Here is a 230,686-nt window from a genome sequence, read left to right on the forward strand (position 1 = left end):
AAAAGTTATTTAAGCCTTTAAATATTGATAAATACCAATGGCAATACACACCACAAAAAGTAGTTAATACAGCAGGTGGTTTACAAATGACTTCGTTGGAATTCGCAAAGATTGGACAATTGTATAAAAATAAAGGGCAATGGAAAGGACAACAAATTTTGCCAGCTGAATGGGTAAACAAAACATTTACAAGACAAATCCAGATTCCTGAAAGAGTGGATGAGTTTTACGGTTACTTATTTTGGAACAAAACATATACGGTAAACGGAAAAAATTATGAAACGTTTTATTGTGCAGGAAATGGCGGGAGCAAAATATTTATTTTTAAAGATTTGCCTTTAACAATTGTTATTACTGCAAAGGCTTACAACAGACCTTACGGACATCCACAAGTGGATAAAATGATGGAAGAATATATTTTGCCTGCACTAATAAAATAACCAAGTGACAGGTGGTGTGATAAAAAAATCAAAACAAAAGGTTTTAGCAAGACTGGCAGAATAGTAATCTTATAAAAATGTAAAGCAAAAATTTCTCAATTTCTTGAGAAGTTTTTTGCTTCTTACGAATCAAGCTAATTCAATTGTGTTTGGCGTTTTCTCTGTAAATTCTAAAGTAGTTTTGTACTGGTGATCTTTTGTCTTAAATTTGCGCACCTGTTACAAAGGTGAAAACGCTGAAAAATATAAATTTATTTCGTTAAATAACATTGAAGTTATAAAATTGGTAATCATTGCTTTGCTATTGGTTTAGTATCAATTAAATTTTTTCCATAGCGAGTAGTCAATATCAAGTTAAATAAAGAGGAAGTGAAAAAAGCGGAAAATGAAGGAGCAAACTGGACTATTTGTTTAGATTGTCAGGGACACGGCAAAAAAAAGCAAAGACTCAGCAAGAAAGTGAGAATCCGCTACCAGATTGCACTCGAACAATTTGAAAAATCGAAAGAAGGGATGGCTCCAGTTCGTCCTAAAAGTCATCTAAACTCATGCTTAAACTGTTTCGGATCTGGGTTAATTCATTCTGCCAGCCATCCTATAGTTGATAAAGAAAACTACCCACACGTTGCTATTATTGGCGGTGGTATAGGAGGTGTGGCTTTGGCTGTGGCCTGTTTGCACCGCGGTATTCCTTTTACCCTTTATGAACGCGATAACCACTTCGATGCCCGATCTCAGGGCTACGGACTCACTTTGCAACAAGCCAGTAAAGCGATTGAGGGATTAGGTGTTTTCTCGTTAGAAGAAGGGGTGGTTTCAACAAGGCATCTGGTGCATACTACAGAAGGAAAAGTGATTGGTGAATGGGGGATCAGAAGGTGGATGCAGACTGATGTGAAAACATCTCCGAAACGTACAAACGTACATATTGCAAGACAATCTTTGCGCTTAGCATTGCTTGATCAGCTCGGCGGACATGATATGGTACAGTGGGGACACCAGTTAATTGACTTTAAAGAATGTGAGAGTGAAGGTGTCAATTTAAGCTTTCAAGTAAACGGGGAGATGAAGACCTGCAAAGCGGATCTTGTGGTTGGAGCCGATGGTATTCGCAGTTCGGTGCGGAGACTATTAATAGGTGAGGATATTACCCCATTGCGTTACTTAGGTTGTATTGTGATATTGGGAATTTGTCCTTTGAGCGCTCTCGAAGGTGTTGATAGTTCTTTGCTGGACTCGGCCACTGTATTTCAAACCGCCAATGGAAATGAGCGAATCTACATAATGCCTTACACATCAGACTCGGTGATGTGGCAGCTAAGTTTTCCAATGCCAGAGGAAGAGGCAAAGTTGTTAAGTGACCAAGGAACTAAAGCACTCAAGGAAGAAGCGTGTCGCAGAACGCAATGGCACGATCCCATTCCTCAGATTTTAGCGGCGACCCTGGAAGCGCAGATTTCGGGCTATCCTGTGTATGACAGAGAATTACTCGATTCAGAATTGTTGCAGAAATCGGGACAAGCGACTCTGATTGGAGATGCGGCTCATCCAATGAGTCCGTTTAAAGGTCAGGGGGCAAATCAGGCGTTGCTGGATGCACTTACATTGGCTCGCGGGATCACAAGAGGATGCAGGCCTTTATCCCAATGGAGAAAAGCCGGACTGAGGGAAAGTGTATTAAATGAGTTTGAATCAGAAATGTTAAAGCGCTCTGCTGTCAAAGTGAAAGATTCAGCAGAAGCCGCACAGTTTCTGCACTCCGAAATTGTACTTCATGAGGGTGATGAGCCGAGAGGAAGGTGTCTGAAGAGAAAAGAGGCGTAAAATTAAGATGGCTACAGGCACTTCATGACATGTGCATTCACGTATAATTTTTTGGAGCAGAAAGATTAGGCTTTTTGCTGGTATCGTCCCACTACTGTACTTTGCAATCTAAAAAAACTTCTCAAGGAATTGAGAAGTTTTGTGGGTCATACACTATCATTTACAAACCATTTCTTGTAGGATTGAAACAAGTTGGCGTTAACAATTTAAATTGTAAATGCTTTTGATTTTAGTTTTCATTTTATAAATGATTAGTTTTCAATAAATTGATTTTCAAGTCAATATATTGCAGTTGAAGGCTATTTTTTAAAACTTCATATTCTGCTGAAAGAAATTGATTTTTCACTGATGAATATACAATGGCTTCTATTTTTCCGCTGGCAAATTTGGCTTGAGTAGTGGTTAGGGAGGCTTTGGCATATCGCAGCTTCTCCATCCACTTATTCTGAATTTGCAAATAATTCTTTTTGTTTTGTTCTTCCAATGCCACTTGTTTATCCAGCTGTTGCTTTTCCTGTTCTATGACTAATTTTGTCTTTTCGCTTTCAATTTTCGATGCATCGATTTTTTTGTTGTTTCTAAAGCCATTAAAAATAGGAACGTTCAACTGGATGCCTACTTGCTGGCTTTTATTGTCGGCTAATTGATTATTAAAACTATCAGTGTTTGTGTTTGCCTGACTTAGCGTTTTATAATAAAAAGTAGAAAACCCATAATAGGCTGACAATACGGGCAAATTATTGGCCCTTTCCAAACCTATTGATTTTAAACTGCTTTGGTAATTGAGTTCAGCAAACTTTATTTTAGGATTGTAGGACGTACTTTCAGCAATATAAGCTGGTCTTTCTTTCAGATAAGGTTCCAAAATCACTTCATCAATTACAACATCCACAACATTCATCAGTTGAAACAACTGTGTTTTTTTTATTCCGTATAACTGTTCGGTTTCTAAATTTCGGTTTTCTTCTTCCGAAAAGCTCAATTGCATATCATACAAATCACTTTGGGGCTTGCTCCCAATGGTAACTTCTTTGGTCACTCTTTCTAAGTTTAAAGTTGCTTGTTTGAGTTGCTCTTTTTGAATTTTCAATAATTCCTGCGTATAAAGCGCCTGATAATAACTTTCCAAAAGCTGCAATTTATATTCATTTTCAATCACTTCTTTCTCTGCTTTGGCGAGTTCAATATTGATTTTGTCTTTTTTTGCATTTCCAAAAGCATTAAAATCAATCAGATTTGTTTTGGCATTGAGATAGAAATTATCATTTTGAAAATTAGAGCTTACCCTTCCGTTAGTTGAAGGGTCAATACTTGATCCAAAATTATACCCTTGTTCTCCGTATAAATTGACAACGGGTAACATTCGGTTTAAAACTGAATTTTGTGATTTTTGAGTTCTTTTTATTTCAAGCTGTCTGATTTTTATTTCGAGATTATTCTGCAAGGCCATATCTATGCACTTTGTGAGCGACCAGGAGTTTCCCTGCCCGCTTGCCAAAGCACAAAATAGTAGGAAGACTATTGTCAAAAAGTTTTTATTATTCATATTTCAAATATTTCAAAACGTCTGTTTTGGTTGCCTGATACGCTCTTGACAGCACAATTATCAATGTTAAAACCAACAATATTATAAATCCGAAAACGAATGGCAATACAGTCATATCTATTCTAAAAGCGAAATTTTCAAGCCATTTGTTCAGTAAATAATACACTGGAAATAATGCAAGTAGAAAACCGATGATGCAATATAAAATGTACTGTTTTGACAATTCTTTCAACAAAGTATTGGTTTCGGCACCAAGCGTTTTTCTAATGGCAATTTCTTTCATGCGTCTTTGTATCGAATAGGAAGCCAACGCAAACAATCCAAAAAGCGCAATACCAATTACAACTACATTCAGCAATGAGAACAGGTTCTTTTGTTTTACATAGGCTTCATAGGTTCTAGCATATTCTTTGTCTACGAAATCATATTTAAATGGATGCTCAGTATCGAATGTGGCCCATAATTTTTCAATATTAGCAATAGTGTTTTCCACATTGTCAGAATTCAGCTTTATGAAAACTTTGTCTATATTTCCTGCTATATTCATCGTTTTGAGATGACAAAAAACAATTGGTGGTACTTTTACTTCAGGACTTAATAAGTTGAAATCCTTAACAACACCAATTATTTTTAATTTTTTATTATTTATTCGAATTTCTGCTCCAAGTGGATTTTTAATCTTCATTAATTTTAGAGCAGTTTCGTTTATTATAACTGAATTAATGGTATCAGAAGCTAGTTTTCTGTCAAAATCCCTCCCTTTTACTAATTTTATATTCAGTACTTCAAACATTCCAAAGTCAAAAGCAATGCTCCGCTCTTTAAAGAGTTCATCGTTAAATAAAACTGGCGCGATCGAATTATCCGAACCATCAAAAGAAATGAGACCTGTTGAAATTTGTTCAATCCCATTTATTTTGGTTAATTCTTGTTTTATGGTAGTGTACTTGTTGTAAATATTTTGTCCAACGTTTTCTGCTTCATAATCTGAATTAGGAAAGTTTAAACATACGGAAATCACTTGGTCTCCTTTAAAACCAAGGTCTTTATTGTTTAAGTATTTAATTTGCTGATATACAATATAGGATCCAATAATGAAAAAAGAGGCAATGGCAAACTGAAAAACCAGCATTCCGTTGCGCAGCCAAACGCCGCTTTTGCTTCTTCCAAAATTCCCCTTTAACACTTTAAGTGTTTCAAAATTGGAAACGTACACCGCTGGAAATATCCCTGCTGCCAAAATAATAATGATGAAAATTAGAATTAACTGTAGATAAAATTGACCTCCAATCATTATCAAGTTTTTACCTAAAAAATCATTGTAATACGGCAAAGTCAATTCTACGATCACTAAGGCCAATAAAATTGAAAGTGAGCTTATGATAATAGTCTCAAAAATGAATTGTGTAATAATATTACCTCTTGATGCCCCTACGATTTTACGTACTCCCACTTCTTTCGCACGTTTTATGGCATTGGCTGTAACCAAATTGATATAATTAACAATGGATAAAATGAGAATTAAAACAGATAAACTCATCATAATTAATAAAAATTGATAATTGCCCCGACCTTCTGGATAACCATCTGTTATCGAATGTAATCTTGCTTTTGAGAGTGGTTCCATGACAACGGTAAAATGCCCTATTTTTTTAGCCATTTCGTTTGGAGTAAAGCCCTCTAGTTTCGCAATTCTTTTAATGAAATCGCCATTATATTTGTTTTCTAGGCTCTTTCGCGTATGTTCAATTTTTGATGGATCTTTAATTTTTAGCAAAAGTTTGAAAGCAAATGGAGCTGTCATACCTGAAGTCACCAATTTCTCCATTTTATTCATTATGACATTTGGAGCGATTGATGAATTCCCTGGAATGTGATATACGGCACGCACAACAAACATTTGGTCAAGACATTTTATTTGTTTTCCGATTGGGTTTTCATTACCAAAAACTCTTTTGGCAATTACATCAGAAATGGCAATGCTGGAATCATCTTTTATGGCCGAAATAGCATCTCCATTTATGATTTTGAATGGAAAAAAAGAAAAGAAATTATGCTGTACATTGATGATTTTATCGACTAATTCTTTCTTTCCATTGTAAATAATTTTATCCTTTTGATACCAACTGTCAGCATACAATACTGTTTCGACATTGGAGTCTTTATCTAAAACAGGTTTTAGAAATAAAGAACAATCTGAAAAAACCGGCATATCAGTCAATTGAACTAAAACTTGATAAACTTTTTCTTTTTCAGGATTCCAATCGTTATAGCTTTGTTCGTCATTCCAATACAGCAACGCGAAAATCAATCCTGCAATTCCTATCGCCAATCCCGAAATATTCAGAAATGAAAACAGTTTGTTTTGCTTTAAATGGTAGATAAATATTTTTATATAGTTTAATAACATATTTGAAATTATAGGTTAATTGTAAAAAAACATGAATTCTTTGTGTTTATTCGTATTTCAAATATTTCAAAACATCTGTTTTTGTTGCCTGATACGCTCTTGATAGCACAATTATCAGTGTTAAAACTAATAATAGTATGAATCCAAAAACGAATGGGAATACCGTCATGTCTATTCTAAAAACAAAATTTTCCAGCCATTTGTTGAGTAAATAATACCCTGGGAATACTGCAATCAGAAATCCAATTACACAAAAAACAATATATTGTTTGGATAATTCTTTTAGCAAAACAGTGGTTTCTGCACCGAGTGTTTTTCTAATGGCAATTTCTTTCATTCGTCTTTCTATCGAATAGGAGGCCAAGGCAAATAATCCGAACAAGGCAATCAGAATAACCACAATATTCAGTAATGAAAACAAGTTTTTTTGATTTACAAATTCCTTGTATGTCCGCGCATACGCTTTATCAACAAAGTCATAATTGAACGGATAATCAGAATCTATGTTTTTAGCCCAGAATTTTTCGAGAGCCGGAATGGTGTTTTCTATTTCATTGGGATTCACTTTCACAAATATGTTATTGACATTCATATTCATCCAATCTATTGTTTTGAGATGGAAAAATACCATTGGAGGAATTTCAGCTTTTGGTCCCCAAAAATTAAAATCTTTTACAATCCCAATAATCTTGAGTTTGTTGCCATTCCAATTGACGATTTTTCCAATTGGACTTTTTTCTTTCATCAATTTCAAAGCTGCTTCATTGACCATTACTGCATCAATAGTATCTGATGAAATGCGGTTGTCTAAATAACGTCCTTGAGCCATTTTTATCTTTAACATTTCGAGCATTCCAAAATCAACAGCCATATTTTGACCTTGAATATTGATGTCATGATAAGTAAAACTGGAAGACGAATTATCACTGTTTCCAAACGAGAAAGCTCCTGTGGCCACTTGCGTAACGCCATTAATCTTGGCAATTTCTTGTTTGAGGGTTTGGTATCTGGTGAATAATTTTTCAGATATATTTTTATCTTTAAAATCAAAATCGGGTTTTCTGTATTTTATTTGAAGAACTTGCTCACCTTTAAACCCTAGCTCTCTGGTGCTCAAAAAATGTACTTGTTCATATACAATATAAGATCCAATGATAAAAAAGGAAGCAATAGCAAATTGAAAAATCAGCATTCCGTTGCGTAGCCAAACACCACCTTTACTTCGCCCAAAGTTGCCTTTTAATACTTTCAGAGCTTCAAAATTGGAAACATAAATGGCAGGGAATATTCCGGCAATAATCACTGTTAAAATAAAAATGATTACTAATTCATAATAAAACTGACTGCCATAGATTATTAATTTTTTTTCTAAAAATTCATTATAATAAGGCAGCGATAACTCCACAATTGCCAGCGATAAGAGTAAGGAAAAGAAAGTAATCAGCACAATTTCAAAAAGAAACTGCAGTACAATATTGCTTTTTGATGCACCTGAAATTTTTCGGACACCTACTTCTTTGGCTCTTTTTATTGCATTGGCAGTAGCCAAATTGACATAATTAAAAACAGACAGGATTAATATTAAAACCGATAGCCCCATCATAATCATCAAAAACTGATAATTGCCTCTGCCTTCTGCATAGCCGTCAACTATGGAATGTAACCTTGCGTCCTTTAATGGTTCTAATATTATTTTTGTGTTTTCTGAACCATTTTTTTCATTCCATTCTTTGGGAGTAATACCTTCTTCTTTGGCCCATTTTACAGTTCTATTCATATAAAGTAACTGTTCCATTTTTCGTATAACAACAACTTTATTATTTGGATTTTTAATTTTGAGCATTAAACCATAATTGAAATTTCCCCACTGGTCGTAGTCGTCTTTTAATCGTGCATCTAATAAACAAGTTAAAGCTTGAGGAGCAAGGGATGATTTGCCTGGAATAGTATAAACACCTCGAACTATCAGCTTTTTATCTGAATATGAAACTTCCTTTCCGATTGGGTTTTCTGTGCCAAAAAGTTTGGTTGCAGCCTCTTCGGAAAGCGCAATGCTATTTTCATCATTTAAAGCAGTTTTACTGTTTCCTTTTATAAATTCAAAAGGGAAAAAGTCAAAAAAGTTTTTTTGGGTATTGGTTATCGTAAAAATGCCTTTTTTGTCTTTGTGCTTAATGATTTTATTTGAATACCAATTTTCAAAATAACAGTACGAATCAAGTTCTTTAATTTCTTTTTTGAAATAAGGCTCATAACTAGCTAAGTTATTCGGCCAAATCATATCCTTGCCAACTACGCTCAATGCCTGATAAACATTTTCTTTTTCAGGATTCCAATCGTTGTAATTGTGTTCGTCATTCCAATATAAAGTAGCAAAAATCAATCCTGCTATTCCAATGCTCAAACCCAAAATATTTAAAGCCGTAAAAAGCTTGTTGTTCCTGATGTGATATAAAAATATATTAGTCCAATTTTTTAACATGTGATTTGATTCTTTTATTTGATTAATGAACTTACTATATTGCCTGATTAAGCAATTCGAGTAAGATGGTTATGATTGATAGTATAATTTTGAAGATCATATCTACACTTTAAAAACATCAACATTTCTTTGATTTACTTTTTCAGAAATAACCGCACCATCTTTCATAAGAATCGTTTTCTGCGAAAAAGAAGCATCATAATCAGAGTGCGTAACCATTAATATTGTTGCGCCGTTGGCATGTAAATCAGTCAACAATTCCATTACTTCGTTTCCGTTTTTACTGTCCAGATTTCCTGTAGGTTCATCGGCAAGAATAATTTTCGGGTCGTTGATCAAGGCTCTTGCGACCGCTACACGTTGTTGCTGTCCACCGGAAAGCTGTTGCGGATAATGTTTTAATCGATGCGAAATGCCTAATTTGTTAGCAATTGCTTCGACTTTTTTCTTTCTGTCCCCCGAAGAAACTTTGTTGTAAATCAGAGGCAATTCGATATTGTCATATACTGATAGTTCATCAATTAAATTGAAATTCTGAAAAATGAAGCCAATGTTTTCTTTTCTTGCTCTCGATTTTTCTTTTTCTTTCAGCCCAATCATTTCCTGATTAAGCAATTGGTAACTTCCGCCGGAGGCGCTGTCCAGCAATCCAACAATATTCAATAAAGTTGATTTCCCGCTTCCCGAAGGCCCCATAATGGAAACAAAATCTCCTTGTTTGATGGTTAATGAAATTTCGCTTAGTGCCATTGTTTCCACTTCTTCGGTTCTGAATATTCTTGAAAGGTTTTTAATTGTGATCATACTATTGTTCGTTTTTTGATTGATGCTATTTTATATAATTATTTATTGTTATTTTCTTTTGCTTCTTTCATCGCTATTCTAAACTCAAAATTTCTATGTCCTTATAATCTTTATAGGATGAGGTAATTACTTTTTCATCTGCCCTCAAGCCGCCAAGCACTTCATAATACAGAGGGTTTTCTCTCCCTAGTTTGATAGCCCTTCTTTCGGCCTTGTTTTCATTGACAACAAAAATCCATTTACCGTTTGTTTCTTCATAAAAGCTTCCCTTTGAAAGCACTTTGGTTTTTGTTTTTTCAGATAAATTTAATTTTACCCCAAAACTCAATCCTTGTTTTAAATCTAGTTTTTCAGAGGAAACAAAATCTAATTCCACTTGAAACCTTCCGTTTTTAACTTCGGGGATTACTTTGGTTATTTGGACTTCGACAGCTTTATTGTCAAAATCAACCGTTCCTTTTTGTTTCTCAGCAATTTTGTCCAAATAGAACTCATCTATGTCAGCGACCAATTTATACCCTTTCATGTCATCAATAGAACCAATACTTGTGTTTTGTGCATAGGTTTTGCCCAATATTGGTTCGAATGAAGAAAGCCTTCCGGAAATTGGCGCTGTGATCAGAAAATTCTTTTTGTTCATTCTTAATATGTCCAAACTTTTATTCATGAAACCAATGGATTGATTGAGTTGCCCAATCTGAACTTGATTGGCTAGTTTTTCTTTTTTGACACTTTGCTTAATAATGTTCATACGCTCTTTTTGAAAACGATAATTCTCTTGAGTCTTTTCCCATTCATTTTTAGACAATATTTCCTGTTCAAAAAGTTTTTTGTTCAAATCGTATAAATTTTTGGCATCCAAATAATCGTGCTCTATTGCAATCAAATCTTTTTCCAAATTCAATTCCTGGTTTCTCAAATCGAGCTTGGCTTTGTTTAAATTATTGATTTGTTCAATGATTGCTGTTTCTTGCTGCATATAGGCCAATTCTGCATTAGGATTGTACAATCTTGCCAGCGGTTGTCCTTTGATAACCATATCACCATTTGCAACAAATATTTCCTGAACCGCTCCGCCTTCAATTATATTAACCAGCATCGAATGTAAGGGAACCGCTTTTGCCTGAAAAGACATGAAATCTTCAAAATAATTATTCTCAACTGTTTTAACCGTGATTTCGTCTTTCTTTATTGTAAGACTTCTTTTCTTGGTTGCTGAAGTAAAAACGAAATATCCAAAGAGTAAGATAATTGGTAATGCGATTAAAAGATACTTATTTTTGTTAGTTTTACGTGTAATTATGGTGTCCATTGCTGATAATTTGATAAACCTAAAGGGATTATCGTGCCAGAAATTTAAACATCATAATCCGCTTATTTTTAAGACTTTATTTTTTAACTAAATATTTCAAGTGTTCGATAATGAACACCTTTTGTCCGAAACCGAACAACAATGAAATCGCTATGATTCCAAATTATAATCTAAAAATGAAGAATAGCGATACCATGTTCCTCTAAAAAAACAAATATTAGCTCCGCATGAAAAAGACCAACGCCTCTATATTAATCATAGACGACCAAGAAGACATTCTTTTTGCTTCCAAAATGCTCCTAAAAAAGCATTTCGAAAGCATTTTTACGCTCAATAATCCGAAAAATGTGGTTGAATTATTGGCAAAAAATACGATAGATGTGGTTTTGTTGGACATGAATTACAGAATAGGTTTTGAAGATGGGAGGGAAGGTTTGTATTTGTTAAAAGAAATAAAAACGCTTTCGCCAAAGACCGTTATTATTTTGATGACCGCTTTTGGTAAAGTGGAGACCGCCGTTGAAGGTTTAAAAGCGGGTGCTTTTGACTATATTTTGAAACCTTGGGAAAATGAAAAATTACTTAGCGTTGTAAAACAGGCAGTTGATAAAAGCCGAAAAGGACAAAAGAAACCAGATACTATTGAGAGTGTGGACGAATTCTTCATTGGTAATTCGGAAGTAATAAAAAAGGCTTATACTCTGGCAGATAAAGTGGCCAAAACGGATGCCAATATTTTAATCCTTGGCGAAAACGGAACCGGTAAATATGTTTTGTCATACCATATCCATCGGCAATCAGAACGAAAAAGCAGTCCTTTTATTCACGTAGATTTGGGGTCATTAAATTCCAATATTTTTGAAAGTGAATTATTTGGTTATGCACAAGGCGCTTTTACCGATGCTAAAACGGATACCGCCGGACGCTTTGAAATGGCTCAAAACGGGACTATTTTTTTGGATGAAATAGGGAATGTTCCCCTGCATCTGCAATCGAAACTTTTGCAGGTTATTCAAACCAAAACAGTAACGCGATTGGGTGAGTCTAAGCCAAGGCCTTTGAATGTCCGTATTATTACAGCCACCAACCTGAATTTGAAACAGGAAGTTAGTGATAAAAACTTTAGGGAAGATCTATATTATCGCATCAATACCATGGAAATTGTGTTGCCGCCATTGCGGGAGCGAAACGAAGACAAAATTCCATTGGCACATTATCTTTTACAAAAAATGATGACTAAATACGGTCGAGACGAAATTACTCTTGACGAAAAGTCATTAGATCAAATTGAAAAGCATGCTTGGAACGGAAACATCCGAGAAATGGAAAACAGAATAGAGCGTGCCGTGATTCTTTGTGAAAACAATCGTATCACTGTTTCAGATTTAGATTTGGAACAAATAACGACTTACGAAGAAAATCAAGACGATATTCAGCTGTCTGCCGTTGAAAAATCAGCTATTGAAAAAATACTGAGCAAGAACAATAACAATATCAGTAAAACGGCTAAAGAATTAGGATTGACAAGAGCCTCTTTATACCGGCGTTTAGAAAAGTATAACATTACCATTGGCTAATATGCATAAATCACTGAAAATACATCATTTCCTTTTTCTCCGATTAATATTTATTCTTTTTGGCACGGGAATTTCCATATTTCTTTTTCAAAAAGGACTTGTTTTTTCGGCTATATTCGGATTTCTCATCATTTTTCTGTTCCTTCTTGAACTGTATTTTTATCTAAAAAATGCATTTTCAGTTTACGACAGAACAATTACTTCGATTTTGCAAAATGATTTTACATCCAGTTTTGCAAAGTATAAATCCTATCAGAACTATTCCGCTTTATTCAAATTGTATGAAACGCTTAAAAAGAAAGAAAATGAGCAGGTTTCAAAAGATATTGTGTACCGTTCTATTTTAAACAACATCGAAACAGGAATTATTATTCTGCAAAAGGAAGAAACCGATTGGAATATCTTTTTAATGAATGATTATTTTTCAAAACATTTTGATGTCCCAAAAGTTTCCAGATGGAAGTATTTAAAAAATTACCTGCCTAAGTTGTGTGAAATTATTGAAGGTCAGGGTTTTCAAGAAATTAAACAATCATTAGAGATTCGTGTTAATCACCAGGACACACAGACGTTTGTGATGCAAACCTCCAGAAGTCAGATTTTTAATCACGATTACTTTATTGTTTTACTGGATTCGATCCAAAATGTAATTGAGAAAAAAGAGAAAGAGGCTTGGATTAATCTAATGAAAGTTATTTCTCACGAACTGTTGAATTCAATTACTCCTATTCGGTCACTCTCGCAGAATCTGCAGGACTTGGTACAGCAGGAAACCATTTCTGCGGAAGATCTGGACGATATGAAAAGCAGTGTTGCCACGATGTTGAGACGAAGCGATCATCTGCAGCAGTTTGTAGAAAGTTACCGTAAACTGGCCATGTTGCCTTCTCCCAAAAAAGAAAAAATTGAACTTTCGAAATGGATTGAAAACAGTTTTCAAATTATGGCTCCATTGTTTAAAAAAGAGGAAATCGAAGTAGTGAACACGATTGCGTTCGACCGTAGGTTATATCTTGATCCGCAACAAATGGAGCAGGTATTGATTAATCTTTTGACAAACTGTATTTATACTTTGAAAGAAACGCTGAATAAACAGATTATTATTTCGGCTGAGGTCAAAGAAAAAAGAACTTTCATCATGATTAGCGACACAGGAAAAGGCATAGAAAAAGAAATTGAAAGCAAAATATTCCTTCCATTTTTTACCACCCGAAAAGAAGGAGCTGGAATTGGACTGACCTTGTCCAAAAACATTGTAGAAGCACACGGCGGCTATCTGGCATACAGGAATGATGACGGAAAAACCACTTTTGTGATTTGTCTGGTGGATCGTTAGTTTTAATTTTGGATTAATCTCTCGCTTTGTTATATCAATTAAATAATTCCTAGCACTCTAAATGAAACATTTTTTCAGGTTAACCTGTATTGCCATCGCAATTGTACTAACTTCGTGCAGCTCTTTTGGACAGAAAAAAGACGACTATGCCGCCAAAATTGACAGCTTGATTCAAAAAACAAATCCAAGAAGTTTTAATGGGGTTGTTTTTATACAGCAAAACGGAAAAAGAAAATATGCAAAATCATACGGCTATTCTGATTTCAATAAAAAAACGACTTTGAAAATTTCTGATAAATTTTCTACCATGTCAATTGCCAAACAATTTACCGCTGTGCTGATCTTGCAGGAAGTAGAAAAAGGAACAATTGATTTGCAGACACCTATCCGCAACTATTTACCGGATTTTAAATATTCCTGGGCAGACACTGTTACTGTTCATCAGTTGCTTAACAATACTTCGGGTCTGAATAGTGAAGATATTGACAAACCTTTAAAATTTGCACCGGGAACCGCTTTTAGTTATTCAAATATTGGCTATTATGTAGCAGGGCAGGTTCTTGAAAAGCAAAGTCACAAAAGTTTCGAGGAATTAGTAATGGCCTTATTCAAAAAATGTAAAATGAATGACAGTTATTATCCTAACAAGAGCAATAATAAGTTTTTGACAAAAGGGCACACCGTAAAAAAAGACGGTTCTTATAAATTGAATGAAAAATTAGATTTTGACATTCATAATTATTTTGGAAGCCATTTAATAGTTTCAGCTCCTGATTTAGCAAAATGGAACGAATGTCTGCATAATAGCAAATTACTAAAACCCGATACTTATAAAATGATGACCAGCTATTCCATTACCAATACGCATCAGCTTTTTAGTGAAAAACCGATCGGCTATGGGTATGGATTGCGAATAAATGACAAAGACAGCATAATGGAAATTGGCCACACCGGTTTTCATCCAGGCGAAGGATTTACAGCGGTCAATTTATATTATCCCAAAACGAATACCAGCGTGATTGTCATGGAAAATCAAGCAAACGAAAATTTTGATATTGCTTACTATTTTGAGCAGGAAATTAGAAAAATTGTCAAAGAAAGTAACCTTTTGAAATAAGACTCCTGTATAAAAAAAACAATATTGCTGCTGTGTATTGCTCTTCTTTCGGTTCAAACATTTGCGCAGACTTCGACTGGACTTCGAAAAAAGCTGCAGGAAAATAACTCCAGTGGTTTTTTAATTAGATTCTAAACCATTCTTTATGTTTTATTCCGACAACTGATAAAACTATTAAACACCAGCGGTACTTCAAAGTAATTACGATCTTGCCGGAAAGCATAAATATAAAAAAGGCCCTTGCTGTAAACAAGTGCCTTTCTATTATAAAGTAATTTTATTTTGAGTTAACTTTTTACAGCTGAATATTCAAAAGATTAATAAAAACCATTTGTTTATTGCCTTCTGTTTTCGCCAAAATTAATCTTTTAGCTTCTGGTAAATAATTCGCAAAGCCTGTGATTATTGTTCCATCATCATCTAAAGATTTTATTTTAAGATTGTTGTCAATAGAACCGTTATTTAATCGGTAAATTCCAGGAACTTCATATTGTCCGCTTAGATGTGTGTTTAGAAAATAGTTCCCTTTAATGTTTTGAACACCAATTGATTTATAACCTTCTCTGGTTGGTCGTACATTATAATCTACAGTTCTTGTCAGTTCCCCACTCATATTAAATAGTAGCAAACTTGGGAAACCGTTTGAGTATTCCGGAATTTTGAACGTAGAATTTGGAAAGGTAGGATCCGGTTTTGTTCCGCTCTGAAAGTCACAGTCTACAAATAAGTTGATTTCATCATTTTGTATAGACAAAGTATTGAAATTAACTTTCTTTAAATCCTTAATATTTCTTAAACTTTCTACAGGATTATTTTTTAGGATCGTACCTGCATTTAGATCATAAACAAGAACTTTATCAAATTCGCCGCGATTTATTCCGTGTGCATAATTATTAAATGCGATCAGATACTCGTTAGGACCTACTGAAAAAGAAAGCGGTTTCTTAATCTTCACATCTTCTTTGCCAAAATCTTTGTTTTCAACAGTATTTCCGTCTGCTATGGCCAATACGTTTTGAGATCCGGTTTCTTTGGTTGTTCTGACGAAAATCACTTTTCCGCTATCGCTTAAAACTACATTGTCTGTAAATGATAATAACGGAAAGGAAACGTCTTTTTGCCAAAGTAAATCTCCTGTTCTTCCATCTATAATGGTACATTGATGTTCTTCTGCAATTTTCTTATTTGCAAATTTACTGTAAACAATTCCGAAATAGTTTTTGTTTTGTGAAACCATTGCATAAGTAGTTCCAGATTTTGAAAGGCTTTCAAAAGTATATTCCGCGATTACTTTTTTGTCAAATAAACCCGTTTTTTTATCAAATGTAATTTGATGAATTTCTTTCTTTTTTGTTTTATTGGAATAACAATCCGTCAAAACTATAAGCTTCTCTTTTCCAAGCTCGTAACTTCCAACATAATTATGAAGTGTAAATGTGTCTTTATATGGAAATTCTTCTGTAAAGGTCTCAACTAATTGATTTTTTTGATCAAATTTCCTAATAATAATTTTGTTGCTAGACTGCATTCCGGCGTCCACATTTATTATAGAAGACATATAATGATTGTAGTTATCAACCAAAACTACTTTAAAATCTATTTCTCGTGAATCGTAGTCAAATTTAGTTCCGTATTCTTTATTAATCTGGCTAAATCCAGAATGGCTTACCAGTAAAAAAAGGAGTGCAAGTATTTTTGTTCTCATAATAGTAGTTTTTAAGTCGTTTTGTAAATTTGCTTTTCGATGGCTTTTAATTCGGTTTCTTCGCTTGAATTTAACTTGATGTAAATTAAATTTTCCTGCATCTCATTAAGTACTTTTTCTGCTTCAGGTTTTTTATCCAATGCCAAATTCAAATTCATTAAATTGAAGTAAATAAACTTTGCAATTTTTGCGTTAAAATCGGCTTTTGGATCTTTAAAATCAATCTTAGTTAAGATTTCTCTCCAAATATCAATTCCTTTTTGCATTCCGGTAAAAGCTGCGGCATTAATTTGCGGATTTTCAGGGCTTAATTTTTTCAAATTAGTTGAAACATAAATATGTGCTTTTTCCAAATCATCATATTGCCCTTTGTTTTTAACACTCTGAAGTCTTACACTATATCGGATTGTTTTAAAAGCAAATGTTTCATTTAAATAATCATTGATAAAAGCTACGACTTTTTTCAAATGTTGTTGTTCTTCACGAGGTTTATTGATATTGTTCGTTGGAGACGAGCTAATGTATTTATATTCCTGAAAAAAGATTTTATTTATTTTTTCTTGCCCATTTTGCTTTACGATAAGTGTTGTAGGCTGATTGGCATACGTTTGTCCTGAATTATCCTGAAAATTAGTTTTTTTGATGTCCAATAAAATAGTCAGATAATTTCCGTCTTTAGTAAAACCGTCAATGTTTACCTGAGAAGCTAAAACATTATTGTCAATAATAACAAAGTTTTGAAGATTTGGTTCGTGATAAACCGGTTTTAGTGGTGCTACATAAAGCGGTCTGTTTGGAAGAACAAGTCTAGGATTTTGATTTTTATCCTGTAGCGTTAAACGCTCTAATAAAGTAAGCTTTTTAAATTCTTCAGATTCTGATTTATACTTAGCATTGGCTTTTGCTACATCAGCATCATAATCTGCTATTTTTTGTTTAAACTCGTTTTCACTATCTGCAGTTACCTTATCAAAATTCTTTAATTCGGTTTGAAAATCAACTTTAGATTGGGCATAAACTTCATCACTTGTCAAATTGTAAGGCGAAGTAACTTTTACTGAATACTGACGTGAATTGGCGTCGATACTAATTTTTGGTTCTCTTAAAACCTGGTATTCTACTAATTCTGTTGAAATGCTTTGTGCATTTAGAGTAAAAAGGGGAAACAGAAAAAGACCTAGTAGGTAATTTAACTTCATATGATTTAGGTTTAAAATTCTTTCAAAAATAACATAATATAAATACAAAATACATGACTTATATCAAAACATAAAGTCATATTGCATTTAGACAAAGTTAGCTTTTTAAGTTGTTGATTTTTCTATTTAGATTTTTATTGATGAATTAAATAAGGGTAACTGTTGTTGTTTTTGAGAGAATTCTTGTTCTATTTTATAGTTTCTAAATTATCCAAGTCCGATAACCTATAAAATTTCAGGTTATTCAGTTTCATGTATTTGCATAAAAACTCTAAAGTTTCAATTCTTGTCTGATAATTGCCGGTCAATTTTTTAACGGGTTTGTGGCTGCATAGAATCAATATTTTATTCTTTTTCTTGGCATCATCCAATAATTCCAAAAGATAAGGAATGCTAAAATGAACGTGACTATCGTCAATATCAAAACCATAAAGAAATTTAGAATTTCTAAAATAACAACCCTCTTTTTCAGGAACATCTTCGCAAAAAGCTCTTCCTCGGATCACTTTATATTTGGCTGACAATGCTGCATCAAGCGCATCAGATCGTTCGCCGTAAGGATAGGCAAACGATGTAACATTAAAGGATAATCTTTTCATCGAAGCCATCATGGGGTCTATTTCCTGTTTCATATACTCGTTAATCCCATGTGCTGCTACAAATTTGACGGCATTGTAATGGTGGTATCCGTGACCTGCAATTTCGTGACCTTCCTTTTGCAATTCAAGTAGTTTTTTGATTTGAGGTGTGCCAATAGAATCAATTCTGCAAACACAAAAAGTAGCTTTCCAATTGTATTTTTTCAAGACTTTATCGGCATCAAACCATTCATCTATATAAGCATCATCAAAAGAAATAACCACTCCCGCTTGATATGCTTCAGGTTTTTCCGCTTTCTTTTCACAAGAAAGTAATACCAAAAATGTAGAAACTAGCAAAATTTTAAATAAAGATAATTTCATGGATTACTTTGTTTTATTAATGAATAGAATCGACATTCAAATTTAATCTTTTTTACTTCTTTATTTTTACGGATTCGCGTTTTAAAGAACCAAAATCACACGTATATATCCTCGAGTTCGATAGCGAGGATTTGTAAACGAGCGAAGTGAACTGACACAGTAATCCATGCCCACAGCAATATGCCATAAAGTTAACACACAAAAAAAGCTGCAAGAAAATAATTCCTGTAGCTTTTTTTTATAAAATTGAAATTACGAATCTTTGTGGGTATTGATTAAATCCGAGCGATAGCGAACTGACGAAGTAAATCCTCGCTATTGGGTTTTATTTACTTCCTTTTTTTAATAAATCATTTGGACTGATAGCCGGCAGAATAAAATCACTTAAAACAGTTCCTTGGAAACGGGTCATCAAAATTCCGCATGATGTTGAATATGTTACAAAAGCTAATGCATTCCACTTTTTGCTGACGATTTACATTAGTTAACCGATTTAAAAATAAAGATTACCGGCTAATGGCGTTTATTGTTTTTCAAAATAGAGATAATTAGTGCTAGTACCTACATCGCGTAATCTTACTTTTGAATTATTAAACTCAAATAATTCCCAATTTTTATTCAATTTACTAAGTAATTCTGAACTGAAATTTAGTTGCAATTCCCTATCACCATTCTGTATTGTGCTCTCCCATTGACCGGTTTCCGAAAGCGTCCCTTTGGTTGCAACCACCGATTTGTCACTTTTAAAAACAAATGAATAGCCACTATAAAAAGAGGTTTTTTCTGAATCATCAAAAAAATACGGTATAGCCCAAGCTCCATTTGTTATTGTTCCCACAAAATCAAGTGTTACTAAGTTATTTTCCGGGCAGTAATCAATAGCATATTTTATGGCATTTTCGAAATCTAAATTATTTGTAATTGATTTTGTTTGATTACTGTAATCTACTATGGAAATTGGATAACTCAATGAAATATACTGACTAGCGTTCAAATTTTTTATAAAATTGAAAAAGGCTTGATCACTTACAATCGACACAGAACTTGCGACTTGATTCGCGCTGTTATAGATATTAATTGTTATGGGATAATTGATGTTTAGTCCATTGATTTTGGATAAAAGATCAGGGTAATGATTCCAATAATCGATTAAGGAATTAAAATTGGCTTCATCTGGAATATTTTTTTCGTAGTAATTATAATAGATCATTGTTACGGGAAAATCTATTTTTACAATATCATCATCATAAGAGTTTGCATTGATATTGTCTACTACCTTCTGATAATCAGCGGCTGTATTAATTGCAATTTTTTCATTATTGACAACAACTGTATAAGGAGGTTTTATTGTACAATAACTGGACTTATCGATTACATTATCCTGCACGGTTTTAACCATTGCAACCCTTTGCAAATTGGAAATAAGAGGGGAAACATTCGTAACGGTTTCTTGTTTATTATAATCTTGTTGATCCATTTCACTTTGACAAGACAATAAGAACAAGAAAGCGATTATTGATAAATATTTTTTTAGAGGAAACATATTTATATTTTTACAAAGATAATAAAATTAAAAGAAAATTTTTTATATATGTGTCATCAAGGGCTTCGACTTCAGTTTTTTAAATTCCGAATTTGTATAAGAAAGTAACATTTCACCTTTTATAAAACAATCAGCTTTACTTTTACCCTACTTAAACTAAAAATAAATACTTTTACTATGTTCAAATTAAAAAATCTAAATGCCAGATAAAACCCAATCAGAGACATGCGACGAAATAATCTTTTCGTCTTTTTTTAAAAGTCAGGTAAAAGCACTTAGAAATTTTCTTTTTTACAAATTTGGCAATAGGGAACAGGCAGAAGATTTAGCTCAGGAAGCATTTATAAAACTTTGGCAAAACTGTACTTCTGTACCACTGGAAAAAGCAAAATCATATATATATACGATTGCAAATAATAGCAGTCTTAACGTAATTGCACATCAAAAAGTTGTTTTGAGGTATGAAAAAAACTTCACAGGCTTAGATAAAACAAATGAAAATCCAGAATATCTTTTGGAGGAAAGACAATTTCAGGCCAAACTTTTGAAAGCTATTGAAAACTTAAGCGAAAAACAACGCATTGCCTTTTTGATGCATCGAATTGATGGAAAAAAATACAGCGAAATTGCATTGGATTTAAACATTAGCGTAAAGGCAGTGGAAAAACGAATTCATTTGGCTTTGGTAAGCTTGCGCAAAGAAATTGAGTTATAAAAGTAGGGGGAATTTGATTCCAATTGTTTTAATGATATAATACCGGAACAATGAAAAAAAATCGCTTATTGGCAAAATGGCTTAACAACGATTTGGCGGAAGAGGATTTGGCTGAATTTAAAGCAAGCCCTGATTTCGAAAAATACCAAAAAATAAAAAATTATACGGAACATTTGGAGGTAGATGATTTGGATGAAAATGCCATGTTATCCAACATTCTTAAACAGAAAAAAGTCACTCAAAAAGTAGTTCCCTTATACAAAAAATGGATGTTTCGAGCTGCCGCTATCTTTGTATTGGCTCTTGGAATTACCTTTGCTTTGAAATTTTTTGTACCTCAAACGCAAACAGCAAATTTTGGAGAAAAAACAACTTTTTCATTGCCTGATAATTCTGAAGTGGTGCTAAATTCTGGGTCTGAAATAAACTATAAAAAAGGGAACTGGGATAACAACAGACATCTTGAACTCAAAGGGGAAGCTTATTTTAGGGTATCCAAAGGACGACGATTTGAGGTACAGACCAGTCTTGGAAAAGTATCGGTTTTAGGAACCCAATTTAACGTTAAGGCCCGAAAAAACAGGTTTGATGTAGTATGTTACGAAGGACGTGTAAAGGTTAATTATGGAAACACTCAAATTCTGTTAACTCACGGACAAAGCGTTAGTTTTGAAAACGGAAAACAGACCAGAATGAGAATACGTTCATTGAGACCAGAATGGATGGAAAATCAAATATGTTTCTCTAAAGAAAATATCAGATCCCTTTTAGACGAAGTGGAAAGGCAATACAACATTACTATCGAATTAAGCGCAAAAGACACAACATCATTATTTACAGGGAAATTACCCTCTAAAAACCTAGATGTGGCTTTGCAAATTATTAGTACAACTTATCATTTGGAGGCCAAAAAAGTCTCAAAAAATAAAATAATTTTTGACGAAAAATAAATGTTGCTCCCCAAACGATTTCGTTTTTTGTTTTTTTTATTTTTCCTTGGCCTGAATCTTTTTGCTCAGGACAACGGGAAAGTTATGCCTTTAAAAAATATCATCTTTGAAATTGAACAACAGCATCAGGTCAGTTTTAATTACACTGAGGATAACATTGATGGCATTCAATTAAGTCCTCCAAAAAAATCACTTTCTTTAGATCAAAAACTGCAATATCTTGCAAAAGAAACCAATTTATCTTTTGAAAATATAGGTAACAAATTCATTAATATTTATAAAAAAGAGAAAGAGTCTAAAATAATTTGCGGGTACATTTTTTCTGGTACGGATAAAAAGCCCATTGAAAACGCAAATATTAATGTAATAGATAAAACGCAGATTACAACTGATTCAAATGGTTATTTTGAGTTTAAAAAAGAGAATGCAACTATAGTGTTGATTAGTCACATCGGATTCATGACTAAAAGAATTGCGGTCGATAATCTCAACTCCAAAGATTGTCTCCAAATACAATTGGAACCTGAAATTACAGAACTTGAAGAAATTAAAACCAATGCTATTTTGGCTTCAGGAATTTCAAAAAGCAAGGATGGGTCATTTGAAATTAAACCCAAGAAATTTGGTATTCTGCCGGGACTTATCGAACCCGATGCTTTGCAGGCAATGCAGCAAATCCCTGGTGTAAACAGCATCGATGAAAGTGTGTCGAGTATCAATGTGCGCGGTGGTACACACGATCAGAATTTATTTTTGTGGAACGGAATAAGAATGTACCAAACGGGACATTTTTTTGGTTTAATATCGGTCTTCAATCCCAATTTGGCACATACTATTTCTATTTATAAAAATGGGAGCTCTGCATTTTTTGGAGAAAGTGTATCTAGTGTTGTAGCTATTTCTTCTACTCCGGAAACAGCAGAAAAAAACACTGCAAGTGCTGGAATAAATATGATTAATGCTGATATTTATGCGAAGTACAATCTTTCGAAAAAGAATTATATAGAAATTTCGGCACGCAAATCCATTACTGATTTTGTAGAAACTCCTACTTACAAAGAATATTTCAATAAAATATTTCAAAACACTACAATCACTGATTTTTCGCAAAACCAGAATATCAATTACCAAAGCGATAAAAAATTTGGTTTCTACGATGCCACTCTTAAATTTGCTCAAAACATAGGTGTTAAAGACCAATTGATACTGGACTTAATAACCATAAAAGATAATTTGGAAGTCTTTCAAAGTGCAACTGCAAAGGACGTAAACAAATCGGAAAACAATATTTTACGCCAACAAAATTATGGTGGAAATTTAGCGTGGAAAAGAAACTGGAATAACTTCAACACAACTAAAATTAATATTTATAACTCTGCCTATGAGCTTTTGGCCGACCAAAAAAATACAATTGGAAATCAAATCGTCATTCAAGAAAATACCGTTAACAATAATGGAATTAATTTAGAAAATTACCATACGATTAGCTCTAAATTTAGTGTTAACGATGGGTATCAATTTAATGAAATAGGCGTTACTAATTTAGAACAGGTAAGCAATCCCGATTTCTATCGTAAAGTTAAAGACGTCCTCAGAACCCATGCCTTAATTTTGGAAGGAAAATACAACGATACACTTTCCAGAATATATCTTAAGGCAGGAACCCGAATTAATTATATCGAAAAATTTGAAAAATTTATTGTAGAACCCCGTATTCAATTTGGTTATGGCATCAGCAAAAGTCTAAATTTAGAACTGCTTGGTGAGCTAAAAAGTCAAAATTCGCAACAAATCATTGATTTGCAGAAAGATTATTTTGGCATTGAAAAGAGGCGCTGGATTCTCTCAAACAATACAACAATCCCCATTCAAAAAAGTAAACAAATATCCTTAAATTTATTCTACAAAAAGAATAATTGGCTGTTGGATATAGAGAATTTTTATAAAAAAGTAACTGGAATTACAACGTCAAGCCAAGGTTTTCAGAACCAATTGGAATTTATTCGAACAACGGGTGATTATGAAGTTTTAGGGACAGAAATGCTTGTTCAGAAAAAAATAAATCACTTTCTGACCTGGTTAAGCTATACCTATAATAAAAATAATTATTTCTTTCCTAATTATGAATACCCAAGTTTTCCAAACAATTTTGAGCTAACTCATACGCTATCTTGGGCAGGAATTTATGAGAAAAATAATTTCAAAATTGCTTTGGGAACAAAATTATCTTCAGGCAGACCAAAAACCTCCCCAAACAGTTCTCAAATAGACCTTTCAAATCCAATATTGGTTTATAATGAACCAAACAACACCAATTTAAATATTTTTTCACAAGTTAATTTCTCCTCTACTTACAAGTGGGAAACTACAAACGGAATTCAATACAAATTAGGGATATCCATCCTGAATGTCCTAAACAGAAAAAATGAAATCAACGAGTATTATAGAATAAGTTCTTTAACAAATTCTATAGAGGAAGTTGAAACATCTGCACTTCGAAGAACTCCGAATATTAGTTTTAGAATTTCATTCTAATTCCATTTCTGCAAGGTTTGTAAAAAAATCTTCACCCTATTTTTATTTTTTTTTATAAAATAACAATTCTTTGGTAGGGTAATCTGCATCAAAGTTGTTTTACTTATGAATCAAGAAAAATAAAGAAAGGACTTCCTTAGAAAAAACGAAGCTATCCGATTTTAAAAATGAGGTCTCTTTTATTAATCCAGTAAATTAATTGACTATGAAAAAATTAAAAGCAGTCTGTTCAGTGTTAGTTGTAGTTTTGACAATGATGTCATGTAGTGGAGGCAGTGATGATCCAGTGAGTCCTCCCGTAACACCGCCAACAGGAGGTGGTGGAGGCTCGACAGTAACCAATCCAACTTACACAGCAAATATTAAAGCAATTATTGATGGAAATTGTATATCCTGTCACGGTCCGGGAGGAGAACAAAGCAATCATCCACTTCTAACCTATGAACAAGTAAGTGCCAGATCTTCGGATATAAAAGAAAGAATAGGAAAACCAGTCGGAGACCCTATGGTGATGCCTAAAGGGGGGAAATTGTCTCAAACCAATATTGATTTAATCAATAAATGGATCGACAATGGTATGCCAAATTAAATTCATTAGGTAAAAAGAAATGAGTAAAAAAATCAAAATAATCCTTTTTGCCCTAATCGGAATTATCCTGATTGGTTCATTTGCCTATAATTATGTAATGTATGGTGGCTCCAGAAATTTGACAACCGAAAAAACGAATTTCGTAGTTACTACGGCATCTATTACTTCAGAATTTACGGCTAACATCGAAACCGCAAATAAAAAATATCTTGAAAAAGCAGTGGCTATCAATGGGAAAATCACTGCTTCCAATGGGAATGAAGTAATTCTGGACGAAATTGTTGTTTGTAATTTTAAAAATCAGGATTCATCAATCAAAAAAGGTCAAATGGCAACTGTTAAAGGGAGGATTGTAGGCTACGATGATTTGATAGGCGAATTAAAATTGGATCAATGTTTTGTAATCAAAAATTAAATTAAATGAACATAAAATTATTTTTATCCTTAGTATTTGGTCTTTTGATTATCGGTCAAGCATCAGCGCAAGATGATTTGTTAAAAGAACTGGACACCGTAAAATCCAAAGAAAAGCAAGTTGAAATTGCGAGTTTCAAGGGACTGCAAATTTGCAACATGCAATCAACAAAATTAACGGCCAAAGGCGAATGGTATGTATTGATTTCACACCGTTTTGGCGATTTAACCGAAGGGTTGGACAATTTTTTTGGACTTGATGATGCCTACACAAAATTAGGGGGAATTTATGGCGTGACAAACTGGTTGTCAGTCGGAATGTCAAGGCAGACCAATAATAAAATTTATGAATTAACGGTTAAATACAGGTTGAAAAGCCAGGAAACAGATGGGTTTCCTGTTACGATTGTGGGCTACAACACTATGGATATCAATACAAACTTAAGCACAGATATCTATCCGGGACTAGAAACCTATAATCGTTTTGCTTATTCTACCCAGTTACTGATTTCCAGAAAATTCACCGAGAAGTTTTCGGCGGAACTAACGCCAATTTATATTCATAAAAATCTATATGATCAAACTACCGAAAGAGAAGATCAATTTACGGTGGGAATAGGAGGAAGATACAAATTAACAAAAAGATTGAGTGTGAATTTAGAATATGCACCGAGAATAAATGCACCAGAAAACACGGTATATCATGATTTACTTTCGATGGGATTGGACATAGATACGGGCGGACATATTTTTCAGTTAGTATTCTCGAATTGCCAAACGATGAATGACGTTTATTTGTTTTCCAATGCCACAGGAAAATGGAATGGAGGAAGCCTCTATTTTGGATTTAACTTGTACAGGGTTTTTTAAAAATTAATAAGATATACTAATGAAAAAAACGCAACTATTTTTGATGGCATTATGCAGTGTATTTATTGTTTCCTGTGAATCAAACACCTATGACGAGGTTGGGAAACAAACAGGAAACCCTACTTACGAAGCGGATGTAGAGCATATTATTCATCATAATTGCCTTAGTTGCCATTATGGAGCAAATCAATATCCAAATCTGGAAACCTATGATGGAGTAAAAAATGCTTGCATTAACGTTAATCTGGTTTGCAGAATCGAATCGGAAAACTGCGGGGAAAGAATGCCGCAAGGAGGGAAGTTGCCTCAATCGGATATTGATTTGATAAAACTTTGGATAGCTAACGGATTTGTGGAAAAATAAACTAAAATGATAAAAAAAGCAGCATTATTGATGATTTGTTTTTTTGTGGGAAACATAATTTTCTCCCAAAAAATGATGACCCGAACCGGGGAAATTAAATTTGAGGCCTCAGTACCTTCTTTTGAGTCTGTTGCAGCCGAAAGTAATTCAGTTTCTGCAGTTCTGGATGAATCGAATGGTGAATTTGCTGTATTGGCTTTAATAAAGACTTTCAAGTTTAAAGTCCCTTTGATGGAAGAACATTTTAATGAGAATTATATTGAATCTTCTATATATCCAAAAGCAACTTTTAAAGGGAAAATCATAAATTTTGATGTCTCAAAATTGACCACTTCTGGGAAATATGATTTGGAGGGCGATTTAACCATTCATGGTGTAACCAAAAAGATTAAAACTAAAATCAGCATGGTTTTAAAAGAGGGAAAATTATATACCACCAGTGGTTTTGCTGTTAAAGCTCAGGATTTTAACATAAAAATACCCGGTATTGTGAAGAGTAAAATATCGGAGGATGTCATTGTTACGGTTAATCTTGTTCTTGGAAAAAAATAATTTTATTAAAATTATCCATATCATCTTGCAAATATCACAGTACTGACATTTTGCGAAACAGGCACAATCAACAAATTTATTATACTTATTTAAATAATAGTAAAATTTGATAATTGTCTTTTTAACCTTTTTTTTTAACCTTAAAAAATATTTAATCATGAAATCTGCACTTAATTTTTCAGTAATCTTATTATTGCTTTTTATTGGGGTTTCTTGCTCCAATAGTGATGACAATCCGACTCCTGCGCCTACTCCTGTTATTGTTACCTTCAATGCTACTTTGGATGGTGCTAGTGAAGTGCCTGCAAATGCTTCAACCGCGACGGGAAGCGCAACATTGAGTTACAACAAAACAACGAAGATTTTCACGCTCAATCTTACCTATTCTGGTATAACACCAACCATGGGGCACATTCACGTTGGAGCAGTTGGCGTTAGTGGACCTGTAGTGTTTCCTTTTTCCAGTTTGACGTCACCTTTTAGCTATACCAGCGTTGCTTTGACTGCTGCACAAGAAGCTGACCTTTTGGCTAATAATTATTATGTAAACTTGCATACTGATGCTTTCCCAGGAGGAGAAATAAGAGGACAACTGGTTACTGCCAATCCTGCTGGAAGCGGTGGTGGAGGTGGTGGAGGCGGTGCATACTAACGCTTCTTCATTGCCTCAAAGTCAAAGCCTTGCTAATCAAGTAGTAAGGCTTTGCTTTTTTACAAAAATGAAACAAGTTGAGTCAAATTACTTTTTAAATCTTAATATTATTTCAAACCTGTTTCAAAATGGATCAATTAAAGTATTCGAATCAATAACGCTGCTTTACAAATTGGGATGGCTGCCAGATAAAAACGGATATGAATATGACGGAGAAAACAAACCTGAAGCAAGAAAATTATCACTAACTTTTTGGAATACATATGTAGAAGTTATTCAAATTATGAAAAGCTTTAGTCGAGAATAAAGTTACAATCATGGCCGGAACAAATGCCAATGTAGCCACTGTTGTTCCTGAATTTTCTCTTCATAATGAATTAGAGTCTTTATCCAAATCGGGAATGACTAATTCATAAGTACTTTATGCAGCCACAGTCGCACTAAGTATTTGGATGAAAAAGAGGACTGGAAAAATAAAAATAGGATACAATTCAGATTTAGTATTACTGACAAAAATTCCTTTAGAAGGTATTAGAAACACAAAGACAATAGAATATTTGTTTTTTGATAAATATGTGATTGATAAAATTCAAATTAGCACTATTCTAGAAGCGATAGAAGAGGCAAATAATGAAAACAGAAATATAAAAATTGACGAATACTTATAATTGAAAAAATTTCGGAGTTCTTAAAGCTCAGAATCTTCAATCTCATTCAGCTTAGGTACTGATATAATCTGCATAGTTATAACCGGATTTATTTAATAAACGGTATAGTTATTTCAGGACGGGTCAATACACAAAACTGCGTTAAAGATAATGTATAGCAAAGCCTAGTCAAAGGTATAGATAGTGTAGGAATAATGTATGAAACAGTAATGACCATTTTAAAAGGCAAAAACGGCACTTGATCCTTTTAAATTTTGGAGGTTTTTAAATTTTTCAGTTTACTACAAAAAAAAACTTCTCAATTTCTTGAGAAGTTTTGTGGAGTATCAGGGACTGTAATCGAACACTTGATACCTATTTAAACTTTTTTTGAAAGCTTAAAATAATATAAATTCAAAGACCAATAATGCCTTGCCATCAAATGGCATATTTGTCTTTGTATACTTAGTTATAATAAAAAATCATTTTAACAATTGCAGTGCATTTGCAGTTCTTACAGCCTCCATAGAGTTACTAACATTTAATTTCTCTAAAATATTCTGTCTGTGTCTATTGACGGTGTTAATGCTAATATTCAATTTATTGGCAATTTCTTTGCTGATTACTCCCTTACTTATTAAATTTAAGATTTCTTTTTCACGCACTGATAAGAGACCAATACAATTTTCGTATGCACCAACAGGAAAAAAAACACCCGTTTTTGTGTTTATTATTTTTCCGTCGATTCCGCTGAAAGACTCGGGTCTCTCATAAGAGTAGTTGTAAAGACAGACAGCAAGCCACAAGCCTCCTTGGGAACTGTTTTTTAGATAGAAATTTCGATGCAGAATATGCTGATATTCTTTATTGCTATTTATAGCTCTAATTTTACAATTGGTAGTATAGTTCAAGCGTTCTTCCGGTTTTAAAGTCTTTAAAAAATTAAAAAAATCTAATTCTAAAAGATGTCTGTCAAAGAGATCGTCAGGGTGAATCCGCTGGTAAATATCATCTTCCCAAATTGAATCAATAGTAAAATATTCAGAAGAATCCATCTCAAAAAAATTTCGAAAATTTCCCGATAAAATATAACTCTTTTTTTCTGCAAGGTCTGATATCACTGCTACAGAATGTTCTATCTGCACATATCCCTTCATCATCTCTACAACTTGATCAATTGATTCCCTGCGTTTATCTAAGCTGTCAAGAGATTCTGAAGAAAACTTATTTTCCATCTTTGTAATAACACTCATGCGAAATTGTATTTATTTGCTTTTAATAAAAATTTAAGATCATAAAGTTAATCAATATGAGTTGTTTAAAAATAAATGGTTATAAATAACTATTGTGTCATAAATTAGTATTTTATACTTTGCAGGCTAATAAAAAATTAAAAATCATGAAGAGAATCTGTTTAATTGTGATTATTTTAAGTATGACCACTGTAAAAACTAATGCCCAAAAATTGAATTCAATGAACTGGTTAAACGAACCGGAAAATTGGGAAATAAAAGACAATAAGCTTACAATGCAAGTAACACCTCAATCTGATTACTGGACAAAAAGCCACTATGGTTTTACGGTACATGACGGTCCGTTTCTTTACACTGAACGAAGCGGTGAATTTGAGGTAGTGGTTAAAATGAGCGGTGCTTACAAAACTAGATTTGACCAAGTGTGTCTAATGCTGAGAATAGATGAAAAGAATTATATCAAAACCGGTGTTGAATATGTCGATGGAATCTATAACATAAGTACAGTGCATACCATTGATAAAAGTTCTTGGAGTGTTTTAGGTTTAAAAGAACAGCCAAAAAATGTCTGGATGAAAGCTGTAAGAAGATTAGATGCTGTTGAAATTTTCTACTCTACAGATGGAAAGAATTTTACAATGACAAATACGGTCTATTTTCCAGAATTTAAAACAGTTCAGGTTGGCATGATGGCTGCAAGTCCAGACGGAAAAGGTTTCGCTGCAATATTTGAGGATTTCAAAATTACACACCTGCCGGACCAAAGACGATTAGAATGGTTGAAGAACAATCAATAAAGCGAACTAATTTGTCAAGAATGTTAACAAAAAACAACGCCATTGGAATCCAATGGCGTTGTTTGTTTTTGTGTGGGCGATGAGGGGTTCGAACCCCCGACCCCCTCGGTGTAAACGAGGTGCTCTGAACCAGCTGAGCTAATCGCCCTATTTTACTAGGTTGCTATCATTTTGTGATTGCGAGTGCAAATATAGGCTAGTTTTTCGCTTATGCAAAACATTTCTAAAGAATTTTTACTTTTTATTTTTAAAAAATATTCAGTTGTCTAATATTTAGAGTTTTAAAAAGAAAAAAATTTGCAATAAAAATGAGTTTAATTCTTGATTAAGGGGCTGAGAGACTAAGTTACTAAGATTCTAAGTTGGGGAACATCACCAAAAATTCGTTTAATCTATATAATCCATGAGCGATTGCGCTACAGGATTACTCTTTCTTGCTGTTTTTGGTTTCAATCCAACGAGACATGTATTTGGTGCTGGTTAAAGTGTGGTGCTGTAACAATGCTCCAACGAAATTATCCAAGCGATGTTGCGGTAAGTTGGAGCGTAAAAATTGGACTTTAAGAGCAAAATCGTTTTCAAACCGTTCTTTTGAATACCGTTGATTGATAATGGCGATTCCGTTTTGTTGTGCAGTCTTCCAAAGTTTTTTGTCTTGGTATAATTGGATGGCAGTTTGTGTAAATTCGTCTGCATCATCAGTTACAAATCCATTCCAAGGCAGATTTCCCTGCATAGATTCGGCACCAATAGTGGTTGTAACGCTCGGTGTTCCGCATTGCATGGCTTCAATCAGTTTTCCTTTTATGCCCGCACCAAAACGCAGTGGAGCCAAAACAATTCTTGCATTTTGGACTACTTCGTTGGCATCGATAGCACGTCCTTTGATGTGAAAGCCTTCTTTGGGCTGGTGCAATTGCATTACTTTTTGGGAAGGATAAGCTCCATAAATGTTAAGATTGGCATCTGGTAATTGCTTTCTTAGCAAAGGCCAAATGGTTTCCTTCAGATACTGAACAGCATTCCAATTGGGTTCGTGAAGAAAGTTGCCTATGAAAATAAAATCATTTCTTTCCTCAAAAGAAGGAAGCTTTTCAAAAGTCTTTTCTGAAAGAGGTTCTAGTAAAAAAGGCAAATAATACAGCAGTTTTTCGTCTACTTTAAAAGTGGTCTTCAGTAACTCTATTTCAAATTCAGAAATCATCAAGGAAAGGTCGCATCTCAGAATACTGGCGATTTCTCTTTTAGCAACTTCTTCTTTTAAAGTGTCGGCTATAGTGAAATCGTGATGTGCTTTGAATGCTTTTTGTCTTGCCAATCGCAGACAATGCAAGTCTTCGGTGTCCAATATTCGTAAGGCATCGGGGCAGTTTTCGGCAACACGCCACCCGAATTGCTCTTCAATCATGAATCGGTCAAACAAAACAACAGTGGGATTCAACTCTTTGACAAAAGCATCAAAGCTGGAGCAATTCAAGGCAATTGATTTTTTGTCCACATTCAATGAAGCCAAATCAACCATGTAATCACTGTCCATAGCCGGACTGGCAAATGTAATGGCATAGCCTTGTTGCTGAAATTGATCGATCAACTGCAACATTCTACCACCTGCAGCAGAAGAATTGGGCTCTGGCCATACGAAACCAATGACTAAAAGCGTTTGAATTTGGTTCATAATAATTTGAGATAATGGTGCAAAATAATACAATTTAGATGGTTAAAGCATCATTTTAAATAGAAAATCGGCAGGAATACACTAATTTTGCAGCACTAAAATCACCTGTTATGCTTGGATTAAAATTAGTTACGGACCCACGTTGGGTAAATATTGTAGAAAGTAATATTGAAGAAATATTGACTGATCACGCGTGGTGTGAACAAAAAGCAGCTTCCAATGCCATTAGTTTGATTACTTACAATTCGGAGTTGGAAGAATTGGTAACGGAGTTATTGGTAATTGCCAAAGAAGAATTGGATCACTTGCAATTGGTACACAATTTAATAAAAAGTAGAGGTTTGACTTTGGGCAGGGAACGCAAAGACCATTATGTGAATGAACTTTTTAAATTCATGAAAAAAGACGGAAGCCGCAAAGATGCCTTGGTGGATCGATTGTTGTTTTCAGCGATGATTGAAGCCAGAAGTTGTGAGCGTTTCAAAGTGTTGTCTGAGAATATAAAAGATCCGGAATTGGCTAAGTTTTATAGAGATCTTATGATTTCAGAAGCGGGACATTACACTACTTTCCTTGGCTTTGCCAGAAAATATGTAGACAATTTTGATGTAGATAAGCGTTGGCAAGAATGGATTGAATTTGAAACTTCAATTATTGTCAATTACGGTAAAAACGAAACCGTGCACGGATAAAATAACCTTTGAACGATACATTTTGCAGTTGTGTTCGATTATTGTTATTTTTCTTTTTTGGAAAATGGCAAATGCAAAATATAAACTTTTAGCCCCGATTATAGTGGAAATCCTTATAAGCCGGGGTTCGGCTTATAAGATTGTAACGGAAAGCGGGATGATGTGTTTAAAAATACCCAATCTTTCAGCTCCAAACTCAATTTATTTTTTAATTCATACCAATCAAAGATGGCGGTAACCAATTTTAAATCAATTTTTTTCAAAATATTAAAATATACAGGAATCACCCTTGTGAGTTTGTTGGCGCTGATGTTTATTACGCCTTTGATTTTTTCGGATAAAATAAAGGAACAGGTAAAGAAGACAGCCAATGAGAAATTAAATGGAGAGCTGAATTATTCGGAGGCCAAAGTTTCCTTTTTTACCCACTTTCCTTCATTGACCTTGACTTTGACCGATTTTAAACTTAACGGTTCGGCACCTTTTCAAAATGAAAAATTCATTGCTGCAGATGAGGTTGCTTTCGGAATCAATTTGAGTAGTCTTGTTTTTGGGAAAACTGTAAAAGTTGATCAAATTTTCCTTTCCAATTCTTTGATTAATGTCAAAGTAAACAAAAAAGGAGAGGCCAATTATAATGTGTACATTGCCGAGAAGGAAACTGGACCGAAGGAAGAATCGGAAACAGGTTTGAAATTGGAAGAGATCGAAATTACGAACAGTAAGCTTATTTATGACGATCAATCTGCGAATGTTCACGTCGATGCTTTCGGGTTTAATTATCTAGGGAATGGAGATTTTAGCAAGGCGATATTTGCTTTGCATTCGAAAGCAAAAATAGAAAAGCTAAATGTCATTTATGAAAATGAACCCTACTTGATGAATAAAAAAGTGGATGGGGATTTGATTACCAAGATAAATACCAATTCGCTATCCTTTGTTTTTGAGCAAAATGACCTTTCGATTAATAAACTATTGGTTGATTTTAAAGGGAAATTTGATTTTTTGAAAGATGGTTATGATATTGATTTTAAAATAAAATCAAACAAAAGTAATTTGAATGACCTTTTTACTGCTTTCCCTCCTAAATATATTACTTGGCTAAAAGATACCGAATTAAAAGGGAGTATAGATTTATTACTGACGCTTAAAGGGAAATATATTGCATCTCAAAATCTGGGTCCCGATTTAAATCTGAATTTCAAACTAAAAGACGGATTTGTGAATTATAAAAAAAGCGCTTTCCCGGTTTCTAATTTAAATATGGATATTGCGACAAAAGTGCCTTCTTTGAATCCGGAACTTTTACAGCTGGATGCCAAAATGGTATCTTTAAACATTGGAAAAAATTATCTTAAAACGCAACTGAAAGTTAACGGGATGTCTACCCCAGACATTGATTTGGTTTTAAATTCTCAAATCGATTTGGAGAAATTAAACCGGGCGCTTGGAATTCCAGATATAGAATTAAAAGGAATGCTTGTGAGTGATTTGAAAGCCAAAGGAAAATACGACCAGAAGCAAAGGCTTTTTCCAAATGCAAGCGGAACGTTGAATTTGAAAAACGGATTTGTAAAAACTCCATATTACCCAAATCCAATAACCGATATCAATATTGTTTCGAAAATAGACAATCAAAAAGGAACTTATGATGGTCTTTCGGTAGTGTTGAAACCTGCAGGTTTTACTTTTGAAGGAGAACCTTTTCTAGTGGAAGCCGATTTGAAAAATTTTGATGATTTGAATTATGATATTAAAGCCAAAGGGACTTTGAATATCAGTAAAATATACAAAGTGTTTTCCCAAAAAGGATTGGATGTCGATGGTTTTATCAAAGCGGATTTAGTTTTGAAAGGAACTCAAAGTGATGCCGAAAAAGGAAATTACAGCAAATTGCAAAATAAAGGAACGCTTGAACTTCGAAATATAAATGTTGAAACGGAGTATCTGCCAAAATCATTGTTGATTAAAGAAGGGATATTCAGATTCAATCAGGATAAAATGTCGTTTAATACCTTTTTGGCTTCCTACGGCCAGTCCGATTTTAAGCTGAATGGGTATTTGCAAAATGTATTCAATTTCATGTCTTCCAAAAATGGAGTTTTAAGAGGTTCTTTTACGCTAAATTCAAAATACATCAATGTTGATGAATTTATGTCCAGTACATCGACAGCTCCAGTTACTACAACAACTACTACTCCGAATAGCACTCCACAACCTGTGGCTCAAGAGACCGGAGTAATCTTAATTCCGTCAAATTTGGATTTGCAATTTTATGCGACAGCCCACAAAATCAATTATCAGGGACTTATGTTGCAAGACGGCAAAGGTGCAGTGAAAATGAAAAATGGAAAAATGCTGATGCAGAATACGGGATTCAATTTAATTGGCTGTAATGTTGCGATGAATGCCGCTTATCAAGGGATGACTCCTAAAAAGGCAGTCTTTGAATACGAAATAAAAGCTACAGATTTTGATATAAAGAGAGCGTACAAAGAGGTAAAAATGTTCAAGGAAATGGCCAGTGCCGCCGAAAATGCCGAGGGAATTGTCTCTTTGGATTATAAAATAAAAGGTAGGTTGAACCAACAAATGATGCCTGTTTATCCTTCTTTAATAGGTGGAGGTGTACTGTCTATAAAAGATGTAAAAGTAAAAGGGATGAAGATGTTTACTGCCATAAGTAAAACTACAGATCACGAATCCATTAAAAACCCGGAACTGTCCAAAGTTGATATCAAAACAACGGTAAAAAATAATGTCATTACCATTGAACGATTCAAATTCAAATTTGCAGGTTTCAGACCAAGAATTGAAGGAACATCAAGCTTGGACGGTAAATTAAATATCAAAATGAGATTGGGATTGCCTCCGTTGGGGATTATTGGGGTTCCACTTACAGTAACCGGAACTAAGGACAATCCTAAAGTGAAAGTGGGAAGAAAAGGAGATGAAATAGAGGAAACTCAGGATAAGGAAGAGTAAAGTAAGATGGGATTAGCTTGTCAGCTAAAAAAACGGATATAAAAAAAAACATTTATCATGTCTTTTTTATATCCGTTTTTTGTTTCTTAAAAGTAAATTACTTAGAAAGGATGCTAATTGTGTGGCTTTTTTTGTAAATTTATAAAGGTTTCTTTATTGTTCGAATCTTTAGATAAGGTGCTCAATACATAAATAAAGAAAGCTGCAAACCAGAAATTTAATGTAAAAGAATAAGATGAATACTTTAGGCACCAATAAATATTTGTTTTCAAAGGAAATCGATTCTTATTTTGAGGGTGTTTATAATGGTTACCGGTTTACGCTGCGTTTTTTTAAAGAAGCTTTTACATCCCCTTTTCATTTTCGGGAAATTATCAATCAGTGCTTCGAGATAGGATTGAAATCACTTTCGTTAATAACGCTGACAGGCTTTATCATTGGAGTCGTTTTTACCAAACAATCACGACCCTCTTTGGAAAGTTTTGGGGCAGTGTCTTGGCTGCCTTCTTTAATGGGGATTGCTATTATTAGGGCTCTGGGGCCTTTGGTAACCTCGCTAATTTGTGCTGGGAAAGTAGGTTCCAGCATCAGCGCCGAGCTGGGATCCATGAAAGTGACCGAGCAAATTGACGCAATGGAAGTGTCCGCAATTAATCCTTTTAAATATCTTGTCGTTAGCAGAGTTTTGGCTACATCTATTTCTATTCCCATACTTTCATTTTATTGCAGTTTTATAGGATTGATAGGTTCATACTATAATGTTTCGAGCGAAGAGGCAACAAGCTTGCAAGTGTTTTATCATAATGCTTTTTCAAATATTGCTTTTTTGGATATTTTTTCATCGTTTACAAAAGCCTTGGTTTACGGATTTACGATAGGAATAGTCAGTAGTTACAAAGGTTTTTTTGCAACACATGGAACTCGGGGTGTTGGTAAAGCAACCAATCAAGCAGTAATACTTTCCATATTTCTCATCTTTCTTGAAGAGTTAATAATAGTACAGATTGTCAATTGGATTAGATATTTTTAATCATGGAAAAAGAAAAGATTCAATTTGCCAATACAGAAGATACGGTCATAAAAATTGAAGGGTTGTATAAATCTTTCGGCGAACTTGAGGTTTTGAAAGGGATTGATTTGACGATTCAAAAAGGTGAAAATTTAGCGGTATTGGGGAAATCAGGTTCCGGTAAATCGGTTTTAATAAAAATTTTAGCAGGTTTATTAAAGCCAGACAAAGGAACTGTAACCATGTTGGGTAAACAATTGAATCAATTAAAACCAAAACAATTGGATGAATTGCGGTTGCGTATGGGGTTTTCATTTCAAAGTAGTGCTTTGTATGATGGCATGAGTGTGTATGATAATTTGGCGTTTCCATTGACCATGAATGTAAAGAATCTTGATAAAAAACAAGTAAGGGATGCTGTTGAGGAAGCACTGGATGCAGTAGGCTTAATCGACAAAATAGAAAGAGATCCCGAAGAGCTTTCCGGCGGACAGCGAAAAAGATTAGGTATTGCCCGAACGTTAATTATGAAACCTGAAATAATGTTGTATGATGAACCAACAGCAGGTTTGGATCCTGTAACTTGTGCTGAAATTAATGCCCTTATTGTTGAGGTTCAGCAGAAATACAAAACAAGTTCTATTATCATAACGCATGATCTCACTTGTGCAAAAAACACTTGTGAACGCATCGCTATGTTAATTGATGGAACATTTTTGAAAATTGGAACATTCGATGAAGTTTTTGCAACCGACGAAGAACAGATTAAAAAATTTTTCTCCTATAATTTTACACTTTAAATCATGAATGAATCATCAAGTAAACGTCCCCTGTATGTAGGTCTATTTATTTTTATAGGTATGATATTTTTATTTGGAGGTATTCTTATGGTTGGAAATCTTCATGAAACTTTTAAGAAAAAAATGCAATTAGTTTCTCTTTTTGATGAAGTAAATGGGTTGCAGACAGGAGCCAATGTATGGCTTTCAGGAGTAAAAATCGGGAAGGTAAGGAGTATTAGAATTAGTAAAAGCAGAAATGTTTGGGTTACTTTGGATATCGAAAACACAGCACAACAGTTTATAGTAAAAGATGCTAAAACCAAAATAGGAACGGACGGACTTATAGGAAACAAAGTCGTAATAATCTATGGAGGAACCGAGAATACTCAATCTGTCAATGATGGGGATACTTTGCAGGTTGGGAGTACGTATTCCACCGAGAATATGATGAATACTTTGCAGAAAAACAATGAAAACCTTCTGGCGATAACTACTGATTTTAAAAAAATAAGTCATAAGTTGACAACAAATGAAGGAACTGTTGGAAAATTACTGAATGACAATGTTTTGTATGACAATATAAATTCAGTGGCCTTGTCACTTAATAACGCTTCTGCAAAAGCAGATAAATTAATTGTTTCTCTTAATGAGTATACCGCAAAATTAAATCGAAAGGGATCGCTTGCAAATGATCTGGTTACCGACACAATTGTTTTTAATTCGATCAAAAAATCGGTTTCAGAATTGGAAAAAATGACCAAAACTGCCAATGTATTTATGGAGAATCTCAAAGACGCCAGTAGTAATCCCAATTCAGCTATTGGTGTTTTGTTACATGATGAAGAATCAGGGGCTAATTTGAAAAAAACAATAGAGAATTTAGAAAGTAGTTCCGAAAAATTAGATGAAGATCTCAAAGCTGCCCAAAGCAGTTTTTTGTTGAGAGGCTATTTTAAGGACAAAGAAAAAGAGGCTAAAAAAGCTGCTTCGCAAAAATAAAACTGTTGTTCTAGCCACGCCTAAGATGTTTTTTGTTTATAAATAAAAACAGTACAAATTGCACTTTATGATATTGTCAGTGCAGTTTGTACTGTTCTTTTTTATTTGGAAACTCCTGGTAAATTATGGTAAATATAATCACCATGAATACCTGTGAATGCCAATTTTAGTTGGTCAAAAAAAGCTTTGCTGTCTTCTTCTTTCGGCCAAGCTGCTTTTATTAATTCATCTTGCTTTAGGTTTGATTTTTCTATATCGCCAAAAGAATCATAAAAGTAGGCTTCCATGAAATCCCTGCTGTCTGATCCCCAGGCGTGGCGAAAAGGGTAGTATCCTTTGATGTACGGGTCTTTCAAAGTAATTTTCTCATTGTATTCCTTCATTCCTTTTCCTTTTCCGGTCATTGCCATTTGAGATTTTCGGATGTAAACAATCATGGGCTCTTTTGTGGAAGGTTTGAATTCTTTCTGACCAATCGTTTCAATAGAGGAGTAGATTTCGTCAGAGTGTTGCGGAAGATAATAGCTATTTTGTTTGTCGAAAAAAGCGGTTCTGGCTTTTTCATCGGGCCAAGCTTTTTTGGCAAGCTCATCGGAGAGCGTGCCAGCTTTTTCAATATCTTCCCAGGTTTTGAAAACATTGACCAAAATAATTTCAGAGCTGTTTTCGGTGTAATAATGAGTGAGAATTTCAGAACCAATTATCAAATCATTTTTGCTCGTTACTTTGTCAAAGTACTCTTGTTCCGTTGCCTTCCAATCTTTACTGTCCGTATCGTAATTTCTGTGTAGGGTTGTCATCGTAATAAATACAGGTTTGGGGGGATCTTGAGCATGGATATTCATGCTTAGGAGGAATGTTAAAATTAGCATTCCCAACGAAAAAAAGCTTCTCTTTCTCATAATAAACTAAAAATTAAATGATTAATTAACATAAAACACTTATAAAGTTAGTTAATTGTTAATCAAGTAATTATGTAATTTTAATTTATTTTTAAGAGAAAAATTAAGAATTGTTTAAACCTCTTTATTTAACGGCAATTCTGCTACCACAAAGGTACTTCCGCCAACATAGATAAAATCGTCTTTTGTAGAATTATTCTGAGCCACACTGTAGGCTTCTGCAACAGAGTTGTATGTTTTTCCGATAAGTGAAAATTGCAATGCTTTTTCCTGTAGCAAAGAAGCATCCAAACCTCTAGGAATATTTGGTTTGCAAAAGTAATAGGTTGCATTTTTGGGAAACAATGGTAATACTTCATCTAGCTCTTTGTCATTGACAACTCCCAGTACAATATGCAAGTGATTAAAAGTCTCTTTTTGTATTTGTTTCAAAACAATTTCAAGACCGTTTTTGTTGTGTGCCGTGTCGCAAATCACTTTTGGATTTGTGTCCAATTGTTGCCATCTACCCAGCAATCCGGTGTTTTTTACCACATGAAGCAATCCCGACTTTATGTTTTCGTCACTTACTTTAAAATCAGTTTGTTCGTTCAAAATTTTGAAAGTTTGAATAACTGTTTTTTTATTATGTTCTTGATAATCACCAATTAAATCGGAGGGGTATGTTTCTGAAATCAAATCAGATGCAAAGTAGATTTCAGCTTTATTTTCTTTGGCTTTTGCCAAAAAGACAGGCTGTGTTTCTGGAGTATATTCGCCAATAACAACGGGAATATTGGGTTTTATAATTCCCGCTTTTTCGGTTGCAATAGATTCTAAAGTGTTGCCCAAAAATTGAACGTGATCAATCCCGATATTGGTGATTACAGAAATCAATGGCGTGATAATGTTTGTGGCGTCCAGTCTTCCGCCCAAACCCACTTCAATAATGGCGATATCCACTTTTTCTTTGGCAAAATAATCAAAAGCCAATCCAACAGACATTTCAAAGAAACTCATGTCGTTTTCTTCAAAAAAGGCTTTGTGCTGTTCAATGAATTCGCAAACAAATGTTTCGGAGATTTCGGCCCCGTTAATCTTGATGCGTTCCCGAAAATCTTTTAAATGTGGAGAAGTATATAGACCTACTTTGTACCCCGCTTCCTGCAGAATGGAGGCCAGCATATGGGAAGTAGAACCTTTACCATTGGTTCCGGCAACGTGAATACATTTTATCTTTTTATGAGGATTATCAAGATGATCTGCCAGTAAATTAACATTGGTTAAGTCTTTTTTATAAGCCGAAGCCCCTTGCAACTGATACATCGGAAGTTGATTAAACATCCAGTTTGTAGTTTCTTGATAGTTCATTATTTTTTGATAAAATAGTTGTAAATTGAAATAATTTTCGCTTTTTTTAGTTTAATATTACAGTTGAATTATTTTATGCAAAATTGAAATAATTTTTAGAATTAATGATTATAAACCCAAAATAATATATGTTTAGTTTTATACAATTACAAGCTGATACTCTTGCCAATGCTGCGTCCAATGTTGTTATAGAAAAAGTAGCAACCAATAATGAAATCTCCGTTTTAGGTTTTATTCTCAAAGGAGGATTTTTTTTAATTCCCATCGCAATCCTATTATTTTACACCTTTTATCTAATTATAGAGCGCTATTTGTACATCAACAAAGTATCGAAAGTGGATCCACTTTTGATGCGGGATGTAAGAGATCACTTGACTGCAGGAAATTTTGACTTGGCGCGTTCCATTACCGAAAGAACCAATACAGCCTCTGGAAATGTGATTAAAGAAGGAATTTTATTAATAGGACGTCCCATTGCGGAGATTGAGTCAAACATGGATCGTGCCGCCGATATCGAAATTGCCGAAATGGAGCAACATCTTGGACAATTGGGATTGATTGCAGGTATTGCGCCAACTTTAGGTTTTATCGGAACGATTTCGGGGGTAATCAAGATTTTTTATAGCATCTCGGTGACCGAAAATATCAGTATCGGGAATATCTCGGGAGGTTTATATGAAAAAATGATCAGTAGTGGTTCAGGATTGATTGTTGGTATTATTGCCTACAGCGCCTATCACTTACTGAACGGAAAGATTGATAATTATGCTTTGAAAGTACAAAAGCAAATATTGGAATTCGTGAATATTATTCAAAAAGCATAAGTCATGTCTATCAAAAGAAAAAGAAGATTTCACGCCGAAGTGGCCACATCCTCCTTGAGTGACATCATGTTTTTTTTGTTGCTGTTTTTCTTAATCATCTCTACTTTGGCCAATCCAAACGTTATAAAAATGACGCTGCCAAAGTCGAAAACTAATGAAAAAACCAACAAACAATACATTAGTTTATCGGTTACCGAAGACAAGAAATTCTACATCGACAAACAACTCGTTGCCTACGAAGAGCTCGAAACCACGTTGATGTCCAAAATAAACACTCAAAAAGACCAAACTGTTATTGTCCGAATTCCGTTCAATTTGCAGGTGCAGGATTTGGTAGATGTATTGCAAATAGGAGTGAAGAACAACTTAAAATTCGTCATCGCCACGAGTCCGAAGTAAATTATAAAAATGAGTTGGGCGTGACCACAATAAAAAATGGGGCTACTTTAGATTATCTAGAGTCGCCCCATTTTTTATTGCGGTCGGGCTATCCATGCTACTTCGGTAGCTTATTCCAAACGAAGTTCACTGAACTCCTATGGAAATAAATGTATAGTGAAGTAATCCCTCACGCAATGTACTGAACCACACAAAATGGGTCATTGCGAGGAACGAAGCAAACTCACTAACAAAAGAACCACCTTAAATAATTGGAAAGTAAATATGGAGTGAGGTTACTTCCGTTCCTCGCAATGAGGAGCGAACTTAATTATAGACTGCTACTAAGGGAAATATCTCCTAAAAAACTAAACCTGTAAACTAGCCCCGATGGAAGTGGCATCTCCCGATTTAGAAAAACAAGGCTTTTTTGCCGTAGTTTTTGTTAATCGGGAATATAACGTACAGCGGGACAACTGTTGATCAGAAAACGAAAAAGTCCTGCTCCTAATTCAGATTGAAGTTGTAAATAATCTTGCCGACTTGTTTTTCGGGAGCGTCACTGCTGGCGTCCCACTTGGTGTTCATCGCGGCAATTCGGGCTTGATCCAGCAGGCATTTTGCAGTGTTTGTAGTGCCTTTTATGCCTGGGATAGCGTTGATGGTATTTCCGTTTCTGTCAACAGAAACTTCGACAACCACTTTACCGGATTCGTTGCAAGTGTATTTGGGAGCGGGTTTGGAGAGCGCTTTTCTGTTGCCAAGCGAATAACCGGAACCGCCTCCGTTTCCTCCGCCAGAACCACCGCCGCTACCTGGGCCGTAACCGCTGCCATTACCAATACCGTTTCCGGTTCCATTTCCTCCGCCGGTCCCTCCACCAGAACCTCCCGTGCCGTAATAGCCGGTAGCGGCTAAACTTCCGTTGGATTTTCCTTTGTTGCCAGCAGTTTTGTCGTCGCCGTCACCGCCTTTGTTGGAGCCTTTTAGGATGCTTGCCAGAGCGTCATTAGTGGAATTGGATACTTTTGGTTTAACAACCTCGGGCTTGATTTCGGGTTTTACGACAACTTCCGTTTTTTTAGGTTTTTCTTTTTGAGGAATAACAACACTTTCTTCGGTGGCATTCTCTTGAGATAAAATAGCTTCGTCGGGCGTGCTTTTGGCAGGGACTTGTTTGGCTTGGTTTTGAACATTCAACACCTTGCTTTGGGTGTTTTTTCCAGATCCCAAATCACTATCACCAAAGTTTAAGGTAACACCTCCGCCACCACCTCCGCCATCAGCAAGTGCGACATTGTTTTCTGGATTATATGGTGGCCAAAAACGGATGAAAAATAACAGCAACAATAAGGATGCGTAAATGAGTATGGATAGGACTAATGATTTCTTTTGATCGTTGGAAAGGGTAGAACTCATTGTGGAAATTGAATTAAAAAAGTGTACTTATAAAAACGTTGAAAAGTACTAAAAATTGTCAAGAATAAAAAACGACTAGAGTGTTAAACCCAGAATAGGTAATAAAAAAACACGGATCAAACAGTTTTAAAGCCGTTTAATCCGTGTTGGAGATTTTGAATAAATTGTATTTTGTTATGTCAATTGCTTTAAGGCAATCTCAAATGCTGTAGCACTAATGTTTGTTTTGGAGTTGTTTAAGTCATATGCTTTTGCAATGGCTTTTTTGATAGTTTCGGAAGTGTCGTTAAAAATGGCTTCGTCAGTCATTTGCACTTTCTTTTCCATGAAATAAGCGAAAACTCTCGCCATTCCGCAATTCGAAATGAAGTCAGGAATCAAGCTTACTTTGTGATCTACTTCTTCCATAATTGAACCAAAGAAAATTTCTTTGTCGGCAAAAGGAACGTTAGCTCCACACGAGATTACTTCCAATCCATTAGCAATTAAGCTATCAATTTGACTTTGAGCCACCAATCTTGAAGCAGCGCAAGGAGTAAATATTTCGGCACCAATTGTCCAGATTCTTTGGTTGATTTCTTCAAACGGAATCATGTTATCCGCTACCAATTTATTTCCGTCTTTGGCAAGGAATAATGCTTTTATTTCTTCAAAAGTAAAACCTTCTTCGTTGATTAATCCACCGTCTCGGTCAATAATACCTATGATTTTGGCTCCCATTTCGGCCAAATAAAAGGCTGCAGCCGAACCTACATTTCCAAAACCTTGAACAATGGCTTTTTTTCCTTTTACGGAACCACCATAAATATCGTAGAAATGACGTACCGCTTCGGCAACACCATAACCGGTAATCATATCGGCGATCGTGTATTTTCTGGTTACGTCTGGTGAGAATCTTGGGTTTTCTATTACTTTGATTACACCTTGGCGCAATTGTCCAATTCTATTGATTTTATCAGCTTCCGTAGGTTTGAAGTGTCCGTTAAAAACACCTTCTTGCGGATGCCAAACACCACATTCTTCGGTCATTGGAATTACTTCGTGAATTTCATCTACGTTCAAATCGCCACCTGTTCCGTAATAACTTTTTAATAATGGGGAAACCGCTTTGTACCAACGTTGCAAAACCCCTTTTTTGCGGGGGTCGTTCGGGTCAAAATTGATTCCAGATTTAGCACCACCAATCGCTGGTCCAGAAACCGAAAATTTCACTTCCATGGTTTTTGCCAATGACAAAACCTCATTCATATCCAGTCCTTTTCTCATTCGGGTTCCACCACCTGCAGCACCACCGCGAAGAGAGTTAATCACTGTCCAGCCTTCAGCTTCTGTTTCAGAGTCTTTCCAGTTGAAAATGATTTCAGGAGCTTTATTTTCAAATTTCTTTAATAAATCTTTCATATTATTGTGATATATTTATTTTCGACAAATATATAAAAGGTTTTATGAGAAATATGTATTTGGTTTAAATTTTTTTGCCTCTGAATTTCACCAATAAAAAAGTGCTTTTGTATCTTCGATAGATAAAAAAGCACTTCTTTTTTTGGTTCTTTTTAAAAGAGAATGAGCATGACGGCATTGGTATTGGCAACCAATGCTGAGTCATGCTCATTTATAAATGTGGTATTTAAAGTTTTTTTAAACAGTAAATAATGATTATTAAATTCCTAATAAACTATTTTTTAATTCTTCATCTACTGGATTGTCGCCTAGCCAAATACCGAAAAACACTTTTTTGAAATCAAATCCAGGAACTTTTCCTTTAAGGGTACCATTCTTTGTAACCCAAACAGAACTGTCAGTTGGATTATATGTTAATTCAAAAACATCTCCTCTCTTAATTTCGTCAGCCAAGTAGCTTTTTAATAATTCCATTTTTGGTTTTAACGTATTGAAATCGGTTCCTGCAGATTTTTCAAACCCTGTTTGCATAGCTCTGGTTAATTTACCAGAAGAAACTAATGCAGAAGTAATTTCAATTCGAACAGACATTTCTAAATTGTCGTTAATAATTTCTTTCGGATTTTGGGATAATTGGCTTAAATACAAAGCTTGAATATATACTTCGACCCACATTTTAGATCTGGATCCTGCACCATTCAGTTGCAATGTTTTGTTTTCAAATTTCATTGTTCGAGGAATAGTTACTCCTTCAAATACGATTTGTTTTTGTGCATTTGCCTCAGAAAACAAGGCAGAAATAACTAGTGTTATTATTAATAATATTTTTTTCATTGGTAGGTGAATTTTTAAATTGGAAGCAAAATTAATGCTAAATAGTTAAAAATCCAGTTTCAAATGACTGTTATTTTGTTAAATGCGTAAAAGATGTTGGTTTGATTGGATGTTTCTTGTCAAAATGTAATCACTTAGTAAATAATGACTTACATATGGAGTGAGAAATGTCCTAATTTGGATTTAAAATTGGATTGAAAACAGTTGGAATGCTTTTATGAAATAATACAAAATTGATTTTTCTAATATGTTCTGTACTTAAAAACTATAAATTACTCCAGAACTGTGGTCGTATTTTGCTCCTGTTACACTCTGAAGTGTATTAACTTCTTCCCGCATTTTTAAAACACCCAGTAATGCAAAAATTAAAGCTTCTTTGAATTCCAGAATTTTTTTTGACGGTATGATAACCTCCATTTCTGGCAAATGAAATTGAATTCTTTCGATCAAAAAATCATTGTAGGCACCTCCTCCTGTAGTTAGCATGCTTCCTTTTTTCTTTGGCAAAGCCAATGCTATTTGGATAGCTATATGTTCGGTATAGGTTTGTAATTTGTCTTCAATGGATATTGGATAACGATCTACTATTGGCAAAACAACTTCTTTTACAAATTCGAAGCCCAATGATTTTGGGTGTTTTTTTTGATAAAAATCCAAAGCGTTTAATTCATTAAGTAAATCAGCATTGCAATTGCCTGTTCTTGAAATTTGACCTTTGTCATCATAGTCCAGTCCCAATTGATTGGCATAAAAATTAAGAACCGTATTTACGGCCGAAATATCAAAAGCAATTCGTCTATTATTTTCTTCAAAAGATACATTTGAAAAACCACCAAGATTCATACAATAATCATATTCAGAAAATAATATGCGATCGCCGATGGGTACCAATGGAGCTCCTTGTCCTCCCAATTGAACATCTTGGACTCTAAAATCGCAAACTACTTTTTGTTGTGTAAGTTTTGCAATTTCAGGTAAATTCCCAATTTGTAGTGTAAAGCCATTTTGGGGTTGATGTAAAATCGTGTGTCCATGCGAACAAACTGCATCTAAATTTTCAATGGTGTGTTTTTTTATGAAATCAGAAATGATGGATGCCAATAGTTGAGTGTAGTTTTTGTTTAATTCCAGTAGTTCATTTTTACTGTAATCTACAGCTGTTTTTAGGATTGAAATCCAACTTAAATTGTAAGAAATAGTTTCGCATTCAAGTATCTCAAATACCCATTTGCTATCTTTTATTTCAAATTGAATATGAGCCAAATCGACTCCATCTAGCGAAGTTCCTGACATCACTCCGATAACGTTATAGTAATCTTTTTTCATAGGCCAAATTTACGATTCAAAATTGAAAATTTCATAATTAAAAAGTACCTTTGACAACATTTTTAAAACAAAAAACAATATTTATTTTATATTATTATGGATTTTAATCTAACCGAAGAACAATTAATGATACAGCAAGCAGCGCGAGATTTTGCTCAAACTGAATTGTTGGAAGGAGTAATAGAAAGAGACGAACACTCTAAATTTCCTACCGAACAGGTCAAAAAAATGGCTGAACTTGGATTTATGGGAATGATGGTTGATCCCAAATATGGTGGTTCTGGTTTGGATAGCGTTTCTTATGTTCTTGCAATTTCTGAAATTGCCAAAATTGATGCTTCGGCAGCTGTTATTATGTCTGTGAATAATTCATTGGTTTGTGCAGGTTTAGAAAAATACTGCAATGAAGAACAAAAGATGAAATATTTGGTTCCACTCGCCAAAGGAGAGGTAATTGGAGCATTTTGTTTATCGGAGCCTGAAGCTGGATCGGATGCGACTTCACAAAAAACTACTGCGATTGACAAAGGGGATCATTACTTATTGAATGGGACTAAAAACTGGATTACCAATGGAGCATCAGCTTCAACCTATATTGTGATTGCCCAAACGGATATTGAAAAAGGACATAAAGGAATCAATGCTTTTATTGTTGAAAAAGGTTGGGCTGGATTTGATATTGGTCCAAAAGAGAAGAAAATGGGTATTCGTGGTTCCGACACTCATTCCTTAATGTTTAATGATGTGAAAGTGCCTAAAGAAAATAGAATTGGAGCCGATGGTTTTGGATTCAATTTTGCCATGGCGGTTTTAAACGGTGGACGTATCGGTATTGCTTCACAAGCTTTGGGAATTGCAACTGGTGCTTATGAATTGGCGTTGAAATATTCTCAAGAGCGTAAAGCTTTTGGAAAAGAAATTTTCAAACATCAGGCAATAGCTTTCAAATTGGCTGATATGGCCACACAAATTTCGGCAGCGAAGTTATTGTGCTTTAATGCGGCTTACCAAAAAGACCAAGGAATGGATATTTCTCAATCTGGTGCAATGGCTAAATTATTTGCTTCACAAACCGCTATGGATACTACGATCGAAGCTGTACAAATTCACGGAGGAAACGGTTATGTAGCCGAGTATCATGTAGAGCGTATGATGCGTGATGCGAAAATTACTCAAATTTATGAAGGAACTTCCGAAATTCAACGTATTGTAATTTCAAGAACCTTAATCGCATAATTGATTTTCTATAAATCGATATAAAAATCCAAACTTGAATTTTCGAGTTTGGATTTTTTATTTAACCGAAGCATTTTTTTGAACAAGACTTTGTTTATTTTTACACGAATTGGCAACACACTTATAAATTGTTATGTACGACGAATTAAAATATTGGTACCTTCGGGATCACAAATTATTTTGGACATTGAGTATGTCACAAATTAAGCAGTTGTGTATTATTACAGGTTTTAAAAAAGCCAAAAAAGGAGATGTCATCTATTTTTCTTCCTCAGATGTACCAAGAGTTTTTTTGCTAAAAAAAGGAAATATTAAAATTGTTGCTGTCGATGAAGACGGAAATGAAACCATCAAAGACATTATTCAAAAAGGAGATTTGTTTGGTGAATTGACCTTGGAAAATGATGTGAATTCCAACGAATATGCAAAAGCATTGACGGATGAAATCATTATCTGTAGTTTCTTATTATCCGATTTTGAAAATTTATTGCTTCAAAATCCTAGTTTGGCTTTGTCTTACACCAAGTTTGTAGGGTTGAAAATGAAACGAATTAAAAACAGTTATGCCAATTTGATTTCTAAAGATGCCAAAACCCGGTTGTATCAATTTCTAAAAGATTGGACTGAAAAAGAAGGCAAACGCACCGAAAATAGAGTTGTTCTTGAAAATTATCTAACTCAGAATGATATAGCTCAAATTATTTGTACTTCCAGACAAACTGCCACACAATTGCTAAATGAAATGGAAACTAATGGATTGTTGTATTACAATCGTAAAGAAATCATCATTGAAGACATCACTAAATTATAATTTTTTGAACTGTTTCTCTTTTTTTTCTTTGTTCTAAACTACTCCTTATATATAGGAGCTTCCTGTTGCAAAGACTAAATCATTAAAATAGTTTTTGAGGGGGGAAATTTGTCCACCACCTTGCGTTTATTATCCATTTTATAACTTTTAAAGCTGTCGCATCTTTGTAATGTCAATAACGACAAGCAAATTTAAAAACAATTAAGATGACAACTACAACATTTTTAGTCCCAACAAGATCAGAAGTTTCAGAAAACAACCAAGCAATTTTTGACAACCTGCAAAAAGCATTAGGATTTGTACCTAATTTATATGCTACAATTGGATATTCAAAAAATGGATTAGAGCGATTTTTAGCCTATCAGAATGCTAAAACTACTTTATCCAATAAAGAAAAAGAAGCGGTAAATTTAATCGTAAGTCAAGTTAACAACTGTACATACTGCCAAAGTGCGCACACTGTTATTGGAAAAATGAATGGTTTTACAGATGAGCAATTATTGGATATCCGACGAGGAAAAGCTACTGATCCAAAATTGAACGCATTAGTACAACTTGCTGCAGAAATTACTAAAACTAGAGGAAATGCTAATTCTGATTTAGTAGACGCTTTTTTTGCTCAAGGTTATACTAATGAAAATCTAATTGATTTGATGCTTTTAATAAGTGATAAAACAGCAATGAACTATTTACACAATTTAACACAAGTGCCAGTTGATTTTCCTTTGGCACCAGCTTTATAATTGTAATTTGTTTTCAAAAAGTTTAGATCAAGATGATTAAAAAAACATTAATCAAAAGCCCCAAAAAAATAAATTTTGGGGCTTTTGTGTGTTTTAATTATTGATAGAGTTTGACTCTACCGACATTAAATTGAGATAGTAGCATTAAAATGGTAATTTTACTGAATTAGAAATTCGTTCACTCTAATCGTGACAATTCTATTTACAGGGAAAATTGTCCATCATCTTACGTTTTTTATCCATTTTATTTTTGAGTTTCATATCGCAACTTTGTACCGAATTAAAACAATACAACTATGACAACGGAAAATAATCTTAGCTCCATTACAAATTTAGAATACAAAGCCTACTTTCAAAAAGGAATAAATTACAATGAATACAAGGAACACATGGCAGGTGATTTGGCTGCTAATTCTGATGTCAAAATAAAAGAATACATTAGCTTGAATCAGCATCGTATGCATCGTGTGGAAAAAACATATGTTGTTTCAAATAAATTAATGAAAGAAGTACAACTCTTAAAAAACAAAACCTATTGGTTGGTTTTAACTGAGCATTGGTGTGGTGATGCTTCGCAGATATTACCAGCATTGCATAAAATAGAGGCAGAGAGCGAAGGGAAAATTGAAATGAAATTAGTTTATAGAGATCAGAATTTGGAATTGATGGATCAGTATTTAACGAATAAAGGTCGGTCAATTCCAAAATTAATTCAATTGGATTCTAATTATAATGTAACTGGTATTTGGGGCCCAAGACCGGAATTTGCGCAAAATTTAGTTAAGGTGTTAAAGTCCAATCCAACAACGGCAGACACCTACGCAAATCAGCTTCATTTGTGGTATGCAAAAGACAGACAAAAATCTTTAGAAATTGAAATCTCTGAACTTTTAGTGCAATCCACGTTATTGCAAATAGACGCTTTATCTTAATTTAAAATTTTAATTATCATGGAACAAAGACATCCACTTCCTCCATTTAATATGGAAACTGCTTTGCAAAAAGTACAATTGGCCGAAGATGCTTGGAATAGCAAAGACCCAGAACGTGTTGCTTTGGCCTATACTATTGATACGGAATGGCGTAATAGAACTGATTTTATTAATGGTCGAGATGCTGTTAAAGAATTTCTGAAAGGCAAATGGGAAAAAGAACTCGAGTATAAACTAAAAAAAGAGTTATGGGGTTTTCGTGAAAACCGAATGGCAGTTCGTTTTGAATATGAATATCGAAATGTGGCTGGACAATGGTTTCGGGCCTACGGAAATGAAAACTGGGAATTTGATGAAAATGGTTTGATGCGCAAGCGATTTGCCAGTATCAATGATTTACCAATTGACGAGAAAGACAGAAAATTTAAATAAATTCTCATGGCCAAAAATTTCGCAGAAATAGCTTTTACCGATGCTGTCAAAGCACTACAGGAGCAACACGGTAGCCGAAAAGGCTATGAACGAATGGAAAAGTTCAATATCATTGACGGTTTATCCCAAAATGAAATGGATTTTATAAGCAATCGAGACAGTTTTTATTTAGCCTCCATTGGTGAAAAAAATTTCCCTTACATTCAGCATCGCGGCGGACCCAAAAGTTTTGTGAAAGTCTTGGATAAAAATACTATTGGTTTTATCGATTTTTCAGGAAACAAGCAATATATATCGGTTGGAAATTTTGCAACCAACAATAATGTAGCGCTAATAATGATGGATTATCCCGCAAGGGCGAGACTGAAAATTTTAGCCAAAGCAGAAATTATTGAACTCAAGGACAATCCAGAATTACTGTCTAAACTCGATTTAGGTGAATATGAGTTTCGTCCAGAGCGAATGATGCTTTTTCATATTGAAGCTTTTGACTGGAATTGTCCTCAGCATATCATACAACGGTTTACTTTGGAAGAAATACAAATTGCTTTTGAGCCAAAGTTTCAATACATTTCAAAATTAGAAGAAGAAATAGAAAATCTTAAAAGCAGACTAAAAGACTCTGGTTTAAACTAAATTTGTTTATAAAAATAGAATCGTATGATAGATCAATCCACTTTTACTTTAGTCAATCCACAAAACGGAAATTTAGCTTTCAAACTTTTTTCTTTTGAAAGCTTATCTTGTTTTGACCACATTCAGCGATTGAATTATTATTCATTAATATGGGTTCAAAAGGGGAAAGGTAAAATAAAAGTAGATTTTTCAGAATATGATTTTTCAGAAAATCAATTATTGGCTTTTGCGCCATATCAGCCTTTTATGTTGTCATCCACTGATGCCATCGAGGGAAAAGTGATTCATTTTCATCCCGATTTTTTTTGCATTATGAAACACCACGATGAAGTAGCTTGCAATGGGGTTTTGTTCAACAATATTTATGAACCTCCGTATGTAATAATTGATGAAGGGGCTAGAGCTACATTCAATATGGTTTTGGAACAAATGAAGATTGAAATGCAGAATCCAGCATTGGCACAATATGAGTTGTTGATATCCTATTTGAAAATTTTCCTCATTACAGCTTCTCGATTAAAAAAAGAGCAGCAACCAAAAGAGTTTGTTTCAATAGAAGAAAATACAGCGCCATTTATTCTTCAAAATTTAAAAAATTTCATTGAGCAGAATTTCAAAACCAAACATTCTGCCAGTGATTATGCCGATTTACTCAATATTTCTCCAAAGGCTTTAGCCAAAATCACCAAAAATCACTTCAATAAAACATTGACTAATTTAATTGCAGAACGCATTATCATCGAAGCCAAAAGGGAATTGTACTTAACGAATAAACCAGTTAAAGAAATTGCCTATGAACTTGGGTACGATGATGAGCATTATTTTAGTCGTTTCTTTAAAATCAATGCCGAAGTTTCTCCTCAGATGTATCGTGATACCGTTGGTTTTGCCAAGGCAGTCAGTTGATTTAGATAAATTTCGCCTCCAATGTAAACTACCCGACATTTTGCTTTTTATTACTACTCTAAATTTGTAGTATCAAAATAGATAAACTAAAAAAAAGTTATCATGAAAAGAGTAATTGTACTGCTGTTGGTTGTTTTTGGATTCTCGGTAACATTCGCACAAAGTTCAGCCAAAAAATTATCCGAATATAATTTGGAAAAAAGAGTCGCCATTCAAGGCTACGATCCCGTGTCTTATTTTAAACAAAATAAAGCCATAAAGGGTAAAAAAGAAATTTTTACTACTTACGATGGGGTGATTTATCAATTTTCTTCTGCCGCAAATAAAGAAACTTTCTTGAAAAGTGCAGCTTCTTTCGAGCCACAATACGGTGGTTGGTGTGCCTATGCGATGGGAAGTGTCGGCGAAAAAGTCGAAATAAATCCTGAGACTTTCAAAATTATTGATGGGAAATTGTATTTGTTTTATAATGCTTATTTCAATAATACTTTAAAAAGTTGGAACAAGGAGGAAATTAGTTTGAAAGCAAAAGCGGATGCCAATTGGAAGAAAATTATAAAGTAAGAAATCATGAAAACATCAATTTTAATTTGGATTGTGCGATTAACGGCAGCAATCATTTTATTGCAAACGCTGTATTTTAAATTCACGGCCGCCGAAGAAAGTGTTTATATTTTCTCTACCTTAGGAATAGAACCGTACGGCAGAATTGGATCTGGAATAGCCGAGTTAATCGCTGCTATTTTAATTCTGATTCCAAGAACAACTTGGTTAGGTGCATTAATGGGAGCAGGAGTAATGCTTGGCGCTATTTTATCACATCTTTTTGTATTGGGAATCGAGGTTAAAAATGATGGAGGCGAGTTGTTTATTTTAGCAATAATTACCTTTCTTTGTTGTATTGCATTGATTTATTGGAATAAAAGTAAAATTATCAACCTCTTAAAAATTAAACTATAATATGCTAATTCCATCTATAAACAATAGCCTGGACGAACTGATTGAATTGCTCAATCAATTGTCTGATGAGGAATATTCTAAATCTTGTTTTGAACTGAGTGGTTCCAGTATAGGAGAACATACGCGACATATCGTTGAAATGTTTCAGTGCTTAGTAAGAAATTATGATTCAGGAATCGTGAATTATGATAAAAGAGATCGTAATAAATTGATAGAAACCAATACTGATTTTGCTATTCAAATGATTTTGGATAGCAAAAACAGCATTTCAAAAGAAAATAAAAATCTAGAACTGCAACAAATCATTGATGGTAATGCTGTCCATATTCAAAGCAATTATTATAGAGAATTATTATATAATTTGGAACATTGCATTCATCATCAAGCTTTAATTAAAGTGGCGATTTTAAAATGTGAAAGCATAGCCGTTGACGATAATTTTGGAGTTGCTCGTTCTACAATTGAATATAGAAAACAATGTGTACAGTAAGTTTTGTTTGTTCCAATGATAGGATTATCATTACCTCCAATCGTGATGAAAAAATAATCCGGCCAAGTGCTATTCCACCAAAGAATTACACGTTGAACGGAAAAAATATTATTTATCCAAAAGACTCCAAAGCAGGAGGAACTTGGTTTGTGGTGGATGAAAACGGAACGGTTTTGGTTTTGTTAAACGGAGCCGACGAAAAACACCAAGTGCAATTGCCTTATCGAAAAAGCCGTGGTCAAATTGTTCTCGAAATGATAAGTAGCGTGTCACCAAAGGTTTTTTGGAATGAAATTGATTTAGAAAACATCGAGCCGTTTACTTTAGTTTTGTTTCAGGATAAACAGCTTTTTCAATTGCGTTGGAATGGAATCGAAAAATCAACTATAGTCTTAGAAACTGATAAAAATTATGTTTGGTCATCGTCAACCCTTTATTCAAAAGATATTCGAGAGCAACGTTCGAATTGGTTTTATTCTTTTTTAGTTGCCAATCCTGAAATTACAGAAGAAAAAATGCTGCATTTTCATCGCTATACCGAAACGGATAATACCGAACATGGCTTGGTGATTAATCGAAACAATGAGCTGAAAACTTTGAGCATTACACAGGCTGTAATCGAGAAAAACAAAGTGATAATGTATCATTTGGACTTGATCGCAGAAAATGAATATTCCAAAACATTTATATGCATTTAATAAAGCTTAATAAACAATTACAAAATTGAAACTATTCATCCATAAATTGATCCACTGGGAATACTGGCCCTTTCAAATGGTGTATATACCTATATATTTTTTATGGGCCTACTATTCGATCAAAGCAAAATCCATTTTTTTCTTTAACGCATCCAATCCGACCATCAAAAATGGCGGTTTTATGATGGAAAGCAAAAAGCAGATTTACAATCTAATTCCAAAAAAATATTATCCTAGAACGGAATTGGTGAAAGCGGGAACTTCTATTGTAGAAATAAATAAAGTATTGGAAAATTCTGGAATTAAATATCCCTTTATTGCCAAACCGGATATCGGTTTGCGAGGTTCCGCCGTAAAAAAAATAGAAACTCCAGATGATTTGAAACAGTATACAGAAAGAGCGAATTTCGACTTTATTGTACAGGATTTGATTCCGTATGAAAATGAAATAGGTGTTTTTTATGTACGCTATCCACACGAAAAGGTTGGCAGAATTACAGGTATAGTTGCTAAGGAATTTTTAATCATTACAGGAAATGGAGTGGCTACTATCGAAGAATTGATAAAAGAAAATCCCCGATATGAATTGCAATTAAAAGTTTTGAAACAGGAGTATGGAAGTAAGTTGCGAGAAGTTTTGCCTGAGGGCGAAAAAATAAATCTTGTGCCTTATGGTAATCATGCGCGTGGTGCCAAATTTATTGATGTAAGTCATTGGTTAACCCCGAAGCTTACCGATACTTTTAACGAAATGTGTGTGCAAATTCCAGGGTTTTATTTTGGAAGATTGGATATAATGTATGGTTCGTTTGAAGATTTGGAAAAAGGGATAAACTTCTCTGTTGTCGAACTGAATGGAGCTGCAAGTGAACCAACTCATATTTACGACCCCAAACACAACTTGTTATTTGCATGGAAAGAACTCGCTCGACACATTACCTATATGTTTGAGATAAGTGTCGCTAATTATCAAAATGGATTTCCTTATTTGGAACACAAAGCAGGTATGAAAGAATACCGTCTGCACCAAAAACAGAATCAGAAAATTATCAATTTCCAGTAAATGAAAGCCTTAAAAAATATAATCGTTGGATTTATCGTGAGCTTTGTGGGTTCACTGCCTTTGGGTTATTTGAATATTATAGGAGTTGAGATTTTGGCAAAACTGGGAATGAATTCTTTGGTTTTTTATTTATTGGGTGTGATTTTTATCGAGGCAGTTGTTATTTATTTCACCGTTATTTTTTCAAACCAATTGGCTGAAAACAAAAAATTGATGAAGAGCATCGATTTTTTTGCTATCTTTTTTCTTTTGATAATTGCTTATGCATTTTATGCCTATTCGAATCAAACGAATCAGGAGCATGACTATTTGAAGGATTATATTCGGTATTCTCCTTTTTTGATTGGATTGGTGTTGTGTGGCTTGAATTTTCTCCAAATACCGTTTTGGATGGCTTGGAATTTGTATCTAATGAATGCCAAATACATAACTTTATCAAAGAAACTTAAATTTCATTATATTTTTGGAACTTTACTTGGGACTTTTTTTGGAATGCTAGCCGTAATCGTTTTATTGAATTCACTTTCCGAAAAAATATTGGATTATTCCAAAATAATTATTCCAATTGTAATTCCTTTGTTTTTTGTGGTTTTGGCCTGTTTTCAGGCGCATAAAGTCTATAAAAAGTATTTAAAAAAAACTATTCGATAGACGGTTGACCCATATCATAAGCCAAAATGAAATAATTATTGTTATTGAATTGAAAATCGCCAATAACTGACCATTTTAGTTTTTCAATATGTGCTTTTTGTGAAGGCAAATTGGTTTTGTTGATGAAAGTTATGCTGATTGGGAATCTTTTCAAAAGATGTACGCGCATAAAATCGAAGAAAGGATTAATCAAGCCTTTTCCTCTGTATTTTTTGTCGATGCAAATAGGTCCGTATTGAAAAGTATTGGTGTCAGTCATCTTAAAATCTTTGAATGAAAGCCCAGGAAGCATAGGAGTCATGTGATTAAAAATAGCCCATTGGCTGAAATAATTCCAGCTCGCCGCAAAAATGTAAGCTATGATTTTTTGGTTGTCTTTGGCAATAAACAATCCTTCTTGACGAATTACTTCCTGTAATTGTTCAACAGAAAAAGGTGTCGTTACAAATCCCGAAGTTTTTTCTTCTTCGGTCATATTGGATACCAAATAAAGATCCTGTAATGCTAATACGCCTTCTATGTCTGTGTTTTTTGCTACTTCAAATTGGATGTTTTCAATCATTTTTTATAAATTCTAGTTGAAATTATTTTCTGCAAAAATAAGTAAAGTTAAACTCATTACTTTATTTTGAGTTTTTGATCATTTGTTTTTTATGCCAATATTGTTCAATAATTAATACGATTGTAATTCCTATGATATAAGTTAGTAGATCAATCCAAGAGAATGAAGTTCCAATGACTGTTCTGGCAGTTTTTGATTTTTCTAAACCTAGTTTTTCGACGATATTCAAAAATTGCAGAAATTCTATTGTGAAAAAGAAACCCAATACAGCTATCGCAGCAGTTAAAACCGGTAATTTGAGGAAGGATTTTAAAAAGCAATAGACTAGAATTACAACCAAAACATCCCCTAGATAAGGCCTGACAAAGCGGTCATTGATATAAAGTGCAATCAATACTTCAATAGAAAATAGTAGAATTGCAAAGCCAAAATAGTTTTTGTTAAATGTTAGCATAATATTGATTTACGAAAATATAAGGCAGTTTGTAATAGTAAGTCTTTTTAAACTAATCTCCAGTTTTTCGGTTCTTGTTTTTATTTGTTGATTAAGATTTTTTGTCTATTTATTACAGGATAAAAATGTATTTTTTAAAATTTAAAATTACAGTTTTTTAACTGTTTTGACTATTTTTGCTTCATGAAGAATATTATTATTACAGGAACCAGTAGGGGAATAGGTTTGGAGTTGGCTTTGCAGTTTGCCAATGCAGGACATCAGGTACTTGCTTTGTCAAGAAAAACTAATCAAGCCTTGCTTTCCCATAAAAATATCACTTGTCTTTCGGTCGATTTGTCTAGCGAAGGAGAATTGCAACAAGTAACTGATTTTCTTTCCTCCACTTGGAATAGAATAGATGCCGTTGTCCATAATGCCGGGAGTTTGTTGCTAAGACCTTTTTCAGAAACGACGCAACATGATTTCGAAAATATATACAAAGTCAATGTTTTTGGCGTAGCCAATTTAACCCGAATCTGTTTGCCATATTTGCAAAGAGGCAGTCATGTGGTAACCATAAGTTCTATGGGAGGTGTACAGGGGAGCTTGAAGTTTGCTGGATTGGCAGCTTACAGTTCCAGTAAAGGAGCTGTAATTACCTTGTCCGAATTATTAGCCGAAGAATATAAAGAACGAGGAATTTCTTTTAATGTTTTGGCTTTGGGTTCTGTTCAAACCGAAATGTTGCAAGAAGCATTTCCAGGCTATCAAGCACCACTTTCGGCTAGTGAAATGGCCAATTATATTTATGATTTTACGCTTACAGGAAATAAATATTTTAACGGTAAAGTATTGCCCGTTTCTTCCACGAATCCTTAAGTACCCACTTTCTTGAGTTTTTTTGTGTTTCATAAAGCATATTATTTTTGATTTTTTTTAATCTAACCAAACCTACCATGATTGTAACTATGCGTGTTTTTAAAATTGTATTATTTTGTTTTTTTGTAGCAACCAACTTAAATGCTCAATCTTATAAAAGTGACTATCAGACTTTTTATAGTTTCGGTTTTCCTGAAAAGTATATTACAAATGAGTATCAATCTTTTTGCATTAAATTGGATTTATCAGCTCAGCCGACTAAAGTTATTATTGATGGCGAAGCAATGCAATCAAGAACAAGATTGGAGTATAATACTTTTTTTCAAGAAGATCAGTTGATCAATGGATTATCCTCACTCATCAATTTGCGTTATGATAAAGATTGTAATAAAATGGACGGCAAATTTATAGCTGACATAAAGATTAAGGATATTACCTATTATGGAGAAATAAAACAAAGCAGTAGTGGAGAAACTCCTTACTATTTTGAAGTTTTTTATGGGTATAATGTAGTTTGCCAACTGAAGAACAGCATGACAAATCAAACTTTTTTGGAGAAAACAATTGTGGTTAAAAATTCACATTCAAAGCCTGGAGCTGATAAAAATACAGATGGTACTCCTAGAATTTATAATTTCAAAACTAAAGCTGAAGTAAAAAGCTATCTAAATAAATACATTGAGGAAAATTTAATTGTGAATGAGTTAATTCATTCAATCCAGAGTACTGTCGCCCCTGCATTATCTTCCTGGTTAGATGTACAGTATTTTCCCAATACCTATTTTTTTTCTAGGATGTCTAAAGAAGATAAACATCCATTTTATAAAAAAATTAATGAAGAGATTGATCTTTTTAAAAATTGGAAGAAAGCTAATTCTGAGATTCAAACCAATTTATTGACATTAGAAGAAAATTCAGAATTTGTTAAAAATCATAATTTGCAGATAAAAGGAGATAATGTTAATGCGTTTGTCGATAGTAAAGCAAAAGAACGTTATAATTATGTTGTTGCAAGTAAAAATTTCTTAGGTAATTTTATTTTAAAGATGGAAGCATATTCGAAAGAATTTGATGTAAATGATAAAAAACAAAAAGAGGCGGTATGGGCTTGTTATATGAATATTGCTTCTAGTTTTTTGTTTTTGAATGATTTTAAAAGTAGTTTGGAGTATGTAGAAAAAGCTAAAGTATTAGATATTAGTAAGTCTAAAGTTAGGGAAATAGAAGAAAAAAATCTTAGTCTTCAAAAAGATTACCTTAATTTTTTTGATGCCGATGGAAATTTGAAAAAGGATTTAAATAATGGGTATTTAAAATATTTTAATATTTAACATTAGAGCAGGTTTAAATTATTTTAAACCTGCTCTAACAATTATTGATCTGTATTCAGTTTAGAAATAATCACTTGTCAAAATCTCATATAATTGCCCGAAACACTTTTAAAATATTTGCCGGAACATGCCGTAAAGCCAGTTTTTGAACTGATTGTTACGCATCAGGTGCATCTCAAAATTGTAAATGAGAGACAAACGCGTCATGGAGATTACCGAAAAGGAATGAATGGGAAACATGAAATTACGGTGAATGCGAGTCTCAATAAATACAAGTTTTTGATTACTCTGATTCATGAAATTTCGCATTTGGTCGCATTTGAAAAATTTGGGAGAAATATTAAGCCTCATGGGCACGAATGGAAACATTGTTTCCAAAGGATGATGGTGCCATTTATTCGACCAGAGATTTTTCCAAATCATTTGTTGCCATTGCTGGCTCGACATTTTAGAAATCCGACCGCAAGCAGTGATACAGATACTACATTGGCATTGGCTTTAAAGCAGTATGATAAACCAAATGATAAAAACTATATCTTTGATATTCCTTACGGTAGCGTTTTTCGAATTTCAAATGGAAAGATCTTCAAGAAAATAGCCATACGAACCAAACGATATGAATGTTTGGAAATAAGTTCCGGACGATTGTATTTATTTAACCCAAATGCCGAGGTAGAGTTGTTGCCTGGTTAAAAAATGATTAGCTATAAAGTAGCGAAGACAAAAAAATAAAATGAACAAAAATTATTACGCAATATTGATGGCAGGTGGAATCGGTTCTCGATTTTGGCCAGTAAGTACGAGAGAATTCCCGAAGCAATTTCATGATATGTTGGGTTCCGGAGAGACCTTAATTCAGAAAACATTTAGTCGATTATCGCAAATTATTCCGAAAGAGAATATTTTGATTCTGACACACGAAAGTTACAATGACTTGATTTTGGAGCAATTGCCAATGGTTAAACAAGAGCAAATTGTTTTGGAACCCGCCATGAGAAATACAGCTCCTTGTATTTTATATGCTTCATTAAAAATTAAAAAGCTGAACCCAAATGCAGTAATGGTTGTTGCACCAAGCGACCACTGGATTGAAGATGAAATGCAGTTTGTGGCTAATTTGCAACGCTCTTTTGATTTGTGCGAAAGAGAAGAGTCCTTGATGACACTAGGAATTTTGCCAACTTCTCCCAACACAGGCTATGGTTATATTGAATTTGACAAATTGGATAGTCGTTCCATAAAAAAAGTAATTCAGTTTAGAGAAAAACCAGATTCCAAAACAGCCAGACGATTCATTCAAAGCAGGAATTATTTGTGGAATGCAGGAATTTTTATCTGGAGCGTACGATCTATTTTAAAAGCTTTTGAAGAATTTCAACCAGAGATGTTTGCTCTTTTTATGGAGGGTTATGATATATACAACACTGAAAATGAAAATGCTTTTATTCAGTCCCATTATCCAAACGCTGAAAACATTTCCATTGATTATGCCATCATGGAAAATGCCCAAAATGTCTATGTTCTACCAGCCACTTTTGATTGGAACGATCTCGGAACTTGGGGCTCATTGCATGAAAAACTACCAAAAGACGATAATAATAATGCGGTGGTAAATGCAATCGTGCTATTGCAGAACGCATCAAATAATATTATTAGAACCGCTATTGGAAAACAAGTGATTGTTGATGGACTTGATGATTATATTATTGTAGACAAAGATTCTGTCTTATTGATTTATCCTAAAAGTAAGGAACAAGAGATAAAAGCAATTGTATCTCAGTTGAAATCCTAATAAATACTTTTTTTTCCATTAAATAAAAAAGTGAATTCTTGAGAATTTTGAGGAGACTCAATTTTCAGAAAGGGATCATTTTTTTTATTTTTTAAAATCCACCAAATCATATGTCTAAAAACGAAAACCAATTTCTCATCTATCTCGCTTTTGCGGCTATCTTTATCATTTGGGGAAGCACTTATTTCTTTATCTTTTTGGGACTTGAAACGATTCCGCCATTTATGTTGATGGGAATGCGATTTGTAATTGCGGGTTTACTTTTGTTGCTTTTGATAAAAGCACAAGGGAATTTAAAGAAACCAAGTAAGGAAGCCATACTCAAAAATTCAATTTACGGAACTCTTTTGCTTGTTGGCGGAACAGGATCTGTGATGTGGGCAGAACAATTTGTTCCTTCAGGAATTGCTTCTATTGTAGTTTGTAGTTTGCCTTTTTGGTTCTTAATTCTGGATTATCCAAAGTGGAAAGAAAACTTTTCAAACATTAGTTCGCTTTTGGGATTGATTATTGGTTTTGCGGGGGTTATAATCCTTTTTGATGTCAATGAATCTGTTTTTTCAGATCATTTTGTTTTAGGTGTAATAGTAATTATTGCCGGAGGAATTTCTTGGGCACTAGGTTCTTTGTTCTCTAGATACTATCCAACAGATTTGCCTACCTTGATGAATGTCGCTTTGCAAATGCTAAGCGCAGGATTGTTTTGTTTCATGCTGTCTTATTTCACGAAAGAGACCGATGGTTTTGTTTTTGGCAATATATCATTAACTTCTTGGTTGAGTTTGGGATATCTTATTGTTTTTGGGATACTGGCTTTTGTTGCTTATTTATGGCTAATAACGAAGCGCTCATTGATACAAGTTGGAACGTATGTTTATGTAAACCCAGTTATAGCAGTTTTTTTAGGTTGGTTGTTTGCCAAAGAAACCATAAGTGCAAAACAAATACTTGCCTTAATTGTGATTCTAATAGGCGTGGTTTTAATCAACTGGGCTGGATATCGAAAGACTTTATTTGAAAAAAGTAAAGTCTAATTTATCCTTTAAGATAAGCTTCTCTTACTTTTTTGAATAATTCGGAAGAATAAACAAATTCAACAATAGCTTCATTCTCCGTAAGGAAAATTTCTTCTTTGGTGCCTTCCCAGGCTTTTATACCATTTTTAGAAATAGAATATTTTCTTCAACTTTAAGATCAAACTGTAAATTAGTATTTAGAATAAATTTAAAAATTAACTTTCTAAAATAACAATTTTTTTCAATACACCTGTGAAATTAACTTTTATTTAACCTGAATAAGCTTTAAAATTTATAGTTTTGAAAGAAATATCTAGTAGAGCTACGTAAAATGTTAATACTATTCTTGTATTTTTTTATTGTAATTTTTAAGGAGTTACAAGATATTTTACAGTAAATGTCAAATTTATGAATACAAAATAACCATAACTATGAAAAAACTATTTTTTTTATTCATTGCAATTACATTAATAATCTCTTGCAACAAAGACGATGACAAACCAACAAACCCAATAGATCAATTGCCACCTGCTACTCAAACGGGAGCAAATACTGCGGGATGTTTGTTAGACGGAAAAGCATTTCTACCCATAGGTAATTCCCCAACAAGACTTGTTTGTCAATACGTTGACGGAATAAATTTCTCCATTGGTATAAATGAGATTAAAAATAATAAAGATCATTCTATATATGTTATAAGTTATAATCAGGCTTTGAATGTTGGAGAAACATACCAACTTAAAGAATATGGAACCAATTCGAAATTTGGTGAATATATAATTTACAATTCTGATTTCAGTGAAAATCATTATAAAACGAGTACAATTGTCAATGGTGAATTAAAAATCACACATCATAATTTTATCAAAGCATATATCTCTGGTACTTTCTGGTTTGATGCTATAAACTCAAAAGGCCAAAAAGTTCAAGTCCGTGAAGGTCGATTTGATATGGAATATTAAAATAATTATAAAAAAGTAAGATTGCCGTAAAGGCAATCTTACAAAAATAAAATTAAACAACATCTCACCTTTATTTAATTTAAAGACAAATTTATGAAAAAAATTCTAGTACTTCTTTTTGCCTTCTTGTTTTCTGTATTTACAAATGCGCAACAAGACATCAATACCACTTTTGCAACACAAATGAATACGGTTTTTGGGTCGTTGGATAAAACCAAAGTACCACACGGTATCCTGCTTGATTATGGTATGGAATTTACCAATGTGCCTGCTTACAACGGTACACTTACGGATAGTACGTACGCAGACAAATCTAGTTTAAAACAAATCTACAATACTTTGCTTTCTAGTAGAGTAAGAGAATTGAGTACCGCATGGATAACCCCTGCAGAATATGACACTAGATGGAATAGTAATAGAACTGCTGGTGTGATTGCTTTAAGTGGTTTGTATTTTAAATATTCACAGTTTGCGAGTAATGCCCTTACTGCCAATAAAATTACATTGTCCAGCAATAAATTTTATGACAAGGTAATCAGCGGAGTGTGGCAAAATCCGTACGAAGAGTTACAGACTTTTGCAATGGCAGCTCCCATAAAACAATATGACGAATTGAGTATGCAGGTTAAAATCCCATCAAATATATTTATTTCTAACTATCAGAACCTTATTGCAAGCATACAAATAGACTTTGATAACGGTCAAGGATATGTAACTGTCCCTTACAATCAAAATATTGCAGTTAGTTATACATCGTATGGTTTGAAAATTTGGAAGTATAAACTCAACCTGACCAATGGTACCTCGTTATACAATCAATCTAGAATGAAGATTGGAAAAAATTCAACTAATGGACAAACAGGATCTCCAGTTCCTCCGCCTTGTCAAACCTGTAGAATCTCTGCAACTGAAAGTCCGGTAAGTATAACAGCTACAATTCCTTATCTAGGCGGATTGGGAACTGTAAAACTTACGATTGATTATGCTGGAGATCCTAATCAGGGACTCAAAAAACCGCTAATAGTAGCCGAAGGATTTGACCTTGGTGTAATTTTAGATCCTGAAAAAAAGAGTGGAAATTTTTCTTATAGTGATTTTAGAAAATTTCTTCAAAGCTCTGGTTCAGAATTAAGAAATCTACTATATGAAGACAATAAGCAATACGACATCATCTATGTAGATTGGGACAATGGAGTAGATTATATGCAACGCAATGCTTATGCACTTGAGGCAGTTATAAATTATGTGAATGCTAGAAAAGTTTTGAGTGGGAGTACTACCAAAAATGTGATTTTGGGACAAAGTATGGGCGGGGTAATTGCGCGTTACGCCCTTGCCGATATGGAGCAAAGGGGTGTGGATCACAAAACTAGCCTGTTTATTTCACATGATGCACCGCAACAAGGAGCAAATATCCCGATTTCTTTTCAGTATATGTTTCGTCATCTTACAAGGCAGTATGTAAAATCTCCTTTATTATTGTATGGAGGAGAAACGTTTTTACCTATGCATACAGATTCCCAACCCGTTTCTTCGTATTTATCTATTCTCGATGCTCCGGCGTCTAAACAATTGATAACAAACTTTGTAAATTCTAGTTACACAATAGACAATTCAGAAAATACTTCTTTCTACAATGAGCTGAAAGGTAAAGGAGTTACTAATAGTGGTGGTTATCCAGTACAATGCAGGAATATAGCTATCAGTAATGGTAGTGAATGCGGTACAACCCAAACTTTTAACCCAGGAGATGATTTGGTCATTTTTCAATTAAATAAAGGATTGTCCTTTTGGGGAGATTTATTAAGTTTGGTTTATAATCCTTTAGGTGGTGCTATAGGAGGCGATTATATAGATAGAGATTTGTATGGTGTAGCGGTTCTAGGAACTTTTCCTGGACATTCAAAATATAATGTTGATTTTCAGGCAAAATCATTATATGACAGTTCAGGCAACCAGATATATAAAGGTCGTGTGTCTTATACCAAGAAAATTCTTTGGGCTCTAAATATCACAATTGACATTACTAATGTAACGAAAAATCAACCATCAGCTACTTTACCTTTTGATACTTATGGAGGAGGTTATTTTGATACAAAAACTCTTGCAGGTACGGTTAATAGCCCAAATCTTGTTATAAAAGATCATTTTGGTTTTATTCCAACAGCAAGTGCCTTAGACATTGGTAAAAGAAACGTTCCTTTACTAGATGTGGATTACAAGAAGTCCTATGTTGGAGCAATACCACTGGTTGCGCCCAAGAATAGCCCGTTTGCCAATTTCACCACAGATTTTGATAAAAACCCAAATGCACACAACAAACAACACATTTCATTTGACCCAAGAAATGGTAAATGGTTAGCTTCAGAACTAAATGCATTAAGCAATCCTATTTTAATTCCAGAAAAAACAGATTGCTCTTATATTTGTTCAGATGTTCAAATCGCTGGAAATGCTCTATTGTGTGGTAGTGGCTCATATTCTGTCCCTCTTGGCGCCACATATAGTTGGAGTATTACAGATGGTGAAAATTTAGTAACGCTGTCAGGAAATGGGACTAATACCGTTACATTAAATCCTTCATCAGCATCAGCAAGTGGCAAAGTTACTTTAAGTGTATATTTAGGTAATGAAATTTGTGGTTATAAAACTTTGACAAAATCAATTATAGTTGGGAAACCAAGTATTGAAATCAAATTAACATCAGATAGTAATTATGCTACTATAGATTTAATTAGTGCCAATAATGTTGATATTACACAACAAGGAATTACATCAACAACTTGGACTAAGATAGCATCGACCAATAGCGGGAATGGAGGAGGAAGTGGTTTTAGTGGTTTTGGGAATGGACCAAATTTTAATTGGACAATAACTTTAGTTATTACTGCTACAAATGCATGTGGTACCACTTCTATAACAAGAGTAGTTACCTGTGCTCCGCCATCTCCTTGTGTTAGTACTTATAATTTGGTTGCAAAATCTTCAAATGGGTATGTTGCAAATAAAATAATTGACCCTTGTGCGGGAACTGCAAGTCTCCAGAAATCAAGTCTCGAAACTACAAATGTTTTTGATAAAGAAATAATTTCGGCAAAATTATACGATATTTATGGAGCAGAAATTAGAAGCTATAAGAAAAATGATTATTTTACAGATGGAATAAAAAATGGTATTTATATTCTAAAAGTCCAAATAAAGGATGTTATGCTTACTAAAAAAATAATTATAAATTAAATCTCATAAATTTATTTAATTAATCGAAATGGTTTTGAGAAAACTCAAAACCATTTTTATTTTATATGTAAAAAGTTAAAAAACTATCCTTTTAAATAGGCTTCTCGAACTTTCTTAAATAATTCGGAAGAATAAACAAATTCAACAATAGCTTCATTCTCGGTAAGGAAAATTTCTTCTTTGGTGCCTTCCCAGGCTTTTACACCATTTTTTAGAAACAAAATATGATCCCCAATTTCCATTACGGAATTCATATCATGAGTGTTTACGACGGTAGTGATATTGTATTCCTCCGTAATTTCTCGGATTAAATTATCTATCAAAATTGCGGTGTTTGGATCTAATCCCGAATTGGGTTCGTCACAAAACAAATATTTAGGATTGTTTACAATAGCACGGGCAATAGCAACCCTTTTTTGCATTCCTCCAGAAATTTCAGAGGGTAATTTTTTGTGAGCGCCTACTAGATTTACTCTTTCTAAAACAAAATCCACACGTTTTTGGATTTTGGCATTGCTGTCTTTGGTAAACATTTTTAAAGGAAAACCCACGTTTTCCGAAACGGTCATACTGTCAAAAAGAGCACTCCCTTGAAAAAGCATACCAATTTCGGTGCGAATTTCTCTTTTTTCATCGGCACTTAATTCAGAGTAAATGCGACCATCAAAAGAAATTGTTCCTACTTCTGGCGTGTGAATTCCTAATAATGATTTTAATAATACAGTTTTTCCAGATCCACTTTGTCCGATAATCAAATTGGTTTTTCCTGCTTCAAAAACACAAGAAACTCCTTTAAGAATTTTGACACCGCCAAATGATTTTTCTATGTTTTTTATTTCTATCATTTTGTTAAGAGTAATTGGGTAATAATATAATTTAGCAAGATGATGGTAACTGAAGTCCATACAAAAGATACAGTACTGGCTTTACCAACTTCAAGTGCTCCACCTTTCATGTAAAAGCCATGAAAAGAAGGAATAGTGGCTAGTAGCATACCAAAAATAAAAGTTTTGGTAAAAGCATATGCAATGTGGAAAGGGATAAAATCTCTTTGAATACCTTCGATAAAGTCAATACTAGCTCCAAAACCACCATAAACAGTTGCAATATATCCACCTGCAATACCTAAAAACATTCCAATACCTATTAGAAAAGGATATAAAAGTAAAGCTATAATTTTTGGGAAAACCAAATAATTAAGAGAGTTTACGCCCATTACTTCTAACGCATCGATTTGTTCGGTAACGCGCATAGATCCTATACTGGATGTTATAAAAGAGCCCATTTTTCCTGCCATAATGATAGACATGAAAGTTGGTGCAAATTCTAAAATTACCGACTGACGTGTGGCATATCCAATAAGATATTTTGGAATAAAAGAATTAGTTAGATTCAAAGCCGTTTGCATAGAAACAACTCCGCCGACGAAGAAAGAAATGAAAGCAACAATTCCCAACGAATCAATAATTAAATCATCGACTTCTTTGAAAATTAAACCTTTCATAACAGACCATTTTGTTGGTTTGTTGAAGATTTCTTTCCACATTAAAAAATATTTCCCGATTTGGGATAAATAGCGAATGAGCATCATAATTATATAGAATATAGGCTAAATTACAAACTTGTTGTGAGTTATAAGTTATGCGTTATGGGTTTTTCCTTAGAAAAGTTTTTGTTTCATTTTTTGTAAACGATAATTTCGAATGAAACGGGCTTGTTCTTTGGTTACCAATAAAGGAGTTTTGGCCTTTTTGGCTTTCCAAAAACCTTGGATGTAATCCAAGAAAAGCAATGGTTTCTTTTTCATCATGGCTAATTTCACCGATGCGATTGCTGTAATCCAGAAACCATATCCAAGAGTGTAAAAAGCCTCACCTTGTTTGTAACGTGATGTTTTGTTATAATTAGCACCTGTTGGTTTGAGGTGTTTTACATGTAAACTCGAATCTGTGACTACTTTCCAGTTGTAGTATTTACAAAGTAATTCGTCAACTGTATCCCAGCCCATAGCAGGTTTTAAGCCTCCAATTTGTTGGAAAGTTTCTTTTCGATAGGCTTTTAATGCGCCTCGAATATGATCTTTATCGGTAAGGTTTTCTAAAACCCAGTCGCCATTTTTTTCGATATAACAAAATCCGCCTGCCATTCCGATTGTTGAGTCGGATTGAAAATGTTTAATTACGGTTTCGAAATAATTGGAAGGAAAAATTAAATCGGCGTCAATTTTTACGATTAAATCGTAATCTTCGTCCAAAGTTTCAAATCCTTTCTGAAAAGCTTGAATCACCTTGCTTCCAGGTAAATGTATCGCTTCGGAAGTTTTGTTTACCAGAGTAATAAACGGATTGTCTTTGGCGAAAGCCAAAACAATTTCGGCAGTTTTATCGGTCGAATTATCATTGACAACCACTACTTTTTTTGGTAAAACAGTTTGCGAAATCAAGGATTGCAAGGTCAAAGCGATAAAAGCCTCTTCGTTGTAGGTCGGAATTACGATGTAATATTTCATTTGTTTTGTTCAAAGCTTTGTCAAAGTTTAAAACTTTGACAAAGCTGTTTATTTTGCTTTTTCAGCGTAAACAATATAATATCTTGGAGTGAAAAATCGCAATAATGGGCGAAATCCAATTTTCTTAACAGGATGTGTAAATTTTTCTCTGTCAATGATTTTCCAGCCTGTTTTTTCTAATAACCAGTCCAATTGCCAATCTTCAAATTCGTGGTAATGTCTGTCCCACATATCCGTTTTACTGCGGTAAGCAGAAGAAAACCAAAGACGCAATGGAATTGATATTAATAATTTATCCGATTTGATTTCGGTTAAAATAGTATAGGGATTGAGTAAATGTTCGAAAATTTCAAAAGCGGTTACTACATCTTTTTTGTCTTCCGAAAAAACACTTTGGTTAATGTCCAAATCTTCGCCAGTAGTGTTTTTTACTGAGTAACCTTCAGCTTTCATGATTTTAGAAAAGGGGTTGTCGACACCCAAGTCCAATATGGTTTGAGAAGTGGATACGTGTTTTTTTAAAAATTCTAAAGTATGTTTGAATCTTTTATTGGGAAACGTTTTTTCGTACATGTTTTTAATTTTTAACTATCGCTTTTGCTTTAGAGTTTGCAAATATAAAGATTCTGTTTCTTATACGGTTTGTAATTTAAGATTTGTCCAAGATTATCGATTGATTTTTGAGATGTATTGTGTGTTTTCAATCTTGTTTTCAAAAAGAAAAGCCCACTGCACTAAAAAAAGTGAGTGAGCCTTAAAATAAATAAGCGTACAGCTTAGTTTAATATCGATAAACAAATGCATTGATGTTCATTCCTGCTCCCACAGAAGCAAAAATGAGTACATCTCCTTTGTGGATTTCTTGGTCCTCGATTTGTCCTCTAATCAAAAGGTCAAAAAGGGTAGGCACGGTTGCAACACTGCTGTTTCCAAGTTCGTGTATGCTCATTGGCATAACGTCTTTTGGGGGAGTTTGCCCGTATAATTTGTAAAAACGATGAATGATGGCTTCATCCATTTTTTCGTTGGCTTGGTGAATGAGGATTTTTTTAACATCATTAATCCCCAGGCCACTTTGATCCAAACAGCTTTTCATGGCTGCAGGAACCTGGCTTAAAGCAAATTCATAAATTTTACGACCGTACATTTTGATGTACTTAGTGTCGGGATCTAAATCTGGGTTGTATGATTTTCCGAAATAAAGAAAGTTGGCTTCTTCTGCTGCATACGTAGCGCTTTCGTAAGATAACATTCCAGTTTCGTCATCTGAGGCTTCTATGACAGAAGCTCCGGCTCCATCAGAGTAGATCATGGAATCTCTGTCGTGGGCATCTACTACTCGGGACAATGTTTCGCCACCTATGACAAGGCACTTTTTTGCCATACCCGATTTTATGAATGCATTGGCTTGCAATACGCCTTCAATCCAGCCTGGGCATCCAAAAAGGATATCGTAAGCAACGCATTTTGGATTCTTTATTTGTAATTGATGTTTTACTCTTGTGGCCAAACTTGGGATAATATCCGATTGGGTTGTACCGTATTTTACATCTCCAAAATTGTGTGCAAAAATGATATAGTCCAAGGTTTCTGGATCTATTCCTGCGTTCTCTATCGCTTTTTGGGAGGCGAAAAACGCTAAGTCTGAGGCAGTGTATTTATCCTCGGCATATCTTCTTTTTTCGATACCCGTAATACCTTTGAATTTGTTAATTACGACTTCGTTTGGATAAGCAAAAGGTGAACCATCTTCATTTAAAAACACATGTTCACTAAAATCGGTGTTGCTAATCTTTTTCTCAGGAATATAGCTTCCTATACCAGTTATTTTTATTTTCATTGTGATATTTTCCAGAATAAATTTTGGCTAAATTAATTATAATAAATGTATAAAGGGCAAATTATTTACTATGCATGCATATAATTGCAGAATATTAAATATATGGCAAAATTATTGAATATATTTTATTGAAAATTATTAAATGATGCATTTTATTCTTGGAATCACTATAAATAACAAAGCGGGTATTTTTTGTTAAAAAATTTATTCTTTGTTTTAAAAGGATAAATGTCATTTGATTTTAAATAAAAAGTTTTAACGGTAAAAGGATGATTTTGTCTAGAAATAGAAAGGCTTTTGGTATATATTTCATGAAAATTAAATACGTTGAATAAACCGTTGAGAGCGACATCCTATCTCGTTTTTTCTACGAGGTGTATATAGTAGATAGCAGTAGGAATGCTGATGAAAAATGGAAAACATCTGCTCCTAGATTTTTATTCAGAATTCTAATAAATGAAAACCCTTTCAATTTCTTGCTGAAAGGGGTAGCTTATTCTTTTAAATTTAAATCTAATGAAAATTATTTTATTGTCGTTATTACTATAACACCACTAGATCCTTGAGATCCATAATAAGAAGCTTCAGCGCCTTTTAAAACCCTTATTGATTTTACATTATTAGGAATAAGATAATCGATATTTGATACTATCATCCCGTCAACAACAAATAATGGCTCAGAAGCATAATTTATTGAACTAACTCCCTGAATGGTTATTTTGTGATCTCTTGAAACGGTCACTCCTGCTACTTTGCCTCTTATCATGTCGTAGATAGTATTGTAATTACTCTTGTCACTTTGGGTACTTTTACCTTGAGATTTGGCAACATATTTGTCTTCTGATTTTGAATATGCAATTGAGACATCATTCCCTTTTTCTGTTTTTTTTGATTGATCGGCTTCTAAAAACACAAAACTCATCTTGTTTTCATTATTATATTTAGAAGATAATAATCCGTATTCATGAGAGTAAACATTAATTGTGCCCACCTTTGCAGGAATTGAAACTTCAAAATCTCCATTCTTATCTGTTGTTACTTTGGAGTATATGGAATCTAGATATATTTTAGCTTTTGCAACAGGTTTATTGTTAAAATCCACGACCTTCCCAGTTAGTCTATTTTGACCGTATCCAAAAAACACAAATGATAAACAAATAGTAAGTAATATTTTTGAAATTTTCATAATGAGATTATTTAATTAGGGATTAGGGAGTTAAGTTATTTAATTTTTTTGAATAATCATTAATGTATTAAAAGTTTATCAATTTCCACTAGTGTGGAGTTACTTCGTCTATTCGCTGTTACTATGGTTCTCCTCCTTGGGGATGACATTTTTTTGAAAAATATTTTATGAAAAGCAGAATAGGTTTCCTAGCCCTGATGGAAGCGGCATCTCCCGATTTAGAAAAACAAGGCTTTTTTGCCGTAGTTTTTGTTAATCGGGAATACAGTGTACAGCAGGACTGATGTTGATGAGGAGCGAAAATTTCTGCTCCTTATTTTTATTAGGACTATAAAATGAAAAACCCTTTCAGTTGTAATACTGAAAGGGTTTTGTGTAATCTGAAGTTTGCAATCTGCAATCTAAATTCTGCTTTCTGGAATCTAACTTTCCATATAAGCCTCGATAGGCGCACAGCTACACACTAGGTTTCTGTCACCGTAAGCATCATCGGCTCTACGAACGGTAGGCCAGAATTTGTTTTCGGCGATGTAATCGAGTGGGAAAGCGGCTTGCTCTCTGCTGTATGGGAAATCCCAAGTTTCGGCAGTAAGCATGGCCAATGTATGAGGTGAATTTTTCAATACGTTGTTACTGTCTTCGATAGTTGCTGCTTCGATTTCTTTACGAATGGCAATCATAGCATCACAAAAACGGTCTAATTCTTCCAGGTTTTCACTTTCGGTTGGTTCGATCATCAAGGTTCCTGCCACTGGGAAAGAAACGGTTGGTGCGTGGAAACCATAATCCATCAAACGTTTTGCGATATCGGTAACTTCGATTCCTTTTTGTTTGAAAGGACGACATTCCAAAATCATTTCGTGAGCCGCACGACCCATTTCACCAGAGTATAACGTATCGTAATGACCGTTTAATTTTTCTTTAATGTAATTGGCGTTCAAAATAGCGTGCTCAGTGGCTTCTTTCAATCCATCGGCGCCTAACATTGTGATGTAACCGTAAGAGATCAAACACACCAATGCCGATCCCCAAGGTGCTGCAGAAATACCTGTAATGGCACTGCTTCCTCCTGTTGGGATAACTGGGTTTGATGGCAAGAAAGGAACTAAGTGCTCCGCAACGCAAATTGGTCCAACACCTGGTCCACCACCACCGTGAGGGATGGCGAATGTTTTGTGAAGGTTCAAGTGACAAACGTCAGCCCCAATAGTTGCTGGGTTGGTCAAACCAACTTGTGCATTCATATTGGCACCGTCCATATAAACTTGTCCACCGTTTTCGTGGATGATTCTTGTAATTTCTATAATAGCGCTTTCAAAAACCCCGTGAGTCGACGGATAAGTAACCATCAAACAAGAAAGGTCATCTTTGTGCTCAATTGCTTTTTGACGCAAATCTTCTACGTCTATATTTCCATTTTCCAATGTTTTGGTTACGATTACTTTCATACCTGCCATTGCTGCCGAAGCCGGATTGGTTCCGTGAGCCGATGATGGAATTAAAGCAATGTTTCTGTGGTGATCGCCACGCGATTGGTGGTATGCACGAATAACCATTAATCCTGCATATTCTCCTTGTGCTCCTGAGTTAGGTTGCAAAGTCGTTCCTGCAAAACCAGTAATTACGTTTAATTGCTGTTCCAATTTAGACAACATTTCTTGGTATCCTTGTGCTTGGTCTAGCGGTGCAAAAGGGTGAATGTTGTTCCAAAGTGCATTGCTTAAGGGCAACATTTCTGAAGCTGCATTCAGTTTCATTGTACAAGATCCTAGAGAAATCATGGAGTGATTCAATGATAAATCTTTACGCTCCAACATTTTGATGTAACGCATCATCGCTGATTCTGAGTGGAATTGGTTGAAAACATCGTGTTGTAAGAAAGATGATGTTCTGTTTAAATCCTCTGGAAAATGATTAGCTTCTGATAAAGTTTCGATTGTTGCTGCTTGCTTACCATTTGCGGAAGCGAAAATACCAGCAATTTTATTGATATCGGCAATACTTGTAGTTTCATTCAAAGAGATAGAAACTGTATTGTCGTCGATGTAGTAGAAGTTCACCTCGTTTTGTTCTGCAATAGTGCGAACTTTTTGAGCATCTGCTTTGATTACGATAGTATCGAAGAAAGCGGTATTGGTTTGTTGTAAACCTAGTTTCTCCAATTCGTTAGACAAAGTTGCTGTTAAAGCGTGTACTTTATCAGCGATGTATTGCAAACCTTTTGGTCCGTGATATACAGCGTACATTCCAGCCATAACCGAAAGTAAAACTTGCGCAGTACAGATATTTGAAGTCGCTTTGTCACGTTTGATGTGTTGCTCACGCGTTTGTAAAGCCATACGCAAAGCACGATTCCCGTTAGTATCAACCGTTACCCCGATGATTCTTCCCGGCATAGATCTTTTGTACTCATCTTTGGTAGCAAAATAAGCAGCGTGTGGTCCACCATAACCCAACGGAATTCCGAAACGTTGTGTGGTTCCAACTACTACTGCAGCTCCCATTTCTCCTGGAGGCGTTAATTTTGTTAAACTCAAAATATCGGCAGCAACAGCTACTTTAATTTCGTTTGCTGCAGCTTTTGCAATAAATGAAGTATAGTCGTTTACTTGACCATATTTACCTGGATATTGAAGGATAGCCCCGAAAAAGTCTGATGAGAAATCAAAAGTTTCGTGGTTTCCAACAACCAATTCTATTCCGATTGGAGTAGAACGAGTTTGTAAAACCGATAAAGTTTGAGGTAATATTTCTTCGGAAACGAAGAATTTATTGACATTGTTTTTCTTTTGATCGCGTGTTCTTACGTCAAACAATAATGCCATTGCTTCGGCAGCTGCAGTCGCTTCATCCAATAAAGAAGCATTTGCGATTTCCATTCCGGTAAGTTCAACTACCATAGTTTGGAAATTTAAAATAGCTTCCAAACGACCTTGTGCAATTTCAGCTTGGTAAGGAGTATAGGCAGTGTACCATCCTGGGTTTTCAAAAATATTTCTTTGAATAACAGCAGGAACAATAGCCTGATTGTATCCTAAACCTATGTACGATTGAAACATTTTGTTTTTGCTTCCCAACTGGGTGATATGATTGGCATATTCATATTCAGTCATAGCAGGGTCTAATGCAAGAGGTGCTTTTAGACGAATGTCATCCGGAAGTGTTTCATAAACAAGTCGCTCTATAGAGTCAACTCCTATGGTTTTCAACATGTGTTGTAAATCTGTTTCTCTCGGGCCAATGTGTCTTAAAGCAAAAGAATCTGTTTTCATGTGTAGTTAATATTTGTTTTTTATTTGAACATGGTATCGCCATTCTGTTTTAATTATTCTACAGTATGAATCATGGCGATTTCATATATGTGTAGCTACTATTTGTTTTTTTTAAGTCTAAAGGAAAAGCCTGATTGTTTAAATATTCATTTATATTTGAATTTCAGTCCAATCAAGACTATTTAGTGTAGAAATAAAAGCGTTGTGTTTTTTGTGGTGCAAAAATAAATATTAATCTCTTAATAAAGCCCTTTTTTAACTTGATTTTATAGGGATTTTTCAACTAATGGACTGATTTATTAACAATTGATTAAATTTGTTTAATGAAGGTTTTAAAAAGCATTCTCCAATTTTACATAAACAGCAGCATTCATGTTGGTTTGTCCTGTTTTGCTTTGGTACAAATGACTAATTTTATGTTCCACATTCCAGAGGATAAGCCGATAGCAAATTTTGCTTTTTTTGGAACTATTGTGGGGTATAATTTTGTCAAGTACGATAGTTTTGCTCGAACACATAAAATAAAAATGAGAGGTACTTTGAAACTGATTGTTTTGTTTAGTGTTTTTTCTTTTTTGGCGGTTGGTTTTTACTTTTTTCAATTGCAACGCATAACACAAATTGTTTCAGTAGGGGTTTTATCGCTGACTTTATTGTACACGTTACCATTTTTTCCGAATCGGAAAAATGCTAGAAATTGGGCTGGTGTCAAAATTTATATTGTGGCTTTGTGTTGGGTTGGAGTAACTTTAGTATTGCCAATTCTGGATGCTGGAATTGCAATAACGTTGGATTTTTATCTAAAAAGTGTTCAACGATTTATATTGGTTTTTGTATTGATTCTTATTTTTGAAATTATAGATTTGGCCAATGATGATCCTCATTTAAAAACCGTTCCTCAGCAAATAGGAGTGAGGCGAACTAAAAACCTAGGATATGTTTTATTGACGATTTTTTGTGTTTTGGAATTGTTTAATAGTAATTTCAAATACAATATTGTGCATTTGGTATTAGTGATTATTATCGCCACTATTACAACTTTGTTTTTGGCTTTCGCCAACGAAAAACGTTCCAAATACTACACTTCGTTTTGGACAGAAAGTATTCCTATTTTTTGGTGGGTTTGTGTTTTGTTTTTTTGGAAAATGTAATGATTGGTGAATATAATCACTAAAAAATATATTATTTGGTGAATGTAATCACCAAAAAACATAATAATTGGTGAATATAAAAATATTTTATTACATTTGTTTAAAATGAATGTGATGATAATAAGGAGTTTAATAGATAGAATACGAGATAGGCTGAATAAAGGAAAAGCAATCGTTCTTGTCGGCCCGCGTCAGGTAGGGAAAACGACCTTGATAAATGCATTGTTAAAGGATATTTCGTATTTATTTTTGGACGGAGACGATTCAGTGGTAATAGAAACTTTATCCAATGCTAATACAGAAACCTTAAAGAGTATCATTGGTGAATATAAATATGTTTTTATCGATGAGGTACAGCGGATTCCGAATATAGGATTGAAACTAAAAATCATTGTTGACCAAATAAAAGAAGTCCAAGTTATCGTGAGTGGTTCTTCGGTTTTGGATATTCATAATCAAACGCAAGAACCGCTTACAGGAAGGAAATTTGAGTTCCAAATGTTTCCTGTTTCTTGGAATGAATTCGAAAATAATGTGGGTTATATCAAAGCGAAGCAACAACTCGAACTCCGATTGTTATACGGAATGTATCCAGATGTAATCAATAACTTTGGAAATGAATATGAGATTCTTAAAAATTTAGTGTCGAGTTATTTATACAAAGATATTTTGGCTTTGACAGGCATTCGAAAATCAGAAGTTTTAGAAAAAATTCTGCAAGCTTTGGCGTTACAAATTGGTAGCGAAGTAAGTTACAATGAAATAGCTCAATTGGTGGGTGTTGATAAAAATACGGTTAGTAATTATATTGATTTACTCGAAAAAAGTTTTGTGATTTTTAGGTTGAACAGTTTTAGCCGAAATGTTCGAAATGAAATCAAAGCCAATAGGAAAATATACTTCTATGATAATGGCGTTCGAAATATGTTGATTGGGAATTTTAACTTTTTGGAATTCCGTCAGGACAAAGGAGCGCTTTGGGAAAATTTCTTAATTTCGGAACGAATGAAAGTGTTGAGTTATCAAAATAGTGTAGCAAAACCTTATTTTTGGCGTACGACTCAACAACAAGAAATCGATTATATCGAAACCGTTGCCGATGAAGTCAATGCTTTTGAATTCAAATGGAAAACTAAAAAAGTGAAACTGCCCAAAACTTTTTCGGACAATTATCAAGGGAGTTTTACGGTTGTGACTGTGGAGAATTTCAGGGAGTTTTTGAAGGTTTAATCTTCCGAGAACTCTCTTAAAATCTGATTTCTATTCAAAAGAAAATCAGTCAAATGTCTTTTCAAGAATAAAACATCAAATAATTTTCCAATAATGCCAAACGGAGTTTCATATTGCAAGTTATCTGTCATTATGGTAACTCCGTTTTTTTCTTCAAAATAATGTTCGTGTTTGAATGATTTGAATTTTCCTTCTTCCATTTCGTCCACAAAATAATTGTAAAAAGTCATTGTAGTAATTCGACTTTTGTGGGTTAAGTAAAATCCAAAATGTTTACCTCTCCACGTTACAGTCTCATTGTAATTTATTAATCCAGAAGTTATACCAGCGATGGCTATTTCTTTTGATTTGGAGGCGGATTTTTGATGAATATCAATATTTCGAGATACATCAAAAACAATTTGTTTTGAGGCTTTAATTTTAGTTGCGAGATTTATAGTTGTCATTTTATGCTATGTTTTTTAATGCTTTTTCTAAAGTGTCGAATTTAAATTGAAAACCATTTTCTTGTAATCGTTTTGGAATTACATTTCTACTTTTTAAGACTAATTCAGCTTCTGTGCCAATGAGTACAGCTCCGAATTTTAGTAACGATTGATTTATTGGAAAGCCAAAAAAAATCCCGACTGCTTTTCGTAATGATGACATAAAGTTTTTATTTTCAATTGGTTTTGGGGATACAATATTTATAGCTCCTGTTATTTTTTTCTCAATTATAAAAGTAATTGCTCTAGCAAAATCTTCTTCATGAATCCAGCTTATAAATTGGTTTCCTTTTCCTTGTTTTCCGCCGAAACCTATTTTCGCCAAAGTTTTAAGCGGAATAAAAGCGCCACCTTTTTTACCCAAAACTATAGAAGTTCTCAAAGCAGTTTTTAACGTATTTGGAGTTTCAATTTTAAAAAATGATTTTTCCCAAGATTGAGCAACATTCATGGAAAAATCATTTCCTATTTCTCCGTTTACTTCATCCATTTGCTTGTCTAATGAAAAACGATAAATTGTAGAAGTCGATGAATTCAGCCAGTGTTTCGGTGGTTTTTTACAGTTTAAAATCGCTTTGTTTAAAATTTTTGTGCTCTCAATTCGAGATAACAAAATCTCTTTTTTATTTTTTTTAGTATAGCGACAATCAACTGATTTTCCAGTGAGATTTATTAAAACCGTTGCATTTTCTAATTCATTTTCCCAGCCCGAAAAGGTTTTAGCATCCCAGTTTATGTACTTTACGTTGCTTTTAGTTTGTGACTTGCCTCTTGTTAGAATAACGATTTCTTCGAATTTGTCTTTGAAATGATGAATTAAAACTTGTCCTAGGAATCCTGTTCCTGCGGCGATGATTAATTTTTGCATGATGCTGTTTTTTACTAACCTAACAGGTTTTTTAAACCTGTTAGGTTTCTTTTGGAATTAAGCTTTAAAAACTATTCTTTCTTCGTTTTGCACTTCTTTAGCTTTTCTTTTTCCTCTAAAAAAGAAATATAAATTTAGAAATAACATTAATCCAAGATAGATAGAAAAACTTCCGATTTTGTAACTCAAGGCTTCAACAAGTGATTGATAGCTGTTGTCATAAATACTCAATTGTAAAATCATTAATGCAAATCCAAGATTTAGAAGATAGAACCCAGTTTCAAAAAGTTTATTAGTTGCATTTGCAATTTCTTCTCTGCCTTTGAAAATGTCAAGCATATATATTTTTCCGTTTTGAAATAGTGTTTTTGAAACATAATAAGTTAAGAAAATAGCAATTGGTAAGTAGATTGCGTAACCGATTAGAATTTTTGTAGTTTCCATAATAATAAGTATTTAATTGTTATTTAATTAATTTGTGAATGTATTTGGTAATAATTATAATGTTTGTGTAATGTAATGCTGAAATAATAAAAACAATTGTTGCTGTTTTTATAGCTATGACTTCAATAAGTTGGCTTGCTGAAAGTATTTTTTCCCATAAAATTAAAGTCATTGAGCAATAACCAATGTTTAAAAGATAATAACCTAATAGTAGAGCCTGATTTATTTTGTGGCATAAATCGGTATGATTTGGAATTAATTCTGAAACATAAATATTTCCATTTTTATAGCAGATTTTCCCAACTTTCAGAATAATAGTAACCGTTATAATGAGGTAAATAAAGTACCCAATGATGTTACCGTTCATTTGTTTGCTTTTTTATAGATTAGTATAGAAAGGTAAATTGCTAATATTGGAGGCGTTGAAATTAAGGGCCAGGTTAATTCGTCAAGATAAAAGATGTTTTCGTTGAAATACCATAGACTAAAGAATAATAGTGCCACAGTGAAATATATTTTGATATTTAAATCATTCTTAAATTTCATCCAGAAAATGATACCGATAATTAATTGTAAGAATCCTGTAATTATCATTGAATATGCTGATAAGTAGAATCCTGTTCCATCAATAAAACCATAGAGTAAAAAAATTATGGGAATTGCAATTGCAATAGAGTTTACTAATTTTAAATTCTTCATAGTTATTGTTTGTTTTAAACTTTCAGAAAAAAATGAAAGTTTTAGTTAATTTTTTTTTATTTCATAATTTTTAAAACCAATTTGCCTAACCAATTTTCTTTGAATTCAGTCATTTTGTCTAACATATTATCAGCTTTTAAAACGAAATCATATAGTTTAGTAGTTTGATCAACAAAGTGTTTTTCTTCTACTGAATCTTTAGATTCGATCGAGGAAACTTCTTTTAAAATTTTAAGAGCCGGTTTGATTTCGCGTTTGCTTCTTTCTCTTGCAATTTTGGATGCTAATTCATCTAAATCTTTTTCGGCAGTAAAGAATTCTCTGCGTTCTCCAGCTTTATATTCTTTGTAAACAATGCCCCAATCCATCAATGCCCGCAAATTCATGCTCGCATTTCCGCGTGATATCTGCAATTCTTCCATCACTTCTTCCATAGAAACAGCTTCGGCAGAAACCATTAACAAAGCGTGAATTTGCGCCATTGTTTTGTTTATTCCCCATTGAGAACCTAATGCTCCCCAGGTTTGTACAAATTTGTTTTTGGCTTCTTTGAATTCCATTTTGGATTTATTTCTTTTGTTGAAACAAATGTACGTAAAAATTTTTAAACTTTCAAAAACAAATGAAAGTTTATCTTGAGGATAATTTTATTTGAGAGAATTTTTTTATATTTGAATAATATTTTAATGATAAAAGGATTCTGTAACTATTTTTTAGTTACAAATAAAAAATGCTATCTTTGTATGAGTAAAGTAGAAAAGCTAATAGAAAAATTAAAATCAAAACCAAGAGATTTTACTTGGGATGAAATGCTGAAAGTTTTGAAGCATTTTGGTTTTGAACAAATAGCACAAGGCAAAACTGGAGGGTCGCGAAGAAAATTTGTGAATAAAGAAAAGCAAATTATAAGTTTACACGAACCCCATCCGCAAAAAGTTTTGAAATTGTATCAATTGGATATAATCATTGACTATTTAAAGTTGTAAAAGATGAAAAATTATTTAGAATATAAAGGATATATTGGAACTGTGGAGTTCTCTGCAGATGACAAGATTTTCTTTGGGAAAATTCAAGGCATAAATGATTTGGTTACTTTTGAAGGAGCTTCTGTTGTCGAATTGGAAAAATCTTTTCAAGAATCGGTATTGGATTATTTGGAAACATGCGTAGCTTTAAATAAAGCACCCGAGAAAGTTTTTAAAGGTTCTTTTAATGTTCGAGTTTCACAAGAATTACATCAAAAAACAGCTCTTTTGGCATCTAAAAAAGGTTTGAATTTGAATGATGTTGTAAAAGAAGCATTGTCATATATTGTAAGTCATGAGGAGGTTTTAAACTAAAAAAACCGAAGCATTACTACTTCGGTTTCTAATATTTTTAACAATCTAGAAATCTATAACAATCCTGCTCTTTTCAACAAAGCATCTGGTTTTGGTTCTTGCCCTCTAAAACGTTTGTATAAAATCATTGGGTGTTCGGTTCCTCCTTTTGAAAGTACATTTTCCTTAAATTTCTCTGCTACTTCAGTATTAAATATACCTTCTTCTAAGAAATAATCAAATGCATCAGCATCCAATACTTCAGCCCATTTGTAGCTGTAATAGCCAGAAGAATATCCTCCTTGAAAAATATGCGAAAAAGCAGTACTCATAGCATTTTCTTTTACATCAGGATACAATTGCGTGGAAGCAAATTGTTCGATTTCAAAAGTTTTGATATCAGTTATGTTTGTAGGATCCTGTCCGTGCCAACCCATGTCCAATAATCCAAAACTCAATTGACGCATTGTTGCCATTCCTTCTTGGAAACTTGCACTTTCTTTGATTTTTTGTACATATTCCTGCGGAATAACTTCACCGGTTTCATAGTGATGTGCAAACAAAGCCAAAGCTTCTGGTTCATAGCACCAGTTTTCCATAATCTGACTTGGTAATTCCACAAAGTCCCAATAAACAGATGTTCCCGAAAGATTCGGATATGTAGTATTTGCTAACATTCCGTGCAATCCGTGTCCAAATTCGTGAAATAAAGTCGTTACTTCATTAAATGTCAAAAGTGACGGTTTAGTTTCGGTTGGTTTTGTAAAGTTGCAAACATTAGAAATATGTGGTCTTTCGTTTATACCGTTTTTGATGTATTGTGATTTGAAAGAAGTCATCCAAGCACCATTTCGTTTGCCTTTTCTCGGAAAGAAATCGGCATAAAAAACAGCAACCAATTCGTTGTTTTTGTCTGTTACTTCATAGGTGGTTACTTCTTCATGGTATTTGTCGATATCGAAAACCTCAGTAAAAGTCAGCCCGTACAGTTTTCCTGCAATGGTGAAAGCACCATTTAAAACTTTCTCCAATTGAAAATAAGGTTTCAATTTTTCATCATCCAAGTTGAATAATTGTTGTTTCAATTTCTCCGAATAATAAGCACCATCCCATTTTTCAAGTTGCTCAATACCGTCCAATTCTTTGGAGAAAGCCGATAATTGATCAAATTCTTTTTGTGCAGCCGGTTTGGCTTTGGCCAATAAATCATTGGAAAACGATAATACTTTCTCAGGACTTTCAGCCATGCGCTCTTCAAGAACAAAATGGGCATGAGTTTTATAGCCTAAAAGATTGGCTCTTTCGAAACGCAGTTTAGTAATTTTTAAAACAATCTCCTGATTGTCGAATTCGTTATTTTGAAAACATCTGGCACCAAAAGCAATCGCCATTTTTTTACGCAATTCACGATTGTCAGCATACGTCACAAACGGAATGTAGCTAGGGTGATCCAATGTGAATATCCAGCCTTCCTTTTCTTGGGCTTTCGCCAAAGAGCGAGCCGCTTCGATGGTTCCGTCCGGTAAACCTGCCAAATCCTTTTCATCTGTTAGATGCAATTCAAAAGCATTAGTCTCAGCTAAAACATTTTCACCAAATTGCAAGCTCAATTTCGATAGTTCTTTATCGATTTCTCGTAACTTATTTTTCTTGTCTTCGGGTAAATTAGCTCCATTTCTGGAAAAGCTTTTGTATTGTTTGTCCAGAAGTGTTGTTTGCTCTGGATTCAAGCTCAATGAATCCATTTGCTCATAAACCATTTTTACTTTGGCAAATAGAGCAGCATTCAAACGAACATCATTTCCAAATTCAGATAATAAAGGAGAAACGTCTTGAGCAATTTTTTGCATTTCGTCACTCGTTTCAGCCGAATTTAAATTGAAAAAGATACTTGAAATTCGATCCAAGGTGTCTCCGCTAAATGATAACGCTTCAATAGTATTTTGAAAAGTAGGATTTTCTGTGTTACCAACTATTGCGTCAATTTCGGCTTTGGCCAAATCAATAGCTTCCTGAAAAGCAGGAAGATAATCTTCGTTTTTTATTTTTGAAAATGGCGCAGTATCTAGCTTGGTGCCAAATTTTTGAAGTAGTATATTCATAATTCTATATTCTATTTTGTTTCAAACAAGTGGTTATTATGGGGTTGCATTTTTATCTTTTGAAAACAAAAGACAAGAAAAATATGTTAAAATTTTCGACAAGCATGTATTTTGTCGATTATTTATGTACTTTTGTCGAGAAATTAATTAACGCATGAATTAATTCAGTCGAATTTATAAGCTCTTTTTGTCCCAAATCACAAAGAAATTTATATCATTAAATACCACACACATTTATTGATAAAACTAAATTCCCCCAAGTTTAGATTTTACAATACCAAAAAAGCTCCTTTTTCAGGAGCTTTTTTTATTTATTCAAGTTTTCAGAAGATTTATAAACGGCTTCTTTCAGTCCTTCTTTATAGGTGATGATTTTTTCTAAAATAGTTGCGTCAGCACTTCCTATGATTTGTGCGGCGAGGATTCCGGCATTTTTTGCTCCGTTTAAAGCAACAGTGGCAACAGGAACACCGCCTGGCATTTGTAAAATAGATAAAACACTGTCCCAACCATCAATAGAGTTGCTAGATTTTACAGGAACCCCAATCACAGGTAACGGAGACATAGAAGCCACCATTCCAGGTAAATGAGCAGCGCCTCCAGCTCCGGCAATAATCACCGAAATGCCACGAGTGTGGGCATTTTTGCTAAAATCAAATAACTTTTCAGGGGTTCTGTGTGCCGATACAATATCGACTTCTACCGCTATATCAAATCCTTTTAAAATGTCTATGGCATCCTGCATTACCGGCATATCCGAAATGCTTCCCATTATTATGGCAACTTTGCTCATTATGTTTTTTTTTTTTAACACAGATTTCACAGATTTACACAAATTCAATCTGTAGTAATCTGTGAAATCTGTGTTTGATTATTTTATACTAATTACTCTTATCGTATTCTTCACGTCCTCGGCAATTCTTCTTGCTTCATTGATGTCTTCATTGACAATTGTTACATGTCCCATTTTTCTGAAAGGGCGGGTTTGTTTCTTGCCGTAAATGTGTGGTGTAACGCCATTCCATCCTAATATTTTTTCTATATTTTCATAAACGACATCTCCAGAGAAACCTTCTGCTCCAGAAAGATTGACCATAATTCCGGCTACTTTGCTCTCTGTATTTCCTAATGGCAAATCTAAAATGGCACGCAAATGGTTTTCAAATTGTGAAGTATAACTCGCTTCAATCGAATAATGACCTGAATTGTGTGGGCGAGGAGCCACTTCGTTTACCAAGATTTCATCGTCTTCGGTTTGGAACATTTCAACTGCCAAAAGACCAACATGATTGAATTGCTGAGAAACATTCAGCGCAATTGCTCTTGCTTTGTCTGCTACTTTTTCGTCAATTCTGGCAGGGCAAATCACATATTCTACTTGATTGGCTTCGGGGTGAAATTCCATTTCTACCACAGGATAGGTTCTTATTTCTCCTTGAGGATTGCGGCATACAATTACGGCCAATTCATTTTTGAAAGGAACCATCGTTTCTGAAATACATTCCACATTTGGTAAATTTTCTAAATCAGAAGCTTTTCTGATGACTTTTACGCCGTTTCCGTCATATCCAAATTCGGTACATTTCCAGACAAAAGGAAGTTGGATATTAGAATCCACTAAATCCACTACCAATTCTTTTAAAGTTGCATAACGTTTGAAAGGAGCCGTTGGAATATTGTTCTCTTTATAAAACGCTTTCTGAATTCCTTTGTTTTGTATTAGTTTCAGTGTTTTTGGCGAAGGATATACTTTTAAGCCTTCGTTTTCCAATTTTTCCAAAGCATCAAGATTTACCAATTCAATCTCAAAAGTCAAAACATCTACTTGTTTTCCAAAATTGTAAACGGTTTCAAAATCCATCAAGTCGCCTTGAAAAAAATGATTACACGCAATTTTGCAAGGAGCTTCGTCACTAGGATCAAGTACATACGTTTGAATATCAAATTTACGGGTGTCAAACAATAGCATTTTGCCTAATTGTCCGCCACCGAGTATGCCTAATTTAAAAGGGGATGAAAAATAATTCATTTGTTTTGTTTATTGTTTATTAACGGTCAAATGCAGTCACTTCGCTCGTGTCATTTATGTTAATTTATTTAAAAATTCATCTGGGGTATATACGTTGATTTCTGAAAATTTAAAATCTTTCAAATCTCTAGTTATAATACAATCCATAGTGTTTATTGATTGTGCTGTGGTAATCTGAATAGCGTCTTCGAAATCTTTGTGACTGGACTTGAGGCTTTTTTTAATAATATTTTTATCAACAGGAATAATATTAATTACATCTGTAATTTCGTCCAAAGCCATTCTGATTTTATCTTCATCAATAAATCTTTTCAATAAATAGTGTAATGTAACTATTGTGTTTGATGAGGTATAATAGATGACTTTCTTGCTCAGACCAAGTTTGTAAATTTCTGAAGATGATTTATAAAATGGTTGTCTGTTTGCTAGTATATCCATTAAAATATTGGTATCTAAAAAAACGTGCTTCATTTTAAATATTTTTCTTCTAAATATTCTTGAATAGCTTTTTTTTCATCAAAATCAGGAGGTAAACTTACAATACCAGTGATTTTTTTTATCCTAGACTCCAATTCATCTTCATCGTTTTTATTATTATTTGAATTTGAAACCAAACTTTTAAAGTAATTTTCTACCATTTCCGATAAACTTCTACCAGTTCCTTTGGCATAGATTTTAGCTTTTTCTATGACATCTTTTTCTAACGATAATGTGAGTTTAGTATTCATGTACGTATAGTTTTTGCAAAGATACGGATATTTTTTATTTTGCCTATTTTTGGTAGTATAAAATGCTATTTTATTTTCTTCAAAACTTCTTTGGCGACAGCCTTATAAGCTGCACTGTGATTTGGGAAGTCTTTGGTAATTATAATTTTCAATTCGGGATGAATCCAGTCATAATGTTGTCCTAAAATGTATAAAGTTCGCATTGAATAGGCTTTGGAAGCTACTTTGATATCATTTATCAACCAGTCAAAAGAGCTTTCTATGATTTCTTCTAAATTTTTTTCGGAAAGAATAATTTCCATTTTCTTGTAATGAGAAAGTACTAAAAGTTGACAAATTTTTGCCGCTGGTCGTATGGCGCTTTCATCTTTTAGGTTTTTAATTTGAGAACAAAAGGAATCCAAATGGGCTGTAATCCATTCCAATTTTTGGTAACATACAAATTCCAGAATCCAAAAAGCTTTGGATGCATTTTTATTCGAAGTCTGAAAACACAATTCAATCAACTCCGAAAAAAGTTCCCGATTATCCAGAACTTCATTGGCATATTTTTGTCTGTTGGCTCGATGTCCAGTTACATAATCTAAGTTTTTTTGGAATTCGGTGAGCATCATCTCTGTTTTTGATTTAAAAGTACAAATCAATTGACAATTGTCAAAAGTGAAATCCCTATCTTTGCCAAATATTTTAAAATATAAAACTGTGATACAACTACACGATAAACAATTTGTTCCGTTTATTTCAGCCCAAGAGATAAACTTTGCTATTGAAAAAATGGTAGCGCAAATAGAAGACGATTTTTTTGACGAAACACCAATTTTTATTGGAGTATTGAATGGTTCTTTTATGGTAGTTTCCGATTTTTTAAAATTATACAAAAAACCTTGTGAAGTATCTTTTATCAAATTAGCTTCTTACGAAGGAACTTCCTCTACAGAATCGGTTAAGCAATTAATCGGTTTAAACCAAGATTTAACAGGACGTACCGTAATTGTTATTGAAGATATTGTTGATACAGGAAACACTTTGGAAGAATTGAAACATTTGTTCAAAAGCCAAAATGTAAAACATTTTAAGATTGCAACGCTGTTTTTTAAACCGGATGCTTTCAAAAAGGACCTGAAAATTGACTATGTGGGTATTCGTATTCCCAACAAATTTATCGTTGGTTTTGGTTTAGATTACGATGGTCTTGGCAGAAACTTACCCGAAGTATATCAATTAAAGGAATAACAAAATAGTAAAAATCATATATAAAAAAGGAATGATCAATATAGTTTTATTTGGAAAGCCAGGAGCAGGAAAAGGAACTCAGGCAGAATTTTTAAAAGAAAAATACAAATTAACACACATTTCAACTGGAGATGTTTTTCGTTACAACTTGAAAAACGACACTCCATTAGGTAAAGAAGCAAGAGTGTACATGGATGCCGGGGATTTGGTTCCAGACGAATTGACTACCAAAATGCTTATTGATGAGGTAAACAAACACCTAGACACTAACGGGATTTTATTCGATGGCTATCCAAGAACTATTGCTCAAGCTGAAGCATTAGATGCTTTTTTGCCAACAATTGGTTCAAAAGTTGCAGCAACGATCGCGCTTGAAGCCGATGATGAGGTTTTAGTGGCCAGATTATTGGAAAGAGGAAAAACCAGTGGAAGAGTTGACGATCAGGACGAAGACAAAATCAGAAATCGTTACCAAGAATACAACGAAAAAACAGCTCCATTAATGGGGTATTATAAAGCACAAAATAAGTTTCACGCTGTAAATGGAATAGGATCTATTCAAGAAATTACAGAAAGACTTACCGCTGTTATCGATAATTTATAGGAGCATCTGCTTCGCCAGTTCGCTTTGCTCGTGTCCAGCTGTACGTTTCAAGTCACAGCCATAAAAAAACTATTTTTCTATGTCATAAAAGGAGCTTCCGTTGGTCGCTCTTTTATAACAAGAAAAATTAGTTTTTTATAGCAGTGAGCTTTTTACTTCCATCTGGGCTATTAAAATAAGATTACACAAAACAAGGTTCTAAGAATCAAAAGTATAAACGAATTATCTAAACATTGGAAATAGTAATAATATTTTTTCTGATACTCTTAAATGGATTTTTTTCTATGTCAGAGATCGCATTGATTTCGGCCAGAAAAAACAGATTGGAAACCGCGGCAAAAAAGGGTAACAAAAGTGCTCAAATAGCTTTGGATTTAGCCAATTCCCCAAATAAGTTTTTGTCAACAGTACAAATAGGAATAACATTGATTGGAATACTTACCGGTATTTACAGTGGGGATAAAATCACCGCGGATATGGAGGTATTTGTAAAAGGATTTCATGTATTGATTCCGTTTGCACGATCAATTGCGGTTGGAATTGTTGTTGTAATATTGACGTTCTTTTCTTTGGTATTGGGAGAGTTATTGCCAAAACGAATTGGGTTGAACCATCCAGAAGGAATTGCGAAAGCAGTGGCATGGCCTATGAAAATTGTTTCTGTAATTACCGCACCTTTTATATGGTTGCTTACTACTTCGACCGAATTTTTATTGGATGTGTTGCAAATAAAACCTACAGCCGACGGAAAAGTCACTGAGGAAGAAATAAAAGCCATCATCAAAGAAGGTACTGAAGTTGGTGAGGTTCAGGAAATAGAACAAGATATTGTGGAGCGCGTTTTTCACATTGGAGACCGAAAAATCAATTCGTTGATGACGCACAGAAAATCGGTTATGCTATTGCCTTTACACGCTGATAAAAATAAGGTAAAGGAATTTATGCTAAAAGAATTGCATTCCATTTATCCTGTTTATGGGGAAAATCACGATGATATTGTGGGAGTTGTAAATTTGAAAAATATCTTCGCCCATTTTGAAAACGAAAGTTTTAATTTGGCTGAAATAATGACCGACGCTCCATTTATGATGGAACAAACCACGGCATACAAAGCACTGGAGCAGTTTAAGGAAACAGGAATTCATTATGCATTGGTTTCAGATGAATATGGAGTTTTTCAGGGGGTAATTACGTTGAATGATATTCTTGAAGCACTGGTTGGTAATGCTTCCGATTTTTATAAGGACGATTTCCAGTTAATCGAAAGAGAGGACGGAACGTGGATGGTAGACGGGCATTATTCGCTACACGATTTTCTGACGTATTTCGAGTTGGATGATTTGATAAATGATTATGAAGTGACCACAGTAAGTGGATTAATAATGACCGAATTATCTCGTATCCCAAAAGAAGGAGAAAAGTTGATTTGGCAAAAATTTGAGTTAGAGGTCATCGATATGGATGGCGTGAAGATTGATAAAGTAATGGTTAAATCATTACAAAAACAGAAATAAAAATAGATGGCAGATGGCGATGGTAGTTTGATTTTTTTCAATCTAAAATCTAAAATCTAAAATCTGAAATTGAGAAAAATGACAGAAGGGAATTTTGTAGATTACGTAAAAATTTATGTTTCTTCAGGAAAAGGAGGAAAAGGATCTACGCATTTGCATAGAGAAAAATTTATTGAAAAAGGTGGACCAGATGGTGGTGATGGAGGACGAGGCGGACACGTTTATTTAGTTGGTAATAAAGGACTTTGGACTTTGTTTCACTTGAAATTTGCACGTCATATCAAAGCAGGTCACGGTGGAGATGGAGGAGGAGATCGCAGTACAGGTGCCGATGGTGAGGATAAATACATCGAAGTTCCGTTGGGGACAGTTGTAAAAGACAAAGAAACAGGCGAAACCCTTTTTGAAATTACGGAAGACGGAGAGAAGCAAATTCTTTCCCGAGGAGGTAAAGGAGGATTAGGAAACTGGCACTTCAGAAGTTCGACGAATCAAACGCCGAGATATTCACAGCCAGGTTTACCAGGTGTAGAAATGGATGTGATTTTGGAACTTAAAGTATTGGCCGATGTAGGTTTGGTAGGTTTTCCTAATGCAGGAAAATCAACATTACTATCTGTATTGACTTCTGCAAAACCAAAAATTGCCGATTATCCTTTTACAACTTTAAAACCAAATCTTGGAATTGTAGCGTACAGAGATTTTCAATCTTTTGTAATTGCCGATATTCCTGGAATTATAGAAGGTGCTGCCGAAGGAAAAGGATTAGGTCACTATTTCTTGCGTCATATTGAGCGTAATTCGACTTTATTGTTTTTAGTTCCAGTTGATACGCCAGATATTAAGGCGGAATATGACATTCTGGTAAATGAATTGACCAAATACAATCCAGAAATGTTGGACAAAGAACGTTTATTGGTGATTTCAAAATGCGATATGCTCGATGATGAATTAAAAGCAGAATTGAAAACAGAATTAGACGTTGCTTTCAAAGACATTCCTTATATGTTTATTTCGTCGGTAGCCCAACAAGGTTTGACTGAATTGAAAGACAAATTATGGAAGATGTTGAATGACTAAAAGGCATTATAATTAAAAAGAAAAAGGTATTCTAGCAATAGAGTGCCTTTTTTTTTTTGTTTTGAACAATTCTTAAAATTGGGTTAATTGGAAAGTATTTGATTGTGTTTAAAGTAGTAAAACTTTAATATGGTTATTAAAATGATTATATTCGTGCCGCTAAAATAAAATATACCCAAATGAAAAAAATTGTATTATTCTTGACCATGTGCCTAATGGCTTTTCCAGTGAGAGCCGATGAGGGAATGTGGTTTTTGATGTTTATCGAAAGACTGAACCATAGAGATATGGAAAAAATGGGCTTGCAATTGACAGCCGAAGAAATTTATAGTATCAATCATCATAGTTTGAAAGATGCTGTAGTTCAATTCAACGGAGGTTGTACGGCCGAGATTGTTTCAAAAGAAGGTTTGGTACTTACCAATCACCACTGCGGATACAATGCCATTGCAGAACTTTCTACCGAAGAACAAAACTATTTAAAGAATGGATTTTGGGCTAAAAACCGAAGTGAGGAGTTAAAACCAAAATCATTGTACGTGCGTTTCTTTGTTCGTATGGATGACGTTTCCAAAAGAATTTTATCAAAAGTAAATGATAAAATGACCGAAACAGAACGCAATAAAGTAATCCAACAAGAAATTGCACTGATTGAAAAAGAAAATAATGAAGGTGGAAAATACACAGTATCCGTTCGTCCATTTTTTCAAGGAAACGAATATTACTATTTTGTTTACCAAGATTATAAAGACGTTCGTTTGGTAGGAACACCTACTGAAAGTCTTGGGAAATTTGGTGGAGATACTGATAACTGGGAGTGGCCACGTCATACTGCCGATTTCTCAATGTTCAGAGTGTATGCAGATAAAGACGGAAATCCGGCGGAATATTCCAAAGACAATGTGCCTTTGCAGCCGAAACACCATTTGCCAATAAATATTACCGGAGTAAAAGAAAATGATTTTGCGATGATTTTGGGTTATCCAGGAAGAACGAATCGTTGGATGCCATCGGGAGGAATTGCACAAAATGTTAGTTATGCTTATCCTGCTTGGGTTGAAGGAGCGAAGACTGGAATGGACAACATGAAGAAATTCATGAAACAAGATGCGACAATAAACTTGAAATACGCTTCTAAATATGCTTCGACTGCTAATTATTGGAAAAACCGCCAGGGGATGATTGATGCATTGACTAAAGCAAAAACAGCTAGTACAAAGTCAAATGAAGAAGCTAAGTTCAATGCTTGGGCCAATAAACCTGAGAACAAAGAAAAATACGGAAATGTTATTGCTACAATAAATGACTATTATGCAAAAACAAATTTGAAATCACGTCATGACAATTATCTTACCCAATTGATGAGAACGACTTCTTATGGAGCTGGACCGTCTGTATTAGGGAATGCATTGATTGGTTATTACAAAGAAAATGATGCTAAAAGAGCCGAAATGCTACCGAAGATAAATAGCTTAATTGATAATTATTATGGTGAGTTTTATGCTCCTTTGGAAAAGGAAGTTTTGACAGCACAATTGAATTTGTATGCTGCTAAAGCATCTGAATATGGTTTGGCTCCAATTGTGGCTAAAATGAAGGAAACCAATAAAGGTAATTTTGCTGCCGATGTGGATAAAGCAATTTCGGGAAGTATTTTTACCAATAAAGAAACGGTTGAGGCTTTTATGAAAAATCCAAATGCCGAATTAATAGCTGCCGATCCTTTGTATGTGATTTCAAATGATTTGGTAACAAAAGTCAGAGCCAAATCTGAGGAACAATTAAAAGCGGATGATGATTTCGCTATTGCTTACCGCAAATTGGTGGAAGGTTTAAGAGAATCAAAATTGAATACCATTCAGTATCCAGATGCCAATTCTACTTTGCGTTTAACGTATGGTAAAGTTCGTTCCTTACCTGCTGACAAAAGAAATGATGCCAAAATAAACAATTATACAACAATGACCGGTATGGTCAATAAGTATAAAGCAGGAGATTCTGAATTTGATTTGCCAGCTCGTTTGTTGGAATTAAACAAAGCTCAGGATTTTGGTGAATATGCCGACAAAGCGGGATATATGCCTGTAAATTTCTTGACTGATAATGATATTACTGGTGGGAATTCAGGTTCTCCAGTATTGAATGGAAAAGGAGAATTAATCGGTGTGGCTTTTGATGGAAATATTGAAGCGATGGCAGGAGATGTTATTTTTGATAAAAAATTGCAACGTACCATCAATCTTGACATTCGTTTCGTTCTTTGGATCATTGACAAATACGCTGGTGCACATAACATTATTGAGGAAATGACGATTGTGAAGGAATCACACCCTTAAAAATCACACCCCTTTAAATTAAAAAAACCGTTCCATTTTTATAAATGAAACGGTTTTTTATTTTCGACAAACCCTTGCAAATCAATCATTATAAGTGTCAAATAAAAATTGCAGGGTTTCATTGATGTTATTGGCTTTCATAGATGGGTATTTTATTGAGGAATCAAGCCAGTTTTCGATTATTAGATCAAAATCATCACCAACATCGTACAGTACAGGAACACCCATTTTCTTCAGAGCGGCAGCATTACATTCTTGTTCATAATGTTTTCGGATAGGAATAGAAAGTATTTTTTTGCCAAGATATAAAGCCTCGGCAGGCGTTTCAAATCCACCTCCAGTAATAATTCCTTCACAATTGATGAGGCTTTTATTAAAGTACTGTTGATTGACTGGAAAATAGGTAACGTTCTTAATTGTGTGTTTGGTTTTTATGTCATTCAAAAACCAATGAAATTTTAAATTAGGAAGTTTGTTGAATGCTTTCTCTAAGCAATCTTTTTGAAAAGAAGGCAAGTAAACAGTTATATGCCCTGCATCTTTGGGTTCGGCATTTACGATTTCGTCTTTGATGATGGGAGGATAAATAAAATCATCGTATTTGTCAAAATGCAATCCAATGTTTTTTGGAGAGGGAGCGTAATGTTTGAGAATCATTTCGCCCATAACACTTTTCTTGTCCGGTCTGGGAGTTTTGGGGGATATAAAACTGGCTTGATGTCCAAATTGTATCGAATGCACTTTTTGAAGTTTACAGGCCAACGAAGTAATCGAGTCAAAATCATTGATGACCACATCGTAATTTTTCAGAGGCAAAGCATCGGCGTCTTTATAGATTTGTCTCGGTTTAATGTTTTTGGCAATGTCCCAATAATCCAAACCGCCGCACTTACTGTAATGCAAGCTACAACCCTCGCTTTTGAATTTTATAGGTAAATTGATGTCCAGACTAGCGTTGTTGCCACTTAAGAAAAAATCAACCTCTCCAAATTTTTGCAGATAAGGATACAATTGCACCGCCCTGCTGATGTGTCCGTTGCCTGTTGCCTGTATGGCGTAAAATATTTTCATTGCTGTATATTTTTATTTTTTTATAAGAACTCGATAAATGTCTAATCTCTCAAGGTTATTAATAGTGTCTTTTGTTTGTCTTCCAAAGCTGCAGAGTCGCAAAGTTTAACTTTTTTTCTCTTTGCGTCTTAGCGCCTTAGCGAGAGAAGATTTAGCAAAACTCAGCATGAAATCTCTCAATGTTATTAATAGTGTTTCTGTTTATCTCGCAAATCGGCAGAGTCACAAAGTTTAATTTTGTTTCTCTTTGCGTCTTAGCGCCTTTGCGAGAGAAAAATTTAGCAAAACTTAGCATGAGACTATTTTCGATTTTTAGGAGAGAATCTTGTTTACAATGTCGTTGACCACTTTTTCCTCATTGCTGTCGGCATCCTTGTAATGTTCTTTTTTATACTGATAAAGGCTCCATTTTTGTTTTTTGTATTCTAATGCAGTCAGATTTTCTATCCAATCTCCACTGTTCAGGTACATGACTTTTCCGTGTTCATTTTCTAATTCCTTCATCTGGGGTTTGTGAATGTGTCCACAAATAACATAACTACATTTTTTTTGAATAGCAACATCGGCTGCGGTAGTTTCAAAATTGGATATAAAAGAAACCGCTTTCTTGACGCTGTCTTTTATCATTTTGGAATAGCTTCTTTTTTCTTTGCCCAAAAGAGTCAAAAACCAATTAATCAAACTGTTGATCAGGATTAATAAATCATATCCTTTTCCGCCCAGTTTGGCGAGTATTTTGGCATAGCCCTGAGTGGAAGAATCGAACACATCGCCATGGAAAATCCACGCTTTTTTGCCGTCCAAATCCAACATAAGTTTGTCAACCAATTCGAAATTGCCTAAAACAAAATCAGAATATTTTCGTAGCGCCTCATCGTGATTTCCGGTAATGTAAATGACACGGGTACCGAGATTAGACATTTTTATAATCTGTCTCAGAACATTCATGTGGGCAGCCGGGAAGTAGCTTTTGGTGAAACTCCACATGTCGATAATATCGCCATTAAGAACTAATGTTTGTGGGTTTATTGATTTTAGATACTGCAGTAACTCTTTGGCGTGGCAGCCATAAGTTCCTAAATGGACATCACTTATAACCACCAGTGGAATTTTTCTTTTCCTTTTCATTTTTAGTTTTTACGAAAGTAAGACCGCTATGTTATCCTAATGTGTTCTTAGTATTATTTGTGTATAAAAAAGTATTGGTTTTTATAGATGATATTTTTAGGAATTAAAATACAGTTGAAGGTGTTTAGAGAAATGATTAGGAAGTAATAAATGATATCAAAATTGATATATATCACTTCTAATTTAAAAAATTAACATTATGTTTGTCAGACTAAGTCCTTATAATTGAAATGGAGTGTGTAGATCAGATTTTGTAACGCCTATTTTAATTGGATGGAAAAATTAAAACAAATATAACTTAAAACAAAAAACACACGTTGCTAATAAATTTCAAGTCATCGCATCAATATTTCAAGTCAATGTGTGTAAAGAAGGAATAAATCGGTTTCTGGAATTGACAGAAACCCCAATAAAAACTAATTAACCATAAAACCACCTTATATCCATTTATGAAAAAAGTAAAGTTAAGTCTGATAATTATTCTTTCAATAATCTGTACTCAATTGCAGGCACAAGCACCAACAAGAGATCGTCAAAAAGAAGAAAAAATTGAAAAACAACTCGAGGCGATTGATCCTTCATTGGTACAAATTTTCAAAGAGGCTACCGTTGCCATGGACAAACAAAATTATAAACTGGCAGACAGTCTATATTCTATTGTTTATTCGAAAGCTCCCAATTTTGATCCTGTCCTACGCCGACACGGCAGTTTACAATCAAGTTTAGGAAACACAAAAGAAGGAATAGATTTATGTAAAAAGGCAGTCGAAATAAACAGATCAGCTTACAACTTAACAAGTTTAGCGGAGGGATATTTGATTTCGAAGGATACAACAAAGCTCTATGAAGCGCAACAATTATTTAAAGAAGCCACAAAACTTCCAAACGGGGAAGATGTAGATATTTTAGCTGGGTATGTTCAAATTTCACTTCAAGTAAATGATATCACCACTGCAAAAGAAGTAGTGGAAAAATTGAAAGCAAAATATCCAAATGAGATGCTTACCCATTATTATTCGTCTATAATGTTGGCCTATGGAGAACAATGGAGAGAAGCCAAAAAAGAAATACTCAAAGCACAAGAAAAGGGCCTTCCGCAAGAAGAAGTTGATAGAATTTTGAATTTGGGCATAAATAATGAAATACTCAAAATGAATGCAGTCATTTATTTTGGTGTAATTGTAGCTGTTTGGGCTTTTGGGCTTTTATTGTTGTTCCTTGTAGGTAAATTTTTCTCAAACGTTACTTTGAAAGCCATCGAGAATAATCAGTTGGAAACAAGTTCTGTAAAACCAGGAGGTTGGTTGCGCTCAGGATATAAAACTCTAATTAACGTAGGTGGGTTTTATTATTATATATCGCTACCTATAATACTTGTTTTGGTTATAGGACTCACAGTTGGAATAATATACCTCTTTTTATTGGCTGGAACTATTCCCATTAAACTTGTAGCTATTTTGGTTATTGGTGCAGTAGTCACTATTTATAATATGATCCGTTCATTGCTTTTAAAAGTTGATTATACAGATCCAGGTCGAGAATTAAAAAGAGATGAGGCTCCAAATCTATACAATCTGACGGATGAAGTAGCACAGATAATGGGAACTCGCCCCATAGAAGAAATTCGTATTACTCCATTGAACGATTTGGCCGTTTATGAAAAAGGGACAAGGAGGGAGAAAATGAATGATAGAGGAAAGCGAATTCTGATACTTGGTACCGCTGTTTTAAAAGATTTCAAAAAGGGAGATTTTAAAGCTGTATTGGCCCATGAGTATGGACATTTCACACACAGGGATACGGCCGGTGGTGAAGTTGCATTTAGAGTGCAAAACGATATTACCAAATATTTTATAGCATTACACAATGCACAACAGAATACGATATGGAACGTTGCTTTTCATTTTCTCAGGTTGTATAATTTTATATTTCAAAGGATAAGCTGTGGAGCAACACGTCTTCAAGAAGTTCTTGCCGACAGGGTAGCAGCCGAAACATTTGGTACACCTTCATTTGTAAATGGGTTGACTCACGTTATTAAAAGACAAATTGAGTTTGGAAAATATGCCAATGTTGAAATTGAAGAAGCTGTGGAGTTAAAAAGACCGATAAATAATCTTTATGAGCTAAAGGGGAATCAAGATGCAACAATTGAAGAAGAACTGAATAAATTACTGAACAGTAAAACGACCGAAGACGATACGCATCCTAGTCCATCTGACCGATTTAGATATATAGATGGAATTAAGGCTGCAAATATTTTGGAAGACGAATCGTTAGTGAAAGATTTGTTCCAAGATTGGAGTGGTTTGACTGATGAAATGACCAAAACGATAGAAGCTAGGATTGACAGGAACTAATAAGGTTATAATTCACAAGAATTGGATGTTTTGATAAATTCGAATAAAGAGTCTTGATTTAGTTTCAAATCTCCTATATTATCAAAACGTTTGCAACCTTTACGAAAACAATAAAATATGAATAAAATTTTCTTTATGATTTGCTTTTTGACAATTTCAAATATTGCAAAATCTCAGACTAAAGCTCTTACTGATAATGGAAAAGAAGTGCTTCTATTTGACAATGGTACTTGGACATATTTGCAAGACAGTAGTAGCGTGAATTCAACTTCAATTGACTCATTGACATTAAACAAAAATAAATTTACCAAAACAAGCCAAGCAACATTTTTAGTAAAAAGTACTTCCTTTAATGTTGGTGTTTTTATAAATCCTTCCAAATGGGCTTTCGCATCACATAAAGACAATGAGAAAACCCCTGAATATAGGTTTAGTTTAAAATCAGGAGAGGGATATGCATTGATGATTACAGAGAAGACTCAGGTCGATCTTGAAAATATGCGACAAATTGCTCTTCTGAATGCGCAAAAAGCATCTTTTGATGTAAAAGAAACAAGTGCTGAGTATAGAATCGTAAATAATAAAAAAATGTTGTGCCTAAAATTTCAAGGAACCGTCAAGGGAATTAAATTAGCATACTTTGGGTATTATTATTCAAATCCAAATGGGACAGTTCAATTGTTAGGTTTTTCAAGCCAACAATATTTTGACAGTATTCAAAAAGATTTGGAAAATTTTCTAAATGGATTAGTTGAGATTTAAAAATCGAAAGACAGTAATATACAATAGTGCTAGAATTAATTTAAGCAATTGTCCTAATTTGAAAATGATTCTCTATTCTATAAGTTTTTGAAAATCCAAGAATAAGAATTTATTTAGAGTTAAATTACTAATAAAGAGCGTGTTGTGTTTTGGTTCTCTACCATAATAAAGCATGTTTTTTTTGTTAACTCTAACAATTCAATAGACCAATTTATGGCATCACTTACTAATACCAGAATAGAATCCATTGACTTACTAAAAGGTTTGGTGATGGTCATAATGGCGCTAGACCATGTGAGGGATTATTTTCATTATTCGGCTTTCTTTTTTGACCCAACAGATCCCATTCAAAGTAATTTGCCCATCTTTTTTACACGCTGGATAACCCATTTTTGTGCGCCTACGTTTAGTTTTTTGGCAGGGATGTCGGCATTTATGGTTGGCAAAAGAAAAACAAAAAATGAGTTGTCTGGTTTTTTATTCAAAAGGGGACTTTGGTTGGTTTTTATTGAGTTGACAGTTGTTGGCTTTGCTTGGTTTTTTGATATTCACTTTAGGACTCTTGGCCTTCTTGTGATATGGTCATTAGGTATTAGTATGATAGTTTTGGCAGTTTTAATTTATTTGCCAAGAATCTATATTCTGTTTTTTAGTTTGTTGCTTATTTGTTTTCACAATCTATTCGATAACGTTCATTTTTCGGGTAATGTATTGTGGTCCCTTATTCATGAACAAACTTTTTACCCACTATCTGAGCATACTCAATTACTGATTGGATACCCACTTGTTCCATGGATTGCAGTAATGGCTTTAGGGTATTATTTCGGTGCGTTTTATGATAAATCTTTTGACAGTGCTAAGCGGAAAAAAATATTCAACTCTATAGGAGGAATTGCTATAGTGGTTTTTATTCTATTAAGATTGACCAATCTCTATGGAGACCCAAAGCCTTTTAAACATTTTGATACGCTATCCCAAGACCTAATTTCTTTTTTAAATCCAAGTAAATATCCACCGTCACTTTTGTATATATTGATGACTTTGGGAGGGGCTTTCTTGTTTTTGGCCAACACCGAAAAACTCAAAGGAAAAGTTGTGGACTTCTTCTCCACTTTCGGAAGAGTTCCTTTTTTTTATTACATTCTGCATCTTTACTTTATTCATATAATTGCAATGATTTTTGCTGAACTGTCTGGTTTTGGTTGGCAAAAATTCATTTTCTCAACTTGGATAGGATTTGAACCCAATATGAAAGGCTATGGCTTTAGTCTATGGGTGGTTTATGCAGTTTGGATTGGAATTGTTCTGATGCTCTATCCATTATGTAAAAAGTTTAACGAGTATAAACAAATAAACAGGGAAAAATGGTGGTTGAGTTATTTGTAAAAATAATTTTTTAATCAATAAATGAATAGAATAATATGAATCCTAAAGTTGATTTTTATTTTGATAAAACCTCAAAATGGCAACCAGCATTGGAGCAATTAAGAAGAATTGCTCTTGATTGTCAGCTAACCGAGGAGTTGAAATGGGGTGCTCCTTGCTACACGTTTCAAGGTAAGAACATTGTTTTAATTCATGATTTTAAAGAATACTGCGCTTTTTTGTTTTTCAAAGGAGCTTTGTTAAGTAATGCCGATGGTATTTTAATTCAACAATCAAAGAATGTGCAGGCGGCGAGACAGATTCGGTTCACCATTGCTGAGGAAATTGTTGAGATGCAAGCCATTTTGAAAGCCCATATTTATGAAGCTATTGAAGTAGAAAAAGCAGGGTTGGAAGTTAAATTCAAAAAAACGGAAGAATTCATTCTTGTCGAAGAATTTCAAAAGAAATTGGAAGAGTTACCTGATTTGAAAAAAGCCTTCGAAGCTTTGACTCCAGGACGACAAAGAGCCTATATGTTGCATTTTTCTGCCCCCAAACAATCCAAAACCCGAGAGTCGAGAGTAGAAAAAAGTATACCGCAAATTATTGAAGGTAAAGGGTTGAATGATTAGTATATTTGTAAAAAAAGATTAAAGAATAACATGATGAAATTTCATGTTTTATATTGTGTTTACACCACAACAATACTTTTGACTTTACGACTTTAAAACTTTTTACTTACTTATGTCTGAAATATTTAAAAATCATTTAGAAAAATTCATCGAAATAGATGAAAGAGAACTTTCTGATGTTTTGACTTTTTTTCAGATTAGAAAGGTCAAGAAAAAAGAAAATTTACTTGTTGAAGGACAGATTTGCAAATTACATTATTTTGTGCTGAATGGTTGTCTGCGTAAATTTTTCATTAATGGAAAAGGGATGGAGCAAACCACGGAATTTGCAATAGAAAATTGGTGGATGACAGATAATTTCGCTTACGAGCGAGGTCTGTCAACAGAATTTTATATTCAAGCGGTTGAAAATTCTGAGATTTTAGTAATTGACCGTGATGCGCATGAAAAGCTATTGACTGAATTCCCGAAAATGGAACGTTATTTTAGATTCATCTACCAACGGGCTTACGCAGCAACGCAAATGCGAATAAAATATCTGTATGATTTTTCTAAGGAAGAATTCTACGATCATTTGTGTAAAGGACATCCCGAATTTGTACAAAGGATTCCACAGTATTTAATTGCTTCCTTTTTAGGTTTTACACCTGAATATTTAAGCGAAATCAGAAATAAAAAGCGTTCTTAAACTGGTTTAAGTTTTTTATATTATCTATTCCTGAAATTTGTACTGTTAATTTAAAACAAACAAATAAAATGGAAAAGAGAATAAACATCAACGAAATAGAACCTCAGGCTTATAAAGCGATGTACGCTTTGGAGGGTTATTTGGCAGCATCTCAATTGTCAAAAACAAATAAAGAATTAATAAAAATTAGAACATCCCAAATTAATGGATGTGCGTTTTGTATTGATATGCATACAAAAGATGCACTGAAATATGGTGAAACCACTCAACGTATTTTTTTACTGAATGCTTGGCGTGAGACCAATTTATTTACCGAGGAAGAAAAAGTGATTTTGGCCATTACCGAAGAAATTACTTTGATTCATAATCATGGTTTATCTGATGATACGTATAAAAAAGCAGAACAGTTTTTTGATAAAAACACCATCGCACAGATTATAATGGCTATCGTAACCATAAATGCTTGGAACAGAATTGCCGTGAGCACACAGTTGGAGCCAGCGAAATAGAACGTTTGTTTACAATGGAATAACAGAAAAACGTAAGAGTCAAGAACTTTTACGCTTTTTTTGTGGTTAAAGTCTAAGTTGTGCAAAGTTCCTAGCTGTATTATTGATTTGATTTCATTCCTATTTTTAAGTTAAAAGGCTTCTATTCTTTTAAAAATTCTTTATTTTTGATGAATGAAACTACTGGCAAGCGTCTTTTTGTTATTTCCAATATTATTGTTTTCTCAATCTTTTGAAAAAGGAGAAAAACTGTTCATTGATGGAAAATTCGATCAAGCGCAGCCTATTCTGGAGAGTTACTTAAAAAACAATCCGTCAAATCTTAAAACCATAGAGTATTTGGGAGATATTGCAGGGTATAATAAGTCTTGGGACAAAGCAATTTCCTATTATAATAATCTGAAAACATTAAAACCCACAGAAGCTAATTATTATTACAAATACGGTGGTGCTTTGGGAATGAAATCTTTGGAAGTCAATAAATTCAGAGCATTGGGAATGATTAGTGAAGTGAGATCTTCTTTTGAAAAAGCCATAGCTTTAGACCCAAAACACATCGAAGCACGTTGGGCTCTCATTGAGTTGAATTTGAAATTGCCTGGAATTGTGGGAGGAAGTGAATCCAAAGCTATCAAGTATTCCAGTGAATTAAGAGAAATATCTCCAGTTGACGGGTATTTGTCACGTGGTCATATCGAGGAATATTTCGATAGATATTCAAATGCCGAACAACAGTATAAAAGAGCTATTTTGATAGGAGGTTCAAAGGTTTGTTATCAAAAATTGGCCGATTTGTATAAAAATAAAATGAAACAACCCGATAAAGCCAATAAGGTTTGGGAAGATTATAAAAACAGAAAGTAAAGGTTATTCGATAACATTGTTGTCTATTAAACCTATTAACGAATAAACGAATAAACATAAATGAGAACACATTTCATTGCCATAGGCGGAAGCGCAATGCACAACCTAGCATTGGCATTACATAACAAAGGATATCAAGTTACGGGAAGTGACGATGCCATTTTTGAACCTTCAAAATCAAGATTGGAAAAAAAAGGAATTCTGCCAGTAGAGTTGGGGTGGTTTCCTGAAAAAATCACATCCGATATTGAAGCCGTAATACTTGGAATGCATGCCAAAGCCGATAATCCTGAACTTTTGAAAGCGCAGGAATTAGGACTTAAAATTTATTCGTATCCAGAGTTTTTATACGAACAGTCCAAAAACAAAACCCGTGTAGTCATTGGTGGTTCACACGGGAAAACGACGATAACTTCGATGATTTTGCATGTGATGCATTATCATAATATTGAAGTGGATTATATGGTGGGAGCACAGTTGGAAGGCTTTGACACGATGGTGCATCTTACCGAAGAGAATGATTTTATGGTTTTGGAAGGTGATGAATATTTGTCTTCTCCAATTGACAGAAGACCTAAATTTCATTTATACCAGCCAAATATCGCCTTGATTTCTGGAATTGCTTGGGATCATATTAATGTTTTTCCAACCTATGATTTTTATGTGGAGCAGTTTGAAATTTTTATTGATAAAATTACAAACGGTGGAATTTTGGTTTACAATGAAGACGATTCTGAAGTAAAACGTGTTGCCGAAAAAGCGACTAATCCTATACGTAAATTGGCTTATCATACGCCAAATTATACTGTAAACGATGGGGTAACATTGTTGGAAACCCCAGAAGGGCCTATGCCTATTGAAGTATTCGGTGCGCATAATTTAAATAATTTAGCCGGAGCCAAATGGATTTGCCAGAACATGGGAGTCGATGAAGCCGATTTTTATGAAGCGATTGCCAGTTTCAAAGGAGCATCTAAACGCTTGGAAAAAATTGCCGAAAGTAAAACAAAAGTAGCCTACAAAGATTTTGCTCATTCACCAAGTAAAGTGGCCGCGACTACCAAAGCCGTGAAAGAGCAATATCCAAATCGTACAGTTGTGGCTTGTTTAGAATTGCACACCTACAGCAGTTTGAATGCAGAGTTCTTGAAAGAATATGAAGGCGCATTGGAATATGCTGACGTAGCAGTAGTTTTTTATTCGCCGGATGCTGTAAAAATCAAACAATTGGAAGAAGTTACATATGAACAAATTGCCAAAGCTTTCAATAGAGAGGATTTGATTATTTATACCAATCCAAAAGATTTTAAAGATTATTTGTTTAATCTAAATCTTGAAAATTCAGCTTTATTATTGATGAGTTCCGGAAATTATGGTGGATTGAATTTTGATGAGGTGAAAGAATTAGTTAAATAGTTTACTTTATTTATTATACATAATGTGCCAATTGCAATTTTGTGATTGGCATATTTTTTTTGCATAGTTATTTCAAAACCAAATAAGAAATTAATTTTATTGTATGATTTTTCTCTTTTTTTAATACATTAGCAAAACTAAGATTTAAGATTTATGGACTCAATAGTAAAAGTTGTAAAAACAACCAGCGAGAATTCTGATTTTTTGTCGTTGATAAAGACATTTGATATGTATTTGTGGGAACGATACCCAGAATTGAAGACCAATTATTGGGGAAACAATATCATAGAGTTGAACAGGAATGTAGTAGTAATTTATTTGGATGAAAAACCAGTTGCCTGTGGATGTTTCAAGAAATATGATAAGAATACAATTGAAATAAAACGAATGTTTGTTTCTCCAGAAGCTCGCGGATTGGGATTGGCTCAAAGAGTATTGCAAGAATTGGAACTTTGGGCAAAAGAATTGGACTATTCAGTTTCACTTTTAGAAACGTTGCATAAACAGCAAGAAGCGATTAGTTTGTATCAAAAAGTAGGATATGTAATTGTCGATAATTACGGGCCTTATATTGGATTAGATAAAAGTGTTTGTATGCAAAAAATAATAGGGAAAATAGATAAGTAAGTAGGGTCGCTTGAAGTAGTATAAATTTAAATCTTTATGAAATTATGATTTTAGACGATTCTAATTTACCCTTCAGGGGCCAGGGGGCTTTTCCCATTACCAATTGGTCTGAAGACGATAAACCTCGTGAAAAATTGATGCTCAAAGGCAAAAGTGTTTTGAGTGATGCCGAATTGATTGCAATACTGATCGGTTCTGGAAGCCGAAATGAATCGGCGGTGGGTTTGAGTAAACGAATTTTGGCAAGTGTAGATTATAATTTGAATGCTTTGGGGAAGCTATCTATTGCACAATTAATGAATTTTAAAGGAATTGGCGAAGCCAAAGCGATTTCGATAATTGCCGCAATGGAGTTGGGAAGGAGAAGGAGAAACGAAGATGCAGCTGAGTTGACGAAAATAACGTCCAGTAAAGCGGTTTTCGAAATTATGCAGCCGATAATAGGCGAGTTACCTCACGAAGAATTTTGGGTTTTGTTTTTGAATAATTCCAATAAAGTGCTTTTCAAAACTCAGTTAAGCAAGGGAGGAATGACCGGAACAATGGTCGATATCCGAATTGTATTCAAAATTGCTTTTGAACAAAACGCAACTGCAATAATCCTCGCACATAATCATCCTTCCGGAAAATTGCAAGCCAGCGATGCCGATATTCAAATAACTAAAAAGATTAAAACGGCAGGGCAACAATTAGATATTCCTGTTTTGGACCATATAATCATAACAGAAAATGGTTACTTTAGTTTTGTTGATGAAGGAATATTTTAAAAAACTTGCCTAAATAAGACATTTGTCTTATATTTACAGACAAATGTATTTTTATGGAAGCGATTAAATTAAAACCAAGAGAAGCTATTGATAAAGCTGTTAGAGTTTTGGTAAATAGAGTGGAGCAGGAGAGAGGATATAAGCTTTTGAATAAGAAAATCACTTATGATGAGTTTTTGAAAAATAGAATGCTAATCGTCCATGCTATCCGCGAAGGAATTCCGTATGAGCTTTTCAATTTGATAAAAGAAATAACCCCTTTTAATGAAGAGGATTGGGCTTCTTTTTTAGGGATTTCCACAAAATCACTTCAAAGGAATAAAATCAAAGAAGATTTTATTTTCAAACCGTTACAATCCGAAAAAATATTGGAATTGGCAGAAGTAACTTCTTTGGGAAATGATGTTTTTGATTCGGAAGTACAATTTTATATGTGGCTGAAAACGCCTTCATTTGCGCTTGGAAATTTACAGCCCATAGAATTGCTTAGAGATTCCTACGGCAAAGAAATGGTGGTCAATGAATTGAATAAAATAGATCAAGGTATTTTTGTTTAATGGAAGTTTTTCGATTAGCACGCAAAAAATACCCTATTGAGTTGTCTGGAAAAGGGGCTTCAATTTCTGGTGCGCGTTGGAATTCAAAAGGGACAGAGATTATTTATTGTGCCCAGAGCAGGGCTTTGGCAATGGCCGAAGTTTTGGTTCATCTTTCATTGGCAACATTGCCCAATGATTTTGTGATGCTGACAATTGATATTCCGGATGATATTTCTGTAGAATTTTTAGATCTCAATAAATTATCTATCGATTGGAATGTTTTTCCTTGTACCTTTGAGACACCTCTTTTGGGAGATGATTTCATAAGAAGAAACGAAGCTTGTATTTTGAAAGTGCCATCAGCGGTAGTGAAAGGTGATTTCAATTTTTTAATTAATCCATATCATATTGATTTTTATAAAATTAAAATTACTGAACAAATTGATTTTCCTTTCGACAAACGAATTTTTAAATAATGTCATTACATGTTTTCTACTAAAATTACCGATATATTCTTCGACTTAGATCATACACTTTGGGATTTTGATGTCAATTCGGAATTGGCTTTTGATACCATTTTGAAGAAAGATCATCCAACAATCGAAATTGCTGATTTCATAGAAAAGTACGTTCCAATCAATCAAGCCTGTTGGAAATTATACCAATATGATAAAATTACACATGCTGAATTGCGATATAATCGCCTCAAACATACTTTTGATGCGTTGGAATATTTTGTTTCGGATGCTCAAATAGAAAGTATAGCGCATGATTATATTCAGTTATTGCCTGAAAATAATCGTTTATTTGATGGTACAATTGAAGTACTGGAATATCTAGAAAAAAAGTATAAATTGCATATTATTACCAACGGTTTTGCCGATGTGCAATACAAAAAAATGAACAATTCGAACATTTCTGGTTTTTTCAAAACGATAACCAATTCAGAGATGGCAGGTGTTAAGAAACCTAATCCTGTTATTTTTGAGTATGCACTTAATGCGGCTCAAGCCAATAAAGAAAGCAGTATCATGATTGGAGATTGTCTAGAGGCCGATGTACAAGGTGCGTTGAATGCAGGATTAGATGCTATTTTTTTTAATGATAAAAAAATTAAAGTAGAGAAAAACATCAAACAAGTGACTCATTTATTAGAATTAAAAAAATATTTATAAAACATGAAGACTAAATTTCTATTCCTGTTGTTGCTTGTTTCAAGCTATGGTTTTTCCCAATCGGTCAATGATTATCCCGCAGTTATTATTCCTTTAAAATATGATTTTCTTAAAAGCGAAAATCAGTACCGACTGAGTACATTGACAAAAGTTAATTTAAAAAAAGCAGGTTTTGAGGCTTTTTATGCCAATGAAACAATTCCAAAAGAATACAGTGATAGATGCAGTCTATTAAATGTGGATGTATTGAAAGAAAGCGGATTTTTGATAACTAAATTGTATGTTGCTCTTAAAGATTGTAATGGTAAAGTTATTTTTAAATCCGAAGTAGGAAAAAGCAAAGAGAAAGATTATGAAGTTGCCTACACCGAAGCATTAAATATGGCTTTTGCATCTGTTTATGCATTGCACTATAAATACAATGGAAAAGTGACTGCTTCGAATCAAAACACTACAGTTGTTTCATCACCTGCGGAAACATCACCTGCATCCTATGTAACTGCCGTTCCTGTCACTACAGCAGCCGTAGCTGTGAATGTGCTAAGTAGCAGTATCGAACCAGATGGTAATGTATTGTTTGCGCAACCTATCAAAAATGGATTTCAATTAGTGGATAGCACACCAAAAGTGGTTATAAAAGCATATAAAACCACAAACCCTTCTATTTATTTGGCATTTAAAGAAAATATTCAAGGAGTTATGGTTTTAAAAGAAAATCAATGGTTCTTTGAGTATTATGAAAAAGATACTTTAATGTCTGAGAAAATAGCTGTGAAGTTTTAGGCAATAACAACCTAAAATCTAAAACCTGCAATCTTAATTCTGCAATCTAAGACCTCAATACCCGTATTTATCCTTCCATCTATTTTTCAAGAATTCACGAGTTGTGTTTTCTCTGTAATTAGTTCCAGGAACATAAATAGGGGTATTTTTTATTGCCTCTGGCAAGAATTCCTGTTCGGCAAAATTATTGGCATAATCATGCGAATATTTATAATCCTCGCCATATCCTAATTCTTTCATTAATTTGGTAGGAGCGTTGCGCAAATGGATAGGTACAGGTAAATCGCCAGTCTGTTTGACTAATTGTTGAGCCGTTCCAATAGCCAAATACGAAGCATTGCTTTTGGGTGAAGTGGCAAGATAAATAGCGCACTGGCTCAGAATAATTCGGCTTTCGGGATAACCAATTGTAGAAACCGCCTGAAAAGCATTATTTGCCATTATAAAAGCCGTCGGATTGGCATTACCAATATCTTCACTGGACAAAATTAACATTCTTCTGGCTATGAATTTCACATCCTCACCGCCTTCAATCATTCGCGCCAGCCAATAGACAGCACCATTCGGATCACTTCCCCGAATCGATTTTATAAAGGCCGAAACAATGTCATAATGCTGTTCTCCACTTTTGTCATACAAAACCGTATTTTGTTGTACCAATTGAAAAACTCGGTCATTGGTGATCAAGATTTCATCTTCGGAGGAAGCATTTACGACAAGTTCAAAAATATTTAATAGCTTGCGTCCATCGCCACCAGAAAGTCGCAATAGTGCCTCTGTTTCTTGCAGTTGAATATTTTTTGTAGCCAAATAAGTATCTGTTTTCATGGCTCTTTGCAATAAATGTTCCAAATCCGCTTTAGTAAACGCATTTAAAATATATACTTGGCAACGGGACAATAAAGCGGGAATAACTTCAAAGCTCGGATTTTCGGTCGTGGCTCCTATAAGCGTAATCCATCCTTTTTCGACTGCGGCCAATAAAGAATCCTGTTGCGATTTACTAAAACGATGAATCTCATCAATAAATAAAATAGGGTTTTTGGCAGTAAATAAACCACCGCTCTGTCTTGCTTTCTCAATTACATCCCGAATGTCCTTTACCCCCGAGTTAATGGCACTTAATATATAAAAAGGACGTTTGGACTCCTGGGCAATAATTTGTGCCAAAGTTGTTTTACCAGTTCCTGGAGGACCCCAAAATATTAACGACGGGATGATTCCTTTTGCAATTTGTTGCGTCAACGAGCCATTAGGCCCAACCAAATGGGATTGACTGATGTAATCTTCTAATTTTTGTGGGCGTATGCGTTCTGCCAGTGGTGCTTCCATATGGTAAAATTACACAATTTTCAGTTTTTAAGAGTATATTTTTAGGAGCTCTTTCCTGCTATCTGCTTGTATCTTTTCATAAGTTGAAGAAAAATCACCTTATGAAAAGGATACCGCTACTATCAGGGCTAGGGCATTCGTTTTCATAATAGTTATTATTTTATATGACAAAATAGCATTAAATTGCTTTTGGATACATTTTTGATTTGTATTAAGAATCTATTTAGTCTAATAATCCAATATTTAAGAATGGAAGAAAATCATTTTAAATTCACCAATGCAGTAGTGGGAGTGCCTCTTTTTTTTGTGCTATTCCTATGGTTTGTCTATTGGTTAGAAATCCGTTTTGGATTTGATTTTGATGATAATGGAATTCTGCCGAGAACTTTTTCAGGATTGCAAGGCATAATTTTCAGCCCATTTATTCATTCGAATATCGAACATCTCTATAATAATTCTATACCATTAATAGTGCTATTAGCGGCGTTGTTCTTTTTTTATAGAAAAGAAGCAATAGGAATATTAGTGTACGGAATTTTACTTTCAGGAGCTATAACATGGCTCATCGGGAGAGAAAATTATCATATCGGTGCCAGTAGTTTGATTTATGTATTGGTTTCTTTTATTTTTTTCAAAGGAATTCAAACTCAATATTATAGATTGGTAGCTTTGTCTCTCACAGTTGTGGTTCTTTATGGCGGAATGGTTTGGTATGTTTTTCCAAAAATTGATGAAACCATTTCCTGGGAAGGTCATTTATCAGGATTAATTGCGGGTTTTGTAATTACTTTTTTATACAAAAAACCAGAATTCAAGAAAGTAATAAAATACGATTGGGAGCGACCAGATTATGATTCTTCAGAAGATAAATTTATGCAACGTTTTGATGAAAACGGTAATTTTGTTGATCTTCCCAAGCCTGAAATTGTTGAAGAGAATCAAATGGGAATTGACTCTTTTTTTCAGTCGAATTCAAATGTTGTTTATGATTTTATCGAAAATCAAGAAGATATAAACGAAAAAAATGAATCAAAACTGGAGTCTTGATTCATTTGCTTTTTTTAATTTAAAAATTTACATTCTTAAATCTACATTTTATCTATATTCTGCAATCTGAAATTATTAACTTCTCTGTCTAACGGCTTCGTATAAAAAAGCGCCACAAGCTACAGATACATTTAGAGAACCTATTGAGCCAAACATAGGAAGTTTTGCTTTTTCATCTACGATTTTAAGAACAGATGGATTCACTCCTCGATCTTCAGACCCCATAATGATCGCTACCGGTTCATTCAAAGAAATATCATAAATATTTTGTTCTGTTTTTTCGGTGGCAGCAACAGTTTTTATGCCGCTGGCCTGCAAAAGAAAAATAGCGTCTTTAATGTGTTCTACTTTACAAATCGGAATATTAAATACCGCGCCTGCCGATGTTTTTACTGTGTCTCCATTTACAGGAGCCGAACCTGCTTTTTGAACGATAATCCCATTAACGCCTGTACATTCTGCTGTTCTAATTATAGCACCAAAATTACGCGCATCCGATATCTGGTCCAAAATTAAAAACAAAGGTTTTTTGCCATTTTCAATAACGGTTTCTATCAAGGTTTCTAAATCATAAAATGAAATAGGAGAGACGGTAGCTACAGCACCTTGATGGTTATTGGGCGTTAATCGGTTCAGTTTTTCAACAGGAACATAAGAGAAATTGATATTCCCTCTTTTCATCACTTTCATTAAGTCTTTCATTAGTTCGCTGCTCGCTTCCTTCTGAATATAGACTTTATCAACTGTTGCGCCTGCTTGTATGGCTTCAATTATTGCCCTGATCCCAAAAATTTGATGTTCTTTTTCCATGTGGCAAAGTTAAGTAAAAGGTTTGTATAAAAAAAACCACCAGCTGGGCTGGTGGTTTTAATCTATTAAAAGAATAAATCAATTTCTGATTTTTTTCTTCAATTTCAACTGTTTATTTTTTAACAGTTAAAACATATGGGTTCTTAGTTACACTTCCATCTGAATAGGTAGTAACAAACTCTAATTGAATTGGAGTTTTACCAAAATCTGCTGCTGGAACTAAAGCTGTTATTGTTGGGTAATTGTAAATACCCCCTGTAACCAATACAGCTGAATTAAATGTAGCCTTCAAGGATCCTGTTGCTACACCTGGTTCTGCTGTAATAGTAGCGTCTACTAATTTTTTTCCAGGAACGAATGCTTTTACAGGAACTGCTGTAGATGGAACAGTTCCATTGGCTAGGTTTTCCCAGATTTCAATTTTACTTGCAGTAACTCCAGATTTAGTAATAACATCTAATTTGATATCTACAGGAGTAGTGGCAGTTGCTCTAGCAATGGAAGTAGTTTTTAAAACTACATTACCACCAACTGAAAGCATTGCTACTTTCTCGTCGTCTGGAGAACAAGATGCAAAAGACACGACTAATGCCAATGCAAAAATTTGTTTTATATATTTTTTCATGTTTTTCATTTTAAATATTAGAATTTATCCCAGAATACTTTGGCTGTTAACGTATTTTTACCTCCAGGTATTTTAGCAATAGCAGCAGCAGTACTAACACCGTTTATAGTTTCTTCTCTGGCTGGGTACGAATATCTTTTAGGTACTTCAGATAAACCATTATAAGTTACAGCAGGAACAGACAATACAGGGAAGTCAAGTCTTCTGTATGAAGACCAAGCTTCAAAACCTCTGTTGAATAAGGCAATCCAAGCTTGTTCACCAATACTTTGTTTGTAGTTTGCAGCATCATAAGCATGTGCAGCCAAATAAGTAGTAGCATCAGTTGCTGTAAGTCCCCAGTTAGTAAAAGAGGCTGTAACTGCATTGTTGTAGTGAGTAGCAGCAGCACCTACAGCAGCGCCTTTTGCAGCAGCTTCAGCTAACAAGAATTCAACTTCAGAAGCATCCATTAATGTTCCTGCAAATGTAGGATCATTTAAAGTGGAAGTAATGTGTGAGTAGTTCACGAAAGCATTAGATGCACCATAGATACCTCCTTTATAGTTTCCAGATCCCACAGGGAATTCTGTGAAATATTTAGCTCTTCTAGGGTCAACTAGGGTATTCATTTTGTCTACTAAAGTGTTTGCTGGAATAAAATCGTTTCTTCCGCTTACTACTAAATCAGCGTACAATGGGTTAGCATTTGGTTGTAAAGGCAAATATTTTAAATTGGTGTTATCTGCATTACTAGTAATTACACCGGCTGTTACAGCCTTTTCTACTTCAGTTTTTGCATAAGCAGCATCAACGTCAGACATATTTACCGCCATTCTCAAACGAATAGAGTTTGCAAATTTAACCCATTTGCTAGCATCACCACCATAAATTAGGTCAGCTGAATCAAAACTAGCAAAAGCACTATTTGCTGTTAGACTACTTGCGTCAGCAGTCAATCTAGTGATAAGATCTTTATATATCGTTTGTGCATCGTCGTATTTTGGTAATGGATGAGCTTCAATATCTAATGATTCAGAATAGGGAACGTCTCCAAAAGTGTCTACCAAAACACTATAAGTGTACGCCATTAAGATATCTACAAGAGCTTTTTTGTTAGCCAAAATTGCAGTTTGCTCAGGAGATGCAGGAACTTCAAGGTCTAATAATTTTTTAGACTCTTTTAGATCGATCAATACGTCTCTGTAAAGTATAGCAAAGTGATTATCTGGAACTCTTCTTGTTGTGATATCATACTGACTTTCGTCTGGGTATGTTGTTTCAGTCCAATGTTGAGCAAACAGTCTAAATACATTTAAATTAACTGAGGTGCCTACCATCTGATCCACTAATGATTTTTGTGCATTAGTAAACAAATATTCCGCTTTTGTTGTTGCAGGTCTTTTTGCTTCTTCATTCAAATCTGTGATATCACTTGAGCAGGATACAAACAAACTGATGAATGCTGTTAATAAAGCTATTTTTTTCATAATTTAGAATTTAATTGTTACGTTACCACCAATGTTTCTTGTTGTTGGTAGAGATCCTACAGAGTATCCAGAAGATAAGTTTCCTGAACTTGTTCCACTTTCTGGGTCTGCATAAGGAAGACTTTTGTCTATGATCCATAAGTTAGAACCTACTATTGCAAACGACAAAGCTGTAAGTTTCATTTTTGAAACGATACTACTTGGTAAATTGTAAGTAATATTCGCTTCTCTTAATTTGATATAACCTGCGTCATAGATAAACGCTTTGTTAGGAGCTTGTCTGTAACCAGCGATATTTCCGTATTGATCTGGAGCAGCTGTTCTAATTGTATTTGGAGTACCGTCTTGTTGAACACCTGGAAGAATTACACCACCACCATTTGCGATAGTATTTCTCATTGGGTTTCCTAAGTCGTTAAGTCCTGCAGACTCTTTGTATAAACCTGTAGCTTGTCCGTATGCTTGGTCAAGTGAGAAAATATCTCCACCTTTTTGCATATCAAGCAAAAATCCTAAAGAGAATTGTTTGTATGTAAATTTGTTACGGATACCTCCAATCCAATCTGGAGTAACGTTACCAATAACGTTTGTAGTTGCAGTATTTCTAATGTATCTACCGTTTGTACCAACTACTTTTTCTCCATTTAAGTAAGTGTAATCAGTACCTTTAATAGTTCCGTAAGGTTGTCCAACAGAAGCATTGATAGTTACACCTTGTTGGAATGATCCTAATTGTAAATTTTCAATACCCTCTGTTAACTCAACAACAGTATTCTCGTTTTTAGACCAGTTTACAAAAATATCCCAAGCAAAATCAGCTGTTTTTACTGGAGTAACATTAAATTGTACCTCGATACCTTTGTTTTCAACAGATCCTGCATTAATGAATCTTTTGTTTGCTCCAACAGCAGTAGAGTAATCTACGTCAAAAATTTGATCAGAACTTAAACTTTTGTATACCGCTACATCAAATCCAATTCTTCTGTCTAAAAATTGCATCTCTAAACCAATTTCTTCTGAAGCTGTTTTTACTGGGCGTAAATTAGCATTAGATAATGTACTTGGTAGTGAATATTGTTGGTTTGAACCGAATGGGTCAAATTTAGAATATGTATTTACTAAAGAGTGTAGTGCAATGTTTCCTTGTGGATTTTCTGCATAACTAGCTCTTAGTTTACCAAATGATAACCATGGTTGGTCGATGTGTTTGGTAAAAACATAAGATCCAGATACAGAGAACGTATTAACACTATTGTTGTCTTTTGGTAAAGTAGAGAATGAATCTCTTCTTGCTGTTCCATCTACAAATAAGAATTCTTTGTATCCAAATGAAGCCGATCCAAAAACAGAATTAACTCCTGAGAAATCTTGACGCTCGATAGGGAATGGAACCGTGTTAACAGAGTTTGTTAAGCTGTATAGTCCTGGAACAATTAAACCTCCTTGAGTTGTAGCAAAAATAGAAGTAAAGTTGGTTCTTAATATATTACCCCCAGCAACTCCATTGAAAGAGAAGTCTTCATTGATGTTTTTCTTAAATGTCAAAAGACCTTCGTAGTTTTGTTCAGAAAAATTACCGTTATATCTGGCATATCCTGATGATTCATCTAATGCATTGATTCCGAATGTAGCAGGAATTGATCCTACAGCTCTTCTTTCTTCACGCAATTCAGCATAAGTATCCGTAGATATTTTTCCAGATGCGGTTAACCACTCAAATAATTTGTAATCTACTTTAGCATAACCTGTAAAACGGTTTCTGTTATCTGTTTGGTAGTTTTTGTATCTTGTGAAATATGGATTGTCCCAGTAAATAGGGTTGGTTGCACCAGTAGTTGGGCTTTGCATATTCCAAGTTATGTTTTGTCCACCAGATCTTTCGAATGCTTGTTTTTGTTCTTGGATGTCAACATTAGTTTGAAACCATTGACGGAAAGAAGTCAAGATGTTGTCATTGTAACCTGTAGAGTTTCTTCCAACAGTACTTTGAGAAGTATAGTTAGCGAAAACTGCTGTAGAAAGTTTGTCTGTGAATTGGTGATTTACTTTAACACTTAAAGTGTTTTTCTTTAATTCACTGTTTGGCATAATACCAGTTTGTTTGTAATTATTGTAGTTCATTACAAAACTAGTCTTATCTGTAGCATCTTCCATAGAAACAGAATTACTAAAAGTATTTGCTGTTTGGAAGAATGAGAAAGGACCGTTTTTAGCAGCAACCCATGGAGTTTTTTGTCCAAAATGATCTGTATATGGGCTGTATGCGTTCCATTGGTAAACTGATAATGTTGGATCAAAAGGAGCTCCATAAGAAGCATCTTCGTAGGTAGGAACCACTAGGTCTCCATTTGCATCTTCATCAAAATATGGTCCTGTTGGTCCATTAGAATAGAAAGGTCCGTAACCTCCTCCGTATTTATCTTGGTATTTTGGGAAAGTAGCTTTATCAGCTGTAGAAGTTGTAAATTCACTAGAAAGTGTAATCCCCATTCCTTTTTTAGCTTTACCTTTTTTGGTTGTAATCATAACTACACCATTACCAGCTTGCCATCCGTATAATGCAGACGCAGCAGCTCCTTTAAGGATGTTTACGCTTTCGATATCATCTGGATTCACATCCATTGCAGCATTACCATAATCGTAACCACCTCTTCCAGTGTTTTGACCTGCAGTCATTTCATTGTTGGTGTTACTGTTGTTCATTGGCATACCATCGATAACGATAAGCATTTGATTGTTCCCAGTAAGGTTTTTAATACCACGAGATACAATGTTTGTGGAACCTCCAAAGTTGTTGTTTCTTCTGATGCTTACACCAGCAACTTTACCAGAAAGGTCATTAATGAAGTTTCCTGTTGAAGCTCCAGCCGATAAATCAGCTCCTTTTACTTCTTGAGTAGAGTATCCTAAAGATTTTTTATCTCTTTTGATACCTAATGAAGTAACAACTACACTCTCTAATTGTGTAGCATCACTTGCTAATTTTACATTAACTGTTGTTGAGCTAGCAGACTTCTCAGAAGACTTCATTCCAACATAGCTAAATACCAATACATCGCTTGGTGCAGCTTTGATAGAATACTTTCCATCAAAATCTGATTGAGTTCCATTTTTTGTTCCTTTTACTAATACACTTACACCTGGTAAAGGTATACCTGCATTGTCAGAAACAATCCCTGAAACAGATCTTTCTTGCGCAAAAGTTAGTTGCGCCACTAGTACTACTAGGAGTACTAAGAATCCATTGAACTTTAGTTTCATTTTTAAATATTTTGAATTAGTGAGGCAAAAATCATAATAATTTGTTAACTATCCTAATATCTGAAACTCTTTTTTTTGTTAAAGCTAAAATTTAACATTATAACTTATAGTTATGTTTGTGTTATAAAATTTCAATTCTTCATTTTTTGCCTTTCCATTTGTGATGGCAAATTTCAGTAAACCATTGGTGGTTTGTAGGCCCAAACCCATTCCAATCCCAAGAAGTTTTTCGGTTTTATTTTTTTCTATTGTTGTTGTTGGGTCTTCGTAATAGCTGTAATCTAAGATGGAATTGAAGTATAAATTTGGTGAAACTAGATAGCGATATTCCGTCATGAGTGTAATCATTAGATTGGCTTGTAAGCTATTTTCTGCAAATCCTCTTATGGAGTTGATGCCTCCAAAACGAAATAATTCATTTGTTAGATAGTTTTTGCTTTTTAGATAATAGTTTTGATTTTTAACATTTATAATGTTTTTCTCATTAATGTAAAAATCGTTCATTATGTTAAAATTTGCAAAATTTTGTTTCAGAGATGGGTTTGTTATTGTGGTTCTGTTTCCTGTGCCTATTGTTATATTCAAAAACGTTTTTATGGGGAATAGTTTGTTTTCAGTTGATTCTTTTTTGAAATCAAGTGAGGTGGTGTAAAATGAATTTTTGAAATCACTTAGATTTTGGTTGTTTGAGTTTTGAATATCGCTTGATTCGGTTGACTCGTATCCTAAATAGAATCGTTTATTGTAGTCTGTGGAATAGCTTAGTTGTACGGCAGTTTTTGTGTTTTGGAAAATGCTGTCTTGCTTAAAAATGTTTAGGATCGCTTTAATTCCTATTTGGCTTTTAAACAAATATGGAGCAGTCAGATTGACGTTGAATATTTTTTGATTATTCCCATCGTTTTTCCAGTATATGGATAGCTCTTCTCCGTTTCGAAGTGTATTGACTAAAGTTAAATCTAGATATCCGTTAAGTTGTATTTTTTTATTTTCTGTATTGTTGAAGCCTAGATATCCGTCAAATATATTTGCTTTTCTTTTTTCTAAATACACAAATACTTTGGTTGTGTCTTTTGTGAATAGAATTTCTGGATATTTTATTTGATTGATGAATCCAAATTTTTGAAAATCATCATGTACTTGTTCTATTGTTTTTTGGCTGAATATTGTGTTCTTGTATTTTTTGTTGATTTGTTTTTCGGCACCTTTTGGGAGGAGGTTGTTTTGTTGTTGATTGGTATATTTTATTTCAATGGTATTTATTGTTCTTCTGTTTCCTGTATAGATTGATAAGTCAGCATAGAGATTTTGTTTTTTCGTTTGGATATTGGTGAGTTTTACTTTTGTGAAGGCGTAACCATTTTGTTCTAAATTTTGTGTAGTGTGTTTTAAAAATGATTCTGTTTGAGAATATGGTAATATTATGCTGTCTTGATTTATGATATAGTAATTTGGTATAAATGAGGTGTTTTTTATACCTATATATATATGTATGTTTTTTGTTTTGTTTTCTAATGAGATTATAGTGGTGTAAATGCTATCATTTTCCTTTTTTTCTTCTAGTATTTTGTTCTCAATATAGCCGGTAGCGGAAAGTTTTTTTCTTGTTGAATTTATTTCGTCAATTAATTGTTTTGTGTTTTGATGTTTTGCTACGTAGCCAATTGAATCAATAAGTGCAGTTTCAATTGTGGTCTTGCCAATTATTTTTAATTGTAAAGTTTGACTCGTTGAAGTCAAGTGATTAAATAGAAATAATAGAATAAGAATTTTAGATTTCAATTTTAATTTCTTTAATTAAGGTATTGCAAATATCTGTTCTTTGTTGGAATAATCATAGTGTTGGATTGACGAAGTTGCAGTGCGTTAGAAAGTCTTTTGTTGGATTGAAATGTGGATTGTTTGAATAATGTTAATGGTGTTGATAAACAAATATTTACTTCGATTGAAAATTAATTGATTATGGTTTGTAAAGTGAAAATTAATTTATACATTTGCAACCCCGTAAAAAGCGGGATTTTAATATAATAAGAAATTTTTAGTATTAATTATGCCAACAATTCAACAATTAGTAAGAACAGGAAGAACTCAGATAACTAAGAAGAGTAAATCGGTTGCTTTAGATTCTTGTCCTCAAAGAAGAGGGGTTTGTACGCGTGTTTACACTACAACACCAAAAAAACCAAACTCTGCAATGCGTAAAGTAGCGCGTGTACGTTTGACAAATGGTAATGAAGTGAATGCCTACATCCCTGGAGAAGGACACAATTTACAAGAGCACTCGATAGTATTAGTTAGGGGTGGAAGGGTAAAAGATTTGCCAGGAGTAAGATATCACATCGTTCGTGGTGCACTTGATACGTCAGGAGTAGCAGGAAGAACGCAAAGAAGATCTAAGTACGGAGCAAAACGACCAAAAGAAGCGAAAAAGTAATTTAAAAAGTTATTCCTGTAGGGGTGCGATTCGTCGTAGCTGTATGGGTATGAAATTTTATTAAAAAAAAGACATGAGAAAAAGAGCGGCAAAGAAAAGACCACTTTTACCAGATCCAAGGTTTAACGACCAATTGGTAACACGTTTTGTAAACAACTTAATGTGGGATGGTAAGAAATCAACAGCTTTTAAAGTTTTTTATGATGCAATTGACATTATAGAAACTAAAAAGCAAGATTCAGAAAAATCTTCATTAGAAATTTGGAAAGATGCTTTAACAAACGTTATGCCTCACGTAGAAGTACGTAGTCGTAGAGTTGGTGGAGCTACATTTCAAATTCCAATGCAAATTAGACCAGACAGAAAAATTTCTATGGCTATGAAATGGTTGATTCTTTATTCAAGAAGAAGAAACGAAAAATCAATGGCTCAGAGATTGGCTTCAGAATGTTTAGCTGCGGCTAAAGAAGAAGGAGCTGCTGTTAAGAAAAGAATGGATACTCACAAAATGGCAGAAGCTAATAAGGCTTTCTCTCACTTTAGATTTTAATTCTTAAGAAATGGCTAGAGATCTTAAATATACAAGGAATATAGGAATTGCTGCTCACATTGATGCTGGTAAAACAACAACAACTGAGCGTATATTATTCTATACTGGAAAATCACATAAAATTGGTGAAGTACACGATGGTGCTGCAACAATGGACTGGATGGCGCAAGAGCAAGAAAGAGGTATTACAATTACTTCTGCTGCTACTACTTGTGAATGGAATTTCCCAACAGAACAAGGTAGAATTTTACCTAATACATTACCTTATCACTTTAATATTATCGATACCCCAGGACACGTTGACTTTACAGTTGAAGTTAACCGTTCTTTGCGTGTACTTGATGGTTTGGTTTTCTTATTTAGTGCAGTTGATGGTGTTGAGCCTCAATCTGAAACTAACTGGAGATTAGCAGATCAATACCGTGTACCGCGTATTGGATTTGTTAATAAAATGGATAGACAAGGGTCTAACTTTTTGATGGTTTGTCAACAAGTAAGAGATATGTTAAAATCAAATGCTGTTGCAATCACTTTGCCAATTGGTGAAGAAAATGATTTCAAAGGGGTAGTTGATTTAGTTAAAAACCAAGCTATTGTTTGGCATGAAGAAGGTTTAGGGGCTACTTATGATATTGTGCCTATTCCGGAAGATATGCTTGAAGAAGTGAAAGAGTACAGATCGATTCTTATTGAAGCAGTTGCGGATTATGATGAGACTTTGCTTGAAAAATTCATGGAAGATGAAGACTCTATTACGGAGGAAGAAATCAACATTGCTTTAAGAGCAGCTGTAATGGATATGGCTATCATTCCAATGATTGCTGGTTCTTCTTTTAAAAACAAAGGAGTTCAATTTATGTTAGATGCGGTATGTAAGTACTTGCCGTCTCCTATGGATAAAGAAGGTATTACTGGTATTCATCCAGATGATGCTGAATTATTGGAAGAAGATCAAACTAAAATTTTGCGTAAGCCAGATGTTAAAGAGCCTTTCGCTGCTTTAGCTTTTAAAATTGCTACTGACCCATTCGTAGGTCGTTTGGCTTTCTTCCGTGCATATTCAGGAAGACTTGATGCTGGTTCTTATGTATTGAATACTCGTTCTGGTAACAAAGAAAGAATTTCTCGTATCTACCAAATGCATGCTAACAAGCAAAACCCAATCGAATATATTGAGGCTGGTGATATTGGAGCTGCTGTTGGATTTAAAGATATTAAAACTGGAGATACATTGTGTGATGAAAAACACCCAATTATTCTTGAGTCTATGAAATTCCCTGCACCGGTAATTGGTATTGCTATTGAACCTAAAACTAAAGCTGACGTAGATAAAATGGGTATGGCTTTGGCTAAATTAGCTGAAGAGGATCCAACTTTTACAGTTAGAACTGATGAAGCTTCAGGTCAAACTATTATCTCAGGTATGGGTGAGCTTCACTTAGATATCTTGGTTGATAGAATGAGACGTGAATTCAAAGTTGAAGTAAATCAAGGTGAGCCTCAGGTTGAATACAAAGAAGCGTTTACTAAAAAAGCACAACATAGAGAGACTTATAAGAAACAATCTGGAGGTCGTGGTAAATTCGGTGATATCGTATTTATTTTAGAGCCTGCTGATGAAGTTGATGGTAAAACTCCAGTTGGATTACAGTTTGTGAATGCTGTAAAAGGAGGTAACGTTCCTAAGGAATACATCCCTTCTGTTGAAAAAGGTTTCCGTGAAGCTATGAAAACTGGTCCTTTAGCAGGATACCAAGTAGATAGTTTGAAAGTAACTTTGTTAGACGGATCTTTCCACCCTGTTGATTCTGATGCTCTTTCGTTTGAATTAGCAGCTAGAATGGGGTATAGAGAAGTAGCTAAGGCTGCTGGAGCTGTAATTCTTGAGCCAATCATGAAGATGGAAGTGATTACGCCAGAAGAAAACATGGGAGATATCGTTGGTGATATTAACCGTCGTAGAGGTCAGGTGAATGATATGGGAGACAGAGCAGGTGCTAAAACTATTAAGGCTGATGTGCCTTTATCAGAAATGTTTGGATATGTGACAACATTGAGAACATTGTCGTCTGGTAGAGCAACTTCAACAATGGAATTTTCACACTACGCTGAAACGCCTTCTAATATTTCAGAAGCAGTTATCAAAAAAGCAAAAGGAAACGCATAATCTTTAAGAAAATGAGTCAAAAAATCAGAATAAAATTAAAATCTTACGATCACATGTTGGTAGATAAGTCTGCTGAAAAGATTGTAAAAACGGTAAAAACAACAGGTGCTGTTGTAACTGGTCCAATTCCATTACCAACACACAAAAAACTTTTTACAGTATTGCGTTCTCCACACGTAAACAAAAAAGCTAGAGAGCAATTTGAAGTAATGTCATATAAGAGATTAATTGATATTTATTCATCTTCATCTAAAACTATTGATGCTTTAATGAAACTTGAATTGCCAAGTGGAGTTGAAGTTGAAATCAAAGTTTAAGTACTTTAAGAGTAAAAAGGAACGCCGTTTTTAGGTAAAAAATATTTTTTTGGTTTGTGTGTAAATAAGTTATACATTTGCACCCACTTAAAAAATAGGATTTGCTTAAAAGCTGCGTTCTATATTTATATTTAATAATTAATAATTAATATTTATGTCTGGGTTAATTGGTAGAAAAATCGGCATGACTAGTATTTTCGACGAAAACGGGAAGAATATTCCTTGTACAGTAATCGAAGCTGGACCATGCGTTGTTACCCAAGTCAGAACCAAAGGTGTTGACGGGTATGAAGCGTTGCAACTTGGTTTCGATGACAAAAACGAGAAACATTCCACAAAAGCGGCTGTAGGTCACTTTAAGAAAGCTGGAACTGTAGCTAAGAAAAAAGTCGTTGAATTCCAAGATTTTGCAACAGAACAAAAATTAGGAGATCTTATTGATGTTTCTATTTTTGCTGAAGGAGAATTTGTAGATGTACAAGGTGTATCTAAAGGTAAAGGTTTTCAAGGGGTTGTGAAACGTCACGGTTTTGGTGGTGTTGGACAAGCAACTCACGGTCAACACAACCGTTTAAGAGCGCCAGGTTCTGTAGGAGCTTCTTCTTATCCATCCAGAGTATTCAAAGGAATGCGTATGGCTGGAAGAATGGGAGGAGATAATGTAAAAGTTCAAAACCTTAGAGTTTTAAAAGTAGTTGCTGATAAGAACCTACTTGTTGTTAAAGGATGTATTCCTGGTTGCAAAAACTCTTATGTAATCATTCAGAAGTAATGGAAGTAAAAGTATTAGATTTCAACGGAAAAGATACTGGAAGAAAAGTTCAACTTTCTGATTCAGTTTTCGCAATCGAACCAAATAATCATGCTGTATATCTTGATGTAAAGCAATATTTGGCTAATCAAAGACAAGGTACTCACAAAGCTAAAGAAAGAGCTGAAGTTGCGGGAAGTACACGTAAGATTAAAAAACAAAAAGGAACAGGTACAGCTCGTGCGGGTAGTGCTAAAAACCCTTTGTTTAAAGGTGGAGGTACGGTTTTTGGACCTAGACCAAGAAGTTATTCATTTAAATTGAATAAAAACTTGAAACGTCTTGCTAGAAAATCTGCATTTTCAATTAAAGCAAAAGAGTCGAATATAATCGTACTTGAAGATTTTAATTTTGAAACGCCAAACACTAAAAATTTCATTAATGTTTTGAAAGCTTTAGAGTTAGAAAATAAAAAATCACTGTTTGTGTTGGGTGATACGAATAAAAACGTATATTTGTCCTCACGAAATTTAAAGGCTGCAAATGTCGTAAGTAGCTATGAATTAAGTACTTACGCTATTTTAAACGCTAATAATTTAGTGCTTTTGGAGAGTTCTTTGGAAGTAATTGAAGAAAATTTAAGTAAATAATAGGATATGAGCATCATAATTAAACCTATAGTAACGGAAAAAGTAACCAAAGAAAGTGAAGTTTTAAACCGCTTCGGATTCGTTGTTGACAGAAAAGCAAACAAAGTACAAATTAAGAAAGCTGTTGAGGCTGCTTATGGAGTAAATGTTTTGAGTGTTAATACAATGAATGTGAGACCAGATAGAACTACAAAATACACTAAAAGTGGTTTAATCAGTGGAAAGACTAACGCAATTAAAAAAGCGATTGTTCAAGTACAAGAAGGAGAAACAATTGATTTTTACAACAATATCTAAGATAAAATGTCAGTAAGAAAATTAAAACCTATTACCCCAGGTCAGCGATTTAGAGTTGTGAATGGTTATGACGCCATTACAACTGATAAGCCGGAACGCTCTTTGATAGCGCCGATAAAAAACTCTGGAGGTAGAAATAGTCAAGGAAAGATGACCATGCGTTATACGGGTGGTGGTCACAAGCAGAGATATCGTATTATTGATTTCAAACGTACTAAAGAAGCGATTCCAGCTACAGTGAAGTCAATCGAATATGATCCAAATCGTACTGCGTTTATCGCTTTATTAGCTTATGCTGATGGTGAGAAAACATATATTATTGCTCAAAACGGATTGAAAGTTGGTCAGAAAGTAGTTTCTGGGCCAGAATCTCAACCTGAAATTGGTAATACTTTACCTTTAAGCAGAATTCCTTTAGGAACTGTTATATCTTGTATCGAATTGAGACCAGGACAAGGGGCTGTAATCGCTCGTTCTGCTGGAACATTTGCTCAATTAATGGCAAGAGATGGAAAATATGCGACAATTAAAATGCCTTCAGGTGAAACAAGATTAATCTTGTTGACTTGTTCAGCTACAATTGGAGCAGTATCTAATTCAGACCACCAATTAGTTGTATCTGGAAAAGCAGGTAGAACAAGATGGTTAGGAAGAAGACCTAGAACAAGACCTGTTGCAATGAACCCTGTCGATCACCCAATGGGTGGTGGTGAAGGACGTTCTTCTGGTGGACATCCACGTTCAAGAAATGGAATACCAGCTAAAGGTTATAGAACTCGTTCTAAGAAAAACCCGAGTAACAAGTATATCGTAGAACGTAGAAAGAAATAATAAGATATGGCACGTTCATTAAAAAAAGGACCTTTCGTTCATTATAAGTTAGACAAGAAAGTTGCAGAAAACATCGCAGGCGGAAATAAAGGAGTTGTTAAGACATGGTCTAGAGCTTCTATGATTACTCCTGACTTCGTTGGGCAAACTATCGCAGTTCATAACGGTCGTCAATTTGTACCAGTTTACGTAACAGAAAACATGGTAGGTCACAAATTAGGAGAATTTTCACCAACTAGATCTTTTAGAGGTCATGCTGGAGCAAAAAATAAAGGTAAAAAATAAGAAGCAATGGGAGTTCGTAAAAGAGAAACAGCAGATGCGAGAAAAGAGGCTAATAAGTCTATAGCTTTCGCAAAATTGAATAACTGCCCTACTTCACCTAGAAAAATGCGCTTAGTAGCGGACTTGGTAAGAGGTCAGAAGGTAGAAAGAGCACTTAACATATTAAGATTCAGTTCGAAAGAAGCTTCAAGAAAATTAGAAAAACTATTATTATCTGCAATCAATAACTGGGAGCAAAAAAATAGTGAAGGTAATCTTGAAGAAGCTGGATTATTTGTTAAAGAAATCCGTGTAGATGGTGGAATGATGTTGAAAAGACTTCGTCCAGCTCCACAAGGTAGAGCACACAGAATAAGAAAACGTTCTAATCACGTTACAATCGTGTTAGGAGCTATCAATAACACACAAAGCAATTCTTAAGCAGCATGGGACAAAAGACAAATCCAATTGGAAATAGACTTGGTATCATCAGAGGATGGGACTCAAACTGGTATGGTGGAAATGATTACGGTGATAAATTAGCCGAAGATTATAAAATCAGAAAGTATATCCATGCTCGTTTATCAAAAGCTAGTGTATCGAAAGTAATCATCGAGAGAACTTTGAAACTTGTAACCGTTACTATCACTACTGCAAGACCTGGTATTATTATTGGGAAAGGTGGACAAGAGGTAGACAAGTTGAAAGAGGAGCTTAAGAAAATTACTGACAAAGAGGTTCAAATCAACATCTTTGAAATAAAAAGACCTGAACTTGACGCGTATCTAGTTGCTACAAGCATCTGTCGTCAAATCGAAAGCAGAATTTCTTACAGACGTGCAATCAAAATGGCTATTGCTGCTTCTATGCGTATGAACGCTGAAGGTATCAAAGTTTTGATTTCTGGTCGTTTGAATGGTGCTGAGATGGCTCGTTCAGAAGGTTTCAAAGAAGGTAGAATTCCTCTATCAACTTTCAGAGCTGATATTGATTATGCTTTGGCTGAAGCTCATACTACTTATGGTAGAATGGGTATCAAAGTATGGATCATGAAAGGTGAAGTTTATGGAAAGAGAGATCTTTCTCCACTTGCTGGAATGGACAAAAAACAAGCTGGTGGTAAAGGTGGAGATTCTCCTAGAGGAGACAGAAAGCCTTTTAATAAAGGTGGAAAACCAGACGCTCGTAAACGAAAGTAAATTTTTAAACTAAAGAAAAATGTTACAGCCTAAAAGAACAAAATACCGTAAGGTACAAAAAGGTAAAATGAAAGGAAATTCTCAAAGAGGACATGAACTTTCTAATGGAATGTTTGGTATTAAATCTGTACATGAAGATGGAATGTTCTTAACCTCTCGTCAAATCGAAGCTGCACGTATCGCTGCAACTCGTTTTATGAAAAGAGAAGGACAATTATGGATCAAAATATTTCCAGACAAACCTATCACTAAGAAACCTCTTGAGGTACGTATGGGTAAAGGTAAAGGTGCCGTTGAATATTGGGCTGCCGTTGTTAAACCCGGAAGAATTATGTTTGAAGTTGGAGGAGTTCCTTTGTCAGTTGCAAAAGAGGCGTTGCGTCTTGCAGCACAAAAGCTTCCAGTAAAAACTAAATTCGTTATTGCTAGAGATTTCGAAGCATAATCTATATTATATTATGAAACAATCAGAAATAAAAGATCTTTCTGCAGCGGAGTTGCAAGAAAAACTTAGCCAGACTAAGAAGGCATATGCCGACCTAAAAATGGCTCACGCTATTTCTCCAATTGAGAATCCACTTCAAATTAGAAGTGTAAGAAGAACAGTTGCTAGATTAGCTACAGAACTTACTAAAAGAGAGTTACAATAATTGTATTCTGCTGAAAGATGGAAGAAAAAAGAAATTTAAGAAAAGAAAGAGTTGGGGTTGTTACTTCAAACAAAATGGATAAATCCATTGTGGTTGCTCAGGTAACTAAAGTAAAACACCCATTATACGGTAAGTTCGTGTTGAAAACAAAGAAATTTGTTGCACATGACGAAACAAACGACTGTAACATAGGAGATACTGTAAGAATTAGCGAAACGCGTCCTTTGAGTAAATCAAAATGTTGGAGATTAGTTGAAATCCTAGAAAGAGCTAAATAATTATGGTACAACAAGAATCAAGACTAAAAGTAGCAGATAACACGGGAGCAAAAGAAGTTTTAACTATCCGTGTTTTAGGAGGTACCAAAAGAAGGTATGCCTCTGTTGGAGACAAGATTGTAGTATCTATAAAAGACGCAACACCTAACGGAAACGTTAAAAAAGGTGCTGTTTCAACTGCAGTTGTTGTACGTACCAAAAAAGAAGTGAGAAGAGCTGATGGTTCTTATATCCGTTTCGATGATAATGCTTGTGTTCTTTTGAATGCTGCAGGTGAAATGAGAGGAACACGTGTTTTTGGTCCGGTAGCAAGAGAACTTCGTGAAAAACAATTCATGAAAATTGTATCATTAGCACCAGAAGTGCTTTAATTCGTTTTAAGATGATAAAGCTAAAAATAAAATCAGGAGACATCGTAAGAGTAATTGCTGGAGACCATAAAGGTGCTGAAGGTAAAGTTTTGCGTGTTTACCGTGAGAAAAACAAAGCAATTGTTGAAGGTGTAAACATGGTTTCTAAACATACGAAACCTAGTGCAAAAAGCCCTCAAGGTGGTATTGTAAAGAAAGAAGCTTCTATTCAAATTTCTAATATCTCTCTAATTGATCCTAAAACTAAGGAGACAACAAGAGTGGGTATCAGAGTTGAAGGAGATAAGAAAGTAAGATTTTCAAAAAAATCTAATCAAGTACTATAGTAATGGCATATATACCTAGACTAAAAGAAGAATATAAGAGTAGAGTTATCTCTGCTCTTAAAGAAGAATTCGGTTACACAAACGTAATGCAAGTTCCAAAATTGGAAAAAATCGTTTTGAGTAAGGGAGTTGGTGCAGCAGTATCTGATAAAAAATTGATTGACTATGCAGTTGATGAATTGACAAAGATAACTGGACAAAAAGCAGTATCTACTATCTCAAAGAAAGACGTTGCGTCTTTCAAATTGAGAAAAGGGATGCCTATTGGAGCAAAAGTTACTTTGCGCGGAGAAAGAATGTATGAGTTTTTAGATAGACTTATTACTTCTGCATTGCCACGTGTTAGAGATTTCAGTGGTATTAAAGCAACTGGTTTTGACGGTAGAGGAAACTATAATTTAGGTGTTTTAGAGCAAATCATTTTCCCTGAAATTGATATTGACAAAGTAAATAAAATATCTGGAATGGACATTTCTTTTGTAACTACTGCAAAAACAGATAAAGAAGCAAAGTCATTGTTGGCTGAATTAGGTTTACCTTTTAAAAAGAATTAAGATATGGCTAAAGAATCAATGAAAGCCCGTGAGGTTAAGAGAGAAAAAACGGTAGCTAAGTATGCTGAGAAAAGAAAAGCTTTGTTAGAAGCTGGAGATTTCGTAGGTTTGCAAAAATTACCGAAAAATGCTTCGCCAGTTCGTTTGCACAATCGTTGCAAATTGACAGGTAGACCAAGAGGGTATATGCGTCAATTCGGTATTTCACGTGTTACATTCCGTGAAATGGCTAACAATGGATTGATACCGGGTGTTAAAAAAGCATCTTGGTAGAAAAAATATTCAGACGTGAGTAATCACGTCTGTTTTTCACATTTATAAACTGGTTAAAGGTTCAGTTAATGTAGTATTAATTGAAAACCATAGCCGCAAATCAATACATATGTATACAGATCCAATTGCAGATTATTTGACGAGAGTTAGAAACGCTGTGGCTGCAAACCACAAAGTTGTCGAAATTCCAGCATCTAATCTAAAAAAAGAGATAACAAAGATCTTATTTGATCAAGGTTATATCTTAAGTTACAAATTTGAAGACAACGCTGTTCAGGGGTCTATCAAAATTGCTTTGAAGTATGATAAAGATACTAAAGAGCCAGTAATCAAAGATATCCAAAGAATTAGTAAACCAGGTTTACGTAAGTACGCAGGTGCTTCTAAAATCCCAAGAATCCTTAACGGATTAGGAATTGCTATTGTTTCAACTTCAAAAGGGTTGATGACAGGAAAACAAGCCAAGCAATTAAATGTTGGTGGAGAAGTAATTTGTTACGTATACTAATTTTAAAGACTATATAAGATGTCAAGAATAGGTAAAAGCCCAGTAACAATACCAGCTGGTGTAACTATTACAGTTGCCGACGGTGTTATTACAGTAAAAGGAAAAAACGGTCAACTTACACAGGAGTTTTCGGACGTAACTGTAACGGTTGAAGGAGATCAAGTTCTAGTAGAAAGATCTTCTGATCATAAAGACCAAAGAGCAAAACACGGTTTGTACAGATCTTTAATTAATAACATGGTTATTGGTGTAACAGAAGGTTTTACAAAATCTTTAGAATTGGTTGGAGTTGGTTATAGAGCTTCAAATCAAGGACAAAAGTTAGATTTAGCGCTTGGGTTCTCTCACAATATTATTTTAGAAGTAGCTCCAGAGGTAACTCTTGAAACTATATCTGAAAAAGGTAAAAACCCAATTGTAAAATTAACATCATTAGATAAACAACTTTTAGGTCAAGTTGCGGCAAAAATTAGAGGTTTCCGTAAGCCTGAGCCGTACAAAGGAAAAGGTGTTAAATTTGTAGGTGAAGTATTAAGAAGAAAAGCAGGTAAATCAGCTTAAAAAATAAGATTATGTCATTAACAAAACCTGAAAGAAGACAACGTATTAGATTCAGAATTAGAAAAACGATTAGTGGTACTGCTACTAACCCGAGACTATCTGTTTTTAGAAGTAACAAAGAAATTTACGCTCAATTGATTGATGATGTAAACGGAGTTACTATATTAGCTGCTTCTTCAAGAGAAAAAGAAATTGGAAAAGGTACGAACCTTGAAGTGGCAACTGCAGTTGGGAAACTAGTAGCAGAGAAAGCTTTAAAAGCTGGTATTGAAGTGATAACTTTCGATAGAGGAGGTTATTTATATCACGGTCGTATTAAATCATTAGCGGAAGGCGCAAGAGCGGCTGGACTTAAATTCTAATATATTATGTCTAAATACAAAAATATAGAGTTAGTAAAACCAAGTGGTCTTGAATTAAAAGATCGTTTGGTGAGTGTAAATCGTGTTACTAAGGTTACAAAAGGAGGTAGAGCTTTCGGTTTTTCTGCTATTGTAGTTGTAGGTGATGAAAATGGAGTTGTAGGTCATGGATTAGGAAAATCTAAAGACGTTTCTGAAGCAATTGCGAAAGCAGTAGAAGATGCAAAGAAAAATCTTGTGAAAATTCCTTTGAACGGACAATCAGTTCCTCACGAACAAAAAGGTAAATTTGGTGGTGCACGTGTATTCTTAATTCCTGCCTCTCATGGTACAGGAGTTATTGCTGGTGGAGCTGTTCGTTCAGTTCTTGAATCAGTAGGAATTCATGATGTATTATCTAAATCACAAGGATCTTCAAATCCTCACAACGTAGTGAAAGCAACTTTTGATGCTTTATTACAAATGAGAAGCGCTTACACTGTTGCAAAACAAAGAGGTGTTTCTTTAGAAAAAGTTTTTAAAGGTTAATTCAAGGAAATTATGGCTAAATTATTAGTAAAACAAGTTCGAAGCAAAATCAACTGTCCTCTTACTCAAAAAAGAGGTTTGGAAGCTTTAGGCCTACGTAAAATGGGACAAGTTGTAGAGCATGATTCAAATCCTGCTATCCTTGGGATGATAAATAAAGTTAAACACTTAGTTTCTGTTGAAGAAGCTAAATAACAAATACTGTTATGAATTTAAGTAACTTACAACCTGCTGAGGGTTCTACACACAATCAAAACAAAAGATTAGGTAGAGGTGAAGGTTCTGGTAAAGGTGGTACCTCTGCAAGAGGACACAAAGGAGCAAAATCTCGTTCTGGTTATTCTAAAAAGATTGGTTTTGAAGGAGGGCAAATGCCACTTCAAAGACGTGTACCTAAGTTTGGTTTCACTAACATCAATCGTAAAGAATACGAAGGTGTTAATCTTGATACTCTTCAATTATTAGTTGATAATGGAGTAATTACAGATACTGTTGATATGACAGTTTATGTAGCTAATCGTCTTGCTACCAAAAATGAAATCGTTAAGATTTTAGGTAGAGGAGAATTGAAAGCAAAATTAAAAGTAACTGCTCACAAATTTACTGCTACTGCAAAAGCTGCTATCGAAGCTGCTGGTGGAGAAGCTGTAATCATGTAATATTACAATTAAGATGAAGAAATTTATTGAATCAATAAGTAATGTTTGGAAAATAGAAGAACTAAAAAATAGAATTTTAATTACTTTAGGTCTACTTCTTGTTTATCGTTTTGGAGCTCATGTTACGCTTCCTGGGATTGATGCAACTCAATTAACAGGACTAGCTGGGCAAACAAAAAATGGATTAGGATCTATTCTAGACATGTTTACCGGAGGTGCATTTTCTAAGGCTTCAGTTTTTGCTTTGGGAATTATGCCTTATATTTCTGCATCTATTGTTGTGCAACTTATGGGAATTGCGATTCCTTATTTGCAAAAACTTCAGAGTGATGGAGAGAGTGGTAGAAAAAAAATCAATCAAATTACCCGTTGGTTAACTATTGTTATAACTTTAGTACAAGGACCAACTTATATCTACAATCTTTACAGAACTTTACCTAGTTCAGCTTTTATTTTAGGGTTTAACTCTTTTGAATTCTTATTTTCTTCAGTTGTAATCTTAGTTACTGGTACAATTTTTGCCATGTGGTTGGGAGAAAAAATAACTGATAAGGGAATTGGAAATGGAATTTCCCTTTTGATAATGGTTGGTATTTTGGCTAGGTTGCCACAAGCTTTTATTCAAGAATTTACCACAAGAGTAACTAACAATAATGGTGGACCAATGTTATTGGTTGTTGAAATCATTATCTGGTTACTTGTGATAATATCTTGTGTACTACTTGTTATGGCAATTAGAAAAATTCCAGTACAGTATGCTCGTCGTACGACATCTGGTGATTTCGAACAAGATATGATGGGTGGTAACAGACAATGGATTCCATTAAAGCTTAATGCAGCAGGTGTAATGCCTATAATATTTGCACAAGCTATTATGTTTATTCCTGCAGCTGTTGCTGGTTTATCTAAGTCAGATGCTTCTCAATCTGTTGTTGGTGCTTTTAGTAACATGTTCGGTTTTTGGTATAATTTAGTTTTTGCAACGTTAATAGTTGTATTTACTTTCTTTTATACAGCAATTACAGTTCCTACTAATAAGATGTCTGATGATTTAAAGAGAAGTGGTGGTTTTATACCAGGTATTAGACCGGGTGTTGAGACTTCAGATTATCTTGATAAAGTGATGTCTTTAATAACTTTTCCAGGATCTTTATTTCTTGCTTTGATAGCTGTGTTCCCAGCCATTGTTGTAAGTCTTATGGATGTTCAACAATCTTGGGCTATGTTTTTTGGAGGGACTTCATTGATAATTATGGTTGGAGTTGCAATAGATACTATTCAACAGATTAATTCATACTTGTTGAATAAACATTATGATGGTTTGATGAAAAGTGGTAAAAATAGAAAAGCAGTAGCTTAACTTATGGCAAAACAATCAGCAATAGAACAGGACGGATCAATCATTGAGGCATTGTCCAATGCAATGTTCCGTGTAGAGTTAGAAAATGGACATATTGTAATCGCTCATATTTCTGGAAAAATGCGTATGCATTACATCAAATTATTACCTGGTGATAAAGTGAAACTAGAAATGAGTCCTTATGATTTGTCAAAAGCAAGAATTACTTATAGATATTAAAGGATATTCACTATGAAAGTTAGAGCATCAGTAAAAAAGAGAAGTCCCGAGTGCAAAATTGTGCGTAGAAAAGGGAGATTGTACGTAATAAACAAAAAGAATCCTAGATTTAAACAAAGACAAGGATAATTATGGCAAGAATAGCAGGGGTAGATATCCCAAAAAATAAGAGAGGTGTTATAGCACTAACCTATATCTTCGGATTAGGAAGAAGTAGAGCAATTGAGATTTTAGAAAAAGCTCAAGTTAGCCAAGATAAAAAAGTTCAAGATTGGAATGATGACGAGATCGGAGCAATTCGTGAAGCTGTTGGAACATTCAAAATTGAAGGAGAATTACGTTCTGAAGTTTCTTTAAACATCAAACGTTTAATGGATATTGGATGTTATAGAGGTATTCGTCATAGATCAGGTCTTCCATTAAGAGGACAAAGAACTAAAAACAACTCTAGAACAAGAAAAGGTAAAAGAAAAACTGTTGCTAACAAGAAAAAAGCAACTAAATAATAAGTAATATGGCTAAAGCAACTGCAAAAAAACGTAAAGTTATCGTTGAATCAACGGGTGAAGCTCATATTTCTGCTACCTTCAATAACATCATCATTTCTTTGACTAACAAAAAAGGTGAAGTTATTTCTTGGTCTTCAGCTGGTAAAATGGGTTTTAGAGGTTCTAAAAAGAATACTCCATACGCAGCTCAAATGGCAGCAGAAGATTGTAGTAAAGTAGCTCTTGAGGCTGGACTTAAAAAAGTAAAAGTGTATGTTAAAGGACCAGGAAACGGACGTGAGTCTGCTATCCGTTCTTTGCATAACGGTGGAATTGAAGTTACAGAGATTATCGATGTTACTCCAATGCCCCACAATGGATGTCGTCCTCCAAAAAGACGTAGAGTTTAGTACTCAAAAATAATTATAGTATAACCTAGATTGAAAATAGATTATCGAAGGATAAGACCTGAATTCATAATCTCAATCTTAAACAATTTAAAATGGCAAGATATACTGGTCCTAGTACAAGAATCGCTCGTAAATTTGGCGAGGCAATTTTCGGAGACGATAAAGCTTTCGAAAAAAGAAATTACCCTCCTGGACAACACGGGATGGCAAAAAAAAGAGGAAAAAAATCTGAGTATGCTGTTCAGTTAATGGAAAAGCAAAAAGCTAAATATTCTTATGGAATTTTAGAAAAACAATTCAGAAATTTATTCGAAAAAGCATCAGCTACCAAAGGTGTAACTGGTGAAGTATTGTTACAATTATGCGAAGCTAGATTAGACAACGTTGTTTTTAGAATGGGTATTGCTCCTTCTAGAAGAGGTGCTCGTCAAATCGTTTCTCATCGTCACATTACTGTTAATGGAGAAAATGTTAACATTCCTTCTTACCACTTGAAACCAGGTGATGTAGTAGGTGTTCGTGAAAAATCTAAATCTTTAGAGGCTATCGAACGTTCTTTATCTAATTCAAGTCATGTTTATGAGTGGATTACTTGGAATAATGAAACTAAACAAGGTACATTTGTAAGCGTTCCTGCTAGACTTCAAATTCCAGAAAACATTAAAGAACAATTAATCGTAGAGTTGTACAACAAATAATAATTGACTTAGTCGAAATTTATGGCAATATTTAATTTTCAGAAGCCCGATAAAGTTATCATGATCGATTCAACCGATTTTGAAGGTAAATTTGAATTTAGACCTTTAGAACCTGGTTACGGATTGACTGTTGGTAATGCACTTAGAAGAGTTTTGCTTTCAGCATTAGAAGGTTATGCAATTACATCTGTTCGTATAGAAGGTGTAGATCATGAGTTTTCTACTATTTCAGGAGTTGTTGAGGACGTTACCGAAATTATTCTTAATCTTAAACAAGTACGTTTCAAACGTCAAATTGAAGATATAGATAATGAATCAGTTACTATTTCTGTTTCAGGTAAAGATCAATTAACAGCTGGTGATTTTCAAAAATTTATTTCAGGTTTCCAAGTTTTGAATCCAGAGCTTGTTATCTGTAATTTAGATAGTAAAATTAAACTGAATTTCGATTTAACTATCGAAAAAGGTAGAGGATATGTTCCTGCTGAAGAGAACAAAAAACAGAATGCTGCAATAGGAACTATTTTTACTGACTCAATTTTTACTCCTGTAAAAAATGTGAAGTATGCAATTGAAAACTTCCGTGTAGAGCAAAAAACAGATTATGAGAAATTGGTTTTTGAAATTAAAACTGATGGTTCAATCAATCCTAAAGATGCTCTTACTGAAGCTGCAAAAGTTTTAATTCACCATTTCATGTTGTTTTCTGATGAAAGAATTACACTAGAGGCTGACGAAATTGCACAAACAGAATCTTATGATGAAGAGTCATTACACATGAGACAATTGCTTAAAACTAAGCTTGTTGATATGGATCTTTCTGTTAGAGCATTAAATTGCTTGAAAGCGGCTGAAGTTGATACACTTGGTGATTTAGTATCGTTCAATAAAAATGACCTAATGAAATTCCGTAATTTCGGTAAAAAATCTTTAACTGAACTAGACGAACTAGTTGCAATTAAGAATTTAACCTTCGGTATGGATTTAGCAAAATACAAACTAGATAAAGAATAATCTAATCCCGCTTGCGGGGTTAAATTTCATAAAGCAATGAGACACGGAAAAAAATTCAATCACTTAAGCAGACAGACTGCACATAGAAGTTCTATGTTGGCAAATATGGCTTGTTCTCTTATCGAGCACAAACGTATTAACACTACTGTTGCTAAAGCTAAAGCACTTAAACAATTCGTTGAGCCGCTTATAACAAAATCAAAATCTGATACTACTCACAATCGTCGTATCGTTTTTGCTTACTTACGTAGTAAATATGCAGTAACTGACTTGTTCAGAGATGTTGCAGCGAAAGTAGGAGATCGTCCAGGAGGATACACTCGTATCATTAAAGTTGGAAATCGTTTAGGAGATAATGCTGATATGGCAATGATCGAATTAGTAGATTTTAATGAACTTTACAACGGAGGTAAAAAAGAAGTTAAAAAAGCAAAAAGCCGTCGTGGTGGAAAAGCTAAAAAGGCAGATGAGGCTACTGAAGCTCCAGCTGATGAAGCAGAACCTACAACTGACGCAGCTGAATAATTATGAAAATAATCATTCGATAATAATCAAGGATAAGCTATTTATAGTTTATCCTTTTTTTTTGATTTTTTTATAAAGAAATAAGCAAGTATTGCGACTGCAGTTATTGATTAGTAATCGAATAGGTGCTTTGCATGTTAGTTTTTTTTGGATAAAGTATTTTGTCATTTTTAAACATTTTACTATCATTTTGTTACTCTCTAACATTGAGTTTCAAATAGGCTTAATTATTCATAAAAAACGTTGCGTCCACTGTTTTAAAAATTTAAATTTGCACAATATTAAATTACACATGAAATATACAACACGAAAAAGCGCTATTCTTTTATTAAGTGACGGAACCATATTCCACGGTAAATCAATTGGAATAAGCGGAAAAACTTTTGGGGAAGTTTGTTTTAATACCGGTATGACTGGATATCAAGAGATTTTTACAGATCCTTCCTATTTTGGTCAATTAATGGTTGCAACAAATGCTCATATTGGAAACTATGGGGTAAATGACAAAGAAGTTGAATCTAGTAGTATAAAAATTGCTGGTTTGGTTTGTAAAAATTTTAGTTTTAATTATTCTAGAGTTGATTCGTCAGGGAGTTTAGAAAATTATTTTATTAAACAAAATTTGATTTGTATCTCAGATGTCGATACCCGTGCATTAGTAAGTTACATACGTGAAAATGGAGCTATGAATGCTGTCATCTGTACAGATGATACCCCTATTGAAGAATTGAAAGTATTATTAGCGGAAGTTCCTGATATGAAAGGTCTAGAATTAGCTTCTAAAGTTTCTACTCTAGAACCATATTTTTATGGAGATGAAAATGCAACTTATAAAATTGCAGCTTTAGATTTAGGTATTAAAGAGAACATCCTGCGCAACTTAGCCAAAAGAGATTGTTATATAAAGGTTTTTCCTTACAATGCGAGCTACGCCGAATTAGCTTCTTTTAATCCGGATGGGTTTTTCTTGTCAAACGGACCTGGAGATCCAGATCCTTTGGATAGTGCTATACAAGTAGCAAAAGAGATTATTCAAAATAACAAACCTTTATTTGGTATTTGTCTAGGGCATCAAGTTATCGCCTTGGCAAATGGTGTTTCAACATACAAAATGTTTAACGGACATAGAGGAATTAATCATCCGGTAAAAAACATAATAACAGGTAAAGGTGAAATTACTTCGCAAAATCATGGATTTGCCGTAAATAAGGAAGAACTAGATAATCATCCTGATTTAGAAATTACACATTTGCATTTGAATGATGGAACTGTAGCTGGTATGAGAATGAAAAACAAAAATTGTTTCTCTGTACAATATCATCCAGAAGCAAGTCCAGGACCGCACGATTCTTCTTATCTTTTTGACCAGTTTATTGAAAATATCAAATCTGTATAAGACTAAAACGTTATCGTTAATAAATAAAAGTATATTAACGTTTTTGGAATAAAGACTTATGATTTTTTTTACTTAATTTTGAGTAAAATACAAATTAATAACATAAAAAATAAGAATAATGAGTATTATTATTAAAATTCACGCAAGACAAATTTTTGATTCAAGAGGAAATCCTACAGTAGAAGTTGATGTAATTACTGAGAATGGAGTATTGGGAAGAGCTGCTGTTCCTTCTGGAGCATCTACAGGAGCGCATGAAGCACATGAGTTACGTGATGGAGGTAAAGCCTTCTTAGGAAAAGGAGTTTTGAAAGCGGTTGAAAATGTAAATACTAAAATTGCTGAAGAATTAGTTGGGACTTCTATTTTTGAACAAAATCTTATAGATCAAATGATGATTGATTTAGATGGTACTCCAACTAAATCAAACTTAGGAGCAAATGCTATTTTAGGAGTTTCTTTGGCGGTTGCTAAAGCTGCAGCTGAAGAGCTAGGATTGCCTTTATACAGATATGTTGGTGGTGTTTCTGCAAATACTTTGCCTTTGCCAATGATGAATATTATCAATGGTGGTTCTCATTCTGATGCGCCTATCGCTTTCCAAGAATTTATGATTATGCCAGTTAAGGCTACTTCTTTTGCTCAAGCTTTACAAATGGGAACAGAAATTTTCCACAACCTTAAAAAAGTATTACATGACAGAGGTCTTTCTACGGCTGTTGGTGATGAAGGAGGTTTTGCCCCAACGTTAGCTGGTGGTACGGAAGATGCTTTAGATACAATCAAAAAAGCGGTTGAGGCTGCTGGTTATACTTTCGGAGAAGATATTATGGTTGCTTTGGATTGTGCTTCATCTGAATTTTACAAAGATGGTAAGTATGACTATTCTAAATTTGAAGGTCCTACAGGTAAAATCAGAACATCTGCTGAACAAGTAGATTATTTAGCTGAATTAGCTGCTAAATATCCAATTATATCTATTGAAGATGGAATGGATGAAAATGACTGGGATGGATGGAAATTATTAACCGAAAAAATTGGTGATAAAGTTCAATTAGTTGGAGATGATTTGTTTGTAACTAATGTTGACCGTTTGTCAACTGGTATCGAAAAAGGAATTGCTAATTCTATTTTGATAAAAGTAAATCAAATTGGTACTTTGAGTGAAACAATTGCAGCAGTTAATATGGCCAAAAATGCAGGTTATACTTCAGTTATGTCTCACCGTTCCGGAGAAACAGAAGATTATACTATTGCTGATTTGGCAGTTGCATTAAACTGTGGTCAAATTAAAACTGGATCTGCTTCACGTTCTGATCGTATGGCAAAATACAATCAACTATTAAGAATTGAAGAGGAATTAGGGAATTCTGCATATTTTCCTGGGAAAAAGGCATTCAAAATAAAGTAATTGTAATGAAATTATAGTAATTGAGCCATTCGTCTATGATGAATGGCTTTTTTATTGAATTTTTAACAAATTCAATGTTCAATTAGTTTTTAATTTAATGTGGAATTCCTTAGATTTGGTAAATTATAAATTAAATTTTATTTCATAAAAAAATATGTCAAAAATAGCAATATTAGAAATTGACGGCAATAAATTTGAGCTTCCTGTAATTGTAGGAAGTGAGAATGAAGCTGCTGTTGATATTAGTAAATTACGAGATATGTCTGGCGTAATTACCCTTGATCCAGGGTATAAAAATTCTGGTTCTTGTAAAAGTGAAATTACCTTTTTGGATGGTGAACTTGGAATTTTACGTTATAGAGGGTATTCAATTGAAGAATTAGCCGAGAAATCTCATTTTTTAGAAGTTTCATATTTAATAATATTTGGTGAATTGCCTTCTACTGAAAGATTGGAGCAATTTGAAAATGACATTCGAAAATTCACTTTAGTGAGTGAAGAAATGAAGATTATTTTGGACGGTTTTCCAAGAACGGCTCACCCTATGGGAGTGTTATCTGCTTTGACAAGTGCTTTGACTGCTTTTAATCCAAAATCAGTAGATGCGGATAATGAAAAAGATATGTATGATGCAGTTTGTAAAACTATTGCTAAATTTTTAGTTATTGCTACTTGGACTTATAGAAAAAGTATGGGATATCCATTGAATTATTATGATAATACAATTGGGTATGTTGAGAATTTTATGAATTTGATGTTTAAATTGCCTACTGGGCCATATACTGCAGATCCAATTGTTATTGATGCATTAGATAAATTATTTATTCTTCATGCAGATCATGAACAAAACTGCTCTACTTCAACAGTGAGAATGGTAGGTTCATCACATGCTGGTCTTTTTGCTTCAATATCTGCAGGAGTCTCTGCTTTATGGGGGCCATTACACGGTGGTGCAAACCAAGCTGTTCTAGAAATGTTGGAAGAAATTCATGCTACAGGGGGAGACGCAGAGAAATATTTAGCGAAAGCCAAAGATAAAAATGATCCTTTTAGATTGATGGGTTTTGGACATAGAGTTTATAAAAACTTTGATCCAAGAGCAAAAATAATCAAGAAAGCTGCTGATGAAGTGCTTGCGACTTTGGGAGTAAATGATCCTATTCTTGAAATTGCTAAAAAACTGGAAGTTTCGGCATTAGAAGACGAGTATTTTAAATCAAGAAATTTGTATCCTAACGTTGATTTTTATTCAGGTATTATTTATAGAGCTTTAGGAATTCCAACAGATATGTTTACTGTATTATTTGCAATTGGTAGATTGCCAGGTTGGATTGCTCAATGGAAAGAAATGAGAGAAAACAAAGAACCAATAGGAAGACCAAGGCAGATATATACTGGGTATCCTTTGAGAGAATATGTTAAATCATAAATCTTAAATAGATTATTAGAGCTTCACTTTACGGTGGAGCTTTTTTTTTTATCTTTGGCAAAAGTTATAAAAATGCTAGAATTAAACATAAAAAATGAGACCTCAAAATTGAGGCTAGTGGTGTTAGGTTCTGCTGTTAACAATGGTCCTACGCCAAAGGCGGAAGAAGCTTATGATCCTAAATCTTTAGAGCATATTTTAGCCAATACCTACCCGATAGAAGCTGATATGGTGGTTGAAATGGAAGCCTTTAATTCAGTATTCCAAAAATACGGAGTAACTGTTTTGCGTCCAGAAATGATCGAAAATTACAATCAGATATTTGCTAGAGATATTGGTTTTGTAATAGATGATACTTTTGTCAAATCAAATATTTTACCAGATCGCGAACGCGAATTGGATGCTATTCAATATGTAATTGATCAAATGAATCCTGCAAAAGTTGTTCGTCCTCCCGAAGAAGTTCATATTGAGGGAGGAGATGTAATGCTCTGGAATGATTATATTTTTGTTGGGACCTATAAAGGAAGTGATTATTCAAGTTATGTAACCGCTAGGACTAATTGGCAAGGAGTAAATTTTATAAAAGAGTTATTTCCAAATAAGATTGTAAAAGATTTTGATTTGGTTAAATCAAGAATTGAAGCTCGCGATAATGCTTTGCATCTTGATTGTTGCTTTCAGCCAGTGGGAAAAGACAAAGGGATTATATACAAAAGAGGATTTAGGGAAGAAGCAGATTATATGTTTCTAGTAAATCTTTTTGGAAAAGAAAACTTGTTTCATATTACACGTGATGAAATGTATAATATGAATTCCAATGTATTTTCGATAGACACAAATGTTGTTGTTTCTGAAAAGAATTTTACAAGATTAAATAATTGGCTTAGAGCTAATGGGTTTACAGTAGAAGAAATTCCTTATGCAGAAATTGCAAAGCAAGAGGGATTATTGCGATGTTCTACTTTGCCATTAATAAGAGATTAACAATTCGTTTTGGGTTTTATTGTTTAACTTTAGGCAATAGATTTTTTTAATGATAATACCATAAAAATATGAAATGAGCATAATTGATTATTGGTCGCTAGTGCTAATGATGATATGCGAATTACATATGACCATAAAAAAAAACAATAAATATCAACATATGAAACAAACAACAAACTCCATTTTGATGATTCGGCCAGTTGCATTCCGTATGAATGAGCAAACAGCAGTGAATAATTATTATCAAAAAGTTTTAGATGGTCTTTTGCCCGCAACTGTAAATGCAAAAGCGCAACAGGAATTTGATGTTTTTGTTGAGAAGCTTCGCTCGGTTGGGGTCGATGTAACGGTGGTTGATGATAAAGAAAATTCAGATACGCCAGACAGTATTTTTCCAAACAATTGGATTTCTTTTCATGAGAACGGGGATGTGGCGTTATATCCTATGTTTGCAGAGAATCGTCGTCTGGAACGTCGTGAAGATATTTTGGATACTCTGGAAGAAAAAGGATTTATAATCGATAACATTATGGATTATACTTCTGCCGAAGAAGATGGTTTTTTCTTGGAAGGTACAGGAAGTTTATTATTGGACAGGGAGAATGGAAAGGCTTATTGTGCGCTTTCTCCAAGAGCTGATGAAGAGCTGTTTATTGAGTTTTGTGAAGATTTTGAATTTACACCTGTAATTTTTGAAGCCTTTCATACTGTTAATAACGAACGAAAGCTAATTTATCATACCAATGTAATGATGTGTATTGGAGAGACTTTTGCCGTTATTTGTGCGGATTGTATCGACGATAAAAAAGAGCGAAAAATGGTTCTTGAAAGCCTTAAAGGTGACGAAAAAGAAATTATTTTGATTACCGAAGAGCAAGTGAATAACTTTGCAGGAAACATGCTTGAAGTAAAAGGGGCCGATGATAGAAGGTATTTGGTAATGAGTACTTCAGCCCATCAAAGTTTGACAAAAAAACAAATTGCTCAATTAGAAGAGCATGTAACTATTTTGAGTTCAAGTTTAGATACTATCGAAGCTTGTGGCGGTGGAAGTGCCCGCTGTATGATGGCAGAAATTTTCCTACCGAGAGAATAAAATATAAAAGTTTAAAATAAAAAATTCCAAATTCCAATTGCTGACAACGATTGGAATTTGGATTTTTTTATTGCTAATTTTAGGATTACATCAAATTACTTTTGATGATATTGATAAGGGCACTTACAATGTATTGAATGCCAATTGCAATAACTATAAAGCCTACAATTCTTGAAATTGCTACTATCCCAGAGGCGCCAAGTATTTGGGCCAGATAATGTGCACTTCTCAGAATAATAAAAATTGCAATCGCAATTGCCAATATGGCTAGTGAGGCAATTATAAGTTCATTAGTGGAATTATGTTCTTGGTAAAATGCAATTAAAAGGGAAATAGAACCTGGGCCGGCAAGCATTGGGATAGCTAATGGTGTCAAAGCAATGTCATTTCGTTTTTGAGCGTCGGTTTCTATTTTTTTATTGATCCCTCGCTTTTTGTTGAACTTTCCTGAAAGTAAGGAAAAGCCAGAACTTACAATGATTAAACCGCCAGCAATTCGAAGGGAATCAATACTAATGCCAAAAAAACTCAAAACATACTTTCCAATAAAAAACGAAATAATAAGGATTAAAAATACATTTATGGAAGTCCATAATGAAATTCTTGAACATTCTTGTTTGGAGTCGCCTTGAGTTAGACCTACAAAGATTGGAACGGTTCCTATGGGATTTAAAACAGAAAATAAAGCAACAAATAAGTAAATAAATAAATCCATCCAGTTTTGGTTTTTGATTGTAAAATTACGAATTTATGTATAAATAACTTTAAACAAGAGTTATGTAATTGTTTATTTCATTAAATGCCGGAATCAATTACGGAATTAGTTAAAAGGTGTAATGTTTGATGGCTATTTCTAGGTTTATGACAACTATTTAGTTAGTGCTTAATCCTTTTTGATTACTTTTGCACCTTATATTGAATTAAAATGATAAAAAATAAAAAAACCTTAGTTCTTGGAGCTACAACAAAACCAGAAAGGGCTGCATTCAAAGCTGTTGAAATGTTGGTTGCCAAAGGACATTCAGTTCTTGCATTAGGACAAAACGGTGGAGAAGTGGCTGGAATTAAAATAAATACCAAAGCGATTCCCGTTAAAAATATTGATACCATTTCGTTATACCTAAATCCAACTCGTCAAAGGGATTATTATAATTACATTGTCGATGCCAAGCCCAAACGTGTTTTATTTAACCCAGGAACCGAAAACCCAGAGTTTTATCAATTGTTGGAATTGAATAATATAAAATATGAAGCTGCGTGTACATTGGTTTTACTGACATTAAATAAATATTAATTTTTTAAGGATCTATTTACTTCGTCAGTTCGCTTTGCTCGTGTCCAGCTGTACGCTATATCCACGCAAAAAAGCGTGGGATGCCGCTTCCATCTGGGATAAACCATAACAATCAATAATCTTAATTGAAAGAATTTGATTTTTTGGAAATATTTGGCATTTGCTTAGTGCAAAAAAAGAGATGTCTTTGTTTATTTCAAAACGGATATATTGACTTTTAAAATAGATTCAATTTTCTAAATGGCAGTTTGTCAAATTGCTTACTTTTGTATCCATGGAATTTTCTTCAAAACTAATAGAAAAAGCAGTTAATGAAATGGCTCAATTGCCAGGAATTGGCAAAAGAACTGCCTTGCGATTGGTTCTGCATATTTTAAAGCAACCCAAAGAACAGGCTGCTTTTTTAGCTCAAGCATTAGTTACAATGCGTGAGGAAATCAAATATTGCAATAGCTGCCATAATATATCAGATAGTGAAGTTTGTGAAATTTGTGCGAATCCTAGTAGGAACCATCAGATTATTTGTGTTGTTGAGGATATTCGAGATGTGATGGCAATCGAAAATACGGGACAATTTAGAGGAATCTACCATGTTTTAGGTGGTAAAATTTCTCCTATTGATGGAGTTGGGCCTAGTCAGCTTACCATTTCTAGGTTGGTAGAGAAAGTCAAGCTAGGTCAAGTCAAAGAGATAATATTTGCTTTAAGCTCAACAATGGAAGGAGATACCACCAATTTTTATATCTACAAACAGATAGCAGATTTGCCACTAGTAGTTTCAACAATAGCAAGAGGAATTGCTGTCGGAGATGAATTAGAATACGCAGATGAAGTTACTCTAGGGCGAAGTATACTGCAAAGGGTACCTTTTGAAAAATCATTAAAAAACAATTAAGTGGTTTATTAAGCATGATGCTTTTTTAATACTAATTGAAAAACTATATTTGTTACTAAATCAACACGAATGAACAAACGTTTACTCCTTATTTTTTTATTTATAGGTGTGTTATTTACATCCTGTATTCCAGTAAAGGATTTGGTTTATCTTCAAAAAAAAGATAATTCTTCCAATGAAGGACCAGTCGTAATGGTGGAATCAAAACCGTATCGTTTGCAAACCCACGATGTATTAAGTATCACTATCAAAGCCTCGGATCCAAAACTGGTAACTATTTTTAATCCAACCGTTAGTGGTTCTGAAACAGCCCAATCGGAATCTGGTTTGTATTTTGATGGATTCACTGTAGACGATCATGGAAATATTCGAATTCCTGTATTGGGAGAGATGAATGTTATGGGATTTACTTTAGAAGAAGTTCGTGTTAGTATTGAAAAACAATTATTGGCTGACTATTTTAAAGATAATGCCAGTATTTTTGTGGTAGTTAAATTAGCCGGTTTTCGATATACCATTAATGGGGAAGTAGGAAGTACAGGTACTAAAACTTTGTTTCAGGAAAAAGTAAATATAATGGAGGCTATTGCCAATGCAGGGGATATAACCACAACAGGGGATAGAAAAGCGGTAACGGTTATTAGACAAACTCCCAATGGAACCGAGATGAAGGATTTGGATTTAACCAATATTAATGTAATGAATTCGCCATATTACTTTTTGCAGCCTAACGATTATATTTATGTAAAACCGCTTAAACAAAAAACGTGGGGAACTGGCAGTACTGGAATTCAGTCTTTGACGACCCTTATTACATTATTATCTTTAGTTAGTACCACTTATTTGTTGCTTAAAAAATAAAATCAATTTTCCAATATGTTAGATATTAAAGATTTTTCGGTTTTTGAAAATCAGCCCAGTTTTGATTTCAAGGGGTTTTTAATAAAGATATTAAGTTATTGGAAATGGTTTTTGCTATCCGTAATTATAGCTTTAATGATTGCGTATCAGGTTAATATACGTAAAGAGAAGATTTATGGAATTGAAACCCTAATTTCGGTTAAGGAAGAAACCAATCCGCTTTTTACATCTAGTACCAACTTGGTTTTTAATTGGGGAGGTGCTTCAGATCAAATGCAGACTATCTCGACCACTTTGCAATCCCGCTCACACAATGAGTTGGTGGTTGATAAATTACAATTCTATATTGATTATTTGGTGCAAGGAGAATACAATCTTGTTGATGCTTATGGAGCTGTTCCGTTTCATCTTGATATTGATAAAAAGCAGGGCCAAGTAGTAGGGAATCTTATAGGAATTAAATTTATTACTGAAAATGAATATGAATTAAGAATCCCCTTTGAAGGAACATCTGTTTCGCTAATTCATTATTCCGATAATAGTTATAGTAATACATCAATTGTAGAGGGTGAATTTGTAAAAAAATACAAAGTTGGTCAAAAAGTATCTTTGCCTTTTTTGAATTGGACATTACAAATAAATGACAATCCCGGTTTGTACAAGGGAAATGAGTACTTTGTGAGATTCAATGACTTTGACGGTACAGTTGCAAATTATAGAAACATAAATGTCAGAACTGATGACAAAGGAAGTTCTATAATTACTTTGGGAATGCAAGGTACTAATAAAGCCCGAATGGTTGATTATCTGAATTCGACTGTAAAAATGCTGATTAAAAGACAGTTAGATAGTAAAAATCAATTTGCAACAAACACCATTAATTTTATTGATAGCACGCTTGTGGCAATGGAATCTCAGCTAAAACAGACGGGGGATGAGTTGAAAACTTTCAGAAAAGATAAAAATATTTATGATGTTGAAGAAGGAGGGGCAACTAAATTTTCAGATAAAATCCTTGACTTTGATGTTGAAAAAGATGCGATTAACCGAAAAATTGCCTATTATAATTCTTTAAAGTCTTATTTAAGAAATAGTGTTGATTATTCGAAATTACCTGCGCCTTCTGTGGCTGGAATTGAGGATCCCAATATTGTTGTTAATGTGTCCAAATTAATAGCTCTTTCTACTCAGCGATCGGAAATGGCTTATGCTGTAAAAAGTGAAAAAATATTTAGGGATTTTGATAATCAAATGGAAGCGGTCAAGAACGTTTTATTGGAAAATATCACTACTGCAAAAACTTCTGTGGAATATGATTTGACACTAGTAGAGAGCAAAATCAATCAAGCAGAAAGTAAAATAAAGCGTCTCCCTGATGACCAGCAAGAATTGATAAAAATCAAAAGAAAATACGACTTAAATGATAATATCTACAGCACTTTTCTCCAAAAAAGGAGTGAAGCTGATATTGTAAAAGCAGCTAATCTGTCGGACATTCATTTTATTGATTCAGCTAAAGATATTGGAGGAGGTCTTATAGGGCCTAAGACAGGGGTGAATTACGTGTTGGCTTTATTTTTAGGGTTTTTACTGCCTTTGTTGGTTATCGTTGTTATTTTCTTTATCAATAATACCATTCAAAATCCGGATGATATTAGTAAACTAACTAGTATTCCGTTGATTGGTATAGTTGGAATAAATAAGGATAATAATGATTTGGCCGTATTCGAAAAGCCAAAATCAGCCTTGTCAGAGTCCTTTAGGGCTATTCGTTCTTCTCTTCAGTTTTTGTACAAGAAGAGTAATGTCGCTGGAGCAAAAACATTAATGATAACGTCTTCGGTGAGTGGTGAAGGAAAAACATTTTGTTCCATAAACATTGCTACGGTTTTTGCTTTAAGCGAAAAAAAGACAGTGATCGTTGGTTTGGATTTAAGAAAACCAAAGCTGTTTGAAGAATTTAATTTGAACAATACATCCGGAGTTGTCAATTATTTGATTAAACAGAAAAGTTTGGATGAGATCGTAAATCATACTTCAGTTCCTTTTTTAGATGTAATATTTTCAGGACCTATACCTCCTAATCCATCTGAGTTGATTATGAGTGACGGAATGAAAGAATTGATAGAAGAACTAAAAACAAAATATGATTATATTATTTTGGACACGCCACCAGTTGGTTTGGTTGCCGATTCTCTTGAGTTGGCACAATATTGTGATGTTACTTTATACATTGTAAGGCAAAATTTCACTAAAAAGGAAATGATAACTTTACTAAATAATAGGGTAAATCGAGGAGAACTTCATAATACGAGCATTATTTTGAATGGTTTTGAAAACAAAGCCAAGTATGGAGGAGGTTATGGATACGGTTATGGTTATGGAAACGGCAATTATTCAAATGGTTATCATGAGAATGAAAAGAAAAAAAGCATCATTGATAGAATTGTAAGAAAAAAATAACGATAATATCCATTTTAAAATGAATTAAAATGACTGGAAATAACATGGAAAAAGTTCTAATTACGGGAGGAGCTGGATTTATTGGATCTAATTTATGTGAGTATTTTTTATCCAAAAAATACAAAGTAGTTTGTTTGGATAATTTTGCTACGGGTCATCGTCATAATTTAAAGGATTTCGTAAACAATGATAATTTCAATTTGATTGAAGGAGATATACGAAATTTAGAAACATGTCAACAAGCGGTAAAAGGTGTTGATTATGTATTGCATCAAGCTGCATTGGGTTCCGTACCCAGGTCGATAAATGACCCAATTACCACAAACGATGTGAATGTTTCCGGTTTTCTGAATATGTTAGTAGCGGCAAGAGACGCAAATGTTCAACGTTTTGTGTATGCGGCCAGTTCTTCAACTTATGGGGATTCTGTGGGGTTGCCAAAAGTAGAGGATGTAATTGGGAAGCCACTTTCTCCATATGCCATTACAAAATATGTAAATGAGTTGTATGCCGAAATTTTTAGTAGAACCTATGGATTGGAAACTATTGGGTTGCGTTATTTTAATGTTTTTGGGAGAAAACAGGATCCTAATGGTGCTTACGCAGCAGTTATTCCAAAGTTTGTTATGCAATTAATGCAGCACGAAAGTCCAAAAATAAATGGTGATGGGAATTATTCGCGGGATTTCACCTATATCGATAATGTAATTCAGATGAATGAGTTAGCAATGACTACAAAAAAGCCAGAAGCTGTAAATACTGTTTATAATACCGCTTTTGGCGATCGTAACACCTTGAATGATTTGGTAGGTTATTTGAAAACTTTTTTGGCAGAGTATGATCCAAAGATTGCTGATGTAGCAATTGAATATGGCCCAACTAGGGCGGGTGATATTCCCCATTCATTAGCCAGTATAGATAAAGCTAAAGTAATTTTAGGATATAATCCGAAATTTTCCTTGCAAGAAGGACTGAAGGAAGCTGTAGGCTGGTATTGGGAGAATCTTAGCAGATAATTAGGTAGCGGATTTCAGAACGCAGAATAAAGAACGCAGAATAAAGAATAAAGAATTGAGAAATAGAACAACAATATGAAAATTACAAAAATTTGTTGCATCGGGGCAGGATATGTTGGAGGACCAACCATGGCCGTTATAGCGCAAAAATGCCCTCACATTCAAGTTACAGTTGTAGATCTGAATACAGAAAGAATTGCGGCATGGAATGATGAGAATACAGATAATATTCCAATTTATGAGCCTGGATTGGATGCTATTGTTGCTGAAGCCAGAGGGAGAAACTTATTTTTTTCCACCGAAGTGGATAAGGCAATAAACGAAGCTCAAATTATTTTTATATCGGTAAATACGCCTACAAAAACCTACGGGAAAGGAAAAGGTATGGCTGCTGATTTGAAATATATTGAATTGTGTGCCAGACAGATTGCCAGAGTTGCCAAAAGCAATAAAATAGTTGTGGAAAAATCTACTTTACCAGTTCGTACTGCCGAGGCTATTAAAAGCATTCTTGACACTACCGGAAATGGAGTTCAGTTTCAGATTTTGTCAAATCCAGAATTTTTGGCCGAAGGTACTGCAGTTCAGGATTTATTAAATCCAGACCGTATTTTAATAGGGGGAGATACTACAGAAGAGGGACAAAAAGCAATTCAAGCTTTGGTTGATGTGTATTCTAATTGGGTAAGCCCAGAAAAAATATTGACTACCAATGTTTGGTCCTCCGAGTTATCCAAATTGACAGCTAATGCTTTTTTGGCACAAAGGATTTCATCTATCAATGCTATGTCTGAGCTTTGTGAAAAAACAGGAGCCGATGTCAATGAAGTTGCTAAAGCCATAGGAATGGATAGTCGTATAGGGCCTAAATTTCTGAAAGCTTCAGTGGGATTTGGTGGTTCTTGTTTTCAAAAAGACATATTGAATTTGGTTTATATTGCCAAATCATATGGGTTGCATGAAGTAGCTGATTATTGGGAACAGGTTATCATTATGAACGACCACCAAAAGCGTCGTTTCTCGAATAACATCGTGCAAACATTATACAATACTGTTGCCGATAAAAAGATTGCTTTTTTGGGTTGGGCTTTCAAGAAAGACACCAATGACACCAGAGAATCTGCGGCAATATATGTGGCTGATGATTTGATTAATGAACAGGCTAAAATAGCGGTATATGATCCTAAAGTGTCTCGTAAAAAGATACTTTCAGACTTGGATTATTTAGAAACGAGAGCAACAGAAGTAAATGAAAAAAGCATATTTACTTTTGATGATCCCTATTTATCTTGTGAAAAAGCGCATGCTATTGCTGTTCTTACGGAGTGGGATGAATTTGTAACTTACGATTGGCAAAAAATATATGATGGCATGCAAAAACCTGCTTTTATTTTTGATGGAAGAAATATATTGAATAAATCGGAATTGGAAAGTATTGGTTTTGTGTACCAGGCAATAGGTTCTTAATGTTCTTAAAGTATACTAAAAAGATGTATAAAATTTTCTTTTTTTATAGTATTGGACATCACCAAAAACAGTGATTTTTAGCTTTAATTTGCTATTGTTGAAAAAAGATTTTTATTGACTATTAGTTGTTTACAATTTTAGTTTATAAAAATCTTTTTTTTGCATTGTATGGGGCTTATTTTTGATTCAAACGGATTCTTATTTTTTGTACCTTTGTGAGCTTAATTCGGAGGAAAGTTGTGTAGCATTTATGGAAACATATTTCTAATCACTCTGTTTTTAATGAATAGGACTTTTAAAACTAACAATAGTTTAAGAAATTGAATAAAGACATAAAAATTGCAGTAATAGGTTTGGGTTATGTTGGTTTGCCTTTGGCTCGATTATTTGCTACCCAATTTTCAGTTGTAGGTTTTGATATTAATACATCAAGAGTTGAGGCGTTACAGTCGGGAACCGATAGTACGCTTGAAGTTGATGATGAAACTTTGCAAAAAGTTTTGATTTCAAAACCAAGCGATGAAAAAGGATTGTATTGTTCTTCACAAATAGCCGACATCGCCAATTGTAATTATTATATTGTTACAGTTCCTACTCCAGTAGACAAAAATAATCGACCCGATTTAATCCCATTATACAAGTCCAGCGAAACAGTAGGGTCTGTTTTGAAAAAAGGAGATATCGTTATTTATGAGTCGACCGTTTATCCAGGTGTTACCGAGGAGGAATGTGTACCCGTTTTAGAAAAAGTTTCGGGATTGCAATTCAATGTCGATTTTTTTGCGGGCTATTCTCCAGAACGAATTAATCCAGGTGATAAGGAACACACAGTAGAGAAAATTTTAAAGATAACTTCAGGATCCACTCCTGAAATTGGACAAAAAGTAAATGAATTGTACCAATCGGTTATCAAAGCGGGAACACATCTCGCGCCTTCCATAAAAGTGGCTGAGGCAGCCAAGGTAATCGAAAATTCCCAAAGAGATATCAATATTGCTTTTGTCAATGAATTAGCCAAAATTTTTAATCTTTTAGACATTGATACTGCTGCTGTACTTAAAGCGGCGGGTACCAAATGGAATTTTTTGCCATTTAAGCCGGGTTTGGTTGGTGGACATTGCATAGGAGTTGATCCCTATTATTTAGCCCAAAAAGCTCAAGAAAAAGGGTATCATCCGGAAATAATTTTGGCTGGACGTCGTTTGAATGATAGTATGGGCGAATATGTGGCTTCGCAAGTAGTGAAGCTAATGATCAAAAAAGGAGTGACTATCAATGGTGCTCGTTTGTTAATGCTGGGAATTACTTTCAAAGAAAATTGCCCTGATGTTCGGAATACGAAGATTGTTGATGTGATAAAGGCATTAGAAGATTATGGAATTCAAGTGACTATTTTTGATCCTTGGGCCAATCCTGCTGAGGTGCAACACGAATATGGTTTAACAATGGTAAATGATGTTCCAAAGACTAGTTTTGATGCAATAGTTTTGGGTGTTGCCCATACAGCGTTTTTGAATTTGGACATTAATTTGTTGAGGGAAAAATGTAGCGTGCTTTATGATGTTAAAGGTATTTTGACGGATGGGGTTGATGGGAGGTTGTAGGGTTTTGAGTTGTGGGTTTTGAGTGGTGAGAAGTGAGTTTTGGGTTTTGAGTTTTGGGTTGTGAGAAGTGAGAAGTGAGAAGTGAGTTGTCAGAGAATAGACCGCAGAAAAAAAGGATAGATAGCAGAAACAAATAGCAGATAGCGGAAAACAGAAAGCAGAAAGCAGATAGCGGAAAGACAGCGAAGTGAAAACAGAAGGTCAATATATCGAATTAAAATCGAGCTTCAATGATGAGGTAATTATTACTTTGGTAGCATTTGCGAATGCCGAAGGAGGTTCGGTTTATGTAGGTATGGATGATAATGGTGTTGCGATTTCTTCTTTTAAAATAGGGAAAGAAAGTGTTCCCCAATGGACAAACGAAATAAAAAATAAAACCATTCCGTCTATAATACCTGATGTGACAGTGGAGGAGATAAATGGTGTATCGGTATTGGTTTTTAGTATTCAGGAATTTCCGATTAAGCCTGTGGCTTTCAAAGGGCGTTATTACAAAAGAGTCAAAAATGCCAATTATCAAATGAATTTACAAGAGATATCCGATTTGCATTTGAAGACTTTTAATAGCAGTTGGGATTATTATCCTTCTCCTCATTATGATTTAGGCACTATAGACTTGGATAAAGTAAATCGTTTTATTGAATCGTCCAATGGAATTCGGGAGAATCAAATTCAAGATGATCCGCTTACGGTGCTTCGGAAGTTTGAAATGTTGAAAGAAAATGGACAAATTGCAAATGCCTGTCATTTGTTGTTTTCCAAAAATGAAGTTTTTGACGCCACAATTTCAATTGGGCGGTTTTCTACCGAAACGAGTATTAAAGACAGTGTTGTTTTGCGATCGGATTTGTTTACAGAAGTAGAAGACACATTAGCATTTGTTCGAAAACACATCAATAAAAATTATATTATAACGGGAGATCCCAAAAGGGAAGAACGTTGGGAATACCCTTTGGACGCTTTGCGCGAAATTGTTGTCAATATGATAGTTCATCGCGATTATCAAAATGCTGGGGATTCCATTATTAAAATTTTCGATCAAAAAATTGAATTTTATAACCCCGGAGGATTAGGAAATGGGATGACTTTTGATGAATTGCGTGCCGGTACTTATACCTCCTATGCGAGAAACAGAAAAATTGCCGACCTGTTTAGGGAAGCTGGGATTATAGAAAAATATGGTTCTGGTATCAAGCGTATCACCAATGCTTTTGTGAATTACGGTTTGACTGCCCCAACTTTCGAAGCTTTTCAAAATGGTTTTCGGGTAACGGTTTATGCCAATGGGACTGAAATAAATGATGGCGGTATAAATGTCGGTGTAAATGTCGGTGTAAATGTCGGTGTAAATGTCGGTGTAAATGAATTGTTTATTCTTATTGAAAATAAGCCAGGGATAAATGTATTAGAAATGAAAGAGCATTTTAATGTTACTCAACGAACCATAGAACGTTGGGTAAAACAATTAAAGGATGACCATAAAATTGAATTCAGAGGCGCTCCTAAAACGGGAGGGTATTGGGTGATTGGTTAGCGGTTGTGGGTTATGAGTTTTGGGTTTAGAAAAGTTTAAAAGTTTAGAAAAAGCAATGTCAATTTCAATGGTAATTTGAAAAGAAAATAGAATAAAGAAAATAGAATAAAGAAAATAGAATAAAGAATAAAGAATAAAGAATAAAGAATAAAGAATAGTCAAAACAGACACTATAAAAATATAAAAATGAAAAAGATACTTATTACAGGAGGAGCGGGGTTTATTGGTTCACATGTCGTAAGACGATTTGTGCAAAATTATCCAAACTATCAAATATTTAATTTGGATGCCTTGACGTATGCCGGGAATTTGGAAAATATCAAGGATATTGAGAATGAACCGAATTATACTTTTGTAAAAGGAGATATTACTGATGAAAGTTTTATCGATACATTGTTTCAAAATCAACAGTTTGACGGAGTGATTCATCTCGCAGCCGAGTCTCATGTGGATCGCTCTATTGAAGATCCGTTGGCTTTTGTGAAAACCAATGTGATTGGAACTATGAATTTATTGAATGCGGCTAAAAAACAATGGTTGGGGAACTTTGAAGGCAAGCGTTTTTATCATGTGAGTACCGATGAGGTTTATGGTTCGCTAGGCGCTGAAGGGTTATTTACAGAAACTACTGCCTATGACCCTAATTCACCGTATTCAGCATCCAAAGCGAGTTCAGATCATTTTGTGCGTGCTTATGGTGAAACTTACGGATTGCCTTATGTGATAACGAATTGTTCCAATAATTACGGGCCTTTTCATTTTCCGGAGAAATTAATTCCGTTGTTTATCAATAATATCATTAACAACAAACCATTGCCCGTTTATGGTGATGGGAATTATACCAGAGATTGGTTGTTTGTAAAAGATCATGCAGTTGCTATCGATTTGGTTTTTCACGATGGAAAAAATCATGAAACCTACAATATTGGTGGATTCAATGAATGGAAAAACATTGATTTGGTTAAAGTATTGTGCCAAATTATGGATCAAAAACTAGGCAGATCTACAGGTGAATCCGCTCAATTGATCACTTATGTGAAAGACAGACCTGGTCATGATTTGCGTTACGCTATTGATGCCTCAAAAATAAATACACAATTAGGATGGAAGCCATCAGTTACTTTTGAGCAAGGATTGGAAATTACCATTGATTGGTATTTGAATAACCAAGATTGGTTGAATAATGTGACTTCTGGGGCGTATGCTTCTTATTATGAGAAGCAGTATTCGTAGTTGGTTTTCGGTTGTCAGTTGTTTGTTATCGGTTATCTGTTGTCGGTTATCAGTTATTAGTTGTCTGTATCTGTTGTTGGTTATGGTTATTTGATTTGAATATATGAAAAATTATAAAGATTTAGAAATTTACAAAAAAGGTTTGAGTTTGTTTTTTGAAACCCATAAAATGTCTTTGCAATTACCAAAACACGAATTGTATGAATTAGGAAGTCAATTGAGGCGTTCGTCGGATTCTGTGATTACAAACATTGTAGAAGGATATGGCAGAAAAAGATATCAGGCTGATTTTATAAGATTTCTAGTTTATTCTCATAGCAGTAATTTGGAAACAATTAACCATCTTGAGAAAATTGTAGTTTTGTACCCCGAGCATTTTGAAATGACTTCAAAACTTGTTTTAGAATATAACGTATTGGGAGCTCAAATATATAAATTCCTGTTATACGTAGAAAAAAATTGGAATAAATTTGAATAGTGAGTTGTCGGTTGTTAGTTATCGGTTGTCATTTATCAGTTATCAGTTAATGAATATTTGAAAATGAGAATTTAGATTTAAAATAGAATTATTTTTTTATTTGATGGACGAGCGTAGCGAGTACGAAAACCGAAAACCGAAAACCGAAAACCGAAAACCGAAAACCGAAAACCGAAAAAAAAAATGAACTGGTACGTAGTTTACACCAAACCCAAGTGGGAAAAGAAAGTTGCGGAACGGTTGACTGAAATAGGGATTACAGCCTATTGTCCTTTAATCACTAAAGTTAGACAATGGTCGGATCGCAAAAAGAAAATAGAAGTTCCGTTGTTTAATTCCTATATTTTTGTTCAAGTCAATGAAAAGGAACGAAATGTTATTTTTGAGATTCCTGGTGCGATTCGTTATTTATTTTGGTTAGGAAAACCTGCCATTGTAAAGGAAAATGAGATTCAAGCGATACAAGATTGGTTGAATGTACCGGACACTTTTGAAGTGATGGTAGACAAATGGCAAAAAGGAGATAAAATTGTATTGGAATCGGGGCCATTTATGGCGCAATCGGCCATTGTACAGGAAGTAAAACATAATCACTATGTACTCGTTCTGGAGTCTTTAGGATGTATTCTTAAGGTTGAGAAGAAAATAAAATGATTATTTTTTATACAAAGTATAATCACACCAAACACATTAAGGTATAGAAAAAGTGATTATTGTTTTTAATTATTTGATGGTAAGTCATTTGTGTTGTTTTTAGTTTTTGATTAAAGTTTTGAAATAAAAACAGCAAATCAATGCAGTAAAAAGAGGGAAAAATCCTTTTTTTTAGTATAAATTTGCAAATTCTTAAAAATCGGTGAACCAAATTGGGACTCACTGTGGCGAAGCCGTGTAAAGGACTGAAAAATGGGTTGTGATTTGTGGGGAGTGAGTAGAGAAGTATCATTAAATAATTTGCAAAAGTAAATTACGTAATTATTACGTAAAAAATATAAAATTTTAATTTATTAAGCTATAATATCCAAAATAGTATTCAAATATGAAAAAAATAATTACAGCAATTGTCCTTTTAGTGGCTCTTTTTCAGAGTTCTTCTTTGATGGCTCAGGATATTATAAAAGGGAATGACTTAAGCACTGTAAGAGTGGATTATTTATCCGATGGGGATATTGCCAAGATAAAATCACAATTGCAAAGTAATAATGTATCCATTGATCAAGCGGAATCTATGGCGTTATCAAAAGGTATGAGTGCCACTGAATTTGCTAAATTAAAGAAGCGTTTGGCACTTCCTGAAGCTGCAAAAGCCACTACTGACAAAAAAACGACCAAGAAAAAATCAAAAGATTCTGATTCGGAAGACGAACAGGATGATAGTGAAGACGCCCAACGAAAACAGGAAAAAATAGAGAACAAGAAGGTAAAAGACAGTTTGAATTCGCTTGTTTTTGGGTCGGAGTTATTTGATAATCCCACATTGAATTTTCAACCCAATTTGAAGTTGGCTACGCCCGTAAATTATGTTTTAGGGCCTGGAGATGAATTGCAAGTAAGCGTAAACGGTGTGCAAGAGTTTGATGATAATGTGCCTGTAACGGTAGAAGGAAAAGTCAATATTCAATATGTAGGACAAATTTCAGTGTCCGGAATGACTATTGAAGCCGCGACCCAAAAAATAAAGGGAGCTATCGCTCGAATCTATAGTACGGTGCGTTCCGGACAATCTCAAGTTAGCGTTAGTTTAAGTCGTATTCGAACGATTAAAGTAACGATTATCGGAAGTAGACAACCTGGAAATTACTCAATATCCTCATTAGCAACCGTATATAACGCTTTGTTTTTAGGGGGAGGTCCCGGTAAAAACGGAAGTTATAGAAACATAGAGTTGATTCGAAATAATAAGGTGTACAAGAATATAGACATTTACCGCTTTTTGGTGAGTGGCAACCAATCGGATAATGTAGGTTTAAAGGATAATGATGTTATTCGTATTCCAGCCTACATAAATAGAGTAACTGTTGAAGGAGAGGTAAAACGTCCCGGGATTTTTGAAATGAAAAAAGGAGAGCATTTTTCTGATTTATTGAATTTTGCTTCGGGATTCAATGAATTCGCTTATACGGCATCGGTTAATGTTTTGCAAAAAACAGGGAAAGAATTTAAAGTGGCTGATATACAAGCGGCGCAATACGGCAGTTATACTCCTTTGAATGGTGATGTATATCGTGTTTCGAAAATTTTGAATCGTTTTGAAAATCGAATCATCATTGAAGGAGCTGTTTTTAGACCGGATACTTACTCCTTTTATGAAGGAATGCGTTTTTCGGATTTGGTTCGACAAGCCGAGGGACTAAAAGAAGATGCCTACAAGAAAAGGGCTATAATTGTGCGATTGAAATCTGATCTGACCACTGAGATAGTCAATGTCAATTTGGAGAAGGCTTTGTCTGGCGACATGGATGCTGATATTGCTTTGCGTAAAGAAGATAAAGTAACGGTATATTCTATTTTAGACTTTAGAGAAGAGTATAAAATAACGATAGATGGTGAGGTTAAAATGCCTGGGGTTTATGATTATCATGATCGCTTGACCTTGAATGATCTATTGATTGAAGCGGGAGGTTTAAAAGGTTCTGCATCCAAACATGTTGAGGTAGCCCGTATGATTAAATCGGATACCATTAATGATAGTGATCCCAACCGTTCTACATTGTTCAATCTTGAAATTACTGCTGAATCTAATGAACAAATAAAAAACTTTGTATTAGAACCTTATGATGTAGTTAATGTTAGAAGAATGGCCGTGTTTGAAAAACCAGAAATGGTAAAAATCACAGGAGCAGTTGCCTATACAGGAAAATATGTTCTGGCCAGTAAAAAAGAAAAAATTTATGATGTCATTCAAAGAGCAGGCGGATTGACCTCTGTAGCTGATTTGGATGGAGTAAAGATTAAGAGACCTATCAAGGGTAAACAGATTGAAGATCTAGAGAATGTGAGTATGAATGTGAGCTCGAAAATCAGTGATATTGAAAGTGAGCAATTAAAGACAGGTGATAAAAATAACGGTTCGGGTGTAAAATCGGATACCATCCAAAATAAATTGGCTAAAAAATTATTGGAAGAAAAGAAATATGCTACAATCCCAGTAGATTGGAGAAAAATCATTAAAGATCCTTCCAACAATACCAATGTAACCCTTTTACCGGGTGATGAGATAGAAGTGGCTACTTATAATGAAAGTGTAAAAATAACAGGAAATGTGCTTTTGACTTCTGAGATTCCTTATACCAAAGGAAGAAGTTTTAATTATTATTTGGATGCTGTAGGTGGATTGGATGCCAGAGGATGGAAGAAAAAAGCGTATGTCATTTATCCAAATGGTAAAGCAGCGGTTTCGAATTCTTTCTTATTGGTTTTTAGAACTTATCCAAAAGTGTTGCCAGGTTCACAAATTGTAGTACCTGAAAAACCATTGACTAAGAAGATGACAACTGGAGAGTGGGTAAGTATTGGAAGTATTATAGCAAGTTTATCCCTTCTTATAGTTACTGCTTTTAAGTAGGTGAGTTGTGAGTGGTGTGGGTTTAAGGGTTTACATTGCCAGATTAGAGATAATAGAGTGCGGAAGTTAGAATGCAGTTGAGAGCGAGCAGAAGGCAGAAATAAGAAATCGGTTGGCTGAACGCAGAAAATAGAGTGCAGAACGCAGCAGTAAGAATGCAGATAATTTAGGACAGAAATTAGAAAATAGAATACCGAATTTCATAAAATAGAATTAAGAATTACGAGTAAAAATTTCAGAGTTTGGATCTAGAATGATTAAGTTATGGATCTTGAAAACGATAACGGAAATATGGAAGAACAAATACCTAATGACGAGATTTCATTAAAAGAACTTATTGAAAAAGGCAAGGAGTGGTATGCCTATCTGCTATCCCAGTGGAAAATTATTGTATTGGCTGGTGTAATTGGAGCTGCTTTGGGAGTAACCTATTCCTTTATTAAAAAACCGATTTATACGGCTACTTTGACATTTGCTTTAGAGGATGAAAAAGGTGGTGGAGGCGGAGGTCTTGGTTCGTTAGCGAGTTCTTTTGGGATTGATTTAGGCGGCGGAGGCGGCAGTATCTTTACGGGGTCTAATTTAACAGAGTTATTTAAGTCTCGTACTATGGTAGAACAAACCTTAATGACTCCGGTTACCGTAAATGGGAAAGTGATTTCTTTGGCAGAAATGTATGTCCAAAATAACGAATGGAGAGACGGTTGGAACAAGAATCCAAAATTCAAGAACATACAGTTTTTACCTGATACCAAGCGCAAATATTTTACGAGAGTACACGACAGTATTTTGGGCGTAATTTATCAGAATTTATCTAAATCTTCTTTAGCTGTAGCTCAAAAAGATAAAAAAATTGCTATTATTAGTATGGATGTGGCTTCTAACAACGAATTATTTTCCCTTTATTTTTGTGAAGCCCTTGCGAGACAGGTCGGTAAATTTTATGTGACTACCAAAAGCAAAAAAGCGCGCATGAATATGGAAATTTTGGAGCGACAAACTGATTCCATTCGAGCCGAACTTAACGGTGCCATTACGGGTGTAGCAGTGGCTAATGACAATACTTTTATGCTGAATCCTGCTCTTAATGTGCGTCGTACCCCATCAGCCCGAAGACAGGTTGATGTACAAGCGAATACTGCTATTTTAACCGAATTAGTGAAACAAACTGAATTGGCTAAAGTGACTTTGCGTAAAGAGACTCCTTTGATTCAGGTAATTGACCGTCCCATATTGCCGTTGGCTAAAGAACGTTTTGGTAAAGCCAAAGGATTGGTGATGGGAGGGTTTTTGGCGGGGTTTTTGACTGTTTTGTTTTTGATAGTGAGGAGGTTGTTGAAAGAGTTAGCAGTTTAAGGGTTTAAATTGTTTAAAGTTTAAAGTTGTTTTAGGATTTAAAGAGGTTATGGTTGATTTTCTGTTTGCCCCGACCCTAAAGGGAGCAGAAAATGGAGAATTGAGATTGCAAAATTATCTGTTTACCCCGGCCCTAAAGGGAGCATAAAATTTGAGTTTAGAATAATGAACAATAGGAAAGATTTATGTTTAAAAATTTTATACCTTTTAAACATAAATGTAGTATAAGTGACTATAAATGAAAACAGGAATAACTTTTAGTGCTTTCGATCTTTTTCACGCCGGGCATGTAAAAATGCTGGAAGAAGCCAAACGACATTGTGATTATTTAATTGTAGGTTTGCAAACTGACCCCACATTAGATCGACCAGAAAAAAATCAACCCGCACAAACGGTGGTGGAACGCTATATACAATTGAAGGGTTGTAAATTTGTAGATGAAATTGTGCCTTATGCTACTGAACAAGATTTAGAAGATATATTGCGTTCTTTTAAAATTGATGTTCGTATTGTAGGTGATGAATATCGAGAGCAAGATTTTACTGGCAGAATGTATTGTGAAGCCAAAGGAATTGAATTGTACTTTAATACTAGAGATCATCGGTTTTCAAGTTCGGGTTTGAGGAGAGAAGTACATCAAAAGGAAATGAATAAAAAATAAAATTTAAGATAAAATTATATCTTTTTTATATCCATGTTTTTAAATTTTAAGGTTTTTAAACAATTCTCAAAAAAAGATTAAATTAGAATTTAAAAAAAATGATTAAAAATTTAATAATATTTGGAACTAGGCCAGAAGCTATTAAAATGGCTCCGTTGGTCAAGGAATTCATTAAACACAACGAAGTTTTTGAAACTAAAGTTTGTGTAACTGCTCAACATAGAGAAATGTTAGATCAAGTGTTGGATTTTTTTGAAATTAAACCGGATTATGATTTAAATTTGATGAAGCCAAATCAGAACTTATATTCTTTAACTTCAGATATTATTTTGGGGTTGAAACCTGTTTTAGAAGAGTTTAATCCTAATTATGTTTATGTACATGGAGATACTACAACAACTATGGCTGCAAGTATTGCCTCATTTTATTCTGGTGCTAAAGTTTGTCATATAGAAGCAGGTTTGCGTACGCATAATAAGCATTCTCCGTTTCCTGAAGAAATGAATAGACAAGTTACTGGAAGGATTGCTGATTTGCATTTCGCACCAACTGTAACCTCAAAAGAAAATTTATTAAAAGAAAATGTTCCTGAGAATAATATATTAGTAACTGGAAATACTGTTATTGACGCACTTTTGGATAGTTCAGTGCGAGTAAAAACAATAAAAAACAACGAAATTGAGTTTCTAAAAAAAGAACTAGATTTTACGAAAAAAATCATTTTAGTTACTGGTCATCGGAGGGAGAATCATGGTAATGGATTTGTAAATATATGTGAGGCGATTAAAGAAATAGCTCAAAACAATTCAGATGTTTTATTGGTCTATCCTGTACATTTGAACCCAAATGTTAAAGGTCCTGTATTTGAAATTCTAGGAGGAATAGACAATATTAAATTAATAGAGCCTTTGGCTTACCCTGCGTTTGTTTGGCTTATGAATGAGTCTTACTTGATAATAACCGACAGTGGTGGTGTCCAAGAAGAAGCTCCAAGTTTAGGAAAACCAGTTTTGGTAATGCGTGATACAACTGAAAGACCAGAAGCAGTAGCAGCTGGCACAGTAATTTTGGTTGGAACAGATAAAAATAAAATTGTAATCGAATGTCAAATATTATTAGAAGATAAAATTCTATATGACAAGAGATCTTCCCTGCATAATCCTTATGGTGACGGGAATGCATGTAAACGTATTGTAGAACATATAATTTCTTTAAATAATATAGTATGAAGAATGTAGTAATGATAGGTTTAGGGTACATTGGTTTGCCAACAGCCGCTTTAATAGCAAATAGTAATATTCCAGTTCATGGTGTTGATCTAAATCCAGATGTGGTAAAAACCATTAATGAAGGGAAAATTCATATAGTTGAACCAAGTTTAGATGAAGCTGTTGCTAAAGCAGTATCTAATGGTTTTTTGAAAGCGTCAGTAACACCTATTTTGGCAGATACTTATATAATTGTAGTGCCTACACCTTTTAAAGCAAAAAATGAACCGGATATATCCTTTGTTGAATCAGCTACAAAGGCAATAATTCCATTGTTGAAAGAAGGAGATTTGTATATTATTGAATCAACTTCTCCTATTGGAACTACTGAGAAAATGATGAAATTGATTTATAATCAGCGACCTGAATTAATAGATAAACTATATATAGCGTATTGTCCTGAAAGGGTCCTACCAGGAAATGTAATGTATGAACTAGTACATAATGACAGAGTAATAGGAGGAGTTAATAATTCTTCAACCCAAAAAGCAATTACTTTTTATAATCAATTTGTAAAAGGGGAACTTCATCAAACAAATGCCAGAACGGCAGAAATGTGTAAGTTAACAGAGAACTCATCTAGAGACGTTCAAATTGCATTTGCTAATGAATTATCTCTTATTTGTGATAAGGCAGATATTAATGTTTGGGAGCTAATACGTTTAGCAAATAAGCATCCTCGTGTCAATATCTTGCAACCAGGTTGTGGAGTAGGAGGACATTGTATCGCTGTTGATCCATATTTTATTGTAGCAGATTATCCATTAGAATCCCAAATTATTGGGAAAGCACGAGAAATCAACAATTATAAATCTTTTTGGTGTGCAGAAAAAGTAAAATCAGCTAAACTTGAGTTTCAATTAAAACATGGTAAAAAAGCTAGTGTAGCTATTATGGGATTGGCATTTAAACCAAATATCGATGATTTAAGAGAATCTCCAGCTAAGTATATAGCTCAGAAAATATTACAAGATTCACATGATGATTTTTGTTTTATCGTAGAGCCAAATATTGAAGATCATAAAGTTTTTAAATTAACCCCATATGAGGAAGCAATTGAAAAAGCAGATATTATTGTTTTTCTTGTCGCTCATAAAGAATTTAAGAATTTGACAATTGATAATTCAAAAATGATACTTGATTTTTGCGGGGTATCAAATTTATAATCTATTAGTTACTTGTGTTTTATCTAATTTTCAGAATTTGTTTAATTAATATTTAATGTTAAAACAAAAACTTATTGCATCGGCAAAATGGAATGGATTAGGTCGGTTGGCAACCATGATTAGCGATTTTTCTTTTGGTATTATTTTGGCAAGATTGCTTTTGCCTAGTGATTTTGGGGTAATTGCTATTTTGACTGTATTTGTTTCTTTTCTGGGCGTGTTTGTTAATAGTGGTTTTAGTCAGGCATTAATCAGAGAAAAAAATGTTTCTAATATTGATTACAGTACCGTTTTTTACTTTAATTTAATTGTTGCTGTAGTCGTTTTTATTATATCTTTTTTCTCCGCTCCTTACATTGCAACGTTTTATGAGAATGAAAATATTAGTTTGTATCTAAGGGTTCTTTCTATTAGTTTATTTATTGATGCTTTTGTACTTGTCCAGCAAAGCATATTAACTAAGGAAATGAATTTTAGAATGCTTTCCATTATTTCAATTTCATCTTCTTTGTTTTCTGGAATTACTTCTATTTGTCTTGCTTTTTATGGTTTTGGTATTTGGAGCCTTATATTAAAATCTTTGCTGAAAGACTCTTTGATTTTATTATTTACCATCTATATAGTAAAGTGGAGACCACAAATTATGTTTTCAATAGGTTCATTTAGAAAATATTTCAAATATGGAGTTTATATGCTAGGTAGCTCTTTGATTAGCCAGTTTTATAATAATGTATTTAGCTTAACTGTTGGAAAAGTTTTTTCACCAACAGTTTTGGGTTTTTATAATCGAGCTGAACTGTTTAAAAATACTTTAAGTCAAAATATAGATGGTATAATTTCTGGAGTGAGTTATCCAGCTCTTGCATCATTACAAGATGATAAAATTGAATTTGTTAATTATTATAAAAATATTTTGCAGTTCTCTTTTTACGTTGTTTCTATCTTAATGATTGGTTTAATGCTCAACGCGGAAGCATTAATTAATGTTTTATTGGGTGAGAAATGGATGGGATCTGTAAAAATTTTACAATATTTATGTTTAATAGGTTTGTTATTTCCAATTAACTCAATTACTGTAAATTCAATTAGTGTGACTGGACGGTCAAATGTTTATTTCAAATTTCAATTATTTTCAATTATAGGTTGTTTGTTTTCATTGGTCTTTGGATATTATTTTGGAGTTATATCAATGATTAGAGGCTTTGTCGTTATTTCTTTTTTACTTCTTTTATGGATAGTCTACATTTTTAATAAATTATTTTACTTCTCAATTTTTGAATTAATTAAGTTGTTGAAAAACAGCATTGTGAGTATTGTATTACTTGCGTTAAGTTTTAGTTTGATAAATGTGTTAATATCAGATTATACTGGAAGATTAATTGTAAATGCATTTGTAGGGATGTCAATTGTAATTTTAAGTGGGTACTTGAGCAAAGGAAAAGAGTTTTTGTTTATGCAAAATCAATTGAAATCGATATTATATAAAGTAAAGAATTAAAATGATTAAAATTAATCAAAATAATAATATTCTTTTTAATAAAAATATAAAATATTTTGAAAATATTAATAACAGGTATTAAGGGGTTTCTCGGATCAAATTTAATAAATTTTTTTAAAGAAAAAGAATATGAGTTATATGGCTTAGGGACTAAAGAAGAAGTTTTTAATGGGATTCAGATTTATAAATCGGAAGATCTGGATTCTATAAAAATGATACCTGATACAATAATTATGTGCCATGCAGCGGTAGCGTCTGGAATTGCAATTTTATCAAATACAATTCTGTTTGATATTAATGTATCTCTAACAGAAAGAATATGTGAGAAGTTTTATGATTCTTCGGTTATTTATATTTCAACAGCATCAATTTATAGTGATGAAGTGGATGTTATTACTGAAAATTCTAATTTGAAACCACAATCAAACTATTCTATTTCAAAGTTGTGGGGAGAATATACTTTAAAATTAAATAAAAAAGCTACAATCGTTCGTTTATCATCTCTATATGGTATCGGAATGAAAGAGAATACTCTAATACCTAACTTTATAAATCAAGCAATCATTAATGATATAATTGAAGTATGGGGAGATGGTTCGCGATTACAGAATTATGTACATGTGGAAGATGTTGCAAAACTTATAAAAATGATTGTAATAAAACAGAATTCTCTATTTGGAGAAATATTGTTAGGGGTTTCTCAAATAGAATATTCTAATTTTCAAATAGCTAAAATTATTTCTAATATTACTAATTCTAAAATAATTTTTATAAGTGAAGATAAGTCTAGATCTCTTACTTATAATAATGATTATACTACCCGATTAATTGGATGGAGATCTAAAAAAAAAATGGAGGAAAAATTAAATGATTATATTAAATGGAAAAAAAGAGAGTTTTAGTTACTGGAATAGGAGGAAATGTTGGCCAGGGTATTTTAAGAAATATTCGCAATTGTTTTCCAGATATTTACTTAGTAGGGATAGATATTACATCTTTTACACCTGGAAATCATTTATGTGATGCAGTTTTTAAAGTGCCATATTCTTTTGAAGAAGACTATATTTCAACTGTAAGTAAAATTATTATAAATGAAAAGATACAATTAGTCATACCTTCAACAGATTATGAGGTATATTATCTTTCTTTAAATCGAAACAGTCTTAATGCAACTATTTTAGCAAGTCAGGCTGAAACATCGAAAATTTATTTAGATAAGTTTCTTACGTATGAATTTTTGTCTAAAAATAGTATTCCTTTTGCTAAGTCTTGGTTGGTAAAAGATTATGATTTTTCAGAAAATGAAATTATTGCTAAACCTAGAGAAGGTAGAGGGTCAAAAGGAATTATTATAAATCCCGAAAACCCATTAGAATTACCAAGCGATTATATGATTCAACCTTTGCATAAAGGAATTGAAATAACTACTGCCATTTATGTAAACAAAGATGCTAAGTTGCATGGCTTGTTTACAATGGAAAGATCTTTAACAAATGGTACTACAACAGAATCTAAAGTTGTTTTCAAATACGATAAAGAACTAACAAAAATTGCACAGAAAATGATTAATCTGGGTGGTTTATTCGGAAGTTTTAACATCCAAAGTATAGTTACGCCGTTAAATGAAATTATACCTTTTGAAATTAATTGTAGAATATCAGGAACTAATTCGATAAGACATAATTTGGGATTTCAAGATGTAAAATATGGTGTGCAGGAGTATTTGTTTAATGAAATTCCTGATTCCCCTAATCCGATTGAAGGTATTGCTACACGTATTTTAATGGATGTAATATATCCTAATCAGAATAATTTTGATAAATTAAATACGGATAATTCTAAATTTTTATTATATTAATATGATAAAGTATATTTTTTTTGATGTTGCAGGGACACTATTAGGGAAACCAACACTTTTTTCTAATATACAAAAAGCACTTAATGATTTGGATCATATTGTGGATTTAGCCGAAATAAAGAATAAACATAAATTACTTTCTGAAGTCATACATTTTCCAGATAGAACTGATAAAGGATTTTATGATAAGTTTAATTCTGAATTATTGTATTTGTTAGGTATTGTACCAACAGAAGAATTATTGGGAAAAATTTTTGATAATTGTACATATTTGCCTTGGAAAGAATACGAGGATACAAAAGTTTTAAATGAAATAAAAATACCTATAGGTGTAATATCAAATTTTAATTCTACTTTGAAAGATAAGTTAAAATTGTTTTTTGATGTGGATTTTCAAAATGTTCTCGTTTCAGAAGAGTTAGGTGTTGCAAAGCCTAATATTGAATTCTATCAAAAAGCATTGGATAGAATTGGTTTTGAAAGTAATGAAGTTTTATATGTCGGAGATTCAATTAAACTAGATTTGGAGCCAGCAAGCAAAATTGGTTTTAATACTTTAATAATTGACAGGGATAACTTTTACCCAAATTTTAAAAATAGAATTTCAAACCTCAGTGAGATTAAAAAGTATCTATAATGAGTAAGACGCTTGCAATTTTAGGAGCCGGTCATTTAGGACAACAGATTGCCCATTACGCTATTCACGATAATCATTATCAAAAAGTGGTTTTTTTTGATGATTTTTCGAATGAATCTTCCATAAATGGTTTTTTTGTTTTGGGTAATTTAGATGATGTTGAGAAAGAATTTAAAAATGAATCTTTTGACGAATTAATAATTGGTATTGGCTATAAACATTTAGAGGTTCGAAAGCAATTATTTGAGCGATTTATAGATTGTATTCCTTTTGGAAAGATTATTCACTCGACTTCCTGGATAGATCAAACGGCAAAAGTAGGTTTAGGATCTGTCATTTATCCAATGTGTACTATTGATGCTAATTCTATAGTCAGCGAAAATACTATTTTAAACATATCATGTGCTGTTGCTCATGACACATTTATCGGTAAACATTGTTTTCTTTCTCCGCGTGTAGCTTTAGCAGGATTTATTATAATAGAAGAATTATGTATTTTAGGAATTAATTCTACTGTAATTGATAATTTGACCATAATATCAAAAACGCAAATCGGGGGAGGAGCCGTAGTAATTAAAAACATTTCAAAAAGCGGATTGTACGTTGGGAATCCGCATAAATTTATAAGATAATATATTATGATACCATTTAATAAGCCTTATTTGACAGGTAAAGAAACTCATTATATTTATGATGCAGTAAATTCTGGTAAAATTTCCGGTAATGGAAAATATACTCAAAAGTGTCAACAATTTTTTGAAGAGAATTACGGTTTCAAAAAATCATTACTTACGACATCTTGTACAGATGCTCTTGAAATGGCTGCCATTTTAGCAGATATTCAACCCGGTGATGAAGTTATTATTCCAAGTTTTACTTTTGTATCAACTGCGATAGCTTTTATAAGACAAGGTGCCATAATTGTTTTTGCGGATTCCTATAATGACAATCCGAACATTGATGCGAATAAGATTGAAGCATTAATAACAAATAAAACAAAAGCAATCGTTCCCGTTCATTATGCTGGTGTAGCCTGCGATATGGGTAGAATAATGGAATTAGCCAAGAAGTATAATTTGTTAGTTATCGAAGATGCGGCTCAGGCCATCGATAGTTATTACACGTGTAAAGATGGAGTTAAACGAGCTTTAGGTTCTATAGGTCATTTAGCTGCTTTTTCATTTCATGAAACCAAAAATATTATTTCTGGGGAAGGCGGTATGTTGACAATTAATGATGATAGATTTATTCATCGCGCTGAAATTATTTGGGAAAAAGGAACAAATAGGGCAGAATTTTTTAGAGGAGAAGTAAATAAATATGGTTGGGTTGATACTGGATCATCTTTTTTGCCCTCAGAAGTAATAGCTGCATTTCTGTGGGCTCAAATTGAAAATCTGAAAGAAATTCAAAACAAAAGAAAAATGTTGTGGAATTCTTATTACAATTCCATAAATGAATCGAAATTAGTGAATGTTAAATTGCCAGTTGTTCCTGATTTTGCTACAAATAATGGACATATGTTTTATTTGGTTTGTTCTAATATAGAAGAACGTACTAAATTAATCTCTAAATTGAAAGAAAAGGGCTTCCATGCAGTTTTTCATTATATATCATTACATTCAAGTGATTATTATGTATCTAAACATGACGGAAGAACACTTTCTAATTCTGATAAATTCACTGAATGTTTATTACGTTTACCTTTGTATTATGATTTGGAGGTAGAGATTGTTGATGAAATTGTTGATATTATTAAAAATTATTAAATGATTGTACATGTAATAGATCCTGATAAATTTACAGAGCCATTAGCAAATTTTCTTATTGAGGATGGAAGATTTAAGGATCATTATTTTTTATGTCCAAAATTTTCTAGTATTAACGAAAGCAATCAGTTAATACATCTGAAGTCTCCTCTTTCCAAACATTTATTTTATAATATTTGGAGAATGTTTGACTTGTGTTTTAAAGCAAAAAGGATTGTTTTGCATGGAGCTGTGGTAATCCAGTTTTTTTTCTTTTTTCCATTTTTTTTTCATAAAATATCTTGGGTCATTTATGGTTATGAACTTGATATAATCAAAGCTCCATCTGGCAAATATTCTAGAATGATAAGATTTGTTTTGGGTAAAGTTAGCTCTCATATCTCACATATATACGAGGATTCCAAAGAAGCCAATTTTTTGTTGAACAGTCAGACAAAATTTGAATACTCAACTATGTATTTTAGTAATGTTATTAATACAGATTTTTTTAAAAGCGAAAATATTTCTAGAAAAGAGAGTATCAACGTTTTAGTAGGTAACTCAACAGACCCGTCAAATGAACATATTTCAATATTTGACATGATTGAAAATGAAATCAATTTTATTGATAGAATTTACTGTCCGCTATCATATGGTTTGTATGATGATTATAAGGATAAGATAATCGAGGAGGGATATAGAAGATTCGGAGATAAATTTATACCACTAACAAAATTTATGAATATTAATGAGTATGTTAATTTTTTAAAAATAATTGATGTTGCTATTTTTAATCATAATAGACAACAGGCTATGGGGAATACACTAACGCTCCTAGGTTTGGGGAAAATAGTATATATGAGGCAAGGAACTAATTCTTTTGAGTCTTTGACAAAAAGAGGTTTTCAGGTTTTTGATAATCAATTGATTAAAACGTTTGGTGTTAAGTTTAATAGAGGAGTTGAGACAAATAAAGATTTATTAGAGAAATATTATTCTAAGTCAGTCTTAATTGATTTTTATTTAAACTTGTGAAATAGTTAAGTTGGTTATCTCCTTTTCAAAACAAAAATGTAATTAATGAAAAATATACTTATAATATGTAAGGACTTATATCCTTTACAACATCCAAGAGCATTTAGAGCTACCGAATTAGTTAATGAGTTTCATAGAAGAGGTTATAAGCTGATGGTAGTTTGTTCCATGAGAGATGAAGACTATCAGGAGTATAGAAGGGAATATCCTAATGTTGAAATAAAAAATCTTGGTGATGTAACTTCTATATTAAGATATTCTTTTTTTCAAAAAAACAGATTGTTATATAGAATATTTGATAAGATTTTTTATTTTTTATTTTTATATCCCTACATAAAATTATTGTTTAGGGTTCGTGCTTTTTTAAATGAAAATAAAATAAAGTACGATTTGTTAATTACTATAGCTCATCCTTTTTCTATTCATTGGGGGACTGCATTTGCAAGGAACAAAAGAAATACATTCTTTCCAAGGAAATGGATTGCGGATTGTGGAGATCCTTTTATGGGAAATAAGATTACTAAGCCTCCTTTTTATTTTGCCGTTTTAGAGAAATTATTTTGCAGAAAAGCGGATAAAATTGCAATACCGGTAGAAGTGGCTAGAAAATCATACTACGAAGAGTTTCACAATAAAATTGAAATAATACCGCAGGGTTTTAACTTTTCAAATATACAGTTAGATGACTATGTTAGGAATTCAGTGCCAACTTTTTTATATGCAGGGGTTTTTTATAAAGGTAAGAGAGATCCTCGTCCTTTTTTAGATTTTTTATGTACATTGGAGAGAGATTTTAGATTCGTAATATTTACAAGTAATGATTCTCTTTTGACTGATTATGAAATAAAATTAAAAGGGAAATTGATAATTTGCAACTCTATACCAAGATCTGAAATATTAAGAGAATTGTCAAAAGCTGATTTTTTATTAAATATTGAAAATGAAACAAGTAATCAAGTTCCAAGTAAATTAATTGATTATTCTTTGTCAAAGAGACCGATACTGTCTTTAAAAATGAATTGTTTAGATTATGACATTTTTTTAGATTTTTTAAACGGAAATTATGCAAACGAACTTATAATTGAACATATTCAAGAATATAATATTGAAAGGGTTGTAGATAAATTTTTTGAGATAGTAAAAGATTGATAATGGAAAGCGAAAAGAGTTTTTCTACGAATTCTATTAAAGAGTTTATCGTTTTATCGATTGCATCTTTTATTCTCCCTTTTTTGGGGTTGGTAATGTCTTTGTTTTTTTATAAGCGGAAATGGTCAAAGCACTTATTTGTTTTATTTTGTACGTATTTTGGATATACTTTTATTATCCCTTCATCGAAACTACTAGATTCTCCTTACGATTCAGAGTTTTACGCAACTGTACTTGTTGATTATTACAATACTCAAATTTCATTTAATATTTTTTTAAATGGCTTATTTACAATTGAAACAAGCCAGACTGATTTATATCAGCCATTTGTTACATGGTTTGTTTCTAGATTTACTGATAATTATAATGTTTTATTTGCAATTTTCGGATTAATTTTCGGATTGTTTTATTCTAGGATCTTATGGTTCATATTGGATAGACTAAATTATAAAATTACAGGATTTGCATTAACATTATTATTAATGATAATGTTAATAAACCCTATTTGGAATATTAATGGGGTTAGAATGTGGACTGCAATGGAAGTTTATATTTATGGAGTAATATTATTTTTTTTTCAGAACAAAAAAAAGGGAATGTTATTTATGTTCCTATCCATTTTGTTTCATTTATCATTCCTTATTCCTTTTGTTTTCTTTTTGTTGTTTTGGTTAATTCCAAATGGGAAAAGGACAGTATTGTTTTATTTATATCTAGGAACTTTATTTATAACAAATTTACCGATTAGCTTTTTAAATGAGATTTCGTTATTTTTTCCTGATTTTATAGGAAATAGGATGGCAGCATATACAAATGCTGCCTATGCCTTGACTGTTAAAGAAAATTTAGAAAACACAAGTTTTTTTATCAAGCTAGCTCTTTTCTCATTAAAATTTTCATCAGCACTCATTGTTGTTATTGTGTATGCTAATTTTCCTAGAATCATAAGGAGTGATGTTGAAAACTCAAAGTTTTTTGATTTTATTTTGTTTACTTTTATTTGGACTAATGTTTTTTCAATTATTCCTTCGGGAGGAAGATTTTTGTCACTTTCATATATTATTTTATTCTTCTTTGTTGTTATTAATTTAAAGGAATTGCATTTTTATAAAAAAATAAAATACTTGAAAATTGTATTAGAACCACTTTTTTTTGTGTATTTTGTCTATAGTTTCCGGACTTTGCTTGATTTTCAAGGTTTTTATTTGTTTTTTGGAAATTTCTTTAAATCTACTTTAATTTTTGAAGCAACTCCAATTATTAATTTACTTAAATAATTAATTAAACTTGTAGTTATTCACCTGAATAGTGTTTTACGGATTACCTAATGTACTAAAAATTTTAAATTTATAATTTAATAATGAAACAAAATATATTAATTTCAGTGTTAATACCAACGTTTAATGTAGAGAAATTCATTAATCAAGCTATCGAATGTATTAGGGTACAGTCGTATTCTAATTTTGAAATTATAGTTGTTGATGACTGTTCTACAGATCAAACATATATGATTTTGGATGATATTAAATTATCTGAGCCTAGATTGAAATTATATCGAAATGAGCAAAATTTAGGAATAGTTAAAACACTTAATTTTGCTTTGTCTAAAAGTAAAGGCGATTATATAGTAAGAATGGATGGAGATGATTTGTGTCATCCTTTGAAATTTGAGAAACAATTAGAATTTTTATTAGACAATCCTGATATTTCATTGGTCGGTTGTGATGTGTATTCAATTGATGAGAATGGGAGGGTTTTAAATGAAGTTAAAACGGCAAAGACTGTGGAATGCACCAAGAAATTATTAAAATATGTCTCTCCAGTATTACATATTTGGATGTGTAAAAAAGAGATATATACTATTTTAGGAGGATATAGAGAGTTAGGGGGGTCTGAAGATTATGATTTTTTATTAAGGTTAGATACAATGGGATATAGTTTTTGCAATATTTCTTTTTATGGCTATTCAGTACGGATAAGATCGGGTAATACTCAAACTACTAGAGGTCTGTATCAAAGAAAAATTGTATTTTATTTGCGTAAACTTTACAGGGAGCGATTGGAGGATAATTCAGATTCGTTTAACTTAAAAAGCAGGGATAAGATGACTAACTCAAATTTTATATTTGAAAAGTTACATAGAGCATCTGTAAAATATACATATGAAGCAATGAAATGTAGAAGTGATAAAAGATATTTTATGTTTCTATTTTATGTAATTGCTTCAATGGTTTCTCCATTTCAAATCCAATCTCATTTTGATAATTTGATGGCAAAGTATTATCTGTACAAGTTTAATCGAAATCAAAAGGAATATATTTAGTAATTATTTTGTCGGCTGGAAAACTCTGCGAAATGTTTGTTTCCTTTAATCCAATGAAATGATTAATGCGATTGGTGATTTAATACATAAATATATTAGGTAGAATAATTAACGATTTGTGATCTTAGTATTGTAGTTTTATTTGTGCTTGGCAATTTTAAAATAATTTGAGTTTATGGAAAATAAGATAAAGGTTTTATATATAGTTTCTACATTAAAGAGGACTGGGCCTATTAACATAATGAGTAATTTAATATCAGAGCTTGACAAGAGTAAATTTGAGCCACTTGTTCTGACACTTTCAAAAGAAGATGATAGATTTCCGAGTCTTTGTGATTCTCTTGGTAATATGGGTGTTAAAATTCTTTCATTATCATTATCTAGAGCTAAAGGCTTTTTTTTTGGAAGAAAAAAAATTAAAGAAATAATTTTTCAAGAAAATATTGGAGTGGTTCATTTGTTTGGTTTTAGACCTGATTTATTAGTCAATTCTAGAAAATTTAGCAATGTCAAGATAGTGAGTGCTGTTAATAGCAATGTGTTTGATGATTATACTATGCTTTATGGAAATTTTGTAGGTAGATTAATGGCTTTTTTGCATATGAAATCATTAAATGGAAAGATAGGGGTTGCCTGTTCGAAGTTTGTTGCAGAAGAGATTAATGAAAGGTATGGTGTAAAATTAAAAGTTGTTTATAATGGAATTCCGAAAGAAGATTATACTTGTACAACGAATAGGGAACGTAATGAGATTAGAATTAAATTAGGGCTTCCAGTTGATAAACAAATATTTATTTTTGTTGGGTATTTAATTTATAGAAAAGACCCTATTACTGTTATTAAGGCTTTTTTGAATTCCACAGTTGTAGACAATTCTATCTTATTGATGATTGGTGATGGTCCGTTAATGGATGAGTGTAAATCAATTTGTGAAAATAAAACTGAAGTAATTAGATTTTTAGGAAACCAGCCCTCAACTTTAAGTTTTTTAAAAGCATCAAATTTCTATATTTCTTCAGCTTACTCTGAAGGCTTACCTACATCTGTAATGGAGGCTATGGGGTGTGGGCTACCTGTAATACTGTCTTCCATTAAACCTCATGAGGAATTAGTGTCATATATTGAGAATTGGAACTATTTATTTCCAGTTAGCAATTCTGACATTTTATCTTCTAAATTTGAGAAAGTGATTGAAGATGATTATCAAAAATTAAGTGATAGTTGTAGGTATGTTGTGTCTGATATAATTAATTCTAATATTATGGCAAGAAATTATCAATTACTTTACCAAATATAAAAGTCTCCCTTTAAAGCATTTCGTTATACTTATTACTCGTAGTTAAATTGTTGTTTTAGTACATCATTATAGTTATTCAAGGGGTGATTTTATCAAAAAGAATCTGTTAAATCATCAAAAGTGTATAATTTAGATATATAAAGCTGTGAAAACTCAAAAAGAGAGATTTAAATAACTAACTAAAGAATTATGAAAAAAAAATGTTTAATTCTTGGCGGAGCTGGTTTTATTGGGTCAAATTTGATTGGTTCTTTACTTGGCTCAGGATTTGATGTTAGAGTTTTTGATAAGGTAGGCTCTTCAAGAAAAAACATTCAAGAATATATAAATGATATTGAAATTATAGAAGGAAATTTTGATGATTTTTCGAAAATTAAAGAAATTTTAAATGATGTAGATTATGTTTATCATTTAATTTGTACAACTATTCCGGAAACTTCTCACTTAAATCCTTATTTTGATGTTGAGAGTAATCTTCTTCCAACTATAAATCTATTGGAATTAATAAAAGGGAATTCAATAAAAAAGATAATTTACTTGTCTTCAGGAGGGACCGTTTATGGAACTCCAGCCAATATACCAATAAAAGAAAGTCATGCAACCAATCCAATTAATTCTTATGGAATTGTAAAAAAGGCAATAGAAGATTATTTATTATTATATAATAGGACGTTTGATATAGATGTTTGTATTTTTAGATTATCTAATCCTTATGGTGAAAAACAAAATCATAAAGGGATTCAGGGAGTAATACCAGTTTTTCTTTATAAAGTAATTAATAAAGAAATTATTGAAGTGTGGGGAGATGGAAATGTTATTAGAGATTATATTCATATCAAAGATGTTATAGATATAATGGTTCAAGCGTTATCAATTAAAACTCCTGAAATTGTTTATAATTTGGGGTCAGGAATTGGAACTTCAATTAATGATATTTTGAAATTTATAAAAGAAAATTTAGAAAATGATTTTGAAGTTAATTATCTTGAAGCTAGAAGTTTTGATGTGAAAGTAAATGTTTTGGATATATCAAATCTTAAAAACAGATTTGGAGAGAAGGATTTTATTAATATCAATGATGGTATAAATAAACTGTATGACTATATTAAGAGTAATATTAATATTTAATTAAAATTTGTATAAAAATAATCAATCATATATTAAAAAAATATCTTAATAAAGTATGTCGAAATTTTCAGTATTAATGTCTATTTATTTCAAAGAAAATCCAAATTATTTTAGACAATCTTTAGAATCAATCTTCAAACAAACCTTACTTCCAAATGAAATAGTTTTAATTAAAGACGGACCATTGACATTAGAACTCAATTCTGTAATAAATGAGTATCAATATAATTATCCTGAAATATTTAAAGTAATTCCACTGGTAGAAAATAAAGGACTTGGAAACGCTTTGTCGATTGGGGTCTTGAAATGCTCTAACGAGTTGATTGCCAGGATGGATACTGATGATATTTGTGCGATAAATCGTTTTGAAAAACAAATAAAGCTTTTAGACAGTAATCCAATTATTGATTTAGTTGGTTCTAATGTAGAAGAGTTTAATAGTATTCCTGGAGATTTAAAGCGTTATAGGAAAATGCCAGAGCAAGGAGATGTACTTAAGAAATATTCAAGATTTAGGAATCCAGTTAATCATCCTTCAGTAATGTTTCGTAAATCTAAAGTTTTAGAAGCGGGTAATTATAATGGAGATATATTATTATTTGAAGATTTTTCTTTGTTTATAAGGATGTTACATAAAGGATGTACATTTTATAATATTCAAGAATGTCTTTTGTATTTTAGAACAGGTTTTGGTATAGATGTTATTAAAAGACGTAGTGGATTGTTTTATGTTAAGAATGAATGGAAATTCTCTTTACTATCTTTAAAATTAGGAAGATTAAATTTTTTTGAATGGTTGTTTTATGTGTGTACAAAATTACCTCTTCGTATATTGCCACCAAAAGTTATTTTATTTGTTTATAATCAATTTTTGCGACATTAATTTTGTAATACATTAAATTAAATTGGAAATATTAATAACAGGAGCCAATGGGTTTTTAGGTAAATCTATTGTTAAAGAATTAACTTATGGTCATAAACTAGTATGTTTATCAAGATCTTGTGGGGATTATAAAATTTCCTTAGAAATAGAAGTTCCAGAGTTTAAGCAATCATTTGATTTGATTATTCACACTGCAGGTAAAGCGCATTCTGTACCTAAAACAGAATCTGAAAGAAAGCAATTTTATGATGTAAATTTTACTGGTACTGAGAATCTGTTAAAAGGTTTGGAAAAATCAGGTGTACCCAAACAGTTTGTTTTTATCAGTTCGGTTTCTGTTTACGGGCAAGAGTATGGACTAGGGATAAATGAAGATTATAAGCTTGAAGCTAAAGATGCTTATGGTTTAAGTAAAATTCAGGCAGAAGGATTGATAGAGGAATGGTGTAAAAGGCATAATGTAATTTGTACTATTTTGCGTTTACCGTTATTGGTGGGAGAAGACCCTCCAGGGAATTTAGGTGCTATGATAAAGGCAATTGATAAAGGTTATTATTTTAATATTGGAGGAGGAAATGCTCGAAAAAGCATGGTGCTTTCAGAAGATGTCGCAACCTTTATAACAAAGGTTGCAAAGATAGGGGGTATTTATAATTTGAGTGACGGACATCATCCTAATTTTAAGGAATTGAGTGTAGTTATCTCAAAGCAAAAGAAAAAAAAAGTTCCTAATAATTTGTCTTTATTTATGGCAAAAATGATTGGATTTATTGGGGATATGTTGGGGGATAGAGCTCCAATCAATTCTGTGAAATTAAAAAAAATCACATCTGATTTGACTTTTGATGATACCAAAGCGAGAGAAGTTGCTGGTTGGAAACCACAAGGAGTTTTGGAGTATTTTGAAAGGAATGATTTTTGAATTTAGTTGGTTCATTATAACTAATATTTAAAATGTTTTAATTTGTCTGTATAATAAGTTTGAGTACTTGACTATACTTCGCCTTCGCTCCTTATAAATTTTTCGAGATCAATGCTATCAAGGTTAAGGATTTCTCGCTTTTTTTTTAAAATCTAGCTCTCGCAAAGGCGCAGAGACGCGAAGAAAACGGTTTTAAATTTTGTGCCTTAGTTGCTCTGCGAGAAAAATCAAATAACATAATGCTATTATGCTCGAGGAGAAAGGTGGGTTGTGAGTTCTCGGTTGTCTGTTTAAACGTTTATAATTGTTTAATGATTTCAGCGTTTTCCTAAATCCAACTCTCACAAAGACGCAGAGACGCAAAGAAAACGGTTTTAAATTTTGTGCCTCTCGACTGCGCTCGAAGTGACAAGTGACAAGTGAGTTGTGGGTTTTCTGTTATGGGTTCTCGATACAATTTTTAAAGCAAAAGTATTTTTTTGTAAACAAGAATTTTGGAATGCTTTAAAAATCACTCGAACTGACGGGATTTGGTTTTTTGGATTTGAGATTTTCGTTTTGCCCTGCGGCTAAAATTCCGTTTACTCACAAGTTTAAAAATGGCACACGGATGACACGGATTGAACAGATTTACACGGATTTTTATTATAGTATTAAATAAGGGAGCCGAAAATAGACGAATGAAGTGTAAGATTTTCGTTTTGCCCCGGCACTAAAGGGAGATGGGAATAGGAGGTCTAGTTGATTTTTTTTTAATAGATGAATGTGTATGTTAGAAAATAATAAAATTCCACAATTAATCAAAGGTGGGATTCATACCGATAGCAGAGGGCAGATTTCCTTTGTAAATGATATGAAATTTGATAAAATCGAACGATTTTATATCATTAGCAATTCAGCGGAAAATCCTTTGAGAGCTTGGCAAGGACATAAAATAGATAATAAATATTTTTATTGCATTCAAGGTATTGTAAAAGTACATTATGTAAAAATAGACAACTGGGAATCGCCTTCTAAAGATTTGAAAGTAGAAAGTGTTATGCTAAGTGCTACTGAAAGCAATGTTCTTCATATTCCGGAAGGCTACGCCAATGGGATTGAATCGCTGGGATTGGGATCTAAATTGATTTCTTTTTCTACATTGCCGCTTGATCGGACTTCGGAAGATGATGTGCGGTTTGATAGTGATATGTGGGATGTGAGAAGTGAGGAGTAAGAAGTGAGAAGTGAGTGGTGAGAAGTGAGTGGTGGGAAGTGCGGAGTGAATAGTTGTGAGTGGTGAGAAGTGAGGGTGAATAGTGAGAAGTGACTTTTTAAAAAAGATAAATAATTATAATATGAATATAGAACCAACTTTTATTAAAGATTTAGTTGTACTGACTCCTGACGTATTTGAAGACGAAAGGGGTTATTTTTTTGAGGCTTACAACAAAAACAAATTTAGTGGGCTGGGAATCGATATTGAATTTGTGCAGGATAACCAATCCTTTTCACAAAGAGGAACTTTAAGGGGTTTGCATTACCAGAATCCGCCTTTTGCTCAAACCAAATTGGTGTGCGTATTGCAAGGGGAGATTATGGATGTGGCAGTTGATTTGCGAAAAGATTCGCCTACCTATGGGAAGCATTTTGGAATCAGATTAACGGCTGAAAATAAAAAGCAAATATTTGTGCCTCAGGGTTTTGCTCATGGTTTTTCGGTATTGAGTGAAACGGCAGTGGTGCTGTACAAATGCGATCAGTTTTATAACAAAGCCAGTGAAGGAGGTATTCGTTTTGATGACGAAACTTTGAATATCGATTGGGGAATGGATTTGAAGGATGCGATTGTGTCTGAAAAGGATTTGGTTTTGCCTGGTTTTGGTAATTGTAATAGTGAGTTTTAAGTTATGGGTTATGAGTTGTCAGTTTTTGGTTAGAATTTGAATCTTGAATATCTGAGACTATTCAGCAGCATTCATAACAGACTAAATAGAGAAGAGGATGAGTGTCCTTTTTTTGTTTTTATAAGTTTATTGGATTTGTGAATTAAAGTAATTGTATTGTCCGACACACGATTTTGGTTGTTTTTTGTATTGTTTAAATTACAAAAATAGATGTTTTTTGTAATGTGTAGTAAACAAAATAAGTGATGTCTGCTTAATGGACAGTCATGTTAATTAAAATAGAATGAAAAAAATACTAGTTACGGGTGCCAATGGGCAATTGGGTTCGGAGTTGAATGTTTTGTCAAAAAACTATAGACAATTCGAATGGGTTTTTACAGATAGAGATGAGCTGGATTTGTGCAATTTAGATAATTTAGTTTCTGAAATATCCAGAATCAATCCACAAATTATTATTAATTGTGCTGCTCATACTGCTGTGGATCGAGCTGAATCAGAATTTGAATTGTCGGATGTTTTGAATCATAAAGCTGTTGCTGTGATGGCGAAATGGAGCAATGATAACGATTGCGAATTGATCCATATTTCCACCGATTATGTTTTTGACGGTACTGCCGCTACGGCATTAACCGAATCGGCACCAACTGCTCCTATTAATGTATATGGACAAACTAAATTGGCTGGAGAAAAAGCCTGCATCGAAGAAAATCCATCTTCTATAATCATCAGAACCTCTTGGGTGTATTCGAGTTTTGGGGCTAATTTTGTAAAGACCATGTCCCGATTGATGCAAGAAAGAGATTCTTTAAGTGTAGTCAATGATCAAATAGGCAGTCCAACCTATGCAGCCGATTTGGCTCAGGCTATTATGACTATTATTACTCATGAGCAATGGCAAGCCGGAATCTATCATTTTTCGAATGAAGGGGAAATCAGTTGGTACGAATTTGCTTTGGCAATTCAGCAAATTGGTGGTTTTGATTGTGCTATTAGCGGAATTCCATCTTCAGCATATCCAACACCAGCAAAACGTCCACAATATTCTTTATTAGACAAAACCAAGATAAAAGAAATTTTTGGTGTTGTTGTTCCGGAATATAGGGAGAGTTTGGTGAAGTGTATGGAACAACTAATTAATACGAATTTGAAACGAATTTAACGAATTCTACTAATGGATAAAATAATTTATAAGGAAGAAAGCTTTAAAATTATTGGAGCTTGTATGAAAGTACATCGTTCATTAGGAGCAGGATTTTTGGAGGCAGTTTATGAGGAAGCGTTGGAGAAAGAATTTTTAACACAAAATATTCCTTTTAAAAGACAGCTAAAATTGGATTTATATTATGAAAAGGAGAAATTGAATAAACACTATAGAGCAGACTTTATTTGCTATGATAGTATTATTTTAGAAATAAAAGCTGTGCAGTATATTCCAGATACGTTCTATGCACAGTTGAGAAATTATTTAAAATGTAGGACTATGGAATTGGGTATGCTAATCAATTTTTGTATGCCATCATTAAATTATAAAAGAATAATTAATTTGAAAAATTTGGATTAATTCGTAAAATTAGAATAACTATGAAAGGAATTATACTTGCCGGAGGATCTGGTACCCGATTGCACCCATTAACACTTGCGATGAGTAAGCAAATGATGCCTGTATATGATAAACCGATGATTTATTATCCGTTATCGACTTTGATGATGGCGGGAATTCATGAAATATTGATTATCTCAACTCCACACGATTTACCTAACTTTAAAAAACTATTGGGAGATGGATCGGCAATTGGTTGTCAGTTCAGTTATGCGGAGCAAGCGATTCCGAATGGGTTGGCACAGGCTTTTGTGATTGGAGAGGAATTTATTGGTTCGGATTCTGTGGCGCTGGTTTTGGGGGATAATATTTTCTTTGGAGCTAATATGCATGAATTGTTGCAATCGAATACCAATCCTGAAGGTGGAGTCGTTTTTGCTTATCATGTTTCGGATCCGGAACGCTATGGTGTTGTTGAGTTTGATAAAGAATTGAAAGCGCTTTCTATTGAAGAGAAGCCTTTGGAACCCAAATCAAATTATGCAGTTCCCGGATTGTACTTTTATGATAATTCGGTGGTAGAAATTGCCAAGAATATTAAACCGAGTGCCAGAGGTGAATATGAAATTACCGATGTGAATAAAGTGTATTTGGAGCAAGGCAAATTAAAAGTTGGAATTTTAAGCAGAGGTACCGCTTGGCTGGATACAGGGACTTTTAACAGTCTTATGCAAGCTGGACAATTTGTTCAGGTTTTAGAAGAACGTCAAGGGTTGAAAGTCGGCTGTATCGAAGAAATTGCGTGGAGGCAGGGTTTTATAACTGAACAGCAGTTGAGAGATTTAGCAGAGCCATTGAAGAAATCCGGTTATGGAGAATATCTGTTGGGACTTTTGAAACATAAACTGTAGTTTTTTCGGTTTTGAGTTTTCGGTTTTGAGCTAGTTGAGAATAGAGAATGGTGAATGGTGAACCGAGAGCAGAAGGCAGAGAACAGAAGGCAGAAAATAGAAAACAGAGAGCAGAGAACAGAAAAACGCAAGACAGACAACCCATAAACCACAACTCATAACTCCCTATATGATTTACATTGCATTATTTTTTTTATTCATCGGTATTGAATTGATTTATTTCAAGATTGCCGATCATTACAATATTATCGACAAGCCCAATAGTCGTTCTTCACACACATCAATTACTTTGCGTGGAGGGGGGATTATTTTTCCAATCGCTATTTTAATTGCTGGTTTTTTGGGATATGTTTCTTGGGCAGTGGTGTTAGCGGTAGTTTTAGTCGCTACTATTAGTTTTATAGATGACATAAAGCCCTTGTCACAGTTGCCTAGATTTGCTTCACATGCCATAGCGATTGGGTTAGTTTTTTATGATTTGAATTTGTTTACTCAAGCCATTTGGATTTTGCCGATTGTTTTTATTTTGCTGATCGGTTGGGTTAATGCGTTTAATTTTATGGATGGTATCAACGGCATAACTGTGTTGTATGCGTTTGTCGCTATCGTTAGTTTTTCTTTTTTAGACATAAATAAAGCGAGTCTCCCATTATTAATCACTATGGGATTGTCCTGTTGTGCTTTTGGAATTTTCAATGTCAGAAAAAAAGCCAAAACATTTGCAGGTGATGTTGGAAGTATCAGTATGGCTTTGTTTTTGGGCTATTTTATGATCAAAACGATTTTGTTGACTGGTCAAATTGGGTATCTGCTTTTTTTGTCGGTTTATGGCATTGATGCGGTTCTCACTATTTTTAACCGGATCAAAAAGAAAGAAAATATTCTGGAACCGCATCGATCCCATTTGTATCAATATTTGGCCAATGAATTAGGTTATTCTCATATTGTAGTATCATTATGGTATGCAGGGATTCAATTGATTATAAATGCAGGGCTAATTTATTTGGAAAGAATAGGGGAATTGTCACTTCCGGTTGTTTTTTCTTCTTTATTCCTTCAAATCATGGTTTATTTATGGATTAGAAATAGGGTTGTTCAAAACATTAATTTGGAAAAAACTACAATTACTTGTAAGTAAAAAAGAGTATATTCTTTTGCCTAAAATACTATTCACTTGAAACCAATTATTAAGCGATTTTTCGATATCTCATTTTCGTTTTTTACACTTTTATTGTTTTTTTGGTTAATCTTTTTGACTTGGTTTTTAGCAATGATAGATACCCGCAGTAATGGTATTTTTACTCAAGAGCGTATAGGTCAATTTGGAAAAGGGTTTAAAATTTACAAATTACGAACTATTCAAATTGCTACCAATACCGGGACGCTTCAAATTTCCAGAATTGGCAGATTCCTTCGAAATTATAAACTGGATGAGTTACCACAACTTATTAATGTTTTGAAAGGGGAGATGAGTGTCGTTGGACCTAGGCCTGACATTGTAGGCTATTATGATTTATTGGAAGGCGAAAATCGGAAGATTCTCGAATTAAAACCAGGTTTAACAAGCTTGGCTTCTTTGAAATATTATAATGAAGATGAGTTATTGGAAAAGCAAGTTTCTCCTTTAGAATATAATGATAAAATTATTTTCCCCGATAAAGTGAAACTGAATTTAGAGTATTATTATAATCAAAGTTTTTCAGGTGACTTGAAAGTTATCTTGGCTACTTTTAAATTAATGTTTTACAGATAAAGCAGAACTACGAATAATCATAAGAAAAGCAATTTTTCAGATAAAAAAATGTTTGAAGAACAAAAGATAGTAAACTCAAAAACAATTCTTTAATACCTTGTTTTTTTGTTTTTATTTGTAAACCATTTTTTATGTCCTGTTAATTCATTTCCATACAGATAATATTTTGTATTTTTGTTAACAATCTTCGTTTCTTTAGAAATTTAAATACCGTAAAAATGAATGAAAATTCTCTATATTCTGGATTTTTTTCAAGAGACAATTTAAAATTAAGCATTCGTAATTTAAGCTATCTTCCAAGATGGATTATAGTTATGATTGATTTTTCAGTTTTAATTGTTGCCTTTTTCTTTACCCTCCTTATTTTTAGAGGTACAGGTTTGAAATATATCAACACTACGCATGATGTATTGTTTATATGTTCTTTTTTTGGATTTAATATTTTCTTTTTTTGGTTGTTTAGAACCTATTCAGGAATTATTAGACACTCTTCTTACATAGATGCAGTAAAACTTTTGTTTTCACAAATGGCAGTTTTGGTTGTGTTTTTGGTTTTTAATTTTGCTTATGAATTATTGTATAATGAAAGAATATTCTTAACTACTGCTCTTTTCATCAATGTGGTGCTTTCTTTTTGCGGATTGTTTTTATATCGTGTTGTAGTCAAGCAAACTTTTGAAATGTATCTTTCCGAGAAAAGTGCAACCAAATTAATACGAACCATCATTTATGGAACCGATGCCAATGCCATTTCGGTGGCCAATGCCTTGAAGTTTGAAACTCCTACTCGTTTTAAAATTGTTGGTTTTGTTGACAGAAACAATCAAAATGCTTCCAAAAGGATGTTGGATTTACCCATATTGGTTCAGAAGAAAAAACTACCTTCTCTGATGCGTTCTGTAGGGGCTGAGGCTGTAATTATGGCCGATAAAAGTTTGGGAAAAGAAGAACAATTGATTATTGTAGATCAATGTTTGGAATTTAATTATAGAGTTTATACCGTGCCTTTGATTACTGACTGGGAAAATCAGAAGGAGATTTCACAAAAGGTAAAGAATATTCAAATTGAAGATTTATTGGAAAGAAAACCGATAGTCTTGGATAATAAATCCATTTCAAAACAGTTGAAAGATAAAACGGTTTTAATCTCAGGAGCAGCGGGTTCTATAGGGAGTGAAATTGTAAGACAGGTTTTGACATTCAATCCTAAAAGAGTGATTATTTTAGATCAAGCAGAAACACCTTTGCATCATTTAAGTCTTGAATTAGAAAAAATACATTCGAAATCAAAAATTCACAATGTTATTGCCGATGTTAGGAATAAGGAAGCAATGAATAGGGTTTTTAAATTATACAAACCCCAAGTAGTATATCATGCTGCAGCTTATAAGCATGTGCCCTTAATGGAGGAAAATCCATCGCAAGCAATTTTGACCAATATAGAAGGTACAAAGCATTTGGCAGATTTGGCTTGTGAACATGAAGTAATAAAATTTGTTATGGTCTCTACCGACAAAGCGGTTAATCCTAGTAATGTTATGGGAGCCAGCAAAAGAATTGCGGAAAAATACGTGCAATCTTTGCAAATAAAAAACCAAAGAGAGAATAGGCCTAACGCCACTAAATTCATTACCACTCGTTTTGGAAATGTTTTGGGTTCAAATGGATCTGTGGTTCCATTGTTTACCAAGCAAATTGCCAACGGTGGCCCTGTTACCATTACCCATCCTGATATTATTCGTTATTTTATGACCATACCAGAAGCCTGTCAGTTGGTTCTAGAAGCCGGTGCCATGGGGAATGGAGGGGAGATTTATATTTTTGACATGGGTAAACCTGTTAGGATTTTGGATTTAGCCAAAAAGATGATAAAATTGGCTGGATTTATACCTGATAGAGATATTAAGATTGAGATAGTAGGATTACGACCTGGAGAAAAATTATATGAGGAGTTGTTAAACGATACCGCAAAGACAATACCTACTTACCATGAAAAAATCATGATTGCTGAAGAGATTCAAGATGAATTTGAAAATTTGCATGTTGATATTAATGAATTGATAGGAATTGCCAATTTCTTTGACAATGATGATATTGTTGCCAAGATGAAAGTAATTGTTCCTGAGTTTAAGAGTATGAATTCAACTTTTGAAATTTTGGATAAGTAAGTATAACTAAAATAAATATAGAAAAGGTTTACAAGAGATGTTCTTGTAAACCTTTTTTGATTACGATGGAATTTGTTTTGATAATCAACATTCCTATATGTAACGATTATTTTTTTAATAATCATTTTGAATAAAAAGATGCTAGGTCTTTACGATAGAAAAAGATTAAAATTTAAAATGAGCAAAATGATTATTCCTGAATTTTAAGAATTAATAAATTACTATAAGAAAAAGTAGATATAATTATTTTTATCTAATGAAGAGGTCTTTTTTTTCCTTGAATTCTGAATCATAGAGTCTTAAAGACTTAGTAACTTTGCAATTTAATCTGATTACTATTATCATTTAAATCAAAGACAATTTAAATAATGATTGTTGCTATTAGCCCCCCAATAAATGAACACGAGAAATACCACAAATAACGATTGGCTGTTTGAAATAACACCCAAGAATAAATTCTTCTCTTTGAATCTCAAAGAGGTTTGGCAATACCGTGATTTACTATTTTTATTTGTTAAAAGAGATATTGTTACCGTTTATAAGCAAACTGTCTTGGGTCCACTTTGGTACTTGATTCAGCCGTTGTTTACTTCTATTACGTTTACGATTATTTTTAATACTGTGGCAGGAATCGGTACCGGAACTGTACCACCGTTTTTGTTTAATTTGGCAGGAATTACCGTTTGGAATTATTTCACTGCCTGTCTCACGGGGACTTCGGATACCTTCAGGAGTAATGCCAGTATATTTGGGAAAGTGTATTTTCCAAGAATCATAGTTCCTATTTCTATAGTAATTTCAAATTTGTTGAAGTTTGGTATACAATGCGGAATCTTTATTGTTTTTTACCTGTTTTATTATTTTCAAGGAGCTGATATTAGTTTAAACCCAAGTGTTTTGTTATTTCCTGTATTGATTGTAATAATGGGAGTTTTAGGACTTGGATTAGGAATGTTTATCTCATCATTAGTAACAAAGTATAGAGATTTTAATTATTTGATAGGTTTTGGAGTTCAGTTGTTGATGTATCTCTCGGCGGTGATGTATCCAATGGAACTAATCAAGCAAAAGCTTCCAAGCTATGGCTGGTTGGTAGAATACAATCCGTTGGCTTATCTTATTGAAACTGCTCGTTACATGCTATTGGGTGTTGGCGAAATTTCAGTTTTAGGGCTAGGTTACACTTTGTTAGTTACTATTGGAGTTTTTTTTATAGGACTTTTAGTTTTTAATAAAACCGAAAAGAGTTTTATTGATACGGTTTAACCCCCTAACCCCCTTAATGGGGAATTGGATTGCGAATAAGAAACTCTTACCCTTGAAGAGCAAATTGAATTAATAATAATGAGTAAAGATATTATATTAAAAGCCGAAAATATTTCTAAGCAATACCGCCTTGGGCAGGTAGGTACTGGCACACTCAGCCATGACCTAAACCGTTGGTGGCATCAAATTCGAGGGAAGGAAGATCCGTATTTAAAAATTGGGGAGGCCAATGACCGCAGTACTAAAGGAACCAGCGAGTATGTTTGGGCTTTGCAAGATATTAATTTTGAGGTTGAGCGTGGTGAAGTTCTTGGAATCATTGGCAAGAACGGAGCCGGAAAATCCACCTTATTGAAAATATTATCTAAAGTTACAGCTCCTACTACAGGAAGTATCAAGTCCCGCGGTCGTATAGCTTCACTGCTTGAAGTGGGAACTGGATTTAATCCAGAGTTAACCGGTAAAGAAAACATATTCCTGAATGGTGCGATTCTGGGAATGACCAAAAAAGAAATAGCCTCCAAGCTTGATGAGATTGTCGAGTTCTCAGGTTGTGAGCGCTACATAGATACTCCTGTCAAACGTTACAGTAGTGGTATGACAGTGCGTTTGGCTTTTGCCGTAGCTGCTTTCCTGGAACCTGAAATTTTGGTGATTGATGAGGTATTGGCCGTAGGTGATGCCGAGTTCCAGAAAAAAGCCATTGGAAAGATGCAGGATATATCCCGTGAAGGAGGTAGAACTGTTTTGTTTGTGAGTCATAATATTTTAGCGGTTAAGTCACTTTGTAAAACAGGCATATTGATGGAGTATGGAAAAATAATCAAAAAAGGAGGTATTAACGAGGTAGTTGATTTATATTTATCAAAATCAAATGAATTAATTACATCAGCTGTCTCTATTGAATCTCGATCAAATGGGTTTATAGTTCATTCCATTAGTGTGTCGAACAATGGTATAGATGGAAATTTTGACATTGCAGAAGACTTAGTGTTTAGTATAAATATAACAAGTGAGCGATTAATTGAAGCAATCAATATAAACATTTTTATAAACACAATAGAAGGGATGTCTATTTTTGCAACCTGCTCTCCAGAAAAAAGACAAGAGATAGGAATGTTTAAATACGAATGTATTATTCCTAAAAACACATTAAATGACATCTTTTATAATGTGGACTTGATGGTAGTAGAAAATGGGCCAAAAATCTTATTTGATTTGAAAGAGCTTATGACCATTGAAGGGATAGAAAGTAAAAGAGAAGGGGCTTGGTTAGATAAATTTCCTGGTTTAATACGTCCGCAATATTTTGAGTGGACCAAAACAAAAATAGAAAATGAGTGATTTTAAAAAAGCATTGGATAAAAAAATAATCCATTCTTTAAAAAATAATTACGGAATTGAAAATTATGATGAATACAGATTTGGAAAATATCCTGTAAGCAATAATGATGCTATACCTGTAAAAGTTAAAAAGCCAATAAACCTAAGTAAAGAATTAAAAAAAGCAGTTAAAAAGATCATTGGCTATGACCCTTATGTAAATATCTATTTAGCAAATGCACATAATCTTATGGCTCCTTATGCTGATCATATTAAAAAAATATGGAATAATATCAGCACAAATGACAGAGAACTTTTGGTTAGTTTAATAGCGTATAAAATTTTGGGATATAAAAAGGTAAAATTACCTCGTAATAATTCATCCTATTGGGAAGCAATTAAAACCGCCAAGACACTATCTAATCCAAAGGATACTTACGACCCGCATTTTATGCATTTTATTTTAGAAAAGTTTGATTTAAAGCCGATTGGTTTTGATGTGAATTTTTACTTCTCAGAAATAGGAATAGCAATTGATTATATAATAGAACAATATACTTATAAAGTTAATAACAAAAGTATTGTTGCAGTAGAAAGTGGCGATACCGTATTAGATATTGGAGGGTGTTGGGGGGACACTGCTTTGTATTTTGCAAGTAAAACAGGTGAAAATGGAAAAGTTTATTCTTTTGAATTTATTCCTGATAACATTAAACTGTTTAAGATTAATACCTCTTTAAATCCAATCTTAGAATCTCAGATAGAGTTAGTGCCAAATCCAGTTTCTAATATTTCTAACCAAACTATTTATTTCAAAGATTATGGGCCTGGAAGTAGAGTAGAATTTGAGCCTTTTGAAGCTCAAACAGGAACTGCAGCAACAATTTCTATTGATGATTTTGTAAAGTCAAATACTATTAATGCCATTGATTTTATAAAAATGGATATAGAAGGAGCAGAATCTTTAGCACTTGAAGGCACTTTAGAAACGATAAAAAGATTCAGACCTAAATTAGCCATTGCTATTTATCATAGTATGGATGATTTTTTTAATATACCTTATTGGATTTTAAATTTAGATTTAGATTATGAAATTTTTATAGGGCATTATACTATTCATGCTGAAGAAACTATCTGTTTTGCCAAACCAAGAAACAAAGCCTAATGATAAACGTAACCAAAACTTTTTTGCCCCCCATTGAAGAATATAACAAGCAGATACAAAGAGCTTGGGATAATCAATGGCTGACTAATAGGGGAGAGTTAGTTTTGGAACTGGAACAAAAATTAAAAAACCATTTGCAAGTTTCGAATATTATTGTTACTAATAATGGTACAGTGCCGCTTCAGATTGCTTTAAAATTATTAGGTGAAGGCGGCGAAATTATAACTACACCTTTTTCCTATGTGGCGACTACAGCAGCAATTGTATGGGAAAATTGCACACCCGTTTTTGTAGATATTCATCCAGAATATTTAACGATTGATGAAACAAAAATTGAGGAAGCGATTACGAACAAAACAACGGCTATTTTAGCCACGCATGTTTTTGGAAATCCATGTAATGTTGAGGCTATTGAAAAAATTGCAGAAAAATATAATTTAAAAGTAATTTATGATGCCGCTCATGCCTTTGGAGTAACTTATAAAGAGAAATCAATTTTCGACTTTGGAGATATAAGTACTTGTAGTTTTCATGCTACAAAATTATTTCATACTGGAGAAGGTGGAGCAATGTTTAGCAATGACAAAACTTTACAGCATCAAATGTTTTATAGTCACTCTTTTGGACATATTGGACCTGTAAATTATTATGGAGTAGGAATAAATGGTAAGTTATCCGAATTGCAGGCTGCAATGGGATTAGCCCTTTTGCCTTGCATGGAAGAAATAATTATTGAAAGAAAAAAAGTGGTTGATTTTTATAATGAAAATCTTGATTTATCGAAAATTAATACTTTGAAAATAAGAGAAAATACGGATTGGAATTTCAGTTATTATTCCGTTATTTTTAAAACTGAAGGACAGCTTTTAACAGTAGAAAAAGAATTAAACGACAGTCAAATTTATCCAAGACGTTATTTTTATCCTTCCTTGAATACAATAGATTATGCAAAAGGACAATCGATGCCTATTTCGGAAAGTATTGCTTCAAGGATTATGTGTCTGCCTTTGTATGTTGGGTTAACGACATTTGAATTAAAAAAAATAGTATCATTAATTAATGTCAATCTGTAATGAAAGTGGCAATAATGCAACCTTATTTTTTGCCTTACATTGGGTATTTTCAGTTAATAAATGCGGTGGATGTTTTTGTGATTTATGATAATATAGAATTCACAAAAAAAGGATGGATAAATAGAAATAGAATTTTGGTAAATGGTAAGGATGATTATTTTACATTACCACTAAAAAAAGCTTCTGATTTTTTGAATGTCAATCAAAGAGAATTATCAGAGTCATATCATAAAGACAGCATTAAAATACTTTCCAAAATTGCTGAATTATATAAAAAAGCACCGCAATATAATGAGGTCTTTCCTTTGATTGAGAAAGTTTTTATGTTTGAAAATCAGAATTTATTCGATTTTATTTTCAATTCGTTAAAAATATTTTGTAATTATTTAGAAATAAAAACAAATTTTGTGGTTTCTTCGTCTGTTTTGATAGACCATTCTTTAAAGTCACAGAATAAAGTTATTGCTATCTGCAAACAATTACAAGCAACAAACTACATTAATGCAATTGGAGGTCAAGAATTATATGATAAAGAGATGTTTGAAAAAAATAAAATTGAACTCAACTTTATTAAAACCGATCCCATAAAATATAAACAATTCGACAATGATTTCATACCTTGGCTTTCTATTATTGATGTCATAATGTTTAATTCCCTTGAAGAGTCTAAACTGCTATTAAATAAATACAAATTAGTATGGAAGGTATAGGAGGATATTTTGAATTAGAATTAAATAAAAACGAAGAATATCATCAAAAAGCCATTCGGTTGAATACAGGACGAAATGCTTTTGAATATATTTTACTTGCTAATTCATATAGCAAGGTTTATTTGCCATTTTTTACTTGTGATGTTTTATTGGAACCATTAAAAGAGCATCAAATTGAATATGAATTTTATTATATAGATGAAAGCTTTGAACCATTATTTGATTATAATTTGATAAATGAGAATGAAGCATTTTTATATACAAATTATTTTGGGTTGAAAGACTCTTTTATCGTCCAATTGGTTAATTATTGCCAAAATTTAATCGTGGATTCTGCTCAATCTTTTTATTCAAAACCGATAGATAAAGTAGATACATTCTACTCGCCAAGAAAATTTTTTGGAGTTCCAGATGGAGCATATTTGTATATTGGAAAAAAACTTGATATTTCTTTTGAAAAAGATAAATCATTTGATAGGTGTTCTCATTTGCTTAAGCGTATAGATTGTAGTGCTGAAATTGGATATGAAGATTTTGTACATAACGATGCAAGTTTGAATAATCAAGATATTAAGGAAATGTCTTCATTGACAGAATCATTATTATCTACTATAGATTATAAATGGTGTGCCGAGAAAAGAAAAGAAAATTTTAACTTTCTTCATCATAAATTACAAAAAACTAATAAATTAAAGATCACTTTGCCTCTGATTGGAGTACCGATGGTTTATCCTTACTGGAGTGATGACGATAGATTGAAACAGAAATTATTAGATAATAAAGTTTATACTGCTACTTATTGGGCTAATGTTCTTGAATGGAGTGGAGAAGATTCTTTAGAATATCAAATGACAAAACAAATTATCTATTTGCCAATTGATCAAAGGTATGATGAAATAGATTTAAAAAGGATTGTTGATTTATTGTTGTAATATGGAGGTAACAATTAGACCGTTAGAAGAAAATGATGCTAAAATTTCTTATTTATGGAGAAATGATATTGAAATATGGAAATACACAGGTTCTAAACCAACACAGGCTATTACATACGAAATCGAGAAAGAATGGATTAAAAAAGTTTTAAAACGAGAAAACGAGATAAGATTTGCAATATGTGTTGGAGATAATAATGAATACGTAGGTAATGTTCAGCTTACTAATATTACCAAAACAGATGCAGAATTTCATATTTTTGTTGGTAATAAAGAATTTCATAACAAAGGCATTGGTACTAAAGCAACTAATTTAATTTTAAATTACTCGGATAAAGTTTTACAATTAAAAATAGTTTATTTGTTTGTAAATAAAGAGAATGTTGCAGCTATAAAATCATACAAAAAGTGTGGCTTTTATGAAATAGAAAGAAACAAGGAACAATTAAAATTAATTATAAAGCTTTGAATAAATGAATGCTAACTTTATTGATTTAAAAGAGAAAGGGTACACCATAATACCTTCCTTTTTTGATGAAAACTATATGAATACTGTTTCAAATTCAATTGATGATAGTTATGAATTGTGCAGAGAAATTCAAATAAAAAATGAGATTGATGCTGTTACAAATGGCACAGTTCATCATTTATTAGCAACTGAAGATAATATTTATTTAGAGATTTTAGAAAAAATAAGCCATTCTCCTGTTTATGAATTTATTCAAAAATATTTCAATGGAAATTGTATTGTAAATAGTTATGGAGGAGTAATAAACATTACCTCAAAACCATCTTACGTCGCCAATGTACATAGAGATATTCGTTTTTTTTCTGGAGATTTTCCATTGATGTTGAATCTGTTGATTATGCTGGATGATTTTACTTTAGAAAATGGAGCTACTTATCTTTTACCACAATCCCATTTAAAAGAAGACAAACCTACTGATGAAGAGTTTTATAAAAAATCAGATAGGGCTGTTGGTAAAAAGGGAGATATTCTTTTTTTTAATTCTAATTTATGGCATGCGGCGGGTATTAATACTACCGATAAGGTAAGAAGGGCAATTACCATTACATTTACCAAACCGTTTATGAAACAACAGCTTGATTATTCAAGAGCTATTGGTTATGATAATGTTGCGAAATTAAGTATAGAACTTCAACAATTAGTTGGGTTTTATTCAAGAATTCCATCTAATCTTGATGAATGGTACCAAAAACCGGAACAACGATTTTATAGACCAGGGCAAGATTAAATACAATTAACAATATTGAATTATGAATATAGATAGAGATTATAATCAAGAACTTCAAGATGCTTTAGGTCATAAATATGCCTATAATTTTGATTTTGATGTGATGCATCCTTTTATGATAAAATCTTTTGAACCTTTTTTCAAAGAAGGCAGTCTTTTAGAATTAGGCAGTTTTAAAGGAGATTTTACAAGAAAATTATTGCCTTATTTTGATGATGTAACTTGTGTTGAAGCTTCTGATGAAGCTGTACGTATTGCAAAAAATGAATTTGGAGATAAGGTGAAGTTTGTTAATTCACTTTTTGAAAAAGTAACATTACCCCAAAAATATGATAATATTATACTTACTCATGTTTTAGAACATATTGATGATCCTGTATCAGTTCTAAAACGAATAAATGAGGAGTGGTTGTCAGACAATGGAAGATTTTTTTTAGTTTGTCCTAATGCAAATGCTCCGTCAAGACAAATTGCTGTAAAAATGGGCTTGATAAGTCATAATTCAGCCGTAACACCTGCAGAAGCAGAGCATGGACACAAAATCACTTATACTTTAGACACTTTAGAGCGTGATGCAAAAGCTGCAGGACTCAAAGTGATATATCGTTCAGGTATTTTTTTTAAAGCATTAGCTAATTTTCAATGGGATCTATTATTGCAAACAGATATTATTTCTAAAGAATATTTAGAAGGCTGTTATGAGTTGGGTCAACAATATCCAGATTTGTGTTCTAGTATATTTATAATGTGTGAAAAAGGAAAGTAAGTTATGAGAAAGCCATTACTTTCGGTGTGTTTAATTACTTATAATCATGAACAATTTATTCGTCAAGCTATTGAAGGAGTTTTGATGCAAAAAGTAGATTTTGATTGGGAATTAATTATTGCCGAAGATTGTTCAACTGATAGTACAAGAGCTATTATTCTAGAATATAAGGAAAAGTATCCTGATTTTGTAAAATTAATTTTGCAGGAAAAGAATGTTGGGGCGGCAAAGAATTGGCTTGATTTAATGGCTGTTCCAAGATCAAAATATGTTGCTTATTTTGAAGGAGATGACTATTGGACAGATCCTTTAAAACTGCAAAAGCAAGTTGATTTTTTGGAGGCTAACCCCGAATATGTTATGTGTACGCATACTGCAGAAGAGAAAAATGAAATAACGAATTCAAGTATTATTTTTCCTAATATAAAAGATGATACTGCAAAATATATTGAAGATTATATTATTAATAATCTAACGGCAACTTGTTCTTTAATGTTTAAAGCGGAATATCTGGAGCCAATTCCTAAATGGTTTAATGAAATTTTGTTTGGAGATTTAGCATTAATGTTGTTAATTTTTTATAGATCAAATAAAAAAATGATGATATTAAAGGATTGTATGGGGGTTTATAGAGTTAACTCAGGAAGTGTTCACGGTTCGTTTAAAAACAATAAAGCTTCATTAATTAAGGCATATAAAATGCATCTTGATTTTATTAATACAATAGATAGAGAATTGTTTTTAAAAAAGAATTTCAAACAGTCTGTTATTAAAAAAAAGATTAATACCCATTCTATTTTAGCCAATTTGTATAAAAAAACAAATATTGTGAATTATTGCAAACATTTGTTAAAAAAGCATTTATTAATAAGATTTGCTCGTGTAGTTTAGGTAAATTTCAAATTATGAAAATTCTCATTATATCGCATGATGCAACCCGAACAGGAGCTCCAATTTTGCTTTTGAATTTGGCTAAATTACTTTTGAAGTTTAAAGAGTATGAGGTTACATTTCTTTTGAAAAATGGAGGGGTCCTAGAGTCTGACTTTAGTTCTATTGCGGCTACTTATTTTGTAAAAAAACAGAAACATAAAAACGTTTTTTGGGATTATTTAAAAATTAAAAAAAGGGTTATAGAGGATAAAGAGTTTTTGAATAATTTTGATTTAATAATTTCAAATACTATTACAAACGGTGAAATTTTAGAAATAATTAGAGAAAATTATAAGGGCAAAATAATTAGCTATATTCATGAGCTTGAAATAGGCGCTAAAGCTTTCTCAAATGAAAATAATATATTAAAACTAATAAAAAATTCAACAAATTTCTGGGTCCCATCTTCTATTGTAAATGATTTTTTAATTGATAAATTTGATATTTCTCAGGATAAAATCTTTATGATGCCGTATTATATACCTTATGATGCATCTGATTTAAAAGTTGAAAAAAAATCACAAAAAGAATTTGTAGTTGGAGGTTGTGGTACTATAGATTGGAGAAAAGGGGCTGATTTATTTATTGTTGTAGCAAATCAACTTTTTATTAAATATCCTAATTCAACCATAATTTTTCGTTGGGCTGGAGCATTTCCAGGAATCGAATTGGAACGATTAAATTATGAGTTAAGAAAATGCAAATTGGAAGGCAAAGTTTTTTTTGAATTTTCTAGTTCCAATATAAATGAGTTTTATAATTCTATTGATTTGTTTTTGTTGCCATCGCGGGAAGATCCTTATCCATTAGTAATTCTTGAAGCTGCTAAATTTAATGTTCCTTCAATTTGTTTTGATTTGGTTTGTGGAAGTAAAGATTTTATAGTAAATTCAAAAGGGGGAATTGTTGTTCCATTTCTAGATATTGACAGAACAGTTGAAGCAATTATTAGTTTTTATAGTGATCCTCATTATAAAAAAAAGTTAGGAAAAAATGCAAATGATTATTTAATGAGCACACATTCAAACGATAAATATGTATATGGAATCTTTAAAGAACTTTTAGGAAAATAAATTGATTTTTAAGTAATTAAAATGCCAAACAAAATAAAGCCAATAGCAATCTATTTACCGCAATTTCACCCTATTCCAGAAAATGATGCTTGGTGGGGAAAGGGGTTTACAGAATGGACTAATGTTGTAAAGGCTAAGCCTCGTTTTGAAGGACATTACCAACCCCATTTACCAGCGGATTTAGGTTTTTATGATCTTCGTTTAGAAGAAGCTCGATTAGCACAAGAGCAAGTGGCAAAAGCCTACGGAATTCATGGCTTTTGTTATTATCATTATTGGTTTAATGGCAAACGATTATTACACGAACCTTTGGATAGGAAGCTTAAAAACCCAAAAGAAGATTTGCCTTTTATGATGTGTTGGGCTAATGAAAATTGGACTAGGAGATGGGATGGAGAAGAGAATGAAGTGTTAATGCATCAAGAATATAATTTTGAAGACGATAAAATACATTTTGAGTTTTTATGTAAGACCTATTTTGATGACGAGAGATATATTAAACATGAAGGGAAGCCGGTTTTTTTAGTTTATCGCCCTAAGTTGTTTAAGGATATAAATAAAACTTTAGAAATTTGGAGAAGTATTGCAAGAAAAGAAGGCATTGGTGAAATGCATTTAGGGTATATGCAAAGTTGGGGTGTTACTGAGGATCCTTTGAATATGGGATTTGACTTTGCGGTTGAGTTTCAGCCTAATTTTCCAAAAACAAAAAAAAACAAGAAAACAGTTTTTAAAAGAGTTCTTGCTAAAATTTTCAAATCTATTAATTTACAAAAGAGAGAAATTGAAAAAGAGATTGATCGTGTGTTTGATTATAGTGAATTTGTAGAGATTCAAAAAAGAAAAATATTTAAAAAGAATGTTAGTCCTTGTTTAATTCCAATGTGGGATAACAGCTCAAGAAGAAAAAAAAATGCATTTATTTTTACGAATTCAACACCTGAATTATATGGTAGTTGGTTGAATTATATAATAAATAATTTCCCTTGGAATATTAACAAGGAAAAGTTTCTATTTATTAATGCTTGGAATGAATGGGCAGAAGGAAATCATTTGGAACCATGTCAAAAATGGGGTAGAAAATATCTCGAGATAACAAAAGAAAACCTTATAGGTAATGAAAAATAAAATAAAGTTTTTGGCTTACTATCTTCCTCAATTCCATCCTATTCCTGAAAATGATTTATGGTGGGGCAAAGGTTTTACAGAATGGACCAATGTTACAAAAGCAAAACCATTGTTTAAAGGACATTACCAACCCATTTTACCTGGAGATTTAGGGTTTTACGATTTGCGAGTTTCAGAAATACAAGTGCAACAGGCAAATTTGGCAAATGATTATGGGATAGATGGATTTATCTACTATCAATACTGGTTTGGTAATGGTAAAATGCTTTTGGAAAAGCCGGCAGAAGCCATGCTTAAGAATAAGAATATTGATTTGCCTTTTTGTTTTTGTTGGGCAAATGAAACATGGAAAGGGATTTGGCATGGTATACATAACCCTACTGTTTTAATGGAGCAAACTTATAATGGTGAAGAAGACTATATTGCTTATTTCAATTATTTATTGCCTTTTTTTAAAGATGAAAGGTATATAAAAATTGATAATAAACCTATGTTTCATATTTATAGAATGCAGGATATTCCATGTTTGGATGATTTTTTGAAACTATTTAATAGATTAGCTATAGAAAATGGTTTTGATGGTGTTTATTTTATTTCAACTTTAGGTCCACATTCTTTAGTTGATAATGGATTGATTTATGGAAAAATTGGGATTGATGTTTTTGATAGAATGCGTTATAGAAACGAATTTCTTTTTTCTTACAAAACAGTCATTGGACAGTTGGAAAGAAAAATTAAGAAGAAATTGAAAATGACCAATGAAATTGGGATAAGATCAAAACCGTTGATTTTAGATTATTCAAGGGGAGTGTCTCAGTTTAATGTAAATTTTTTGCATAAAAAGTACATTCCATGTGTTTTCCCTAATTGGGATAATTCGGCAAGAAGTGGAAAAAAATCACTAATTTTTAAAAATGCAACACCCAATACTTGGAAAATTCATTTAGAAAAAGTAGTCGGAAAATTACTCAAAAATCCCGAAAATCCACAAATAATTGTTGTAAAATCCTGGAATGAATGGGCGGAAGGAAATTATTTAGAGCCAGATCTAAAGTATGGTCTTAAGTGGTTAGAATCGGTTAAAATAGTTAAAGAAAATTTGTACAATTAATGCAAAAGACAGTTTTGAATCCATTAGTATCTATAATAATCCCAATATACAATCGAGCTCATTTAATAAGCGAAACACTTGACAGTATTTTAGTTCAGACCTATGTTAATTGGGAATGCATTATAATAGACGATGACTCTACAGATAATACCATTGATGTCTTAGCTGAATATACTGAAATTGACAACCGGTTTCAATACTATAAACGACCAATCGATAGAATAAAAGGTCCTAATGCCTGTCGTAATTATGGTTTTGAATTAAGTAAAGGAGAATATATTAAGTGGTTTGATAGTGATGATGTAATGTTGCCCAATTTGTTGGAAAAACAAATTTTGTCATTCGACAAAAATGTTGATGTCAGCGTATGTAAATTGATTTACTATGAATTTAATTCAGGAATTTCCATAAAAGAAAATACAATTTTTTCAAAGTATTTAATTGAAGATTATTTTACAGGAAAGATTGCTTTTTATATTTCAGGGCCATTATGGAAAAGAAGTTTTTTAGAAAAGCAAACTGATTTATTTGATCTATCCATCACAAATCTTGACGATTGGGATTTTAATCTTCGAATGTTGTATCAAGAGCCAAAAGTTGTTTATTTAGAAGAAGCTTTAATTCAATACAGAAAACATGAAACTTCTTTGTCTCATGAAATTAATAAACTTAATTTTAACGAAATTCAATCAGAATTTAGAGCTAGAGAAAAGAATTTAAAATTATTAAAAACAAATAAACTTGCTAACGCAAGGATTTTACAAAATTATAGTAAAGACCGATATAAATTTATTCTTAGAGAAGCATTAGTTTCAAATGACAATAAAAGATTTTATTATTTGAGAATGCTTTTTATTTTGCAATTGAAAACTTTAGATTTTAAAGGTTTTATTAAAACTATATTTAGTTTCACAATTTTCAGTGTTTTTAACAAAGGTTATAAATTATTAAAATAAATGAGAATTCTTTTTATCTCTATGCCATCTGTTCATGTAATCCGTTGGATAGAAAATCTTAAAGATACTTCTTATGAATTATATTGGTTTGATGTTTTGGGAAGAGGTAAGTTAGAAACTTTAGACTCTGTTTATCAATTTACTGATTGGAAAAAAAGAAAAGTGCCAACTATAAAAGGGGAATATTTTTTAAGTAAAAAGACACCTTCTTTTTTTGAAAAAGTAGTCCCCTTTCTAGAGGTTTCGGCAAACGAAGCTTTAGAAAAAATAATTTTGGAAATTCAACCTGATATTATTCATAGTTTTGAAATGCAAGGATGTTCATATCGCATTTTTAAAACGATGAAAAAATATTCTAATATAAAATGGATATATTCTTGTTGGGGAAGTGACTTGTATTATTACCAACAATTTCCATCACATTTAAAAAAAATAAAGCAAGTTTTACAACGGGTTGATTTTTTGCATACAGATTGCCACCGAGATTTTAAATTGGCACAACAATTGGGTTTTTCTGGGAAACATTTGGGGGTTATTCCTGGAGGGACAGGCTATAAACTAGATGAATTGCAATCCTATAAATTGCCTATTGCTGATCGTAAAATATTATTGGTAAAAGGATATGAGCATCAATTGGGTAGAGGATTGAATATCGTTAAGGCTTTGCATTCTATCCAAAAAAAAATTGGAAACTATGAAGTGGTGGTTTTTGGAGCACATACCAAGGTAATCGAATATATACAATCCAATCAACTTGATTTTAAAGCTTTTGATAGGCATGGTCTTTCGCATCAAGAGTTGATGGAATTGATGGGGAAATCACTGATTTATATTGGGAACAGTATTTCGGATGGGATGCCGAATACGCTTTTGGAGGCGATCGTAATGGGAGCTTTCCCAATCCAATCCAATCCAGGAGGGGTAACAGCGGAAATAATTAAAAATGGTAAAAATGGGTTCTTGATAAATAATTCTGAATCAATTTTAGAAATTGAAAATGATATTTTGAATGCTGTTTTGAATTTAAAAATAATAGAAAAGGCAGCAGTTGAAAATTCAACTATAGCTATTGATAGATTAGATTATTACAATAATAAAATAAAAGTTATTGCTATTTATAAAGATATTTTAAAGTGCGAGTAGGCTTCAATCCACATAAAGACAAAACCCAATCGAGAACCCATTATTTTCATCAGGTGATTATTCCGGTTTATATTCCCAATGAAGAAGGGTATTTTGAAGATAGTTTTAAGATATTAAAACTATGTCTTGATTCATTATTTAAAACTATTCATAATAAAACATGTATTACTATTGTGAATAATGGAAGTTGCATAGAAGTTGTAGCTTATCTGAACGATTTGTTTCGTGAAAATAAAATACAGGAAGTAATTCATACTACAAATATTGGGAAACTTAATGCCGTTTTAAAAGGAGTTTCGGGAAATAGTTTTCCTTTAATTACAGTTTCGGACGCGGATGTGCTTTTCTTGAACGGGTGGCAAGAGGCAAGTTATTCTGTTTTTGATGCGTTTCCAAAAACGGGAGCTGTTTGTCCTACACCTTCTTCACGTTCTTTGAGAACCTATACAGCCAATGTGTATTGGGATTTATTTTTCTCGAATAAATTAAAATGTACTCCTGTTGTAAATCCTGATGCTTTAAAAATGTTTGGATTGAGTGTGGGAGATGCTAATTTTTACAATCCGGTTCAATTAAAAAAATATTTAACTGTAACTAATAAAGATAAAAAAGCGGTTGTAGGTGCAGGACATTTTGTTACCACTTATAGAGCACAAGTCTTCGATAATTTAGAAAGTAGATTTGCAACATTCAAATTGGGAGGCGATAGCGAAGGACAATTTTTGGATATTCCTGTTGTAAAAAAAGGTTTTTGGCGATTATCAACTGCGGATAATTATGCCTATCACATGGGGAATGTCTTGGAAGATTGGATGCAGGTTGAGGTATCTAAATTAATGCAAAATGATAAAGAAAGCAACTTTGAATTGAAACCCATTCAGCCAAGTTCTAAATTGGCTTATTTTGTAAAGAGTAAATTGTTTGGCAAATTGATTTTGAATAAAAAAATAATGAAGTATTACTTAATTTGGAAAGGATTGAGCAAAGAAGAGGCCAAAAAACACTTAATATGATCACCATACTATACCCTTACCGTAATCGGGAAGAAAGTAGAGTCAAACGTTCGCTAGACTCATTGGCACAACAAAGCAATCAGGATTTTAAAGTTGTTTTTGTGGATTATGGCTCTGTATTTGACAAGGCAGCAACAATTAAGATACTTACTCAGAATTATGATTTTGTAACCTATCTCTATTCCTATCATTCTTATCAACCCTGGTCGAGAGCCAAGGCAATTAATATTGGGTTGCAACACGTAACAACTCCTTTTGTTTTTGTAGCCGATGTAGATATGATTTTCAGTCACGATTTTATAGAAAAACTGATAGCTATTCAAAATCCTAATCAAGCAGTATTTTTTAAAGTTGGTTTTCTGGATCATAAAGAAAGTATTCAGGTAAAACCTTTTGATCAATATAAAATAAGTTTTTTTAGTCAAGGTGGAGCCAAAGGCTTGTCGTTATTTCCTCTTAACGCATTGCATGAAATACATGGTTTTGACGAGTTTTTGCATTTTTGGGGAGCCGAAGACGAAGATGTTCATAATCGATTGGAAAATGCAGGATACCAATCCCTATTTTATGATCAAGAGATTTTAATGCTGCATCAATGGCATGTTACCTACAGAAAAGCCGAGTCAAAAGGATTAAATCGTGATTTGCAATTGACAAACATCAGTAGAATTAATCAGGCGCATTTGTTAGATAATAAAAAACAAAAGCGAGCAATTGTTAATTTGAAACAATGGGGGCAAAGTATTTCCAAAAGGGAATTTGATGAGTTAGAAAATAGCAGAACCCCTTTTTTTATAGGAAACAGAAAAGAAAGTATTAGTCATTTTCTTTTTGTGATATTGCCTAATTTTAAGGGAGGAGTGCTAAATGTTGTTTTTCAAAAAGATGATTTTCAAAATAGTTTGAAATACTATGTTAAAAAAAGGTTTGGCAAAACAGTTCCGGAATATTACTCTTTAAAAGAAATAAACGACAAAGTCTTGTTGCATCTTATTAGTTTTTACAAAGACTGCAATTATTTTTATATCATTGGGAATGACTTAAAATCGATTCAATTAAAAATTAAAAAAGAGTAAATTAAGCAGTTGGATGCAAATGGTTCTCGATACATTTATTGTTGCGTTTTACTTCACAAAAAACACTCGAACTGACGTTATTAATAATTACACCCGACAGGTTAAACAACTTTTTCTATCTTTACTAAGCCATAAAATTTTTGCGTATGACCAAAGTAATTCTCCTATCACAAGTTCCGCTCCCTTTTTCTAAAATAGGAAGTTGGACTACGCTGTATAAAAATTATTTGCAAAAGGAGCATCAAGTAGATTTTATAGTATGCGAGCCACCTGAAAAACAGTTTGAGAATGTTGCGTACAGTTTGATTGCTAATGGTTTACTTTTTAAAATAAGAAGAAAAGTCAAAAAAAATAAGTACTTAGGCTATTTTGAAGCTTTGGATAAAATTCTGAAACCAAACGAAAAATACATTATTCAAATCATAGATAATTTTGGAATTGTAAAGCCACTTACTGCTTTTTTGGTTTCAAAAGGGCTGCGATCCAATTCTTGTCTTCAGTTTTTTTATCATGGTTTTCCACCTTTTTATGAAAATTATAATGGCAGATGGTTTTTTGAGTCTATAGATGAAATGGTGTTATTAACGAATGATTCGTATTTGGCACATAAAAATTATTATACGGTATTGCCTACTCGATTTTCGGTTTTGCATAATGGTATTGATACCAAAAAGTTTTTTCCACTTTCGCTAAAAGAGAAGCAAGCGATTAAGCAAACAAAAAATACAAACGATAAAACTGTTTTTGTATGGTGTTCACAGGATCGTCCGAAAAAAGGGTTGAGTATTTTACTGGAGGCTTGGAAGCGAGTGTATAAAACTAGGCAAGACATAGTGTTATGGGTTATTGGTTGCGAGCCCAAAACGCCCCAAGATGGAGTGATGTATTTAGGTCGAATTCCTAATGATGAACTTCCTGTTTATTTCCAAAGTTCGGATTGTTATTTGTTTCCTACACTTTGTCATGAAGGTTTTGGCATGAGCTTAATAGAAGCATTGCATTGCGGTAATTACTGTATTGCATCGGCTATAGGCGGAGTTCCAGAGGTACTTCAATATGGGAAATTGGGTAAATTAATTGAAAATCCGCATTTTGTTTCGGCATGGGAAAAAGCCATAAATGAATTTTTAGAAGGTAAATTTGAAATACCTGAATTATCTAATGAATTATATTCAACAGAAATGTGGAACCTGGGAATGAACAAAATTATAATCGAGGCAAAAAACAGACTTGCCCAATGAAAACCATAGCTATTATTCCCGCCAGAGGCGGTTCAAAACGATTAAAAGATAAAAACATCAAAGTGCTGAATGGATTGCCTTTATTGGTGCACAGTATTCGGTATGCACAACAACATCCAGAGTTAATTGATGCCATTTATGTAAGTACGAATGATAGTGCAATTAAGCGAGTGGCACAAGAATATGGAGCATTGGTTATTGACCGTCCCGAAGCTTTGTCGGACGATTTCGCTACAACTATTTCGGTCTTGAAACATGTGTTGGAAAATGTTTCTGAAACGGTGGAACACGTAGTTTTATTGCAACCTACCAATCCGTTACGACCAGAAACTTTGTTGCCCGAAGCGATGCAACGCTACCTAACAGGCAATTTTGATAGTTTGTTTACTGTAAGTAGAAACCATCAAAAATTAGGTAAAATTATTGATGATCAATTTGTTCCTTATAATTATGAAATTGGACAACGTAGCCAAGATTTGGAACCTTTGTATTTTGAAAATGGGCTTTTATATCTACTTAAATCCGATTTGGTGAAAAATGGAAAAATTATAGGAGACCACTCTTTCCCTTTTATTGTTGATAATCCTTTCTCAGAAGTTGATATTGATACTCAAGCTGATTTTGATTATGCCGCTTATTTAATGGGACTGAAATAAAATTAACAATTAGTGACTAGTGATTAATTCTTAGTTGAAATTTCAAAGTCTGAAGTGCTTTTTTAGAAAACTGATATTTGAAAATCGATAACTTAAAACAAAAAAATGAACCCATATATAGAAATAGCAGGACGAAGAATTGGTCCTGATTATCCACCATTAGTCATTGCCGAAATTGGTATCAATCACGAAGGCTCATTGCAAGTAGCCAAAGAAATGGTTGATGCTGCTCATAGAGCGGGTGTTGAGGTTGTAAAACATCAAACCCATATTGTCGAAGACGAAATGTCTGGAGCGGCCAAAAAAGTAATTCCTGGTAATTCCGACGTATCCATATACGAAATTATGGAACGTTGTTCGTTGAACGAAGCCGACGAATTGGAATTAAAAAAGTATGTAGAAAGTAAAGGGATGATTTTTATTTCGACTCCATTCTCTCGTGCTGCGGCTGAACGATTGAAAAAATTTGATATTCCCGCTTATAAAATTGGTTCTGGCGAATGCAATAATTATCCGCTATTAGAACATATTGCTTCCTTTGGCAAACCCGTTATTTTGAGCACGGGAATGAATACTATCGAAAGTGTTCGCAAAGCGGTTACTATTTTTGATAGGCATAAAGTCCCTGTAGCATTATTGCATACGACTAATTTGTACCCAACACCAATACATTTGGTTCGTTTTGGAGCCATGACTCAAATGCATGAAGCTTTCCCCGATAAAGTATTTGGGTTAAGTGATCATACATTGAATAATAATGCTTGTTTGGGAGCAGTGGCTTTGGGAGCCAGTATTTTGGAGCGCCATTTTACAGACCACATGCAGCGCACTGGTCCAGATATTGTATGTAGTATGGATGAAAAAATCACTAAAGAATTGATTATAAGTTCTAATGAAATTTGGCAAATGCGTGGTGGTATAAAAGAACCTGCACGTGAAGAGCAAGTGACTATTGATTTCGCTTTTGCTACTGTTTGTGCTATCGCTGACATAAAAAAAGGAGAATTATTTACTAAAGAAAATATTTGGGTGAAACGTCCTGGCACAGGGAAAATTCTAGCGGAACATTTTAATTCTATTTTAGGTAAAAAAGCTAAACGGGATATTGCTAATGATGAGCAATTAGATTTTATTGATTTTGAATAAAATGAAAAAAATACTATTCCTGACAGGAACCCGTGCCGATTTTGGCAAAATAAAATCATTGATTTCGATTCTCGAACAACAGCCCGAATTTGAAGTTTTTGTGGCGGTTACCGGCATGCACTTACAGGAAGAATACGGATATACCTTGTTGGAAATTCAACGTTGCGGGTATAAAAATATACATACTTTTCATAATCACACCCATGAAACCACCATGGATTTGACATTGGCCAAAACCATCGAAGGACTATCAAGTTATATAAAAAATGTTCTACCTGATTTAATCCTTGTTCATGGAGATCGAGTGGAAACTCTTGCTGGAGCCATTGTAGGTTCCTTAAATAATATTTTGGTAGCCCATATTGAGGGGGGTGAAATATCGGGAACTGTAGATGAGTTGATTCGTCATAGCGTAAGTAAACTGAGTCATATTCATTTTGTTTCTAATGCAGAAGCAGCTAAAAGATTGGAGCAAATGGGAGAGGTAAAAGAATCTATTTTCACGATTGGTTCGCCCGATATTGATGTTATGTTTTCAGATAAACTTCCTGATTTAGCTGTTGCCAAAGAATATTATCAATTATTTTTTGAAACCTATGCTATAGTAATGTTTCATCCTGTAACTACCGAAATAAAGGATATGGAACAATATGCATCTGATTTTGTAGAGGCATTATTGGCGGATATCCATAATTACATTGTTGTTTTTCCAAATAATGATTTGGGAAGCCAAATAATTCTTAGCGCTTATGAACGCTTAAAAGGGAATCCACGTTTCCGAATTTTTCCCTCATTGCGATTTGAATATTTTTTGACATTATTAAAAAATTCTCAATTTATTATAGGAAATAGCAGTGCCGGAATACGGGAAGCTCCTTATTACGGAATTCCGATTATCAATATTGGCACTCGTCAGCAAAATAGAGCCGTTCATGCCGATATTATAAATGTAGATTATAATAAAAAAAATATTTATGAAGCACTGAGAACTATTGATTCCCATCAGGTACAACAAACAGATGCCGATTTTGGTGAAGGCAATAGTGCCGAATTATTTTTGGAGTCCCTCCAAAAAAAAGAGTTTTGGCAAATGAATCATCAAAAACAGTTTAGAGATAGATAAATGTTAATAGTAAGTAATTATCATTACATTCGTCCGGAGTATAATGCTAAATATCCTAGTATATTTGGTGTAACACCAGCTGAATTTAGACAGCAATTATTGTTATTGGTAAATAAAGGAACATTTGTCAATTCTTTAGATTTACTAAATAATTCAAAGCAAATATTAGAATCAAAAGAAAAATTTTATTTGATAACTTTTGATGATGGTTTAAAAGAACAATTTGATTATGCATTGCCAATATTAGATGAGTTAGAGATTCCCGCTATTTTTTTTGTTAATTCAAGTAATTTTTTTCAAAAAAAAGTAAGCACTGTTCATAAAATTCATCTGTTAAGATCAATTATTTCTCCAAATGAATTTGTTCAGTATTTATTTAATTTTGATTCTATTGAACTTTCGGATTTAGAATTGAAAAGAGCAAAAAATATTTATCAGTATGACGATGAAAAAAGTGCAATTTTGAAATATGTTTTGAATTTTAAAATGACTTTTAAGGAGCAAGAGGAGGTAATAAAACAGCTATTCAGTCATTATTTTGAAGAAGAGTATGTTTTAGAAAATCTTTACATGAATGAGCAATCCTTAAAGGAATTAGCAAAAAGAGGGTGTCTAGGAAGTCATTCACATAACCATTACCCTTTAGGGCTATTAGATTTAGAATCTATAAAGGTTGAAATAGAAAATTCAAAAAAAATACTGGAAAAAAGTACAAATTCAAAAATTGAATTAATTGCATATCCTTTTGGAACTAAAGAAGCATGTACTGATTCTGTTGGGGAAATTGCAAAAAAGGCAGGGTTCAAATTTGGTTTTACAACTACTCGAGGAACCAATACGAGTTTTGAAAATCCTTTATTGCTGAATCGTTTTGACTGTAATGACATGCCAGGAGGTAAAAATTATAAAGAAGAGATATGATAACAAGAGAGGCAACAATAGAGGATTGGGGAATATTGCAATCCTTTTTTAAAATTATTTATAGAGATAATCATCCATTACATAGTAAAGAATTTTGGAATTGGCAATTTGGTAACAAAAATGAAGGGCGCTCTTTTATATGCATAAATGAAAAAGGAGAGATAGTAGGTCATGTGGGAGCTAATTTTGGTGGTGGAATGGCTTGGATAATTAATGTTTATCTTAATGAAGAATGTCGTGGAAAAGGAGTCTTAGGTAGTCTTTATGCTTTAGCGAGGGACTATTATCCGCTAGCCGCTACAGCTGCAAATGAAGCAGGGCTTGGATTGTACAAAAATATGAGGTGGTATAGATATCATGATTTAGTTCGTTATGTGAAAATAAATCCTAATATTAAGGATAAAATCTTTGCAAATGTTTGTTCTCCTATTCGAGTTTCTATTGATGATTTTATAAATAAAGACAGTCATTATTTTCAACAACCAATGATAAAAGGAATCCTTTTGAAAGATGGTTCCAGAGCAGTAAGTCAAGAAAACGTAGGGGGATTGAGAATTGTGGATATAGAAAATCTTCATCAATTAGAAGAACAGTCTTGGGAATTAGGGTACTTATGGATGGATTATATTACATCCTGGAATGATTTAAAGACAAAAGATTTAGAAAAAAACGGATGGGTTTTGGATTATAAATCGATAATACCATGGCGCTTGAATCCAGTTGAAGAAAATCGTTTTTGCGATATTACATTTCTTTCGGAGGAACCTTTAGATCGAGAGTTTATAGTTCATAGGTCTTTTTCAGATCACGGCAGAATAGGTAGTTTAGTAATTTAGTGTGATGAAAAATAATAAAATATTTATACTCTTACCTGACGGTATTGGACTTCGCAACTTTGCGTATTCAGATTTTTATAAGATTGGAAAAAAAGAAGATTTTGATATTATTTTTTGGAATAATACACCTTTTGATTTAACCGAATTGGGTTTTAAAGAGATAAAAATTAAAAACTCTAAATCACATCCACTTACGGAGATCTACAAAAATGCTCGTAAACAAATAGAGTTGAATCTTAATATTCGAAGAACCAAAGACACCGTTTATGATACGTATCGTTTTCCTTTTTCGTATGCAACAACTACAAAAGCAGTAAAAAGTTTGTTGACTCGACTAGTGTCATTTACTCATTCTTCAAAATATGGATTAAATCGCATTCGAAAAAAAATTAAACAGGAAGAAAGAAAAACGCTGTACTACCATCAATGTTTAGAAACTTTGCAAAAAGAACAGCCAGGCATGGTTTTTTGCACCAATCAACGGCCGATGACGGCAATTGCACCGTTATTGGCGGCTCAAGATATAGGAATTCCTACAGCAACTTTTATTTTCTCCTGGGATAATTTGCCAAAAGCAACAATGGTAGTTGAAACGGATTATTATTTTGTATGGAGTGATTTAATGAAAAAGGAATTGCTTTTTTATTATCCTTATGTTCAAGAAGAACAGGTTTTTGTGTCTGGAACTCCACAATTTGAAGCTCATTTTAATCAAAATAAATTAAGTTCAAAAGAAGAATTTTTTAAACAGAATAATTTAGATACAAATAAAAAATATATTTGTTTTTCTGGAGATGATATTACAACAAGTCCCGATGATCCGGCCTATTTAGAAGATGCTGCAAAAGCCGTAATAGAGTTAAATAGTAAAGGATATAATCTTGGAATAATCTTTAGAAGATGCCCTGTTGATTTTTCGAATCGATATGATACTATTCTGGAAAAGTATTCGAGCACTATTGTTTCAATAGACCCTATTTGGAAGCCTTTATCTTCTGTGTGGAATACTATATTGCCAACAAAAGAAGACGATTCTTTATTGTCAAATTTGGGGGAGCATTGTGAAATGGTCCTTAATTTAGGTTCCTCCATGGTGTTTGATTTTATTTGTCATAAAAAAGTATGTGCTTATTTTCATTATAATCAAAAAATACAATTAGATAAAAATTGGGATCTTTTTAAATGTTATCAATATGTTCATTTCCGTTCGATGCCTAATAATAATTCGGTTTTTTGGATAAACAGTCCAGATGCTATTATTGCAATAATCGAGAAAGGTATGGCAAAGAATTCTTCTGTAATAGAAGATGCAAAGAACTGGTTTGAAATCATTAACCAACATCCTCCACAAGAAGCTTCCAGACGTATTTGGCAAGGAATTAAAACTATCATTTCTAAAGAATAATCCTTTTCTTTGCACTTTCAAAATTAGCATGCAATTTTTAAAATAAATTATGTTTTTTAACTCCTTGGCTTTTGCCATTTTTTTACCCATCGTATTTTTTCTGTATTGGTTTGTTTTTAACAAAACAAAAAGCAGCCAAAATGCACTCCTAATCGTTGCCAGTTATTATTTCTATTCCTGTTGGGATTGGCGTTTTTTGTTTCTGTTGGTTTTCTCAACGTTTTTGGACTATTATACCGGAATTAGAATTGAAAAAAGCACTAATGATAAAGGACGAAAGTTTTGGTTCTGGTTGAGCATCGGTGTTAATTTGGGATTTTTAGGCATTTTTAAATACTATAATTTTTTCTCGGCATCGTTCGCACAAATGTTGACTACTGTTGGTTTTAAAGCGAGTCCTCTTTTGTTAGATGTAGTTTTACCGGTTGGAATTTCTTTTTATACGTTTCATGGATTATCCTATGTGATCGATATTTATTTTAAAAGAATTAAGGCAGAATATAATTTTGTGGATTATTCACTTTTCGTGAGTTATTTTCCACTTCTGGTGGCAGGTCCAATTGAACGGGCAACCCATTTATTACCCGAAGTAAAAGTCAAAAGAACCTTTGATTATAATCAAGCCAAAGAAGGAGTCTGCCAAATAATTTGGGGACTGGTCAAAAAAGTTGTTATTGCTGATACCTGTGCGACTTATGCTAATGCCATTTTTGACAATTACACATCGATGAATTCCTTGTCGCTTATTTTGGGAGGGGTATATTTTGCGTTCCAAATTTATGGTGATTTTTCAGGATACTCAGATATGGCATTGGGAATGTCAAAATTGTTTGGGTTGGAATTATTGCGTAATTTCAATTACCCATATTTTTCAAGAGATATAGCCGAGTTTTGGCGTCGTTGGCACATTTCACTTTCTTCTTGGTTTCGTGATTATCTCTATATACCGTTGGGAGGAAGCAAAGGTTCCAAAGTTATGCAGGTTCGGAACGTCTTTATCATTTTTGTCGTAAGCGGTTTTTGGCATGGTGCCAATTGGACCTATCTGGCCTGGGGGTTTGTCAATGCGGTATATTTTTTGCCCCTTTTATTGTTGAATCGAAATCGGAGCAATATAGATGAAATTAAACTGAACTGGAATTGGGATTCGGTAAGGACAATAGCCAGTATTGCAATGACTTTTTGCTTAAGCACAATTGCATGGGTATTTTTTAGAGCTAAAACCATAACCGATGCCTGCTTGTATTTAAAACGAATAGTCGTAAATAGAGAATTTACTTCTCAGTATCTTGTAAATGAGCGTTACAATTATGAAATATTGTTGATGATTGGTCTGTTTGTTTTGGTTGAATGGAATAATAGAACCAGAGTAGAGCCTATTTCAGGAAAATATAATACAGTGAAACTGGCTTTGGCTATAACAGCCATTCTCGCTTTTGGAACGTACTCCGATTATAAAGAATTTATATATTTTCAATTCTAATGAAGAAGTTTTTACTATTCACTTTAAAATCATTAATCTTAACGATAGTAATTGCTGTTGCTTTGGATTTTATATACACCGCTATTTATTTGCAAGCGAGTAATCGAAGTAAAATAGATAATATTTATAACTCAAAAAATCAAAAATATGATGTGGTTGTTCTGGGATCTTCCAGAGCCAATAATCATTTCGTATCCAAAATGTTTGAAGATAAAGGACTGAAAACATTCAATTATGGCATGAGCGGTGGTCATTTGTTTGAAGCTTCGATGCTTTTAAAATTGATGGTGGAGCGACATTATAAAATTAAAAATGTAATTCTAGAAGCCGATTTGAATTTATCAAATGAGCATCAAGCAGAAGGGATTGCAGCTCAGTTTTTACCTTATTTGCATAATTCAGAAATAATTAAAAAACATTTTGAGCAAGAGGAAGATTTTACGGAGTTGTATTATATCCCTTTTTATCGCTATATTAAATTTGATGAACGTATCGGTTTTCGTGAAATGTTTTTTAATTTGATTCATAAAAGAACTTCAAATTTAGATAATTTGGGTTATCATCCTTTAGGCAAGAAACCAAATGCCAATATGAAGAATAATATTGTCAATTTAAAGCCTTTAAAACAAAACAAATACTACGAAGAAATCAAGCAAATTTGCAAAGACAACAATATTAATTTCATAGCGGTAATGACACCAATGTGTGAAAACACAAAGGGAATTGAGTATTTTAACAAAGTACAAAAGTTATATCCCGAAATTCACAATTATGAAAATGTAGTGGTGGAGGATAAATATTTTTCATCCTGTGGACATTTGAATGATACCGGCGCCAGATTGTTTACCGCTCGAATTTTGAAAGATTTTTTTAATAAATAAGAATATGCACATTGCCTTTTTAACCCCCGAATACCCCCATGAGCGTGTACAATATGCGGCAGGAATTGGCACGAGTATCAAGAACTTGGTGGTGGCTTTGGTTAAAAAAAAGGTAACTGTTTCCGTTTTTGTTTATGGACAATCAGAAAGTGCTATTTTTCAAGAAGATGGCGTGAAAATACATTTGATAAAAGCTCAAAAGTATAAAACGTTTGGTTGGTATTTTCATCGAAAATATATTCAAAATTATCTCAATAAACACATTGTTTCAGAAGGAATTGATTTAGTTGAAGCTCCGGATTGGACAGGAATTACCGCTTTTATGAATTTAAAAGTACCAGTTGTAATTCGTTTTCATGGAAGTGACACCTATTTTTGCTATTTGGAACAAAGAAAACAAAAAGCAAAAAATTTTTGGTTTGAAAAGCGAGCAATTAATAAAGCCCAAGCTTTTATTGCTCCTACCCATTTTGCAGGTGAACTGTCAAAGAAGCTTTTCGGTATTAAAAATAAAGCAATTCAAACCATTCACCACGGAGTGGAGCTTAATCTGTTCCAGAATGCTAACCCGTTGGTTTATGAGAAAGGGTTGATTTTATATATTGGCACTATTATTCGAAAAAAGGGAGTGCTGGAATTACCAGATATTTTTAAGAAAGTCAGAAGTAAATATCCAGAAGCTAAGTTGGTTTTAATAGGAAGTGATTCTTTTGATATTCAAACCAAATCCAAATCGACTTGGAAATTAATGCAACGAGAATGCAGTGATGAAGATTTAAGCGCTATTTCTTATTTAGGTAAAATTCCTTACAATGAAGTGAAGGAATTCATTAAAAAAGCAAATGTTTGTGTTTTTCCAACTTTTGCAGAAACTTTAGGAATGGTGACAATTGAATCTATGGCGTTGCAAAAACCAGTTGTGAATAGCAACATTGGATGGTCTCAAGAATTACTTGTTGATGGGGAAAGCGGGTATTTGGTCCACCCAAAAGATCACGATGTCTTTGCCGAAAAAATAGTTGGGTTGTTACAAGACGATAATTTGTGCTCAACTATAGGAAAAGCAGCAAGAATAAGAGTAGAAACTTTTTTCGACATTGAAAAAATAGTAGCTCAAAATGTAGATTTTTATAAATCAATAATAGATTCATTTTGATTGTAGTATATCATAAAAATAATAGGATTAATAAAGTTATTTCCGTTGATAAAAGTGAAATATCTTTTGACAAAAATAAATCTATTGCTTTTGGTTTACTGCAATTGGCTGAGCAATTTCCAGAATCAAAACTAGTTTGGTGTCATGAAGAGTATCAAGAGGTACTTAATTTGGAGGGACTCAATGAAATAATGCATCACAACAAGATGATGCTTTCCTATAATCCAAGTGAAAGGAATTATTTAGGTCCTAAAATAGGCTATGTGGAGGAATCTTTGTTTATTAGAATAAATAAAAATGTAACGTATCCTAGTTGGCAAATGAGTAGTCTGGTGGGATGCATTCATGCTTCAATACTAAGAGCCACTAAGGAAACGATCAAAAGGGATTCGAGTTTTGATTATTATTTAAATTCAATTGCCAAAGTTTGTAAACCACAAGGTTTGTTATGCTATTCCGATCCTAGACTATTAAAAAAACACTTTTTAGTTTCTTCTCCCAAAGCTTCTGTTTTTACCCTTTTTAGATTTATAAAGCAACATTATAAAAAGAGATGGATAGTAATGATGTTTTTAAACTTAATAATTTATGAGCGTCAATTCCCTTTAGGCGCCTTTTTATATGCTTATTTTTTTAAGAATAGGAAAAAGAACACAACTGATTTAGACGCGATTAAAGTCAATTCATCTCTTAAAGTTATAGTTAACCCAACTATGGATGTTATTATTCCAACTATTGGGAGAAAAGATCATTTGTATGATGTGTTGAAGGATTTAGCTCAGCAAACTCATTTACCAATTAATGTAATTATAGTGGAGCAAAATCCTAAAGTGAACAGTGTTTCAGAATTGGATTATATACATAATGAAATTTGGCCTTTTGTCATAAAACATACCTTTACGCATCAAGCAGGTGCTTGTAATGCAAGAAATTTGGCGATGAGCCAAGTAGAAAGTGAATGGGTATTCTTTAGTGATGATGATATTAGATTTGGATCGGATTTGATAGAGAATGTAGTTAAAGGTATTGAGCAATATGGAGTTTTATGCTTAACGACAACTTGCTTGCAAGTAAATGAGCATAAACATAATTTACATATCCACCAGTCTAGTATTTTTGGGTCTGGGTATAGTTTTTTGAAAGCAGATTTACTAAAGGAAGTATCGTTTGATAAATGTTTAGAATTTGGATACGGAGAGGATACTGATTTTGGATTACAATTGCGAAATTTAGGAGTAGATGTCATTTCTTTTCCAGAGATATCTATTTTACATCTAAAAGCTTCAATAGGCGGATTTAGAATAAAACCAACATTTGCATGGAGTAAAGAAGAGATACAACCCAAGCCTTCCCCTACGATTATGTATGTGAAACTCAAGTATAATTGTAAGGAACAAATAGGCAGATACAAAACAACATTATTTTTTAAGTATCATAAACATCAAGATATTAAAAACCCAATTCGTTATTTAATTTACTTTAACAAGCAGTGGCAGAAAAGTATTTTTTGGGCTAATGAATTAAGAAAACGATCGTGAAAATTTCTATGAATATCGCTTGGATAAGAGCTATCTTTAGTGCTGAACAAACTGTTTTTACAATAAATACTTATTAATAAACATTTTATTTTGATACAATCTATTTTAATTTGTACTCCTTCAGGGAAAAGTGCGGTTCCTTTTGATAAGAGTCAAAAGAATAAAACTGAAATAGATATTTCAAAATTTTTGTCTCCAAAAATTAATTCTTTTGATATTGTAATACGCTTTTCTCAACCCATAATCGAATTTAGAAACCATGATTATCAATGGGTAAATTGTAATAGTGATAGAATTGCGAATGAATTTTGTCCTAAGATTATAAAATTGAAGGATGGGACACTGGTACAGGCTAATAAAAATATCGGGATTTGGGAAGTTAATAAAAAACTGAAAACGGTATTGTTGTGGCGTTTTAATCCCGAGTGCGCTTCTTCATTTACAAGCTATATTAAAGATCAGAACGAAGTTACAATTCAATCAGCAAATCAAAATTTTAATTGGAAACAAAATCTAGCGATTTTATTCTCTGAAAAGAATGCGATCGAATTTAGCCGTTCAAAAATTCCATTTACAGCGATAGCTTGTTTTACAGATCATTGTGATTTTGATACTCCGGAAAATTTAAAGATTCAGAGAGATTTTTTTAAGAGAAACAATGTAAAAATCACTAAAGGTTTTTTTCTGAATCATTTTTCAAAACGATCGGATAATGCTTCTTTTGAAAATGATGCCGAAGAATTGTCGCTTTGGCAGAATGACGGCCATGAGTTAGCCTATCATTCTCTTTCGCAATCTTTAAAAACTATTCCGGATAGTTTTGATGATTTTTATAATTTCAATGCTCCTTTTTCTGGTCTTTGTACATGGATTGATCATGGTTTTCAGCCGTATAATTTTTCTCTTTTTAAAAATGAAAAAATAAATGAGCAAGATTATGAAGTCAATTTAATTACTAAAAACATTAAAATTCTGTGGAATTATATTGACTCTGGTAAAGCAACCGTTGGGGTAATCAATCAATTGAATACGAAACAATTTACACTGTCAAGTTTCTTGAAAGGAAATAAAGGATTGCGTTTTTCCAAACAATTGCAATTGATGACTAAAAATATGATGTTTCATTTTTATGGGGATCAGGAGTTAATTTTGAAATACAAAAGTATCGCAGGGAATTTTAAAAAAGTATTTCATCAAAAGGATAAAAGTAAATTTTATGCCTTACTTAAGGATGGTTTTGGTTTGATTTCCAGTATTGTCTCAGTTCTAGCTTTTTGGAATAGCAATAAAAACACTCCTTATAAATTAGCAAAATATAGTCCTATTCTATTTAAGCATACTATTTTTGAGAAAGAATTTTATATTTTTCAGACCTTAAAAATCGATAATTTTGAAAAAGCATTATGCCAACTTAACATTGATTCACTTATAAAAGAGAAAGGGGTTTTTGTTGCTCATACTTATTTTTCTGTCCCTATGAAGTATCACAAAGGAAGATTGTTTTATAGTAAGAATGAAATTAATTTTATTGTAGAGAAAAATTTTAATTATTTAGGATTGAAGGTTCTAAATAATGAAATTTGGAATCCTACTTTAAAAGAATTGGTTGGTTATTGGTCAGGTTTTGAGGATATACTTCTTGATGTTGATGAACTAGGGAATATAGTTGTAAAAAATGAGACGAATATTGTTTATCGTAAAGTACTGTAATTCTTCTTTAAAAAATAAAATAATCTGAATTCAAAATAAGAGATGAATCATAAATTAAAAACATTCTTGTTTAAATCACTGACTTTATTACCGAACAAAGTGGATGATTATTTTTACCATAAAATTCAAATGTTTTTTGATAAAACGACATTGGAAGATAGACTAAAAAGTGTAGAATCCACTTATTTAAGACTGAATGCTATTCTAGATAAATTAGAAATTGATTTAAAAGACAGAACTGTTTTTGAGTTTGGATCTGGTTGGTTTCCCGCTATGCCTTATTTTTTTAAATATAAGTTTAAGACAAGAAACGTAATGACCTTTGATATTAATGAACATTTTCAAAGAAAAACGGTTTTAGAATTGAATGCTATATTTTCAAAAAAGTATGATTGCAATATAAAAGATCAAGCAAACAATAAATATGGATTGCCAAAAGGGATAGAATATTTTCCAAATTATAATATAGTTACACAAGATATTCCCGTGGTGGATGTTGTCTTCTCTAGATATGTATTGTCTCATATGAAAGAAATTGATGTGATTGGGTTTCATAATAAAATAATAAATCAATTTAAAAAAGGAACTTATGTTATTCATTTTATTTCGCCAAGTGATTTGAGGCAACATAATGATAATACTATTTCGCAACAGGAATTTTTGAAATATAGTAAGCTGGAATGGGAAAATATACGCACTAAATTTGATTATCATAATCGATTACGATTGCCGCAATTTCTTGAAATTTTTAATACTTGTGGTTTTGAGTTAGTGCATTTGGAATATGAAAGTACAAAAGTGGGTTCAAAGCAGTATGATTTGTTTAAAAAAGTAAACTTGCACGAAGATTATATTAAATATAGTACTGAAGAATTAACTGCAGGAAATATTTTGGTTATTCTAAAAAGTTAGCAGTACTTAAAAAATGGATAAACTCTTTATGAAAAACTTACCGCAATTCTCCCTCATCATCTGCACCTATATGCGTCCTAAACCTTTGCTTCAATTGTTGCAATCGGTAAAGGAACAAACGTTATACCCCGATGAGATTCTGGTTATTGATGGATCTATCAATAATGAAACACAGCTTATTTTAAATGAAAATCATTTTGAGAATCTTCACTATTATCTAGTTCCAAAGGAGCATCGAGGTCTGACCAAACAACGCAATTTTGGGATTGCACGTGTTGGGTCAAATATGGGAGTGGTTTGTTTTGTGGATGATGACACCGTTTTGGAGAAGGATTATTTTGAGGAATTAATTAATACTTTCAGGCAAAATGCTATTATTACAGGAGTTGGTGGAGTTGCAATCAACGAAAATAAATGGGAGGAGATAGTAACAAATAAGGGGTACAATAAAAACAAGTATTTTTCTTTTGACGGTTTTATTTATAAAGAAGGGCTTCGCAATGTGGTTCGGAATTATTTGGGCTTGCAATCTAATCTAGGGCCTGGAAAAATGCCTAATTATTCTCATGGTAGGACTTGTGGCTTTCCGTTGAATAATAAAATTTATGAGGTCGATTTATTAATTGGGATGTCTATGGCATTTAGAAAAATAGTTGTCGATCAAATTCAATTTTCACCTTATTTTGAAGGCTACGGACTCTATGAAGATGCCGATTTTAGCGTTAGAGCTCTATCCTTTGGAAAAAATGTGATTAATACAAAAGTGCAATTATGTCATTTTCACAATCCTTCTGGTCGCCCTAATCAATACCAATATGGTAAAATGGTAGTTAGAAACGGTTGGTATGTGTGGCGGGTAAAAAATCCAAAACCGGTATTAAAAGACAAACTAAAGTGGCATTCCATAACTATTCTATTGACAATCATTCGATTTAGTAATATCTTTAACACAAAAAAAAGGGCCGCCGCTTTTACAGAAGCACTTGGTCGGACTGTTGGATGGTGGAGTTTGATTTTGAATAAACCAAAAACACAGCTTAATTTAAAATAAGATGGATCAATTCAATGCCTGTAAAATTTGTCACAATAGAATTGAATTAATAAATAGAAAGTTTAATTTGGGTCAATGTGTTAAATGCAAATTGATATTTTGTTTAACTGCATATTCTCAAGAACAATTTGTAACCGTTTATGATGAATTGTATAATAAAGAGAATAGTAAATATCAAAGGCATTCTAAAATTGAGTTTGATCAAATTGTACAAGAGCAAGTCATTAATATCGGTTTGAATCGTTCTAGATTGATAAAGAAAAACATTTTGAATACAAATTGTCAATCGGTACTTGAGATTGGGAGTGGAATAGGTTTGATTGGGGCTCACATACGGTTAAAAAATGAACAAATACTGTACACAGGAATTGAATTGGATGAAGAAGCATTTCGCAAATCACAACAATTAAAATTAAATACGATTAATGGTGATTTTAAAGAAATGGAAAAAATAAAAGGTCAGTTTGATGTAATAATGCTTTGGGAAGTTATTGAACATCTTCAAGATTTGAAATTGTTTCTTGATTTGGCGTATAAAAAACTAAATTATAATGGTAAAATAATACTCTCAACCCCCAATTACAATAAAATCCTGAATTATCCGGATAGAGAAAAAGACCAATTGTTTCAGGATGAACCTCCAATTCATCTCAATTTTTTCACAGCAGAAAACATAAAAAATATTTTTGAATTTCATCATTTTGTTAATTGTAAAATTATGGTTAAGAAATTTCCTTATGTAGAATTGAACAAGAAAAGATTTTATTTGAATTCCTTTAAAGCATTATTGAATAGCTATCAAGGATCAACCATTTATTTGGAAGCAATAAAAAAGTAAATTTTTTAAGGATGAAAACAATTATAATAGCCCATAATTTTTCCGAAATTTCATTTGCAGGTATGAGTTTTCATTTAGCACATCATCTGGCTGATATGGGAAATAGAGTTGTTTTTATTTCGCACAAGCCCTATTTTAGGATAAATCAAATAATCGAAAAGGGTACTGGTGAAATTATTGTTTGTTCATGGCCAACAGAAAACAGACCTACTTCGACAAAAGATTTAGTTTGGTTTTCTAAAATTCATTTAAAATATAAGCCGGATATAGTAATAGGACATTTTGTGGGCAGTAATATTTCAATTTTGGTTTCGAAGTTAATGTCTCTAGGAAAAGTTAAGACTTTTTGTTATTATCATACATTGTCTGACCAACTTTTGGCCGATAAAAAATATGGTTCAAAAAAGCAAAATCTATTGTTTTTAAGAAAAAAAATATTCTATAAATTATTTTGTGATGTAGTTATATGTCCTTCTGCAAAAGCAAAAAAAGATTTAAAAGCTTTTTTTTCAATTAAAAAAGGGAGTGTTGTGTTAAATCCTATCAACGACAGATTTGAAAATAAAATAAGAATATCTGATGAAAACATTGTTGTTTCATATCTGGGCAGGCTAGATTCTTCAAAAGGGGTTATAGATTTAATTAAAGCGTTCATAATTTATAGAAATGAATCAAAAGATTCTAAAATGATTTTAAACATTTCAGGAAGCGGTAGTCAAGAATCTGAAATAAAAGAATTGATAAGAAATAATGCTTCAATACATTATTTTGGAAGATTGTCTTATGAAAAAATTGACGAGTATTTAAATAAAAGCCATTTTGCAATAATTCCCTCAAAATGTGATAATTTACCAACAGTCGGTTTGGAATCAATGATGAATAACACACCATTGTTAATTTCGAATGAAACCGGTCTTACAAAATACTTAAAGGATGGTTACGAATGTTTTAAGTTCGATTCAGATGTTGATTCAATGGTTTCATTATTCAAAAAAGTTGAAAAAAATAGCGATAAACAGGAACAAATGGGCATGAATGCAAGGAATACTTTTTTATCTCTTTTTAGTATTGAAAATTATTGTAATGTTTTTTCCAAAATAATTTCATGAAATTTGCCATTATAACTCAAGTGTCGCATGTCTTTCAAAAGGGAAACTATTTTGCTTACGCACCTTATGTTCGCGAAATGAATGTTTGGTCAAAATATGTTGGTGAGTTTATTATTGTTGCACCCCTTCTTCGAGCTTCAAGTACGGCAATCGACATTCCATATAATCAAGAAAATATTAAGTTTTCCCAGATTGATAGTATTAATTTATTAGGTTTTAAATCCATTTTTAACGCAATTTTAAAAATTCCAAAAATAAGTTGGCAAATTTTTAAAGCCATGTGGAAAGCAGACCATATACATTTACGTTGCCCTGGAAATATTGGTTTGTTGGGTTGTTTGATTCAAGTTTTATTTCCCGGTAAGCCCAAAACGGCGAAGTATGCCGGTAATTGGGATCCTAAGGCCAAACAACCCTGGAGTTACCGTTTGCAAAAATGGATTTTGAGCAATACGTTTTTGACTAGAAATATGCAAGTTTTGGTTTATGGTGAATGGGAGGGTAGTACCAAAAATATAAAACCATTTTTTACCGCAACCTATTCCGAAGAAGATAAAATGCCGATTAAAGCATTGGATCTAAAAGAAAAAATAAATTTTGTTTTTGTCGGAGCATTGGCATCGGGTAAAAATCCGATGTATGCTATGCAATTGTTAGATATATTATATAAAAAGGGATATAATGTATCTTTAAATTTTTATGGTGAAGGTATAGAAAGGAAAAATTTAGAGAGTTATATTGCTTCTAATGGTTTAGAAAAGATTGTACAATTAAAAGGAAACCAAAGCCAAAAAGTTGTTACTGAAGCTTATCAAAACAGTCATTTTGTGATTTTACCTTCTCAAAGTGAAGGTTGGCCGAAAGCACTGGCCGAGGGAATGTTTTGGGGTTGTGTTCCAATCGCAACTCCTGTTTCTTGTGTGCCTTTTATGTTGGATTTTGGAGAAAGGGGAGTATTGCTGCAAATGACCCGAGAGCTTTGCTCGAACTGGCGTAGCAATTTGGAACAAGATGTTTGTAAAGTAGAAGAGCTTATAAATGATAAAGTGGATTATGACACTAAAAGAAGGAAAGCGTCGGATTGGTCACGGAAATACACACTTGAAGTTTTTGAATCAGCAATAAAAAAAATGCTTGAACAATGAGAATTATTCAAATAATCGATTCACTAGAAGCTGGTGGTGCAGAGCGTATGGCTGTTAATTATGCGAATACTTTGGTCGATGAAATTGATTTTTCAGGACTGGTTACTACTAGAAAAGAGGGTGCTTTGCGTAATCAAATCAATCTGAAAGTTTCCTATTTGTTTTTGAATAAAAAAAGGCAGCTTGATTTTGGAGCACTTTTCAGATTGCGATCTTTTGTTTTAAAAAATAAGGTAACTCATATTCACGCTCATAGTACTTCCTTTTTTTTAGCGGTTTTATTAAAATGTATTTGCCCTAACTTAAAAATCATTAGACATGATCATTATGGTAATAATGAGTTTTTAGCAACGAGACCTTATTTTGTTTTGAAGCAAACTGCATCTTTTTTTAATGGAGTTATTGCTGTAAACCAAAAACTTAAAAATTGGTCAGAAGTACAACTAAAAGCAAAAAATGTTATTTATTTGCCTAACTTTCCAACGAAAGAGATAGGTATTGAAGAACATACAATCCTAAAGGGAGCTGAGGGAAAGCGAATTGTGTCTTTGGCTAATTTAAGGGAGCAAAAAAATCATTTTTTACTGTTGGAAGTAGCACAAAAGCTAAAAAAAATCTATCCAGATTGGACTTTTCATTTGATTGGAAAAGACTTTGAAGACGACTATTCCAAACAAATTATAAAACGAATCAAGGAATATGATTTAGAAAGTAATGTATTCCTTTATGGTTCAAGGCAAGATGTGGAATACATACTCAATCAAGCACAAATTGCTGTTTTGACTTCAAAATCGGAGGGTTTGCCCGTAGCACTTTTAGAATATGGATTATATAAAAAAGCTGTTGTGGTTACTAATGTCGGTGAAATACCTCTAATAGTTCAGCATAAACAGAATGGCTTTATCGTAGATTCTGATGATCCGAATTCTTTTTATCAATCTGTAGTCGATTTGATTACTAATGAGACATTGCGTTCTGATTTTGGAAAGGCACTTTATGCCACGGTTCAAGCTAATTATACTGCTGAAAGTGTGATGAAAAAATATTTAAATTGGTTGCAAATAAATTAAAATGAAGAAAGAAGAATTGTCATATATTTATTTATTGCTATTTCATGCTTTTCTAGGAGGTTTGATATTTGTTTTGCCTTTTATTTCAAAAATATACACTTTAGTGATATTTGTTTTCGGTATTTATTATATTGTAAAAAACAGGAATAAAAATAATGAAGCTCTTGTTATATCAGCCTATGTAATAAGCGTTGAGGTTCTTTTGAGAATGACAGATGGGATGTTATTAAATGAGTTTGGAAAATACTCAATTTTGATTTTTATGTTTCTCGGAATGATTTATTCTGGATTTTCAAATAAAGCTCTTATATATTGGTTGTTCTTAGTTCTACTGATTCCAGGGATTATTTTATCTGCTATTACCTTAAATTTTGAAACAGATATTCGAAAGGCTATTGCATTTAATATTTCTGGACCTGTTTGTTTGGGAATTTCTTCCATATATTGTTACCAAAGAAAAATCACCTTTGATCGATTAAAAGGAGTGATTACAGCATTCTCGTTGCCTTTGGTTGCAATAGTTGTTTACTTGTATTTGTACACTCCCAGTGTGAGGGATGTGGTTACAGGAACGCAATCCAGTTTTGAAACATCAGGTGGATTTGGGCCCAATCAAGTATCAACTATACTAGGCTTAGGGATTTTTGTTTTTTTTGTCCAATTGTTATTGAATTCTAAAAGCAGAATCTTACAATCGATAAATGCTGGATTTGTTTTGGTTTTTGCTTTTAGAGGAATAGTAACTTTTTCAAGAGGAGGTGTATTGACGGCAGTTGTGATGATTTTTCTACTTTTGATAGTAATGTATTTTCAGGCTAATTTTAATACGAAACCTAAAATAGGATTGATTATTATACTGTCTTTTCTGGCTGGATTGGGAGTTTGGGGATACAGTTCCATACAAACTGGTGGATTGATTAATAAACGCTATGCGAATCAAGATGCCAGAGGAAGAGAGAAAAAAAGTCAATTGTCTGGAAGAGAAACTCTTATAGCTTCTGAATTGCAAATGTTTATGGATAATCCTATTTTAGGGGTGGGTGTTGGAAGAAATAAAGAAATTCGGGAAAAGGAAACTGGAATTGTAGCGGCTTCCCATAATGAAATTACCAGAATGTTGGCGGAACACGGTTCTCTTGGTCTGATTGATTTAATGCTTTTATTTTTTACTCCATTGTTCTTATTTGTAAACAATCGCCAAAATATATTTGCACTCTCCTTTTTAGTTTTTTGGCTGTTGACCATCAATCATGCCGCTATGCGACTTGCTGCTCCTGCTTTTGTTTATGCACTTTCATTGTTAAAAGTTTATACTGTTGAGAAAACTACTGTACATAGGTAATAACTTATCCAAGCATGGTGTTACCCCAACTACCATCGAAATTCTTGGTCCGCTTTTGGAGCAAGAAGGTTTTACCGTATCATATAGTTCTTCTTTGAAAAATAAGGTCTTACGATTCATAGCTATGGTATGGAGTGTGTTTCAATGTAGAAATGCAGATTATGTACTGATAGACACTTATAGTACGACTAATTTTTGGTATGCACTTGCCACTTCTCAGTTGTGTCGATTTTTGAGACTAAAATACATTCCAATTTTACACGGAGGGAATTTAGCTTTTAGATTGAAGAATAACCCGAAAATTAGCCAAATGATTTTCAAATATTCTTTCCAGAATGTGTCACCTTCTCTTTTTTTAATAAAACACTTCAGAGCAGAAGGTTATGAAAATGTTATATACATTCCGAATGCTATTGAACTCGAAAACTATCCTTTTTTGGAACGAGAAAAAGCGAAACCCAATTTATTGTGGGTGCGTTCTTTTGCAAAAATATATAATCCCATGATGGCAGTTGAAGTATTTGCTGCCATAAAAAAGAAATATCCTGAAGCAACGCTTTGCATGGTTGGTCCTGAAAAAGATGAGAGTTTATTAGACGCCAAACTGAAAGCCAAAGATTTAAAATTGGATATACTTTTTATGGGAAAATTATCCAAACAGGATTGGATAAATAAATCCAAGGAATACGATATTTTCATAAATACAACCCATTTTGACAACATGCCTGTGAGTTTGATTGAAGCAATGTCCTTGGGTTTAGCCGTTGTTTCTACCAATGTTGGTGGTATTCCATTTTTGGTTCAGAATAAAAAAGAGGGTTTGTTAATACCAGATAATGATGTCGACAAAATGGTTATGGAAATAGACAGATTAATTAAAGAAAATGATTTGTTTGGTGAAATTACTGCTAATGCAAGGAGGAAGTCAGAAGAGTTTGATTGGCAGATTATTAAGCTTAAGTGGGTCACTATTTTAAAATAAAGAGGGTTTAATTTTTATATAATAAGTAACTTGCAACGTAATCCAATTTTGAAATCAATGGATAATCAAAAAAGTATACACTTCGAAATTTCCGAGCGTAAAATTCTTTTACGGGTTTTTGATGTGGTTTTTGTATTATTTGGTTTGTATTTTGTAGGTCTTGTTTTTAGCTTCAATTATTTTAAATTTTCTACTATTGTTATCTATTGGGCTATTGTTTTGGCCCTTTATATTAATATGTTTGGAGCTATTTTTGAAATGTATAATCTTCAAGTAGCCAGTAATCACTTTCAAGTGTTACGAAGCACAATTCTAACGACTTCCACTACAGTAATATTTTATTTATTGACTCCTGTTTTTTCACCACAATTGCCCAAAAATCGTTGGCAATTATTGGTTTTTTATATAACTGTCTTTGTGTCACTCTATACATGGAGAATGATTTATGTTCGGTTTTTAGCATCCAACAGATTTGTTCAAAATGCAGTTTTGATATGTGATAGTGAGCAGGTGCAAGAACTTGTCCTGGGATTGGAGAGTGTCGATCCCCATTATAAAATAATTGGATATGTAAATTCCGATTATCATTCAAAAAATAAATTTGAATATCAGTATGTAAAACACATAAAAAGTGAAGATTTATATTTATTTGTTGTTGAAAATGGGATATCGGAAATAGTGATAGCTTCTCAACAAACGGACGGAATTACGGCAGATTTATACCAACAATTACTTCGTTTACTAGAATCGGGCAAGAGTATTAGAGAATATACGCATGTATATGAAAGTAAAACACAACGTATTCCGGTTCAATATATTTCGCGGGATTTCTATCGTTTTTTTCCTTTCAGCCGCAGTAATCAGAATAAATTATACTTGTATTTTATCAGAATATTTGAGGTTGTTTTTTCATTGATCGGTTTAGGAATCGGTTTGGTTTTAGTTCCTTTTATATTGATATGCAATGTTTTTTGGAACAATGGAAAATTATTTTATACCCAAAAAAGAGTTGGAAAAGACGGTGTTGTTTTTAAAATTATTAAATTCCGCACAATGGTGAAAAACGCCGAAAAATCAGGAGCTGTTTTTGCCAAACTCAATGATTCCCGGATTACTAAGTTTGGAAAATTTTTGAGAAAAACCAGAATAGATGAGTTTCCTCAGTTTATTAATATTCTTAAAGGAGATATGGCGGTGATTGGTCCAAGACCAGAACGGCCGGTATTTGTGAAAGAAATTGCTCAGATGATGCCATTTTACGAAACGCGCCATATTATTAAACCAGGTCTTACGGGTTGGGCTCAAGTTAATTATTCCTATGGTGAAAATCTAGAAGATAGCTTGATAAAATTACAGTATGATTTGTATTATATCAAACACCGCAGTATTTATCTTGATTTGAGTATTGCTTTCAAAACTATTTCAACGGTTTTATTTTATAGGGGGCAGTAGTTTAAATAATTATAGGAATTCGCTTTTTGTGTTTAATAGCCAATCGAGTTAGAACAACCAAATTGGTTATTAGTATTGGTGAAACAATAAATAAGTGAACTTTTGTGATGATGAAAAAGAAGTATACAATCAGCAAAAGAATATTGAAAACAGCAAGTTTGTAAGTCCATTTGGCGTTTCTTGTACTCCAAAAATACAATACCACAAAAAGGATAGGATTAAATAATAGGATGTTGTAATTGTATCCCAATTCCTGATGGGAAGAATAAAATCCTAAAAACACAAATAGCAAACCCAATAAAGCTATAATCACTAGATAAATATAATCAATTCTTTTCTTGTTTATCAAAATTACAAATCCTAAAAGTAAAAGATAGCTATAGCAGTTATTCCACCACGAGCTTGGAATTTCCTCTTCAAAATCAATCAATGTTTTATTCTCTTTGCATAAAGGATGATTTTGATACTGAATAAGTTTTAAACTTTTTTGAAGCTCAAACGGTAAAAATATTTTAGTCCCCATTTGATCTACTTTTGTTCCAAAAACAATACTCGTTCCTAGTTTTTCATAAAAATGATTATCGAAATAAGGAAATAAAATGGATCTGTAAGTTTGATCAGTATCTGTTTTTTTTGTTATTACTTTCCCATTTAATGTCTTATTGATGACATCCACAACCTTAGAAGTACAATTATTGTCAATGAATTTATATTGGTATAAGCGTTCCTCAGACAATAGTGATTGGGATAGATTGTCAAATAATTTTTGTTTAAGCGCAAGTGGAATATCTAAATCTTGTTCATAAACATCCCTTTTTTCATAATTGTATTGATTGATAAAATCAACATAACGATTGTTTACTATAAAATAATTTAAATCCCCCTTGGTAAACTTCATTACAAAGTTGGGTGTGTCAAAGTCAAAAGCACCATAGTTATACACCACATCCAGATTGTTGTCAATGTCGCTAACTCTTATGGCGGTGTGACCAAATAAAGAATAGGATTCATTACCAGTGCCACAAGTAAGCACGCTGACATGTGCGTTTTTAGATAATGAAATATCTTGGCAGTATGAGCTATAAACAGAACCCAATAAAAGAATACAAACGGATATTTTTTTTAATAAGGTAGCTTTCATTTTGATAAATTTTTTCAACAAATTAAGATGTAATTTTTTCAACATTCAAAGTTAACCTCTAAAAAGGGATAAATCAATTTTTAGAGAAAATACATTAGAATACAAAGCTGTACTTTGATTGCCCAATGAGGTTAATGCATAATCAATAGCGATTCCTTTGTATTTGAATCCCAAACCAATATTGGGTTGAAATCCTATTTTTTCGCCATTATCTAATTGTGTTACGTGCTGGAAATTACCAAGGCCTGCTCTCAAAAAGGCCAGATTAGTATAACCGAATTCCAAACCAATGGCTGGATCGATACTCACAAAGCTACTTGAAATTAAATCGTTGGTCTGGGTAAATTGCATATTCATATTGGCAGTAGCCAAAAGACTGTAATCTTCATGAAAAAGAATTTTTTTGGCCACTCCCAGTTGAGCTTTAGGGAGTGTAATTTCAGTGCTTTCAGGCATTTCTTGATTCTGTCCCGGAATGGCATCAGCTATTTTTTGATAAGCTTCTTCGTTGATGTTCCAAATATTGTATGTAGTGGTGATGTCACGAAGCATTAACCCAAATTGCCAATCATTCTTTTCAAATTGCAATCCAAAATCAAAACCAAATCCCCAAGAAGTTGCAAAATCTCCAATAATTCTGCGTATAATTTTAGCATTTACTCCATATTGAAATCCTTCGATTGGTAATTTTACGGCATACGAAAAAGTAAAACCATAGTCGGCCGTTGAAAAAAGCTTAATTCGGTTGTAATCTATGTTGCCTTCATTGTCTATTAAATCGGTCGTGTTCAAAATATCATCTACACCAAAACGAATCAATGAAATTCCCCAAGCCGTTCGGTCATCAATAGGACTGGCATAGGCAGCATAATCATATTTGGCAATATTGGCGAAGTAATTGGAATGCATCAAAGAGATTTGATTGTCTTCTAGATGAAGCAGTCCTGCAGGGTTCCAATAGGTTGAATTAACATCAGAAGTAGAAGCAACTACAGCGTTTGACATTCCTAAAGCTGCTGCATCTACACCTATATTCATAAACTCATTCGAATATTTTCGAACAGTTTGACTACAGATTGTGTGCACAATAAAAAGGAAGAAAATGAGCTGTATTTTTTTCAAAAGATATTATTTGGAGACTGAATGAGTTTTTAATTTTTACCAAAAATAAAGTTTTTTGATGATGTAGCTACTTCAATTCAATGAATTAATAATTTTTGTTAGCAAGCAACTAAAATCTCTTAATAAAACAAGTATCACTTTCACTTATTGTATTAAATTTGTCGAGCTTATAATTCAATTTAAAAACCATGAACATCAAAAAACACATTCCGAATACAATTACTTTATTAAATCTTTTTTGTGGCTGTATCGCTGTGGTATTTGTAAGTAAAGACCAATTTGAAATGGCATTCTTTTTTGTTTGCCTCGGAATTTTTTTAGATTTTTTTGATGGTTTTTTTGCCCGTTTGTTTAAAGTATCAGGTCCTTTGGGTTTACAATTGGATTCTTTGGCGGATATGGTGACAAGCGGTGTTGTTCCTGGATTTGTGATGTTTAAAATGATTCAAAGTAGCTCAGTTTATATGAGCGAGGGATACCTTCAGTTTTTCCCTTATTTAGGGTTTATCATTACTTTGGGCTCGTGTTTTCGTTTGGCAAAATTCAATATTGATACTCGTCAAACCGATTCGTTTATAGGTTTGCCAACTCCAGCGAATGCTCTTTTTATATTGAGTCTTCCTTTGGTTAAGGAATATTATTCCGGAGAATCATTGATGGTACTTGAAATTTTGACAGAGAAATGGGTTTTACTTTTGATATCCTTGTTTAGTGCTTATATTTTGAATGCAGAAATTCCTTTATTTTCCTTAAAAATAAAAAAGTTTAATTTCAAGGACAATGCACTTCAGGTAATTTTTCTGATCAGTTCCCTTTTGTTTCTGGTTTTTCTAGACTATTTAGCTATCCCATTGGTGATTATTTTCTATGTTTTACTTTCGGTGATTAATAATAAGTTTCTGAAAAAGTAATTTTTTTGGATGAAAAAAAACAGCAGAACTGTGCCAAGGCGTAAACCAAGAAAGAAAAGAACCGGTTTTTCAGGAAGGTGGATTGATTTCTTTTTTATTGGGATTGCGATTCTTTTTATTTTTTCAATAGCCTATCATTACCGCTCCGGCATTATTAATTACTTAGGCTTTAAATCACATTATAATAGCGGTACAAATGTTTTTTCTGAAGCTCGAAATTTAAAAGTTTTGGAAAAAAATGAAGGAAAAACTATTGGTTTGGATGTTTCCGAATATCAAGGGAAAATCCGTTGGTCTTATGTTGATACCATTGAAGAAAAATATCCTTTGCGCTATGTTTTTATTCGGGCAACTGTTGGAAAGGACAGAGTAGATAATCAGTTTAAAAGAAATTGGCTTGGCGCCAAAGAAAATAAAATGATACGAGGCGCTTATCATTATTATCGTCCAAATGAAAATTCTCTTGAGCAAGCAGAACTTTTTATTAAAACCGTTAAACTAAAAAAAGGAGATCTTCCCCCCGTTTTGGATATTGAAAAACTACCAAAAGAACAGTCTATTGAGCGATTAAAAATAGGGTTAAGGCGTTGGCTGAAAGCTGTTGAATTGCATTATGGAGTTA

General features: G+C 33.3%; 232 protein-coding genes, 1 tRNA gene and 1 pseudogene (2 of these 234 cut by a window edge). 183 read left to right on the forward strand and 51 right to left on the reverse strand.

The window, feature by feature from the left end:
* Window positions 1-440, forward strand: partial view of a serine hydrolase domain-containing protein gene (locus C8C85_RS10810; RefSeq protein WP_116797082.1) — the 3' portion only. Its footprint begins 1,216 nt before the window's first position; 440 of the gene's 1,656 nt are visible here — the last part of the coding sequence; the start codon falls outside the window, past its left edge; the stop codon is at window positions 438-440.
* Window positions 441-809: 369 nt separating this feature from the next.
* Window positions 810-2,264, forward strand: a complete 1,455-nt coding sequence (locus tag C8C85_RS10815; RefSeq protein ID WP_116797083.1) for an FAD-dependent oxidoreductase — start codon at window positions 810-812, stop codon at window positions 2,262-2,264.
* Between the two features lie 241 nt (window positions 2,265-2,505).
* Here the strand turns inward: C8C85_RS10815 and C8C85_RS10820 are convergent, their stop codons facing one another.
* From C8C85_RS10820 to C8C85_RS10840, 5 genes are all read right to left on the reverse strand, one after another.
* Complete coding sequence (locus C8C85_RS10820) at window positions 2,506-3,810, reverse strand: TolC family protein (protein ID WP_116797084.1); 1,305 nt, start codon at window positions 3,808-3,810, stop codon at window positions 2,506-2,508.
* Window positions 3,803-6,220, reverse strand: coding sequence for an ABC transporter permease (locus C8C85_RS10825; protein WP_116797085.1), 2,418 nt, complete (start codon window positions 6,218-6,220; stop codon window positions 3,803-3,805). The genes C8C85_RS10820 and C8C85_RS10825 overlap by 8 nt, the downstream gene beginning before the upstream one ends.
* Before the next feature lie 46 nt (window positions 6,221-6,266).
* Entirely contained in the window at window positions 6,267-8,702 is a 2,436-nt protein-coding gene (locus C8C85_RS10830) for an ABC transporter permease (protein WP_116797086.1), read from the reverse strand.
* 102 nt (window positions 8,703-8,804) lie between these two features.
* Window positions 8,805-9,506, reverse strand: coding sequence for an ABC transporter ATP-binding protein (locus C8C85_RS10835; RefSeq protein WP_116797087.1), 702 nt, complete (start codon window positions 9,504-9,506; stop codon window positions 8,805-8,807).
* A 73-nt stretch (window positions 9,507-9,579) separates the two neighbouring features.
* Window positions 9,580-10,818, reverse strand: coding sequence for an efflux RND transporter periplasmic adaptor subunit (locus tag C8C85_RS10840; protein WP_116797088.1), 1,239 nt, complete (start codon window positions 10,816-10,818; stop codon window positions 9,580-9,582).
* A 227-nt stretch (window positions 10,819-11,045) separates the two neighbouring features.
* On the opposite strand from C8C85_RS10840, the gene C8C85_RS10845 reads away from it, so the two are divergent.
* From C8C85_RS10845 to C8C85_RS10855, 3 genes are all read left to right on the forward strand, one after another.
* Entirely contained in the window at window positions 11,046-12,395 is a 1,350-nt protein-coding gene (locus tag C8C85_RS10845; protein ID WP_116797089.1) for a sigma-54-dependent transcriptional regulator, read from the forward strand.
* 1 nt (window position 12,396) lies between these two features.
* Window positions 12,397-13,731, forward strand: coding sequence for a sensor histidine kinase (locus tag C8C85_RS10850; RefSeq protein ID WP_116797090.1), 1,335 nt, complete (start codon window positions 12,397-12,399; stop codon window positions 13,729-13,731).
* A gap of 61 nt (window positions 13,732-13,792) precedes the next feature.
* A complete protein-coding gene (locus C8C85_RS10855; RefSeq protein WP_116797091.1) occupies window positions 13,793-14,848 on the forward strand; it encodes a serine hydrolase domain-containing protein in 1,056 nt (351 codons plus the stop codon).
* A gap of 295 nt (window positions 14,849-15,143) precedes the next feature.
* Here the strand turns inward: C8C85_RS10855 and C8C85_RS10860 are convergent, their stop codons facing one another.
* The 4 genes from C8C85_RS10860 to C8C85_RS10875 form a co-directional block, all read right to left on the reverse strand.
* The gene (locus C8C85_RS10860; protein ID WP_116797092.1) at window positions 15,144-16,553 is read right to left on the reverse strand and encodes a hypothetical protein; all 1,410 of its coding nucleotides are present in this window, start codon (window positions 16,551-16,553) and stop codon (window positions 15,144-15,146) included.
* A gap of 11 nt (window positions 16,554-16,564) precedes the next feature.
* Window positions 16,565-17,752 carry a hypothetical protein gene (locus tag C8C85_RS10865; RefSeq protein ID WP_116797093.1) on the reverse strand — a complete coding sequence of 396 codons (1,188 nt, stop codon included), beginning with the start codon at window positions 17,750-17,752 and terminating at the stop codon, window positions 16,565-16,567.
* A 188-nt stretch (window positions 17,753-17,940) separates the two neighbouring features.
* Window positions 17,941-18,714, reverse strand: a complete 774-nt coding sequence (locus tag C8C85_RS10870; protein WP_116797094.1) for a polysaccharide deacetylase family protein — start codon at window positions 18,712-18,714, stop codon at window positions 17,941-17,943.
* A 523-nt stretch (window positions 18,715-19,237) separates the two neighbouring features.
* Window positions 19,238-20,257, reverse strand: a complete 1,020-nt coding sequence (locus C8C85_RS10875) for a hypothetical protein (protein WP_116797095.1) — start codon at window positions 20,255-20,257, stop codon at window positions 19,238-19,240.
* Between the two features lie 199 nt (window positions 20,258-20,456).
* Between C8C85_RS10875 and C8C85_RS10880 the strand changes: the two genes are divergently transcribed.
* The 11 genes from C8C85_RS10880 to C8C85_RS10930 all read left to right on the forward strand — a co-directional run bounded on the left by C8C85_RS10880 (window position 20,457) and on the right by C8C85_RS10930 (window position 28,566).
* Entirely contained in the window at window positions 20,457-20,972 is a 516-nt protein-coding gene (locus C8C85_RS10880; protein WP_116797096.1) for an RNA polymerase sigma factor, read from the forward strand.
* A 50-nt stretch (window positions 20,973-21,022) separates the two neighbouring features.
* Window positions 21,023-21,922, forward strand: a complete 900-nt coding sequence (locus C8C85_RS10885; RefSeq protein WP_116797097.1) for a FecR family protein — start codon at window positions 21,023-21,025, stop codon at window positions 21,920-21,922.
* Window positions 21,923-22,006: 84 nt separating this feature from the next.
* Window positions 22,007-24,457: a carboxypeptidase-like regulatory domain-containing protein gene (locus tag C8C85_RS10890; RefSeq protein ID WP_243412098.1), complete on the forward strand. Its 2,451-nt coding sequence runs from the start codon at window positions 22,007-22,009 to the stop codon at window positions 24,455-24,457.
* Window positions 24,458-24,662: 205 nt separating this feature from the next.
* Entirely contained in the window at window positions 24,663-25,046 is a 384-nt protein-coding gene (locus tag C8C85_RS10895) for a c-type cytochrome (protein ID WP_116797099.1), read from the forward strand.
* Between the two features lie 19 nt (window positions 25,047-25,065).
* Window positions 25,066-25,461 (forward strand): OB-fold protein, encoded by a 396-nt coding sequence (locus C8C85_RS10900; RefSeq protein ID WP_116797100.1) that lies wholly within the window; start codon window positions 25,066-25,068, stop codon window positions 25,459-25,461.
* A 5-nt stretch (window positions 25,462-25,466) separates the two neighbouring features.
* On the forward strand, window positions 25,467-26,330 hold the full coding sequence (locus tag C8C85_RS10905) for a DUF5777 family beta-barrel protein (RefSeq protein ID WP_207786929.1): 864 nt from the start codon (window positions 25,467-25,469) through the stop codon (window positions 26,328-26,330).
* Between the two features lie 19 nt (window positions 26,331-26,349).
* Window positions 26,350-26,694 (forward strand): hypothetical protein, encoded by a 345-nt coding sequence (locus tag C8C85_RS10910; protein ID WP_116797101.1) that lies wholly within the window; start codon window positions 26,350-26,352, stop codon window positions 26,692-26,694.
* Window positions 26,695-26,700: 6 nt separating this feature from the next.
* Window positions 26,701-27,246: a YceI family protein gene (locus C8C85_RS10915; RefSeq protein WP_116797102.1), complete on the forward strand. Its 546-nt coding sequence runs from the start codon at window positions 26,701-26,703 to the stop codon at window positions 27,244-27,246.
* A 157-nt stretch (window positions 27,247-27,403) separates the two neighbouring features.
* Entirely contained in the window at window positions 27,404-27,898 is a 495-nt protein-coding gene (locus C8C85_RS10920; RefSeq protein ID WP_116797103.1) for a CHRD domain-containing protein, read from the forward strand.
* Window positions 27,899-27,965: 67 nt separating this feature from the next.
* Complete coding sequence (locus C8C85_RS10925; RefSeq protein WP_116797104.1) at window positions 27,966-28,205, forward strand: hypothetical protein; 240 nt, start codon at window positions 27,966-27,968, stop codon at window positions 28,203-28,205.
* A gap of 145 nt (window positions 28,206-28,350) precedes the next feature.
* Window positions 28,351-28,566 carry a hypothetical protein gene (locus tag C8C85_RS10930; protein WP_116797105.1) on the forward strand — a complete coding sequence of 72 codons (216 nt, stop codon included), beginning with the start codon at window positions 28,351-28,353 and terminating at the stop codon, window positions 28,564-28,566.
* 461 nt (window positions 28,567-29,027) lie between these two features.
* Here C8C85_RS10930 and C8C85_RS10935 read toward each other — a convergent pair whose 3' ends face one another.
* Window positions 29,028-29,798 (reverse strand): helix-turn-helix transcriptional regulator, encoded by a 771-nt coding sequence (locus C8C85_RS10935; protein WP_116797106.1) that lies wholly within the window; start codon window positions 29,796-29,798, stop codon window positions 29,028-29,030.
* A 146-nt stretch (window positions 29,799-29,944) separates the two neighbouring features.
* On the opposite strand from C8C85_RS10935, the gene C8C85_RS10940 reads away from it, so the two are divergent.
* The gene (locus tag C8C85_RS10940; RefSeq protein WP_116797107.1) at window positions 29,945-30,595 is read left to right on the forward strand and encodes a DUF1349 domain-containing protein; all 651 of its coding nucleotides are present in this window, start codon (window positions 29,945-29,947) and stop codon (window positions 30,593-30,595) included.
* Between the two features lie 73 nt (window positions 30,596-30,668).
* Here the strand turns inward: C8C85_RS10940 and C8C85_RS10945 are convergent.
* Together C8C85_RS10945 and C8C85_RS10950 are read right to left on the reverse strand one after the other, a co-directional pair.
* Window positions 30,669-30,743 (reverse strand) — tRNA-Val (locus C8C85_RS10945).
* Window positions 30,744-31,019: 276 nt separating this feature from the next.
* Window positions 31,020-32,270 carry a glycosyltransferase gene (locus C8C85_RS10950; RefSeq protein WP_116797108.1) on the reverse strand — a complete coding sequence of 417 codons (1,251 nt, stop codon included), beginning with the start codon at window positions 32,268-32,270 and terminating at the stop codon, window positions 31,020-31,022.
* Window positions 32,271-32,380: 110 nt separating this feature from the next.
* Here C8C85_RS10950 and C8C85_RS10955 point away from each other — a divergent pair, with 110 nt between their 5' ends.
* The 5 genes from C8C85_RS10955 to C8C85_RS10975 all read left to right on the forward strand — a co-directional run bounded on the left by C8C85_RS10955 (window position 32,381) and on the right by C8C85_RS10975 (window position 38,737).
* A complete protein-coding gene (locus C8C85_RS10955; protein WP_116797109.1) occupies window positions 32,381-32,962 on the forward strand; it encodes a tRNA-(ms[2]io[6]A)-hydroxylase in 582 nt (193 codons plus the stop codon).
* A gap of 228 nt (window positions 32,963-33,190) precedes the next feature.
* Window positions 33,191-35,947: an AsmA-like C-terminal region-containing protein gene (locus C8C85_RS10960; protein WP_116797110.1), complete on the forward strand. Its 2,757-nt coding sequence runs from the start codon at window positions 33,191-33,193 to the stop codon at window positions 35,945-35,947.
* A 235-nt stretch (window positions 35,948-36,182) separates the two neighbouring features.
* Window positions 36,183-36,977 (forward strand): MlaE family ABC transporter permease, encoded by a 795-nt coding sequence (locus tag C8C85_RS10965; RefSeq protein WP_116797111.1) that lies wholly within the window; start codon window positions 36,183-36,185, stop codon window positions 36,975-36,977.
* 2 nt (window positions 36,978-36,979) lie between these two features.
* Window positions 36,980-37,756 (forward strand): ABC transporter ATP-binding protein, encoded by a 777-nt coding sequence (locus C8C85_RS10970; RefSeq protein ID WP_116797112.1) that lies wholly within the window; start codon window positions 36,980-36,982, stop codon window positions 37,754-37,756.
* A gap of 3 nt (window positions 37,757-37,759) precedes the next feature.
* Entirely contained in the window at window positions 37,760-38,737 is a 978-nt protein-coding gene (locus tag C8C85_RS10975) for an MlaD family protein (protein ID WP_116797113.1), read from the forward strand.
* A gap of 101 nt (window positions 38,738-38,838) precedes the next feature.
* Here the strand turns inward: C8C85_RS10975 and C8C85_RS10980 are convergent, their stop codons facing one another.
* Complete coding sequence (locus C8C85_RS10980; protein ID WP_133243382.1) at window positions 38,839-39,639, reverse strand: hypothetical protein; 801 nt, start codon at window positions 39,637-39,639, stop codon at window positions 38,839-38,841.
* A gap of 114 nt (window positions 39,640-39,753) precedes the next feature.
* Window positions 39,754-40,989: a bifunctional folylpolyglutamate synthase/dihydrofolate synthase gene (locus C8C85_RS10985; protein WP_116797115.1), complete on the reverse strand. Its 1,236-nt coding sequence runs from the start codon at window positions 40,987-40,989 to the stop codon at window positions 39,754-39,756.
* 128 nt (window positions 40,990-41,117) lie between these two features.
* On the opposite strand from C8C85_RS10985, the gene C8C85_RS10990 reads away from it, so the two are divergent.
* Both C8C85_RS10990 and C8C85_RS10995 read left to right on the forward strand, forming a co-directional pair.
* Window positions 41,118-41,813: a MotA/TolQ/ExbB proton channel family protein gene (locus C8C85_RS10990; protein ID WP_116797116.1), complete on the forward strand. Its 696-nt coding sequence runs from the start codon at window positions 41,118-41,120 to the stop codon at window positions 41,811-41,813.
* A gap of 3 nt (window positions 41,814-41,816) precedes the next feature.
* Entirely contained in the window at window positions 41,817-42,212 is a 396-nt protein-coding gene (locus C8C85_RS10995; protein ID WP_116797117.1) for an ExbD/TolR family protein, read from the forward strand.
* 486 nt (window positions 42,213-42,698) lie between these two features.
* Here C8C85_RS10995 and C8C85_RS11000 read toward each other — a convergent pair whose 3' ends face one another.
* The 4 genes from C8C85_RS11000 to C8C85_RS11015 all read right to left on the reverse strand — a co-directional run bounded on the left by C8C85_RS11000 (window position 42,699) and on the right by C8C85_RS11015 (window position 47,171).
* Window positions 42,699-43,610 carry an energy transducer TonB gene (locus C8C85_RS11000; protein ID WP_116797118.1) on the reverse strand — a complete coding sequence of 304 codons (912 nt, stop codon included), beginning with the start codon at window positions 43,608-43,610 and terminating at the stop codon, window positions 42,699-42,701.
* A gap of 174 nt (window positions 43,611-43,784) precedes the next feature.
* A complete protein-coding gene (locus tag C8C85_RS11005) occupies window positions 43,785-45,011 on the reverse strand; it encodes a Glu/Leu/Phe/Val dehydrogenase dimerization domain-containing protein (RefSeq protein ID WP_116797119.1) in 1,227 nt (408 codons plus the stop codon).
* A gap of 258 nt (window positions 45,012-45,269) precedes the next feature.
* Entirely contained in the window at window positions 45,270-45,845 is a 576-nt protein-coding gene (locus C8C85_RS11010) for a chalcone isomerase family protein (protein WP_116797120.1), read from the reverse strand.
* A 258-nt stretch (window positions 45,846-46,103) separates the two neighbouring features.
* Window positions 46,104-47,171 (reverse strand): anhydro-N-acetylmuramic acid kinase, encoded by a 1,068-nt coding sequence (locus tag C8C85_RS11015; protein ID WP_116797121.1) that lies wholly within the window; start codon window positions 47,169-47,171, stop codon window positions 46,104-46,106.
* Between the two features lie 96 nt (window positions 47,172-47,267).
* Between C8C85_RS11015 and C8C85_RS11020 the strand changes: the two genes are divergently transcribed.
* The 13 genes from C8C85_RS11020 (at window position 47,268) to C8C85_RS11080 (ending at window position 56,729) form a co-directional block, all read left to right on the forward strand.
* Window positions 47,268-48,407, forward strand: coding sequence for an acyl-CoA dehydrogenase family protein (locus C8C85_RS11020; RefSeq protein WP_116797122.1), 1,140 nt, complete (start codon window positions 47,268-47,270; stop codon window positions 48,405-48,407).
* Between the two features lie 133 nt (window positions 48,408-48,540).
* Window positions 48,541-49,218 (forward strand): Crp/Fnr family transcriptional regulator, encoded by a 678-nt coding sequence (locus C8C85_RS11025; RefSeq protein ID WP_116797123.1) that lies wholly within the window; start codon window positions 48,541-48,543, stop codon window positions 49,216-49,218.
* Between the two features lie 206 nt (window positions 49,219-49,424).
* Complete coding sequence (locus tag C8C85_RS11030; protein WP_116797124.1) at window positions 49,425-49,961, forward strand: carboxymuconolactone decarboxylase family protein; 537 nt, start codon at window positions 49,425-49,427, stop codon at window positions 49,959-49,961.
* Window positions 49,962-50,257: 296 nt separating this feature from the next.
* Window positions 50,258-50,893 carry a thioredoxin family protein gene (locus C8C85_RS11035; RefSeq protein ID WP_116797125.1) on the forward strand — a complete coding sequence of 212 codons (636 nt, stop codon included), beginning with the start codon at window positions 50,258-50,260 and terminating at the stop codon, window positions 50,891-50,893.
* Between the two features lie 18 nt (window positions 50,894-50,911).
* Window positions 50,912-51,325: a DUF1348 family protein gene (locus C8C85_RS11040; protein WP_207786930.1), complete on the forward strand. Its 414-nt coding sequence runs from the start codon at window positions 50,912-50,914 to the stop codon at window positions 51,323-51,325.
* A gap of 6 nt (window positions 51,326-51,331) precedes the next feature.
* Window positions 51,332-51,961, forward strand: coding sequence for a pyridoxamine 5'-phosphate oxidase family protein (locus C8C85_RS11045; RefSeq protein ID WP_116797127.1), 630 nt, complete (start codon window positions 51,332-51,334; stop codon window positions 51,959-51,961).
* Between the two features lie 24 nt (window positions 51,962-51,985).
* Complete coding sequence (locus C8C85_RS11050) at window positions 51,986-52,867, forward strand: helix-turn-helix domain-containing protein (RefSeq protein ID WP_116797128.1); 882 nt, start codon at window positions 51,986-51,988, stop codon at window positions 52,865-52,867.
* A 102-nt stretch (window positions 52,868-52,969) separates the two neighbouring features.
* On the forward strand, window positions 52,970-53,431 hold the full coding sequence (locus tag C8C85_RS11055) for a YHS domain-containing (seleno)protein (protein WP_116797129.1): 462 nt from the start codon (window positions 52,970-52,972) through the stop codon (window positions 53,429-53,431).
* A gap of 6 nt (window positions 53,432-53,437) precedes the next feature.
* Window positions 53,438-53,827 carry a DoxX family protein gene (locus C8C85_RS11060; RefSeq protein WP_116797130.1) on the forward strand — a complete coding sequence of 130 codons (390 nt, stop codon included), beginning with the start codon at window positions 53,438-53,440 and terminating at the stop codon, window positions 53,825-53,827.
* Between the two features lies 1 nt (window position 53,828).
* Complete coding sequence (locus tag C8C85_RS11065) at window positions 53,829-54,317, forward strand: DinB family protein (protein WP_116797131.1); 489 nt, start codon at window positions 53,829-53,831, stop codon at window positions 54,315-54,317.
* Window positions 54,305-55,015 (forward strand): NRDE family protein, encoded by a 711-nt coding sequence (locus C8C85_RS11070; RefSeq protein WP_116797132.1) that lies wholly within the window; start codon window positions 54,305-54,307, stop codon window positions 55,013-55,015. Before C8C85_RS11065 ends, C8C85_RS11070 begins: the two co-directional genes overlap by 13 nt.
* Window positions 55,016-55,196: 181 nt before the next feature.
* Window positions 55,197-56,078, forward strand: a complete 882-nt coding sequence (locus C8C85_RS11075) for a D-alanine--D-alanine ligase (RefSeq protein WP_317046338.1) — start codon at window positions 55,197-55,199, stop codon at window positions 56,076-56,078.
* A complete protein-coding gene (locus C8C85_RS11080) occupies window positions 56,079-56,729 on the forward strand; it encodes a hypothetical protein (RefSeq protein WP_116797134.1) in 651 nt (216 codons plus the stop codon).
* On the opposite strand, the gene C8C85_RS11085 is transcribed toward C8C85_RS11080, so the two are convergent.
* Window positions 56,719-57,291 (reverse strand): GNAT family acetyltransferase, encoded by a 573-nt coding sequence (locus tag C8C85_RS11085; protein ID WP_116797135.1) that lies wholly within the window; start codon window positions 57,289-57,291, stop codon window positions 56,719-56,721. The two genes, C8C85_RS11080 and C8C85_RS11085, sit on opposite strands and share 11 nt — an antisense overlap.
* A 61-nt stretch (window positions 57,292-57,352) precedes the next feature.
* Complete coding sequence (locus C8C85_RS11090; protein WP_116797136.1) at window positions 57,353-57,745, reverse strand: DUF2809 domain-containing protein; 393 nt, start codon at window positions 57,743-57,745, stop codon at window positions 57,353-57,355.
* Window positions 57,746-57,928: 183 nt separating this feature from the next.
* On the opposite strand from C8C85_RS11090, the gene C8C85_RS11095 reads away from it, so the two are divergent.
* The 5 genes from C8C85_RS11095 to C8C85_RS11115 all read left to right on the forward strand — a co-directional run bounded on the left by C8C85_RS11095 (window position 57,929) and on the right by C8C85_RS11115 (window position 62,763).
* Entirely contained in the window at window positions 57,929-58,606 is a 678-nt protein-coding gene (locus tag C8C85_RS11095; RefSeq protein ID WP_116797137.1) for an SDR family NAD(P)-dependent oxidoreductase, read from the forward strand.
* 77 nt (window positions 58,607-58,683) lie between these two features.
* On the forward strand, window positions 58,684-59,937 hold the full coding sequence (locus tag C8C85_RS11100; protein WP_077370924.1) for a hypothetical protein: 1,254 nt from the start codon (window positions 58,684-58,686) through the stop codon (window positions 59,935-59,937).
* A gap of 93 nt (window positions 59,938-60,030) precedes the next feature.
* Entirely contained in the window at window positions 60,031-60,630 is a 600-nt protein-coding gene (locus C8C85_RS11105) for a SprT-like domain-containing protein (RefSeq protein ID WP_116797138.1), read from the forward strand.
* A gap of 40 nt (window positions 60,631-60,670) precedes the next feature.
* Entirely contained in the window at window positions 60,671-61,729 is a 1,059-nt protein-coding gene (locus C8C85_RS11110; protein WP_116797139.1) for a mannose-1-phosphate guanylyltransferase, read from the forward strand.
* Window positions 61,730-61,839: 110 nt separating this feature from the next.
* Window positions 61,840-62,763 (forward strand): EamA family transporter, encoded by a 924-nt coding sequence (locus tag C8C85_RS11115; RefSeq protein ID WP_116797140.1) that lies wholly within the window; start codon window positions 61,840-61,842, stop codon window positions 62,761-62,763.
* A 1-nt stretch (window position 62,764) separates the two neighbouring features.
* On the opposite strand, the pseudogene C8C85_RS18560 reads toward C8C85_RS11115, so the two are convergent.
* Window positions 62,765-62,913: pseudogene (locus tag C8C85_RS18560) on the reverse strand (ABC transporter ATP-binding protein); the annotation flags it as partial.
* 263 nt (window positions 62,914-63,176) lie between these two features.
* On the opposite strand from C8C85_RS18560, the gene C8C85_RS11125 reads away from it, so the two are divergent.
* Window positions 63,177-63,707, forward strand: coding sequence for a DUF6252 family protein (locus tag C8C85_RS11125; protein WP_116797141.1), 531 nt, complete (start codon window positions 63,177-63,179; stop codon window positions 63,705-63,707).
* A gap of 93 nt (window positions 63,708-63,800) precedes the next feature.
* Window positions 63,801-66,944, forward strand: coding sequence for a T9SS type A sorting domain-containing protein (locus tag C8C85_RS11130; RefSeq protein WP_116797142.1), 3,144 nt, complete (start codon window positions 63,801-63,803; stop codon window positions 66,942-66,944).
* Window positions 66,945-67,027: 83 nt separating this feature from the next.
* Here C8C85_RS11130 and C8C85_RS11135 read toward each other — a convergent pair whose 3' ends face one another.
* From C8C85_RS11135 to gcvP, 7 genes are all read right to left on the reverse strand, one after another.
* The gene (locus C8C85_RS11135; RefSeq protein WP_116797143.1) at window positions 67,028-67,789 is read right to left on the reverse strand and encodes an ABC transporter ATP-binding protein; all 762 of its coding nucleotides are present in this window, start codon (window positions 67,787-67,789) and stop codon (window positions 67,028-67,030) included.
* Complete coding sequence (locus C8C85_RS11140; RefSeq protein ID WP_116797144.1) at window positions 67,786-68,535, reverse strand: MlaE family ABC transporter permease; 750 nt, start codon at window positions 68,533-68,535, stop codon at window positions 67,786-67,788. The genes C8C85_RS11135 and C8C85_RS11140 overlap by 4 nt, the downstream gene beginning before the upstream one ends.
* 69 nt (window positions 68,536-68,604) lie before the next feature.
* Entirely contained in the window at window positions 68,605-69,453 is an 849-nt protein-coding gene (locus C8C85_RS11145) for a glycosyltransferase family 2 protein (RefSeq protein WP_116797145.1), read from the reverse strand.
* Between the two features lie 48 nt (window positions 69,454-69,501).
* Complete coding sequence (locus C8C85_RS11150; RefSeq protein ID WP_116797146.1) at window positions 69,502-70,026, reverse strand: methyltransferase; 525 nt, start codon at window positions 70,024-70,026, stop codon at window positions 69,502-69,504.
* A 208-nt stretch (window positions 70,027-70,234) separates the two neighbouring features.
* Window positions 70,235-71,293 carry a 3-oxoacyl-ACP synthase III family protein gene (locus C8C85_RS11155; RefSeq protein WP_116797147.1) on the reverse strand — a complete coding sequence of 353 codons (1,059 nt, stop codon included), beginning with the start codon at window positions 71,291-71,293 and terminating at the stop codon, window positions 70,235-70,237.
* A 523-nt stretch (window positions 71,294-71,816) separates the two neighbouring features.
* Window positions 71,817-72,479 carry a TonB-dependent receptor plug domain-containing protein gene (locus tag C8C85_RS11160; protein WP_116797148.1) on the reverse strand — a complete coding sequence of 221 codons (663 nt, stop codon included), beginning with the start codon at window positions 72,477-72,479 and terminating at the stop codon, window positions 71,817-71,819.
* A gap of 422 nt (window positions 72,480-72,901) precedes the next feature.
* Entirely contained in the window at window positions 72,902-75,751 is a 2,850-nt protein-coding gene (gene gcvP / locus C8C85_RS11165; protein ID WP_116797149.1) for an aminomethyl-transferring glycine dehydrogenase, read from the reverse strand.
* A gap of 323 nt (window positions 75,752-76,074) precedes the next feature.
* On the opposite strand from gcvP, the gene C8C85_RS11170 reads away from it, so the two are divergent.
* Together C8C85_RS11170 and C8C85_RS11175 are read left to right on the forward strand one after the other, a co-directional pair.
* The gene (locus tag C8C85_RS11170) at window positions 76,075-76,902 is read left to right on the forward strand and encodes a hypothetical protein (protein ID WP_116797150.1); all 828 of its coding nucleotides are present in this window, start codon (window positions 76,075-76,077) and stop codon (window positions 76,900-76,902) included.
* Between the two features lie 114 nt (window positions 76,903-77,016).
* Window positions 77,017-78,132, forward strand: coding sequence for an ATP-binding protein (locus C8C85_RS11175; protein ID WP_116798459.1), 1,116 nt, complete (start codon window positions 77,017-77,019; stop codon window positions 78,130-78,132).
* Here C8C85_RS11175 and C8C85_RS11180 read toward each other — a convergent pair.
* The 6 genes from C8C85_RS11180 to C8C85_RS11205 are packed head-to-tail and all read right to left on the reverse strand — an operon-like array spanning window position 78,129 to window position 81,188.
* Window positions 78,129-78,578 (reverse strand): SRPBCC family protein, encoded by a 450-nt coding sequence (locus C8C85_RS11180; protein WP_116797151.1) that lies wholly within the window; start codon window positions 78,576-78,578, stop codon window positions 78,129-78,131. The genes C8C85_RS11175 and C8C85_RS11180 overlap by 4 nt on opposite strands.
* Window position 78,579: 1 nt before the next feature.
* On the reverse strand, window positions 78,580-79,485 hold the full coding sequence (locus C8C85_RS11185; RefSeq protein WP_116797152.1) for a TIGR01777 family oxidoreductase: 906 nt from the start codon (window positions 79,483-79,485) through the stop codon (window positions 78,580-78,582).
* 57 nt (window positions 79,486-79,542) lie between these two features.
* A complete protein-coding gene (locus C8C85_RS11190; protein ID WP_116797153.1) occupies window positions 79,543-79,929 on the reverse strand; it encodes a hypothetical protein in 387 nt (128 codons plus the stop codon).
* Between the two features lie 19 nt (window positions 79,930-79,948).
* Window positions 79,949-80,296 carry a hypothetical protein gene (locus C8C85_RS11195; RefSeq protein WP_116797154.1) on the reverse strand — a complete coding sequence of 116 codons (348 nt, stop codon included), beginning with the start codon at window positions 80,294-80,296 and terminating at the stop codon, window positions 79,949-79,951.
* Window positions 80,293-80,628 carry a hypothetical protein gene (locus C8C85_RS11200; RefSeq protein ID WP_116797155.1) on the reverse strand — a complete coding sequence of 112 codons (336 nt, stop codon included), beginning with the start codon at window positions 80,626-80,628 and terminating at the stop codon, window positions 80,293-80,295. The genes C8C85_RS11195 and C8C85_RS11200 overlap by 4 nt, the downstream gene beginning before the upstream one ends.
* A gap of 56 nt (window positions 80,629-80,684) precedes the next feature.
* Window positions 80,685-81,188 (reverse strand): GbsR/MarR family transcriptional regulator, encoded by a 504-nt coding sequence (locus tag C8C85_RS11205; protein ID WP_116797156.1) that lies wholly within the window; start codon window positions 81,186-81,188, stop codon window positions 80,685-80,687.
* A gap of 183 nt (window positions 81,189-81,371) precedes the next feature.
* On the opposite strand from C8C85_RS11205, the gene C8C85_RS11210 reads away from it, so the two are divergent.
* The gene (locus tag C8C85_RS11210) at window positions 81,372-81,614 is read left to right on the forward strand and encodes a type II toxin-antitoxin system HicA family toxin (RefSeq protein WP_116797157.1); all 243 of its coding nucleotides are present in this window, start codon (window positions 81,372-81,374) and stop codon (window positions 81,612-81,614) included.
* 3 nt (window positions 81,615-81,617) lie between these two features.
* Window positions 81,618-81,968, forward strand: coding sequence for a type II toxin-antitoxin system HicB family antitoxin (locus C8C85_RS11215; RefSeq protein WP_116797158.1), 351 nt, complete (start codon window positions 81,618-81,620; stop codon window positions 81,966-81,968).
* 53 nt (window positions 81,969-82,021) lie between these two features.
* Here C8C85_RS11215 and C8C85_RS11220 read toward each other — a convergent pair whose 3' ends face one another.
* The 6 genes from C8C85_RS11220 to C8C85_RS11245 form a co-directional block, all read right to left on the reverse strand.
* A complete protein-coding gene (locus C8C85_RS11220; protein WP_116797159.1) occupies window positions 82,022-84,049 on the reverse strand; it encodes a M3 family metallopeptidase in 2,028 nt (675 codons plus the stop codon).
* Between the two features lie 307 nt (window positions 84,050-84,356).
* Window positions 84,357-84,842 (reverse strand): 5-(carboxyamino)imidazole ribonucleotide mutase, encoded by a 486-nt coding sequence (gene purE, locus C8C85_RS11225; RefSeq protein WP_116798460.1) that lies wholly within the window; start codon window positions 84,840-84,842, stop codon window positions 84,357-84,359.
* Window positions 84,843-84,920: 78 nt separating this feature from the next.
* On the reverse strand, window positions 84,921-86,078 hold the full coding sequence (locus tag C8C85_RS11230; RefSeq protein ID WP_116797160.1) for a 5-(carboxyamino)imidazole ribonucleotide synthase: 1,158 nt from the start codon (window positions 86,076-86,078) through the stop codon (window positions 84,921-84,923).
* Window positions 86,079-86,132: 54 nt separating this feature from the next.
* Window positions 86,133-86,549, reverse strand: a complete 417-nt coding sequence (locus C8C85_RS11235) for a type II toxin-antitoxin system VapC family toxin (RefSeq protein WP_116797161.1) — start codon at window positions 86,547-86,549, stop codon at window positions 86,133-86,135.
* Window positions 86,546-86,806, reverse strand: a complete 261-nt coding sequence (locus tag C8C85_RS11240) for a DUF6364 family protein (RefSeq protein WP_116797162.1) — start codon at window positions 86,804-86,806, stop codon at window positions 86,546-86,548. Before C8C85_RS11240 ends, C8C85_RS11235 begins: the two co-directional genes overlap by 4 nt.
* Before the next feature lie 65 nt (window positions 86,807-86,871).
* Window positions 86,872-87,420, reverse strand: a complete 549-nt coding sequence (locus C8C85_RS11245; protein WP_243412099.1) for a hypothetical protein — start codon at window positions 87,418-87,420, stop codon at window positions 86,872-86,874.
* 88 nt (window positions 87,421-87,508) lie between these two features.
* Here C8C85_RS11245 and hpt point away from each other — a divergent pair, with 88 nt between their 5' ends.
* From hpt to C8C85_RS11270, 5 genes are all read left to right on the forward strand, one after another.
* Window positions 87,509-88,039 (forward strand): hypoxanthine phosphoribosyltransferase, encoded by a 531-nt coding sequence (hpt, locus tag C8C85_RS11250; protein ID WP_116798462.1) that lies wholly within the window; start codon window positions 87,509-87,511, stop codon window positions 88,037-88,039.
* 31 nt (window positions 88,040-88,070) lie between these two features.
* Complete coding sequence (locus tag C8C85_RS11255; RefSeq protein WP_116797163.1) at window positions 88,071-88,643, forward strand: adenylate kinase; 573 nt, start codon at window positions 88,071-88,073, stop codon at window positions 88,641-88,643.
* 233 nt (window positions 88,644-88,876) lie between these two features.
* A complete protein-coding gene (locus C8C85_RS11260; protein ID WP_116797164.1) occupies window positions 88,877-90,157 on the forward strand; it encodes a hemolysin family protein in 1,281 nt (426 codons plus the stop codon).
* A gap of 78 nt (window positions 90,158-90,235) precedes the next feature.
* Entirely contained in the window at window positions 90,236-91,237 is a 1,002-nt protein-coding gene (gene obgE / locus C8C85_RS11265; RefSeq protein WP_111411051.1) for a GTPase ObgE, read from the forward strand.
* A gap of 179 nt (window positions 91,238-91,416) precedes the next feature.
* Window positions 91,417-93,573, forward strand: a complete 2,157-nt coding sequence (locus tag C8C85_RS11270) for a S46 family peptidase (RefSeq protein ID WP_116797165.1) — start codon at window positions 91,417-91,419, stop codon at window positions 93,571-93,573.
* A gap of 81 nt (window positions 93,574-93,654) precedes the next feature.
* On the opposite strand, the gene C8C85_RS11275 is transcribed toward C8C85_RS11270, so the two are convergent.
* Window positions 93,655-94,644: a glycosyltransferase family protein gene (locus tag C8C85_RS11275; RefSeq protein ID WP_116797166.1), complete on the reverse strand. Its 990-nt coding sequence runs from the start codon at window positions 94,642-94,644 to the stop codon at window positions 93,655-93,657.
* Between the two features lie 312 nt (window positions 94,645-94,956).
* The gene (locus tag C8C85_RS11280; RefSeq protein WP_116797167.1) at window positions 94,957-95,772 is read right to left on the reverse strand and encodes a UDP-2,3-diacylglucosamine diphosphatase; all 816 of its coding nucleotides are present in this window, start codon (window positions 95,770-95,772) and stop codon (window positions 94,957-94,959) included.
* Between the two features lie 449 nt (window positions 95,773-96,221).
* Between C8C85_RS11280 and C8C85_RS11285 the strand changes: the two genes are divergently transcribed.
* From C8C85_RS11285 to C8C85_RS11350, 14 genes are all read left to right on the forward strand, one after another.
* Window positions 96,222-98,132, forward strand: coding sequence for a M48 family metallopeptidase (locus tag C8C85_RS11285; RefSeq protein ID WP_116797168.1), 1,911 nt, complete (start codon window positions 96,222-96,224; stop codon window positions 98,130-98,132).
* A gap of 117 nt (window positions 98,133-98,249) precedes the next feature.
* On the forward strand, window positions 98,250-98,894 hold the full coding sequence (locus C8C85_RS11290; protein ID WP_116797169.1) for a hypothetical protein: 645 nt from the start codon (window positions 98,250-98,252) through the stop codon (window positions 98,892-98,894).
* Window positions 98,895-99,107: 213 nt separating this feature from the next.
* Window positions 99,108-100,280 (forward strand): DUF1624 domain-containing protein, encoded by a 1,173-nt coding sequence (locus tag C8C85_RS11295; protein ID WP_116797170.1) that lies wholly within the window; start codon window positions 99,108-99,110, stop codon window positions 100,278-100,280.
* Window positions 100,281-100,315: 35 nt separating this feature from the next.
* On the forward strand, window positions 100,316-100,894 hold the full coding sequence (locus tag C8C85_RS11300; protein ID WP_116797171.1) for a YdeI/OmpD-associated family protein: 579 nt from the start codon (window positions 100,316-100,318) through the stop codon (window positions 100,892-100,894).
* Window positions 100,895-101,006: 112 nt separating this feature from the next.
* Window positions 101,007-101,582, forward strand: a complete 576-nt coding sequence (locus tag C8C85_RS11305; protein WP_116797172.1) for a Crp/Fnr family transcriptional regulator — start codon at window positions 101,007-101,009, stop codon at window positions 101,580-101,582.
* Between the two features lie 68 nt (window positions 101,583-101,650).
* A complete protein-coding gene (locus tag C8C85_RS11310; protein ID WP_116797173.1) occupies window positions 101,651-102,091 on the forward strand; it encodes a carboxymuconolactone decarboxylase family protein in 441 nt (146 codons plus the stop codon).
* Between the two features lie 174 nt (window positions 102,092-102,265).
* Window positions 102,266-102,955, forward strand: coding sequence for a tetratricopeptide repeat protein (locus tag C8C85_RS11315; protein ID WP_116797174.1), 690 nt, complete (start codon window positions 102,266-102,268; stop codon window positions 102,953-102,955).
* A gap of 60 nt (window positions 102,956-103,015) precedes the next feature.
* A complete protein-coding gene (locus tag C8C85_RS11320; protein WP_116797175.1) occupies window positions 103,016-104,371 on the forward strand; it encodes a UDP-N-acetylmuramate--L-alanine ligase in 1,356 nt (451 codons plus the stop codon).
* A 153-nt stretch (window positions 104,372-104,524) separates the two neighbouring features.
* A complete protein-coding gene (locus tag C8C85_RS11325) occupies window positions 104,525-104,998 on the forward strand; it encodes a GNAT family N-acetyltransferase (protein ID WP_116797176.1) in 474 nt (157 codons plus the stop codon).
* A gap of 44 nt (window positions 104,999-105,042) precedes the next feature.
* Window positions 105,043-105,765 (forward strand): RadC family protein, encoded by a 723-nt coding sequence (gene radC / locus C8C85_RS11330; protein WP_116797177.1) that lies wholly within the window; start codon window positions 105,043-105,045, stop codon window positions 105,763-105,765.
* 53 nt (window positions 105,766-105,818) lie between these two features.
* Window positions 105,819-106,322 carry an antitoxin Xre-like helix-turn-helix domain-containing protein gene (locus tag C8C85_RS11335; protein ID WP_116797178.1) on the forward strand — a complete coding sequence of 168 codons (504 nt, stop codon included), beginning with the start codon at window positions 105,819-105,821 and terminating at the stop codon, window positions 106,320-106,322.
* Window positions 106,322-106,780, forward strand: coding sequence for an RES family NAD+ phosphorylase (locus C8C85_RS11340; protein ID WP_116797179.1), 459 nt, complete (start codon window positions 106,322-106,324; stop codon window positions 106,778-106,780). The genes C8C85_RS11335 and C8C85_RS11340 overlap by 1 nt, the downstream gene beginning before the upstream one ends.
* Before the next feature lie 9 nt (window positions 106,781-106,789).
* Window positions 106,790-107,479, forward strand: coding sequence for a YjjG family noncanonical pyrimidine nucleotidase (locus C8C85_RS11345; protein WP_116797180.1), 690 nt, complete (start codon window positions 106,790-106,792; stop codon window positions 107,477-107,479).
* A 3-nt stretch (window positions 107,480-107,482) separates the two neighbouring features.
* Complete coding sequence (locus C8C85_RS11350; RefSeq protein WP_116797181.1) at window positions 107,483-108,262, forward strand: hypothetical protein; 780 nt, start codon at window positions 107,483-107,485, stop codon at window positions 108,260-108,262.
* A gap of 54 nt (window positions 108,263-108,316) precedes the next feature.
* Here the strand turns inward: C8C85_RS11350 and C8C85_RS11355 are convergent, their stop codons facing one another.
* The gene (locus tag C8C85_RS11355; protein ID WP_116797182.1) at window positions 108,317-109,594 is read right to left on the reverse strand and encodes a replication-associated recombination protein A; all 1,278 of its coding nucleotides are present in this window, start codon (window positions 109,592-109,594) and stop codon (window positions 108,317-108,319) included.
* Between the two features lie 249 nt (window positions 109,595-109,843).
* On the opposite strand from C8C85_RS11355, the gene C8C85_RS11360 reads away from it, so the two are divergent.
* Window positions 109,844-110,641, forward strand: a complete 798-nt coding sequence (locus C8C85_RS11360; RefSeq protein ID WP_116797183.1) for a rhomboid family intramembrane serine protease — start codon at window positions 109,844-109,846, stop codon at window positions 110,639-110,641.
* Between the two features lie 75 nt (window positions 110,642-110,716).
* Here C8C85_RS11360 and rlmB read toward each other — a convergent pair whose 3' ends face one another.
* The 5 genes from rlmB to C8C85_RS11385 form a co-directional block, all read right to left on the reverse strand.
* On the reverse strand, window positions 110,717-111,451 hold the full coding sequence (rlmB, locus tag C8C85_RS11365; protein WP_116797184.1) for a 23S rRNA (guanosine(2251)-2'-O)-methyltransferase RlmB: 735 nt from the start codon (window positions 111,449-111,451) through the stop codon (window positions 110,717-110,719).
* Window positions 111,452-111,563: 112 nt separating this feature from the next.
* Window positions 111,564-112,076, reverse strand: a complete 513-nt coding sequence (locus C8C85_RS11370) for a hypothetical protein (protein WP_133243383.1) — start codon at window positions 112,074-112,076, stop codon at window positions 111,564-111,566.
* Between the two features lie 17 nt (window positions 112,077-112,093).
* A complete protein-coding gene (locus tag C8C85_RS11375) occupies window positions 112,094-113,545 on the reverse strand; it encodes a SusD/RagB family nutrient-binding outer membrane lipoprotein (protein WP_243412101.1) in 1,452 nt (483 codons plus the stop codon).
* 3 nt (window positions 113,546-113,548) lie between these two features.
* Window positions 113,549-116,806, reverse strand: a complete 3,258-nt coding sequence (locus C8C85_RS11380) for a SusC/RagA family TonB-linked outer membrane protein (RefSeq protein WP_116797187.1) — start codon at window positions 116,804-116,806, stop codon at window positions 113,549-113,551.
* A gap of 84 nt (window positions 116,807-116,890) precedes the next feature.
* A complete protein-coding gene (locus C8C85_RS11385) occupies window positions 116,891-118,588 on the reverse strand; it encodes a hypothetical protein (RefSeq protein WP_243412102.1) in 1,698 nt (565 codons plus the stop codon).
* A gap of 268 nt (window positions 118,589-118,856) precedes the next feature.
* On the opposite strand from C8C85_RS11385, the gene rpsL reads away from it, so the two are divergent.
* The 37 genes from rpsL to ctlX all read left to right on the forward strand — a co-directional run bounded on the left by rpsL (window position 118,857) and on the right by ctlX (window position 142,369).
* Window positions 118,857-119,240, forward strand: a complete 384-nt coding sequence (gene rpsL, locus C8C85_RS11390) for a 30S ribosomal protein S12 (protein WP_007136570.1) — start codon at window positions 118,857-118,859, stop codon at window positions 119,238-119,240.
* Window positions 119,241-119,313: 73 nt separating this feature from the next.
* Window positions 119,314-119,790, forward strand: coding sequence for a 30S ribosomal protein S7 (gene rpsG, locus C8C85_RS11395; protein WP_035637287.1), 477 nt, complete (start codon window positions 119,314-119,316; stop codon window positions 119,788-119,790).
* A 10-nt stretch (window positions 119,791-119,800) separates the two neighbouring features.
* Window positions 119,801-121,957, forward strand: coding sequence for an elongation factor G (gene fusA, locus C8C85_RS11400; RefSeq protein WP_116797188.1), 2,157 nt, complete (start codon window positions 119,801-119,803; stop codon window positions 121,955-121,957).
* Between the two features lie 11 nt (window positions 121,958-121,968).
* Window positions 121,969-122,274: a 30S ribosomal protein S10 gene (rpsJ, locus tag C8C85_RS11405; RefSeq protein ID WP_007803605.1), complete on the forward strand. Its 306-nt coding sequence runs from the start codon at window positions 121,969-121,971 to the stop codon at window positions 122,272-122,274.
* 154 nt (window positions 122,275-122,428) lie between these two features.
* Complete coding sequence (gene rplC, locus C8C85_RS11410) at window positions 122,429-123,046, forward strand: 50S ribosomal protein L3 (protein ID WP_077377776.1); 618 nt, start codon at window positions 122,429-122,431, stop codon at window positions 123,044-123,046.
* On the forward strand, window positions 123,046-123,675 hold the full coding sequence (rplD, locus tag C8C85_RS11415) for a 50S ribosomal protein L4 (RefSeq protein ID WP_116797189.1): 630 nt from the start codon (window positions 123,046-123,048) through the stop codon (window positions 123,673-123,675). The genes rplC and rplD overlap by 1 nt, the downstream gene beginning before the upstream one ends.
* A 6-nt stretch (window positions 123,676-123,681) precedes the next feature.
* On the forward strand, window positions 123,682-123,972 hold the full coding sequence (gene rplW / locus C8C85_RS11420) for a 50S ribosomal protein L23 (RefSeq protein WP_077377770.1): 291 nt from the start codon (window positions 123,682-123,684) through the stop codon (window positions 123,970-123,972).
* Window positions 123,973-123,978: 6 nt separating this feature from the next.
* Window positions 123,979-124,803 (forward strand): 50S ribosomal protein L2, encoded by an 825-nt coding sequence (gene rplB / locus C8C85_RS11425; RefSeq protein ID WP_077377767.1) that lies wholly within the window; start codon window positions 123,979-123,981, stop codon window positions 124,801-124,803.
* A 6-nt stretch (window positions 124,804-124,809) separates the two neighbouring features.
* A complete protein-coding gene (rpsS, locus tag C8C85_RS11430; RefSeq protein WP_035637298.1) occupies window positions 124,810-125,088 on the forward strand; it encodes a 30S ribosomal protein S19 in 279 nt (92 codons plus the stop codon).
* A gap of 6 nt (window positions 125,089-125,094) precedes the next feature.
* Complete coding sequence (gene rplV / locus C8C85_RS11435) at window positions 125,095-125,508, forward strand: 50S ribosomal protein L22 (protein WP_007803631.1); 414 nt, start codon at window positions 125,095-125,097, stop codon at window positions 125,506-125,508.
* A gap of 5 nt (window positions 125,509-125,513) precedes the next feature.
* Window positions 125,514-126,266, forward strand: coding sequence for a 30S ribosomal protein S3 (gene rpsC / locus C8C85_RS11440; RefSeq protein ID WP_116797190.1), 753 nt, complete (start codon window positions 125,514-125,516; stop codon window positions 126,264-126,266).
* A gap of 19 nt (window positions 126,267-126,285) precedes the next feature.
* The gene (rplP, locus tag C8C85_RS11445) at window positions 126,286-126,711 is read left to right on the forward strand and encodes a 50S ribosomal protein L16 (protein WP_100433326.1); all 426 of its coding nucleotides are present in this window, start codon (window positions 126,286-126,288) and stop codon (window positions 126,709-126,711) included.
* A gap of 13 nt (window positions 126,712-126,724) precedes the next feature.
* Window positions 126,725-126,916, forward strand: a complete 192-nt coding sequence (gene rpmC, locus C8C85_RS11450; protein WP_035668115.1) for a 50S ribosomal protein L29 — start codon at window positions 126,725-126,727, stop codon at window positions 126,914-126,916.
* Window positions 126,917-126,933: 17 nt separating this feature from the next.
* Window positions 126,934-127,194 carry a 30S ribosomal protein S17 gene (gene rpsQ / locus C8C85_RS11455; protein ID WP_026707010.1) on the forward strand — a complete coding sequence of 87 codons (261 nt, stop codon included), beginning with the start codon at window positions 126,934-126,936 and terminating at the stop codon, window positions 127,192-127,194.
* Window positions 127,195-127,196: 2 nt separating this feature from the next.
* Window positions 127,197-127,565, forward strand: a complete 369-nt coding sequence (rplN, locus tag C8C85_RS11460) for a 50S ribosomal protein L14 (RefSeq protein WP_007803649.1) — start codon at window positions 127,197-127,199, stop codon at window positions 127,563-127,565.
* A gap of 11 nt (window positions 127,566-127,576) precedes the next feature.
* Entirely contained in the window at window positions 127,577-127,891 is a 315-nt protein-coding gene (gene rplX / locus C8C85_RS11465) for a 50S ribosomal protein L24 (RefSeq protein ID WP_035668111.1), read from the forward strand.
* A 2-nt stretch (window positions 127,892-127,893) separates the two neighbouring features.
* The gene (gene rplE, locus C8C85_RS11470; RefSeq protein ID WP_077377755.1) at window positions 127,894-128,445 is read left to right on the forward strand and encodes a 50S ribosomal protein L5; all 552 of its coding nucleotides are present in this window, start codon (window positions 127,894-127,896) and stop codon (window positions 128,443-128,445) included.
* 3 nt (window positions 128,446-128,448) lie between these two features.
* Window positions 128,449-128,718, forward strand: a complete 270-nt coding sequence (rpsN, locus tag C8C85_RS11475) for a 30S ribosomal protein S14 (protein ID WP_026707007.1) — start codon at window positions 128,449-128,451, stop codon at window positions 128,716-128,718.
* Between the two features lie 109 nt (window positions 128,719-128,827).
* A complete protein-coding gene (gene rpsH, locus C8C85_RS11480) occupies window positions 128,828-129,226 on the forward strand; it encodes a 30S ribosomal protein S8 (RefSeq protein WP_077377752.1) in 399 nt (132 codons plus the stop codon).
* An 18-nt stretch (window positions 129,227-129,244) separates the two neighbouring features.
* The gene (gene rplF, locus C8C85_RS11485; RefSeq protein ID WP_116797191.1) at window positions 129,245-129,787 is read left to right on the forward strand and encodes a 50S ribosomal protein L6; all 543 of its coding nucleotides are present in this window, start codon (window positions 129,245-129,247) and stop codon (window positions 129,785-129,787) included.
* Between the two features lie 11 nt (window positions 129,788-129,798).
* Complete coding sequence (rplR, locus tag C8C85_RS11490) at window positions 129,799-130,149, forward strand: 50S ribosomal protein L18 (RefSeq protein WP_116797192.1); 351 nt, start codon at window positions 129,799-129,801, stop codon at window positions 130,147-130,149.
* A gap of 3 nt (window positions 130,150-130,152) precedes the next feature.
* Complete coding sequence (gene rpsE / locus C8C85_RS11495) at window positions 130,153-130,677, forward strand: 30S ribosomal protein S5 (RefSeq protein ID WP_116797193.1); 525 nt, start codon at window positions 130,153-130,155, stop codon at window positions 130,675-130,677.
* A 12-nt stretch (window positions 130,678-130,689) separates the two neighbouring features.
* Window positions 130,690-130,872, forward strand: coding sequence for a 50S ribosomal protein L30 (gene rpmD / locus C8C85_RS11500; RefSeq protein ID WP_026706255.1), 183 nt, complete (start codon window positions 130,690-130,692; stop codon window positions 130,870-130,872).
* A gap of 11 nt (window positions 130,873-130,883) precedes the next feature.
* Window positions 130,884-131,336: a 50S ribosomal protein L15 gene (gene rplO / locus C8C85_RS11505; RefSeq protein WP_100433332.1), complete on the forward strand. Its 453-nt coding sequence runs from the start codon at window positions 130,884-130,886 to the stop codon at window positions 131,334-131,336.
* Window positions 131,337-131,349: 13 nt separating this feature from the next.
* Entirely contained in the window at window positions 131,350-132,696 is a 1,347-nt protein-coding gene (secY, locus tag C8C85_RS11510; protein WP_111411023.1) for a preprotein translocase subunit SecY, read from the forward strand.
* 3 nt (window positions 132,697-132,699) lie between these two features.
* On the forward strand, window positions 132,700-132,915 hold the full coding sequence (gene infA / locus C8C85_RS11515) for a translation initiation factor IF-1 (protein ID WP_007136545.1): 216 nt from the start codon (window positions 132,700-132,702) through the stop codon (window positions 132,913-132,915).
* Between the two features lie 12 nt (window positions 132,916-132,927).
* On the forward strand, window positions 132,928-133,044 hold the full coding sequence (gene ykgO / locus C8C85_RS11520; RefSeq protein WP_008992256.1) for a type B 50S ribosomal protein L36: 117 nt from the start codon (window positions 132,928-132,930) through the stop codon (window positions 133,042-133,044).
* A 2-nt stretch (window positions 133,045-133,046) separates the two neighbouring features.
* A complete protein-coding gene (gene rpsM, locus C8C85_RS11525; RefSeq protein WP_100433334.1) occupies window positions 133,047-133,421 on the forward strand; it encodes a 30S ribosomal protein S13 in 375 nt (124 codons plus the stop codon).
* A gap of 8 nt (window positions 133,422-133,429) precedes the next feature.
* On the forward strand, window positions 133,430-133,813 hold the full coding sequence (rpsK, locus tag C8C85_RS11530; protein ID WP_024981527.1) for a 30S ribosomal protein S11: 384 nt from the start codon (window positions 133,430-133,432) through the stop codon (window positions 133,811-133,813).
* A 92-nt stretch (window positions 133,814-133,905) separates the two neighbouring features.
* Window positions 133,906-134,511 carry a 30S ribosomal protein S4 gene (rpsD, locus tag C8C85_RS11535; protein ID WP_111411022.1) on the forward strand — a complete coding sequence of 202 codons (606 nt, stop codon included), beginning with the start codon at window positions 133,906-133,908 and terminating at the stop codon, window positions 134,509-134,511.
* Between the two features lie 21 nt (window positions 134,512-134,532).
* Window positions 134,533-135,525, forward strand: coding sequence for a DNA-directed RNA polymerase subunit alpha (locus tag C8C85_RS11540; protein ID WP_035637337.1), 993 nt, complete (start codon window positions 134,533-134,535; stop codon window positions 135,523-135,525).
* 36 nt (window positions 135,526-135,561) lie between these two features.
* Window positions 135,562-136,050 carry a 50S ribosomal protein L17 gene (rplQ, locus tag C8C85_RS11545; RefSeq protein ID WP_116797194.1) on the forward strand — a complete coding sequence of 163 codons (489 nt, stop codon included), beginning with the start codon at window positions 135,562-135,564 and terminating at the stop codon, window positions 136,048-136,050.
* A 292-nt stretch (window positions 136,051-136,342) separates the two neighbouring features.
* Window positions 136,343-137,446, forward strand: a complete 1,104-nt coding sequence (carA, locus tag C8C85_RS11550; RefSeq protein WP_116797195.1) for a glutamine-hydrolyzing carbamoyl-phosphate synthase small subunit — start codon at window positions 136,343-136,345, stop codon at window positions 137,444-137,446.
* A 118-nt stretch (window positions 137,447-137,564) separates the two neighbouring features.
* Window positions 137,565-138,857 (forward strand): phosphopyruvate hydratase, encoded by a 1,293-nt coding sequence (eno, locus tag C8C85_RS11555; RefSeq protein WP_116797196.1) that lies wholly within the window; start codon window positions 137,565-137,567, stop codon window positions 138,855-138,857.
* 154 nt (window positions 138,858-139,011) lie between these two features.
* Window positions 139,012-140,286 (forward strand): citrate synthase, encoded by a 1,275-nt coding sequence (locus C8C85_RS11560; protein WP_111411018.1) that lies wholly within the window; start codon window positions 139,012-139,014, stop codon window positions 140,284-140,286.
* A 72-nt stretch (window positions 140,287-140,358) separates the two neighbouring features.
* Window positions 140,359-141,273: a dimethylarginine dimethylaminohydrolase family protein gene (locus C8C85_RS11565; protein WP_116797197.1), complete on the forward strand. Its 915-nt coding sequence runs from the start codon at window positions 140,359-140,361 to the stop codon at window positions 141,271-141,273.
* 160 nt (window positions 141,274-141,433) lie between these two features.
* Window positions 141,434-142,369, forward strand: coding sequence for a citrulline utilization hydrolase CtlX (ctlX, locus tag C8C85_RS11570; RefSeq protein ID WP_116798464.1), 936 nt, complete (start codon window positions 141,434-141,436; stop codon window positions 142,367-142,369).
* 85 nt (window positions 142,370-142,454) lie between these two features.
* On the opposite strand, the gene C8C85_RS11575 is transcribed toward ctlX, so the two are convergent.
* Window positions 142,455-143,084 (reverse strand): MarC family NAAT transporter, encoded by a 630-nt coding sequence (locus C8C85_RS11575; RefSeq protein ID WP_116797198.1) that lies wholly within the window; start codon window positions 143,082-143,084, stop codon window positions 142,455-142,457.
* 213 nt (window positions 143,085-143,297) lie between these two features.
* Here C8C85_RS11575 and C8C85_RS11580 point away from each other — a divergent pair, with 213 nt between their 5' ends.
* From C8C85_RS11580 to C8C85_RS11955, 76 genes are all read left to right on the forward strand, one after another.
* Window positions 143,298-143,663, forward strand: coding sequence for a CoA-binding protein (locus C8C85_RS11580; protein WP_116798465.1), 366 nt, complete (start codon window positions 143,298-143,300; stop codon window positions 143,661-143,663).
* Window positions 143,664-143,937: 274 nt separating this feature from the next.
* Window positions 143,938-144,558, forward strand: coding sequence for a recombination mediator RecR (recR, locus tag C8C85_RS11585; RefSeq protein WP_116797199.1), 621 nt, complete (start codon window positions 143,938-143,940; stop codon window positions 144,556-144,558).
* A gap of 69 nt (window positions 144,559-144,627) precedes the next feature.
* Complete coding sequence (locus C8C85_RS11590; RefSeq protein WP_116797200.1) at window positions 144,628-145,419, forward strand: polysaccharide biosynthesis/export family protein; 792 nt, start codon at window positions 144,628-144,630, stop codon at window positions 145,417-145,419.
* A 15-nt stretch (window positions 145,420-145,434) separates the two neighbouring features.
* Window positions 145,435-147,882, forward strand: a complete 2,448-nt coding sequence (locus tag C8C85_RS11595; RefSeq protein WP_116797201.1) for a polysaccharide biosynthesis tyrosine autokinase — start codon at window positions 145,435-145,437, stop codon at window positions 147,880-147,882.
* 29 nt (window positions 147,883-147,911) lie between these two features.
* Complete coding sequence (locus C8C85_RS11600; protein ID WP_243412103.1) at window positions 147,912-148,898, forward strand: SDR family oxidoreductase; 987 nt, start codon at window positions 147,912-147,914, stop codon at window positions 148,896-148,898.
* 75 nt (window positions 148,899-148,973) lie between these two features.
* A complete protein-coding gene (locus tag C8C85_RS11605; RefSeq protein WP_116797202.1) occupies window positions 148,974-150,365 on the forward strand; it encodes a UDP-glucose 6-dehydrogenase in 1,392 nt (463 codons plus the stop codon).
* Window positions 150,366-150,685: 320 nt separating this feature from the next.
* Window positions 150,686-151,969 (forward strand): nucleotide sugar dehydrogenase, encoded by a 1,284-nt coding sequence (locus C8C85_RS11610; protein ID WP_165818115.1) that lies wholly within the window; start codon window positions 150,686-150,688, stop codon window positions 151,967-151,969.
* A gap of 187 nt (window positions 151,970-152,156) precedes the next feature.
* On the forward strand, window positions 152,157-153,506 hold the full coding sequence (locus C8C85_RS11615; protein WP_116797203.1) for an ATP-binding protein: 1,350 nt from the start codon (window positions 152,157-152,159) through the stop codon (window positions 153,504-153,506).
* A 186-nt stretch (window positions 153,507-153,692) separates the two neighbouring features.
* A complete protein-coding gene (rfbB, locus tag C8C85_RS11620; RefSeq protein WP_116797204.1) occupies window positions 153,693-154,739 on the forward strand; it encodes a dTDP-glucose 4,6-dehydratase in 1,047 nt (348 codons plus the stop codon).
* 103 nt (window positions 154,740-154,842) lie between these two features.
* Window positions 154,843-155,217 carry a four helix bundle protein gene (locus C8C85_RS11625; RefSeq protein ID WP_116797205.1) on the forward strand — a complete coding sequence of 125 codons (375 nt, stop codon included), beginning with the start codon at window positions 154,843-154,845 and terminating at the stop codon, window positions 155,215-155,217.
* A 183-nt stretch (window positions 155,218-155,400) separates the two neighbouring features.
* Entirely contained in the window at window positions 155,401-155,871 is a 471-nt protein-coding gene (locus C8C85_RS11630; protein ID WP_116797206.1) for a UpxY family transcription antiterminator, read from the forward strand.
* Window positions 155,872-156,256: 385 nt separating this feature from the next.
* Window positions 156,257-158,782, forward strand: coding sequence for an SLBB domain-containing protein (locus C8C85_RS11635; RefSeq protein ID WP_116797207.1), 2,526 nt, complete (start codon window positions 156,257-156,259; stop codon window positions 158,780-158,782).
* A 264-nt stretch (window positions 158,783-159,046) separates the two neighbouring features.
* The gene (locus tag C8C85_RS11640; protein WP_317046339.1) at window positions 159,047-160,138 is read left to right on the forward strand and encodes a Wzz/FepE/Etk N-terminal domain-containing protein; all 1,092 of its coding nucleotides are present in this window, start codon (window positions 159,047-159,049) and stop codon (window positions 160,136-160,138) included.
* Between the two features lie 238 nt (window positions 160,139-160,376).
* Window positions 160,377-160,799 (forward strand): adenylyltransferase/cytidyltransferase family protein, encoded by a 423-nt coding sequence (locus C8C85_RS11645; protein ID WP_116797208.1) that lies wholly within the window; start codon window positions 160,377-160,379, stop codon window positions 160,797-160,799.
* A gap of 98 nt (window positions 160,800-160,897) precedes the next feature.
* Complete coding sequence (gene wecB / locus C8C85_RS11650; RefSeq protein WP_116797209.1) at window positions 160,898-162,028, forward strand: non-hydrolyzing UDP-N-acetylglucosamine 2-epimerase; 1,131 nt, start codon at window positions 160,898-160,900, stop codon at window positions 162,026-162,028.
* Complete coding sequence (gene wecC, locus C8C85_RS11655; RefSeq protein ID WP_116797210.1) at window positions 162,025-163,233, forward strand: UDP-N-acetyl-D-mannosamine dehydrogenase; 1,209 nt, start codon at window positions 162,025-162,027, stop codon at window positions 163,231-163,233. Before wecB ends, wecC begins: the two co-directional genes overlap by 4 nt.
* A gap of 55 nt (window positions 163,234-163,288) precedes the next feature.
* Window positions 163,289-164,731 (forward strand): lipopolysaccharide biosynthesis protein, encoded by a 1,443-nt coding sequence (locus C8C85_RS11660; RefSeq protein ID WP_116797211.1) that lies wholly within the window; start codon window positions 163,289-163,291, stop codon window positions 164,729-164,731.
* 56 nt (window positions 164,732-164,787) lie between these two features.
* A complete protein-coding gene (locus C8C85_RS11665; RefSeq protein ID WP_165818116.1) occupies window positions 164,788-165,633 on the forward strand; it encodes an NAD-dependent epimerase/dehydratase family protein in 846 nt (281 codons plus the stop codon).
* Complete coding sequence (locus C8C85_RS11670) at window positions 165,612-166,589, forward strand: ATP-grasp domain-containing protein (protein ID WP_116797213.1); 978 nt, start codon at window positions 165,612-165,614, stop codon at window positions 166,587-166,589. The genes C8C85_RS11665 and C8C85_RS11670 overlap by 22 nt, the downstream gene beginning before the upstream one ends.
* Before the next feature lies 1 nt (window position 166,590).
* The gene (locus C8C85_RS11675) at window positions 166,591-167,226 is read left to right on the forward strand and encodes an HAD family hydrolase (protein WP_116797214.1); all 636 of its coding nucleotides are present in this window, start codon (window positions 166,591-166,593) and stop codon (window positions 167,224-167,226) included.
* On the forward strand, window positions 167,226-167,858 hold the full coding sequence (locus C8C85_RS11680) for an acetyltransferase (RefSeq protein ID WP_116797215.1): 633 nt from the start codon (window positions 167,226-167,228) through the stop codon (window positions 167,856-167,858). The genes C8C85_RS11675 and C8C85_RS11680 overlap by 1 nt, the downstream gene beginning before the upstream one ends.
* Before the next feature lie 6 nt (window positions 167,859-167,864).
* Window positions 167,865-168,995 (forward strand): dTDP-4-amino-4,6-dideoxygalactose transaminase, encoded by a 1,131-nt coding sequence (gene rffA / locus C8C85_RS11685; protein WP_116797216.1) that lies wholly within the window; start codon window positions 167,865-167,867, stop codon window positions 168,993-168,995.
* On the forward strand, window positions 168,996-170,009 hold the full coding sequence (locus tag C8C85_RS11690) for a TDP-N-acetylfucosamine:lipid II N-acetylfucosaminyltransferase (protein WP_116797217.1): 1,014 nt from the start codon (window positions 168,996-168,998) through the stop codon (window positions 170,007-170,009). It abuts the gene before it with no gap.
* 45 nt (window positions 170,010-170,054) lie between these two features.
* Window positions 170,055-171,158 carry a hypothetical protein gene (locus tag C8C85_RS11695; protein ID WP_133243384.1) on the forward strand — a complete coding sequence of 368 codons (1,104 nt, stop codon included), beginning with the start codon at window positions 170,055-170,057 and terminating at the stop codon, window positions 171,156-171,158.
* A 2-nt stretch (window positions 171,159-171,160) separates the two neighbouring features.
* A complete protein-coding gene (locus C8C85_RS11700; protein ID WP_116797219.1) occupies window positions 171,161-172,435 on the forward strand; it encodes an EpsG family protein in 1,275 nt (424 codons plus the stop codon).
* A gap of 83 nt (window positions 172,436-172,518) precedes the next feature.
* Window positions 172,519-173,481: a glycosyltransferase family 2 protein gene (locus C8C85_RS11705; protein ID WP_116797220.1), complete on the forward strand. Its 963-nt coding sequence runs from the start codon at window positions 172,519-172,521 to the stop codon at window positions 173,479-173,481.
* Window positions 173,482-173,656: 175 nt separating this feature from the next.
* Window positions 173,657-174,778, forward strand: a complete 1,122-nt coding sequence (locus tag C8C85_RS11710; protein ID WP_116797221.1) for a glycosyltransferase — start codon at window positions 173,657-173,659, stop codon at window positions 174,776-174,778.
* A 189-nt stretch (window positions 174,779-174,967) separates the two neighbouring features.
* Entirely contained in the window at window positions 174,968-175,906 is a 939-nt protein-coding gene (locus C8C85_RS11715; RefSeq protein WP_116797222.1) for an NAD-dependent epimerase/dehydratase family protein, read from the forward strand.
* A 55-nt stretch (window positions 175,907-175,961) separates the two neighbouring features.
* Complete coding sequence (locus tag C8C85_RS11720; RefSeq protein ID WP_116797223.1) at window positions 175,962-176,789, forward strand: glycosyltransferase; 828 nt, start codon at window positions 175,962-175,964, stop codon at window positions 176,787-176,789.
* A gap of 22 nt (window positions 176,790-176,811) precedes the next feature.
* A complete protein-coding gene (locus tag C8C85_RS11725) occupies window positions 176,812-177,711 on the forward strand; it encodes an NAD-dependent epimerase/dehydratase family protein (RefSeq protein WP_116797224.1) in 900 nt (299 codons plus the stop codon).
* Window positions 177,712-178,480: 769 nt separating this feature from the next.
* Entirely contained in the window at window positions 178,481-178,927 is a 447-nt protein-coding gene (locus tag C8C85_RS11730; protein ID WP_116797225.1) for a dTDP-4-dehydrorhamnose 3,5-epimerase family protein, read from the forward strand.
* Window positions 178,928-179,048: 121 nt separating this feature from the next.
* A complete protein-coding gene (gene rfbC, locus C8C85_RS11735; protein ID WP_116797226.1) occupies window positions 179,049-179,597 on the forward strand; it encodes a dTDP-4-dehydrorhamnose 3,5-epimerase in 549 nt (182 codons plus the stop codon).
* 283 nt (window positions 179,598-179,880) lie between these two features.
* Window positions 179,881-180,756, forward strand: a complete 876-nt coding sequence (rfbD, locus tag C8C85_RS11740; RefSeq protein WP_116797227.1) for a dTDP-4-dehydrorhamnose reductase — start codon at window positions 179,881-179,883, stop codon at window positions 180,754-180,756.
* A 12-nt stretch (window positions 180,757-180,768) separates the two neighbouring features.
* Window positions 180,769-181,158, forward strand: a complete 390-nt coding sequence (locus C8C85_RS11745; RefSeq protein WP_116797228.1) for a GxxExxY protein — start codon at window positions 180,769-180,771, stop codon at window positions 181,156-181,158.
* Window positions 181,159-181,178: 20 nt separating this feature from the next.
* Window positions 181,179-182,048 carry a glucose-1-phosphate thymidylyltransferase RfbA gene (gene rfbA / locus C8C85_RS11750; RefSeq protein ID WP_116797229.1) on the forward strand — a complete coding sequence of 290 codons (870 nt, stop codon included), beginning with the start codon at window positions 181,179-181,181 and terminating at the stop codon, window positions 182,046-182,048.
* 169 nt (window positions 182,049-182,217) lie between these two features.
* Window positions 182,218-183,186: a UDP-GlcNAc--UDP-phosphate GlcNAc-1-phosphate transferase gene (locus C8C85_RS11755; protein ID WP_116797230.1), complete on the forward strand. Its 969-nt coding sequence runs from the start codon at window positions 182,218-182,220 to the stop codon at window positions 183,184-183,186.
* Between the two features lie 36 nt (window positions 183,187-183,222).
* Entirely contained in the window at window positions 183,223-183,801 is a 579-nt protein-coding gene (locus tag C8C85_RS11760; protein WP_410501040.1) for a sugar transferase, read from the forward strand.
* A 218-nt stretch (window positions 183,802-184,019) separates the two neighbouring features.
* Window positions 184,020-185,969, forward strand: coding sequence for a polysaccharide biosynthesis protein (locus C8C85_RS11765; RefSeq protein ID WP_116797231.1), 1,950 nt, complete (start codon window positions 184,020-184,022; stop codon window positions 185,967-185,969).
* Window positions 185,970-186,365: 396 nt separating this feature from the next.
* On the forward strand, window positions 186,366-187,235 hold the full coding sequence (locus C8C85_RS11770) for an ABC transporter permease (protein ID WP_116797232.1): 870 nt from the start codon (window positions 186,366-186,368) through the stop codon (window positions 187,233-187,235).
* A gap of 78 nt (window positions 187,236-187,313) precedes the next feature.
* Window positions 187,314-188,579 (forward strand): ABC transporter ATP-binding protein, encoded by a 1,266-nt coding sequence (locus C8C85_RS11775; protein ID WP_116797233.1) that lies wholly within the window; start codon window positions 187,314-187,316, stop codon window positions 188,577-188,579.
* Entirely contained in the window at window positions 188,572-189,723 is a 1,152-nt protein-coding gene (locus C8C85_RS11780; RefSeq protein ID WP_116797234.1) for an FkbM family methyltransferase, read from the forward strand. Before C8C85_RS11775 ends, C8C85_RS11780 begins: the two co-directional genes overlap by 8 nt.
* On the forward strand, window positions 189,723-190,796 hold the full coding sequence (locus C8C85_RS11785; RefSeq protein WP_116797235.1) for a DegT/DnrJ/EryC1/StrS family aminotransferase: 1,074 nt from the start codon (window positions 189,723-189,725) through the stop codon (window positions 190,794-190,796). Before C8C85_RS11780 ends, C8C85_RS11785 begins: the two co-directional genes overlap by 1 nt.
* Entirely contained in the window at window positions 190,796-191,506 is a 711-nt protein-coding gene (locus C8C85_RS11790; protein WP_116797236.1) for a WbqC family protein, read from the forward strand. The genes C8C85_RS11785 and C8C85_RS11790 overlap by 1 nt, the downstream gene beginning before the upstream one ends.
* On the forward strand, window positions 191,494-192,438 hold the full coding sequence (locus C8C85_RS11795) for a hypothetical protein (RefSeq protein WP_116797237.1): 945 nt from the start codon (window positions 191,494-191,496) through the stop codon (window positions 192,436-192,438). Before C8C85_RS11790 ends, C8C85_RS11795 begins: the two co-directional genes overlap by 13 nt.
* A gap of 1 nt (window position 192,439) precedes the next feature.
* Complete coding sequence (locus tag C8C85_RS11800) at window positions 192,440-192,907, forward strand: GNAT family N-acetyltransferase (RefSeq protein WP_116797238.1); 468 nt, start codon at window positions 192,440-192,442, stop codon at window positions 192,905-192,907.
* Between the two features lie 4 nt (window positions 192,908-192,911).
* The gene (locus tag C8C85_RS11805) at window positions 192,912-193,694 is read left to right on the forward strand and encodes a phytanoyl-CoA dioxygenase family protein (protein ID WP_116797239.1); all 783 of its coding nucleotides are present in this window, start codon (window positions 192,912-192,914) and stop codon (window positions 193,692-193,694) included.
* Window positions 193,695-193,716: 22 nt separating this feature from the next.
* On the forward strand, window positions 193,717-194,460 hold the full coding sequence (locus C8C85_RS11810) for a class I SAM-dependent methyltransferase (RefSeq protein WP_116797240.1): 744 nt from the start codon (window positions 193,717-193,719) through the stop codon (window positions 194,458-194,460).
* 3 nt (window positions 194,461-194,463) lie between these two features.
* Entirely contained in the window at window positions 194,464-195,351 is an 888-nt protein-coding gene (locus C8C85_RS11815) for a glycosyltransferase (RefSeq protein WP_116797241.1), read from the forward strand.
* A gap of 14 nt (window positions 195,352-195,365) precedes the next feature.
* A complete protein-coding gene (locus C8C85_RS11820) occupies window positions 195,366-196,466 on the forward strand; it encodes a glycosyltransferase family 4 protein (protein WP_116797242.1) in 1,101 nt (366 codons plus the stop codon).
* Window positions 196,467-196,487: 21 nt separating this feature from the next.
* Complete coding sequence (locus tag C8C85_RS11825; RefSeq protein WP_116797243.1) at window positions 196,488-197,594, forward strand: glycoside hydrolase family 99-like domain-containing protein; 1,107 nt, start codon at window positions 196,488-196,490, stop codon at window positions 197,592-197,594.
* Window positions 197,584-198,705 carry a glycoside hydrolase family 99-like domain-containing protein gene (locus C8C85_RS11830; protein ID WP_116797244.1) on the forward strand — a complete coding sequence of 374 codons (1,122 nt, stop codon included), beginning with the start codon at window positions 197,584-197,586 and terminating at the stop codon, window positions 198,703-198,705. The genes C8C85_RS11825 and C8C85_RS11830 overlap by 11 nt, the downstream gene beginning before the upstream one ends.
* Window positions 198,705-199,661 (forward strand): glycosyltransferase family 2 protein, encoded by a 957-nt coding sequence (locus tag C8C85_RS11835; protein ID WP_116797245.1) that lies wholly within the window; start codon window positions 198,705-198,707, stop codon window positions 199,659-199,661. The genes C8C85_RS11830 and C8C85_RS11835 overlap by 1 nt, the downstream gene beginning before the upstream one ends.
* Window positions 199,662-200,804, forward strand: coding sequence for a glycosyltransferase (locus tag C8C85_RS11840; RefSeq protein WP_116797246.1), 1,143 nt, complete (start codon window positions 199,662-199,664; stop codon window positions 200,802-200,804).
* Entirely contained in the window at window positions 200,795-201,817 is a 1,023-nt protein-coding gene (locus tag C8C85_RS11845; protein ID WP_116797247.1) for a glycosyltransferase family A protein, read from the forward strand. Before C8C85_RS11840 ends, C8C85_RS11845 begins: the two co-directional genes overlap by 10 nt.
* Entirely contained in the window at window positions 201,814-202,893 is a 1,080-nt protein-coding gene (locus tag C8C85_RS11850; RefSeq protein ID WP_165818117.1) for a glycosyltransferase family 2 protein, read from the forward strand. The genes C8C85_RS11845 and C8C85_RS11850 overlap by 4 nt, the downstream gene beginning before the upstream one ends.
* A 146-nt stretch (window positions 202,894-203,039) precedes the next feature.
* Complete coding sequence (locus C8C85_RS11855; RefSeq protein WP_116797249.1) at window positions 203,040-204,134, forward strand: glycosyltransferase family 4 protein; 1,095 nt, start codon at window positions 203,040-203,042, stop codon at window positions 204,132-204,134.
* The gene (locus C8C85_RS11860) at window positions 204,131-204,790 is read left to right on the forward strand and encodes a cytidylyltransferase domain-containing protein (protein ID WP_116797250.1); all 660 of its coding nucleotides are present in this window, start codon (window positions 204,131-204,133) and stop codon (window positions 204,788-204,790) included. Before C8C85_RS11855 ends, C8C85_RS11860 begins: the two co-directional genes overlap by 4 nt.
* 105 nt (window positions 204,791-204,895) lie before the next feature.
* Window positions 204,896-205,936: an N-acetylneuraminate synthase gene (gene neuB / locus C8C85_RS11865; RefSeq protein ID WP_116797251.1), complete on the forward strand. Its 1,041-nt coding sequence runs from the start codon at window positions 204,896-204,898 to the stop codon at window positions 205,934-205,936.
* Window position 205,937: 1 nt separating this feature from the next.
* Window positions 205,938-207,059: a UDP-N-acetylglucosamine 2-epimerase gene (neuC, locus tag C8C85_RS11870; protein ID WP_116797252.1), complete on the forward strand. Its 1,122-nt coding sequence runs from the start codon at window positions 205,938-205,940 to the stop codon at window positions 207,057-207,059.
* Window positions 207,060-207,980 carry a polysaccharide deacetylase family protein gene (locus tag C8C85_RS11875; protein WP_116797253.1) on the forward strand — a complete coding sequence of 307 codons (921 nt, stop codon included), beginning with the start codon at window positions 207,060-207,062 and terminating at the stop codon, window positions 207,978-207,980.
* Window positions 207,977-208,816, forward strand: coding sequence for a GNAT family N-acetyltransferase (locus C8C85_RS11880; protein ID WP_116797254.1), 840 nt, complete (start codon window positions 207,977-207,979; stop codon window positions 208,814-208,816). The genes C8C85_RS11875 and C8C85_RS11880 overlap by 4 nt, the downstream gene beginning before the upstream one ends.
* Before the next feature lie 4 nt (window positions 208,817-208,820).
* Window positions 208,821-210,221: a UDP-glycosyltransferase gene (locus C8C85_RS11885; protein ID WP_116798470.1), complete on the forward strand. Its 1,401-nt coding sequence runs from the start codon at window positions 208,821-208,823 to the stop codon at window positions 210,219-210,221.
* A gap of 49 nt (window positions 210,222-210,270) precedes the next feature.
* A complete protein-coding gene (locus C8C85_RS11890) occupies window positions 210,271-211,704 on the forward strand; it encodes an MBOAT family O-acyltransferase (protein WP_116797255.1) in 1,434 nt (477 codons plus the stop codon).
* Window positions 211,704-212,585, forward strand: coding sequence for a hypothetical protein (locus C8C85_RS11895; RefSeq protein ID WP_116797256.1), 882 nt, complete (start codon window positions 211,704-211,706; stop codon window positions 212,583-212,585). Before C8C85_RS11890 ends, C8C85_RS11895 begins: the two co-directional genes overlap by 1 nt.
* Window positions 212,586-212,589: 4 nt before the next feature.
* Window positions 212,590-213,741: a glycosyltransferase family 4 protein gene (locus C8C85_RS11900; protein WP_116797257.1), complete on the forward strand. Its 1,152-nt coding sequence runs from the start codon at window positions 212,590-212,592 to the stop codon at window positions 213,739-213,741.
* The gene (locus tag C8C85_RS11905) at window positions 213,738-215,279 is read left to right on the forward strand and encodes a glycosyltransferase family 2 protein (RefSeq protein ID WP_116797258.1); all 1,542 of its coding nucleotides are present in this window, start codon (window positions 213,738-213,740) and stop codon (window positions 215,277-215,279) included. The genes C8C85_RS11900 and C8C85_RS11905 overlap by 4 nt, the downstream gene beginning before the upstream one ends.
* A gap of 90 nt (window positions 215,280-215,369) precedes the next feature.
* Window positions 215,370-216,989 carry a hypothetical protein gene (locus C8C85_RS11910; RefSeq protein WP_116797259.1) on the forward strand — a complete coding sequence of 540 codons (1,620 nt, stop codon included), beginning with the start codon at window positions 215,370-215,372 and terminating at the stop codon, window positions 216,987-216,989.
* 42 nt (window positions 216,990-217,031) lie between these two features.
* Window positions 217,032-217,901 carry a hypothetical protein gene (locus C8C85_RS11915; protein ID WP_116797260.1) on the forward strand — a complete coding sequence of 290 codons (870 nt, stop codon included), beginning with the start codon at window positions 217,032-217,034 and terminating at the stop codon, window positions 217,899-217,901.
* Between the two features lie 13 nt (window positions 217,902-217,914).
* Window positions 217,915-218,952 carry a glycosyltransferase family 2 protein gene (locus C8C85_RS11920; RefSeq protein WP_243412104.1) on the forward strand — a complete coding sequence of 346 codons (1,038 nt, stop codon included), beginning with the start codon at window positions 217,915-217,917 and terminating at the stop codon, window positions 218,950-218,952.
* Window positions 218,953-219,043: 91 nt separating this feature from the next.
* Window positions 219,044-219,790 carry a class I SAM-dependent methyltransferase gene (locus C8C85_RS11925; protein ID WP_165818118.1) on the forward strand — a complete coding sequence of 249 codons (747 nt, stop codon included), beginning with the start codon at window positions 219,044-219,046 and terminating at the stop codon, window positions 219,788-219,790.
* Between the two features lie 11 nt (window positions 219,791-219,801).
* Window positions 219,802-220,899, forward strand: a complete 1,098-nt coding sequence (locus C8C85_RS11930) for a glycosyltransferase family 4 protein (RefSeq protein WP_116797262.1) — start codon at window positions 219,802-219,804, stop codon at window positions 220,897-220,899.
* Window positions 220,896-222,044 (forward strand): glycosyltransferase, encoded by a 1,149-nt coding sequence (locus C8C85_RS11935; protein WP_116797263.1) that lies wholly within the window; start codon window positions 220,896-220,898, stop codon window positions 222,042-222,044. Before C8C85_RS11930 ends, C8C85_RS11935 begins: the two co-directional genes overlap by 4 nt.
* Entirely contained in the window at window positions 222,041-223,114 is a 1,074-nt protein-coding gene (locus C8C85_RS11940) for a glycosyltransferase family 4 protein (protein ID WP_116797264.1), read from the forward strand. Before C8C85_RS11935 ends, C8C85_RS11940 begins: the two co-directional genes overlap by 4 nt.
* A gap of 1 nt (window position 223,115) precedes the next feature.
* Window positions 223,116-224,456 (forward strand): O-antigen ligase family protein, encoded by a 1,341-nt coding sequence (locus tag C8C85_RS11945; RefSeq protein ID WP_116797265.1) that lies wholly within the window; start codon window positions 223,116-223,118, stop codon window positions 224,454-224,456.
* Window positions 224,431-225,438, forward strand: coding sequence for a glycosyltransferase family 4 protein (locus tag C8C85_RS11950; protein ID WP_116797266.1), 1,008 nt, complete (start codon window positions 224,431-224,433; stop codon window positions 225,436-225,438). The genes C8C85_RS11945 and C8C85_RS11950 overlap by 26 nt, the downstream gene beginning before the upstream one ends.
* 57 nt (window positions 225,439-225,495) lie before the next feature.
* A complete protein-coding gene (locus tag C8C85_RS11955) occupies window positions 225,496-226,890 on the forward strand; it encodes an exopolysaccharide biosynthesis polyprenyl glycosylphosphotransferase (protein ID WP_116797267.1) in 1,395 nt (464 codons plus the stop codon).
* A 1-nt stretch (window position 226,891) separates the two neighbouring features.
* Here C8C85_RS11955 and C8C85_RS11960 read toward each other — a convergent pair whose 3' ends face one another.
* Both C8C85_RS11960 and C8C85_RS11965 read right to left on the reverse strand, forming a co-directional pair.
* Window positions 226,892-228,031 carry a DUF4105 domain-containing protein gene (locus C8C85_RS11960; protein WP_116798472.1) on the reverse strand — a complete coding sequence of 380 codons (1,140 nt, stop codon included), beginning with the start codon at window positions 228,029-228,031 and terminating at the stop codon, window positions 226,892-226,894.
* A 51-nt stretch (window positions 228,032-228,082) separates the two neighbouring features.
* Window positions 228,083-229,069, reverse strand: coding sequence for a PorV/PorQ family protein (locus C8C85_RS11965; protein WP_116797268.1), 987 nt, complete (start codon window positions 229,067-229,069; stop codon window positions 228,083-228,085).
* 272 nt (window positions 229,070-229,341) lie between these two features.
* Between C8C85_RS11965 and C8C85_RS11970 the strand changes: the two genes are divergently transcribed.
* Window positions 229,342-230,064, forward strand: coding sequence for a CDP-alcohol phosphatidyltransferase family protein (locus tag C8C85_RS11970; protein ID WP_116797269.1), 723 nt, complete (start codon window positions 229,342-229,344; stop codon window positions 230,062-230,064).
* Window positions 230,065-230,073: 9 nt separating this feature from the next.
* A protein-coding gene (locus C8C85_RS11975) for a glycoside hydrolase family 25 protein (RefSeq protein ID WP_116797270.1) crosses the window boundary here: on the forward strand, window positions 230,074-230,686 show its 5' portion. The gene runs 230 nt beyond the window's last position; the window shows 613 of its 843 coding nt (coding positions 1-613); the start codon lies at window positions 230,074-230,076; the stop codon falls past the right edge of the window.

The organism is Flavobacterium sp. 103 (genome assembly GCF_003096795.1).
Lineage (GTDB): Bacteria > Bacteroidota > Bacteroidia > Flavobacteriales > Flavobacteriaceae > Flavobacterium.

Coding starts and splice junctions, on each gene's coding strand:
- C8C85_RS10820 (WP_116797084.1), bottom strand. CDS start 3,810: ATGAATAATAAAAACTTTTTGACAATAGTCTTCCTACTATTTTGTGCT.
- C8C85_RS10825 (WP_116797085.1), bottom strand. CDS start 6,220: ATGTTATTAAACTATATAAAAATATTTATCTACCATTTAAAGCAAAAC.
- C8C85_RS10830 (WP_116797086.1), bottom strand. CDS start 8,702: ATGTTAAAAAATTGGACTAATATATTTTTATATCACATCAGGAACAAC.
- C8C85_RS10835 (WP_116797087.1), bottom strand. CDS start 9,506: ATGATCACAATTAAAAACCTTTCAAGAATATTCAGAACCGAAGAAGTG.
- C8C85_RS10840 (WP_116797088.1), bottom strand. CDS start 10,818: ATGGACACCATAATTACACGTAAAACTAACAAAAATAAGTATCTTTTA.
- C8C85_RS10845 (WP_116797089.1), top strand. CDS start 11,046: ATGAAAAAGACCAACGCCTCTATATTAATCATAGACGACCAAGAAGAC.
- C8C85_RS10850 (WP_116797090.1), top strand. CDS start 12,397: ATGCATAAATCACTGAAAATACATCATTTCCTTTTTCTCCGATTAATA.
- C8C85_RS10855 (WP_116797091.1), top strand. CDS start 13,793: ATGAAACATTTTTTCAGGTTAACCTGTATTGCCATCGCAATTGTACTA.
- C8C85_RS10860 (WP_116797092.1), bottom strand. CDS start 16,553: ATGAGAACAAAAATACTTGCACTCCTTTTTTTACTGGTAAGCCATTCT.
- C8C85_RS10865 (WP_116797093.1), bottom strand. CDS start 17,752: ATGAAGTTAAATTACCTACTAGGTCTTTTTCTGTTTCCCCTTTTTACT.
- C8C85_RS10870 (WP_116797094.1), bottom strand. CDS start 18,714: ATGAAATTATCTTTATTTAAAATTTTGCTAGTTTCTACATTTTTGGTA.
- C8C85_RS10875 (WP_116797095.1), bottom strand. CDS start 20,257: ATGTTTCCTCTAAAAAAATATTTATCAATAATCGCTTTCTTGTTCTTA.
- C8C85_RS10880 (WP_116797096.1), top strand. CDS start 20,457: ATGCCAGATAAAACCCAATCAGAGACATGCGACGAAATAATCTTTTCG.
- C8C85_RS10885 (WP_116797097.1), top strand. CDS start 21,023: ATGAAAAAAAATCGCTTATTGGCAAAATGGCTTAACAACGATTTGGCG.
- C8C85_RS10890 (WP_243412098.1), top strand. CDS start 22,007: ATGCCTTTAAAAAATATCATCTTTGAAATTGAACAACAGCATCAGGTC.
- C8C85_RS10895 (WP_116797099.1), top strand. CDS start 24,663: ATGAAAAAATTAAAAGCAGTCTGTTCAGTGTTAGTTGTAGTTTTGACA.
- C8C85_RS10900 (WP_116797100.1), top strand. CDS start 25,066: ATGAGTAAAAAAATCAAAATAATCCTTTTTGCCCTAATCGGAATTATC.
- C8C85_RS10905 (WP_207786929.1), top strand. CDS start 25,467: ATGAACATAAAATTATTTTTATCCTTAGTATTTGGTCTTTTGATTATC.
- C8C85_RS10910 (WP_116797101.1), top strand. CDS start 26,350: ATGAAAAAAACGCAACTATTTTTGATGGCATTATGCAGTGTATTTATT.
- C8C85_RS10915 (WP_116797102.1), top strand. CDS start 26,701: ATGATAAAAAAAGCAGCATTATTGATGATTTGTTTTTTTGTGGGAAAC.
- C8C85_RS10920 (WP_116797103.1), top strand. CDS start 27,404: ATGAAATCTGCACTTAATTTTTCAGTAATCTTATTATTGCTTTTTATT.
- C8C85_RS10925 (WP_116797104.1), top strand. CDS start 27,966: ATGAAACAAGTTGAGTCAAATTACTTTTTAAATCTTAATATTATTTCA.
- C8C85_RS10930 (WP_116797105.1), top strand. CDS start 28,351: ATGAAAAAGAGGACTGGAAAAATAAAAATAGGATACAATTCAGATTTA.
- C8C85_RS10935 (WP_116797106.1), bottom strand. CDS start 29,798: ATGAGTGTTATTACAAAGATGGAAAATAAGTTTTCTTCAGAATCTCTT.
- C8C85_RS10940 (WP_116797107.1), top strand. CDS start 29,945: ATGAAGAGAATCTGTTTAATTGTGATTATTTTAAGTATGACCACTGTA.
- C8C85_RS10950 (WP_116797108.1), bottom strand. CDS start 32,270: ATGAACCAAATTCAAACGCTTTTAGTCATTGGTTTCGTATGGCCAGAG.
- C8C85_RS10955 (WP_116797109.1), top strand. CDS start 32,381: ATGCTTGGATTAAAATTAGTTACGGACCCACGTTGGGTAAATATTGTA.
- C8C85_RS10960 (WP_116797110.1), top strand. CDS start 33,191: ATGGCGGTAACCAATTTTAAATCAATTTTTTTCAAAATATTAAAATAT.
- C8C85_RS10965 (WP_116797111.1), top strand. CDS start 36,183: ATGAATACTTTAGGCACCAATAAATATTTGTTTTCAAAGGAAATCGAT.
- C8C85_RS10970 (WP_116797112.1), top strand. CDS start 36,980: ATGGAAAAAGAAAAGATTCAATTTGCCAATACAGAAGATACGGTCATA.
- C8C85_RS10975 (WP_116797113.1), top strand. CDS start 37,760: ATGAATGAATCATCAAGTAAACGTCCCCTGTATGTAGGTCTATTTATT.
- C8C85_RS10980 (WP_133243382.1), bottom strand. CDS start 39,639: ATGAGAAAGAGAAGCTTTTTTTCGTTGGGAATGCTAATTTTAACATTC.
- C8C85_RS10985 (WP_116797115.1), bottom strand. CDS start 40,989: ATGAACTATCAAGAAACTACAAACTGGATGTTTAATCAACTTCCGATG.
- C8C85_RS10990 (WP_116797116.1), top strand. CDS start 41,118: ATGTTTAGTTTTATACAATTACAAGCTGATACTCTTGCCAATGCTGCG.
- C8C85_RS10995 (WP_116797117.1), top strand. CDS start 41,817: ATGTCTATCAAAAGAAAAAGAAGATTTCACGCCGAAGTGGCCACATCC.
- C8C85_RS11000 (WP_116797118.1), bottom strand. CDS start 43,610: ATGAGTTCTACCCTTTCCAACGATCAAAAGAAATCATTAGTCCTATCC.
- C8C85_RS11005 (WP_116797119.1), bottom strand. CDS start 45,011: ATGAAAGATTTATTAAAGAAATTTGAAAATAAAGCTCCTGAAATCATT.
- C8C85_RS11010 (WP_116797120.1), bottom strand. CDS start 45,845: ATGAAAAAAATATTATTAATAATAACACTAGTTATTTCTGCCTTGTTT.
- C8C85_RS11015 (WP_116797121.1), bottom strand. CDS start 47,171: ATGAAAAAAGATTACTATAACGTTATCGGAGTGATGTCAGGAACTTCG.
- C8C85_RS11020 (WP_116797122.1), top strand. CDS start 47,268: ATGGATTTTAATCTAACCGAAGAACAATTAATGATACAGCAAGCAGCG.
- C8C85_RS11025 (WP_116797123.1), top strand. CDS start 48,541: ATGTACGACGAATTAAAATATTGGTACCTTCGGGATCACAAATTATTT.
- C8C85_RS11030 (WP_116797124.1), top strand. CDS start 49,425: ATGACAACTACAACATTTTTAGTCCCAACAAGATCAGAAGTTTCAGAA.
- C8C85_RS11035 (WP_116797125.1), top strand. CDS start 50,258: ATGACAACGGAAAATAATCTTAGCTCCATTACAAATTTAGAATACAAA.
- C8C85_RS11040 (WP_207786930.1), top strand. CDS start 50,912: ATGGAACAAAGACATCCACTTCCTCCATTTAATATGGAAACTGCTTTG.
- C8C85_RS11045 (WP_116797127.1), top strand. CDS start 51,332: ATGGCCAAAAATTTCGCAGAAATAGCTTTTACCGATGCTGTCAAAGCA.
- C8C85_RS11050 (WP_116797128.1), top strand. CDS start 51,986: ATGATAGATCAATCCACTTTTACTTTAGTCAATCCACAAAACGGAAAT.
- C8C85_RS11055 (WP_116797129.1), top strand. CDS start 52,970: ATGAAAAGAGTAATTGTACTGCTGTTGGTTGTTTTTGGATTCTCGGTA.
- C8C85_RS11060 (WP_116797130.1), top strand. CDS start 53,438: ATGAAAACATCAATTTTAATTTGGATTGTGCGATTAACGGCAGCAATC.
- C8C85_RS11065 (WP_116797131.1), top strand. CDS start 53,829: ATGCTAATTCCATCTATAAACAATAGCCTGGACGAACTGATTGAATTG.
- C8C85_RS11070 (WP_116797132.1), top strand. CDS start 54,305: ATGTGTACAGTAAGTTTTGTTTGTTCCAATGATAGGATTATCATTACC.
- C8C85_RS11075 (WP_317046338.1), top strand. CDS start 55,197: ATGATGGAAAGCAAAAAGCAGATTTACAATCTAATTCCAAAAAAATAT.
- C8C85_RS11080 (WP_116797134.1), top strand. CDS start 56,079: ATGAAAGCCTTAAAAAATATAATCGTTGGATTTATCGTGAGCTTTGTG.
- C8C85_RS11085 (WP_116797135.1), bottom strand. CDS start 57,291: ATGATTGAAAACATCCAATTTGAAGTAGCAAAAAACACAGACATAGAA.
- C8C85_RS11090 (WP_116797136.1), bottom strand. CDS start 57,745: ATGCTAACATTTAACAAAAACTATTTTGGCTTTGCAATTCTACTATTT.
- C8C85_RS11095 (WP_116797137.1), top strand. CDS start 57,929: ATGAAGAATATTATTATTACAGGAACCAGTAGGGGAATAGGTTTGGAG.
- C8C85_RS11100 (WP_077370924.1), top strand. CDS start 58,684: ATGATTGTAACTATGCGTGTTTTTAAAATTGTATTATTTTGTTTTTTT.
- C8C85_RS11110 (WP_116797139.1), top strand. CDS start 60,671: ATGAACAAAAATTATTACGCAATATTGATGGCAGGTGGAATCGGTTCT.
- C8C85_RS11115 (WP_116797140.1), top strand. CDS start 61,840: ATGTCTAAAAACGAAAACCAATTTCTCATCTATCTCGCTTTTGCGGCT.
- C8C85_RS11125 (WP_116797141.1), top strand. CDS start 63,177: ATGAAAAAACTATTTTTTTTATTCATTGCAATTACATTAATAATCTCT.
- C8C85_RS11130 (WP_116797142.1), top strand. CDS start 63,801: ATGAAAAAAATTCTAGTACTTCTTTTTGCCTTCTTGTTTTCTGTATTT.
- C8C85_RS11135 (WP_116797143.1), bottom strand. CDS start 67,789: ATGATAGAAATAAAAAACATAGAAAAATCATTTGGCGGTGTCAAAATT.
- C8C85_RS11140 (WP_116797144.1), bottom strand. CDS start 68,535: ATGATGCTCATTCGCTATTTATCCCAAATCGGGAAATATTTTTTAATG.
- C8C85_RS11145 (WP_116797145.1), bottom strand. CDS start 69,453: ATGAAATATTACATCGTAATTCCGACCTACAACGAAGAGGCTTTTATC.
- C8C85_RS11150 (WP_116797146.1), bottom strand. CDS start 70,026: ATGTACGAAAAAACGTTTCCCAATAAAAGATTCAAACATACTTTAGAA.
- C8C85_RS11155 (WP_116797147.1), bottom strand. CDS start 71,293: ATGAAAATAAAAATAACTGGTATAGGAAGCTATATTCCTGAGAAAAAG.
- C8C85_RS11160 (WP_116797148.1), bottom strand. CDS start 72,479: ATGAAAATTTCAAAAATATTACTTACTATTTGTTTATCATTTGTGTTT.
- gcvP (WP_116797149.1), bottom strand. CDS start 75,751: ATGAAAACAGATTCTTTTGCTTTAAGACACATTGGCCCGAGAGAAACA.
- C8C85_RS11170 (WP_116797150.1), top strand. CDS start 76,075: ATGAAGGTTTTAAAAAGCATTCTCCAATTTTACATAAACAGCAGCATT.
- C8C85_RS11175 (WP_116798459.1), top strand. CDS start 77,017: ATGATAATAAGGAGTTTAATAGATAGAATACGAGATAGGCTGAATAAA.
- C8C85_RS11180 (WP_116797151.1), bottom strand. CDS start 78,578: ATGACAACTATAAATCTCGCAACTAAAATTAAAGCCTCAAAACAAATT.
- C8C85_RS11185 (WP_116797152.1), bottom strand. CDS start 79,485: ATGCAAAAATTAATCATCGCCGCAGGAACAGGATTCCTAGGACAAGTT.
- C8C85_RS11190 (WP_116797153.1), bottom strand. CDS start 79,929: ATGGAAACTACAAAAATTCTAATCGGTTACGCAATCTACTTACCAATT.
- C8C85_RS11195 (WP_116797154.1), bottom strand. CDS start 80,296: ATGAACGGTAACATCATTGGGTACTTTATTTACCTCATTATAACGGTT.
- C8C85_RS11200 (WP_116797155.1), bottom strand. CDS start 80,628: ATGAAGAATTTAAAATTAGTAAACTCTATTGCAATTGCAATTCCCATA.
- C8C85_RS11205 (WP_116797156.1), bottom strand. CDS start 81,188: ATGGAATTCAAAGAAGCCAAAAACAAATTTGTACAAACCTGGGGAGCA.
- C8C85_RS11210 (WP_116797157.1), top strand. CDS start 81,372: ATGAGTAAAGTAGAAAAGCTAATAGAAAAATTAAAATCAAAACCAAGA.
- C8C85_RS11215 (WP_116797158.1), top strand. CDS start 81,618: ATGAAAAATTATTTAGAATATAAAGGATATATTGGAACTGTGGAGTTC.
- C8C85_RS11220 (WP_116797159.1), bottom strand. CDS start 84,049: ATGAATATACTACTTCAAAAATTTGGCACCAAGCTAGATACTGCGCCA.
- purE (WP_116798460.1), bottom strand. CDS start 84,842: ATGAGCAAAGTTGCCATAATAATGGGAAGCATTTCGGATATGCCGGTA.
- C8C85_RS11230 (WP_116797160.1), bottom strand. CDS start 86,078: ATGAATTATTTTTCATCCCCTTTTAAATTAGGCATACTCGGTGGCGGA.
- C8C85_RS11235 (WP_116797161.1), bottom strand. CDS start 86,549: ATGAAGCACGTTTTTTTAGATACCAATATTTTAATGGATATACTAGCA.
- C8C85_RS11240 (WP_116797162.1), bottom strand. CDS start 86,806: ATGAATACTAAACTCACATTATCGTTAGAAAAAGATGTCATAGAAAAA.
- C8C85_RS11245 (WP_243412099.1), bottom strand. CDS start 87,420: ATGATGCTCACCGAATTCCAAAAAAACTTAGATTATGTAACTGGACAT.
- C8C85_RS11255 (WP_116797163.1), top strand. CDS start 88,071: ATGATCAATATAGTTTTATTTGGAAAGCCAGGAGCAGGAAAAGGAACT.
- obgE (WP_111411051.1), top strand. CDS start 90,236: ATGACAGAAGGGAATTTTGTAGATTACGTAAAAATTTATGTTTCTTCA.
- C8C85_RS11270 (WP_116797165.1), top strand. CDS start 91,417: ATGAAAAAAATTGTATTATTCTTGACCATGTGCCTAATGGCTTTTCCA.
- C8C85_RS11275 (WP_116797166.1), bottom strand. CDS start 94,644: ATGAAAATATTTTACGCCATACAGGCAACAGGCAACGGACACATCAGC.
- C8C85_RS11280 (WP_116797167.1), bottom strand. CDS start 95,772: ATGAAAAGGAAAAGAAAAATTCCACTGGTGGTTATAAGTGATGTCCAT.
- C8C85_RS11285 (WP_116797168.1), top strand. CDS start 96,222: ATGAAAAAAGTAAAGTTAAGTCTGATAATTATTCTTTCAATAATCTGT.
- C8C85_RS11290 (WP_116797169.1), top strand. CDS start 98,250: ATGAATAAAATTTTCTTTATGATTTGCTTTTTGACAATTTCAAATATT.
- C8C85_RS11295 (WP_116797170.1), top strand. CDS start 99,108: ATGGCATCACTTACTAATACCAGAATAGAATCCATTGACTTACTAAAA.
- C8C85_RS11300 (WP_116797171.1), top strand. CDS start 100,316: ATGAATCCTAAAGTTGATTTTTATTTTGATAAAACCTCAAAATGGCAA.
- C8C85_RS11305 (WP_116797172.1), top strand. CDS start 101,007: ATGTCTGAAATATTTAAAAATCATTTAGAAAAATTCATCGAAATAGAT.
- C8C85_RS11310 (WP_116797173.1), top strand. CDS start 101,651: ATGGAAAAGAGAATAAACATCAACGAAATAGAACCTCAGGCTTATAAA.
- C8C85_RS11315 (WP_116797174.1), top strand. CDS start 102,266: ATGAAACTACTGGCAAGCGTCTTTTTGTTATTTCCAATATTATTGTTT.
- C8C85_RS11320 (WP_116797175.1), top strand. CDS start 103,016: ATGAGAACACATTTCATTGCCATAGGCGGAAGCGCAATGCACAACCTA.
- C8C85_RS11325 (WP_116797176.1), top strand. CDS start 104,525: ATGGACTCAATAGTAAAAGTTGTAAAAACAACCAGCGAGAATTCTGAT.
- radC (WP_116797177.1), top strand. CDS start 105,043: ATGATTTTAGACGATTCTAATTTACCCTTCAGGGGCCAGGGGGCTTTT.
- C8C85_RS11335 (WP_116797178.1), top strand. CDS start 105,819: ATGGAAGCGATTAAATTAAAACCAAGAGAAGCTATTGATAAAGCTGTT.
- C8C85_RS11340 (WP_116797179.1), top strand. CDS start 106,322: ATGGAAGTTTTTCGATTAGCACGCAAAAAATACCCTATTGAGTTGTCT.
- C8C85_RS11345 (WP_116797180.1), top strand. CDS start 106,790: ATGTTTTCTACTAAAATTACCGATATATTCTTCGACTTAGATCATACA.
- C8C85_RS11350 (WP_116797181.1), top strand. CDS start 107,483: ATGAAGACTAAATTTCTATTCCTGTTGTTGCTTGTTTCAAGCTATGGT.
- C8C85_RS11355 (WP_116797182.1), bottom strand. CDS start 109,594: ATGGAAGCACCACTGGCAGAACGCATACGCCCACAAAAATTAGAAGAT.
- C8C85_RS11360 (WP_116797183.1), top strand. CDS start 109,844: ATGGAAGAAAATCATTTTAAATTCACCAATGCAGTAGTGGGAGTGCCT.
- rlmB (WP_116797184.1), bottom strand. CDS start 111,451: ATGGAAAAAGAACATCAAATTTTTGGGATCAGGGCAATAATTGAAGCC.
- C8C85_RS11370 (WP_133243383.1), bottom strand. CDS start 112,076: ATGAAAAAATATATAAAACAAATTTTTGCATTGGCATTAGTCGTGTCT.
- C8C85_RS11375 (WP_243412101.1), bottom strand. CDS start 113,545: ATGAAAAAAATAGCTTTATTAACAGCATTCATCAGTTTGTTTGTATCC.
- C8C85_RS11380 (WP_116797187.1), bottom strand. CDS start 116,806: ATGAAACTAAAGTTCAATGGATTCTTAGTACTCCTAGTAGTACTAGTG.
- rpsL (WP_007136570.1), top strand. CDS start 118,857: ATGCCAACAATTCAACAATTAGTAAGAACAGGAAGAACTCAGATAACT.
- rpsG (WP_035637287.1), top strand. CDS start 119,314: ATGAGAAAAAGAGCGGCAAAGAAAAGACCACTTTTACCAGATCCAAGG.
- fusA (WP_116797188.1), top strand. CDS start 119,801: ATGGCTAGAGATCTTAAATATACAAGGAATATAGGAATTGCTGCTCAC.
- rpsJ (WP_007803605.1), top strand. CDS start 121,969: ATGAGTCAAAAAATCAGAATAAAATTAAAATCTTACGATCACATGTTG.
- rplC (WP_077377776.1), top strand. CDS start 122,429: ATGTCTGGGTTAATTGGTAGAAAAATCGGCATGACTAGTATTTTCGAC.
- rplD (WP_116797189.1), top strand. CDS start 123,046: ATGGAAGTAAAAGTATTAGATTTCAACGGAAAAGATACTGGAAGAAAA.
- rplW (WP_077377770.1), top strand. CDS start 123,682: ATGAGCATCATAATTAAACCTATAGTAACGGAAAAAGTAACCAAAGAA.
- rplB (WP_077377767.1), top strand. CDS start 123,979: ATGTCAGTAAGAAAATTAAAACCTATTACCCCAGGTCAGCGATTTAGA.
- rpsS (WP_035637298.1), top strand. CDS start 124,810: ATGGCACGTTCATTAAAAAAAGGACCTTTCGTTCATTATAAGTTAGAC.
- rplV (WP_007803631.1), top strand. CDS start 125,095: ATGGGAGTTCGTAAAAGAGAAACAGCAGATGCGAGAAAAGAGGCTAAT.
- rpsC (WP_116797190.1), top strand. CDS start 125,514: ATGGGACAAAAGACAAATCCAATTGGAAATAGACTTGGTATCATCAGA.
- rplP (WP_100433326.1), top strand. CDS start 126,286: ATGTTACAGCCTAAAAGAACAAAATACCGTAAGGTACAAAAAGGTAAA.
- rpmC (WP_035668115.1), top strand. CDS start 126,725: ATGAAACAATCAGAAATAAAAGATCTTTCTGCAGCGGAGTTGCAAGAA.
- rpsQ (WP_026707010.1), top strand. CDS start 126,934: ATGGAAGAAAAAAGAAATTTAAGAAAAGAAAGAGTTGGGGTTGTTACT.
- rplN (WP_007803649.1), top strand. CDS start 127,197: ATGGTACAACAAGAATCAAGACTAAAAGTAGCAGATAACACGGGAGCA.
- rplX (WP_035668111.1), top strand. CDS start 127,577: ATGATAAAGCTAAAAATAAAATCAGGAGACATCGTAAGAGTAATTGCT.
- rplE (WP_077377755.1), top strand. CDS start 127,894: ATGGCATATATACCTAGACTAAAAGAAGAATATAAGAGTAGAGTTATC.
- rpsN (WP_026707007.1), top strand. CDS start 128,449: ATGGCTAAAGAATCAATGAAAGCCCGTGAGGTTAAGAGAGAAAAAACG.
- rpsH (WP_077377752.1), top strand. CDS start 128,828: ATGTATACAGATCCAATTGCAGATTATTTGACGAGAGTTAGAAACGCT.
- rplF (WP_116797191.1), top strand. CDS start 129,245: ATGTCAAGAATAGGTAAAAGCCCAGTAACAATACCAGCTGGTGTAACT.
- rplR (WP_116797192.1), top strand. CDS start 129,799: ATGTCATTAACAAAACCTGAAAGAAGACAACGTATTAGATTCAGAATT.
- rpmD (WP_026706255.1), top strand. CDS start 130,690: ATGGCTAAATTATTAGTAAAACAAGTTCGAAGCAAAATCAACTGTCCT.
- rplO (WP_100433332.1), top strand. CDS start 130,884: ATGAATTTAAGTAACTTACAACCTGCTGAGGGTTCTACACACAATCAA.
- secY (WP_111411023.1), top strand. CDS start 131,350: ATGAAGAAATTTATTGAATCAATAAGTAATGTTTGGAAAATAGAAGAA.
- infA (WP_007136545.1), top strand. CDS start 132,700: ATGGCAAAACAATCAGCAATAGAACAGGACGGATCAATCATTGAGGCA.
- ykgO (WP_008992256.1), top strand. CDS start 132,928: ATGAAAGTTAGAGCATCAGTAAAAAAGAGAAGTCCCGAGTGCAAAATT.
- rpsM (WP_100433334.1), top strand. CDS start 133,047: ATGGCAAGAATAGCAGGGGTAGATATCCCAAAAAATAAGAGAGGTGTT.
- rpsK (WP_024981527.1), top strand. CDS start 133,430: ATGGCTAAAGCAACTGCAAAAAAACGTAAAGTTATCGTTGAATCAACG.
- rpsD (WP_111411022.1), top strand. CDS start 133,906: ATGGCAAGATATACTGGTCCTAGTACAAGAATCGCTCGTAAATTTGGC.
- C8C85_RS11540 (WP_035637337.1), top strand. CDS start 134,533: ATGGCAATATTTAATTTTCAGAAGCCCGATAAAGTTATCATGATCGAT.
- rplQ (WP_116797194.1), top strand. CDS start 135,562: ATGAGACACGGAAAAAAATTCAATCACTTAAGCAGACAGACTGCACAT.
- carA (WP_116797195.1), top strand. CDS start 136,343: ATGAAATATACAACACGAAAAAGCGCTATTCTTTTATTAAGTGACGGA.
- eno (WP_116797196.1), top strand. CDS start 137,565: ATGAGTATTATTATTAAAATTCACGCAAGACAAATTTTTGATTCAAGA.
- C8C85_RS11560 (WP_111411018.1), top strand. CDS start 139,012: ATGTCAAAAATAGCAATATTAGAAATTGACGGCAATAAATTTGAGCTT.
- C8C85_RS11565 (WP_116797197.1), top strand. CDS start 140,359: ATGCTAGAATTAAACATAAAAAATGAGACCTCAAAATTGAGGCTAGTG.
- ctlX (WP_116798464.1), top strand. CDS start 141,434: ATGAAACAAACAACAAACTCCATTTTGATGATTCGGCCAGTTGCATTC.
- C8C85_RS11575 (WP_116797198.1), bottom strand. CDS start 143,084: ATGGATTTATTTATTTACTTATTTGTTGCTTTATTTTCTGTTTTAAAT.
- recR (WP_116797199.1), top strand. CDS start 143,938: ATGGAATTTTCTTCAAAACTAATAGAAAAAGCAGTTAATGAAATGGCT.
- C8C85_RS11590 (WP_116797200.1), top strand. CDS start 144,628: ATGAACAAACGTTTACTCCTTATTTTTTTATTTATAGGTGTGTTATTT.
- C8C85_RS11595 (WP_116797201.1), top strand. CDS start 145,435: ATGTTAGATATTAAAGATTTTTCGGTTTTTGAAAATCAGCCCAGTTTT.
- C8C85_RS11600 (WP_243412103.1), top strand. CDS start 147,912: ATGACTGGAAATAACATGGAAAAAGTTCTAATTACGGGAGGAGCTGGA.
- C8C85_RS11605 (WP_116797202.1), top strand. CDS start 148,974: ATGAAAATTACAAAAATTTGTTGCATCGGGGCAGGATATGTTGGAGGA.
- rfbB (WP_116797204.1), top strand. CDS start 153,693: ATGAAAAAGATACTTATTACAGGAGGAGCGGGGTTTATTGGTTCACAT.
- C8C85_RS11625 (WP_116797205.1), top strand. CDS start 154,843: ATGAAAAATTATAAAGATTTAGAAATTTACAAAAAAGGTTTGAGTTTG.
- C8C85_RS11630 (WP_116797206.1), top strand. CDS start 155,401: ATGAACTGGTACGTAGTTTACACCAAACCCAAGTGGGAAAAGAAAGTT.
- C8C85_RS11635 (WP_116797207.1), top strand. CDS start 156,257: ATGAAAAAAATAATTACAGCAATTGTCCTTTTAGTGGCTCTTTTTCAG.
- C8C85_RS11640 (WP_317046339.1), top strand. CDS start 159,047: ATGGATCTTGAAAACGATAACGGAAATATGGAAGAACAAATACCTAAT.
- C8C85_RS11645 (WP_116797208.1), top strand. CDS start 160,377: ATGAAAACAGGAATAACTTTTAGTGCTTTCGATCTTTTTCACGCCGGG.
- wecB (WP_116797209.1), top strand. CDS start 160,898: ATGATTAAAAATTTAATAATATTTGGAACTAGGCCAGAAGCTATTAAA.
- wecC (WP_116797210.1), top strand. CDS start 162,025: ATGAAGAATGTAGTAATGATAGGTTTAGGGTACATTGGTTTGCCAACA.
- C8C85_RS11660 (WP_116797211.1), top strand. CDS start 163,289: ATGTTAAAACAAAAACTTATTGCATCGGCAAAATGGAATGGATTAGGT.
- C8C85_RS11670 (WP_116797213.1), top strand. CDS start 165,612: ATGGAAAAAAAGAGAGTTTTAGTTACTGGAATAGGAGGAAATGTTGGC.
- C8C85_RS11675 (WP_116797214.1), top strand. CDS start 166,591: ATGATAAAGTATATTTTTTTTGATGTTGCAGGGACACTATTAGGGAAA.
- C8C85_RS11680 (WP_116797215.1), top strand. CDS start 167,226: ATGAGTAAGACGCTTGCAATTTTAGGAGCCGGTCATTTAGGACAACAG.
- rffA (WP_116797216.1), top strand. CDS start 167,865: ATGATACCATTTAATAAGCCTTATTTGACAGGTAAAGAAACTCATTAT.
- C8C85_RS11690 (WP_116797217.1), top strand. CDS start 168,996: ATGATTGTACATGTAATAGATCCTGATAAATTTACAGAGCCATTAGCA.
- C8C85_RS11695 (WP_133243384.1), top strand. CDS start 170,055: ATGAAAAATATACTTATAATATGTAAGGACTTATATCCTTTACAACAT.
- C8C85_RS11700 (WP_116797219.1), top strand. CDS start 171,161: ATGGAAAGCGAAAAGAGTTTTTCTACGAATTCTATTAAAGAGTTTATC.
- C8C85_RS11705 (WP_116797220.1), top strand. CDS start 172,519: ATGAAACAAAATATATTAATTTCAGTGTTAATACCAACGTTTAATGTA.
- C8C85_RS11710 (WP_116797221.1), top strand. CDS start 173,657: ATGGAAAATAAGATAAAGGTTTTATATATAGTTTCTACATTAAAGAGG.
- C8C85_RS11715 (WP_116797222.1), top strand. CDS start 174,968: ATGAAAAAAAAATGTTTAATTCTTGGCGGAGCTGGTTTTATTGGGTCA.
- C8C85_RS11720 (WP_116797223.1), top strand. CDS start 175,962: ATGTCGAAATTTTCAGTATTAATGTCTATTTATTTCAAAGAAAATCCA.
- C8C85_RS11730 (WP_116797225.1), top strand. CDS start 178,481: ATGTTAGAAAATAATAAAATTCCACAATTAATCAAAGGTGGGATTCAT.
- rfbC (WP_116797226.1), top strand. CDS start 179,049: ATGAATATAGAACCAACTTTTATTAAAGATTTAGTTGTACTGACTCCT.
- rfbD (WP_116797227.1), top strand. CDS start 179,881: ATGAAAAAAATACTAGTTACGGGTGCCAATGGGCAATTGGGTTCGGAG.
- C8C85_RS11745 (WP_116797228.1), top strand. CDS start 180,769: ATGGATAAAATAATTTATAAGGAAGAAAGCTTTAAAATTATTGGAGCT.
- rfbA (WP_116797229.1), top strand. CDS start 181,179: ATGAAAGGAATTATACTTGCCGGAGGATCTGGTACCCGATTGCACCCA.
- C8C85_RS11755 (WP_116797230.1), top strand. CDS start 182,218: ATGATTTACATTGCATTATTTTTTTTATTCATCGGTATTGAATTGATT.
- C8C85_RS11765 (WP_116797231.1), top strand. CDS start 184,020: ATGAATGAAAATTCTCTATATTCTGGATTTTTTTCAAGAGACAATTTA.
- C8C85_RS11770 (WP_116797232.1), top strand. CDS start 186,366: ATGAACACGAGAAATACCACAAATAACGATTGGCTGTTTGAAATAACA.
- C8C85_RS11775 (WP_116797233.1), top strand. CDS start 187,314: ATGAGTAAAGATATTATATTAAAAGCCGAAAATATTTCTAAGCAATAC.
- C8C85_RS11780 (WP_116797234.1), top strand. CDS start 188,572: ATGAGTGATTTTAAAAAAGCATTGGATAAAAAAATAATCCATTCTTTA.
- C8C85_RS11785 (WP_116797235.1), top strand. CDS start 189,723: ATGATAAACGTAACCAAAACTTTTTTGCCCCCCATTGAAGAATATAAC.
- C8C85_RS11790 (WP_116797236.1), top strand. CDS start 190,796: ATGAAAGTGGCAATAATGCAACCTTATTTTTTGCCTTACATTGGGTAT.
- C8C85_RS11795 (WP_116797237.1), top strand. CDS start 191,494: ATGGAAGGTATAGGAGGATATTTTGAATTAGAATTAAATAAAAACGAA.
- C8C85_RS11800 (WP_116797238.1), top strand. CDS start 192,440: ATGGAGGTAACAATTAGACCGTTAGAAGAAAATGATGCTAAAATTTCT.
- C8C85_RS11805 (WP_116797239.1), top strand. CDS start 192,912: ATGAATGCTAACTTTATTGATTTAAAAGAGAAAGGGTACACCATAATA.
- C8C85_RS11810 (WP_116797240.1), top strand. CDS start 193,717: ATGAATATAGATAGAGATTATAATCAAGAACTTCAAGATGCTTTAGGT.
- C8C85_RS11815 (WP_116797241.1), top strand. CDS start 194,464: ATGAGAAAGCCATTACTTTCGGTGTGTTTAATTACTTATAATCATGAA.
- C8C85_RS11820 (WP_116797242.1), top strand. CDS start 195,366: ATGAAAATTCTCATTATATCGCATGATGCAACCCGAACAGGAGCTCCA.
- C8C85_RS11825 (WP_116797243.1), top strand. CDS start 196,488: ATGCCAAACAAAATAAAGCCAATAGCAATCTATTTACCGCAATTTCAC.
- C8C85_RS11830 (WP_116797244.1), top strand. CDS start 197,584: ATGAAAAATAAAATAAAGTTTTTGGCTTACTATCTTCCTCAATTCCAT.
- C8C85_RS11835 (WP_116797245.1), top strand. CDS start 198,705: ATGCAAAAGACAGTTTTGAATCCATTAGTATCTATAATAATCCCAATA.
- C8C85_RS11840 (WP_116797246.1), top strand. CDS start 199,662: ATGAGAATTCTTTTTATCTCTATGCCATCTGTTCATGTAATCCGTTGG.
- C8C85_RS11850 (WP_165818117.1), top strand. CDS start 201,814: ATGATCACCATACTATACCCTTACCGTAATCGGGAAGAAAGTAGAGTC.
- C8C85_RS11855 (WP_116797249.1), top strand. CDS start 203,040: ATGACCAAAGTAATTCTCCTATCACAAGTTCCGCTCCCTTTTTCTAAA.
- C8C85_RS11860 (WP_116797250.1), top strand. CDS start 204,131: ATGAAAACCATAGCTATTATTCCCGCCAGAGGCGGTTCAAAACGATTA.
- neuB (WP_116797251.1), top strand. CDS start 204,896: ATGAACCCATATATAGAAATAGCAGGACGAAGAATTGGTCCTGATTAT.
- neuC (WP_116797252.1), top strand. CDS start 205,938: ATGAAAAAAATACTATTCCTGACAGGAACCCGTGCCGATTTTGGCAAA.
- C8C85_RS11875 (WP_116797253.1), top strand. CDS start 207,060: ATGTTAATAGTAAGTAATTATCATTACATTCGTCCGGAGTATAATGCT.
- C8C85_RS11880 (WP_116797254.1), top strand. CDS start 207,977: ATGATAACAAGAGAGGCAACAATAGAGGATTGGGGAATATTGCAATCC.
- C8C85_RS11885 (WP_116798470.1), top strand. CDS start 208,821: ATGAAAAATAATAAAATATTTATACTCTTACCTGACGGTATTGGACTT.
- C8C85_RS11890 (WP_116797255.1), top strand. CDS start 210,271: ATGTTTTTTAACTCCTTGGCTTTTGCCATTTTTTTACCCATCGTATTT.
- C8C85_RS11895 (WP_116797256.1), top strand. CDS start 211,704: ATGAAGAAGTTTTTACTATTCACTTTAAAATCATTAATCTTAACGATA.
- C8C85_RS11900 (WP_116797257.1), top strand. CDS start 212,590: ATGCACATTGCCTTTTTAACCCCCGAATACCCCCATGAGCGTGTACAA.
- C8C85_RS11915 (WP_116797260.1), top strand. CDS start 217,032: ATGAATCATAAATTAAAAACATTCTTGTTTAAATCACTGACTTTATTA.
- C8C85_RS11920 (WP_243412104.1), top strand. CDS start 217,915: ATGGATAAACTCTTTATGAAAAACTTACCGCAATTCTCCCTCATCATC.
- C8C85_RS11930 (WP_116797262.1), top strand. CDS start 219,802: ATGAAAACAATTATAATAGCCCATAATTTTTCCGAAATTTCATTTGCA.
- C8C85_RS11935 (WP_116797263.1), top strand. CDS start 220,896: ATGAAATTTGCCATTATAACTCAAGTGTCGCATGTCTTTCAAAAGGGA.
- C8C85_RS11940 (WP_116797264.1), top strand. CDS start 222,041: ATGAGAATTATTCAAATAATCGATTCACTAGAAGCTGGTGGTGCAGAG.
- C8C85_RS11945 (WP_116797265.1), top strand. CDS start 223,116: ATGAAGAAAGAAGAATTGTCATATATTTATTTATTGCTATTTCATGCT.
- C8C85_RS11955 (WP_116797267.1), top strand. CDS start 225,496: ATGGATAATCAAAAAAGTATACACTTCGAAATTTCCGAGCGTAAAATT.
- C8C85_RS11960 (WP_116798472.1), bottom strand. CDS start 228,031: ATGAAAGCTACCTTATTAAAAAAAATATCCGTTTGTATTCTTTTATTG.
- C8C85_RS11965 (WP_116797268.1), bottom strand. CDS start 229,069: ATGAATATAGGTGTAGATGCAGCAGCTTTAGGAATGTCAAACGCTGTA.
- C8C85_RS11970 (WP_116797269.1), top strand. CDS start 229,342: ATGAACATCAAAAAACACATTCCGAATACAATTACTTTATTAAATCTT.